Source organism: Serratia sp. Je.1.23.a, from assembly GCF_051129805.1.
In the GTDB taxonomy this organism is placed as follows: Bacteria; Pseudomonadota; Gammaproteobacteria; order Enterobacterales; family Enterobacteriaceae; genus Serratia; species Serratia liquefaciens.
The window spans coordinates 287,653-516,528 of the sequence record NZ_JBCPSR010000003.1; the positions used below are offsets into that span (position 1 = coordinate 287,653).

The following is a 228,876-nucleotide window of genomic DNA, read 5'->3' on the forward strand; positions in this document are numbered from 1 at the left end:
GTTTCTCCTGCGTATCCTGCTGGCCGGGGATGTCATTGAGCAGGTTTTGCTGCAGCTCTTTCACCAGTTCAGGGCGCTCAGCAACCACGCCCTGCTGTTCGTCCTGCTCCAGCTCATGCAGACGATCCTGATAAAACGCCTTGTTCAGCGTATCGCGGCTCGCCGCGGTGCTTTTACCGCTGTGGCGCATCGCCGGTACCACCAGCAACGCCGCAGCGCCCACCAGCAGGACAATAATAATCAGCCAAAAAGCCATTAGGGTTTCTTCCTGTCAGTCTCTTTCAGCAGCGCCGCCAGACGCTGTTGCTCCTGTTCGGAGAATTCATCGTTAGCGTTAACGGCACCGGTACGACGGTGGCGAGTGCGCAGTATCACTACCGCACCGCCGATCAACACAAACAGCAACGGGCCTACCCACAGGATCAGCGTCGCCGGGGTCACCGGCGGTTCGTAGGTGACGAAATTACCGTAGCGCGCCACCATATAGTCGATAATCTGCTGCTTGTTCTGCCCCTGCATCATCAACTCGTACACCTTGGTACGCATATCGGCCGCTATGATGGCGTTGGAATCGGCGATGCTGTTGTTCTGGCATTTCGGGCAGCGCAGCTGTTCGGTCAGCTCCCGGTATTGCTGTTCCTGCTCGACCGAATTGAACCGATAAGTGTCGATAGCCGCCGCGGCGCTCCAACTCAGTAACGCGGCAAATATCAGGGTCAGCAGCCTCATGCCTCACCCCCATATTTTTTGTACAGCGGCAGCACTTCCTGCTGCCAAACGCGCTCGTTCATGTCTCCGGCGTGGCGGTAGCGGATAATGCCCTGCCCATCGATCAGGAAGGTTTCCGGTGCGCCGTACACGCCCAAATCCAACCCCAGCATGCCGTCGCCGTCGTACAGGCTGAGCGCGTACGGGTTGCCCAGCGAGTTCAGCCAGGTCACCGCTTTGCCGCGATCGTCTTTATAGTTCAGCCCCACCACGCGGATACCGCGCGCGGCCAGCGTATTGAGGTATTGATGTTCGGCGCGACACGTTGGGCACCAGGTCGCCCAGACGTTCAGCAGCATGGGTTTGCCATTGCGCAGCACCGCCTGGTCGTAAGTCTTGCCAGGCTGGTCGAGGGATTCCAGCTTGAAAGCCGGCACCGGCTTGCCGATCAACGCCGATTCCAGCATGGTCGGGTCTTCGCCACCGGCGTTGCGCGTCAGCTGCACCATAAACGCCGCCACCAGCAGCAGGAACAGGATTAATGGGATAAACAGCAGTTTACGGTTCATGCCTGCTCCTCCAGCTTGCCTTCACGCTTGAGTTTTTTGCTCATCCGATAGCGCGGGTCGAGAATGCACAGGATACCGCCCAGCGCCATAAACACCCCGCCGAACCAGATCCAGCGTACGAAAGGTTTGTAGTACAACCGCACTGCCCAAGAGCCGTCGTCTAGCTCTTCGCCCAGCGCGGCGTACAGGTCGCGGCTGAAGCCGCCGTCAATCGCCGCTTCGGTCATCATGCTGCGCGCCACGCTGTAATAGCGTTTTTCCGCGTGCAACGTCGCTTCCGGTTTGCCGTTGCGCGTGACATCAATAATGCCGACGCCGCCGCTGTAGTTCGGCCCACGAATATCGTGCACGTCACGGAACACAAAGTGATAGTTATGGATATCCACGCTGTCGCCGGCTTTCATGCGGACATCACGTTCCACACTGTAGTTTTGGCTGAAGGCAATGCCGATTACCGTTACCGCCACGCCAAGGTGGCCCAGCACCATCCCCCAGTGGCTGCGGGAGAGATGGCTCAGCCCACGCCAGAAACCGTGGCGATGCGTTGCACGTTCGTGCAGCTCCATCAGCGTCAGGATTATGACCCAAACGGCCATGATCAGCCCCACCACCGTCATGCCGGCGATGCTGTCTTGCAACAGCCACGGCAGCAGGATCGACAGCACCAGCGTAATCACCAGCGCCACGCTCAGGCGACGCCACAGCTTGGTCGGCTCGTCGCGGCGCCAGCGCACCAACGGGCCAATCCCCATCAGTAACGCCATCGGTGCCATCAGCCAGGTGAACATGGTATTGAAGAACGGTTCGCCGATAGAAATGCTGCCCAGGCCCAACTGCTTATGCACCAGCGGCAGCAGCGTCCCCAACAGCACCACCAGCATGGCAGCGATCAGCAGTACGTTATTGCCCAGCAAGAAGGTTTCACGCGAGAAGGTTTCGTGCTGCACCCGGCTGCGCACTTGCCCGCCCTTGACCGCATACAGCAGCAGAGAACCGCCTATCACGATCACCAGATAAGCAAGGATAAACATGCCGCGTGCCGGGTCGGAAGCAAAGGAGTGCACTGAAACCAGCACCCCGGAGCGCACCAGGAAGGTGCCCAGCAGGCACAATGAGAAGGCGGTAATCGCCAGCAATACCGTCCAGGCTTTGAAAGTGCCGCGTTTTTCGGTCACCGCCAACGAGTGCATCAGCGCGGTACCGGCCAGCCACGGCATAAATGAAGCGTTCTCGACCGGATCCCAGAACCACCAGCCGCCCCAGCCCAGTTCATAATAGGCCCAGGCGGAGCCCAGCACGATGCCCATGGTGAGGAACACCCAGGCGGCCGTGGTCCAAGGGCGCGACCAGCGTGCCCAGGCCGTATCCAGGCGACCGGCCATCAGTGAAGCGATGGCGAAAGCAAAGGCCACCGAGAAACCGACATACCCCATATACAGCAGCGGCGGATGGAAAATCAGGCCGATATCCTGCAGCAGCGGGTTAAGGTCGCTACCGTCGATCGGGAAGTTCGGCAGCGTACGGGTGAAGGGGTTGGAGGTCATGATGATAAACAGCAGGAAACCTGCCGTGATCATGCCCATCACCGACAATACGCGCGCCACGGCATCTTGCGGCATCGAACGGCTGCACAGCGCCACCGCCAGCGACCAGCAGCTCAGCAACAGCACCCACAGCAGCAGCGATCCCTCGTGGGCGCCCCAGGTGGCGGCAATGCGATAATACACCGGCAGTTGAGTATTGGAGTTGGCGGCCACATAGGCCACGGTAAAATCATTAACGACAAAGGCGTGCACCAGACAGATGAACGCCAGGGCGATAGCGGCAAACATGCCGTAGGTCAGTGGGCGCGCCACCGCCATCATGCGACGGTCCTGACGCGCCGCGCCCCACTGTGGGTAAATGCTCAGCAGCAGCGAAATCGCCAGCGCAAGGCATAGCAGAAAACTTCCCGTTTCCGGCATCATGATTTAGCGCCCTCGTTCTGCGGGGTGGCGTAGGCCGAAGCCGGTCCCTTATGGTTTTCTTTCATCGCGTCGGCCACTTCCGGCGGCGTGTATTTTTCATCGTGTTTCGCCAGCACTTCACGCGCATTCACCACGTTGCCTTCGCCCAGCACGCCCTGTGCCACAACGCCCTGCCCCTCACGGAATAGATCCGGCAGAATGCCGGTGTAAGTGACGTCGATTGCACCGCGTGCATCATAAACTTTGAAACTGACCTGCAGCGTTTTCTGATCGCGCTTTACCGAACCCGGCATCACCATGCCACCGATGCGCAGGCGTTGGCCCACCTCCGGCTTCTCATGATTTTCGCCCTTGCCCTGCAGAATTTCGCTTGGGGTATAAAACAGATCGATGTTGGAGCGCAGCGCATACAGCATCAGGGTCGCGGTCAGCGCAACGCCGATCAGCACTACGATCGCCAAATACAGGCGACTTTTACGACGAGGATTCACAATGATTTCTCCCGCGGGTTAGCGGTTTTTTGTTTCGACTGCTGCGAATGACGAATACGTCTTTCGCGTGCCTGACGGCGTCCAATCTCATCCAGCAATTGCCGGCGCTGCCAGAAAGTGTGGGCCACCAGCCCCAGCAACGAGAGCAGGGTTACGGCTACCGCCAACCAAACGTAGAAGGCATAGCCGCCCATGGCGAAAAACGCCTGCCAGGAAGTAAAGGCTGCATTCATGGTTGACGCTCCTTGTTAACCAGCCCTGCCACCCAAGGGCGCTGGCGTTCCTGAGACAAAATCAGATTGCGCAAGCGCAGCAAGGTGAGAGTGATGAAAAACAGCAGGTAACCGAGTATTGCCCAACGCAGCGGGGTGCGCATGCTTGGCGCGATGCTCTGTTGCATATTGGTGGAACCCTGATGCAGCGTGTTCCACCATTCGACCGAGAAGTGAATGATCGGGATGTTCACCACCCCGACCAGCACCAGAATGCCGGCGGCGCGGCCCGCCAGGCGGCGGTCCTCAAAGGCGTTGTACAGCGCAATAATGCCAATATAAAGAAACAGCAACACCAGTTCAGACGTCAGGCGGGCATCCCACACCCACCAGGTGCCCCACATCGGCTTGCCCCAGGCGGAGCCGGTGACCAGCGCAATAAAGGTAAACACCGCGCCGACCGGTGCCATCGCCGCCACCACGGTATCGGACATTTTCATCTGCCACACCAGGCCGATAAACGCCGCTACCGCCATTGAGCCATAGATCCCCATCGACCACATCGCCGCCGGCACATGGATATACATGATGCGGAAGCTATCGCCCTGCTGGTAATCCTTGGGTGCGAAACCGAATCCCCAGACCCAGCCCAGCAACAGGCAAGCCGCTCCGGCCAGTCCCAGCCAGGGGATAAAGCGGCCACAGACGTGATACAGCCGTTCAGGCTGGGCAAACTGATGTAACCATTTCCACATTGTCGTCATTGCTCACGGTAAATTTATACGGTGGCCGCCCCGTTTACCGGGGCGACGAAAATTGCTTGTGCGGTGGAACACGCTCTTGGTGGCGTTAACCCGCGTTTCAATAAGTTAGCTAGTGCACGCTCACTCGCAGCGCCGCTGCGGTGGCGAAAGGCGCCAGCGTTATGCTTCCCGCCAGCATCGCGCCCAGTATCGCCAGGTAACCGTCTATCGGCATGCCCATAGAGGCGGCGTCGATGGCGGCGGTGGAAAATATCAGCACCGGGATATACAGCGGCAGCACCAGCAGGCTCAGCAGCACGCCCCCCTTGCGTAACCCGACGGTCAGCGCCACGCCGATAGCGCCAATCAGGCTCAGCGTCGGCGTACCCAGCAACAGCGTAAACGCCACCGCCAGCCAGGTGTGAGTGTCCAATGACAGCAGCAGCGCCACCAGCGGCGACAGGATCAACAGGGGTAAGCCTGTTACTACCCAGTGAGCACACACTTTGCCTAACACCGTCATCGGCAGCGGCGTTGGCAATAACAACAGTTGTTCCAGCGAGCCGTCGAGGAAATCATCGCGAAACAAACGCTCCAGCGACAGCAGGGCCGCCAGCAGCGCCGCGACCCAGATAATCCCCGGCGATATACGCGCCAGCAGTTGCGGTTCTGGCCCAATCCCTAACGGAAACAGCGTGATAACGATCAGGAAAAACCACAACGGATTAACGATTTCCGACCCTTTGCGAAAGGCAATCTTCAGCTCACGGCGCAATACAGTCAAAAACATTAAAGAGTCTCCACGCGGTTTTCCGTCAGGTTTATTTTCCCTACCGCCTGCGTTGCGCCGGCCAAATCCTGATGCGTGGTCAACAATACCATGCCGCCCTGCTGAGCATGTTGCTCAAAAAGGCTTATTAATTCAGCCACACCCTGCTTGTCTATCGCCGTCAGCGGCTCATCCAGGATCCACAGCGGACTACTGCTGAGCCACAACCGCGCCAACGCCACACGCCGCTGTTGACCGGCGGAAAGCTGCGCCACCGGTAAATCCTCATAACCCACCAGACCGACCTGCTCCAGCGCCTGCCAAATGGCCTGACGATCGGGCGCACCGCGCACCGCCTGGTAAAACTGCAGGTTCTCAAAGGGCGTCAACATGGTTTTAATCCCCGGCTGATGGCCGAGGAATAACAAATCCTGATAATAACGTTCGCGATGACGCAACGTATTTTGCCCGTGCCAGCAGACTTCTCCGCTTTCCGGTCTTGCCAGGCCCGCCAGAATGCGCAGCAGGCTGGTTTTTCCCGCGCCGTTCGGCCCTTCTACCTGAATAATGTCGCCCGGTTTTACCGTAAAGCTTAACGCGCTAAACAGGGTGCGTTCATCACGGACGCAACTCAGATTTTTAGCTTCCAGCATCGGGAGAACTCATATTTTTCTTTGGGATAGCGATCATAGCATAAGCCATCTGTGGCTCGTAGCCCGCAGCCGGTCACTCAACTACTCCAATAGGGGTAATATTGCGCCCCAGATCAAAAATGCGTAGAAAAACCCGGCAACGTTAAACTCTTGTTACTTTTTTCTGCAATTTGCCACATCGCTTTCACAGCGTCCCTGAGCCAACTACGCTTAATCATGATCATGACCCTGACAGTCTTTGATGGAGATAACGGATAATGAGCAATCAGCAGCAGCGCCCGGATGCAGAGCAGGAAAATAGCCTGCAAGTAGAAAGCAAAGAGCATGAACAGGGCAAGAGCGAAATTGAGGTAAAGGAAGAGAACCTGCCCTCGCGTGCAGCGGCGGTGCATGAGCTGATCCGCATGGAAGGCGAAAAAGAGCTGGAGCGCGACTGGCTGGCGCTACTGTGGTCAGCGGTGGCCGCCGGGCTGTCGATGGGGGCCTCACTGATGGCGAAAGGCATCTTCCACGCCCGCCTGCCGGACGATCCCAGCCGCTTCTTTATCGAAAATATCGGCTACACCTTTGGCTTTATCATCGTGATCATGGCCCGCCAACAGCTGTTTACCGAAAATACCGTCACCGCGGTACTGCCGATAATGCAAAAACCGACGCCGAGAAACCTCCTGCTCCTGTTTCGCCTGTGGGGCGTGGTGCTGCTGGGGAACCTGGTGGGGACCGGGCTGGCGTCACTGGCGTTTATCCACATGCCGATTTTCGACGAGAACACCCGCAGTGCCTTCGTTAGCCTTTCGGAAGAAGTGATGAAAAACTCGCCGTCTGAAATGTTCGCCAACGGCATTCTGGCAGGCTGGATCATCGCCACCATGGTGTGGATGTTCCCTTCCGCCGGGGCCGCCAAGATTTGGGTGATTGTACTGATGACCTACCTGGTGGCGATCTGCGATCTGACCCACATCGTGGTGGGATCGGTAGAGATCCTTTATCTGGTGTTTAGTGGCGTCATTCCCTGGCATGATTTTATCTACCCGTTTGCTATTCCAACGCTGGCCGGCAACATTATTGGTGGCACCTTTATCTTTGCGTTGATGAGCCATGCACAGATCCGCAACGACATGAGCGACAAAAACAAGGCAGAGCGGCTGGCGGCGGAAAAACAAACCGGCAAGGCGAGAAAACCGTGATCGCGATCAGCGCAGCGCGTGAAAATCACCGCATATTGGCGAGGGAATGAGCAAACGCACCGCTAAGCGCTTATTCTGCGGGTAAAAAAAGGTATACTGCCCCGGCAGCCTAGGTTGCCGGCCCGCAGCGTCCCCGTAGTTAAACGGATATAACAAGCCCCTCCTAAGGGCTAGTTACTGGTTCGATTCCAGTCGGGGACACCATAAATTTATATACTCGCCTCTGCCTCCCCCACCAACCCCGACGTACGCCCCCTCAAATCCTGAGCGATTTATCGAACTTCAAATTTGGTCAATAAACCCCGTTTTATCAGAATGATGCATCCTCTCGTCCACAATCTGGCACAACGTCGAATATTAAAGGTATAATCTCAGATACTATTTGATCGATTTTAGAAACGAACATGACAAAGCTGACATTACAAGAGCAGATGCTCAAAGCGGGATTAGTAAGCAGTAAAAAGCTGGAGAAAGTACAAAGAACCACGAAAAAATCACGCGTTCAGGCTCGCGAGGCAAGAGAAGCCGTTGAAATCAACAAAAAGGCGCAAATAGAGCGCGATAAACAGCTGAGTGAACAGCAAAAGCAGGCCGCTTTATCTAAAGAATATAAAGCCCAGGTAAAACAGTTGATTGAAATGAACAGGATCGTCATTTCAAATGGTGACATTAGTTATAACTTCACAGACAACAATTTAATTAAAAATGTACGCGTGGATAAACTGACTCAATCTCAGTTAATTAATGGGCGTCTCGCCATTGCACGGCTGGTTAGTGATAATAACCCTGAGGGTGAATATGCTATTATCCCTGCGGTCGTGGCTAATAAAATTGCACAGCGCGATGCAAGCTATATTGTACTGAGCGCTGAACTCAGCCAGGAAGCCAAAGACGAAGAAGATCCTTACGCCGATTTTGTCGTCCCTGATGATTTGATGTGGTAATCAGAACTTTAGGGCAACGGACTCTCCCTCTTGCCCTAACATCAAAAATCCGTATTCCTGCCGCACCACGAAAAGATCACTTACTGCAAATCAATGATTAGTGTCCACAGGCTAAAAAAATATTTTCATCACGCTTAAAACTGACAAATTAAACGGTCACACCTACAGCATTAAAAAACTTAAAATCGTATTTTAGTTCCCTCCGTTAAAATGTTAATATTGGCAAATGATCCGGATGGAGTAATAGCATGTTTCCCAACAAAAAATATTCACGACGAGCAAATCCGCTGACCAGCTATCAATTTTCTCGTCTGCATACTTTTGAATGCGTCGCCCGTCATTTATCTTTTTCACTGGCGGCAGAAGAACTGTCTATTACTCCCAGCGCTGTAAGCCACAGAATTAACCTGCTGGAGAAAGAGCTGGGGTTTCTTTTATTTCAACGATTCCACCGCAGAATTACGCTAACGCCGGATGGCGAGAGAATGCAATGGGCGTTAAATCATTCCTTCGATGCCCTGACACAGGAAATCCTGGATATCAAAAACCGCGAGCTGACGGGCAGCCTGACCATTTATTCTCACCCGTCTCTGGTCCAGTGTTTGCTGATACCCCGCATCGGCGATTTTATTGCTCTGCATCCGACCATTCATTTAAACATTCTCACCGGGCAGGAAAATATCAATCTGGCCAATCGGGGCGTGGATTTAGCCATGTATTTTGGCCGTCCACCTTCGGATAAACAGCTGGACGAAATCTTTATGCGAGAGTCCATGGTTCCAATCTGCACGGAGAAATACGCCAAAACGCATAACCTTTATAATGCGCCTGGGAACCTGGCAGACTGCACTCTATTGCATGACAGATACAACTCCGGTGAAGACGAGTGGCAAATCTGGTCACAGCATTTTGATTTGGGCCTGGATACCGACGCCAAAAGCATGGAGTTCGACCGTTCGGACCTGGCGGTGTTGGCGGCAACTCAGCATCTTGGCGTGGCGATGGGGCGACTCAATCTGGTGCAGGACTGGATCAAAAGCGGCGAACTGATTATCCCGTTTACCGACATGATCTTGCCCTGCGAACACAGCTATTTTATGTCGACGCTCTCTGGGCGTCAGTGGCCTAAGATTATCGCATTCAAAGAATGGATGATGAAAATAACCCCTCTGGTCTGAGGGGCCAAAGGCGAAAAGATCGAAATGATCACCATTTTTTCGGAGTATACGAAAACTCAAGCGCACAGCTGTACAATCGTCCGGCCTTTGAATAATAAATATGCTTGCGGCTGTTATCCCACACCACAGCATAGTTATTAGCAAAGTTTATTATTTCAACCGGAGTTTGGTTTGATAATTTCCCCCGTTTCGTATTTTTCACCACAAAGAAATCACCATTATCGCTTAAGGTGATCAAAGGATAACCCCAGGCATATTTTGACACTTGTACGGTAATAATGAATTGGCTTTCACAGTTTATCTGATAGGTATGAATATCAACGTCCATAGTTTATATTTTTGGTGCAATCCTTCTGGTAAAATAAAACAAATATGAGCAGCTCACGACAATAAGCCCCAAAACGATCAGCACTGAACCCAAGACGAACTCGATCTGCAGCGGTTCTCCCAAGATCACCACACCGGCCAGAATGCCAAAAATAGGCGTCATAAACGTCAGAATACCCAGCGAAGAAGCCTGGTAATGACGCAGCAGGGAGAACCAAATTAAATAACTGATAAATGAGACGATAACCGTTTGAAATACCAAACTGCTCCAGGCCACGGAACTCAGCGTGAAATGTACGTTCTGCATGGTCATCGCCAGCAGGGATAGCACAATGCAGGCGCCCGTCAGTTGGAACAGCAGCGTCTGTTTTGACGAGCAATTCGCCAAACCGGTTGTTCGAATAAGGATTGTAGAGCCGCCCCAAGATAAGCCCGCTAATAAGCCATAAATATCCCCACGCAGCTGATTCACGCCCCCAGAGCTCTCGCCCATAGCGGAAATCGCAAGCACCACACCGCCGAAAGCGATGGCAATACCGGCCCACTGTACAGCCGACAAACGTTCGTGCCTGATGAAAAAATGCAGTCCTATGGCAGAAAAAAGGGGAGCCGTGTACAGAAAGACCGCCATGTGCGAGGCGCTGGTATAGCGCAAGCCTTCAGAAACGAAAAAGAACTCCAGCGCGAACGAAAGCCCAACGCCAAAACCGGCTAACAGCGTGCGGGGATCGAATAAAAACTTTTCGCCTTTAAAACGCGCCAAGAGATAGACTGCCAAAGCGGCAATCCCTGATCTGATGGCAATTTGCAGCACGGCGGAAATATCCGGCTCGGCTGCCTTGATCGCCACCTGCTGCAGCCCCCATATGGCACATATCATCACCATGGCGGCGCCGGCTTTGCCGTCTATATTATTTCTGGCACTCATCTAGCCTCCCGCAAACCGCTGAGTTATAAAAGCACGCCTCCCTCACCACGAATAATCAGGTGATATACAATAAAATCGAGGGAAGCCGAAAAAATTATTCTTTAAAGACCAATATTTCCTGGTACATTTTAATCACTTCACTGTCGCTGTCAGTATCCCCGGTATATTCAGTTTGTTGTGCCACATGAATGACCTTCCAACCTCGTTTAGCGAGATCCGGAATAGTCATGCGGCCAATGTCGCGACAGTTAAACAAGGTATCATCACTCAGCCGCATCTCCCCGACACTGGCATAATCATAAGATTTTGACTGACAAACATGCGATTCAGCCGCCATTAACGGCATTGAAAAAAGCCCGATTAACAGTATGAAACATCCTTTCATAATAACCTCCACAACCCTTATCAATTTTATCTGACTTGTAAATAACCCGTATTAAATAACAAGGCGTAAAATCCATTTAAATATATTTCGTTACGATGAAATTACACGGTATATGCCATTCTCTGACAAGTGATAAATATAGAGCTTTGTGTTAGATGAATTCATCCGAAGATTGACCTCCCCCACGCCCTCCAGCTGAGCATTTTTCGCTCACCTTGCCTCTCCCCAGCATCGAGCCGGTTAAAAACAAACCAAATAATTAGCAAGAAAAGTAACTCATTGTGACGCACATTGTGTTACATATGCGTTCCGCTTTACTCACGCCAAAAAACAATGAAAACGCTCAGAAAAAAGCCTGGGCAACTCACTGATGCCAGAGGGTTTCGGAGAGGTTGGCAATCTATACACAGGGATAAAAAATGACATACAAATTGCGCACATTAACTCAGGCTATAGCTCTGGGACTGGTTGTTGGCAGTGCTTCTTTCGCTGCCCAGGCTGAGATCACATTGTTGAAGCAGGACCCACAGGCCGGCGATCCGTTGAGTCGTCTTAACTTTACCGTTGGCGGCAGCATCCGCCCGCAGTTCAACAATATGACCGGCGATGGCGATAAGGGCTCTTACAAACGTAACGGTTTCGACGGCGGCACCCGCTTCCGTTTTGCCGCCGATTACTACCTGTTCGACGATATTAGCTGGATCAGCTATTACGAGCTGGGTGTCAATATTCCTGCGCTGTTCAACTGGGATAACCACTACGCCGACGGCGCCAATGACACCAGTCGCCGTATGCTCTACACCGGCCTGAAAAGCAAAACCTGGGGACAACTGACCTTCGGCCAGCAAAACAGCATTTACTATGACGTGGTCGGTGCCAAAACCGATATCTGGGACTATGACATGTTGGCTCAGGCGCCAGGCAACGGCATCAACGGCGATTACGACGGTTCCTACCGTTCACGCAAGATGCTGAAGTACAAAAACAGCTTCGGCGATGCGGATGTTTATGCCTCTTACCTGTTCAGCGATGGCGAATACCTGCCGGGCAACGGTCTGCGCTATAAACGCCAGGGCGGCGGCTCACTGGGCGTGGACTACCATCTGACACCGGACCTGACCTGGGGTACCGCGTGGAACTATACCCGCGCCGAGATGCGCAATCCTTCCACCAGCGGCTCGAAAAATTACGATCAGAATATTGTCGGTACGGCGATCAGCTGGAAGCCGGACAACTGGACCCTGACCTTCGGCGGCGGTTGGTACAACAACTTCCTGACCACCAAAAAAGCCAACGTTAACGACTACTTCGCTGGCGATGCCTGGGGGATTGAATATCTGGCGGGGTATACTGTGCCGGTAGGCCAATATGCGGTGAAATCCGTGATGCCGTACTTTATGGGTGACCGCCTTGAGTACGTAACCGGCCGCAACTATCAGCGTATCGATAACGGTCTTGGCGTGACGGTACAGTTTGATTACGGTTTCCGTGTGGACGTGGAACACGTACTGACGTCCAGCACCGATAACCTCGGCGACATGACTCTGGTGCGTTTGCGCTACGATTTCTGATTGTCACCGACGTAAAAAAGGCCGCTTAAGCGGCCTTTTTCATTGCTTATCCGGCATCAGAATCCGCCGCGTGCCGACCGGCCCACCGCTTCACCCAACTGCCAAACCGCCATCGCATAATGGGTGCTGTGGTTGTAGCGAGTGATGGTGTAGAAGTTTGGCAGACCGTACCAATACTGATAACCGGTGCCAACATCCAGACGCAGCAGGCTGGCTTCCTGATTGTCGCCCAGCGATCCCTGCGGGCTCAACCCGGCCTCCGCCAGACTGGCGACGGAATAGCGGGTTTTAAACCCATTTTCCAACCCTGGCGCTTGGCCATTTGCCTGTACTGCCACGGGTTCACCCTTGGCCCAACCGTGTGCTTTAAAGTAGTTGGCAACGCTGCCGATGGCATCCACCGGATCCCACAGGTTGATGTGGCCGTCACCGTTGAAGTCAACCGCATAGCTCTTGAATGAAGACGGCATAAACTGACCGTAACCCATTGCCCCGGCGAATGAACCTCGCAGCTCCAGCGGGTCATCCCCTTCGGTGCGCGACATCAGCAAGAAGGTTTCCAACTCGCCGGCAAAGTAGTCGGCGCGGCGCGGATAGTCGAAGGCCAGCGTCGCCAGCGCATCGATAATGCGGGTTTTACCCATCACGCGGCCCCAACGGGTTTCAACGCCGATAATGCCGACAATGATCTCCGGCGGCACGCCGTAAACCTGATAGGCACGCTGCAACGCGTCCTGGTACTGATTCCAGAACTGCACGCCGTTTTGCACGTTGTCCGGGGTGATGAATTTATTACGATAACGCAACCAGGAGCCGTTTGGCCCGGTCGGTCCCTGGGTGCTTGGCGTCGGCGCTTGGCGATCCATCAGCCGCAGCACGGAATCCAGCCGACGGGCCTGCGCCAATACGTCATGCAGTTGCTGGCGATCGAAACCGTGCTCCCGCACCATTTTATCGATAAAGCGGGCGGTGTTCGGGTTATTGGCGAAATCGCCGCCCAACGGCTGACCGGAATGCGCCGGCGTCAACAGGAATCCTCCTTTTACGGCGTTGTCCTGAGGCACGGACGGGGTCGACTTCGGCCCGCTGCTACAGGCAGTGAGTAAGGTAAGCAGAGGGAGAAGAACAACTAAATGACGCATCGGATATCCATATAAACCAGGCCAGTGATAAGTGTGGGTTATGTTAATCCATTGTCGGGTGCGAACAAACTGGATTATGTCGCTCATCACAGAGCAACAAGTCGAAGTATTTTCGAAATGTGATGCAAAGCACAGAAACAAAGCACCACTTAGGGTAAGCCCGCGATACAGACAAAAACCTAAACCTTGATTAAATGAGATAAACTCTCATTTTGACGCGACGCAAAGCTTCCCTACGCTGCTTTTTTAGCGGCTCTTCCCGTCGGCAATGACTGATACAACGGAGTGTAATTTTGGATTCTCTCGGACAGATCGCTAAAAACACCTTTAAAAAATGTATTCCCCGCCGCGCCTACCTTTTCTCCATGCTTATTTTCGCCGCTGGCCTGATCTTGTTGTCCTATCTGTCGCCCTATCTGGATGAAAATCGGTTTCGTGTCTACGCACACAGCGACATCGGCGAGTTTTTTGCGGTGTTCGTCTACCTGCTGTGCATAATGCTGTGGTCGCTGGGCTGGATAGGGTTAACCCTGTGGTTTGTCGCCCGAACCGCCTTTCGGTTCAACGACATCGGCACGCTCGGTTGGCCGCTTGCCCTGATGCTGTATGGACTTAGCGTGGTGAATAACTACCATCCCGGCCCTGTCGAACGCTGGCTGATCCTGATAAGCCTGTTAGGGATGCTGTGCGCACTGCTGCTGCCCTCAGGGTTCCTGGCACGTAAGGCCGGTTAGGCGCGCCGCCGCTGGCTATCTGCGGGGCAAACGGTCACAATGCCACATCTCTCCCGGCCCAAACAGGAAATGCCATGTCTTGCCACTACCCCGCCCATTACGCCTTCGATAACGAAAGCGACGCCTGGCAGATTCACTTTCGCGATTTTCCTGAACAGCAGGCCGCCTGCTATAAACGTGAAGATATCGAGCTGGAGGCGCAGGAAAGCCTGCTGCTTGCCATCGCCATGGAAATGGAAGAAGGCCGTACGGTGCCTGCCCCTTCCCCTGCTCTGCCGGATGAATTGGCTATCCACCTGCCGGTGTTGGTGAAGCTAAAACTCGAACTGCATAACATTATGCTGGCCGGTGCCACCTCCAAAGCCGATCTGGCGCGCAAACTGGGCTTTAACGCCGGCCAGATGGATCGCCTGCTGGATGTGGCCTATGCCTCAAAGGTGGAAGCGCTGGAACAGGCGCTTTACCTGTTGGGCTATGAAGTCCAGACCTCGGTAGCAGAAGTGCGCCGGGGTTAAGAAAAATATTTTTGTCGGGGGCTAAATATTCTTCACTTTTCGCCGATGTGTTCGTTACCGAATCACCAAAAGCAAAAAGTGAAGGCTAAAAATGGAGTGGAGTCGCCGCAATATCTGGACCGTTATTCTGCTGTCGTGCCTTGTCTTCTGGGTCATCCTGCTGACCGGCGCCAACGCCGTCGCCTGATCCCTTTTCATAACATCACAGCAAGCATAATTATAAGGCCCGCGTCAGCGGGCTAATCCTCTTTTGCCTGATAAAAAAGGTAAATAAAAATCGTTTAAAAACAGTCAGCGCTGGTTAAGAAATCGCCAAAAAATGTGATCAAAAACACAGTATTGTAATCAGGCTGGCAATGGGAGTACATTAGCGCCGATCCTGTCGTGGTTCATGTTTTACCTCAAGGACTATGAAGCGCGACGACCGGGTAATCCGTGGCCGAGGACGTTGTTCTTCCTTTTGAAGGATCCGCCTATTTGCCCTGGACTACCCACAAAATACTCAGCACAACAATCGGGATCATTGGCTTGCGAGGGACTCCAAACGGGAGTTGTTCAGTGAAATATTTTGTTATGGGCGTTTCATTCATGTTGGTGACATGGATTGGCACCTTTATGCTGATGGTTGCATAACCAAGGCATGACCGGGAATTTAGATAAAGGGGCGCACCAGCGCCCCTTTGTTGTTTCTGCTCCCCGGCTATTTCCCCGGCATCATGCGGCGCAAGGTATCGTCCTTACGCAGATAGTGGTGGTACAGCGCCGCCAACGCATGCGCGCCAATAATAAAGTAACCGGTATTGGCCAGGGTCTCATGCGTACTTTTGATTATCCGGCGCAACCACGGATCTGGCGTAACAAACTGCGGGACCTGCCAGCCCAGCAAAACCCACTCCTTTCCCCCGTAAGCCAGCGTCAGTACGCCCAACACCGGCAACGTTAGAAACAGCAGATAGAGCAACGCATGAAAGATTTTTGCGCCCCATTCCTGCCACTCTTCCAGCGGCGGTGTGGTTGCCGGCGTAGCATAACGCCGACGTAATCCCAACCGGATGAACATCAGCAAAAAGACCGCCAGGCCAAAGTTAAAATGCAGATTTTTTACCAGCGACGCCAGATCATCCGGTACCGAGTTCTTCAGCAGCATCGCCGCGTAGGTGAGGATCACCATCAGCAGCGTCAGCCAGTGCAAAACAATTTGCGATTTTGCGTAACGATTACCCATACAGGCTTCCAAATAAATAAAGAAAATCTTATTGGATCATAGTGGGTAAATAATGAAGAAAACCTTAGCGGGAAGAAAAAAGCCGGCGCGAATGCACCGGCCTGAAGGCATTACTTGGTCGCGGCCGGGGTGCTGCTCTTGGCCAGCTTGATCAGCCCGTCAGCACGGAACATTGCTTTGATACCGCGAACCGCCTGGCGGATACGATCCTGATTTTCAATCAATGCAAAACGCACGTGGGTGTCGCCATAATCGCCAAAGCCGATGCCTGGCGATACGCAGACCTTGGCCTCCGCCAACAGGCGTTTGGCAAACTCAAGCGAACCGAGATGCGCATAAGGCTCGGGGATTTTGGCCCAAACGTACATGGAAGCTTTCGGATTTTCCACCATCCAGCCCGCCTCATGCAGCCCTTTGACCAGCACGTTACGGCGCTGGCGATACTGTTCTGCAATATCCAGCACGCATTGTTGGTCGCCTTCCAGCGCAGCAATCGCGGCGACCTGCAGCGGGGTGAACGTCCCATAGTCGTGATAGCTCTTGATGCGTGACAGTGCGTTGACCAGCTCCGGGTTGCCGACCATAAAGCCGATCCGCCAACCCGCCATGTTGTAGCTTTTCGACAGGGTGAAAAATTCTACCGCGATATCTTTGGCACCCGGCACCTGCATGATCGACGGCGCTTTCCAGCCGTCATAAACGATGTCGGCGTAAGCCAGATCGTGGATCACCAGCACGTCGTATTGCTTGGCCAGCGCCACCACGCGTTCGAAGAAGTCCAGCTCAACGCACTGGGCGGTGGGGTTCGACGGGAAGCCGAGGATCATCATTTTCGGACGCGGAATGGTTTCACGAATGGCGCGCTCCAGCTCACCAAAGAAATCCACGCCGTCCACCAGCGGCACAGAACGCACCTGCGCGCCGGCGATTACCGCACCGTAAATATGGATCGGGTAACTCGGGTTCGGCACCAGCACGGTATCGCCATGATCGAGCGTCGCCAGCATCAGGTGCGCCAGGCCTTCTTTCGAACCAATGGTGACAATGGCTTCAGTTTCGGGATCGATCTCCACCTGGTAGCGGTCGGCATACCAGCGTGAAATCGCACGGCGCAAACGCGGGATACCGCGCGAGGTGGAATAGCCGTGGGTGTCGTCACGCTGCGCAACGGTGCAGAGTTTTTCCACAATGTGCGGCGGCGTCGGCCCGTCGGGGTTGCCCATGCTGAAATCGATAATATCCTCGCCGCGACGGCGTGCAGCCATCTTGAGTTCGGCGGTGATGTTGAATACGTAAGGGGGAAGACGTTCAATACGCGTAAAACGGCGTTGCGGACTATTATCAGCCATAGGGACCTCAAAGTGACGTTAGCGCCCGGACCATCCGAGCGACGCTGGCCAATCTGTCGATTGACCGGATATTGAACATATCTCAGCCCCGGCAGGCTTGTCGATACCTCGCGCAATATTTTTATTTACCGGCCCTGAACTCGCTCGCCAACAGCCCGAACTGCCAGTCATCGCGCCATTGTCCCGCCAGCCGGTAGTTATCGCGCAACGTCCCCTCCAGCAAGAAACCGCATGACTCCAGCAGTCGGCGCGAGGCGATATTACCTTCGGTCACGGTGGCCGTCAGCTTATGAAAATCGCAGGCGTTAAAACCGAAATCCAGCACCGCCCGCAGCGACTCCTTGCCGTAGCCCTTGCCCTGCCCGGACGGCAAACTGCCATAGCCCACTTCCGCCTGTTGGTAAGGTAACCACTGCGGACGAAAACCGGTCATCCCTACCACTTCTCCACTGGCCTTTTCTCGCATTACCAGGCACAACCACTGCTCCCCATATTTGTCCCAGACAGGGAGTCTGGCTTCAAAGCGCGTGCGAATTTCTGCTTCACTGAGCGGATCGGCGATATAACGAATCACCTCGGGATCCTGATACAAGCGCAGAAACAGCGGCCAATCGTTGGCCGTTATCGACTGCAGGGTCAAACGTTCAGTGACCAGTTTCATCTAAAATCTCCGAAAAACGAAAATGAGGAAGTTACGAATGAAAGATATCCCTTTATTTTCCTCTATTAAATTCAGATAATCATTAACGTCAAAACAACAAAACCATAACGCCTTACCCGGTCCCCTACAACCGTCCGTCGTTGCCCAGCGGCAGCGCGAGGAGAACACCATGGCTTCCTTACTGATTGACGATATTCCCAGCGCCATTACCGCCGTTAAACGGCAATTGCGACAGGCTTTGCCAAATTACCGCGAAACCTTTCTGGCGCTGGAAGACAACATCCGCCAGCAGGTTGAACAAATTCGCCAGGAACTGGCCGCCGGTCAGAACCCGGTGCCGCAAATCGATGCCGAAGATATTCTGCAGCAACGCGTCAGCGAGCAGCAAAAAGCCTTGATCAAACAGCGTGGTGCCTGCGCCATCCGCGGCGTGTTTCCTCGCGATAAAGCCGAAGCCTGGAACCGGGAAGTTGGCAACTACCTTGAGCGCAACAACTTCGTTGAACGCCTGAAAGGCGCTGCCGAAGATAACTACTTCGGTAAACTGGCCGCCAGCAAACCGCAAATCTACGGTATTTACTGGTCAAAACCGCAGGTGGAAGCACGTCAGGACGCGCGCATGCACGCTGTGCAGGTGTTCCTCAACAGCCTGTGGGAAACCGAGAGTAACGGCAAACAGCACTTTGACCCGACGCGCGTTACCACCTATGCCGATCGCACCCGCCGCCGTCCGCCAAACTCCTCTTCGCTCGGCCTGTCGCCGCACGTCGACAGCGGCACCATCGAACGCTGGCTGGATGAGAATTTCCGTTACGTCTATCGTCACGTGTTCTCAGGCAACTGGCAGGCTTACGATCCCTTTGCCGCCGATGGTCGCACCGAAGTTCGTGAAATCGCGTCACCGGCGGTGTGTTCGATGTTCCGCACCTTCCAGGGCTGGACAGCATTAACGCCGCAGCGCACCCACGCCGGCACGCTGAACCTGGTGCCGATTGCCAACGCCATGGCCTACGTGTTGCTGCGTGCGCTGCAGGATGACGTCGCGGATGACGATCTGTGCGATGCCGCACCAGGCCGAGCGCTGTCGATCTCCGAAAAATGGCATCCCCTTTTATTAAGTGGGATTTCCCCTATTCCCGATTTGGAACCGGGCGACACGGTGTTCTGGCACTGCGACGTGATCCATGCGGTGGAAAACGAGCATAACGGCGAGTTCGACAGCAACGTGATGTACATCGCCGCCGCACCAGGCTGCGAGAAGAACGACGCTTACCTGCAACGCCAACTACCCAGTTTTATGAGCGGTAAAACACCGCCTGACTTCGCCCCCGATGATTTCGAGGTGGATTTCGACGGGCGCGCCACGGTCGACCTGCTGACCCCACTCGGCAAAGAACAGTTAGGCATCAAATAACCGCGTCCCCGTGGTGCGCCGCCGGCCGCCACGGGGCCAACCCGCTGTGATATACTCCGCCCTATCTTTCCGCCGCAGCGAGAGCCCGTCGTGCACCCTTTTTTTGAAATGCTGTTAGCGGTATTCGATCGCGCAGCGCTGATGCTGATCTGCCTGTTTTTCCTCACCCGCACCCGGTTGTTCCGCCAGTTGCTGCAAAAAGAGGACCATACGCCGCTTGAACTGGGCATGGTCACCGCCATTTTCTCGCTGTTTGCGCTGTTCAGCACCTATTCAGGCGTCAACGTGGAAGGCTCGCTGGTCAACGTGCGGGTGATCGCCATCATGGCCGGCGGCATCCTGTTCGGCCCCTGGGTAGGGATAGTCACGGGGATTATCGCCGGGGTACACCGTTACCTGATTGATATCGACGGTATCACCTCGGTTCCCTGTCTGATCACCAGCATCATTGCCGGTATCAGCGCCGGCTATATCAACCTGAAGGTGAAGAAAGAGCAGCGTTGGCGCGCCGGGATCGTCGGCGGCATGCTGTGCGAATGCCTGACCATGCTGTTGATTGTGCTGTGGGCCAAGCCGACCGAGCTGGGGCTGGATATTGTCTCCAAAATCGCCCTGCCGATGATCCTCGGCACGGTGTGCATCGGCCTGATCGTGCTGCTGGTGCAGAGCGTGGAAGACGAAAAAGAAGTGATTGCCGCGCGGCAAGCCAAGCTGGCGCTGGATATTGCCCGCAAAACGCTGCCCTATTTCCGTAATATCAACAGCGAAACGCTGGCCACCATTTGCGACATCATTCGCCATGACATTCAGGCCGATGCGGTAGCCATCACGGATACCCACCAGGTGCTGGCCTATGTCGGCGTGGGCGAGGAGGCATACCCCATTGGGCGTGAAGGGCTGAGTCGCGTCACCCGCGAAAGCATCCGGCACGGCAAGATCATCATCAAAAATAACCTGGAAAACCCGGCCACGCCGCAGATCCACTCGCAGTTGGTGATCCCACTGTGGGAAAAGGGAGAAGTGACCGGCGCGCTGAAAATTTACTACTGCCACGCCCACCAGATCACCAATACGCTGAAGGTGATGGCGGTCGGTCTGTCGCAGATCATCTCCACCCAAATGGAGGTCTCGCGTATTGAGCATCTGCGTCAAATGGCGGACAAGGCGGAAATGCGCGCCCTGCAGAGCAAGATTAATCCCCATTTCCTGTTCAACGCCCTGAACGCCATTTCGTCCTCGATCCGCATCAATCCGGACACCGCTCGTCAGCTGATTATCAACCTGTCGCGCTACCTGCGTTATAATTTGGAGCTGAACGACGAGTTGATCGACATCCGCAAGGAACTGCATCAAATTCAGGATTACATCGCCATCGAACAGGCGCGTTTCGGCGCCAAGCTGACGGTGATCTATGATATCGATGACGACATCTCGGTGCGTATTCCCAGCCTGCTGATCCAGCCGCTGGTCGAGAACGCCATTGTGCACGGCATTCAACCATGCAAGGGCAAAGGGGTAGTGGTGATTGCGGTGAAAGATCAGGGCGATCGAGTCAGGATTTCGGTCAAAGATACCGGTCACGGTATCGACCCGCAGGTCATCGAACGCGTCGCCCGCAATGAGATGCCTGGGCACAATATCGGCCTGCTGAACGTGCATCATCGCGTCTCCCTGCTGTACGGCGAAGGGTTACGAATTCGTCGTCTGGAACCCGGCACCGAGATTGCCTTTTACATCAGCAAAAACGGCGGCAAACTGCCGGTGGATAACAGCGCGCTGCCAGCCGGAGAGCCATCATGAAAGCCATCATTGTCGAAGACGAGTTTCTCGCTCAGGAGGAGCTCAGTTATCTGATCAAGAAACACAGCAATATCGTCATCGAAGCCACCTTCGATGACGGGCTGGACGTGCTGAAATACCTGCAAAACCATCAGGTAGACGCCATTTTCCTCGACATCAATATTCCGTCATTGGACGGCGTACTGCTGGCGCAAAACATCAGCAAATTTGCGCACCGGCCTTCAATAGTGTTTATCACCGCCTATAAAGAACATGCGGTGGAAGCGTTCGAAATCGAAGCGTTTGACTACATCCTCAAGCCCTATCACGAGGCACGCATCGTCACCATGCTGCAAAAGCTGGAGGCGCTGCATAACCGCCCGGCCAACCTGCCGGAACAGGCCAGCGCACCGAACCGCAGCAGCCACAGCATTAACCTGATCAAAGACGAGCGGATTATCGTTACCGACATCAACGACATTTACTATGCCGCCGCCGATGAGAAAGTGACGCGGGTTTACACCCGGCGCGAAGAGTTTGTGATGCCGATGAACATCACCGAATTTTACGGTCGCCTGCCCGAGGAGCATTTCTTCCGCTGCCACCGTTCCTACTGCGTCAACCTGTCAAAAATTCGCGAGATCGTCCCTTGGTTCAATAACACCTATATTCTGCGGCTGAGCGACCTCGATTTTGAAGTGCCGGTCAGCCGCAGCAAGGTCAAAGAGTTTCGCAAGCTGATGCGCCTGTAATCGCCAGCGGCTACCAGCGTGGCCCCGGCCCGTAGTAATAACCTGGCGGAGGCGGCATGCGGTAATGCGGGCGATCGCGCCATTCGCGCCGTGGCGGACCGTAATAGATCACCCGCGGTGGTGGGCCATAGTAATAGCCACGCGGACGTTCATAGCCACGATGTTCAGCCCACCAACGTGGATCGCGCCAGCGACCGCCGTCCCAATAGTGACCGCGATTATCGCGATCGCCGATATGCAACGAAAGCCCCGGCACATTCACACCGATGGACACGTCCGCATGGCTCACTAACGGCAGCGACAGCAGTGCGGCCAGTAACAACACTGTTTTTTTCATCTTAACGACTCCTGCAAAGCGGAACCCGTCCGTTCACCGCTAACATAGGCCTGTGCCCGCCGCCGCTCTATAGGAACAGTGCCCATTTACGCCTTTCGCACACATCCTTCACAATTTACCCACAATCTTGCACCGATGATTTACAATAAATCGCTGATATTCTTGATGTAGATCACGTGGCATCAGCTGCATTTCATCCCCTTTTACCCCCTAAAACGGCAACTCATGCGCTGCCAGATGCATTTCATTCCTTCCCTTGTGCAACTCATTCCCGATCCGCCGCCGAGTGGTACTACCAGCCATATAATATGCCCATACCGCGGGGCTACAGACGCTACCGCAAATTCTCGCCAACGGCTGACCGCCCGGCAATACACACACAGGAAGGAGACCGGCCATGAACACTAAACCGGTAAATCGCAGCTTAATCGTTCTGGGCACCATCATCTGCCAGATGGGTCTCGGCACTATCTATACCTGGAGCCTGTTCAACCAGCCGCTGGTCGACAAGTTCCACTGGGGCCTCGGTGACGTCGCCACCACCTTCTCCATCACCAGCTTCTTCCTGGCCTTCGCCACCCTGTTTGCCGGCAAACTGCAGGAACGCTTCGGCATCCGTAACCTGACGCTGTTCTCCGGTATCCTGGTAGGTCTTGGGCTGATTGCCAGCGCCTACGTCAGCTCGCTGGACATGATTTACCTGCTGGCCGGCGTGGTGGTCGGTTTCGCGGTAGGTATCGCCTATATCTCTACCCTGTCCAACCTGATCAAATGGTTCCCGGCCAACAAAGGCTTGATCTCGGGTATCTCTGTGGGGGCTTTTGGTAGCGGCAGCCTGTTGTTCAAATACGTCAACGCCGCGCTGATTGCCGACGTGGGCGTCTCCAGTGCCTTCTTCTACTGGGGTGCCATTGTTATGGCGCTGATTGTTCTGGGCTCCCTGCTGCTGAAAGAACCCGTATTGGCAAGCAAATCCGCACAGCAGAGCGCGGGTAACCTGGGCAACGACTTCAGCGTACGCCAGATGCTGGCGACCAAAGAAGCCTACCTGCTGTTCATGATTTTCTTCGCTGCCTGCATGAGTGGTCTCTACCTGATCGGTATCGTCAAAGACATGGGCGTGCAACTGGCCGGAATGGACCTGGCGACCGCCGCCAACACCGTGTCCGCCGTCGCTATCTTCAACACCGCAGGCCGCATCATTCTGGGCACGCTGTCTGACAAAGTGGGCCGTATGCGCGTCATCAGCTTCACCATGCTGGTTACCGTGCTGGCGATTGTGGCGCTGAGCTTCCTCACCCTGAATCACACACTGTTCTTTATCTGCGTCGGCGCAGTCGCCTTCTGCTTCGGGGGCAACATCACCGTGTTCCCAGCGATTGTCGGTGACTTCTTCGGCCTGAAAAACCACAGCAAAAACTACGGCATCATCTATCAAGGCTTCGGTTTGGGCGCGCTGGCGGGTTCATTTGTCGCCAAATACTTCGGCGGCTTCCACGCGACCTTTATGGTGATTGGCGTGCTGTCCATCGCTTCGCTGATTATCACCTTGTTCATCAAGGCACCGAAAGCGGTAGCGCAGGAAGAAGAAACATTCGAGCCGGCGCATCTGGCTAAAGCCTGATAGCTTAGACGACAAAAAGGGGCGCACCCCACTGGGTTGCGCCCCTTTTTTTATCGCTGCGTCAGGTTACAGATGCATCCCCAGCGTCTGGCGCAGGTGGGCACCGGCACCCAGCAAGCCCGGTTGGCCATGGGTGATCATGAATACCGGGATCTCACGTACATAATCTTTGAAACGCCCCTTATCCTCGAACGCCGCACGGAAACCGGAAGCTTTAAAGAATTCCATAAAGCGCGGCACAATACCCCCGGCGATGTAAACGCCGCCAAAGGTCCCCAGGTTCAACGCCAGATTGCCGCCGAAACGGCCCAAAATTACGCAAAACAGCGACAGGGCACGGCGGCAATCGATGCAGCTGTCGGCCAATGCGCGCTCGGTAATGTCCTTCGGCTCCAGCTTTTCCGGCAGCCGGTTATCCGACTTGACGATAGCGCGGTAAAGATTGACCAGGCCCGGACCGGACAGGACGCGTTCGGCGGAGACATGACCCACTTCGGCGCGCAACACCTCCAGAATGATGTCCTCTTCTTCGCTGTTCGGCGCAAAGTCCACGTGACCGCCCTCGCCCGGCAGGCTCACCCAGCGGCGGTTAACGTGCACCAGATGCGCCACCCCTAGGCCAGTCCCGGCACCGTATACCGCAATGGGTTTGTCTTTTTGCGCGTTACCGCCGCCGAACTGCAACACGTCGTCTTCTGACAGCATCGGGATCGCCATCGACACGGCGGTGAAGTCGTTGATCACTTCCAGATGGCTCAGCCCCAGGTTGGCCTTCATCTCTTTAATCGAAAACGCCCAGGTGTGATTGGTCATGGCAACCCAGTCTTCGGTGACCGGGCAGGCAATCGCGATACAGGCGTCCTGCACCTGAATATCATGCTCTTGCAAATATTGGCGGATCACCGCCTCCAGACTGTCAAACTCCAGGCCGGAATAGGTTTTCGCCTGGGTAATTTCACCCGTCGCCACAGTGCACAACGCCAGGCGGGCATTGGTGCCGCCTACATCACCTACGAGGGCATAGGTCATCAGTATCTTCTCCGCAAAATGAATAATAGAAAGCTGCCCACACTGTAAAATCCCGCCGCAAAAACAACAATCACCATCCTCCGCGCTGCCGTCCATTAGCGATCCAGATCACAAAAAACGTTTCAGCCTGACGGCTTCAAGGCGATTTGAAACAAATTGCGGCAAAAAACGTCGCGCAGTGGCTGTTAACCGTCATAACTCGTAGGCACTATTACTCCGCTGTGGACCTGGCCCAGCCGGAAATTTCTTTGCGTGCCAGCGTGTCGATTGTCTGGCAAGCTAGCGCTATAACCCAATCACCCGTTCGCCCTGCCAGCCAGAGGGCCATTGACAAGGGATCCCCGCATGTTGCACCCGCGCGCCAATGCCATGTTGGCCTTCGCTCTGCCTGCTCTCATTATCGGTTCTGCCTCAAGTTTGGTGCTCATTCTGGTGATGAAGTTCGCCGAGGCCCTGCAACGGCTGCTCTGGGTCAATGTTCCCGCAGCGTTGAATATCGACACTCACTCCCCCTGGTGGCTGGTGGGCATGTTAACGCTCACCGGCGTCGCCGTCGGGCTGATTATCCGTTTTCTCCCCGGCCATGCAGGGCCGGATCCGGCGACCGAGTCTTTGATCGGTATGCCGTTGCCGCTTTCTGCGGTGCCTGGGCTGGGGCTGGCGTTGATTATTGGCCTGGCGGGCGGCGTCAGTTTGGGGCCGGAAAATCCGATCACCGCCATCAATATTGCGCTGGTGGTGGCGGCAGGTTCGCGTTTGCTGCCGAAAGTGCCGCGTATGGACTGGATTATTCTCGCGGCGGCCGGCACCATCGGCGCGCTGTTTGGCACCCCGGTCGCCGCGGCGCTGATCTTTTCGCAAACCCTGGCGGGCAATAATGACGTTCCCTTGTGGGACAGGCTATTTGCCCCGCTGATGGCGGCAGCGGCGGGAGCGGTCACCACCCAGCTATTTTTCACCCCGAATTTCTCACTGCAAATTGATGCCTATGCCGCGACCCGGCTGGCAGATATTTTCAGCGGCTCGATAGTCGCCCTGATCGCCATCGCGCTGGGTATGGTAGCCGTGTGGAGTTTTCCGCACATTCATCGCCTATTTCATTCGATTAAGAATCCGGTGCTGATGCTGGGGTTAGGCGGCTTTGTGCTCGGCCTGCTGGCGCTGATCGGCGGTGAAATCACGCTGTTCAAAGGGCTGGACGAAATGAAGCAGTTAGCCATCGGTGAGAATTTCTCCGTCACGGAACTGATGCTGATTACGCTGACTAAACTGGCGGCGCTGGTGATTGCCGCTGCCAGTGGCTTTCGCGGCGGGCGCATCTTCCCAGCGGTGTTTGTCGGCGTAGCCTTGGGGCTGATGCTGCATCAGCACGTGCCGGCCGTGCCGGCAGCCATTACCGTTTCCTGCGCCATTATGGGGTTGGTACTGGTGGTCACGCGTGACGGCTGGCTCAGCCTGTTTATGGCCGTTGCGGTGGTGCCGGAGCTGCATCTGCTGCCGGTGCTGTGCATCGTGATGCTGCCCGCCTGGCTGGTGCTGGCGGGCAAACCGCTAATGCTGGTAGGCAAGGGCAAACAGCTTCCCCCGCGCGAAGATTAAGCCAGCGCGAATTCCGCTGCGGCGCGCGCATGGATGTCGGTGGTGTCGAATACCGGCACTGACGCATCTTGCGCGCTGACCAGCAGGCCAATTTCGGTACAGCCGAAAATAATGCCCTGAGCCCCCTGCTGCTCCAGATCACCGATAATGCGACGATACTCGTCACGCGACGCATCGCGGATTTTACCCAGGCACAGTTCTTCATAAATAATGCGGTGCACAATGTCACGATCGGCGGCTACGGGAGTGACCACCTCGATACCGTGCTTTTCCTGCAGTCGCCCACGGTAGAACTCCTGCTCCATGGTAAAGCGCGTACCGAGCAGCCCAACGCGACGAATATCCTGTTGGCGCACCTGCAGCGCAGTGGCGTCAGCGATGTGGATCAGCGGTAAACCGCTGGCCTGCTCGACCGCATCCGCCACCTTGTGCATGGTGTTGGTGCAAATGACAATGGCCTGCGCACCGGCGGCGCGTAATGAGGTCGCCGCATCAGCCAACAAGCGCCCGGCACCGGCCCAGTCGCCCTGATGCTGCAGGCGTTCCACCTCGTGAAAGTCGACGCTGTAGAGCACGATTTTAGCGGAATGCAGACCGCCCAGCCGTTGCTTAACCTGTTCATTGATCGTGCGGTAATAAGGAATGGTCGATTCCCAGCTCATACCGCCCAGCAGTCCCAGCACTTTCATCATTGCTCCTCGTTTTCATCGCCGTAATTCTTCGACATTACCTCAGAATCACGGCGGATACGACGGCTTATTTCGCGCCGGAATTCACCGGCTGGCGCGCCTCGAACCAGCGCTGACGCAGCGTGTCGTACACCCAGTTATAGAGCATGGTGTACGGCAGGAAGAACAGGAAGAAACCGATCTCCAGCATAAAGGCCTGAACGAAAGAAATGCTCAGCATCCAGGCGGCAATCGGCACGCCGATCAGCACAAAACCGGCCTCAAAGCCCAGCGCGTGAAACACCCGCACTTTAAGATTACGTGCCACACGGCTCACCGGCCACAGGCGGTCAAATACCGTGTTATAAACCATGTTCCAAACCATGGCGACGGTGGATAACATCACCGCCAACGCACCGATCTGCACCATCGAACGGTTGAGCAGCCAGGCGCCCAGCGGGGCGCAAATCATCACTGCGATAGCCTCAAAACCGACGGCGTGGACGATACGTTCAATGAAAGACTTGTTTTGCAGTTGCATACATCACCTGTTTTTTACCTTATAAATTTGTAGGGGCGCTGCAAGCCGCGCCCGTGTTACCAGGAGCGAATTTATTCGCCTCCTATGAAAACCAGGTGATTATCATCGAGTTTTTGAGTAGATTAAAGATAGGTTCCATCTATAAAGTAGATACATCATGCGTTACTCCCCCGAAGCTTTGCTGGCCTTCGTTGAAGCCGCCGCCCTGGGCTCTTTTTCCGCCGCGGCCCGTAAGCTGCGTAAAAGCCAGTCGACCATCAGTACCGCCATCGCCAACCTTGAGGCCGATCTGGGTTTGATCCTGTTCGATCGCCAGGCACGCCAGCCGGTACTGACAGCCGCTGGGCGGAAAGTGCTGGGCCATGTACAGGAAATTCTTGCGGCCAGCGAACGGTTGGATGCCCTGAGCATTCGGCTGGCGGACAATATAGAGCCGCGCTTAAGCGTAGTGTTTTCCGATACCTATCAGCCGAAACACCATGACCGGCTGATGCAGCAGTTCGAGCAGCGTTATCAGGATATCGAACTGGAGTGGATGATCGCTGAAGAAGGTGACGTGATTGACCTGCTGCAAATCGGTCGCGCGCACCTGGGCATGGTTGAGGTGCAAAAACAGTATCCGCCAGACATCGCCTTTGCCCGACTGCCGGAGCAAACCGAAATGGGGCTGTTCGTCGCACATTCGCACCCGATGGCGCAAACTGCCTCGCCCACGCCTGAACAACTGTCCAGCACGCGGCAACTTATCCTGAACACCTATACCGGTGCCGAAACCGCCCGCTCTGGCGGGCTGGTATGGTCAGCCCCCAGCTATCTGCTGTTGCTGGAAATGGCGGAACAAGGGTTTGGCTGGGCGGTACTGCCCCGCTGGCTGGTGCAGCAATACGGTCACAACAGGCTCACCGAACTGCGTCCGCGCGGCTGGCCCAAGCTGATATCGGTGGATGCGGTTTGGTCTAAGCTGACCCCGCCGGGACCGGCGGGGTACTGGATGCTGGAGCGGCTTTTGGAAAGCTAACAGGTTCAGGCCGCCGCGTTACGTGACTGAAGGGCACTTGAGATCGTTTGCAGCAGTTCGGGAATGTCCATCTTCGGCAGCACCACTTCGACAAAGGCCAGCTGTGGGCTGTCGGCCACTTCGCTCAGCGCCTGGCGCAGCTGTTCCGGTTCGCTAACGCGTAACGCTTTCACTTGGCGTTCAGCACCTAACGCCTGCGGCAGTTGGGTCCAGTTCCAATGAGCGATGTCGTTATAACGCTGGTTCGGGCCGTGGATTGCCCGTTCAATGGTGTATCCGTCATTATTCAGCAGGAAGATCACCGGCTTCAGCCCATCGCGCAACATCGATCCCAATTCCTGCACCGTCAGCTGTGCTGAACCGTCGCCGATCAGCAGCACCACTCGCCGCTCCGGCTCCGCCGTCTGTGCACCGAACGCCGCCGGCAGTGTGTAACCGATAGATCCCCACAGCGACTGGACGATGAAGCGGCAGCCTTGTGGCAAGCTTAGCGATGCCGCGCCAAAACAGGCGGACCCCTGCTCGGCGAGCAGGATATCGCCCGGCCGCAAAAAGCCCTGTACCTGTTGCCAAAAACCGTGCTGATCCAGACCGCTGCCGTTCGGATCCGGCAACGCTGAACGTTTAATCTCTGACCGTTGCCATTGGTTGGTCAGCGACAACGTTAACTGGTGTAACGCGATAACCGCGTCACGCATCGGGATTTGACTGAATACCTGCTGCCCCACACGCGCTTCAAAGGGCTGAAGATCAATACATTTCTCGGCAGGAAGGTGCTGACTGAATCCGGCGGTAATGGTATCGGTAAAACGTACACCAACATTAATGATCACGTCGGCGTTCTCAATCAACTGTTTTACCTGTGGCTCGCTAGCCGCACCGACGTAGGTCCCGGTGAAACAGGCATGAGTTTCGTCCAATACGCTCTTGCCAAGCAGCAAGGTTGAATGCGGCATATCCACCTCATTCATCCACTGCTCCAGCACCTTTTCAGCACCGAAGCGTTCGGCCAGGAAATCGGCCAGCAGAGAAACCCGCCGTGCCGGTAACAGCAACTCCCGTGCGGCGGCGATAAAGCCCTGCAGTGATGCCGGTGAAAGATTGGCCTGTCGCAGCATTAATGGGGCAGGCTTTGACACCAGCGGCGCTTCAGCTACGTCGCTCGGCAGCAGCAGATAGACCGGACGACGCTCGAACAGCGCGGTAGTCAGCAGGCGATCTATTTCCCCTTCGGCGTTATCGGCGGTGAGGCTGGCCTGAGCCACGGTCACCTCTTTCGCCATGCGGGCGAAGTGACCAAAATCCCCGTCGCCCAGGGAGTGATGCAACAATTCACCAGCCCGTTGCGCACGCAGAGCCGGTGCGCCCACCACGTGGATCACCGGCAGGTATTCGGCATAGCTGCCGGCAATACCGTTGACCGCGCTCAATTCACCTACGCCAAAAGTCGTCAACAAGGCAGCGGCTGGTTTACAGCGCGCGTAACCGTCAGCAGCATAGGCGGCATTAAGTTCATTGGCGCACCCTACCCAGGTGATTTGTGAGTGATCGATCACGTGATCAAGAAACTGCAGGTTATAGTCACCAGGCACGCCAAAGAAGTGCCGGATGCCGATCTGAGCTAAACGATCGAGTAGGTAATCAGCCACCGTATAGTTCTTATTCATGATCATCACCTGCCAAGGGTTAGGATTTTCAGTATTAAGTATCGAAGATGTTGTATAAATTTCGAACTTTATGTCTGAAAGGTAACTGGAAACCCTGCGTTACATCCCTGCCCCATTGGCTGGCATTGGGCCGCTCTGATAAGCCATGTTGATATACAGGCTGTTTAGCGTGATCGCAGCCTCTGACAAATGCGGTGAAAGCGCATACACTAAAATTCATTTCACCTCCGCTGAAAAGGGTTCGTATGCTCTACCAGGCTGATTCTTCACGTTATCAAAGTATGGAATACCGTCGCTGCGGCCGCAGCGGGCTAAAGCTCCCGGCCATTTCACTTGGCTTATGGCATAACTTTGGTGACGTCACGCTGTATGACAACGCTCGCAAGCTGATCCACTGCGCGTTTGATCTCGGCATTACCCATTTCGATCTGGCCAACAATTATGGCCCGCCGCCCGGCTCCGCCGAGGAAAACTTCGGTCGCATTCTCAAGGCGGATTTGAAGTCCTGGCGCGATGAACTGATCATCTCGTCAAAGGCCGGTTACACCATGTGGCCCGGGCCTTATGGTGATTGGGGCTCGAAAAAGTACCTGGTCGCCAGCCTGAATCAAAGCCTGCAGCGCATGGGGCTGGAATACGTAGACATCTTCTATCACCATCGTCCGGATCCGGATACGCCGCTGGAAGAAACCATGGCCGCCCTGGATTTGCTGGTACGACAGGGCAAGGCGCTTTACGTCGGGTTGTCCAACTACCCTGCCGATCGTGCGCGCCAGGCGTTCAGCATTCTGCAGCAGCTCGGCACGCCCTGCGTGATCCATCAGCCGAAATACTCCATGTTCGAACGTTGGGTGGAGCCAGAATTGTTGGATACGCTGGAAGAACACGGCGTGGGTTCTATCGCCTTCTCACCGCTGGCCGGCGGCCTGTTGACCGATCGTTATCTGCAGGGCATTCCCCAGGACTCACGCGCTGCCAGCGGCAGCCAGTTCCTGCAGCCCGATCAGCTCACCGAGGATAAACTGGGAAAAATTCGCCGACTTAATGCACTGGCGCAGCAGCGCGGACAGAAGCTGTCGCAAATGGCGCTGGCCTGGGTATTGCGTGGCGATCGCGTCACTTCGGCACTGATTGGCGCCAGCAAGACCAGCCAAATTGAAGACGCCGTAGGCATGTTGGCTAACCGCACCTTTAGCGATGATGAAATTAAGCAGATCGAGCAAATATTAATGTAATCGCTTACAATTATCGCCGGTTTATCGCCGGCGATAACGCCTGCCGCGCCAGACAAATCTTAAATCACTCTCCCTGCCCCGTTTTTAAGAATGCCGCTAAGATTCAACCCTATCCACAAAGGCTAATATGCCGATATTGCAGGTAAAACTATAAGGCTGTTTTATAAACTGATGAACGCGCTTCATTAATTGTAAAACCGGCCAAGCCGCTACGGCGGAAAGGAGCATTCATGTTTAAACCTCTGTTATTGGCCGCTCTGTTGGTGGTGTCAACGCTGCCTGCCATCCAGCCAGCGCAGGCGGAAGGGCTGAGTATCGATCTGATGCCGGGCGTCTCGTTACGTATCGGTGAGCAAGACAATCGCGGCCGTTACTGGGACGGTTATGACTGGCGCGACCGCGACTGGTGGCAGGGCCATCAGGGTCGGTACCTGGGTGAACGCAATCGTCGGGGCTACAACTGGGATGGTTATCGCTGGCGCGACAACAATTACTGGCGCAAGAATTATTACTATCATGAGGGGCGCTATCGTAAATACGATAAGCACTATTATAAGCACCATGAGAAGCATCACGGGAAAGGCCGACGTCATGACGATCGCGATCATCGCCACCATGACCACGATGATTGACGGCCAAAGGCCGTCAGCCCGCCTAATCTCCCTCATTTAACAGATCGAGATACCCGGGGCGACCCGGGTTTCCGCTGATATTGAGCTTTAGTGAACCGCATTAGACTCAATGTTGGCCCTTCGTTTGGTATCCGCTCAGAGAAGGCTGCTGACCAGCAGGTAGCCGTTCAGCCCAACCACCACCAGCACGATCACTTTCCCTATCGCCTGTATGCTGCGGCTGTTGACCATCTCCCCCATCAGCTCGCGGTTGCCGGTGAACGACAACAGCGGCACCAGCGCCAGCGCAATACCGAAACTCAGCAGCACCTGGCTCAGTACCAGAATACGCGTAGCGTCCATGCCCATCATAATGACGATAAACGACGGCAGCATGGTGACCACCCGGCGCACCCACAGCGGAATATAAAAGTGTACAAATCCCTGCATCACAACCTGCCCTGCCAGCGTCCCCACCACGGTGGAAGATAATCCGGCAGCGACCAGACTCAGTCCGAAGATGGTCGCTGCCGCCTGGCCCAATAGCGGCTGCAGCGTCAGATAAGCCTGATCGAGATCGGCAATGCCGCTGTGGCCGTTAAAATGGAAGGCCGCAGCGGCGGTAGCCATCATCGCCAGGTTAACAAAACCGGCTATGGTCATGGCAATGGCGACGTCAAACTTGGTGGCCGCGTAGCGATCGGCTTTTGAATGCTCACCGCCGGTCTGGGTTAATGACGAATGCAGATAAATCACGTGCGGCATGATGGTCGCGCCGAGCACCCCGGCAGCCAAAAATACCGCGTCGCCGTTCGGCAGGTCCGGTATCGCCATGCCTTTCAACAAAGGCTCCAACTGCGGTTGTGAAAATACCAATTCCACCATATAAGCTGCGGCAACAAACAGCAGCAAACCGCCGATCACCATTTCCAGCGGTTTCTGCCCGCGTTTTTGCAGCATCAGGATAAGGAACGTGGCGATACCGGTCAGGATCGCCCCTTCCAACAGCGTGACGCCCAGCAGCAGTTTGAAGCCAATCGCTGCACCAATAAACTCGGCCAAATCTGTGGCCATGGCAATGATTTCCGCCTGAACCCAATAGGCCCAAACCGCCGGACGCGGGAAACGATCGCGAATGTGCTCTGCCAGATTTTTACCGGTGGCAATACCGAGTTTTGCGGACAACAGCTGGATCAACATCGCCATGACGTTGGCCCACACCACCACCCACAACAGGGTGTAGCCAAAGGAAGCGCCTGCCTGGATGTTGGTGGCAAAATTACCGGGATCGATATAGCCGATAGCCGCTATGAATGCGGGGCCCATCAAGGAAAGTTTGATCTTCCTGGCAGGGCGACTGGTGGTTTCAACCACATCACTGTTCAGCATGTTCTGAACCCTTACTTCTATTAAGCCTGTGGTTATCTTATGTAAATGATAATAATTATCAAGTGCATTTAGGGCGGTAATGCTTATCTCTGCGATAGAAAATAACCACGGGTTTAACGAAAGGTTTGGCGGGTAAGTGAACATTTACCGCACTGAACGAAGTTCTTTCCTGGGAAAAATCCTTTGGATGATCCATTTAGCGCAAGAATATGAATTTCATATGGATTGATTAACCTCTTGATTTTTTATGCTTTACCGTACAAGTTTAAGATGTTTCCCCCTATGATTTTCCATATTTGCAATAGAGCTCTCGTTTTTAAACGTGGCGTTACATAAAATGACATCCGAAATTCAGCCTGCCTCAAGTTTGGAGCAAACATGTCCCATATTGCGCACTTTGCGTTGGCGTTAGTGGTCGTCGCGATCCTGGCACTTTTAGTGTGTCGCGATCGTAAAAGCATCCGCATTCGCTATGTTATTCAACTGTTGGTTATTGAAGTACTGCTGGCCTATTTTTTCCTGCATTCGGAAGCGGGTTTAGGCTTTGTAAAAGGATTTGCCGCGCTGTTTGACAAGTTGCTCGGGTTTGCTGGGCAAGGGACTGATTTTGTATTCGGCGGTATGGGCGACAAAGGTCTGGCCTTCTTCTTCCTGAAGGTACTGTGCCCAATCGTCTTTATCTCTGCGCTGATCGGTATTCTGCAATACATTAAAGTACTGCCGTTTATCATCCGCATTATTGGTACCGTGCTGTCAAAAGTAAACGGTATGGGCAAGCTGGAGTCCTTCAACGCCGTCAGCTCGCTGATCCTGGGCCAGTCTGAAAACTTCATCGCCTATAAAGATATTCTGGGCAAGATGTCAGAAAAGCGCATGTACACCATGGCGGCAACCGCGATGTCCACGGTTTCCATGTCCATCGTCGGCGCTTACATGACCATGCTGGACGCCAAGTTTGTGGTGGCGGCGCTGGTACTGAACATGTTCAGCACCTTTATCGTGCTGTCATTGGTCAACCCGTATGACACCAGTAAAGAAGAAGAGCTGCATCTGGGCAACCTGCACGAAGGCCAGAGCTTCTTCGAAATGCTGGGCGAATACATCCTGGCGGGTTTCAAAGTCGCGATTATCGTTGCTGCGATGCTGATCGGCTTTATTGCCCTGATCGCCGCGCTCAACGGCCTGTTCAGCGCCATCTTCGGCCTGAGCTTCCAGGAAATCCTGGGCTACTTCTTCTATCCATTCGCCTGGATTATGGGTATTCCTAAGCACGAAGCGTTGCAGGTTGGCAGCATCATGGCGACCAAGCTGGTTTCCAACGAATTCGTGGCGATGATGGAGCTGCAGAAGGTTTCTGCTGAACTCTCTCCGCGCAGCCTGGGTATCCTGTCAGTGTTCCTGGTTTCCTTCGCCAACTTCTCTTCCATCGGCATCGTAGCCGGTGCGATTAAAGGGCTGAACGAGCACCAGGGCAACGTGGTTTCCCGCTTTGGTCTGAAGCTGGTTTACGGTTCTACGCTGGTCAGCATCCTGTCTGCGTCGATCGCAGGCCTGGTTCTGGGCTAAGCTTAAAAGCCAGTCATGTAAAGGTCGCTTCGGCGGCCTTTTTTATTGCCTGCGATTCTTCTGTAACTGCTGACATAACAGGAGGCGTTACGGTGATTCAATATGGGAAAAGACAGAAAGCAAAAAGCCGACCCTAAGGTCGGCTTTTTAAATGGTGGTGGAGCTAGACGGGATCGAACCGTCGACCTCTTGCATGCCATGCAAGCGCTCTCCCAGCTGAGCTATAGCCCCACAAAAGTGGTACGCTTTAACCGGCGTTACGGTATTCCCCAACCCTTCTGAGATAAAGGTTGGTGGAGCTAGACGGGATCGAACCGTCGACCTCTTGCATGCCATGCAAGCGCTCTCCCAGCTGAGCTATAGCCCCAATCCACAATCACGAAATCCTGTGAACGGGGCGCATAATATGAAACCCCTGAAAAACTGTCAACGGCTAAATTGAATTAGTCGATCAAGCGCTGAAAAAGCCGCCAAATCAGCGCTTTTCACGCTAAAAAATCGCCATGACGGACAAAAATCAGCCATCGTCGCCTGACTTCACAAAAAACAAAAAACCTTATCCATTGTGTTGATTTTTAATTAACGGAATGTTAGCGAAATACCCTTGAGTCATCTCGCCCACAGGCATAGACTTCCCCGCGTCTTAAATCCCACAACAATAAACCGAGTCAGTTATGTCGTTGCATTCACCAAAAGAAATCGCTGCGTTAGCCATTCAGGCCGGCGTAAACAAAAGCCGGGCGTCGCTCGCCAACCTGCTCATTCTGGGCTTTCTCGCCGGTGCCTTTATCGCGACCGGCTTCCTGTTGGATATCCACGTGATCGGCACCCTGCCGGCCGAATGGGGCTCCTTCGGCGCATTGCTGGGCGCTGCCGTCTTCCCGATAGGGCTTATCCTGACGATTCTGGCTGGCGGCGAGCTGCTGACCGGTAATATGATGACCTTGCCGATAGCCTGGTTTGCTCGCCAAATTTCGCTGCTTGCTGTCGTGCGCAACTGGTTCTGGGTCACCCTGGCCAACTTCGCCGGTAGCCTGGCCGTCGCCTATTTCTTTGGCCACCTGCTTGGCTTGACCGAAGGCGCCTTCCTGCACAAAACCCTGTCCATTGCACAAGCCAAGGTAGATGCCGACTTCCTGCACGCTTTTATATCCGGCGTAGGCTGCAATTGGTTGGTGTGCCTGGCGGTGTGGCTGGCCTTTGCCAGCAAGGATGTGCCGGGCAAAGTGATTGGCATGTGGTTCCCGGTGATGGCGTTTGTCGCCATCGGCTTCCAGCACGTGGTGGCGAACATGTTTATTATCCCGGCGGCCATTTTTGCCGGTGGTTTAAGTTGGAGCCAATACCTGCCCAACTTCACGGCCGTGTTTCTCGGTAACGCGCTGGGCGGCGCCGGTTTCGTAGGCCTGATGTACTTCCTCGCCTACCGCCCCACCGTGCCGGCCGCTGAACAGGCCTGATCGACAGCGACAAAAAAAGCCCCGGGATTGCTCCACGGGGCTTTTCATTATGAGCTCAGAAACTATCAGGCCTGAGCTTCACGCCCGGCGATATAAGCCAATGCCAGATCGATACGCTGTAAAGAACGTGCCTGACCGATGGCATGCACGGTCACATCCATGCCTGGTGACTGACCGGCACCGGTGACCGCTACGCGCAGCGGCATACCTACCTTGCCCATACCGACGCCCAGCTCATCAGCCGTGCCCTGAATGGCGTCATGCACGTTTTCCGGCGTCCAGGCGGTAATGGCCGCCAATTTGGCGCGTACCGCTTCCAGCGGCTGACGTGCAACCGGGCGCAGGTGTTTTTTCGCAGCGTCAGCGTCGAACTCGCTGAAGTCTTCGTAGAAGTAACGGCAAGACTCGGCCATTTCCTTCAACGTTTTGCAGCGCTCACCCAGCAGCTTAACGATATCTTTCAGCTCTGGACCGTTGCGGGTTTCAATGCCCAGTTGCTCCACGTGCCACGCCAGATACACGGCAACTTCTTCGGCCGGCATATGGTTAATGTAATGATGGTTCAGCCACTGCAGCTTTTCGGTATTGAAGGCGCTGGCGGATTTGTTGATCGCTTCCAGCGAGAAGAACTCTTTCATCTCATCAATAGAGAAGATTTCCTGATCGCCATGTGACCAACCCAGACGCACCAAATAGTTCAGCAACGCCTGCGGCAGATAGCCGTCATCGCGATACTGCATCACGCCCACGGCACCGTGACGTTTAGACAGCTTTTTACCGTCGTCACCGAGGATCATCGAAACGTGGGCGTATTCCGGTACCGGTGCGCCCAGCGCTTTCAGGATGTTGATCTGGCGCGGGGTGTTGTTGATGTGGTCTTCACCGCGGATCACGTGGGTGATCTCCATATCCCAGTCGTCGATCACCACGCAGAAGTTATAGGTCGGCGCACCGTCGGTACGACGAATGATCAGATCGTCCAGTTCCTGGTTGCTGAATTCGATCGGACCACGGATCTTGTCATCGAAGATTACCGAGCCTTCCTGTGGGTTACGGAAACGCACCACGTGCGGCTCGTCGTCGGTGTGGCTGCATTGGCTGTCGCGGCAGTGGCCGTCGTAACGCGGTTTTTCACCGTTTTCCATCTGCTTTTCACGCAGCGCTTCCAGACGTTCCTTCGAGCAATAGCATTTATAAGCAGTTCCCTGCACCAGCATGTCGTCAATCACCGCGTTATAACGGTCAAAACGCTTGGTCTGGAAGTACGGGCCTTCGTCCCAATCCAGGTTTAACCAGTTCATGCCATCCATAATTGCGTCGATAGCATCCTGGGTCGAGCGTTCCAAATCGGTATCTTCGATACGCAGAACGAACTCACCGCCCGCATGGCGAGTGAATAGCCAGGAGTAAAGCGCAGTACGGGCGCCACCGACGTGAAGATAGCCGGTTGGGCTCGGTGCAAAACGGGTTTTGATTTTCATTGGGTTCACTGCCTTATTACGCAACGCATGTCAGCGGTTGCCGACGATTGCTCGGAATTTAAAAAAGTGGCCGACATTGTATCACCACGCGCTAATTCCTCAACGCTGACACGATATTGCTGCATCAGCTTTCATCATCTCTGCGGCGCTTTTCGCATAACAATGTGCAAAGAATCAGCATTGCTGGCGATAAATATCGCATCCTGTTTAAATTTGCGGCGAACGATTGAAATCATTTTAAAAACCGTTGACTCACTTTCAACTATCCCTATAATGCGACTCCAACAAGACGGGGCGATTAGCTCAGTTGGTAGAGCATCTCCTTTACACGGAGGGGGTCGGCGGTTCGAGCCCGTCATCGCCCACCATCTTGTTGAGCAGTAAAGCAGTAAGAAATGAGAAGAATGAGGGTGATTAGCTCAGTTGGTAGAGCATCTCCTTTACACGGAGGGGGTCGGCGGTTCGAGCCCGTCATCACCCACCACTCATTCTCTTGTTTAGCAGTACCTGGAAGTCCTGAAGTGGGTGATTAGCTCAGTTGGTAGAGCATCTCCTTTACACGGAGGGGGTCGGCGGTTCGAGCCCGTCATCACCCACCACTTCTGCGGGTCGTTAGCTCAGTTGGTAGAGCAGTTGACTTTTAATCAATTGGTCGCAGGTTCGAATCCTGCACGACCCACCAATACAGAAAAAAGCGCCTTTTGGCGCTTTTTTCGCATCTGCGCTACCTTATTCCCGCAAACTCCTTGATCACATACTCCGCCGTATCGTGCTGGATGAGAACCTGCGTTCAGGTTCGAGCCGAGCGAAGCGAGACGACAACGCACAGCGTTGCCCGCAGGGCGAGGCCCAAGGCCGAGTCAATCCTGCACGACCCACCAATACAGAAAAAGCGCCTTTAGGCGCTTTTTTCGCATCTGCGCCCTGATAATCTCTATAAGCCTCACCACGTCCGCCCTGCCCCTGAAAATAATAATGCCCCTGCGCCGCCAATAGAAAAGGCGCTGCAAGCAGCGCCCTTGGGCTATCCTGGCGTTGTCGAGCGGATTATCAGGCCGCCAGCGTCGCCCCGCCGTCAATCACGATATCCTGCATGGTGATATGGCTGGCGCGGTCGGAAGCCAGGAACAAAATAGCATCGGCGATTTCCTGCGGCTGGGCAATTTTACCCAGCGGAATACCCAGTTTGAACTGTTCCGGGAAACCGTTGATGGTGTTCTGTTCCCCCGTTTCGTCCTGCCACATGCCGCGCTGCATCGGGGTATTGGTCGAGCCGGGCGAAACCAGATTGCAACGTACGCCATAAGGCGCCATTTCCAACCCCACGGTTTGGCACAGGCTACGCAACGCCGCTTTGGAAGCGCAATAGGCCGCCATGCCAACACGCGGCACATGCGCCGCATTGGATGCCACGCTGACAATAGCGCCACGTCTCTGGCGACGGAATACCGGCAGGGCATGGCGGAACATATTGAATGCACCACCGGCATTAACCGCCAGGCAGGCCAACCAGTCTGCGGTGCTGGTTTCGTCCGCCAGCCCCATGCGCAGAATACCGGCGCCGTTGACCAACACGTCCAACTCACCCTGCTCCACCAGCAAACGCCCGCACAGGGCATCTACCGCATCGCTGTCGGCGATATCCAGCACTTCGGTGCGAAACGCGTATTCCGGTTCGCCAAAATGCTTATCGAAACCAATTACCTCGGCACCGGCCCGCACAAACGCCAATGCGGTCTCCAGGCCAATCCCGGCGCCCGCGCCGGTAACCCAGACTCGTTTGCCGGCAAAATCGCCCTGTTGACTCATCAGGCTTTCCCCTCTGACAACAGCGCCCACCAACCATCAATGGTCGGGTTCTTGGCCAGGGCGATAAAATCGATATCGCCGCGGATCTTACGCCAGCGTGCCGCCAACTCCATGATCCGCACTGAATCCAGACCGTAGTCGATCAGGTTCTCGTCGTCACCCATGTCTTCGCTGTCTTCGTCGAGGAAAGGCATGATTTGCTGACGCAACGCCGCTTTGCTGGTGATCCCTGGCAGCAGCTCGGCGGTGGTGACCACGCGGCCACAGCGGCCGGCCGTGTAACGCAGCGCCATCAGGTGCTCTTCGCGGGAGAAGTCGGCCAGACCATCAGCAACCATAAACGGCTGAATGTTACGCATAAAGGCATCGATCGCCGTGGTCATGCAGCCGATATGGGCGTAAACACCACAGATGATCAGCTGATCGCGGCCTGACTCCTGCAGAATTTCCTGCAGCGGTGAACGGTGGAAGGCGCTGTAACGCCATTTCACCAGCACAGTGTCGTCTTCTTCCGGCGCCAGCGCGGCGACCACCGCCTGTTGCTCCGGGTGCTTGTTCAATCCAGGCCCCCACATATCATTGAGCAACGCCCGATCTTCATCGCTCTGCTGATTAGGCTGCGCGGTGTAAAACACCGGGATGCCCTGAGATTTGCAGTAGCGGCGCAGGTTGGCGATGTTCTCCACTACCTGTTTGATCAACGGGCTGTCTTCACCCCAGAAATTCAGAAAATACTGCTGCATGTCGTGGATCAACAGTGCAGCGCGCTGCGGTTCCACCGTCCAGCTCACTTTGTTGGTCGGCAGTTCAGCCTGAGTCGGCAACGCGTAATCATTAAGTTTTGGAATGGCCATGACTTATTCTCCCTGGACCTGAGTCAGTTGTTGCGCCTCCAGGCGTTGGCGCAACAGTTTTTTATCCACTTTGCCAACCGGGGTGAGCGGCAGCGTCTCAACCTGTATAAAGCGGTCGGGTAATTTGAATTCGGCCACGCCCTCGGCGCGTAAATGGCGACGCAAAACGACCGGTTTCAATGGGCTGGTGGCGATAATGTAGGCGCAGCTTTTTTCGCCCATCAACTCGTCCGGCATCGAAACCAACGCCGCATTGATCACTTCCGGGTGACGCAGCAGCAGGTTTTCGATCTCCTCGGCGGCAATCTTCTCACCACCGCGGTTGATTTGGTCTTTCTGACGCCCTTCAACCTTCACGTAGCCGTCTTCAGTCAGGCTAATCAAGTCGCCGGAGCAGTAGAAACCGTCTTTATCGAAGGCGGCGGCATTATGTTCCGGGCTTTGGTAATAACCGCGGAAGGTATAGGGGCCACGGGTCATCAGACGCCCGGTCTCGCCGACAGGCAGCGGATTACCGTCGTCATCGGCCACCCAAAGTTCGTCATCCGGCGACATCGGGCAGCCCTGAGTAGTCAAAATATGTTGGTCGTCATCATCCAGCCGGGTGTAGTTCACCAGGCCTTCCGCCATGCCGAACACCTGCTGCAGCTGACAGCCGATTTCGGCCGGAATGCGCGCGGCCAGGGTTTCCCCCAGCTTGGCACCGCCCACCTGCAGCAGCTTCAGGCTGGCCAACTGCTGGCAACCGCCCCATTCCTCAATGGCCTGCAGCCACAGCGTTACCGCCGGCGGCACCAGCGCCGTCACGTTGATCTGATGCTGGTCGATCAAACGGAAGCATTGCCCGGCATCCGGATCGCTGGCGAACACCACCAGCCCACCACCGTAAAACACGCCCAACACGCCAGGCGAGCTCATCGGATAGTTGTGTGCTACCGGCAGTGCGCACAGATAACGGGTTTCGTCATCAAAATGACAAATCTCCACGCTGCGGCGAATGCTGTAGTAGTAGTCGTTGTGGGTACGTGGGATCAGCTTCGGCGTGCCGGTACTGCCACCGGAGAGTTGGAAGAACGCTACCTGATCGGCCGCGGTTGGCGCAGCCACGAAACCGCCGCAATCCTCTTCCAGCCAGCTCGCCAGCGACTGCTCACCCTGTTCCTCACTGCGCAAAGCGACCAGGCGCAATGAAGGATGTTCAGCGCGAAACGTCGTCAGGAATTCGTCGTTACCGAACAGGCCATGCTGACGATCGGCAATCAGCAACGCCGGTTTGATCTGCGCCGCATAGGCGTTCAGCTCATTGCGTTGGTGGCTAAACAGCGCATTCACCGGCACTACGCCAATTTTCAACAGCGCAAAGAAAGTCACGTAGAACTCGACCACGTTACCCAACTGCACCAGCGCGGTATCGCCGCTGTGTATGCCCCGACGCAGCAAGGCCGCAGCCAGCCGATCGGAGAGTTGATTAAGCTGGCGATAGCTCAGGCTGCGTTGCGGGTCGATCAGCGCGATGGCGTCATTTTTAGCCTGGCGGGTGATGATGTCGGTCAATGGCCGGTCGGTCCAATATCCCCGTTCGCGATAGCGACGGGCTAATGCCTCAGGCCAGGGAGTAAAAGCAATGCTCATGGAAATGTCTATCCTTGGTTCAGGCCAAACGCCCGCGAAATGGTACTGAGTTTGGTGCCGGTTTCATGCCATTCAGATTCCGGCGAAGAGTCTTGCACAATGCCGGCTCCGGCAAAGAGTCGCACCTGGTTGCCCTGCACCGTGCCACAGCGGATGGTCACTACCCACTCCCCGTTGCCTTCGGCATCACACCAGCCGACGATGCCGCCAAACAGGCCGCGATCAAAAGGCTCCAGTTGCTTGATCACCTGATGCGCCAGCGCCGTTGGCGTACCGCACAGCGCCGGTGTCGGATGCAGCAGGCAGGCCAACGACAACGCGTTTTCCGCCCGACTGGCGGCCTCGCCGTCGATTGGCGTAGACAAGTGCCACAGCGTGGTGGTGCTCAATAATTCAGGCGAGGTGGGGATATTCAAATAACTGCAGCGATCGGCCAGCACTTGCCGCATACCTTCGGTAACAAACTGGTGCTCGTAGAGATCTTTCTCGGAAACCAACAGCTGTTGGCTGACTTCACGATCCCGCTGCGGGTCGGCGTCACGACGGGCGGAGCCTGCCAGCGGGTTGGAATAAAATTGTGCGCCGGATTTACGCAGCAGCAGTTCAGGGCTGGCGCCCAGCAATGCTCCCTGTTCCAACGGCACATGGAAATGGAAGCCATGCGGGTTTTGCGCGATGATACGCGCCATCAATGCCTGACTGTCTACCGGTTCGCGTGTTTCAATCTCCAGCAGGCGTGACAGCACCACTTTATCCAGTTGGTCACCACGGGTTGCTTCCACCGCATCTGCCACCATCTGCATGAAAGGCTGTTGTGCCGGCACTTCATTTTGGCTGATAATTTCCGGCAGGGCTTCCTGTGGTGAGGTTACGTCAGCCAAAAAGGCATCGCGTTCAAACCACTGGGTGTGCTGGGGAATAAAAAGCGCAGAGGGTTGATGAGTATCGAACGGGATCGCGCCGCACAGGACCGGGTTTTTCACCCCCGCCAGTTTGGCTTCGGCAAAAGCATGCCGTACCGCCTGCTGGAACTCGCCGTTAAGCTGATCCCCGCCCTGGGCCGGCAGCGTGATTTTAGCGAAGCAGCCCTGGGTGCTCAGGCTACGGAAAGGAGAGGTAAAGAAAAAGCCGGAGGTCGGCGACACGCCTGCTACGGACGACTCGCTCTCCTTGCTGTGCGGCTTCTTCTGCCCGGTACCCTTTACTGTCACGCTCATCGGTTCTCCCTTTCGTATCATGAACAATAACCTGTATAATAATGATTATCATTTGTATTGAATCGCGTTAAATTACCCTCGTGAATATGCTATGTCAATAAATGTAAACAGTTCTTCTATTCATTATCGTGCTATAAAACCAGCAGTTTTAATTATATAAATGATAAGTATTACTATTTAAATTCTAAGGAATGCTTTATGAAGAAGAACCTGTTCTTCGGCTTCGCACTGTTTGGCATGTTAGCCATGGGTGCAGCCCATGCCACAGAGGCCGGTTGGCCGCGTAAAATCGAAACCTCTCGCGGCGTAGTGACCCTGCAGCAGCCCCCTACCCGCATCGTTTCCACCAGCGTAACCGTCACCGGCACCCTGCTGGCGATTGATGCGCCAGTGATCGCCAGCGGCGCCACCACGCCCGGCAGCCGTCTGGCGGACTCACAAGGTTTTTTCCACCAATGGAGCGCTATCGCAACGCAGCGCGGCGTAAAGCGCCTGTACATTGGTGAACCCAACGCAGAAGCCATTGCCGGTGAAGCGCCTGACCTGATCATCATCTCCGCTACCGGCGCCGACTCCGCCGTACGCCTGTACGATCAGCTGTCCGCCATTGCCCCGGTGCTGGTGGTCAATTACGACGACAAAAGCTGGCAGGCGCTGGCGATAGAGCTGGGCCAGGCCACCGGGCACGAAGCCAAGGCGCAAAAAATCGTTGATGATTTCGATAGCCGCGAAAAGTCGCTCAAACAGCGTATGACGCTGCCGGAACAACCGACCTCCGCTCTGGTCTTCAGCGCCGACGGCAAGTCAGCCAACCTGTGGACCGCCGAATCTTCCCAGGGGCAAATGCTCAAGCAGCTGGGTTTCACCCTGGCGGTTCCGTCTGACAAGCTGAACAACAGCCGCAGCATGGGTATGCGTAAGGACATCATTCAGCTCGCCGGGGAAAACCTGGCGGAAGGACTGAACGGCCAGACGCTGATGCTGTTTGCCAACAACGAAAGCGATGCGCAGCGGCTGATGGCCAATCCTTTCCTCGCTCACCTGCCGGCGGTGCAGCATAAGCGGGTTTATGCGCTGGGCAATGACACCTTCCGACTGGACTACTACAGCGCCAGCAACCTGCTGACGCTGTTGGAAAAACAGTTTATTTCTCAGTAGATCCCGCGGCGGGCTGGAGATCGCTTTCCTGCCCGCCAAGGCTCACCTGACGCAGACCTTTCATCGCGAACGCCAGCACCACACCCAGTACCGCCACGCCAAAACCGAAGCTGGTTGAAGTCATGGCCGGCAACATAAACGCCCCCATCGCCCCCAGCAGCAGGGCACCCAACGCGTCCCCCACCACGTTTTGCGCCGTCCACAGGCCATTAATGCGCCCCAGGAAAGCATCCGGCGTCAGGTTCTGAATCAGCCCGTACTGCAGTAATGAGTTCAGTGCGCTCAGGTAGCCAAACACCACCAGGAAGAACAGTGCCAGACCGTACCAGGGCATCAGGCCGAACAGACCGATAGCGACAAACGCGCCAATCGCCGTCATCAGCATCATCCAGCCCGGCCGCGCCACGTGCGCCACCCGGCCACTGGTAAAGGCGCCAATTGCCGCGCCCAGCGGCACGGCGGAATACATAAAGCCCAGCTGCGCCGCACTGACCTGCCACATGCCGGACATCGCCGGGTACAGCACTCGCACCGCGCTGGCCATGGTCAGCAACGCGCCGATCAGCGCCACCATGCCAATCACCCGGTTACGAAACAGGAAGCCAAATCCCCCGGCCAGTGCGCGCAGCGGATGCTCACGCGGCTGAGGGGGTGGCAACAACTGTGGCAGCTGCAATAAAGGGATCAACGTCAGCAAGGTGCCGAAGGCCGCCAAAGCGTAGTTCCAGGTCACGCCGGCGTTGGCAATCACCAACCCGCCGATCGCCGGGGAAAGAATGGAACCAAAACGCACCGTCAGCATGCTGATGGCACCGGCCTGAACGATATTTTCACGCCCAACCAGCGCAGGCGTCGCCGCCAGCAACGCCGTCACGCCTACCGCCCCGAAGAACCCGTCCCAAACCGCCAGCAGATAAATCAGCGTTAATGACGGCGCAGGTAAAGCGGCATTTAAACAAAGACCGATAAACCCAATACCACAGGTGGAACGAGCAAAGAGGATCAGACGGCGGCGCTCGTAGCGGTCAGCCAGTACGCCCCCCATCAGCAAACCGGCAAACATGCCGCTGCCGGCCAGCGTCACGGACAACCCGACCAGCAGCGTCGACCCGGTCAGGGCCTGGATCTGCACCGGGATGGCAATGGCCATCAGCCCGAGCGCCAGAATGGAAATAAAACGCGCGCAGAACACAGCGCGAAAGGCGCTATTGGTCTTAAGCAGGCCAAAATCAAGCAAAATAGAGGGCTTACTCATTAGCTTTCTCACCACAACTAAAGAAAAGGGGCAGCGTCTGTGCTGCAATAGCGAAGGGACTCATGGTACCATAGATGAAAACAATCAATAATGATAATAAATATCATTCATATTCAATCAAATAATGGATTGTTATGTTACGGATTACACGCAATTGCACACCGTCCATTCCGCTGTCCAGGGACCGTCTTGCGGGTGGCTCTCCCCGCTCATTTCGTCGCAAGCTGCTTGGCTTGCTGATTGCCGTTTGCGCCCTGTTGGTCGTCATGCTGCTCAGCCTGTCGCTCGGTGCCAAATCTATCCCCTTCGACACGGTTATCCAGGCGCTCAACGGCCAATGTAGCGGCGCCGACTGCACCATCATTACCAACGCCAGGCTGCCGCGCACGCTGATCGGCGTGCTGGCGGGTATCGCCCTGGGCCTGTCCGGCGTGCTGATGCAAACCCTCACCCGCAATCCGCTGGCCGACCCTGGCATTCTCGGCGTTAACGCCGGCGCGGGGTTTGCCGTGGTATTGGGCATCACTTTCTTTGGTGCCGCCCACGTCGGCGAATATCTGTGGTTCGCCTTTGCCGGCGCGATGTTTGCCGCCCTGCTGGTGGCTCTGATCGGCGCATTGGGAGGCAGCAGCCTGAACCCGGTTCGCCTGACGCTGGCCGGCGTTGCGCTGGCGGCGGTGCTGGAAGGCATGACCTCCGGCATTTCCCTGTTGAACCCGCTGGTCTTCGATCAGCTGCGTTTTTGGCAGGCCGGTTCGCTGGATATTCAAAATATGCAGGTGGTGCGCACCGTTGCCCTGCCGATCCTGCTGGGCACAGCAATCACGCTGTGGATGAGCAAATCGCTGAACAGCCTGAGTATGGGCAATGAGTTAGCCACCGCGCTGGGCACCGGTATCGTCCGCACCCAGTTGCTGGGGTTGCTGGCGATCACATTGCTGTGCGGTGGCGCCACCGCCGCCGTTGGTCCGATAGCCTTTGTCGGGCTGATGATGCCGCACATTGCCCGGCGACTGGCCGGCTCCGAGTTGCACTGGATGCTGCCGTGGACCTTGGTATTGACCCCTATCCTGCTGCTGAGCGCCGATCTGATCGGCCGCTTCCTGGTCGCCGGTGAACTGCGCGTTTCCATCGTCACCGCGCTTATTGGCGCACCGCTGCTGATTATGCTGGTTCGTCAACGCCATATGTTCAGGAGGCAGCGCTAATGTCGATGTCCGCAGCCCGTCTGATGGCCAACCACAAAATGCGCGCCTTGTCGCGCCCGGCGCTAACCGCGCTGCTGCTGTTGCTTGCCGCCCTGGCACTGGCGATTTATGCCCTGGGTTCCGGCGCTTTGTCGCTCAGCGCTCTGCAGGTGATCGACGCCTTACGCGGTGAAGGCCCGGCCAACCTGGCGGTGATCGTTACCCAGTGGCGTTTGCCTCGCGTGATAATGGCGCTGTTGTTGGGTGCCGCGCTCGGTATCAGCGGCGCCATCTTCCAATCGCTGCTGCGTAACCCGCTCGGCAGCCCGGACGTCATCGGTTTTAATACCGGTGCTTACAGCGGCGTACTGGTGGCAATAGTGCTGTTTAACGGCGGCATTCTCGGCATCACCTCCGGGGCACTGGCCGGTGGCTTGCTGACTGCCGCGCTGATTTATCTGCTGGCATGGCGCAACGGCGTCGAGTCATTCCGTTTGATTATCGTCGGTATTGCCGTTCGCGCCCTGCTGGTGGCCGGCAATACCTGGCTGATCATCAGCGCTTCGCTGGAGTCTGCCATGACCGCCGGACTGTGGAGCGCCGGTTCGCTCAACGGCGTGACCTGGGCGAAAAGTTTGCCGGTGCTGGCGGTGATTGCGCTGTGCTGCCTGTTGCTGTTGATGCTGGCCCGCCGCATGCGGCTGCTGGAGATGGGCGATGACACCGCCTGCGCACTCGGTGTATCGGTGGAGCGCTCACGCGTGCTGCTGCTATTGGTCGGCGTTACCCTGACTGCCGCCGCCACCGCCGTCGCCGGGCCGATCTCCTTTATTGCGTTGGTGGCCCCACAGATTGCGCGACGCCTGTGCGCCAACCGCAGCGTCCTGTTGCTGACAGCCCTGACGGGTGCCCTGTTGCTGCTGCTCGCCGATGTCGCGGCGCAACGCCTGTTTATGCCTTATCAGTTGCCGGTCGGGGTGTTGACCGTCAGCCTGGGCGGCATTTATCTGATTTGGCTATTAATCCGTGAGTCACGAAAAAAATGAATGCTGAACTCTTACAGCCCGCGCCGTTACGCGCCGAAAACCTGACGCTCGGCTATGACAAAAAAATCGTCGCGCGCGACCTTTCCGTTTCTATTCCGCACGGTGAACTGACAGTCATTATCGGGCCGAATGCCTGCGGTAAATCGACCTTGCTGCGCACTCTTAGCCGCCTGATGCAGCCGCAGGCCGGTGCCATCTGGCTCAACGGCAAACACATTAGCGACTATGCCACCAAAGAGGTGGCTCGCCAGTTGGGGCTGTTGCCACAAAGCTCGACCGCGCCGGGTGACATTACCGTGTTTGATCTGGTGGCACGCGGTCGCTATCCGCATCAGCGCCTGTTCAGCCGCTGGCGTGAAGAAGACCAGCAGGCGGTCGAACAGGCCATGCGCTCCACCGGCGTGTTTGAACTGGCTGAACAGCCGGTTGATACGCTTTCCGGCGGACAACGTCAGCGGGTCTGGATTGCCATGGTATTGGCGCAGCAAACGCCGTTGCTGCTGTTGGATGAGCCAACCACCTGGCTGGATATCAGCCATCAGATCGACTTGCTGGAACTGATGCGCCAGTTAAACCGTGAAAATGGCCATACGCTGGTGGTGGTGCTTCACGATCTCAACCATGCCTGCCGTTACGCCACGCATCTGATTGCCATGCGCGACGGTAAAGTGGTCGCCGAGGGTGCACCGAAGGATATTGTGACGCCGGAATTGATCGAAAAGGTCTACGGTCTGCGCTGCATGATCATTGACGATCCCGTCTCGCACACGCCGTTGGTGGTACCGCTAGGTAAGTAATCGAGATTGTAGGGGCCCAGCATGCTGGGCCCGCGTTAATCGGGACGAATGTATTCGTCCCCTACCATCACTGGGTATTATAAAGCGCGAAGTATGCGGTTCAACAACGGTCCTAATACCTTGAACGACGTTGGTGAAACGATATCCACGTGCGCACAGTCCAGTTCATGAACCTGTAGCGCGTCCACATATTGCGACCAGGTCTGCTGAACATCCATCCCTTCCTGCAACGTCTGGCGCGCGACAAACAGCGTCGCCTGTCCTTTGAAGTTCGCCGTATGGGTGGCTGAAAGCAGACGAACCGAATCGGCATAGTTGGCTTCGATATTATCGAACATGGCTACGCGGGTTTCGCCCAATGCCGGCTCCAGCGCATCTTCAGACACCGCCAGGAACTGCTGACGTTCGCGCTGAACTTCTTTCAACACGTTGTCATCCAACATCACGTCCCAGTTTTGCGTTTCCGGCGGATAGGTATCCAGCAGCCCAAGGAAAGCCACTTCTTCGCCCCTTGCCTGTAAGCGCGCGGCAATGCCTTGTGCCAGAGTGCCGCCCAGCGAGTAACCGATAAAGTGATACGGGCCGTGCGGTTGCACTTGCAACACCGTCTCCAGATGCGCATCGCATACCTGGTCCATATTTTCGCTCAGTGCCAACGGGCCATCCGGCCGTGGTGACTGAATGCCCACCAGCGACCAGTGCTGATCGATATAGCGCGGCAACACGCTGAACTGCCATGAGAAGCCGGACGCCGGATGCAGGCAGAACAGCGTTGGTCCTTCGGTGGTGCGCAGCGGCAGAACGCGGTCAAAACCGGTTTTGTCAGCTTCTTCCTGGGTGCGTTCTTCGGCCAACAGCTGCGCCAGCTGTTCCACGCGGGAAGCCACCATCACCTGGCCTACCGACACCGCCTTGCCCAGCTCACGCCGCAGCTCCGCCGCCAAACGCATCGCCAACAGCGAGTGCCCGCCGAGGGCAAAGAAGTCATCGTCGGCAAACACGGTTTCGCGTTGCAGCAGGCGGGCGAACACCGCAGCGATCGCCGTCTCCAGCCCCGCTTGCGGCTCACGCCCTGCCGCGCGGGCTGCGCCCTGCGGTTGCGGCAACGCTTTACGATCCAGCTTGCCATTGGCGCTCAGCGGCAGAGTATCCATCTCGACCAGCGCCACCGGCACCATATGCGGCGGCAGGCGATCGGCCAACGCTGCGCGGAGCGCGTCCAGATCAAGGCGCACGCCGGGCTGCGCCACCAGATAGCCCACCAGCTGGCGGGCATCGCCACCGCCAGGATCGGTTGGCGTATTTTCCAGCACCAGCGCGTGAGTCACCGCCTGTTTAATCCCCGGCAGCGACAGCAAAGCATGATCGATTTCACTCAACTCAATACGTTGCCCACGTATTTTTAACTGATCGTCACTGCGGCCAAGGTATTCCACCTCGCCTCCCGGCAGCCAACGGGCGACGTCACCCGTGCGATACATCCGCCCGCCATCGCCGTCAGGATCGGCTACAAAGCGGCTGGCGGTCAGTTCCGGTCGTCCCAGATAGCCGTGCGCCAGTTGCACACCGGTAAGGTACAAATCACCGGCGACGCCCGGCGGCACTGGCCGCAGGCGCGTATCGAGGATGCGTAAACCGGTGTTCCAAACCGGTAAACCAATCGGCACATTGGCGCCAGTGACGGCAGCCAAGGCTTCGCCCCAGGCCGGATGCCAACTGACGTCCACCGCCGCTTCGGTCGGCCCGTACAGGTTATGCAACGGCACCGCAGTGCGGCTTTGCCACAGGCGGCACAGTTCCGCCGGCAAGGCTTCACCACTGCAAAATACCTGGCGTAACGGCGCACAACACGCCACCGCCTGCGGGCCATCCAACGCGCTGACGAAGGCCGCCAGCATCGAAGGGACAAAGTGCATGGTGGTGACACGATGTTGATCAATCAGCTGGAGCAGCTTTTCCGGATCGCGGTGCGCTTCAGGTGGGGCCATCACTAACTGGGCCCCCACTATCAGCGGCCAGAAGAATTCCCATACCGAAACGTCAAAACTGCAAGGCGTTTTCTGCAGCACCACATCGCCTGCCGCCATAGGATACTGATGTTGCATCCACAGCAACCGGTTGACGATCGCCTGATGCCCCACCAACACGCCTTTCGGTCGCCCGGTCGAGCCGGAGGTAAAGATAATGTAGGCCGGGTGATGCGGCGTCGGTCCATTGAGCGTGACGTTGGCTGCGCTGTCTATCGACAACGGCGCGTCATACAGCAAGATCTCACCCTTGCCGGCAAAACGTGCCTGCTGGGTCGGTTCGGTGATAATCAGGCGCGGCGCAGCGTCCTCCAGCATCATGCCAAGACGCTCGTCAGGATAACCGGTATCCAGCGGCAAATAGGCCGCCCCGGCTTCGACGATGGCCATTAACGCCAGAGACAAAAAGACCGAGCGCGGTAAGGCGACGGCGACGATATCACCCGGTTGTACGCCCTGCTCCGTCAACTGACGCGCCAGCGCGGCAACCTGTTCACGAGTTTCGCGATAGGTAAATTGGTACTGCGCATCGGCCAGCGCCGGGGCGTCAGGGGTTTTCTGCGCCTGCTCCGCCAGCAGCCCGCTAAGGGTTTGCGCCTTCACCGGATGTGCCGTGTCATTAACCCGGGCCAACAGTTGGCGGTCTTGCTCGGTGAGCAAATCGGCATCGCCAATCGGCATCTGAGGCTGTGCGGCAAACTGACGCAACAACAGAGGCAGGCGTTGCAGATGCGCCGCCAGCTCATCACGCTGATAACGTTCGGCATTAGCCAACAGATCGACCTTCAGCGTGCCGGCCTCGTCGAGGTACAACGCAATCTCCAGATCACGGACCGGCCCGGAGGCCAGCTCATGGGTGATGCCTTCGATACCGCCGAAGTCCAACTGGAAATCAAACATCTTAAAGTTGAATACCGTGCCGTACAGCGGTTGGGCATCGCCAATTCGCCCCAGATCGCGCTGCACCTGCTCCGCCTCGTAGCGCTGATGGCGGCGAACGGTTTTTAACTCACGACCAATATTACCGGCGACCTCGCTCAGCGTAGCCTGAGGGTCGAGGTGCATTTCGATCGGCAAGACGTTAATCACCGGTCCGTTGGCACAGAGCGCGGCCGAACCGGTACGGCGCATAAAGATAAAACCGGCGCTGAAGCTGGCATGTCCGCTCAGGCGTGAAACCCACAACGCAACCAGCGCCAGTGCCATATCTGCCACGCTGAACTGCTGCTGACCGGCGTTCACCAACTGCGTGAAATCTTGTCGGTCGCACAGCTGTGACAAGCGGTGAATACGGGTGGTTGGCGTCTGCCCGGCCAACGGTTGCGGGCAAAGGGTGGCAGGCGTCGGCAATTGCTGCGCCTTGTTCAACCAGAAGGCAGCGTCGCGCTGAGAGGTGGACGATTGCGCATAACGCTGATATTCCTCGACCACTTCGCTGAATGCGCTGAAGGGCGTCGGATCCGGCCGTTCATTGTGCAACGTCCGGGTGTAAATATGGGCGATTCTGCGGGCAATGGCGGTAAAACTGAAGCCATCTACCAGAATATGATGATAACGCTGATACCAAAACCAGCGCTGTTCCGACAGGCGGATCAGCATATGACGATATAACGCATTGCCGCTACCGATGCGCAAATCACCGGACATATCCAACTGCATGAGGGCACGCGCCGCTGCAGCGGCATCGGGGGATTCGCTGAGATCGATGTATTCTACCGGCAGGATCGCCAGCTCGGGGTCATGCCACTGCATCGGCACCCCGTCACGCTCTTCAAAGCGGAACTGCAGGGTATCTACTTCCGACAGCCCCTGCTCAATCGCACGCAACAGGCACGCCTGATCCAACGGGCCATTCAGCTCAATATAGTGGGAAACCGCATAGGCGTTGGCATGCGGTGAAATCTGATCGGCAACCCAGATCCCGGGTTGCGCGGCGACCAACGGCAGTTCAGTGGCGAACGGCCGTTCGGTCGGTAATAAATTCCGGTCTGACAAGGTACTGACTCCTGTTATCGGTATTGGCGCCATCACGCCTTACGCAGCGAGGCGGGCCGCATATCCTGCCAATGCTGTTCCAGCCAAATCACGCACAGCGGACGCACCGCCGGGCCAAACACCGGCGTCCACCCCGCCGGCACTGCGCTAAAGTCTGGCCACAGGCTGTATTGCAATTCATCATTCTGCACAATCAGGCAGCTTTGTTGCTCGTCATCGAACGGGTTCAGAGTTTCCATCGCGGACTCCTTGGACAGTGAAGGTTAGCTTGATCGAGGGGGCAGAGGATTGGTCCGCCCACAGTGCCTGCAGACCGTCTATCAGGCCGCCACGCCAGCACAAATGATCGTGTCCCCCGGCCACCACCCGGTATTGCACCCGGTGACCGGCATCACACAGCAAGTCCGCCATCCGATCGTTGACCCGGCGCGCCACTTTTTCATGCACGCCGGCTTCCATAAACACCTTCAGCTTGCCTTTGCCAACGCCCTGCTCAACCTGATGCAGTAACCAACCGGCGTCGGCCGGAATTTCCGCAAGCTGATACATGTCGCGACGTGGCCACCAGAAAGAGCTGGACTGGCAAATCACCCCGCCGAAGCTCTGCGGCCAGTGCAGCCCGGCATACAGCGATGACAAGCCGCCAAAACTTTGGCCGCACACCAGAGTACGGGCAGGATCGCGCTGGTACGGCGCCCATTCGGCGACCTGCGGCAGCAATTCTTCTTGTACCGCCAGCCAGAAATCTGCATTGCAGGCCAGCTCCTGGGAGCGGTGTTTGAGATCGATAATGTCAATCAGCAGATAAACCGCTTCCGGCAGCTTGCCCTCGCGGGTCAACTGCATCAGCGGATCCCAGACCGGCATGTTGCTCGCCCAGAATTGACCGTCCAGCAATATCGCCAGCGGACGTTGTGTTGGATCGCCTTCGCCGGTGGTATAAACCCAGACGTTACGGGTATTGCCCAGACGCTCGCTGTGCCAGCTGTGGCGCTGCAGTTTCGCCGGGGGAGCTGGAGTACAACGCCCGCTGGCGACCGCATAGCGATCGAAATCCAGCCAGGCCGGTTGCGGCAGCGCTTCCGGCATATGCAGACCTGACAATACATGGCCGCCGACACCAGCCCAGGAACGATGGGGATTCAGCAGGTCCTGGGTCGCACCGGCAAACACCTGATGCCACCAATGGCGGACCGAATGCATATTAACGTGCGCATCCTCATCACTGGGGGCCAGTGGCCGGTCGTCCATACAGGGGATAAAGCAGTAGCTGCCGCGCCAGTCGGCGCTGAGCTCGGTCTGCCAATACCAAACGTCGGTCCCTTCCAGCCGTTGCAGGCTCTGCGGCGGCGACGACTGATGATGGTCGGTCAGACAATTGATGTGGATCCAGACGCGTCGATAGGCTGAAGTGAGTTCACATCCCTGGGGGTCACGCCATAAAAAGGTGACCTTCCCGCGTCCATCCCCTTGCAGCTCCACCAGCGGCGTGCCGCGTTTGGCGATATTCAGCCACCATCCATGGCGCCCGGCGTGCTTGCTTGATAATAATCTGCTGCTTTCTGACTCGGATTTTGTTTTCAAACGCCTATTCACTATTTAGCTGGCAGCTTCAGGAAAGCCGGTAATTTCGCGGCGCGAGGCGCTGCCCAAGAAAACGGTAAGTCGAATACTATTGATAATTATTTGCGTTTGCAATAGTGTGTGTAGGCTCGTAAACAGGGCAGGTATTCTTCAACAGGGACGGATGCCGAATTTAAGCGCTGAATCCAATGTCGTGGCCGCTGCGTCTTGGCCGATTGGGTTTCTCTTTCCGAAAACAAAAAACTACAACCGCCCTTCTCATAGCCGGAGAGCTACTGCTTCGGTGCCCGGAGAAAGGCAGCAAGGTAGGAACTCTCAGATGAACAGCAAATTATCACGTTATTCCTTAGCCACACTCATCGGGTTAGGGTTAGGCGCGTCCGCTTTTGCACACGCCGCACAGCAAACTGACACCAGCCCAGAAACAGACAAGGTCGCCAAAAGTAAAAAAGAAGCCGCCGAAGACACTATTGTCGTCACTGCCGCCAAGCAAAACCTGCAGGCACCTGGGGTTTCTACCATTACCGCCGACGAAATCAAAAAGCGCCCACCAGCCCGTGATATCAGCGAGCTGATCCGCACCATGCCCGGCGTTAACCTGACCGGTAACTCCACCAGCGGCCAGCGCGGCAACAACCGCCAGATCGATATCCGCGGCATGGGCCCGGAAAATACCCTGATCCTGATTGACGGAAAACCGGCCAGCAGCCGCAACTCGGTGCGTCAGGGCTGGCGCGGTGAGCGTGATACCCGCGGCGATACCGCCTGGGTCCCGCCGGAAATGATTGAACGTATCGAAGTGCTGCGCGGCCCAGCGGCGGCCCGTTACGGCAACGGCGCCGCCGGCGGCGTGGTCAACATCATCACCAAGAAGAACACCAAAGAGCTGCACGGCTCGCTGAACACCTATTTCAACGTGCCGGAGCACAAGCAGGAAGGCTCCACCAAGCGTACCGACTTCAGCCTGTCCGGCCCGCTGACCGATCAGTTGAGCTTCCGCCTGTTCGGGGGTTACAGCAAAACTCAGGCCGATGCCTGGGACATTAACGAATCGCATAAATCCGAGCGGGTGGGTGCCTACGCCAGCAGCATTCCTTCCGGCCGTGAAGGGGTAGTAGATAAAAATATCGACGCCTTGCTGCACTGGGACTTCGCGCACCTGCAGTCGCTGGAGTTTGAGTATTCCTATGGCCGTCAGGGCAACCTGTACGCCGGTGACACTCAGAACACCAACACCAATGCGCTGGTACAGAGCAACTACGGCAAAGAAACCAACCGTATCTATCGCGAGACCTTCGGCCTTAACCACCGCGGTGCCTGGGACAATGGCGTCAGCACCAACAACTACGTTCAGTTCGAGCGCACTCGCAATACCCGCCTGAACGAAGGGTTGGCCGGCGGTACCGAAGGTATCTTCGACGCTAAAAACGAAGGCTTCGGCACCACCAAGCTGGACGATTTCCTGGCGCACAGCGAAGTCAGCGTGCCATTTGAACTGGGCGTGACGCAAACCGCCACCCTGGGTACCGAATGGAACCAGCAACGCATGAAGGACGGTTCATCCACCAGCCAAACGATGATGGGGGGCACCATTCCCGGTCAAGGTAGCGGTACTCGTAGCCCTTACGCATCCGCCCATATCTTCTCGCTGTTTGCCGAAGACAACATGGAGCTGACCGACAGCACCATGCTGACGCCGGGCCTGCGTTACGATCTGCACTCCGAAGCCGGTAACAACTGGAGCCCGTCGCTGAACCTGTCACAGGAACTGGGCGACAACTTCACCCTGAAAATGGGCATCGCCCGCGCCTACAAAGCGCCTAACCTGTACCAGACCAACCAGAACTATTTGCTGTACAGCAAAGGTCAGGGGTGTTCGTCCAGCGATGTCAAAAATGGCTGCTACCTGCTGGGTAACGACGACCTGAAGGCAGAAACCAGCGTCAATAAAGAAGTCGGGTTGGAATTCCACAATGAAGGCTGGCTGGCCGGCGTGACTTATTTCCGCAACGATTACCACAATAAAATCGAAGCGGGCAATAGCCGTATCGGCACCAGCAGCACCGGCACAGCCGTGTACCAATGGGAAAACGTGCCGAAAGCGGTAGTCCAGGGCCTGGAAGGCACGTTGAACGTGCCGGTCAGCGAGACCGTCTCCTGGAGCAACAACGCCACCTATATGATCGAGAACAAGAACAAGAGCACCGGCGACTACCTGTCGGTGATCCCCAAGTTCACCATCAACTCGACGCTGAGCTGGCAAGCAACCCAGGACCTGTCGATGCAATCGACCCTGACCTGGTACGGCCGTCAGAAACCGAAGAAGTACAACTACCAGGGTAAACCGGTCAGCGGTACCGAAACCAAGGAAGTCAGCCCTTACGCCGTGGTCGGTGCCAGCGCGACCTATGATGTGACCAAAAACATCAGCCTGACGGCGGGTATCGACAATCTGTTCGACAAACGTCAGTTCCGCGAAGGTAACTCGCAGAACGTGGGTGACCCAACCACCGGTGCCATTAACATTGCCGGTGCAGGTGCCGCCACCTACAACGAACCGGGCCGTACTTACTATATGAGCGTGAATACCCATTTCTAAACGGCCAACTTAATCAAGACTGCTAACCCCCACTAAGGGGCTAAACCGGTAGGGGTCGAACATGTTCGACCCGATTAAATCCAGTGTTTATGCAACTGGGCGCTGCATGCAGCGCCCCTACCATAAAAAAGCAGAGCCGATTGCCAACGACCTAAGGGGCTGCCATGCAGCCCCTTTTTTATTATTTCTCCAGCGAAACCTGTTTGAAGATGTGTTTGCCGAAGGGATCGATCTCGTAGCCTTTCACCTCTTTGCGCACCGGTTCAAAAATGGTCGAATGGGCAATCATCAACGCCGGCATCTGATCATGCATCATCACCTGTGCCTGTTCATACATTGCCACCCGCTTGGTGTGATCGTTTTCCTCACGCGCTTGCGAAATCAACTTGTCGAACGGCGGATAGCACCACTTGGCCGAGTTCGAACCGCCGTTGGCCGACACGCAGGTAAACAACGGGCCAAAGAAGTTATCCGGATCGCCATTGGCCGTAGTCCAGCCCATCAATGCCGTTTGATGCTCGCCATTTTTTATCCGCTGCAGATATTCGCCCCACTCGAAGGTGACAATTTTGGCCTTCACGCCAATCTTCGCCCAGTCGGACTGGATCATCTCCGCCATGCGCTTGGCATTCGGGTTGTAGGGCCGCTGTACCGGCATCGCCCACAGATCTATCGCAAAGCCCTGCCCCAGCCCTGCCTCTTGCAGTAACTTTTTGGCTTTCTCCGGGGAATACGGGTAATCCTCAATCTTGTCATTGCTGCCCCACTGGGTCGGCGGCAACAGGTTCTTCGCCGGCTGGCCCGCGCCGTGGAACACCGCTTCGAGGATCGCCGGTTTGTTCACCGCCAGCGCCAGCGCCTGCCGCACCTTGACGTTATCCAGCGGTTTTTTCTGGGTATTGAACGCCAGGAAACCGATATTCAGACCGGACTTCTCCATGACCTGGATATTGGGATCCTGACGCATGCGTGTCAGATCCGCCGGGTTAGGAAACGGCATGACCTGGCACTCATTTTTTTGCAGCTTGGCATAACGCACCGCCGCATCCGGGGTAATTGAGAACACCAGGCGGTCAACCTTGGGTTTGCCTTCCCAATAGTGGTCGAACGCCTTATAGAGGATCTTCGCATCCTTCTGGTACTGCACCAACTGGAAGGGACCGGTGCCGATCGGGTCGTTGTCCACCCGCTGCGGGGTACCGGCCTTTAGCATCGCATCGGCATATTCGGCGGAGAGAATGGTGGCGAAATACATGCCGAGATCGGCCACGAATGGGGCTTCAGCGCGCGAAAGTTCAAAGCGCACGGTGTTATCGTCCACTTTGACAATGTTGTTGATCAACGTGCCGAACTCCATCGACTCAAAGTTGGTGTAAGCGCCGTTGGAAACCTTGTGATAAGGGTTATTGGCGTCTTTTTGCCGCATGAAGGAGAAGATGACGTCGTCGGCGTTGAAATCGCGGGTGGGGGTAAAGTATTTATTGCTCTGGAATTTCACCCCCTTGCGCAGGTGAAAAGTGTAATTTTTGCCGTCTTCGCTCACCTGCCAGCTTTCGGCCAGGCTGGGCTGCAGCTCAACGGTGCCGGTTTTGAAGTCCACCAATCGGTTATAGATCGTCGCCGAACTGGCGTCCACCGTCGGGCCCGAGGTAAACAGCTGCGGGTTAAACCCTTCCGGTGAGCTTTCAGAACAATAAACCAGCGTACTGGCGCGCGCACCGCCCATCACTGCCAAAGCCAATAATCCCAGCGTCATTGTGAGTGTTTTTGTTTTCATCCTGCCATCCCCGGTATAGAAAATAGACTCGATGGATACCAATAAATCATGAAGTTAGGGATGTAAAGAACAAATTTTAGGCATAAAAAAAGGGGAGCGCCGCGTACGGCATTCCCCGTGGTTTTTACGCTTGATGAAATTAAATCATCTGGCTGAAGTTCATCTGCGCCATCAACTTGTAGTTGTCGGCGTAATCGACCGGAATGGCCACCACGACCGGCCCCTGGATTTCCATCGCCTTGCGTAACATGGGCCGCAGGTCATCCACCGACTGCACCGCAAACCCGACCGCCCCGCACGCCTCGGCATAGGCTTTAAAATCGATAGGGCCGAATTCCACCCCGGATTTGCGGCGGTATTTGTTCACCTCCTGCATTTCCACCATGTTGTAGGCGTTATCCACCCAAATTACGTGCACGATGTTATTTTTCAGCCGCACGGCGGTTTCCAGTTCCATGCTCGACTGCATAAAACCGCCGTCGCCGGAAATCGACACCACTTTGTCGCCCGGCCGCACCAGCGCCGCGCCGATGGCCCACGGCAGCGCCACCCCCATGGTCTGCTGGCCGTTGGAAATCAGCAGTTGGCGCGCACGGAAGCTGTAAAGGTAACGCGCAATCCAAATGTGGAAACTGCCCATGTCCACACACAACGTCACGTCGTCGCTGACAATATCCTGCAGCTCTTTGACGATGCGCAGCGGGTGGATTGGCATACCACCGCGCCGTGCGGCACGTTCCGCCAGTTCGGTACGCTGGCGACCAAGATCGCTGAGTATCGATTCCACTTCGGCCGGCACGCTCACCACGCTGTTAAAGGCTTCGGTCATCATGTCGAGCGTGGCGCTGATATTGCCCACCAGCTCGACGTCCGGACGATAGCAGGTATCGATGTCCGCCGGCAGCACGTCGATATGCACCAGTTTCAATCGCCCCTGGCTGTTCCACATGCAGGGATCGTATTCGATCGGGCCATAGCCGACGCTGACCACCAAATCGGCTTTCTGCAGCAGCTGGTCGGCCGGTTGGTTGTTGAACAAACCGACGCGGCCGGCAAAGCGTGCAAAGTGATTAACGTCGATCACCCCTGCCGCCTGGTAGGTCCCCACTACCGGCATATGGGTGCGATGCAGCAGTTGGCGCACCGCCTCGCTATTTTCCGGGCGGCTGGCCTGCAGCCCCAGCAACAACACCGGGCACTTCGCCTGTTGGATCAGCTTAACCGCGGCGCGAATATCCTCGGCAGCGGCGGCCCCCATTCGCGGCAACCGACATCCCGCCAGCACCGGGGCGCTGACCGGCTCATTGACGATGTCCATCGGCAGGCTGACAAAAGACGCCCCCGGACGGCCGAATTCGGCGTGGCGGAAAGCGTTGGCAATCACTTCAGAAATCGCCGAACCGGCATGCACTTCGGCACAATACTTGGTCACCGGCCGAAACATACTGACGGTATCCATGCTCTGGTGGGTCTGTTTGAGGTTGTCGGCACGCTTCACCGCCCCGCCGAACGCCACGACCGCATCCCCTTCCGAGGTGGCGGTCGCCAGCCCGGTGATCAAATTGGAACTGCCCGGCCCGGAGGTCACCAACGCCACCCCGGCCTTACCGGTCAAACGCCCCACCGCCGCCGCCATAAACGCCGCGTTGGCCTCATGGCGCACCACCACCGTTTCTATCGACGGCGCGTCTTCCAGCGAATCGAATACCCGGTCAATCTTGGCGCCCGGAATACCGAATACGTGTTTAACCCCCTGCGCCTCCAGATTTTTCACCACCAAATCTGCGCCACATGCCCAGTTATTGTCTGTTTTTGCCTTGTTCATGGAATACCTCCTGAAAATACACCCAGGACTGTCGCGGAATTAACCCTCGGCAGAACGAATTGCGCTATCCAAATCCTCGGGACAGAGGTCGGCGCGCAGAAAATCCGCATCATGCGGCAATTGAAGATTGAGACGGGTGATCACGCCAAATTGCAGGCGACCGTGGTCAAGTTGGTAATCCAGCACGTGACCGCCACCGTTGCGATCGTCGGTGACAAAGTGCTCGTGATAACCGGCCACGCCAACGCCCTGCATATAATCAGGCGAACGGAAGCCAACCAGGGTGCCCTGACGTCGATGGAAGGCAAAGGTCGGCTGCTCTTCTATCGCCTCCAGCATCGGACGATAAGGCCGCTCCTGACGCGGCACGGTGCGGGTTTCCACATGGCTGAATTCGCCGTCGACGCGCAGCGCGCAGAACAGGTTCGGCGAAGCCACCTGCTCATCGATGCACTGGTGCAACTGCGCCTTGGTGATCGGACTGTCGAAGTGTTGGGTGACGCTAGGTTGGAAAAAGGTGACAACGGCAAACGGGGTTTTCTGCTGCAAACTGGCCGGTCGTGCGCTGCCGTCGGCGCGCAACTGGTGAATTTCCTGGTCGAAGGCGATCAGTTCGCCGTCGAGGTGATTGAACGTTCCCAGGCCAAAGTTGCCGTGCTTGAGCAATTCGGCAATGGTGACCTCCCCTTCGTAAACGCCGCTGATCAGTGCGCTCATCAGCGAGATTTGATAGATCTCGCCCTCCCCAACGCTCAGCGACTGCCTGGCAAACCCTTGCGCCAAATGCTGCGCGCAGGAACACCCATGGTCTTCGTTCATAACTACTCCTCCACCAGCGCGGAGTGAAATGCTCCGCGCGTTCAAAAATGCCCACCCGTAGGTGAACAAAGATGTCGCCGGCAACGCGTTCAGTTGGAACGATTCAGCCAACGGCGACAAAAAAACCGGCACGGCAGGCCGGCGATGCCCAATGTCAACAACGGTTTAGATTCACTAATCATTGTTGGTAAACAGGGCATCAATTTGAACGGTTAATCTGGTGTTGAAGTCATCATCAATACCGCAGGCACACGGTGGAACCTGGGGGAAATTCTGTATTTAAAGTTCTAAAGACCGCGAGTTTTATGCATTTTCTCTCTGTGCGGCGGGGTTCACGGCATGCCATCGCTTTCCGTAAGCCCGAAAAAAGAGTAGCCGCATTGCGACGGACGGAGAACCTGGTATTCATAAGAAACGCTTTTGCATATAATGCAAAGATGAATGACGCCCGCTATGTTGAACATCTGCCGATATTTCTCGAGGTGGCCCTGTTGGGCAGCTTCTCCGCCGCCGCTCGCAAGCTGGGAATGGTGCCTTCTTCGCTGGTACGCCACATTGATGCGCTGGAAAACGCGCTGGACGCCACGCTGTTTATCCGCTCTACGCGGGGTTTGATGCTGACGGATGCGGGCGAAAGGCTGCAGGCGCGAGCAAGCACGCTGCTGACGGATATCACCGACATCCGTGCCGAACTGGCTTCGTGGAACGATATGCCGCAAGGCACGCTGCGTATCAGCTGTCTGCCCACCTTCGGCAAAACCTATATCCTGCCGCTGTTACCGACGCTGGCCGAACGCTATCCGCAACTGTTTGTCGACCTGGATTTGACCGAACGCCAAACCGATCCGACCCAGGAACTGTTGGATGCCGCCATTCGTATCGGCGAGCAAAAAGACAGCGGGCTGTACGCCAGCCGCATCGCGACCCAGCGCTGGGTGATGTGCGCCAGCCCTGATTATATCGCCCGTTACGGACAGCCGGCCGACCTCAATGCATTGCCGCAGCATCGATTGATTGCCCGCTACCATAAGCAACAACCGGCCTGTTGGGCGCAAATCCTCAGCGTTCCTCTGATGAGCCGCTGCAGCATGGTGCTGCGCTGTGACGACTTTACCGCTCAACGCCAGGCGGCGCTGCTGGGGTTGGGGCTCACCTTTTTGCCCAACTGGGTGGTCGGGCCGGATATTCAGGCCGGCCGCTTGCTGCAGGTGTTGGAAGACCCGCGCCAGGAGCAACAGGGCATTTACCTGTTACGGCCGGTGGCGAAGGTATCCGCGCGGCTGAACCTGTTTATTACCCTGCTAAAACAAAGCATCGGTCAGCCACCGAGCTGGGAGTAACGCGGGGAAACCTGTCCCTGCAGCGCCGGGCTGTCGCTTTCATCTTTCAGTTCCACCCCGGTCAGCCGACGCTGGAAAGCCTGCTCCAGCAGCCAGGCCAGTTTGAATGCCGCCTGCGGATAATCCAGCCCTTCCGGACGCACGTTGGAGATGCAGTTGCGCTCCGACTCGCGCCGCCGGGTGTTCGGCCCCCAGGTAAGGTAAATACCGAGGCTGTCCGGCGACGATAAGCCCGGCCGCTCGCCGATCAACATCGCCACCGCTCTGGCCTGCAAACACTCGCCGATATCATCCCCCAGCGCGACCCGCGATTGGTGTGCCAATACCACAGGGGCAACCGAAAGCCCCATCCCATCGAGATAGGGTCGCAGCGCCTGCAACAACGGTAGCGCCTGACGGTGCACCGCCTTGGAGGATAAACCGTCCGCCACAACCAGCAGCAGATCGGCCGGTTTTTCCGGCTGGCCCAGCAGCAGGCTGCGGCTGTCAGGAGCCAAACGCCGCCCGAGATCCGGCCGACGGAGATAGGCGGTGCGATCGGCGGCCTGACTGTGCACCGTCAGGGTTTGCCAACCTTGCTCCTGCAATGTCCCGGCCAGCGTATCGCTATCAAACGGCTGATGTACCGCATCACGCGCCTGCGCGTGCGCCAGACCGAATTTAAGCAACTCCTCCGTAGGCAGGCTGGAGCCGGTACGCCCCAATGCAATGCGCGCATCGGTAAAGGCGCGCAGCGCGTCCCAACGGTTAACGTGCACCGGTTTGCTCATCGTCTCTCTCCCTGCAGGGCCAGTAGCAAAGGGTGATTGGCGGCGGTATCGCGCAGTTGACCCCGTTCATCGGTAATCTGCATTTTAGTCAGCCAGTCGGCAAACTCCGGTGCGTGCTTCAACCCCAGCAGCTCGCGGATATAGAGCGCGTCGTGGAATGAGGTGCTTTGATAATTGAGCATGATGTCGTCAGCACCCGGCACGCCAATCAGGAAAGTCAGCCCGGCGGTGGCCAACAGCGTCAGCAGCGTGTCCATGTCGTCCTGATCCGCCTCCGCGTGATTGGTGTAGCACACGTCGCACCCTAGCGGCAGACCAAGTAGCTTGCCGCAAAAATGATCCTCCAAGCCGGCGCGGATAATTTGTTTACCATCGTACAGATATTCCGGGCCGATAAAGCCGACCACGGTGTTGATCAACAACGGGGAGAAATGACGCGCCACCGCATAGGCCCGCGCTTCGCAGGTTTGCTGATCGACGCCATGATGTGCGTTGGACGACAAACAGCTGCCCTGCCCGGTTTCGAAATACATCACGTTATTGCCCAAGGTGCCGCGGTTAAGGCTCAGTGCCGCCTGCTGCGCTTCCGCCAGCAGCGCCAGATTGATGCCGAACCCCTGATTGGCCGCTTCGGTACCCGCGATCGACTGGAACACCAAATCCACAGGGACGCCACGCTCCATCAACCGCAGCGTATTGGTCACATGGGTCAGCACGCAGGATTGCGTCGGAATGGCGAAGCGCTGGATCACGTCGTCCAGCATGTAGTTGAGCTTTTCCAGCAGCGGCAGGCTGTCGCTGGCCGGGTTGATGCCGACGACCGCATCCCCGCAACCATACAGCAGGCCGTCGAGCATGCTGGCGGCAATGCCCTGCAGACTGTCGGTAGGATGATTCGGTTGCAACCGCACGCTGAGCCGCCCCGGCAGGCCGAGGGTATTGCGAAAACGCGTGATGACCCGGCACTTCTTCGCCACCAGGATCAGATCCTGATTGCGCATCAATTTACTCACTGCAGCCGCCATTTCCGGCGTAATGCCTGCTGCTACCCGTGCCAACATCGCGCTGTCCGCCTGCTCGCTCAAGAGCCAATCGCGGAAATCCCCCACCGTCAGGTGCGATATCGGCGCAAAGGCCAACGCATCGTGGCTATCGACAATCAGCCGTGTGACCTCGTCATGTTCATAAGGCACCAGCAGTTGCTGAAGAAAGGTTTTCAGCGGCACATCCGCCAACGCGATGCGCGCCGCCATGCGTTCTTCTGCACTGTCCGCCGCCACCTCCGCCAGATAATCGCCGGAACGAGCCGGCGATGCCTTGGCCAACAACTGGCGTAAATCGTTGAAGCGGTAGCTGCGCCGGCTAAGCGTGGCCTGATACATAACGCCCCCTGTTCTGCCCTGAATGGTCGGTGGAAGTTGCAAACCCTGTACCAAGTGTAGTCAGTGGGCGTGTGAAATTATTTTTTGCCGGAAATCAGCCTATTGTCCCCATATCTCGGGCTATCCACGCTGCAGTGGCGTGCACTAAAATCATGCACGGCATTCCGCCTGCGGTCGCTTCGGGTTACAGTAGCCGCAACTAAGGAGCGGTAATGAGTCTGCAGCAGAAAATTATCCAATGGTTACAGCAAGATAACGAAAGAATGATGGCATTGCGCACCGCGCGACGACTCGGGCTGAATGACTGGTGCCTGGGGGCCGGTTTTGTGCGCAATCTGGTGTGGGATCAGCGCCACGGTTACGCTACGCCAACGCGGCTCAACGACATCGACGTGATCCATTTCGACCCACAGCGCCCGGAGGCGGAACGTGACCACATGCTGGAAACGCGGCTGCAAGAGTGGCTGCCACAGCCCTGGTCGGTGAAAAACCAGGCGCGTATGCATTTGCGTAGCGGTCGGGCTCCTTATCGCAATAGCGAAGACGCCATCAGCTTTTGGACCGAGGTGGAAACGGCCGTGGGTGCACGCCTGAATGCAGATGACAGCATTACGCTGGTCGCGCCGTTCGGTCTCGAGGGGCTGTTTGCCGACACTATTACCTTCAATGCCAAAAACGGCGACCTCGATGCCTATGAACAGCGGGTTGTCGGCAAGGGCTGGTTACAACGCTGGCCGCGCCTGCGGCAAATTCGCGGGTAAAGTTTTCCCCCAGGCCGCCGATACCCTGAGTAGCCATATCAAGACTCAGGGAGAGCATTATGTCGACCAGCATCACCATGATTGTTCCGGTGAAAAATACCGTACCCGGCGTCAGCAACGTTTTTAGCGCCCCCGGTAATACAGGCCAGGTGCTGATGGCCAAGCCGGTACATCAGCAACCTGAAAGCGACAAGTCTAATGAAACCAAAGCGGCGGGCGGTAGCGACCGGGTTAGCGTTTCCGACAGCAGCGCTTCAGCACGCATCAAAGTGCTGAACAAACAGATTCAGGCTCTGCAGCAAAAACTGGTGGATCTGAAAGATTCAGACAGCGATCCCAAAGAGATCGAAAAACAGAAACAGCTGATCCAGGCGCAGATCAAGATGCTGCAGGCCGAGATCGCGCGGATTCAAAAAGAAGAGATGGAAAAACAGCAGGCCGAGCAGATGGCCAAGGCCAATGAGAGCATTGTCCCTGCCAAGGGCGATGGCATCAACCGCCCGACGGCGGCCAACGCCGTGGACGTGTATATCTGACTCAGTAGTCCGCTTGTTGTCGGCGTTGCTGCTGCAACAATGCCGCCTGTTGGCCAACCACTTGCCAGATGGCTTCCGCCGCGGGTGTCAGCGAACGGTTTTTACGCCGGACCAGCATCAGTGCGCGGTTGATTTCCGGCATCAGCCGACGCACCTTTAATTGCCCCCCTTCCGGCAGCGGTAACGCCAGCGCAGGAAAAATACTGATGCCGATACCTGCCGCCACCATCGGGAACAACGTTGCCGGGTGGCCTATCTCTTGTACCACCTGCGCTTCCACGCCTTGCTGACGCAACGCGCTGTCAATCAGCGGCCGGCTACCGGACGCATAGTCCTGCAATACCAGACGACTGCCGTTCAGCGCCGACCAGTGCACCTCGGCCCGCCCGGCGAAGGGGTGATCGTTACGGCACAGCAGCAGGAAGGGTTCGTGCAGGATGGGTTCGCAGTCCAGATCCACCGCCTGGACCGGATCCACCACGATGCCAAAATCCACTTCGGCGTTGCGAATGCTGTGCAGGACCTGTTGCTGAGCCTGATCGCGCAGCATAATGCGAATATCCGGATACTGCTTTTCCCCTGCCGCAATGCACTGCGGCATCAGGTGTGCGGAGATGGTTTGGCTGGACGCCACCCGTACCGTACCGCTGCGCTGCACGCCGAAGCTGCGCGCATCCAGCAATGACGACTGCAGCTCATCCAGCAAGCGTTCAACGCGGTTGGCCAACCGCTGTCCGGCGTCGGTCAGCACCACTTCGCGGGTGGTGCGATCGAGCAGGCGAACGCCGACCTCCGCCTCCAGCTCTTTCACGCTGTGGCTGACCGCCGACTGCGTCAGACCAATGGCCTCACCGGCCCGGCTGAAACTGCGGTGGCGGGCAATGGCGACAAACACCTTGAGCTGCTTAATCGAATAATTCATGTTTTTTATTCATAAATGAATTAAATAAATCAATTTAATTATTATATCCCGCCGCGCGACAATGGGCGCATTGATTTTTCATCCGAGTACGCCGCCATGAGATTCTTGCCCGATCGCTTTACCCTGACGTTGATCGCCACCGTGCTGCTGGCTTCGTTCCTGCCTGCGCGCGGCGAGTTCGTCGGCTGGCTGAATGCACTGACCATCGCCGCCATCGCCCTGCTGTTCTTTATGCACGGCGCCAAGCTGTCGCGCGAAGCCATTCTGGCTGGCAGCAACAACTGGCGGCTGCATCTGTGGGTGATGTTCAGCACCTTCATTATTTTCCCGGCGCTGGGCGTGCTGTTTAAATGGTGGTCGCCGGTCAACGTCAGCCCGGAGCTGTATTCCGGCTTTATTTATCTGTGCATTCTGCCCGCCACTGTGCAATCGGCCATCGCCTTTACTTCGCTGGCAGGCGGCAACGTAGCGGCGGCGGTATGCAGTGCTTCAGCGTCAAGCCTGCTGGGGATTTTCGTTTCGCCGCTGCTGGTGGGGCTGCTGATGAACGTTCACGGTGAAACCGGCAGCCTGCAGCAGGTGGGTTCCATCGTCCTGCAGCTGTTAGTGCCCTTTGTGGCCGGTCACCTGTCGCGCCCGCTGATTGGTAAATGGATTGAACGCAACCGTAAGCTGATTGGCAAGACCGATCAGACTTCGATCCTGTTGGTGGTTTACGCGGCCTTCAGCGAAGCCGTCACCCACGGTATCTGGCATCAGGTCGGGTTGGGTTCGCTGGTGTTTATCATCGTCGCCAGCCTGGTGCTGCTGACGATCGTGCTGGTGGTGAACACTTACATGGCGCGCTGGCTGGGCTTTAGTAAAGCCGATGAGATCACCATCGTGTTCTGCGGTTCGAAGAAAAGCCTGGCGAACGGTATCCCGATGGCCAATATCCTGTTCCCGGCCGCTACCGTGGGGATTATGGTGCTGCCGCTGATGGTGTTCCACCAGGTACAGCTGATGACCTGCGCCGTGCTGGCGCGGCGCTATCGAAAGAAACAGCAGGAAAAACAGGCGGTGCCAAACGCCGAAACGGCGCGGGGATAATCAAACGGGCGCGACGATTGCCGCGCCCGGCTACTCAACTTTTCTTCAGCGGCTTGACCAGGTGGTCGAGCCCTTCGATTTTAATCGCCAGCGTCATTTCCATCAGCATGCCGAGTTTGCCGTTCGGGAATTCCCCCTTGCGAGCAAACCACAGCAGGTACTCCTCGGGCAGGTCAATCAGCACCCGCCCCTGGTATTTGCCGAACGGCATCACGGTGTTGGCGATTTCCAGCAGGTTCTCTTTTTCCATCAGGCACCCAACAGGCGGATCATTTCCGCTTCGTCGATCACCGCAATGCCCAGTTCTTGCGCCTTCACCAGCTTGGAACCGGCGGCTTCCCCGGCAATCACCAAATCGGTTTTCTTCGAGACGCTGCCGCTGACCTTGGCGCCCAACGCCGTCAGGCGATCTTTGGCCTCATCGCGTGAAAGCTGGCTCAACGAGCCCGTCAGCACCACGGTTTTACCGGCAAACGGGCTGTCGATTTCGTCCGCGACTATCACCACCGGCGCCGGCCAGTTGATGCCTATTTCGTCGCTGATCAGTTCATTGATAACCTTCTGGTTAAGCTCCTCGTCCAGGAAATGCCGCGTGTGTTTCGCCACCACTTCACCGACGTCCGGCACTTCTTTCAAAGCCTCGATGTCAGCCGCAAACAGCTTCTCCAGCGTGCCAAAATGCGCGGCCAGATTGGCGGCAGTGGCTTCACCGACCTCACGGATGCCCAACGCGTACAGGAAGCGGGCGAAGGTGGTTTGCTTGGACTTCTCCAGCGCGTTGACCAGATTCTGCGCTGATTTCGGCCCCATGCGATCCAACCCGGTGAGAATGCCGGCGGACAGGCGGAACAGATCGGCCGGGTTCTTGACGTACTCTTTTTCCACCAGCTGTTCGATGATTTTGTCACCCATGCCGTCGACGTCCAACGCTCTGCGGGAAACGAAATGCTTCAGTGCTTCTTTACGCTGTGCGGCGCAAATCAGCCCGCCGGTGCAGCGTGCCACCGCTTCGCCTTCGACTCTTTCGACATCGGAACCGCATACCGGACAGTGTTGCGGGAATACAACTTCACGCGCGTCTGCAGGGCGGCGATCGGTCATCACCCCAACCACCTGCGGGATCACGTCACCCGCGCGGCGCACGATCACCGTGTCGCCAATGCGCAGGCCCAAACGTTCAATTTCGTCGGCGTTGTGCAGCGTGGCGTTGCTGACAATCACCCCGGCAACCAGCACCGGCTCCAGGCGCGCCACGGGGGTAATAGCCCCGGTACGACCAACCTGGAACTCCACCTCGCGCACCAGGGTAATCTGTTCCTGCGCCGGGAATTTGAACGCCGTTGCCCAACGTGGCGCACGCGCCACAAAGCCGAGCGTTTCTTGCAGATCGATATCGTCGATCTTCACCACCACGCCGTCGATATCAAAGCCGAGCTGCGCACGGTCCTGCTCTACCTGACGATAGAACGCCAATACCTCGTCACTGCCGGTACAACATTTGGCGCGATCGCTAACCGGCAAGCCCCACGCTTTGAACTGCATCAGCCGCTGCCAGTGGCTGCGCGGCAATTCGCCCCCTTCCAGCAGGCCAACGCCATAGCAGAAGAAGGTCAGTGGACGCTTGGCGGTGATGCGCGGATCAAGCTGACGGATCGACCCGGCGGCGGCGTTACGCGGATTGGCAAAGATTTTGCCGTCTTTGCGACGCGCCTCTTCGTTCATCTGCTCGAAACCGGCCTGCGGCATAAAGACTTCGCCACGCACTTCCAGCCGACGCGGGATGTTGTCACCGGTCAGACGCAGCGGAATGGCGCGGATGGTACGCACGTTGGAGGTAATGTTTTCACCGGTGGTGCCGTCGCCGCGCGTGGCAGCGCGCACCAGCTCGCCGTCTTCGTACAGCAAACTGACCGCCAGGCCGTCCAGTTTCAGTTCACAGCAGAAGGTCAGCGGCTCGCTGCTCTTCAGGCGATCCTGCACCCGCTTGTAGAACGCCAGGAAGCTCTCTTCGTCAAAAACGTTGTCCAGCGACAGCATCGGCACTTCATGGCGTACCTGATCGAACGCCGCCAAAGGAGCCGCGCCCACGCGCTGGGTGGGAGAGTCGGCGGTGATCAACTCAGGATGTGCGCTTTCCAGCTCGCGCAGTTCACGCATCAGGCGATCGTATTCCGCATCCGGCACTTCCGGCGCGTCGAGCACATGATATTGATATTCGTGATGGCGCAGTGAGGCTCGTAGTTGATTGATTTGTTGGATTATCGATTCCATGGCTCACCATCAAAGATAAAAAACCCCCGGCAGGCGGGGGCTTTGTTGTTACGGATGTTCAGTGCGCGTAGCAGCCGTTTAGTCGTTGTTATCCAACACTTCACGAATGCGCGCTTTGTAGGTTTCCAGCTTCTGCGGGGTCATCATGCGGCGCTCGTCGTCCAGCACCACACCACCTACGTCGTCGGCGATCCGCTGTGCCGACTGCAGCATCAGCTTGAAGTTCTGATTAGCGTCGCCATACGACGGCACCATCATGAACATCGATACGCCCGGCGTCGAGAAATCGGACATCATCTCAGGATCAAAGGACCCTGGTTTAACCATATTCGCCAGGCTAAACAGCACAGGACCGCTGCCTGCCGGACTGATATGGCGATGGAAGATGCCCATTTCGCCAAACTGAAAGCCCGCCTGCAGCACGCTCTGCAGCAGAACTTCGCCGCCGATTACGCCACCCTGATGTGCGGTAACGTGCAGCACCAGTACGGTTTCTTTCAGTTTTGCCGGTTTGACGGCAGCAGGTGCAGGCTGAGGCTCGTGCACCACCGCTGGCTTCTCTTCCGGCTGTGGCTGATGAGCAGGTTCGGCGTGGAACGCCGGCTCCGCTGCATGCGCCACTGGCGGCAGATCGTCAACGCGCGGTTCACGTCGCGGCGCAGGCTGCTGCGGCTCGTCGTCTTCATCCTGCGCGTAGTTGTCCAGCAGGATGTCATCATAATCCGGTCGCTGAGACAGCGGTGGCGGAGACTGATGAGCAGCCGGTTGAACGGCACGCGGTGCTGGCTCAGCCGCCGGAGCGGGCTTGGGCGCAACCACGGGTTCTTCGCGAGCGGCATCAAAATGACCAAAGGACGGCTCATCTTGCGGGTGAGCGGAGCGTACACGCACCTCTCCCACGCCTTCATCGAGATCGTCGATCGGGGATTGTTCACGTTCCTTTTTGGAACGTTTGGCTGGGCGATCGCGAAAAAGCGATGAGCGTTCCTTACGACTGGTCCAAAGACCGTGCAATAACAACGCTATTATGGCGATCGCGCCAACAACGATTAATATCAGACGCAAATCCTGCATCATTGCTATCTCTGTTGTTCCAATACATTGCCACCGCGGCAAACATTCACTCTTTAACTCTATTTGCCCAAGCACACAAGTGCAAGTCCGTGCTGAACTTTATGCCAATAAAGATGATTATTCTGCCTTTTTTTGCTGTTTTTTCAGCCAATGTCACCCTAGCCAGTAGAAAATCATCCCGATATGATAGCGATGCCTGTTCAGACAAAGAGATAACTTAAGATATGTCCTATTCGCAGTCACCTTCTCACTCCACCAGCGGCCTTCATTATTTTGCCGAAGGCTGGCGCCTGATTTCACGCCCGGGGATTAAACGCTATGTCGTCTTGCCGTTACTGGTCAACGTGCTGTTGATGGGATCCGCCTTCTGGTGGCTGTTCAGTCAGCTTGGTGACTGGATCCCCAGCATGATGAGCCATGTGCCGACCTGGTTGCAGTGGCTAAGCTACGTTTTGTGGCCGCTGGCGGTGATTTCCGTCCTGTTGGTGTTCAGCTATCTGTTCAGCACCATTACCAACCTGATTGCCGCCCCGTTCTGTGGCTTGCTGGCCGAACAGTTGGAAGGCAGCCTGACCGGCAAACCGCTGCCGGATACCGGCATTTTTGGCATTGTGAAAGATCTGCCGCGCATTATGGCGCGCGAATGGCGCAAGCTGGCCTACTACCTGCCGCGCGCGCTGGTGCTGTTGATACTCTATTTCATCCCGGGCATCGGCCAAACGGTGGCGCCGGTGCTGTGGTTCCTGTTCAGCGCCTGGATGTTGGCCATCCAGTATTGCGACTACCCGTTCGATAACCATAAGGTAAGCTTTGCCGATATGCGTCGCGCGCTGCGCCAGCATAAAACCGACAACCTGCAGTTTGGCGCCATGGTCAGCCTGTTCACCATGATCCCCATCCTTAACCTGGTGATCCTGCCGGTCGCGGTTTGCGGTGCCACCGCCATGTGGGTCGATCGTTATCGCCCACAATTCGTCCGTTCCTGAGCCGTTTTATTGGCCGCATTACGATTAATTCTTCGACAGGGCGCGCAATTTGCGCCCTTATCCTTGTGCTTAAAACTTATTTCCTAATAACATATAGATATACCAATTCTTTACTTCCCTGCCGGTACTGTTAGCGTATGCTTTCGACGTTCCCCACATTTTTCATAGAGTTAAAGGACGGGCTATGAGCAAGATATATGAAGACAACTCATTAACAATCGGCCATACGCCGCTGGTTCGTCTGAACCGTATCGGCAACGGACGCATTCTGGCCAAGGTTGAATCACGCAACCCCAGCTTTAGCGTTAAATGCCGCATCGGTGCCAATATGATTTGGGACGCAGAAAAACGTGGCATTTTGGTCGCCGGTAAAGAACTGGTGGAGCCGACCAGCGGCAACACCGGCATCGCGCTGGCGTTCGTCGCCGCGGCGCGTGGCTACAAGCTGACGCTGACCATGCCGGAAACCATGAGCATCGAACGCCGCAAGCTGCTTAAAGCGCTGGGCGCCAACCTGGTACTGACCGAAGGTGCAAAAGGCATGAAGGGCGCGATCGCCAAGGCGGAAGAAATCGTCGCCACCGATCCGAACCGCTACATCATCCTGCAGCAGTTCAGCAACCCGGCTAACCCGGCGATCCACGAACAAACTACCGGCCCGGAAATCTGGGACGACACCGATGGCGAAGTTGACGTATTCATCTCCGGCGTCGGTACCGGCGGCACGCTGACCGGTGTCAGCCGCTACATCAAAAACACCAAGGGCAAGGCGATCACCACCGTGGCGGTGGAGCCAACCGATTCACCGGTCATCACCCAGGCGCTGGCGGGTGAAGAAATCAAACCGGGCCCGCACAAAATTCAGGGCATCGGCGCAGGCTTTATCCCCGGCAACCTGGATCTCGATCTGGTGGACCGCGTGGAACAAATCACCAACGACGAGGCCATCAGCATGGCGCGCCGCCTGATGGACGAAGAAGGCATCCTGGCGGGCATTTCCTCCGGTGCCGCGGTAGCCGCAGCGGTGAAATTGGCCGAAGAACCGGCGTTCGCCGACAAAACCATCGTGGTGATTTTGCCGTCTTCCGGCGAACGTTATTTGAGCACCGCCCTGTTCGCCGATTTGTTCACCGAGCAAGAATTGCAACAGTAGTGCCAGCCGCGCATAAATCGCTAAAAAAGCACCTTTCGGGGTGCTTTTTTGTGGGCTGGATCAAAGTTTATAGCAGTCAAAGATTGATTTTACCCGTCAGCTTTAGTATTTAACGGTGCATTATTTCGATGCGCAAAATTAATCGCCCTTCATTTCTTGTTTAGGCTGAATCGATTTACTCATTTGTCGCTGATGCGTTAAACACGGCATAATGAAGCGCGGATTGAAACGACGGCGGAAGCCAAATTTTTTGATCTGAAGTGCCAAACTCGTCGTTTTCTGTTGCATCAATGCTCGCCCCTGTACCATAGTCAGGCGCTAACCAGACAAGCTAAAGTCATACCCTTGGGCTAAACTTTAGCTCCACGACACACCAATAAGTTGGGGAAACATCAATGTTCCAGCAAGAAGTTACTATTACCGCTCCGAATGGTCTGCACACTCGCCCTGCCGCTCAGTTCGTTAAAGAAGCCAAAGGCTTCACTTCTGACATCACCGTGACCTCTAACGGGAAAAGCGCCAGCGCCAAAAGCCTGTTCAAACTGCAAACTCTGGGGCTGACTCAAGGGACCGTAGTGACCATCTCCGCTGAAGGTGAAGACGAGCAGAAAGCCGTTGAGCACTTGGTAAAACTGATGGCAGAGCTTGAGTAATCGGCCCGTCTTCTTAGTTAACACCAGTCAAGAGTAAGGTAGGGTTATGATTTCAGGCATTTTAGTATCACCGGGTATCGCTTTTGGTAAGGCTCTCCTACTGAAAGAAGATGAAATTGTCATCAACCGGAAGAAAATCTCTGCAGATGATGTAGAGCAGGAAGTCTCACGTTTTCTTGCCGGCCGCGCCAAAGCGTCCGAGCAGTTGGAAGCGATCAAGACCAAAGCTGGCGAAACCTTCGGCGAAGAGAAAGAAGCTATCTTCGAAGGCCACATCATGCTGTTGGAAGACGAAGAGCTTGAGCAGGAAATCATAGCCCTAATCAAAGATGAGTTGGCTTCTGCAGACGCTGCGGCCTACACCATCATCGAAGGCCAGGCGAAAGCACTGGAAGAACTTGACGATGAATACCTGAAAGAGCGTGCGGCCGACGTACGCGACATCGGTAAACGCCTGCTGCAGAACATTCTGGGCCTGGCGATCGTCGATCTGAGCGCCATCCAGGACGAAGTTATCCTGGTCGCTACCGATTTGACCCCGTCTGAGACCGCACAGTTGAACCTGGACAAAGTGCTGGGCTTCATTACCGATCTCGGCGGCCGGACTTCCCACACCTCCATCATGGCTCGCTCCCTGGAATTGCCGGCAATCGTAGGCACCAGCGACGTGACCAAGCAGGTGAAGAACGACGACTATCTGATTCTGGATGCGGTTAACAACAAAATTTACGTTAACCCGACCGCTGACGTTATCGATCAGCTGAAAGCCGAACAGAACCAGTACGTCACCGAGAAAAACGATCTGGCCAAGCTGAAAGATCTGCCGGCGATTACGCTGGACGGTCATCAGGTTGAAGTCTGTGCCAACATCGGTACCGTGCGCGACGTCGCCGGTGCAGAGCGCAACGGCGCAGAAGGTGTTGGCCTGTATCGTACCGAATTCCTGTTCATGGACCGCGATTCACTGCCGACTGAAGACGAGCAGTTCCAGGCTTACAAAGCCGTTGCGGAAGCCATGGGCTCACAGGCCGTGATCGTCCGTACCATGGACATCGGCGGCGACAAAGACCTGCCGTACATGAACCTGCCGAAAGAAGAGAACCCGTTCCTCGGCTGGCGCGCGATTCGTATCGCCATGGACCGCAGAGAAATCCTGCACGCGCAACTGCGCGCCATCCTGCGCGCTTCCGCGTTCGGCAAACTGCGCATCATGTTCCCGATGATCATTTCCGTGGAAGAAGTCCGCGATCTGAAAGGTGAAATCGAGACGCTGAAGGCGCAGCTGCGTGAAGAATCCAAGGCCTTTGACGAGACAATTGAAGTGGGCGTAATGGTGGAAACACCGGCCGCGGCAGTGATTGCTCATCACCTGGCGAAAGAAGTCGACTTCTTTAGTATTGGGACAAACGATCTAACCCAGTATACTCTGGCGGTAGATCGCGGCAATGAGCTGATTTCTCATCTCTATAACCCGATGTCCCCATCAGTGCTTGGCCTGATCAAACAGGTTATTGATGCATCTCATGCAGAAGGCAAGTGGACCGGTATGTGCGGTGAACTGGCTGGCGATGAGCGTGCTACACTGTTGTTATTGGGCATGGGGCTGGATGAGTTCAGCATGAGTGCGATTTCAATCCCGCGCATCAAGAAAATTATTCGTAATACTAATTTCGAAGATGTGAAGGCGTTGGCAGCGCAAGCCTTGGCACAGCCAACGGCGCAAGATCTGATGAATTGCGTGAATAAATTCATCGAAGAAAAGACGCTCTGCTAAACTTCCACGACACTGGAACGCCGCCCAATTTAATGCTTAGGAGAAGATCATGGGTTTGTTCGATAAACTGAAATCTCTGGTTTCTGATGACAAGAAAGACACGGGCACTATCGAGATCGTAGCTCCACTTTCTGGCGAAATCGTTAATATCGAAGATGTGCCTGACGTAGTATTTGCTGAAAAAATCGTTGGCGACGGTATTGCCATCAAACCTACCGGCAACAAAATGGTTGCCCCGGTTGACGGTACTATCGGTAAAATTTTCGAAACCAACCATGCTTTCTCTATCGAATCCGACAGCGGCATCGAGCTGTTTGTCCACTTCGGTATCGACACCGTTGAACTGAAAGGCGAAGGCTTCAAACGCATCGCTGAAGAAGGCCAGCGCGTCAAGAAAGGTGACGTCGTTATCGAGTTCAACCTGGCCCTGCTGGAAGAGAAAGCCAAGTCTATCCTGACGCCGGTGGTTATCTCCAACATGGACGAGATCAAAGAGCTGATCAAACTGACCGGTAACGTAACCGTTGGTGAGACCCCAATCATCCGCATCAAGAAGTAATTGCGAATGAAATAAGAACGGCGCCCTTGGCGCCGTTTTTTTATGTCACCAGGCTGAACCAGTACGTACTGCACGTACGCTCCGAGGCATTTTCAAGCTGCCTGCGCCGATAACGCCTGTTGCACAACTGAGAATACCCAACGAATTTCGAATTGCAGCCAGGCGGTAAGCGGGTGAATCCCCGGGAGCTTACTCAAGTAAGTGACTGGTGTGCGCACGAGCAGCCAACCAACAACGCGGCGGTTCTAAAGGCGAAGGGTGTTATTACTGCCAACGCGGAATGCGCAGAGTAATCACCAACCCTTCCTGTTCGCCGTTGCGCGCCTCAACCTGTCCGCCATGTGCCAGCACCACCTTGCGGGTGATCGCCAGTCCCAGTCCGTAACCCTTGCCCGACATCGACGATTTTACCCTGACGAACGGATCAAAGATGCTGGAAAGCTTCGACTCTTCCACCCCAGGCCCCTGATCGCTGACCTCTATTTGGAACAGTTGGTCGATTCGCGTCAACACCACCGTCACCCGCTGACCATGGCTGGAGAAACGTAACGCGTTGCGCACGATATTATCCACCGCGCGCCGCATCAGCTCGGCATTGCCCTTAACGGTATATTCCACGTCCGAACTGGCCTGCAGCACAATCTCGACGCCAGGGATTTGCGCTTCGTAACGCGCGTCGCTCACTACCGCATCCACCAGCCCGTACAGATCGAAATACTCTTCGTCCGGCAGACTGTTGCTCTCGGCACGTGACAGCGCCAACAGTTCGCCAATCATTTTATCCAGACGCCCCGCTTCATGCTCAATGCGTTGCAGCGAGTTCTCGACGTTGCCTGCATTTTGCCGCGCCAGGCCAATGGCCAACTGCAACCGGGCTAACGGTGAACGAAGCTCATGCGAAACGTCGTGCAGCAACTGTTCGCGGGCGCTGACCAACAGCTCCAGCCGTTCGGCCATGCTGTCAAAATCGCGCGCTACCTCGGACAGTTCATCATGCCGCCGGCGCATCGCAGGGAACAAACGCACCGATAAGTCGCCCTGAGCTACGCGGTCAAAACCATCGCGCAGCTTACGCATCGGCCGGGTCAGGTTCCAGGCCAGCACCGTACTGAACAGCAGCCCCGCCAGCCCCCCCACCCAAAGCATCGGCATAGGGATATTGAACACGTGCGGACGCCGGTTCGGGCTATATTCTTCCCGCAGGGCCCGCATGTCGTAACTCAACAGATAGCCCGTGCCACCCGAATCTTTCACCCACGCAGTCACCTCTTTTAACCTGCGGCGTCCCTCAAATACCGGTTCCTCCGCTGCAGGTGGCTGCTCCATCGGCGTTACGGACAGCAAGCGCCGGTCATCATCCGACCAGTCTTTCAGCATGGCATTCAATGCCGGCAGTCCGCCCTCGCGCAATTGGGTGGCGGCCGAAGTCAGTTGCAGCGTAACCGCACGCCGGGCCATCGCGTTTTCCGGCGGCTCATAGCGATCGCCATACAAAGAAAAAGCGACCCACAGCGCCTGGGTCATGATGATAAAGGTCAGCCAGAAGCCGAGCAGGATTTTCCAGAATAGTCTTCCGCGCATGGCCATTACCGAATGCGGTAGCCGATGCTGCGCACCGTTTCAATGCTGAGTGCATTATCCGTCAACGCCCCCAACTTCTGGCGAATGTTGCTGATGTGAACGTCAACGCTGCGGTCATAGGCTTCGCGCGGGCGCCCTAACCCTTTTTCCGATAGCTCGTCTTTTGATACCACGCGTTCAGGCGCGCGCAGCAACAGCTCCAGCAAGTTGAATTCGGAAGCGGTCAGATCGAAAGGTTTACCGCGCCATTCGCTGCTGCGGGTCGATGGATTGAGGGTCAGCTCACCGAAGTTAATGGCAATTTCGTCGTCCACTTCTTCCGGGCGCTCGTCGAAACGACGCAGCACCGCACGCAGGCGCGCTATCAGTTCGCGGGGATAGCATGGCTTGGGCATGTAGTCGTCGGCCCCCATCTCCAACCCGATGACCCGGTCGATATTGTCGCCTTTGGCCGTCAGCATAATGATTGGCATGCGGCTCTTTTTGCGCACGTCGCGCAGCACGTCGATGCCGCTCATGTCCGGCAGCATGATGTCGAGGATCATTGCGGTGTAATCGCCAGACAGTGCGCCTTCCACGCCCGCTTTGCCGGTCAGTACCAGCGTGGCATTGAAACCTTCGCCAGTCAGATATTCACTCAGCATGGTGCCGAGCTCGAGGTCATCATCGACCAATAAAATTTTCATGCCTTACTCCTTCGCGGATTTTCGTCATTTTCACGCCTATTTGCCTGCTTCGCAGCCGGTTTTACTCAATCCTTACATATTCCTGAATGCCACTTAACCGCAGCCCGGCCGACGGCGCGTTAAATTAGTGCCAACAGATTTTCGCCACGCTTTATGCCAGGGAAGCTTCTCCTCATGCCATCGTTTCAACGCTTAAAACGCTATCTGCCGCCCACTGTTATTGTGGCCGCTATCGCCCTATTTCTCTACTTCCGATCCCACGACGCTACAGAAACGCCCCGGTATATCACTGCGGTAGCACAAACCCGTGACCTGGAACAAACGGTGCTGGCCGACGGTACGATAGAAGCGCAAAAACAGGTTAGCGTCGGCGCTCAGGTATCGGGCCAGATTAAGGCCCTGTACGTGTCGCTGGGCGACAAAGTGCATAAAGGCCAGCGAGTGGCTGAGATTGATGACTTAACCCAGCAGAACGCCCTGAGGGACGCGGAAGCGGCATTGAAGAACGTTCAGGCACAGCGCGCGTCCAAAATGGCGACGCTGCACAACAATCAGCTGGTTTATCAGCGCCAGCAGGCCATAGTGGCGCGTGGCGTCGGGGTCCGCGCAGATTTGGACAGCGCTCAGGCCACGTTGATTGCCACCCGCGCCGATATCAACGCGCTGGATGCGCAGATCATTCAGGCGCAAATCGCGGTCAACACCGCGCAGGTTAACCTCGGTTACACCAAAATCACCTCGCCGATCGACGGCACCATCGTCGCGTTACCGGTAGAAGAAGGCCAAACGGTGAACGCAGTCCAAAGCGCCCCCACCATCGTCAAAGTCGCTCAGTTGGCGACCATGACTGTCGAAGCGCAAATATCCGAAGCCGATGTGGTCAAGGTGAAAACCGGCATGCCGGTCTATTTCACCATCCTCGGCGAACCGGGCAAGCGTTATAGCACCCAGCTGCGGGCCATAGAGCCGGCACCAGACTCGATCAACGACGAAACTACTTCGACCAGCACCAGCACGTCCAGCAGCACTTCCAGCTCCAGCACCGCAATTTACTACAATGGCCTGTTTGATGTGGCAAACCCGGACGGCGCGCTGCGCATCTCAATGACTGCGCAGGTGTATATCGTGTTGGCCAAAGCGGAAAATGCGGTGGTGATCCCGGCTACCGCGCTGGAAGGCGATTGGGTACAGGTGGTGGATAAGCAGGGCAATATCGCCCGCCGTCCGGTCAAGGTCGGTATCAATAACAACGTCGACGCACAGATTATCAGCGGCGTGTTGGCCGGTGAGAAAGTGATCGTCAGCCAGGCCAATGCCACGAGCCAAAGCCCCGCCCGTCGTATGGGCCCACCACCGATGGGGATGTGATGATGGCCTCACAGCCCCTACTGCAACTGCACGGTATCAGCCGCCGTTTTCAGGCCGGTGACCAAAACGTCACCGTGCTCAAGGAGATCAATCTCAGCATTGCCCAAGGCGAGATGGTGGCCATCGTGGGCGCCTCCGGCTCGGGTAAATCAACCTTGATGAACATTCTCGGCTGCCTCGATCGCCCAAGCGACGGGGATTATCAGGTGGCCGGCCGCAGTACCGCGCAGCTGGATCGCGACAGCCTGGCCGAACTGCGCCGCGAACATTTCGGTTTTATCTTCCAACGCTATCATTTACTGGGGGATCTTAGCGCCCAAGGCAACGTGGAAGTCCCTGCGGTGTATGCCGGCCATGCCCGCAGCGCACGCCAACAACGCGCCGCCGATCTGCTGCAAAGGCTCGGCCTGGCGCAACGGTTGAATTATCGTCCCAGCCAGCTCTCCGGTGGCCAGCAGCAACGCGTCAGTATCGCTCGCGCATTGATGAACGGTGGCGAGGTGATTTTGGCAGACGAACCCACCGGCGCGCTGGACAGCCACAGCGGGCAAGAAGTGATGAGCATCCTGAAAGACTTGCACGCTCGCGGCCATACGGTGGTGATTGTCACTCACGATATGCAAGTTGCCGAACATGCTCAGCGCATTATTGAGCTTAGCGACGGCGAGATTGTCGCCGACCGACGGAAAACAACGGCCCACACCGTGGCACGCCTACCGATAGCGCTGGATAACGCCGTCAGCCGCTGGCAATCGCAACGCGATCGCCTGTACGAAGCATTCAAAATGGCGCTGCTGGCGATGGCCTCCCAACGCCTGCGCACCCTGCTGACCATGCTCGGCATTATCATCGGCATCGCCTCGGTAGTATCGGTGGTGGCGCTGGGCAAAGGCTCTCAGCAGCAGGTGCTGGCCAACATCAACGCCATGGGCACCAGCACGCTGGAGGTCTATCCGGGCAAAGATTTCGGCGATATGCGTTCTGCTGCAGTACAGACACTGCGGGCCACCGACGCAGATGCGCTGGCGCAGCAGGGCTACGTTCACAGCGTCACGCCGACCGTTTCAAGCAGCACCACCTTCCGCTATGGCAATCAGTCGGTCAGCGGCACGGTCAATGGCGTCGGTGAGCAGTATTTTCTGGTGCGCGGTTACAGCATCGACAGCGGCATGGCGTTTAACCGCCATAGCGTCGATCAGTTGATGCAGGAAGCGGTGATTGACGAAAACACCCGCAACAAACTGTTTCCTCACTTCGCCAACCCGCTTGGCGAAGTGATCCTGCTCGGCTCGCTGCCGTGTCGCATTATCGGCGTCGCCGCCAAAAAACAGAGCGGTTTCGGCAGCGATGAGAATCTGAACGTCTGGATCCCCTACACCACCGCCATGAAACGCATGCTGGGCCAGAGCTACCTGAAAAGCATCACCGTGCGGGTGAACAACGATATCGATCTCACCAGCGCCGAAGACGGCGTCACCCGTCTGCTGAGCCAGCGCCATGGCGGCAAGGACTTCTTTGTGATGAATACCGACAGCATTCGCCAAACCATTGAGAAAACCACCGCCACCCTGACGCTGCTGGTGTCGATGATCGCATTGATTTCTCTGGTGGTGGGTGGCATTGGGGTAATGAATATCATGCTGGTGTCGGTGACCGAACGCACCCGAGAAATCGGCGTGCGTATGGCGGTCGGTGCCCGCGCCAGCGACATCATGCAACAATTTTTAATTGAGGCGGTACTGGTGTGCCTGCTGGGCGGCACATTGGGGGTTCTGCTGTCGCTGGGGATTGGCGTGGTGTTCAGTCAATTCAGCGACAATTTCACGATGGTGTATTCCACCGAGTCCATTGTCGCCGCGTTTATCTGTTCGACGCTGATCGGGGTGATTTTTGGCTTCTTCCCGGCAAGGCGCGCTGCCGGAATGGATCCGATACATGCGTTGGAAAGGGAGTAACCCTCAACCGAAAACGCCGGTGGAGAGGTAGCGATCGCCGCGATCGCAGATGATCGCCACAATCACGCTGCCCGGGTTCGCCGCTGCGATCCGCAACGCACCGGCCACCGCACCGCCGGAGCTGACGCCACAGAAAATACCTTCGCGCTGCGCCAGCTGACGCATGGTTTGCTCGGCGTCGGTTTGCTCGATATCCAACACCTGATCCACCAGATCCGGGCGGAAAATACCCGGCAGATAAGCCGGTGCCCAGCGGCGAATACCGGGAATATTGCTGCCTTCCGCCGGTTGCAGGCCAATGATCTGCACCTGCGGATTTTGGCTCTTCAGGTAGCCGCCCACGCCGGTAATGGTGCCGGTGGTGCCCATGCTGGAGACGAAATGGGTGACCCGCTGCTGGCTCTGCTGCCAGATTTCCGGGCCGGTGGTGGTGAAGTGGGCGTAGGGATTGTCCAGATTGTTGAACTGATCCAGCACCTTGCCCTGCCCCTGATTCTGCATGTCCAACGCCAGGTCACGCGCCCCTTCCATGCCCACTTCCCGGCTGACCAGGATCAGCTCGGCCCCGTAGGCGCGCATCGCCGCCTGGCGTTCCAGACTCATGTTTTCCGGCATCAGCAGCGTCAAAGCGTAGCCTTTCAACGCCGCGATCATCGCCAGCGCAATGCCGGTATTGCCGCTGGTGGCCTCAATCAGCCGGTCACCGGGTTTAATCTCACCGCGCAATTCCGCCTGCTGGATCATCGCCAGCGCGGCGCGGTCCTTCACCGAGCCCGCCGGATTATTGCCTTCCAGCTTGACCCAAACCTCGCTGCCCAGTCCTGCGGCCAGACGTTGTAATTTTACCAGCGGGGTATTGCCGATGCATTGTTCGAGCGTTGTCACGTGCTTTGCCTGTGTGTTGAAGTGCGTAATGTAAAAAGGCAACCCCAGGGTTGCCTTTAAAATGATGTTGGGAGGTAAAAACTATCAGGCGCTTTTAGCTAACGCAACTGGTTGTAGCAGCCGATCGCTAGCGTACAGGCGCGCATTCAGGCTGCCGACGTAATAACGGCCACCGCGAACCGGCGGCTCGTTGCCGTCAGGCAACACCACGCTGATAGGTTCCTGGTGCCAACCGATCGGCTGAACGGTCATCTGCCAGAAGTGGCCACGCGGGCTAACCTCCAGCACCTGCACCGGCAACGGGCAGCGTTCGCTGCTCTCGGTGCCCACTTCCATCTCCCAAGGCCGCAGGAACAGATCCACGCTGCCCTGATGCATCGGCTGGAACGACAGTGGCCACTGGTGCGCACCGACGAACAGCTGCGAGCCGCGGATTTCGCCGCTCAGGCGGTTCACTTCGCCCATGAACTCCAGCACAAAGCGGCTGGCCGGTTCGCGGACAATTTCTTCCGGCGAACCTACCTGCTCAATATTGCCCTGGCTCATCACCACGATGCGGTCGGCCACTTCCATCGCCTCTTCCTGATCGTGGGTGACGAATACGCTGGTAAACTTCAGCTCTTCATGCAACTGACGCAACCAACGGCGCAGTTCTTTACGCACCTGGGCATCCAGCGCACCAAAAGGTTCGTCCAGCAGCAGAATCTGCGGCTCTACAGCCAGTGCACGAGCCAAAGCTACGCGTTGCTTCTGGCCGCCGGAAAGCTGTGAGGGATAGCGGTTGGCCAAATGACCCAGCTGCACCATCTCCAGCAGTTGGGTCACTTTTTGTTTGATCGCCGCGGCATTCGGGCGCTCACGACGCGGCAGCACGCTCAGGCCAAAGGCAATGTTGTCGAACACCGTCATATGGCGGAACAGCGCGTAATGCTGGAACACGAAACCCACCCGGCGATCGCGCGCATGCACATGGCTGACGTCGGTGCCGTGGAAGCCCAGCTTGCCGCCGCTCTGGTTTTCCAGCCCGGCGATAATGCGCAGCAGCGTGGTTTTGCCGGAGCCCGACGGCCCCAACAACGCCACCATCTCACCGGAGGCAATATCGAGCGAGATATCGTTCAATACCTTGGTACGACCGAAGAACTTGTTGATACCGTTAATCTCAATGCTCATGATTTTCCTCCCGCTCGAGACGTGCATTCTGACGTTCCAGACGCCATTGCAGACCACTCTTCAAAAATAGGGTCACTATCGCCATCAGGGTCAGTAACCCGGCGGCGGTAAAGGAGCCAACAGTGTTGTAATCCTGTTGCAATAACTCGACCTGCAGCGGCAGGCTAAAGGTCTCGCCGCGAATAGAACCGGACACCACCGACACCGCGCCGAATTCGCCAATGGCGCGCGCGTTGGTCAGCACCACGCCGTACAGCAGCGCCCAGCGAATGTTCGGCAACGTCACCCGGCGGAACATCTGCCAGCCGGAAGCGCCCAGTAAAATGGCGGCCTCGTCTTCCTGGCTACCCTGGCTCAGCATCATCGGCACCAGCTCACGCACCACGAACGGACAGGTCACGAAAATGGTCACCAACACCATGCCCGGCCAGGAGAACATGATCTGGATATTGTGCGCATCCAGCCAACCGCCCAGCAGGCCATTGCTGCCGTAAAACAGCAGGTAAATCAGCCCCGCTACTACCGGTGACACGGCAAACGGGATGTCGATCAGCGTCAGCAGCAGCTGGCGGCCCGGGAAAGTGAACCGCGTCACCAGCCAGGCCAGCAAGGTGCCGAACACCAGGTTGAACGGCACGGTAATCAGGGCAATCAGCACCGTCAACCAGATAGCGTGCAACATGTCGCGATCGACCAGGTTGCTCCACATCGCGCCAGCGCCCTTGGAAAAGGCTTCGGCGAAAATCGAAATGATCGGCACCACCAGCAGCAATACCGAAAACAGCACGCCGATACCGATCAGCGTCCACTTGCCCCAATTGACGCGCGGGCGTTCGACGCCGTTGAACTCAGAGATATCCGCCATCAGTGCCCCCCGATGCGTCGGCCAAAGCGGCTTTGCAGAACGTTAATGCTGAACAGCAGCAGCAGCGAAGCCGCCAGGATCACCGATGCAATCGCACTGGCCGCCGGATAATCGAACTCCTGCAGACGAACGAAAATCATCAGCGAGGTCACTTCCGTCTTCCAGGCGATGTTGCCGGCGATGAAAATCACCGCACCAAACTCGCCCAGGCTGCGGGTAAAGGAAATGGCCGTACCGGCCAGCAGCGCCGGTGCCAACTCCGGCATCACCACGCGGCGAAAACTCTGCCAGCGGGTTGCGCCCAGGGTCTCTGCGGCCTCTTCATATTCGGGCCCCAGCTCTTCCAGCACCGGTTGAACGGTACGCACCACGAAGGGCAAGCTGGTGAAGGCCATCGCCACCGCGATGCCAAGCCAGGTGAACGTCACCTTGATGTCAAAATGCGCCAACCATTGGCCATACCACCCGGTGGTGGAGAACAGCCCCGCCAGCGTCAAACCGGCCACCGCCGTCGGCAGCGCAAACGGCAGGTCGATCAGGCCGTCCAGCAGCGTGCGCCCCGGAAAACGATAGCGAGTCAGGATCCAGGCCATCAGCATGCCGAACACCGCGTTGAACAAGCTGGCGACGCCCGCCGCCAGCAACGTGACCTTATAGGCGGCAACCACCTGCGGATTGGAAACCACTTCCCAATATTGCACCAGGCTCATCTGCGCCAGCTGCATCACCAGTGCACTGAGCGGCAGCAGCAGGATCAGGCAAGTGTAAAACAGGCTGCTTCCCAGACTGAGACCAAACCCAGGCAGAACCCGTTTGCTGGACAACAACATTACTTATGCCCTGCCGCTAACAGTTGATCCAACTCGCCACCGGTAGAGAAATGCGTCTTCATCACCTGTGGCCAGCCACCAAACTGATCTTCTACACGGAACAGTTTGGTCTGCGGGAACTGGCCCTTCGCGGCCGCCATCGCCTGCTTGTCATACACGCGATAGTAGAAGCTGGTGATCACCTGCTGCGCAGCCGGGCTGTAGAGGTAATTCAAATAATCTTTGGCGGCCTGTTCAGTGCCGTTTCTTTCCACGTTTTTGTCGACCCAGGCGACCGGGAACTCCGCCAGAATATCGACCGGCGGCACGATCACCTGATACTTGTCTTCGCCATACTGCTTGCGGATATTGTTCACTTCCGACTCAAAACTGATCAGCACGTCACCCAGGCCGCGTTCCACAAAGGTAGTGGTCGCACCGCGACCGCCGGTGTCAAACACCAGCACGTTTTTCAGGAAACGGGTCATAAAGGCACGGGTTTTGGCCTGATCGTTGCCGTCAGCCTGGCTGGCGGCTCCCCAGGCAGCCAGATAGGTATAACGGCCGTTGCCGGAGGTTTTCGGGTTCGGGAACACCAGCTTCACATCGTCGCGCACCAAATCGTTCCAGCTATGGATGCCTTTTGGGTTGTCCTTGCGCACCAGGAAAGCCATGGTGGAATAGAAAGGGGAGCTGTTGTTCGGTAAACGAGCCTGCCAGTCAGCCGGGATCAGTTGGCCGCGATCGTGCAGGATCTGCACGTCGGTCACCTGGTTGTAGGTCACGACGTCGGCACGTAACCCCTGCAATATGGCCAGCGCCTGCTTGGAAGAGCCGGCGTGAGATTGTTTGATGGTCAGCTTGTCGCCCGGATGCTGCTGGTTCCACTGCTGTTCAAAACCCGGGTTCAGCGCGGTAAACAATTCACGGGAAACGTCATAGGAGCTGTTCAGCAGCTCAGCGGCCGAAACGGTACCGCTGGCTAACAGCGCCGCCGCCAACCATCCTTTCAGCATGAAATTTTTAACCCGTGTTTGTTTCATTGTGCACCTTATAGCTGAATCAATCCGCCGGGCTTTCGCCCTGATGTTGACCAGTGTATTTATAACTAGGTGCGGAGCTGTAACGCTTTTATATACCGTTTAGTGATTTTCAAGCATCAAACGCTATAAGGCAGGGGCAGAGCGGCGTGGCAGAGGAGGAAGTTAATCCGGAGCCGGCATGGCCGACCCCGGAGGAAAGGTTAAAGCGACAGCAGGCGCGTCAGCGAAGGCGCAAAGTAATAGCTGCCGGTCACCGCACGGCTGAAACGCAGCATCGCATCACGTTTGCCGTCCAAATCGCCAAACATGCTCAGCAGCTGTTTTTCGATGTTATGCAGGCGGGCGCAATAGGCGATGAAATACAGCCCGTGTTTACCGCTGGCAGTACCGTAAGGCAGGCTCTGACGCAAAATCTTCAGGCCTTTGCCGTCTTCTTTCAGATCGACACGGCTGACATGCGAGGTGTCAGGACGCTGCTCCGGCGGCAACTCTTCGCTGTCGTGCTTGGTGCGGCCGATAATCTGCTCCTGCTGCTCGGTGGTAAAGCGCTGCCACTGACGCAGGTTATGTTCATAACGCTGCACCAGCACGTAGCTGCCACCTGCGTCTTCTTCACCTTCGGCGATGACCGCCACTTCAGGACGTTTGTCGCCCTGCGGATTTTCAGTGCCGTCGATAAAGCCGCTCAGATCGCGCTCTTCCACCCAGCGGAATCCGTGGGTTTCTTCTTCAATCTTGATGGCGTTGCCAAACGCTGCCAGCGCCGCCTGCGCCAGCGTAAAGTTAACGTCATGACGCAAGGATTGGATGTGGATCAACAGATCGCGCTGGGTGGCCGGGGCCAACCCTTTGCCCAGCGGGGTGAATGGCTTCAGCTCTTTTGCGCCCTGACCGCTGGAAAGGTCGTGCCAGACGTCATAGCCAAAGGCGATCACCGCGCCCAAATGCGCATCGGGAAACTGCTGTTGCAGCTCGGTCAACGTCTGGCAAAACTGCTTGCAGCCCTGGCGCAAATCGGCGAATTCGCCCTGCACGGTGGCTTCCATAAAAATGGCGAAGCGGCAGTGTTCCAGTAAAATACCGCTCTGAACCTGGGTCATTATCGTTATCCTCAAAATCGAAATCGAGTAACAGGCTGCTGTTTGTCCATGGGTTTCCTGTTACGAATGCGCAGTATCATACCCGATGAAAACGGGATTGCCTTGCATCAGCGCAAAGAAAATAGGGATACCCGCAACCGGGCAATTTCGTCCAAAGGGAGCGGTGATTTAACGTTCAGCGGGGATGGAAACCAGATAAATCAGGGGCGCCGCGGATCGGGCGCCCAGGGGGGAAGCTTTATTGCGGTTTGGCGTGCCAGATAATCTTGCTGACCGTCCAGCTTTTCAGCGTGTCATCCGGTGGGATGATATCTTGCGGGCCGGCCCACTTGCCGTCGAAGATATAGGTGACGTACTTGCTCTGCTGTGCGACGCACTCGACCTTGCCGGCATCGTCGCCGTCGGCCGGTTTACAGGCACCGAACGCCTTGTTGTACAGGTCACTGAACGGCGTGCCCAGCTTGCTGCCCCACTCGGTCGCGACTTTGCTGTCCATCACGTCCACGCGCTGCACGTGGCCCTTGGGTTCCCCGGTGATCACCAGCTTCACGTCGTTGCCGTCCATCGCCTGGTAGTAGGAAACTATTTTGCCCTGGCTGGTGGCCATGCCACCGCGCAGGCGGTAATCGCCATTCAGCCCGTCGTTAATGGCGCTTTCCGACATCGGGGTACCGGCGTTGAGGTCACCAACGCCCTTGGCGCTGACTTCGAGGCTGCTGCCAAACCAGTTAAATGGCGACAGGCTGGACCAAGAGAAATTGGACATCGTCGAACAGCCGGTCAGTAACAGCGGAAGCCCTAACAACAGTAGGCGAACATTCATTTTTAGCTCCTTAACATCAATGACGGGGCACAGCCTGCTCTGCCCTGCCGCACTTGGCGTTTTGTTGCGTGTCAGCCTCTCACAACTGTCCACGCATCGCCATCGGTTGCGAGCTTGGAGTGCGGAAAATGAGAAAAGTGCCGCACTGTGCGGCAATTAACCCGCCTCATCCTGTACCACGAAACAGGCCTTAAGACGCGCACTCAGCAGCAAGTAAGCCAGCGCCAACGCATCGAGCAGCGCCAACACGATGTCCAACGCCGAAGGATTGTCGTCTTGCTGCCACAGGCTAAACAGGGAACCGCCCAGCGCTGCCAGCAGCGAAGCAATCAATACCCAGCGCCAGGCACGCCATAGCCGTGGCCACTGGTGACGACGCGGAGCAATCAAAAATGCCAACGCCGCCGGCAGCCCCAGCACGATGCCATACCAGAACCATTGGGTGTCCGGGTAAAACAGCGATAGCAGGCCTTCCCCCTGCTGGCGCGAAACCCCGGCCATCACAAACAGGATCCAGGTGCGGGCCTGTAAAATCAGTACGCCCCAAAACCACAGCGGCAACCGCAACGCACCGTGCTGATCGTAATCGTCGGGGGAAAAACGGGGTGGAAGTGGCTTCAACATCGATTCCTTGCCAATATCATGATGATTTTTCAAATGGGTGCCGTGTTTATTGTTTTCAATGCGCGCGCTTAAGAACCCCTTAAGATTTTCATGCTTTACTTAACCCCATCAAACCAGCAGTCCTGATTGGCAGGGCTTTGATTCTAGATTGAGATAAGGAAGCTTAAGATGAAAAAATATACCCTGGCAGCATTAATTGCTCTGTGTAGCGCACCGGTTCTGGCTCAGCAAGGCGGGTTCCTCGATCCTGCGGCACCGCAAACGCACACCCAAAACACGCAGCAAGGCGGATTTTCCGGCCCTAGCGCCGCGTTGACCACCGTCGACAAGGTCAAGTCAATGAGTGATGACACCTGGGTGATGCTGCAAGGCAACATTGAGCAACGCGTCGGCGACGAGACCTATACCTTCCGCGACGCCAGCGGCACGCTGACGGTCGAGATCGACAAAAAACGCTGGAACGGTCAGACCATCACCCCGAAAGATAAAGTGCAGTTGGAAGGGAAAGTGGATAAAGACTGGAGCAACGTGGAAGTCGACGTGAAAACCATCAAAAAACTGCCCTAACGCGCAGTTTGGGCGGTGAAGCCTCACCGCCCAAAATATCGCTCAATATTCCTGATCTTCGATCAATCGCTTGCCCAGGCTGGTAATGCTCTGGATCTCGTAACCGAGTTTCTCGTACATCTCGATCACCGTGTCGTTATCTTCCCGCACCATCAGTTGGATCTTCGGGCAACCGCGCGCGATCAATTTTTTCTCTAACCGGCTGATCAACGCATTGGCGATACCGCGTCCGCGATAATCCGGATGTACCCCGAGATAATACGCCGAGCCACGATGACCGTCGTATCCCCCCATCACCGATCCCACGACTTCCCCGCCCACTTCCGCGACCAGAAACAGATCCGGATCGTGATTCAGTTTGCGCTCAATATCCATCTCAGGATCGTTCCACGGCCGCAGCAGATCGCAACGCTCCCACAGGGTAATGACTTCTTCAAAGTCGTCTTGTCGAAATACGCGAATTTCCATCGATGTTCGCCGCTGTTAATTAAGATGTTTATCTGATTATCGCGGGATTATTCACTTACGCAATATCAAACTGCGATTTCCCCGGGCAATAATGCAGAAATCCCCGGTAACTCGCGTAATAAATGGACATAGTTATCCGGTCGATTAATGATTATCAATACGATATAACGTCGCAAAATAGAATTTGTCGATGGAGCGTAGCGTTATGAAAAAGCAGGTTAAACCCTTCCTCAATTTTAAACCGCTCCCCGTTTCCCCCACGCGACGTCAATTACTGCTTTCGGGTCTGGCGCTGGTGCTGCTCGGCAGTAAGAGCCAAACGGCCCAAGCCGAAACCGGCGGCATGCTGCGCAAGCAACACGCTAAAACTGCGCCCAAACCCAGCGGCAGCAAAAGGCTGGTGATGATCGACCCCGGTCACGGCGGCATCGATTCGGGCGCCGTCGGCAGAGAAGGTTCGCAGGAAAAACACGTGGTGCTGGAGATTGCCAACCACGTGCGTCGCATTCTGCACGAACAGGAACACGTTGAAGTGCGCCTGACGCGGGAAGAAGACGAGTTTATCCCCCTGTTTCAGCGGGTGGAGATTGCCCACCAGCATCAGGCCGATCTGTTTATCTCTATCCATGCCGACGGTTTTACCAGCCCGGAAGCCTCCGGCGCCTCGGTGTTTGCCCTGTCCAATCGCGGTGCCAGCAGCGCCATGGCGCGTTATCTGTCCAACCGCGAAAATGCCGCCGATGACGTGGCTGGCGGCAAATACAAAAATCAGGACAACTATCTGCAGCAGGTGCTGTTCGACCTGGTGCAAACCGATACCATCAACAACAGCCTGACGCTCGGCCGCCACGTACTCGGCCAGATCCGCCCGGTGCATCATCTGCACAGCAACAGCACCGAACAAGCGGCGTTCGCGGTGCTGAAATCCCCGTCGATTCCATCGGTACTGGTCGAAACCTCGTTCATCACCAATCCGGCAGAAGAGCGCCTGCTTGGCACCACCGCATTCCGCGAGAAAATCGCCCGCGCCATCGCCGACGGCGTGATCAGTTTCTTCAGCTATTACGATTCACACCAACGAAAACCCGGCTGATACTGCCAGCCACGGTGAATAAAGGTATACTCTGCGGCTTGTTCAGTCAGACGCTGTGAATTAATCCGTATGAGTTTATCGACCATCGCAGAAGTAAAATCCTTCCTGCTGGCACTGCAGGACCGCATCTGCACGCAGCTGGCTCAGGCCGACGGCGGCGCCGTTTTCAACGAGGACCGCTGGACGCGGGAAGAAGGCGGCGGTGGCCGCAGCCGGGTATTGACCGACGGCGCGGTGTTCGAACAAGCGGGTGTCAACTTCTCACACGTCTCCGGTGCCACCCTGCCCGCCTCCGCTACCGCGCACCGCCCCGAGTTGGCCGGCCGCAGCTTCCAGGCGATGGGCGTGTCGTTGGTGATCCACCCGCGCAGCCCTTATATCCCGACCAGCCACGCCAACGTGCGGTTTTTCATTGCGGAAAAGCCGGGCGAAGAACCGGTGTGGTGGTTTGGCGGCGGCTTTGATCTGACCCCCTTCTACGGCTTTAAAGAAGATGCCATTCATTGGCACCGCACCGCCGAACAGCTGTGCGCCCCCTTCGGCGAGCAGGTGTATCCCAAATACAAAAAGTGGTGCGATGACTATTTCTTTATCAAGCACCGCAACGAAGCGCGCGGCATCGGCGGCCTGTTCTTTGACGATCTCAACACGCCCGACTTCGCTACCTGCTTCGCGTTTACCCAAGCGGTGGGCGAAGGCTTCCTCGATGCCTATTTGCCGATCGTGGAAAAACGCAAGGCGCTGAGTTGGGGCGATAACCAACGTCAGTTCCAGCTGTATCGCCGTGGCCGCTACGTCGAGTTCAATTTAGTCTGGGATCGCGGCACGTTGTTTGGCTTGCAAACCGGCGGACGTACCGAATCCATCCTGATGTCGATGCCGCCGCTGGTACGCTGGGAATACAACTATCAACCGGCGGAAGACAGCCCGGAAGCGGCCCTTTACCGTGATTTCCTGCCGGTGCGCGATTGGTTGAAGGAGCCGGAATAATGCAGATTTGGGTCGATGCGGACGCCTGTCCCAACGTGATCAAAGAAGTACTGTTCCGCGCGGCGGATCGTACCGCCATGTCGGTAACGCTGGTTGCCAACCAACCGCTGAGAACGCCGCCTTCCAGGCATATCCACACTCTGCAGGTGGCGGCCGGTTTTGACGTGGCGGATAACGAAATCGTGCGCCGCTGCGAGAAAGGCGATCTGGTGATCACCGCCGATATCCCGCTGGCTGCCGAGGTGATCGAAAAAGGCGCGGTGGCGCTGAATCCGCGCGGGGAACGCTATACGCCGGACACCATTCGTGAGCGCCTGAACATGCGCGACTTTATGGACACCCTGCGCTCCAGCGGTATCCAGACCGGCGGCCCGAATACGCTGAACCAGCGCGACCGTCAGCAGTTCGCCAACGAGCTGGACAAGTGGTTGCAGCAGGCAAAACGGGCGCAGTGATTGCGCCCGTACTCCGCTTAGAATCGCACCTCCCCGCCGAAGATATAGGTTCGGCCGCGGGCGGTGTTGGTCGGTGTGAAGTCCTGTGACTGGGATGGCATCGAGTTCATCTTGTTCAACGCATCGGAATAGTCTCTGTCCATCAGGTTCTGCACGCTGAATTTCAACAGCAGGTTACGGTTGAACTGATAGGTGCTGTACAGATCGATAATCGTCGGGATGTGCGGCGCAGGCTCTTTCAGCAATTGCTCATTTTCGTCCCGATCCGAATTTGGCGACAGGCGAACCGCTTTACCCGTGTATTTGACCAATCCGCCCAGCGTCAGTTTCTCGTCCAGCAAACGAACCCCAGAATCTAAAGTGAAATAAAATTCCGGCAGTTCGCTGATGTCACCGGCACCGAATTCGTTGCTGGCCTGATTGGTCGGTTGGCTGGTGTGCTCTTTGCTCAGGGAGAGTTTGGTGTAGGCGAAACCGGCATCATACATTGCCTCTACTTCCACCCCACGCATTCTGACCGGCTCATAAGCATTGCTGTACATGGTCATCACGACATTCTCATTGGCGTTATCCCACTCTTCCTGCGTCGACTGAGCTCGGTTGCACTTGCGACGATTGCTGCACACCATGTAGTTTTGGCTGGAAATGTAATTTTTGATCTTTGATTCAAAATACACCGCCTTCAGCTGGAAGCTGTCCTGCTTGAACAACAGGTCATGAGCATTGGCGTTGAAGCCGGCCTGGTAGGTTTCAGCGGTTTCGCCCTTCAGGAACGGGTTCATCGACTGCCCGCCGCTGTTGGCGAAGAACACCTCCTGAATATTCGGCCCGCGCATCGACTTGCTGTAGCTGACAAACGGCTGCAACCATGGCGTCACCTGCGCCGATAACAGCACCGACGGATTAAAACCGTGCTCTTTCAAATTGATATTGCTGGCCCCCTGCGGGAAGCAGGCCACGCGCTCATCACAGGCAGGTTTATAACCGGAAATATCATAGGAACTGTAGTTCAGATCAAAGTTGCTCTGCCAGATGCCGTAGTTAAGCTGCAGCCCGCTGTAAAGGCTGGCGATATTTTGTTTACCCGCGATCCCCACCGGCGAACTTTCCGCCTGGTTATCGTCGGTTACCAGCCCGGATGCGTGCTTCTTGTATTCGTTACGGATCAGCTTGCCACCATAGCTGAAGGCAAAATCGACTTCCTGCAGGCTGAAACGGCTGGTGTTATTGACGTCCAGCGCGTCCGAGATATTTTTCGCCTTGCTGTCGCTAAACCCTGCCATATTGTCAGACATGAATTTCTGCTCACCGCGGCTGGTACTGGCTGTCAGATTAAAATCAATCAGCTCGGAGAAAGGCGCATAGTGATATTTAATATAGAAGTCATTACTGTCGATATGACGGCGGGTTATTTTATTCTGGTAGGTCCTGACCGACAGTTCGATACTATTAAAAGCGTCTGGCTTAATATCGACTTTGAATAACTGGGATTTAGGGTTCTGTCGATAAGTTTTATCAACGTTAAACTCTTCACTGTCAAAACCGGAGCCGTTTTTGTAATTAGACGTGATGGAACTGCCGCTGATGGCTGCCATCGCGCCCAGACTGCCGCCTTCGCCAAAGGCGCCGGTTTTCCCGCCCACGGCAATCATGCCGCTGCGGCCAATGCCGTTATTGCCCACGGAAAATTTGGTGCGCACGCCAAAGGGATTATCGGAAAACACCACGTCATCCACACCCAGGGTGCGGAAGTTGGCGCTGCCTGCCAACGCATTCACTCCGGCGGAGCCCGTCGCATTGCCGCGCGCTACATCAACGCCGACGATAAAATTGGGGTCGATCAGCGCACCGAACTGGCTGGTGGGTAACCCGCCATGGGCTGCATCGCTCGGCGAACTGCCGTAGTAGTTCTGGGTAATACCGTCCACCATGGTATTAACGCGGCCAAAGCCGCTCATGCCGCGGATATTGACGCTAACCGATCCCTGGCCCGGATCGATTTGGGTATAGGTGCCCGGCATGCTGCGCAAAATGCTGTCTACCGATTCGAGATTCTTATTTTCCCCGCGTGAGCTGAAGGCACCCGGTTTTTCCAACGCCTCCTTTTCGCTACGGTCGCTTTCTGTCGCAGCCGAAACGTTCAACGGGCTAAACACCACGTTGCCCTTGCCATTATCTGCCCCGTCTTGCGCAGCCGTCGCCGTCCCGCTCAGCGCTATTCCCGCACCGATCAGGCTTACCAGTAATTTAATTTTCATAGATCCCCAGAAATGACCAAAAAGATGTTATGGCCGACAATGCCCAGCACAAAGCCCGCCGAAATCGACGGTAAAATTAACGCTTTATCGTTTTAATAAGCCGCCAGGTTATTTCCTGGCGGCCAGAAGGGTTATTTCCGCGTTTTCTGATCCACCGCCAAAATAAAGCTGTATTCCAAGGCGCTATTTTCCAGCCGCGTCAGTCGGCCCGATTTTCCGCCGTGCCCGGCCGTCATATCGGTGGCCAGCAGCAGCAGCGAATCGCCCTGTTTAAAGCGACGCAGTTTGGCCACCCATTTTGCCGGTTCCCAATATTGCACCTGCGAATCATACAGGCCGCTGGTCACCAACAGGTTCGGGTACGCCTGCTTGCGTACGTTGTCGTAGGGGCTATAAGACTTCATCAGCGCATAGGCTTCTGGTTGATTTGGGTTGCCCCACTCTTCATATTCACCGACGGTGAGTGGAATGCTGTCGTCGAGCATGGTGGTCAAAACATCCACGAAAGGCACCTGCGCCACCACCGCGTTATACAGCTGCGGCGCCTGATTGATCACCGCGCCCATCAGCAAGCCGCCGGCGCTGCCCCCCATGGCATAGATACGCCCCGGCTGGCCGTAACCCTGTTTGATTAACGCCTGGGTTGCATCGATAAAGTCGCTGAAGGTGTTGGGTTTATGGCTCAGTTTGCCCTGCTGATACCAGTTCTGCCCCAATTCACCGCCGCCACGCACGTGGACCAGCGCATAAACAAAACCGCGATCCAGTAAACTGATGCGGTTGGCGCTGAAGGCCGGATCCATACTCATGCCATAGGCGCCATAGCCGTACACCAGCAGCGGGCTGTGCCCCGGTTTGAACATCGCACGGTTGTAGACCAGCGAGACGGGTACCTTCACACCGTCACGCGCGCTGATCCACACTCGTTCGCTGTGGTACTGGCTGGGATCAACCCCTTTCACTTCCTGCTGTTTCAACAGGGTACGAGTACCTTTATCAAGATCCCATTCGTAGGTGCTGGTCGGCGTGGTCATCGCCGAATAGCCGTAGCGCAGGTGCTGATTGTCCGGATCGGGGTTATAGCCCAGCCAGGCCATGTAGCTGGCATCATCGAACGGAATGCTGCGCTGGGTTTTGCCGTCCCAACTGATTTGCCGTAGCTGTACCAGGCCATCGCCTCGCTCTTTCACCACCAGCCAGTCGCGGAATAAGGTGAAACCTTCGACCTCGCGCTTTTCCTGCGGTGCAATCAGCGTCTGCCACGGTTTATCGAGCGCCGCGGTGTGATAGAGACCAAAATGCGGGCTTTGGTGATTGGAGCGTAAATAGAACTCGCCGCGATAATGGTCGAGGTAATATTCATGGCCGTTCCGACGGGCGGCAAACAGCACCGGCGCTTTCAGCGGTTGGTTGGCATCGATCAGCCGCGCCTCAGAAGTAGTGTTGCCGCTGACGGTAATAATGACGTAGTCGCGGGAGGAGGAATGAGCCAGGCTCAGATAAAACGCCGCGTCATCTTCCTGATACACCAGTTTATCGTCCGCGACCGGCGTACCGAACTGATGGCGATAAACCTGATACGGCAACAGGGTTTGCGGATGGTTGCGAATATAAAACAGCGTCTTGCCATCGTTGGCCCACACCATGTCGCCAGAGGTGTTTTCAATCACTTCCGCGGCCCATTTCTCGCTGTCGACATTCCGCAACGAAATACGGTACTGCCGGCGCCCCTGATAATCTTCGGCGATCGCCATCCGCTGATTGTCCTGGCTGATCTCCAGACCGCCAACACGGTAATAAGCCTGCCCTGTCGCGCGCTGGTTGGCATCCAGCAAGGTTTGCCATGGCGCATCGGCGGTAAGGGCCTGACGCTGGTACAGGGCAAAATCCTTGCCCGCCGCATAGCTTTCCTGATAGCGGTAGCCGTTCAGTTGATAAGGTACCGAGCGATCTTCCGGGCTCATGCGGCCGAGCATTTCCTGGTACAGCGTATCGCGCAGTTTTTTGTACGGCTGCATCATCTGTTCGGTATAACGGTTTTCCGCCGTCAAATAATCCAGCATCTTTTTATTCTGGCGGCTGTCGTCGCGCAACCAATAGTAATCATCTACCCGGGTTTCACCCTGGGCGGTCAACTTTTTCGGGATGATTTCCGCGCTGGGAGCCTGCGGTGCCGCCTGAACGGCCTGGCCCATTAAGCTTAATGAGATCACGACAGAGGTTGCCGCACGCCAACAACGGCCCGGCAAAAGTGGATATTTCATAGTCCCTCACGATGGTTTGACATCGGCAACGCCTGCTTTTGTTTCAGCAAACAAAAGGCCGCTGCCGTCGGCATAAACTATTGGACGGCGTGCAACGCCGCCAGATTAAAATCGATGGGCATCGTCACCCGAACCTTGTCCTGCTGAAGCATCTCCACCGGCGGCTGCGGCAAAGGCTGCGCCCGAGTCACCACCGCCAGTGCCTCCCGATCCAGCGAGGCAGTACCTGACGACGCCTGCAATCTCAAATCAGACACCCGGCCCTGCGCATCCACCGTAAAGACCACCTGCGGCATGCCTGTACGGCGGCGGCGCTGTGCATCCGACGGATAGCGTTTGATGCGGTTCAGCAGCCCCTTAACCTGACTTTCCCACGACAGCTTGGCCTGCAGTTGACTGGTGGAATCACTGTTCAGCGGTGCCGCCGCCTGCCGGGCAACATTCAACGCTTTCGGTGCCGCGGCGCTGGAGGCCGCAGCGTGTTTGGTCTCTTTTGCCTGATCCTCGGGCTTCGGCTGAGTTTTCTGCGGCGGCCGCTGTTCAGTTCGCTTCTTTTCGGCCACGGCAATCTTGGTTTTTTCAGCCCTTGCCAGCTTTGGTAAGTCGGGTTGTTCTTGCTGTTCAGCCGGTTGTGCAGCAGACGACTGCGCCTGCTGTACGCCTAGCGGTAAGGGTTTGGGACTTTCCGGCGCTTCAATCTGCGCGGCCCAGCTCATCATTACCGCCGGAGGCGGCAATTGCATCGGCGGCAGCGAGCGTGGCTGCCAGTAAAACAACAGTACCAGCGCCACATGTGCCGCGATAGCGCACACAAAACCGCGCGCCCAGCGCGGTTGCGGCATCGCAGGGGCCGAAAAAGAGAAAGACTGACTTAGCATAGGGACATTAGATTACTTAATTGCGAATGATTGCAGATCACATTTGCTAATGATAATCATTTGTAATTATTATTAACAGTCCTTTTCACTGCCTTAACACATTCATTTTACGGCCGGGGTTATCCACAGGTAATCGGCCACCTGTTTGTCGACCTGCACCCCGGGTTCCGCCAGCATCAGTACCGTTGGCAACGCAGCCGGTTGCAAATCCTGCACGTGCAGTGGCACTCCTACGGATTTGGCGGCATGGTAGCCACCGGCAATCAACAGCGCGGGAGTGGGCGCGGCCAGCAGGCGTTCGGCCATGCGGCGGTCACGCTGCTGTTGGATCGCCAGCATCGCATGCAATTGTTGAGGTTCAATCTTGCCGCCGTGCGAAGTGCGGATAGTTTCCTCCAGCGCTTTCTGCACCACCGGACGCACCGACAGTTGGCCCTGCGGGAAACTTGGCTGCTGATAAAAAGCCATGATTTCATCGCGATCCAGGTTAGCCGACCACAGCGGATAGGGTGCACGCATCGCCGCCATTACCACATCGCCGTACAGCGACCATTTCCATCCCGACTGCCAGCCGATCAACTCTGCTACGCGTCCGTCGCGAACGCTGGGGTCCCCCTGCAGCCACTGTTTCACCTGGTTAACCTTGTCTTGCTGATTCGGGTTAATCATTTCCATCAGCACGCTACCCTGGGGACGCTGCTGCGGCAGGTTTTGCACCAGCCACAGCTCAATCTGATGGTGATAGGGGTTATCGTGTTTTTCGCCGACAATGACCCGCGGTTGAGCGGCCAAACGGGCCAGTAGCTGGTCAGGTGACAGGCTTTCTCCACTGCGCAAATCCGTAATTTTGCCCAAACTATCAAGGGTAGTTTTTGGCGAGGAAACCGGGGTTTGGTTACAGGCGGCGAGCGCCAGCGCGGCCAATAAAATCAAAAGTCTCATGATGCTGCCCTGTCATAAAAAGTGGCGACATTATAGATAATAATTATCATTTGCATATAGACAACCCCCTTTCCTGCGACATCGATAACTATTTTTTTACTTTTGGATCCCTGACTACGCATTGATTTCATGAAGTATTGCGGGTATAACCAATAGCCATTTAGCAGCTTAGACGTCTATACGGGTAAAATACCATGCATTCACCTGTCCCCGCCGAAGGGCAATTCAAACGCACCATGAAGGCCCGGCACCTGGTGATGCTGTCGCTGGGTGGCGTGATCGGTACCGGGTTGTTTTTCAACACCGGCTATATCATTTCCACCACCGGCGCCCTGGGTACCCTGCTGGCCTATCTGATTGGCGCACTGGTGGTCTATCTGGTCATGCTGTGCCTGGGCGAGCTTTCCGTGGCGATGCCGGAAACCGGCGCCTTCCACGTTTACGCCTCCCGCTATCTTGGTCCGGCGACCGGTTATACCGTGGCCTGGCTCTATTGGCTCACCTGGACCGTCGCACTCGGTTCCAGCCTGACCGCCGCAGGTTTCTGCATGCAGTATTGGTTCCCACAGTCACCGGTTTGGCTGTGGTGTTTGATTTTCTGCGCGGCCATTTTCCTGCTCAACGTAGTCACCACTCGCTTCTTCGCGGAGAGCGAATTCTGGTTCTCGTTGATCAAGGTGATCACTATTTTGGCGTTTATCATCCTCGGCGGAGCAGCCATGTTTGGCCTGCTGCCGATGAAAGACGGCACCCCGGCTCCCTTTCTGCATAACCTGACCGCCTCCGGCTGGCTGCCCAACGGCACCCTGCCGATCCTGATGACGATGGTGGCGGTCAACTTCGCTTTCTCCGGCACGGAGCTTATCGGCATTGCCGCAGGCGAAACCGAAAATCCGGAAAAGGTGGTGCCCTGGGCGATACGCACCACGGTGATCCGCCTGATGCTGTTCTTTGTCGGCACGGTGTTTATTCTGGCTGCGCTGATCCCGATGGATCAGGCCGGGATTGTCAAAAGCCCGTTTGTGTTGGTGTTTGAACGCATCGGCGTGCCCTATGCCGCCGATATTTTTAATTTCGTCATCCTGACCGCCATCCTGTCTGCTGCCAACTCAGGCCTGTACGCTTCGGGCCGCATGCTGTGGTCGCTGGCCAACCAGCGCACCCTGCCGGCCTATTTTTCTCGCGTCAATAAACGCGGCATTCCGATTAATGCGCTGACCTTCAGCATGCTTGGCGGCGTACTGGCGCTGTTAACCAGCGTAATTGCGCCGGACACGGTGTTTGTTGCCCTGTCGGCCATTTCCGGCTTTGCCGTGGTGGCGGTTTGGTTGAGCATCTGCGCCTCCCACTACGCTTTCCGCCGCCACTATCTGCGCAGCGGCCAGCCGATCGCCGGCCTGAAATACCGCGCGCCGGGTTATCCGTTAACGCCGATCGTCGGTTTTTCCCTGTGCCTGCTGGCCTGTGTCGGACTGGCGTTCGATCCGGAGCAGCGCATCGCGCTTTACTGCGGGCTGCCGTTCGTCGCACTGTGCTACGCCGCCTATTATCTGACCCGCCGCAGCGGGCAAAAAACATCTTTGGGAGAAAATCATGTCGGTTAACAACCCCGTCGCCACGCTGTTGGCTACCCACAACACGCTGATTCTTGACGGCGCACTGGCGACCGAACTGGAGGCTCGCGGCTGTGACCTCAGTGATCCCCTGTGGTCGGCCAAGGTGCTGATCGAAAACCCCGAGCTGATTTATCAGGTTCATCTCGACTATTTCAACGCGGGGGCGCAGTGCGCCATCACCGCCAGCTATCAGGCCACGCCGCAGGGCTTTTTGCGCCGGGGGCTGGATCACGAGCAGTCACTGGCGCTGATCGCCAAAAGCGTGCACCTGGCGCAACAGGCGCGCAGCGACTTTCTGACTCAGCACCCGCAGGCAACCCCCTTGCCGATCGCCGGCTCGGTCGGCCCCTATGGCGCTTATCTGGCCGACGGCTCTGAATATCGCGGCGATTACGCATTACCGCAGGAGGAAATGATCGCCTTCCACCGCCCACGCATCCGTGCGTTGGCCGAGGCCGGCGTAGATCTGTTGGCCTGTGAAACCCTGCCCTCGTTCACCGAGCTGCAGGCGTTGCTCACGCTGTTGCAAGAATTCCCGACGCTCGGCGCCTGGTTCGCCTTCACTCTGCGCGACAGCCAACACCTCAGCGACGGCACGCCGCTGACGCAGGTGCTGGCAGCGCTGCACGGCAATCCGCAGGCGTTGGCGATTGGCATCAACTGCATTGCGCTGGAAAATGTGACCCCGGCGCTGCGCCAATTTGCCGTGCTGACCGATAAACCGCTGTTGGTCTATCCTAACTCCGGCGAACATTACGACGCGGTGAGCAAAACCTGGCACGCCTGCGGCGGCGAGCACGGCAGCCTGATTGATCAGGTAGGAGAATGGCAACGCATCGGCGCACGGCTGATTGGCGGCTGCTGCCGGACTACGCCAAAGGATATTCGCCAGATCGCGGCACTCTGCAAGGCATAAAAAAGCCCCCTGCGCCAAGGCGTCAGGGGGCGGTTTAATGCCGAGGGCTTATAACGGTTCGGTCTGCGCTTCCACAACCGCCAGCGCCACCATGTTGACGATGCGGCGCACCGAGGCGATTGGCGTCAGGATGTGTACCGGTTTCGCTACTCCCATCAGCACCGGCCCCACGGTAACCCCTTCCGAAGACGACACACGCAGCAGGTTGTAGCTGATACGCGCCGCTTCCATGTTCGGCATAATCAGCACGTTGGCCGAGCCTTTCAGCGGGCTGTCCGGCATCAGATCATTACGAATGCTCTCAACCAACGCGGCATCGCCGTGCATCTCACCGTCGATTTCCAGCTCGGGCGCCATCTGATTCACCAACTCGAGCGTTTTACGCATCTTGCAGGCTGCCGGGTTATCGGAAGAACCAAAGCTGGAATGGGACAGCAACGCGACCTTCGGCTCAATGCCGAAACGACGCACGGTTTCCGCCGCCATCAGGGTGATTTCCGCCAGTTGCTCCGGCGTCGGGTCGTCATTGACATAGGTATCGGCGATAAAGGTGTTGCCGCTTGGCAGCAGCAGCGCATTCATCGCCCCGGCGACATGGGCACCCTCACGGAAGCCAAATACTTTTTCAACCACGTCGTAATGCTCGTGATAGCTGCCGATGGTCCCGCAGATCATCGCATCCGCCTCGCCACGATGCAGCATGATGGCGGCAATCAGCGTCGGGTTGCCGATCACCGCACGGCGCGCCTGCTCCTGCGAAACGCCGCGGCGTTTCATGATCTGGTAGTACTCGCCCCAGTATTCATTGAAACGCGGATCGGACTCGTTGTTCACCACTTCAAAGTCTTTACCCGGCGTCAGCTGCAGGCCGAGTTTTTTCAGCCGCATTTCGATCACGCTCGGGCGCCCTACCAAAATCGGATAGGCCAAGCCTTGCGACACCAGTTCCTGAGTGGCGTGCAGTACCCTTTCTTCTTCGCCTTCCGCCATCACCACCCGCTTCATTTCCTTCTTCGCCTGGGCAAAGATCGGTTTCATGAACAGGTTGGTTTTGTAAACGAATTCAGACAGCTTTTCGACATAGGCATCAAAGTCTTCGATCGGCCGCGTCGCCACGCCAGACTCCATCGCAGCCTTGGCCACTGCCGGAGCGATTTTAACAATCAGGCGCGGATCGAAAGGTTTGGGAATGATGTATTCAGGGCCAAATGACAGATCCTGATCACCATAGGCCGACGCCACCACGTCGCTTTGCTCTGCCAGCGCCAGATCGGCAATCGCATGCACGCAGGCCAGCTTCATCTCTTCGTTAATGGTGGTCGCCCCCACGTCCAGCGCACCGCGGAAGATGAACGGGAAGCACAGCACGTTGTTTACCTGGTTCGGGTAGTCGGAGCGGCCGGTACAGATAATGGCGTCCGGGCGCACGGCTTTCGCCAGCGGCGGCAGGATTTCCGGTTCCGGGTTGGCCAGCGCCATGATCAACGGATCCCTGGCCATGGTTTTCACCATATCCTGAGTCAAGACACCCGGGCCGGAACAACCGAGGAAGATGTCGGCGTTAGGGATAGCGTCACCCAGCGTACGCTGGCCGTTATCTTCAATCGCATAAGCCGCCTTGGTCTGCTCCATATTGGCGTCACGGCCTTTGTAGATCACCCCTTTGGAGTCGCAGACGGTAATGTTCTGCTGGCGCAGCCCCAGGGCCACCAGCAGGTTCAGACAGGCGATCGACGCGGCGCCGGCTCCGGAAACCACCAGCCGCACGTCGGAAATATTCTTTTTCACTACCCGCAGGCCGTTCAACACTGCGGCGGTCGTGATGATCGCAGTACCGTGCTGATCGTCGTGGAACACCGGGATCTTCATGCGCTCGCGCAGTTTCTGCTCGATGTAGAAACACTCCGGCGCTTTGATGTCTTCCAGGTTAATGCCGCCGAAGGTCGGCTCCAGCGCGGCGATGATGTCGATCAGCTTGTCAGGGTTTAGCTCATCGACTTCGATATCAAACACGTCGATACCGGAAAATTTCTTGAACAGGACGCCCTTCCCTTCCATCACTGGTTTACCGGCCAGCGCACCGATATTGCCCAGGCCCAGCACGGCCGTGCCGTTGGAAATGACCGCCACCAGGTTGCCACGCGCGGTATATTTGTAGGCCGCCAGCGGATCGGCAGCAATTTCCAGACAAGGTGCCGCGACGCCCGGCGAATAGGCCAGCGCCAGATCGCGTTGCGTTGCCAGCGGCTTGGTGGGGGATACCTGGATCTTCCCTGGGACCGGATATTGGTGGAAATCAAGCGCACTCTGTTTGAGCTGTTCGTCCATTGTAGGTTCCTATGCTTTTTGCTTTTATGTTGAGGTAAGGCTATTAAGCTGTGTCCTGCCATTGTTCGTGCCAGCGTCGCAGACCCAAAAGCCCGTAACCAAGGCGGAGGATGCTGGACATAGCGTGCCTATGTTCAAACCCGACAACGCTAAGTACGGTTTTTTGGGGCGCGGTCCGAAGGGCTGGCGCTCACGTACAATGGCAGGACGCAGCCTTGTAGTATAGTGAGAGAAACGTCACAAACTTTGAAGCGGGCCAAAACCTTGATCGAAATAGTTTTATAAAAGTAAAAAAAGAAGTACCACAGGACGAAGAAGAAAAACACTGCCATCAGTGCGCTGGCAGTTGGGCGCGCCAGGCATTCAGCGTGGCCACCCGGCCTGCGCAGATTTGTAACGAGGTTTGTAGCGCCAGGGTATAACTCAGCGCATCGCCCCAGGTATTGCCCAGCAGTTGCGGCTGCTCGCACGGAATAAACACCGTTTCAGGGGGCAACAGTACCACCGGCACTGCCGGCTGTGGCGGTTGGGCGCAGGAGCTCAATAACAGCGCCAGGCATAGGCTGCCCAGCGCAGGCGTCATTTTTAATCGCTTCACGGTATTTCCTCTGATAAACATCGCTTTGCTGCCGCAGCTGCTGCTCCTGTTGCTGCTGAGCCGCCATCAGCGCACGATTCTGTGCATCCTGAGTTTGCAGCGTGGCAATCAACCCCGCCTGCTGCGCCAGGGTCTTTTGCTGCTCTAACGCCTGCTGCCGCGCCAGCTCCAGCCGGTGCGACAACAGCGAGCTGTAGCCGCCAAGGCAGATGGCTACCAACAACAACAGCAGCAATCCGCCCTGCGCCAGCCTGTTCAGCCAACCGCTCATGCCGGGTAATCCTTAAAGGAAAGCTGGAAGTGCGGCCCGTCCTTCAGCGTCTTCCATTCCCCGCCCCACTCAACGGCAACCGCACACTCTCGCGCGGCACGACGGACCGCCACCGCGATTTGCGCATAATAGTCCCACTCCCAGGACACTACGCCTGCCGGCATGGCCACCACGTCCACCGCGTGGCCGGTCAAATGGCGGCTTTTCAGCGTCTGGCTTTGCCCACCGCGCACCAGGTCACGCTGACGCGCCATGCTGCGGCGCCCTTCGGTGATGGAAAAAGGCACCAGCGAATAATGCAGCGCCAGCCGCATCACCCGCACCAGATCCGGATGCACGTCCATTAAATTGGTCTCGCTGCGTGCGGTAAAACGAATGTCTTCAATTTCATTTATCATCTTTAAACCCCGTTTTTTTGCCAATAAATCTTTTAATTAATGCGCTGATATAATCAGCCCCAAGAAAACCAATCAGCACGCTGGCAAGGTTCGCCCACTTTAATTCCAGCCCGGTCAGCGCCAAGGCGTCGCGCACCGTCCAGGCCAATAACGCGCACATGCCTGCATTTAATAAACGGCGCCGCATACCGACATTGCGATAAGCCCCGTGCAATAGCGCCATGAGCCCTGCCAAAATGGCATTCATCACCGGCTGAAGATATTCACATGCTCGCTGGATAATTAAGCCAACAGCGTCTGGCTCTAAGCTGGACATAGCTACACTCCTATTTTATTTTAATTAAACGCCAATCACGGCCGGTGGAATATCGGTACCATCAGAATCTAGTTAAGGATGCTATAACAAAGCAAATGAATAAATACAGCCTCTAAAGTCAAATTCATTCATGCTCACCCATGGCACAACACCGCCCTGCCAAATAACTGGGCAAGCCGATAAAAAATTCATCTTTATTGTGATTTATTTCGACTTCTCTTTATCCGATAAATAAACATTAATAGCGGCGGGAGATTCACTCTCAATGACAAAAACCTTAACTCTGGAGAAATACCATGTCAGAACGTAAAGCCGTTATTGGTTATTATTTCATTCCTACTAACCAAATTAATCACTATACCGAGTCCGATACTTCAATCGTACCTTTCCCGGTGTCCAATATTACACCGGCCAAGGCCAGGCAACTGACCCACATTAATTTCTCGTTCCTCGACATTAACAGCAATCTGGAGTGTGCCTGGGATCCGGAAACCAATGACGCCAAGGCGCGTGATGTGGTTAGCCGTTTGACTGCGCTGAAGGCGCATAACCCGAATCTGCGCATCATGTTCTCCATCGGCGGCTGGTATTACTCCAACGATCTTGGGGTGTCCCATGCCAACTATGTCAACGCGGTCAAAACCCCGGCGGCACGCACCAAATTTGCGCAATCCTGCGTCCGCATCATGAAAGATTATGGCTTTGACGGCGTAGACATTGACTGGGAATACCCGCAGAGCAGCGAGGTCGACGGTTTTGTCGCCGCGCTGCAGGAAATCCGCACCCTGCTCAATCAGCAAACCCAGGCCGACGGCCGTCAGGCGCTGCCTTACCAACTGACCATCGCCGGTGCAGGTGGCGCGTTTTTCCTGTCGCGCTACTACAGCAAACTGCCGCAGATCGTCGCCTCACTCGATTACATCAACCTGATGACCTACGATCTGGCCGGTCCATGGGAAAAAATCACCAACCACCAGGCAGGCTTGTTCGGCGACAGCGCCGGGCCAACCTTCTATAACGCGCTGCGTGAAGCCAATCTCGGCTGGAGCTGGGAAGAGCTGACTCGCGCCTTCCCCAGCCCGTTCAGCCTGACGGTAGACGCCGCCGTACAGCAACATCTGATGCTGGAAGGCGTGCCGAGCAGCAAGATCGTCATGGGCGTGCCGTTCTACGGCCGGGCGTTCAAAGGCGTCAGCGCCACTAACGGCGGCCAGTACAGCAGCCACAGCACGCCGGGGGAAGATCCCTTCCCTGGCACCAATTACTGGTTGGTCGGCTGTGAAGAGTGCGTCCGCGACAAGGATCCCCGCATCGCCTCTTACCGCCAGCTGGAGCAAATGCTGTTGGGCAACTACGGCTATCAGCGCCTGTGGAACGATAAAACCAAAACGCCGTATCTGTACCACGCGGCCAATGGCCTGTTCGTCACCTATGACGATGCCGAAAGCTTCAAGTACAAGGCGAAGTACATCAAACAGCAGCAGTTGGGCGGCGTGATGTTCTGGCACCTGGGCCAGGACAACCGCAATGGCGATCTGTTGGCCTCACTCGACCGTTACTTCAACGCACCGGACTATGACGACAGCCAGTTGGATATGGGCACCGGCTTGCGCTATACCGGCGTTGGCCCAGGTAATCTGCCAATCATGAGCGCTCCGGCCTACGTTGCCGGTACCACCTATAACCAAGGAGCATTGGTGTCGTATCAGGGCTATGTCTGGCAGGCCAAGTGGGGCTATATCACTGCCGTGCCGGGTTCCGATACCGCCTGGCTGAAAGTGGGTCGCGTGGCGTAACGGTCAGCGACGACATAAAAAAACCCCGGGGCTGATGGCGACGGGGTTTTTACTGCTTTAAACGTTTAATTTTCGCATCCCTTCGTGGTCACTCCCTCAGTTGTTACACCAAGGATAACCCCCATCACGTATTACTTCCCGCCCCAGCAGACTGAAGACGTCGCTCTTGCGCGTCAGCCGCTCATGCCACCAGCTAAAACCGGCCCCTTTGCTGGCCGGATGCCAGGCCAGCCAAATCATTTCATCGCCTTTTTGCATATCGACCGGTACCGTCACCAACTCGCCGCTGGCCAGCTCTTTTTCTATCAGCGCCGGCGGCAAGAAGCCGTGCCCAATACCCCGCTTCAACAGCGCCAATTTGCTCTCGACATCGCATACCATCAGTTGGCGCTGCAACGGCATGGCGCCGTGGTTACGCTTGGGCAGCTCGTGGCTGCTGTCGGCAATGCCCACCACGATATCGTTCAGCCGCTGGTTTTTATCCACCGGCTTTTTCTGCGCCGCAAAGGGATGAGAAGGAGAAACGCACAGCACAAAATTCAGCTTGCCGAGCATCAGCGTCTTGGCCTGCACGCTGTCCGGGATCTGGCCGATGGCAATAATCAAATCCGCCCGGTTGTTCTTCAACGCATCCCAGGTGCCATTCAGCGCTTCACGCTGCACGGATATGTTGGCGTTTGGGCTGTGCTGGATATAGTCGCGGATATCCTGGGTGAGCGTTTCCAGCGGAAAGAAATTATCAACCACGATGCGGATATTATTATCGAACTTTGGGATGTTTCTTACCCTACTCTCCAGATCCTGTACCGCATTTAAAATCCAGCCACCTTCCTGCAATAAGAATTCCCCTTCATCTGTCAGGGTGATCATCGGACCATTACGATGAAAAAGTTTCACGCAGAGTTTACTTTCTATATTGGAAACCCGGTAAGATATTGCCGAAGGGGTTTTATGCAACGCCTCCGCCGCCATTGAGAAAGAGCCGGTACTTTTGATGGTGCTGATTATTTTAATCGCATCCAGGGATAATCTAGTCATACAAATTCCTCTTTGACATAAAATAAGAAAAAAATGACACTAAATTCCCAAGTGGTTGGCGCGTAAAAGTCGTTCAAGTCACACAAGAGTAAGCAAAACCACAAGCAATATACTCTATATTGCAGCACGTCATCTGAAAGACTATTCATCAACACTTTAAATAAAATTCATCATGACGCCGTTTTTTTAGACAGCAGTGTTTAAATAAATTCAATCAAGAAATAAAAGACAATCATCATAATAATTTTAGTTAATAGCCTATAAAACATTCCACCCTGACAGCTGAGTCTAAGGGTAAAAATAAAACAAGCCGCCAAGAATGATGTTTTTAATTTTTTAATAACCTCTCTTTTTGTCGGTGAAAATAAACCCAACTTACAATACAACTTCAGTCAGGAGTGACTTATGAACAATACTTCCCGTACCCTTATGTCCCTTGGCCTGCTGAGCGCCGCGTTGTTCGGCGTATCACAACAGGCCGCCGCCCACGGTTACGTCGAAACGCCGGCCAGCCGCTCCTATCAGTGCAAACTGCAGCTCAATACCCAATGCGGCAGTGTGCAATATGAACCACAGAGCGTTGAAGGCTTGAAAGGCTTCCCACAGGCGGGTCCGGCTGACGGGCATATCGCCAGCGCCGACAAATCCACCTTCTTCGAACTGGATCAGCAAACGCCAACCCGTTGGAACAAGATCAATCTGCACACCGGCGCCAACTCCTTCACCTGGAGACTGACCGCTCGCCACAGCACCACCAGCTGGCGTTATTTCATTACCAAGCCGAACTGGGATGCGTCACAGCCACTGACCCGTGCGTCCTTTGACCTGACGCCGTTCTGTCAACAGAACGACGGCGGTGCGATTCCAGCCGCGCAGGTCACCCACCAGTGCAACATACCTGCAGACCGCAGCGGTTCGCACGTCATCCTCGCCGTGTGGGATGTAGCAGATACGACCAATGCCTTCTATCAGGCGATTGACGTTAACTTGACCAAATAATAAGGAAGGGAAATACCACAGGGTTCAGCCGGGTGCTGAACCCTTTTTTATTGCGAGTGCGCTATGCCACATCTTTTTCCCCTCGGTCAGCCCATACTGACACCACCTTCGCAGGTGAGGTAAGCGGCTGCAAAACCGCGCCCTACCTGGCTCGTTTCGGGATCCATTGTTCTTATCCATCGCAACAATCAGAAAAAGCGCATTTTAATCATCGGGCTTCTGATGCAGTGTGTTCAGCCTACGATGAAAAACGTTCTCATTTCCCTACATTGACGTTTGGTCAAGGAGCTTATTAATGAACCAATTAGATGCACTCAAACAGCTCACCACGGTGGTAGCCGACAGCGGCGATATCGAATCCATCCGCCAGTTCGAACCGCAGGATGCCACCACTAACCCTTCATTGATCCTGAAAGCCGCTGCGCTGCCTCAATATAAGCCACTGATCATCGAAGCTCTGAACTATGCCCGCCAGCAAGGTGGCAATAAAGAAACCCAACTGATCAACGCCAGCGACAAACTGGCGGTGAACATCGGCGTCGAAATTCTCAAAAGCGTGCCGGGCCGCATTTCCACCGAAGTGGACGCACGCCTGTCCTTCGATCGCGGCATGTGCGTGGCCAAGGCGCGTAAGCTGATCGGCATGTATCAGGAACAGGGTATTGATAAGTCGCGTATTCTGATCAAGCTGGCCTCCACCTGGGAAGGCATCAAAGCCGCCGAAGAACTGGAAAAAGAAGGCATCAACACCAACCTGACGCTGCTGTTCTCTTTTGCCCAGGCCCGCGCCTGTGCCGAAGCCGGCGTGTTCCTGATTTCCCCGTTCGTGGGGCGTATCTATGACTGGTATCAGGCCAAACAGCCTGCTGCAGACTATGACGCCGAGCAGGATCCGGGCGTCAAATCGGTGCGCAACATTTATGAATACTACAAACAGCACCGCTATCAGACCGTGATTATGGGTGCCAGCTTCCGTAAGGTAGAGCAGATCCTGGCTTTGGCCGGTTGCGATCGTCTGACTATTGCGCCGAACCTGCTGGAGCAGCTCAAACAAAGCGAGCAACCGGTAGAACGCAAACTGACGCCATCCACCGAGGCCTTCCACCAACCTGCCCCGCTGGCCGAAGCCGAATTCCGCTGGCTGCATAATCAGGACGCCATGGCCGTTGAAAAACTGGCCGAAGGTATTCGTCTGTTCGCCGTTGACCAGCAAAAGCTGGAAGACATGCTGTCCGCTGAACTGTAATTACTCTGGAGTAAAACATGTCCTCTCGTAAAGAGCTTGCCAACGCCATCCGCGCACTCAGCATGGACGCCGTACAAAAAGCAAATTCCGGCCACCCGGGTGCACCTATGGGCATGGCGGACATCGCCGAAGTCCTGTGGCGTGACTACCTGAACCACAACCCGACCAACCCGCACTGGGCTGACCGTGACCGCTTCGTCCTCTCCAACGGCCATGGCTCCATGCTGATTTACAGCCTGCTGCACCTCACCGGCTACGACCTGCCGATGAGCGAGCTGGAAAACTTCCGCCAGCTGCACTCCAAAACCCCGGGTCACCCGGAATACGGCTACACCCCTGGTGTGGAAACCACCACCGGCCCACTGGGCCAGGGCATCGCCAACGCCGTCGGCTTCGCCATTGCCGAACGCACCCTGGCTGCGCAGTTCAACCGCCCGGGCCATGACGTGGTCGACCACCACACCTACGCCTTTATGGGCGACGGCTGCATGATGGAAGGCATCTCTCACGAAGTCTGTTCCCTGGCCGGTACCCTCAAGCTCGGCAAACTGACCGCGTTCTACGATGACAACGGCATCTCCATCGACGGTCACGTGGAAGGCTGGTTCACCGACAACACCGCCGAGCGCTTTGAAGCCTACGGCTGGCACGTGGTGCGTCACGTGGACGGCCACAACCCGGATGCCATCAAGGCCGCGATTGAAGAAGCCCGCAAGGTCACTGACAAGCCGTCCCTGCTGATGTGCAAAACCGTGATTGGTTTCGGCTCCCCGAACAAGGCCGGTACCCACGACGTGCACGGTGCTGCGCTGGGCGCCGCCGAAGTGGCCGCCACCCGCGAAGCCCTGGGCTGGAAATACGCCGCCTTCGAAATCCCGCAGGACATCTATGCCCAGTGGGACGCCAAAGAAGCCGGCAAGGCGAAAGAAGCGGCCTGGAACGACAAGTTCGCCGCCTACGCCAAGGCCTTCCCGGAACTGGCTGCCGAGTTCAAACGCCGCATGAACGGCGAACTGCCGGCCAACTGGAAAGCCGACGCCAAAGCCTTCGTCGAGCAGCTGCAGGCCAACCCGGCCAACATCGCCAGCCGCAAGGCCTCGCAGAACGCGCTGGAAGCCTTCGGCAAGGTACTGCCTGAGTTCCTCGGCGGCTCTGCTGACCTGGCGCCTAGCAACCTGACCATGTGGTCCGGCTCGAAAGCGCTGAACGTTGACCCGGCGGGTAACTACATCCACTACGGCGTGCGCGAGTTCGGCATGACCGCCATCACCAACGGCATCGCGCTGCACGGCGGCTTCCTGCCGTACTCCGCGACCTTCCTGATGTTCGTGGAATACGCCCGTAACGCGGTGCGCATGGCGGCGCTGATGAAAATCCGCAACGTGTTCGTTTATACCCACGACTCCATCGGTCTGGGCGAAGACGGCCCGACACACCAGCCGGTTGAGCAGATTGCCAGCCTGCGCGTGACCCCGAACATGAGCACCTGGCGTCCGTGTGACCAGGTGGAATCGGCGATTGCCTGGCAGTACGGCATCGAGCGCAATGACGGCCCGACCACGCTGATTTTCTCGCGTCAGAACCTGACCCAGCAGCCGCGTACCGCGGAGCAGCTGGCCAACGTTTACCGCGGCGGCTACGTGCTGAAGGACTGTGCCGGTACGCCGGACGTCATCCTGATTGCCACCGGTTCGGAAGTGGGCATCACCGTGGAAGCGGCAGACAAGCTGAGCGCGGCGGGCACCAAGGTGCGCGTGGTCTCGATGCCGTCTACCGACGCCTTCGACAAGCAGGACGCGGCTTACCGTGAGTCCGTGCTGCCGGCGGCGGTCACTGCCCGCGTGGCGGTGGAAGCGGGTATCGCGGACTACTGGTACAAGTACGTGGGCCTGAACGGCGCTATCGTGGGCATGACCACCTTTGGTGAGTCGGCACCGGCAGAGCAACTGTTCAAAGAGTTCGGCTTCACCGTGGATAACGTGGTGGCCAAGGCGCAGGCACTGCTGAAATAAGGCATCTCGCGTCGCATTACCCCAGGCCCGGCACCTTGCCGGGCTTTTTCGTTCTGGTGGAGACTCTTTTTAAAACTCCTATTAACTTCCACTCGATTGAGTTAACCACAAGCAGGTAGTTTATAACTTTACTTTATTTAAAATGACGTCAAAACCCGCACCAGACATAATGAAAATAAAATAACCCCCGCGATAGTTTTATTAAGAAATCAGTTTTCGAGATGTTTATTGATTTTTAGTGCCATTATTTTTATTGCAAAATGGCATATTAATAAGCACCTCATATAACTAATGAAACAGCGTCCCTTGGAACATGCTGTGCACATTTAAACAACAAAAACAAAACAACCAATAAAATCAGTTGATTGCAAACAATCTCGACAAAACACAATAGCCAACAACTATTGATACTTATTTTTTGATCGATACTACCGATAGATTTAACCGATCAAAAGATAAAAATTAATAGATTGAACGATACGAATATAGCGTGTAATTTTCATTCCTATTTTAAAAATCCAAAAGGATAAAATAAAAAAACAAGATAAAAGTGTTTCCTTCCGCATTTAGAATCAACTGAGACAATGATATAGGGATATTTAAAACTGACATGAGGGAGACACCATGATTATTATCAGTGAAACACTTGGAAACATAAATCGGCACAAAGAGTGGCAAGACAAGATCCGCGGAACCTCACCAGACTATCTCATTCTGGATTCCGCGCAGTTGGAAAAAGAATGTCATCAACAATCCACCCATGATGGGCTGAGGCTGGCCGTGTTTATGCCGCCCAACAGCTCACTGGCGGATGGCGACATTTTAATCTGGGATGAAGAGACGAAAAACGCCGTTATCGTGAAGGTTATCTCGCATGACATTATGGTAATTAACCTGCAGCGCCTGCTCTGCATCAATGCAGACGCCATTATTCACTATACGTTCAAACTGGGTTTGATTTTGGGGCAGCATAAGCTGCACGCCATGATAAAGAACAACCTGGTTTACGTCCCGATCACCATCGCGACCAGCACGTTGGACGCCCTGTTCAAAGAGAACAGTTTCCACTCCCTGTCCTATTGGTATGTCAACGGCGCCGATATTTCGTCCTTGTTAACCCCCAATGAAATCGATCTGCTGTTCGACGGTATCTTTCCCTCTAGCCATGCATGACATCAGGAACCTATCCCGCCCGCTGTCAGCATTCTTCTTATAAATCAGAGGCCATTCACCCAGGCAACAGAGTACGAACACCCCAAAAAGCCGATGCGATAAAAGGAGTTTTCCATGGCAATTAATATGCAGATTTTTATTAATGACATGCTTAAATGGATAGAAAACAATTTGGGTGCAGAGCTGGATATAGAGACCATTGCCAAGAAATCCGGCTACAGCAGATTCCATATTCAGCGGCTTTTCAAATTGCATGCCGGACTGACCATTGCCCAATATATCAGAATGCGACGAGTCACCGAGGCGGCTATCGCCCTGAGGTTCACCGACAGAAAAATCATGGATATCGCACTAGACTATGGCTTTGACTCTCAGCAGGTTTTTACCCGAATATTCAAAAAACAGCTAAAGACCACGCCAGGCGAGCTGAGGAGAAGCAAGCAATTAAACAATAAGCGGCTCTGCCATTCCTTATACATGCCGACGATGCCACAAAAAATCCCGACGGGCCCACCTAACGCCCACAAGCATAGTTAGCGAACGTGGGGTCATCTCGCCGTTCACCGGCGAGATGACCAGCAGGTCTCAGCCCATGATCCGATGAATTTGCAGGTACTGCAGCAGCATGATGGTTTTGCCGTCTTTAATACGGCCGTCGGCAATCATCGCCACCGCTTCGGTAAAGGGCAGTTCTACTACCTCAATATCTTCGTCTTCGATACCGCCGCCGGCCGCATTGCGCTCGTCGTCATGGTACTCGGCAATAAAGAAATGGACGATTTCGGTTACGCCGCCTGGCGACATATAGGCTTCGAAAATCTTCTGCACGTCACCGACCTGAAAACCGGTTTCTTCTACCGCTTCGCGACGGGCGCATTGCTCTGGAGAATCGGCATCCAACAAGCCGGCACAGGCCTCTAACAGCATGCCGCTGTCGTTGCCGTTCACATAGGTCGGCATGCGGAACTGATTGGTCAGCACCACGGTCCCTTTGGCACGGTTGTACAACAAAATGGTGGCGCCATTGCCACGATCGTAGACTTCGCGCATCTGCTGAACGGAGCCGCCATCCTTACGCTTCAGATCAAAAGTATATTTGTGCAGCACATACCAGTTATCAGAAAGCAGCTCTTTCTTCACATTCTCAATTTTCGCCGACATGAACCCTTCTTCTTTTCCGTTAGCTGAAACGCAAAAATGATACCGCGATTAAGCGCCGAAGGGGCAATGGATTTGCAACAAAAAGCCCCGCGGCTCATGGAACGCTACGGGGCATTTGACCGCAAAAGATTTAGAACCCGTTAGGAACGTCGCGCATGTCCGGCAGCTTGTGCGCAATCCCCTTGTGGCAATCGATGCAGGTCTTGCCTTCCGTTACCGCCTTGTCGTGCATCTTCGCCGCCACGGTTTTCTGTGCGGTGAAGTCCATATACTCGAAATTGTGGCAGTTACGGCACTCCTGAGAATCGTTGGCCTTCATTCGCGCCCATTCGTTGCTCGCCATCGCCAGCCGATGCTGGTCAAACTTCTGCGGCGTGTCGATCAGGCCGAACGCCTTGGCGTACAGCTCCTTGCTGGCCTTTATCTTGCGCAGCATTTTCGGCGCCCATTCATGAGGCACATGGCAATCCGGGCAGGTCGCACGCACGCCGCTGCGGTTGTTGTAATGAACCGTGCCCATGTACTCCTCGTAGACGTTTTCACGCATTTCATGGCAGCCGATACAGAACTGCTCGGTATTCGCCGCCTCCATGCCGGTATTGAAGCCGCCCCAGAAGATGATCCCGGCGCCAAAGCCCAGCAGTAACAGCGTGCCCAACGCCAGGCGGCTTGGCCTGCGCCACCAGCGCCATAAACGTAACAGCAGGCCGGGCTTTTTCTCAGTCGTGGTGTGTTTGCGTTCGCTCATAGCTCCCCCGCTTAGCGCCCAAAGCCCGGCATGGGCTGGAAATCATTGCCGACAATCGGCGCCGCGTCGGTTTGCGGTACGTGGCACTGCAGGCAGAAGTAGCGACGTGGCGCGACATCGCTCAGCACCTTGCCGTCCCGGTCCATAAAGTGCGTCGGGCTGATGCGCGGTGCGCCGGTGGTGCGGTAATGCTCCACCCCGTGGCACTGCAGGCAACGGTTGGTGTTCTTGCTGATCTGGTAACCGTCAACGCTGTGCGGGATCATCGGCGGCTGATTGACATAGTTCAGCGCCATCCGTTCCTGCTGTTTCGGCATCGAAATCGGCCCGCCGACCGAGGCGGACACTTCCGGAGACTTGCTGAGATCAACATCACCCGCGGCAAACGCCAGGCCGGCGAACGCCAGCGACAATAAGGTCACCCACAGGGCAAGCGTCTTTTTCATAACAGGGCTTTTCATTTTTATTTGGCTCCCGGGTAATAAAATGGGGTCTTCATTCGCAATTCGTCAGCCTCACACCTTCTGCAACTTCACGGCGCATTTCTTGAAGTCGACTTCTTTAGAAAGCGGATCGGTGGCGTCCAGCGTCAGGTTGTTCACCAACTGCGCCGCATCGAAGAACGGCATGTACACCAGCCCTCTTGGCGGGCGGTTACGGCCACGAGTTTCGACAGAACTGATCACCTCACCGCGGCGCGACAGCACTTTGACCTTGTCACCACGACGCAGGCCACGGCTTTTGGCATCCAGCGGATGGATAAACAACACCGCCTGCGGAAAGGCGCGATGCAGCTCCGGTACCCGTCGGGTCATGGTGCCGGTGTGCCAATGCTCCAGCACCCGACCGGTGGAAAGCCAAAGATCGTATTCGCCGTCCGGGCTTTCCGCCGCCGGTTCAAACGGCAGCGCAAAGATCACCGCCTTGCCGTCGGGTTTACCGTAGAAACGCACCGCTTCGCCCGCCTTCACATACGGATCCGTTCCTTCGCGGTAGCGCCACAGCGTTTCTTTGCCGTCCACCACCGGCCAACGCAGACCGCGTGCCTGGTGGTAACTGTCGAACGGCGCCAAATCGTGACCGTGGCCACGCCCGAAACCGGCATACTCCTCAAACAACCCTTTCTGCAGATAGAAGCCGACTTCCCGCGCTTCATCGTTGAGCTGGTCCGCCGGGATTTCCGACAGCGGGTACTTATTGACCTGGCCGTTGGCGAACAGCACGTCGTACAACGTTTTGCCGCGATATTCCGGCTTTTGCGCCAGCAGATCGGCCGGCCACACTTCCTCAACCTTGAAGCGTTTGGAGAACTCCACCAGTTGCCACAGATCGGATTTTGCCTCGCCCGGCGCTTTCACCTGCTGACGCCAGAACTGAGTACGACGCTCCGCATTGCCATAGGCGCCCTCTTTCTCCACCCACATGGCCGTCGGCAGGATCAGATCGGCGGCTAATGCGCTGACGGTCGGATAGGGATCGGACACCACCACGAAGTTGCGCGGATCGCGCCAGCCCGGCATCCTTTCTTCATTGATGTTCGGCCCGGCCTGCATGTTGTTGTTACACATCACCCAGTAGGCGTTCAGCTTGCCGTCTTTCAGCGCACGGTCTTGCGCCACCGCATGCAAACCGACTTTCGCCGGAATGGTGCCGGCCGGCAGTTGCCATTTCTGTTCGGCGATTTGGCGGTGTTTCTCATTGGTGACCACCATGTCAGCCGGCAGACGGTGAGAGAAAGTCCCGACCTCACGTGCGGTGCCGCACGCAGAAGGCTGGCCGGTCAGGGAGAACGGCCCGCAGCCGGGCTTGGAGATCTTGCCGGTCAGCAAATGCAGGTTGTAGCACAGGTTATTGGCCCACACACCGCGCGTATGCTGGTTGAAGCCCATGGTCCAGTACGACACCACCTTGATGTTCGGGTCGGCATACAGCTTCGCCAGCGCTTCCAACTGGTCTTCCGGCACGCCGCTCATTTGGGCCGTTTTTTCCAGCGTGTATTCCGCCACGAAGGCTTTGTACTCTTCGAAACTCATCGGCTCGGAGGCATCTGAACCCGGGTTTTTCGCTTTTTTCTCCAGCGGATGCGTCGGACGCAAGCCGTAGCCGATATCCGTCGCACCGCGGCGGAAGTTGACGTGCCGATTCAGGAAGTCCTGATCTACCGCGTTGTTTTGAATGATGTAGTTGGCGATGTAGTTCATGATCGCCAAATCGGTCTGCGGCGTGAACACCATGCCGTTGTCCGCCAGTTCGAAGCTGCGGTGCTCGAAGGTGGACAACACCGAGACGTTGACGTGCTGGTTGCTCAGGCGACGGTCGGTAATGCGCGACCACAGGATCGGGTGCATCTCCGCCATGTTGGAGCCCCACAGCACAAAGGCGTCGGACTGCTCGATATCGTCATAGCAGCCCATAGGCTCGTCCATGCCGAAGGTGCGCATAAAGCCCACCACCGCCGACGCCATGCAGTGGCGTGCGTTAGGATCCAGGTTATTGGAACGCAGCCCGGCCTTGAGCAACTTGGCGGCAGCGTAGCCTTCCCACACCGTCCACTGGCCGGAGCCGAACATACCGACCGCCTCTGGACCTTTCTCTTTCAAAGCCTGCTTGAACTTGTCAGCCATGACGTCGAAAGCCTGCTGCCAGCTGACCGGGGTAAATTCGCCTTCTTTATGGTACTGGCCGTCTTTCATGCGCAGCAGCGGCTGAGTCAGACGGTCTTTGCCGTACATGATTTTTGGCAGGAAATAGCCTTTGATGCAGCTCAACCCACGGTTGACCGCCGCGTCCGGATCGCCCTGCGAGGCAACAATACGGCCATTCTGAGTGCCGACCAGCACCCCGCAGCCGGTGCCGCAGAAACGGCATGGCGCTTTGTCCCATTTGATAGCGTCAGCACTGCCCGCCACCGCCTGTGCCACCGTGGGAATAGTCAGCCCGGCGGCGGCCGCAGCGGCTACCGCGGCATTAGCTTTCATGAAGTCTCGACGACTGAGTTTCATGGCGTTACCTCACCTTGAGTGTCCTGCTGGTGATAAACCAGCGATACCGCCAGCACGCCATCCAGATTGCGCACCGACTCAATTTTTTCCAGCAGCCCTTGAGAGCATGCCGCTTGCATCACTACCACCAGCTTGCCGTTCTGCTGATCCTGCGCCGGAATTTCCGTGTCAGCGATCGCCAGCAAGGCCGTGACGAGTTGGGGAAAGCTTTCCGGTCTCGCCTGCACGACCAGACCGCTGACATGCCATTCGCTATTCATCATTATTATTTTCGCTCTGGGTTAAGGTGACGGCGCCGGTCGGGCAACCGGCGACACAGGCACCGCAGCCGTTGCAGGCTGCTACATCCAGTACCGGCTGCGCCATTTCGCCCAAGCGGGGCCGAAAGCGGATCGCCTGGGGCTCGCAGCTGTCCTGGCAGCTGCGGCACTCCACGCCCCGCTGTGCCAGGCAGGCAGTACCGAATACCGCGTGTTGTCGCCAGGGGGTTTCCGTCAGTGGACGAAACACGGGTTCCGCGCAGGCCTGCGCACAACGCCCGCAAAACGTGCATTCCGCGCGTTGGAAATCAATTTCGGGAAAACCGCCGCTGCCGCTGATGAGCACCCCGGTTTCACAGGCGCGAACGCAGGCCTGACAGCGGGTGCAATCGGTAATAAAAAGGGATCCTTGCCGCGACCACGGGGGACGGATCGCAGCGGTTGGCTGACGCCATTGTCCTCCGAGCAGTTTGCGTCGCGACAATATGGTCATGCTGGTTATCCTTGACATTGCAAACACGGCATCGCGTGTAAATAGAACCTGTTTTTGTATTGTTATTGTTGCTGCTGTGCCCAGTGGGTTTCATCATGCTGACAGGCATAAACCCCTGAGAAAGACGGGGGTAAGATAAGAGGAGCGCGGGGGGTATATAATCCCCCTAAAGGGGTAAATACGGGGGTAGCTTGCGCCAGATCAATCTATTAATGGGGGTCGCGGGGTTTTCGTCCCCGATCTGCCGTCAAACGCTATCTAGTTGATTATATAACGTAGGTGCTAACCGCTGCGACGAACGACCTGGCGCACAATGCCGCGCATTTTAGTTGCAAAAGTTATAATTTTGCTTTCGAATGAAACCCGGCAATGCCCATTGCCTGCAAGAGAAGGATGAAGGATTGCTTGTTAAACGTTCAGTGACCAGCAGCCTGGCCAAGGCGCTGTTTTGCATTGTGATTCTGTCCGTGCTCTCTACCGGGTTGGCGCTGACCACCGTCGCGGACAGCCTGCGCGATGCCGAAGCGGTCAACATCGCCGGTTCACTGCGCATGCAGAGCTACCGGCTGGCCTATGATCTCACCCGCTCCGCCCCGGAGCTGGAACAACACCTGCTGCAGTATCAGCAGTCTCTGCAGGCCCCGGCATTGCAAAAGCTCGATCGTTTTTATGTGCCTGCGGACGTGCGGGAAAAATACCTGTCGCTGCAGCACGCTTGGCAACCACTGGCACAGCAAATCCAGGCCGGTCAGTCGGCCGATTATCAGGCCAATATCGCCGGCTATGTGAACCAGATTGACCATTTCGTGTTAGCGCTGCAGCGTTATTCCGAGTTGAAACTGACCATCGTGGCCACCATTAGCGTCGTGGGCTATATCGCCATCATCGGTCTGGTGCTGTTTTGCATCCGTTTTATGCGCCGTCAGGTAGTGGCGCCGCTCAAGCATCTGGTAGACGCCAGCCAGCGTGTGCAACAGCGCGACTTTAACCATCTCCCGTTGGATACCGCACTGCCGAACGAGCTGGGCGTGCTGTCGCAGGCCTTTACCGCCATGTCGGGCGATCTGGCCAAACTTTACCAGTCGCTGGAACAGAAAGTGCAGGTGAAAACCCAGCGCCTGCAACAGGCGAACAAGACGCTGGAGGTGCTGTACAACTGCTCGCAGGCGCTGAGCGTGCGGCAGATAGATCAGCAGGCTTTTGAGAAAATCCTGCATATCGTGCGTCAAAGTGAAGATTTGCATTGCATCCGCTTAAAAGTGGCGGACAGCCTCAGCGAATGGCAGTTGCACAGCGGTCTCCCTTCGTCGACGCTGGACTGGCAATCGCTGACCATCATCCAGGGCGACAAACCTCTGGGGGAACTGAGCTGGCAATATCAGGAACACCCGCCGCATCCGCACCTGATGCAGAGCGTGGCCAACATGCTCAGCCGCGGGGTTTATTTTAACCGGGCGCAGAAACAGCACATGCAATTCCTGTTGATGGAAGAGCGCGCCACCATCGCCCGGGAACTGCACGACTCTCTGGCGCAGGCCCTCTCCTTTTTACGCATTCAGCTCACCTTGCTCAAGCGCACGTTGGCGGACAGCACCCCCGACGCACAAGAGATTATCGCCGATTTTGATCGGGCTCTGGCCGATGCTTATCGCCAGCTGCGCGAGCTATTGACCACCTTCCGCCTGAACATTCAGGAAGCCGACTTGAACACCGCATTGAACCAATTGTTGGCGCCATTAAAGGTTCTTACCGCAGCACGGATTCAGTTACACTGTCGGCTTTCTTCCCAGGCGCTTAACGCTCAGCAGCAGGTACATGCGCTGCAAATTGTGCGTGAAGCGGTGCTCAACGCCATCAAACATGCCGATGCACGGGAGATCGTGATTCGCTGTGAGGTCACGGCCGAGGGTGACAACAGGATCAGCATCGCTGACGATGGCTGCGGTATTGCCAGCCTGAATGAACCTGAAGGTCACTACGGGCTGACCATCATGAGCGAACGCGCCGCACGGCTGGGGGGAACGCTGCGCATCCAGCGGGGTGAGCCAGACGGCACGGAAGTCCGCCTGACATTTCCGCCATAAAACCACGGCCGTTCACCCTTCGTTACGGTTTAACGATGTCCGACGGTCATTTCAGGATGTTTGTGGCGCCAATTGCCACTATTTTATAAGAGTCAGTCCCACTGTGAAGCGTGCTGGACAGCGCGTTTGAGTGGCTTTACTCGCTACAGGGAGCATATTTCATGGTGATGAAGAATTACCGAGTGATGATCGTCGACGACCACCCGCTGATGCGCCGAGGCATCAAGCAGCTGTTGGGGCTGGATCCGCTGTTCAACGTGGTCGCCGAAGCCAGCAACGGCAACGAAGCCATTACTTTCGCGCTGCAGCAGGCTCCGGACGTGATCCTGCTCGATCTGAATATGAAAGGTTTGTCCGGCCTGGACACGCTGAAAGCGCTGCGGAATGAAGGCGTCGATGCGCGGATCATCGTGCTGACGGTATCAGACTCGCGCAACGACGTTTATGCGCTGATTGACGCGGGAGCCGACGGCTACCTGCTGAAAGACAGCGAACCTGAACAGCTGCTGGAGCATATTCGCTCAGCGGCGGAAGGACAAAACGTGATCAGCGACGCGGTGGCGGACTACCTGTTATCCCGTAGTGAACAACATAATCCTTTTGCCGAGCTGACCGAACGCGAGTTGGACGTCTTGCAGGAAGTGGCGCGTGGCCTGTCCAATAAACAGGTGGCGGCGCAACTGCATATTTCTGAAGAGACGGTGAAGGTGCATATCCGTAACATTCTGCGCAAACTGGACGTGCGTTCACGCGTGGCCGCGACGGTGATGTATCTGGAACACCGGAGTCAATAAGGCTTCCCCGGCGCGCCGGGGAGGGTTTATTCGATGGCGGCAAGCAGCGCCTGATGATGCTGGTGAACCCAGCTCTTGTTGATCGGCCCCCAGCTTTCCAACTGGTAAAAACCGTCGTTATTGCGCACGCCCTGTTGAACAAACTGCAATGCCACTCCCAAGCCCGGCAAGGCTTTCAACACGTCTTGCAGGGTGCGACGCGGCCAACCGGTCAATTCCATCAGCCGCGGGACGTTTGGCCGTTCGCTGTGGCTGATTAACCAGCACAGATAAAGACGACGGGCAAATACCGGGTTAATTTCCATGCCTTGCTCCTGCTTTAAGGTGAGTCCTGATGACGTCGCGGGAACCCCAGCGGTCAGGTCCTTGATTGCAATAAAATTGTCTTAATGACGTTTTTAACGGCAATGATGGCAATATTGCGCGTTTATCCTACCGTTATTTACATTATCTCCTTTTTTTCTCCACGCTTTACTCCCACTTCCCGAGTAAAGTGCATAAGCGCCGGAATCCTTCCCAGCCGCTGATAAACGCAATTCTGATGCGTCTTAAAGATAGAACAAGTCACAACGAGGTTCGCGCTGCATGGCCAATTTTTTTATTGATCGCCCGATTTTCGCCTGGGTTCTGGCAATTATTCTTTGCCTGACCGGCGCCTTGGCGATTTTTTCGTTACCGGTGGAACAGTACCCTAACCTCGCGCCGCCAAACGTTCGCATCAGCGCCAACTACCCTGGCGCCTCGGCGCAAACGCTGGAAAACACCGTCACCCAAATTATCGAACAGAACATGACCGGCCTGGACAACATGATGTATATGTCGTCACAGAGCACCAATACCGGCCGGGCGACGGTCACGCTGACCTTTGAGGCCGGCACCGATCCTAACGAGGCGATGCAGCAGGTGCAAAACCAGCTGCAGGCGGCTATCAAACGGCTGCCGCAGGCGGTGCAGACCCAGGGCGTGACGGTGTCGAAATCCGGCGATACCACGCTGATGATGGTGGCCTTCGTCTCCACCGACGGCAGCATGGACAAGCAGGACATTGCCGATTACATCGTTTCCAACCTGCAGGATCCGCTCAGCCGTATCAACGGCGTGGGCAGCATGGACGTCTACGGCTCGCAATACGCCATGCGCATCTGGCTCGATCCCAACAAGCTCAACAGCTACCAGCTCACCACCCAGGACGTGGTCAGCGCGATCCAATCGCAGAATGCGCAGGTGGCGGTCGGCCAGCTTGGCGGTACGCCGTCGGTCGACAAGCAGGCGCTCAACGCCACCATTAACGCGCAATCGCAGTTGCAAACGCCAGAACAATTCAAGCAAATCACCCTGCGGGTCAATCAGGACGGCTCACTGGTGACGCTGGGCGATGTTTCCACCATTGAACTGGGTGGCGAAAACTACGATTACCTCAGCCGCTATAACGGTATGCAGGCCGCTGGCATGAACATCAAGCTGGCCTCCGGGGCCAACGAGCTGCAAACCGATCAGTTGGTTAAAGACAAGATTGCCGAACTGTCGCAGTATTTCCCGCACGGGCTGGAGGCGAAAGTCGCCTATGAAACCACCCCGTTCGTTAAGGCCTCAATCAAAGACGTGGTGAAAACCCTGCTGGAAGCCATTGTATTGGTGTTCCTGGTGATGTACCTGTTCCTGCAGAATTTCCGCGCCACGCTGATCCCCACCATCGCCGTACCGGTGGTGCTGATGGGCACCTTTGCCATCCTTTCCGCCTGCGGATTCAGTATCAACACCCTGACCATGTTCGCCATGGTGCTGGCCATCGGGCTGCTGGTGGATGACGCCATCGTGGTGGTGGAAAACGTCGAACGCGTGATGAGCGAAGAAGGCTTGCCGCCACGGGAAGCTACGCGCAAATCCATGGGGCAAATCCAGAGTGCGTTGGTCGGTATCGCCATGGTGCTGTCGGCGGTATTTATCCCGATGGCGTTCTTCGGCGGCACTACCGGCGCCATTTACCGCCAGTTCTCCATCACCATCGTTTCCGCCATGGTGCTGTCGGTGCTGGTGGCGATGATCCTGACCCCTGCCCTGTGCGCCACCCTGCTCAAACCCATTGCCAAAGGCCACCATCACGGCAAGCGCGGCTTCTTCGGCTGGTTCAACCGCATGTTCAACCGCAACGCCGACCGCTACGAGCGTGGTGTGGCGCGGGTGCTCCATTCCAGCCTGCGTTATATGCTGATTTACGTGTTGCTGCTCGGCGGGATGGCGCTGCTGTTCATCAAGCTGCCGACCTCCTTCCTGCCTCAGGAGGACCGTGGCGTATTCACCGTTCAGGTGCAGCTGCCGCCAGGATCGACCCTGCAGCAAACCACCAAGGTCGTGGAAAAGGTGGAAAACTACTTCCTGACCAAAGAAAAAGAAGATGTGCTGTCGGTGTTCTCCACCATCGGTGCTGGGCCGGGCGGTAACGGACAGAACGTGGCGCGTATGTTTATTCGTTTGAAAGACTGGGAGTTGCGCACCTCAGGTGCCAACAGCTCTTTCGATATCATCGATCGCGCGACTCATGAGTTTAATAAGATTAACGAGGCTCGGGTGATAGCCAGCAGCCCGCCGGCCATCACCGGCCTGGGCAACTCATCCGGTTTCGATATGGAACTGGAAGATCACGCAGGCCAGGGGCACGACAAACTGATGGCGGCACGCGATCAGTTGCTGCAACTGGCTGCGGCCAATCCCCTGCTTTCACGGGTGCGTCACAATGGCCTGGATGACAGCCCGCAGTTGCAAATCGATATCGACCAACGCAAGGCGCAGGCGCTGGGCGTCTCCATCGATGACATCAACAACACGCTGTCGACCGCCTGGGGTTCCACCTACGTCAACGACTTTGTCGATCGCGGCCGGGTGAAGAAGGTGTATGTGCAGGCTGCCGCACCGTTCCGCATGCTGCCCGGCGACATCGACAAATGGTACGTGCGTAACAGCGCAGGCGGCATGGTGCCGTTCACCGCCTTCGCCACCTCGCATTGGGAATACGGCTCACCGCGCCTGGAACGCTATAACGGCAACTCGGCGCTGGAGATTGTCGGCGAAGCGGCTGAGGGCGTCAGTAGCGGTACCGCGATGGCGGAAATGGAGAAAATCGTCAGCCAGTTACCGACCGGCTTCGGTCTGGAATGGACCGCCATGTCCTACCAGGAACGCCTTTCCGGTTCGCAAGCGCCGGCGCTGTACGCCATTTCACTGCTGGTGGTGTTCCTGTGCCTGGCGGCGCTTTATGAAAGCTGGTCGATTCCGTTCTCGGTGATGCTGGTGGTGCCGCTCGGCCTGATTGGTGCCGTTGCCGCCACCTGGCTGCGTGGGTTGGAGAATGACGTTTACTTCCAGGTGGGGATGCTGACCATTATCGGGCTGTCGGCGAAAAACGCCATTCTGATCGTCGAATTCGCCAACGAGCTGAATCAAAAAGGGCAAGATTTGATGTCGGCCACGCTGGAAGCCTCGCGCATGCGCCTGCGGCCGATTTTGATGACCTCGCTGGCCTTTATCTTCGGCGTACTGCCGATGACCATCAGCAGCGGCGCCGGCTCCGGCAGCCAACATGCGGTGGGCACCGGGGTGATGGGCGGCATGATTTCCGCTACCCTGCTGGCGATCTTCTTCGTGCCATTATTCTTCGTGCTGGTACGCCGCCGTTTCCCAGGCAAGCAGCCTATACCCTAAATAATTAGAGTTGCATCGAGGCGGCAACGCAGCGAATCCCCAGGAGCTTACACTAGTAAGTGACTGGGGTGAGTGAGGAAAGCCAACAAAGATGCAGCTTTAAGTATGACGGGTATATAGCCACCACAACGGATGACACCAGGGAATAACGGACATAAAAAAGCAGCGTCGGGTAACCGATGCTGCTTTATTTCGAACCCGAGGCTCGATCCCAAGGTGTTTCAATGACCAACCAATAAACCAACCTTGCTATCAACTTTACCGCAGTGTCAGTTACCTAACATCTCATCGATGAAGTCTTTCCAGTTTCCCAACTCACGATCAACCATAATAATTCACAACCTCAATTAATAGACGAAGCGAATTCTACGCCTGTTTTTTGAGCAAGTGAAGCACCTCGGGAACGATGCCACCCGCGAAAACAGGGGATAGTGCACATTTTCGTACTTATCTTATCGAGCAAGAACTACGGCTATTCCCTTCCGATATCAATCCAGCAAATGAGATAGATAAAAGATCTAAACCGACCGCCATTGGCTGGCGGCCGGAGCTTTAACTCAGCGAGATTTAGAAATCAACGCGCAGGCCAAGGTTGTAGTGACGGCCTTCAAGCTGCGGATAAGCGCCCCAATTGGTGGTGCGTTTAGGGGCCGTATCCAAGATGTTATACACGCCGGCCATCACCTGAGTGTGCTTATCCAGGCGATAAATCACGCCGGCATCCAACAAGGCATAAGCGCTATAGCGGGTATGATTACCGGTATCCTCGTTGCGGCTGCGATAATTGACCTTGGACCAAACGTCCAATGCCGAAGCTGCGGCCCACTTGGCGGATAAGTTGGCCATGTGTTTCGGGAAGTCATTCAGCGCATAACCCTTGTTGATGCCGTTTTTCTGTTCACTCTTGTTAAACGTATAGTTTGCGCTGAGGTTCAAACTATCGGTCGCCTGCCAATCGGCATTGAGTTCCACACCGTAGACATTGGCCTTGCCGATATTGAAATATTTATCAATGGAATCGGCGTTATAGCCGTTAACCACGCAAGGGTGATTCTCACTCGCCTCGCAGATGTTAACTTCTGCGATTTTGTCCTTGAAGTCGGTATAAAACACCGTGGCGTCGAGGGATAAATCACGGTTGTTGTTCCAGTACAGGCCCAGCTCGGTGTTCACGCTGGTTTCCGGCTTCAGCTCGCTGTTGCCCACCGACAGATAGGGATAAGGCGGGTTGCTGCCACGCGGCGTAATGAATTGATCCGAGTTTTCCCGCAGCGAAGGTTTTTTATAGCCGGAAGAGATACCGCCCTTCAGCGCCCAGGCTTCGTCTAAAATCCAGTTGCCGTAGAGTTTCGGGCTGATGTGGGTGCCGAAGTAGTTGTCCCTGTCCATACGCGCCGAGGTTGTCAGCGAAAAGTCATCGATATTCCACTGCCCTTCGGCAAACAGTGCCCACCCATCACGCGAAATTTTGGTTACCGGATCGATCCCTGGCGCTTTTTTACTGTCGGCGTAGAAATCATCATTGAGCGTTTCGCGGCTGTAATTGGCACCGACGGTCAGGTTATGTTCCCCCAAACTCAGTTTAGCCTGGCTATTCAGCACATAATTTTCGGTCTGGATATGCTGCGGGGCCAGGCTGACGGAGCGATATACCGATTCGCCTTTCTCGTACTGGAAATAACTGGTGGTGGCGACACTGTCATCCGCGTACCAACCTGAATGAGTCAGGCTCAGAGCATCGCGATCGAAGTCCCAGCCCCACGGCGTACCGCCGCCTTTGGCAGAACGGCTGCGTTTTTTCTCCCCTTTGGCCAGGTTCAGATCGAACAGGTTGGTTTCATTGGCGGCAAAGCCGAGCGTCATGTCGAGCGACTTCTTGTTGTTTTTGCTGAAGGCGTTAGGTTTTTCATCTTCACGGCGATCGAGGTAGTCCGCCGACAGGCTGAGGCCCAGTACATCGGGCACCAAGGGCCCCATCAAAAACAGATTGGCTTGTTGGGTGTTACCGAAGTCCTGATGCTGTTGCAGGAAGCTGTTGCCGGCAATCGAGCCAATCCACTCCCTTACGCCAAACGGCTTTTTGGTGATCACGTTGACCACGCCGCCAATGGAGTCGGAACCGTATAACGATGACATAGGGCCACGGATCACTTCAATGCGGTCGATGGCCGCCAGCGGCGGTAAAAAACCGGCTTCGGTACCGATATTCTGACCATACGGGCGCGACTCGCCGGTATTTTGTTTGATGCTGTTGACCATGAACGAGGTGTAACTCGAGTCCATGCCGCGGATCATCACATCGCCGGTCACTTCGCTCCCGGCCCCGTTGCTGACGAACACCCCGGAGACATCCTGCACCGCTTCGGCGACATCCCGGCTGTTCTGCTTTTCGAAGGTCTTTTTATCGATGACGGAGATACTGGCGGGGGCATATTTTTTGTTCTGCTTGAACCCGGAGGCGGTCACCACGACCTGATCCTCTTGCAAGGCATCCTTGTCTTTTTCTGTCCCGCCTTCCTGTGCGTAAACCTGGGGTGCGCACATCAAAGCCAGCGCAATGGCCGTGGCGATGCGGGAGCCCTTTCCCATGGAGGGTTGATTGATCATTTCCTTTCCTAATAAAGCCTGTTTCCGGTGGGTGTTGTCGCCCACAAAGCCTTCCCAAAACGGCTGACGCAATAAAACGCAGTACGGCATCAATGCCACCACGAGCGTCGCCATAACGATCTGTCGTTATGATTTTTTATTTACACTTCTTAACAGTCGCCGGGCGAATATAGCGGATATTTTCAAACATTAAAACGAAATGAAAATCATTACATAGTTTAAACATACCGGAAACATCGCCATTCAATAACATGATTTTATAAGGGATATTTAATAAATCATTATATTTCAATGCGAAACAACCATATCTTCATATGATTAATTAAATGATATTGATATTAATAATCAATATCATTAGCATCGGCGAATCGTAAACTGATGTAAAGGAATGTATATGAAGATGCACCTGTCCACTTCAGGCAAAGGTTTCTCCCTCAGCGCCCTGGCGTCTGCCGTGCTGCTGTTGTCTTGTTCAACGCTGGCCGCTGACCTTCCCGAGAGTCAATTTCAAACCAAACCGGTCGGGCACGGCCTGTATGAACTGGCTTTTGATGGCACCAGCAACACCCTGTTTGCCGCCTCTACGCCTTCCTTCGCCAAAGAAAAAAACGGCGGTATCGTCTTTAGAGTCAACCCCGCCACACTGGCCACCGACGCCAATATCGTCACTAAGCGACGCGCCTTCGCCACCGCATTGGATGAGCAGCGCCATCTGTTGTACATCGGCAACACCGTCGACGGCTCAGTCACGGTGATCGATACCCAGATCGGTAAAGAACTCGCGACTATTCAACTCAATGAAAGCGTGAAAGACGATCAGTTTGTCCCGACGCGCGAACTGCTGCTCGATAAGAAAAATCAGCGCCTTTATGTTTCCGGCACGGCGCAAAAAGGCGTGCTGTGGGTCATCGATACCGCCAAGCGGGAAAAAATTGCCACGCTGGGCAACATGGGTGAATACCCGACCGGCATTGCGCTGGACAGTGAACGCGGCCATATCTACTGCGTTAACGGCCGTGGCGAACTGATTACGCTGGACGCCACCAGCCATAAGATCCTCAAACGCGTGGTGGTCGAACCGACCAAGAAACACTTCTTCCTCAATGTCGCTCTGGACAGCAAAACCGGCCGTGCGTTTATCACCGATCCGGATCTGCCAAACGTCCTGGTCGTGGACGTCAACAGCGGGAAAATCCTGCACCAGATTGACGTAATCAATTCTCTGGCGGTGCTATTTAACCCGCTGCGCAGCGAGATCTACATCACTCACCGTGAAGCCAAGCGCATCAGCATCGTCGACAGCAACAGCTATCAGGTGAAAAACAGCATCACTACCCATGCATTGCCTAACAGCCTGGCGCTTTCTTCCGACGGCCAGCAGCTGTTCGCCAGCATCAAGCAGTCCAAGGAAGAGATGGAGAAAAAACAGGATTACCTGATCAAGATTGATCTTGGCGGATTGTGAGGCATCTCCATGGCTAGTTTTATGATTCGCCTCTCCGGCGGCGCACTGTTGTGTGTCCCGGTGATGATGGCGCAGGCGGCAGGCACCGAGCAGACCGCCCACAGCCAAAAAGAAGAAACCCTGGAGGTGGTCGCGTCCCCCTTCAGCGATGACGGCAGCACCGAGAATACCGGCTCCTACACCACCAAACAGATGACCACGGCAACCGGGTTGCCGTTGAGCATTAAGGATACGCCACAGTCGGTTTCGGTGATCTCGCGCCAATTGATTGACGATCTCAATGCCAACTCGCTGAAGGAAATTCTGCGCTGGTCTACCGGCGTGAGTGAAAGCAATTACGATAGTGAACGTTCTTCGTTCAACTACCGTGGTTTCAGCGTGGACAGCTATCAATACGATGGTATCCCCACGTTCTTTGACTCGGGCTATTCCGGCGGGGAATCCGAAATTGACTCGATCACGCTCGATCACGTGGAGATCGTCAGGGGTGCGGCAGGATTGTTGAACGGCGTCGGAAACCCGGGCGCTGCGATCAATCTGGTCAGGAAAAAAGCCTCCAGCCTTTCTCCTTTTGCCCGTACCGAGCTTTCGGCCGGTTCCTGGGATCACTATCGCACCACGATCGATGCCGGTACCCCGCTCAATGAGGAAGGTACCGTCAGGGTGCGCGTCGCTGCCTCCGGTGAACGCAGCCACTCTTTCATGGATCGCCATCAAGAACGCAAAGGAACGGTCTACGGGACGTTGGAAGCTGACCTGACCAGCGCCACCCTGCTGCGTCTGGGGGCTGACTATCAGCAAAACCGGCCAAAAGCTTCCACCTGGGGCGGCGCGCTGCCGACCGGCTGGTTCAGCGACGGCAGCGAGATCAACTGGGATCGCCACTACAGCGGGGCTTCTGACTGGTCAAGCTGGGACACCACCCTCAGCACCCAGTTCGCCACGCTGGAACACCAGTTCGCTAACGACTGGAAAGGCGTAGCCAACTACACCCACAACCGTCAGGCCTTCGATGCCAAAATGGCGATGAGCCTCGGCGGCCTGATCGACCCGGACACCTGGGCGGTGAAGCCTTCAACCCCTTACGCCGGGCGCTATGAAGGCTATCGGGATCAGCACGCGGTAGACCTGAAGCTGAACGGGGACTTTTCACTGCTGGGCCGCACCCACAAGTTTGTGGTGGGCAGTTCCTCCGCCTGGCAACACAGCTACAGCACCTATCGCAGTGCCAGTACCACACAGCTGTTTAGCGGCAGCCTGAAGGACTGGAACGGCGGCCTGGGTGAACCTGCGTGGTCAGACAAAATGCCGCAGCAGGATTTCCGTACGCGGCAAATCGGGATTTACAGCAGCGCCGACTTCTCGGTGACGGATCAACTGGATCTGGTGCTCGGTGCCCGCTTCAACAGCTTTAAAAACACCACCACCACCACGGCGAACAAAGTGACTCCGTTCCTGGGGGCGGTGTATAAGCTGACCGATCAGGTCTCTGCCTATGCCAGCTACACCGACATCTTCAAGGACCAGAACTATCTCGACAGCAGCGGCCACTATCTGGCGCCGATCGAAGGGGTCAACAAAGAGGTGGGCATCAAGGCCGCGCTGCTGGATGAGCGTCTCAACGTTTCGCTGTCGGCGTTCCGCATTACTCAGGATAATCTGGGCGTACTGGATGAAAATCCGGAAAACATCAACGCGCTGCAACAGACCTATCATGAGAGTCAGGGCGCAACCAGCAAAGGGGTGGAGTTCGAGCTGAGCGGTGAACTGGCGCAGGGCTGGAATGCCCAGTTGGGCATCACCCATTTCTCCTTGAAGGACAAGGATAAGGTTGATCTCAACACCGAGCAGCCCCGCACCCGCATCACTCTGTTCACCACCTATCAGTTGACGGGTGCGCTGCGCGATCTGACGCTGGGCGGTGGCGCACGCTGGCAGAGTAATGTTTATGCCAACGTCCAGGGCGCCAGCAACGGTGAATTTGTCGAGCGCAAAGCCGAGCAAGGGTCCTACGTGCTGGTCGATGCGATGGCGCGTTACAAGCTGACGCCGCAAACCTCGGTGCAGTTGAACCTGAACAACGTATTCGACGAGAAATACTACTCGCAGGTGAATTTCTACAGCACCCGCAACTATGGCGAGCCACGTAACGTTATGGTGACGCTGAAGCACGAGTTCTGATCGCACTACAGTATTAAACGGCCCCGGATAACGGGGCCGATTTATTTCTAACCGCTATATCCCTTGTATGATGAATTCTTCCGTAGTAGCGTGCCAAAGGTATAAAAAACCCCCATTTCTCTGAGGCCATGTCATGTCCCCTACGCTGACCATCGAACAACTGAAAGAGCTGGGCCGCTATCAAGACGCCACCGAACTGGCGCAGCAGCAGTTGCTGCAACAACCGGAAGACGCGGTGCTGCACTACCAATTAGCCTGTTTGTACGACGTGCAAGGATTCGAGCAACAGGCAATTCCCTGCTACCAGGCTGCGCTGGCGCGCAATTTACCGGCTCCGCAGCGACAGGAAGCCTGGCTTGGCCTGGGCAGCACCTATCGGGCGCTTGGCCTGTATCAGCAATCGCTGGCCACCTTCGACCAGGGGTTGGCCGAATTTCCCGAGGCCAAAGAGATCACCCTGTTTCGCGCCATGACGCTGTACAACCTGGGTGAAACCAAACAGGCGGTGGCCGATTTGTTGGTGCTGTTAGCGGAAACCTCCTCACACAGCGACATCAGCAGTTATCAGCGCGCCATTCGCCAATACGCTGCCGATCTGGACCGTATCGGCTAGGAGGAAAACATGGAAATTGTCACCGATCCAAATCGCTATGGCGTCGACTGGTCGCAATTGGCCGCGCTGTTGGAGACTGCAGGGCTGGGCCAACGTGACCCGCAGGTGCTGCAGCGCGTTTACCAACACAGCCAATTTTGCTACTGGGGCTATCGCGACGGCCGATTGATGGCCACCGCCCATGCCATCAGCGACATGACCTCGGTAGCCTATTTGGCCGACGTGGCAATCCATCCGGACTTTCAGGGGCTAGGACTGGGGCGACAGCTGATGGATCGGGTGATGCAGGATTTGGCGCCGCTCGGCAAAGTGTTTATCTACTCGGTTCCCGACAAGCTGGCATTCTATAAAAAATACCGCTTCCGCGAGCTGACCACCGGCATGGTCTATGCTGACAGCGTGGCTTTGGAACGCCTGGAGCAGAATGGCTATGTCCGCTAAACAGTCAATTTAACGAGGAAAGTTGCAGAATATGTCTGACCTATGCTGGCTTGGTGAAACCGAGCTGAAAAGCGACAACGTCAGCCTGCTCCCACTGCGTAGAGAGCATGCGCAGCCCCTGGTACAGGCAGCCGCCGACGGACGCCTTTGGGAACTTTGGTTTACCTCGGTACCCACAGAAAATACCGTCTCAGATTACATCGACTTTGCCTTGAGTGAACAGGCCGCAGGACGAGCGTTGCCGTTCGTCGTCGTGCACAACGCCACGCAAAAAATCATCGGTACCACCCGTGTTTGTCATGCCGATGCGCAAAACCGTCGCGTTGAAATTGGCTACACCTGGTATGCCAAGAGTCATCAAAAAACCACCGTCAACACCGAGTGCAAACTACTGCTGCTCAGTTATCTGTTTGACTCTCTGGCGGTGATTGCCGTTGAGTTTCGCACTCACTGGCACAACCAGGCTTCCAGAGCAGCTATCGCACGACTGGGTGCCAAGCAAGACGGAGTCCTCCGGAATCACCAGAAAAATGCGGATGGCAGCTATCGGGATACGGTGGTTTTCTCCATCATCGACCACGAATGGCCGATGGTGAAAAAGAACCTGGGTTATAAGTTGCGACAGGTCAGAGACGAGTAACGGTCCGCTAAGCTACAGCGTCTTCATCATGAAAACGCGGCTGGTGCCCGCCGGCAGGCAGGGCACCTCACCAAAGCGCGTCCAGCCGTTCAATTCATAAAACTTCGGCGCCTGAAAGCTGATGGTGTACAGCACGGCGGAAACGCAGCCTCTGCGCCGCCCTTCCAGCTCGAAACGGCGCAGCAGTTCGCTGCCCAACCCCGATCCGCGCAGCGATTTTGGCAAATGAAACAGATCCACAAACAGCATGCCCAACGATGAACGTCCGCTGATGCCGCCCAACACTTCACCGCTGGCCGGATCTCGCACCACCACCGCCAACGGGTGACGATCGTTGGTGCCGGTTATCTCGTCGTTATATTGATTCAGCCCGGCTTCGATCAGGGCTTCTATTTCTTCCGTCGCATTTTCGGCAACTTCAATCAGGTATTTTTCCATGCTCATCTTCTTCTTATGTAGGGTGACTGAATAGCGCACTAAGATTAGCAAAATCCGCCGCAATAAATGCGCGCCGTTTTTTTTCAGCTTTTCCCCGGCTTTCAGGCCATTGGACGGTGGAACTCCCCGCCATTTTTCGGCATGCTGGTCGCTGGTTTTCATTTCACCGCCCCGGCGGTTTACCACCGGCCACACGCGCCGGTGTGGGTTGCAGAGAAGGTTCTTACTCCATGACGTTGACCATGTACGGCATCAAAAATTGTGACACCATCAAAAAAGCACGCCGCTGGCTGGAAGAACAGGGCGTGGCTTATCACTTTCACGACTACCGCGCCGACGGGCTGGACGAACAGCAACTGCGTGGTTTTGTCGAACTTTTGGGCTGGGAACCGCTGCTGAACACTCGCGGCACCACCTGGCGCAAACTGGACGAAGCGCAGCGCAACGCCTGCGATAATGCCGATGCGGCCATCGAACTGATGCTGGCCCAGCCGGCCATCATCAAGCGCCCGCTGCTGAGCGACGGCAAGGGGCATGCTCTGCTCGGTTTCAACGCCGACAGCTATCAGCAATTTATTTCCGAGGTGGCAGCATGACTTGCCCGGTAATCGAACTGGCCCAACAACTGATCAAACGTCCTTCCCTCAGCCCGCACGACGAAGGCTGTCAGGCGTTGATGATTGAACGTCTTGAAGCCATCGGCTTCACCGTTGAGCCTATGCCTTTCGGCGATACCCTGAATTTTTGGGCCTGGCGTGGCGAGGGGCAAACTCTGGCATTTGCCGGCCACACCGACGTGGTGCCGACCGGCGACGAAAAACGCTGGGACAACCCGCCGTTTGAACCGACCATCCGCGACGGCATGCTGTATGGCCGCGGCGCGGCGGACATGAAAGGTTCGTTGGCAGCCATGGTAGTGGCGGCCGAGCGCTTTGTGGCCGCCAATCCGTACCATCAGGGGCGCCTGGCATTCCTGATCACCTCCGATGAAGAGGCCAGCGCAACCCACGGCACGGTGAAAGTGGTCGAAGCCCTGATGGCACGCAACGAGCGTCTGGATTACTGTCTGGTCGGCGAGCCGTCCAGTACCGAACGCGTTGGTGACGTGGTGAAAAACGGCCGTCGTGGCTCTATCACCGCAAACCTGCACATCCACGGCATTCAGGGCCACGTCGCCTACCCGCACCTGGCGGATAACCCGGTACATCGCGCCATGCCGGCGCTTAATGAGCTGGTGGCGATAGAATGGGATCGCGGCAATGAATTCTTCCCGCCGACCAGCATGCAGATCGCCAACGTGCAGGCCGGTACCGGCAGCAACAACGTGATCCCCGGTGAGATGTTCGTCCAGTTCAACTTCCGTTTCAGCACCGAATCGACCGATGCGACGATCAAACAACGCGTGGAAGAGCTGCTCGAGCGTCATCAACTGAACTACAGCATCGAATGGCGTCTGTCTGGTCAGCCGTTCCTCACTGCGCGCGGCGCATTGGTGGATGCGGTGGTTAATGCCGTCGAACATTATTCTGAGCTGACGCCGCAGTTGCTGACCACCGGCGGGACTTCAGACGGTCGCTTCATCGCCCAGATGGGGGCGCAAGTGGTTGAGCTGGGCCCGGTAAACGCCACCATCCATAAGGTTAACGAATGCGTACACGCGGCCGATCTGCAACTGCTGAGCCGCATGTATCAACGCATCATGGAGCAATTGATCGCATGATCACGCCAGAAATGCTGACCGGGCGCTCGACCGACCATCTGGCGCCGCTAAGCGGTAACCACCGCATGCAGCCTGCCGCAGTGGCCGCGTTTCTCGCCATGCAGCAAGCGGCGCACGCCGCCGGGTTCAATCTGCAACCCGCCAGCACATTTCGCGATTTTGAACGGCAACAGGCGATCTGGAATGGAAAATTCTGCGGCGAGCGACCAGTATTAGATAAGGACAGCCGACCGATCGACATCACGCCGCTGTCTGACGCCGAACGCTGCGAAGCGATCCTGCGTTGGTCGGCCTTGCCGGGCGCCAGCCGCCATCACTGGGGCAGCGACCTGGATGTCTATGACCCCACACTGTTGCCCGAAGGGCAAAAGCTGCAGCTGGAGCCGTGGGAATACGAACAAGGCGGTTACTTTTACCCGCTCAATCAGTGGATGACGGAACACATGGGCGAATTTGGCTTTTATCGTCCGTTCACCGAAGACGGCGACGGCGTGGCGGTGGAGCCCTGGCACCTGAGCTACCGCCCGCTGGCGCAGGAAGCCGAACATCTGCTGACGCCTGCGCTGCTGTTGGCGGCCTGGAAAGATAAGGACATTGCCGGTGCTCAATGGCTTGAAGCCCATCTGCCAGCGATATTTTCGCGTTTTATACGCGCTGAAGGAAAGGAGTGAATATGGAATGGTTAGCTGACTACTGGTGGATTATCCTGCTGATTCTAGTAGGGATGATCATCAGCGGGATCAAAGAACTACGCCGCGTCGACGTGAAAGGCTATCTGGCCGATAAGCCGAAGCTGCCGCCGCACCGCGATAACAACGCCGAGTGGGATGACGAAGACGACTGGCCGAAGAAAAAATGACATCAGGGCGCATTATGCGCCCTGAAGCTTATTTAAAGGCGATCAAGTCGCCGCGCTTGCCGAACATAGCCTCTTCCCAGTAGCGCTGCGGCACGTAGTAATGCAGCCGTTCAAGCGCGCTGTCCATCATGTCCTGATTGATGGCATGCCCCACGCCCTCTTCCACATCCAGCGTAAAATCGACGCCGTTGGCCTGCAGCCTTTCCGCCGCCGCCTGGGCATGTTGCACTGAAATCACCGCATCCTGCTCACCGTGGATCAAATGCACCACGCTGTCACCGAACGCATGGTCGGGCAGACTGGCAAAGCGCCCGCTGAAAGCCACCACGCGGCCGGCCAATTTAGGTTCCGCCTTCAGGGCTTCCAGCGCCATGATAGACCCCTGAGAGAAGCCCACCAACGCCGTGCCGGCGTCATTCACGCCGCTGTGTTGCTGCCAGTAACGCACGGTTTCAATAAACAGTGGCATCACTTCGGCAATGCGCTCAACGCGGTTTTCTTCGGTGACGTCCTGCACTGAAAACCACTGGCGGCCGCTGCCGTTACCAAAAGCAGAGGGGCCACCCACGCTGACCACCAGCGCCTGCGGGAATTCTTTAGCGAAATAACGGCCAATTTCCCCCATTGCCACCGGGGTATCGCCGACACCGTGAAACAGCAGGATCAGCTGCGCAGCCGGTGTTGCCGGGCTCTGGACAACGAAATGCTCATGTTTCATCGGTGACTCCTCGTGTGATTAAGATCCTGTCCGGCGCCAGATGCCCCGGTTTCTGCCAGCTACTATACGCCGCTGAGAAATCAGGAAAATCGGGTTTTATTGAGCAACATCTTCAATTTATTGCAACGACTGGGCCCACGCTTTCCAGCGCAGACCGTGCTGCGCATCCAGCTGTTCGAGCGCCAGTCCTGCCTCGTGTCGCCAGCGGCGCAGCAAGGCTTTCTGCCCGCTAAACCCTAGCCGTGCCACGCAGACTGCCGGCGCCAGCGACTGCTGCAGATGCATCCGCAGAGCGGGCAATGATAGCGTACTGGCCAACAGTAAGCGTTGCAGTGCCCCCAGACTGGCCTCCAGCGGCCGATGCGCGAAGGCAAATCCTGCCAGCTCACGCCAGTCGTCCTCCCCTAGCTGCGTATCGCCGTCGTCTCCGGGGATCTCTATTTGCAGATCAATACACGGCTGCAACCAGCGCCAGTCACGTGCCAGGTGTTTATGGGCGGCATGGCGCAACGCCTCGCCCTGTTCGCTCAGCGGCAGGATCGCCATCACGGTGTAACAACCACTGCTGGCCTCCGTCTTGCTGCCGATGCGAGCCAGTTCAAAACCGCAAGATTGCCAGAAACGCCACAGCGGCTCGGTATAGCCAAAGCTGACCGAGAGATAATCCAGCCCCTGTGCTTGCTGGCGCTGCTGAGCAATGAGATCGCGGGCAATGCCCTGTTGACGCAGTGCGGGTAACACCGCAATGCGGGTGATGCGCCGCGAACGTAGCGTAGGTGCCCACCATTGCCCCCCGTGCGCCGCCAGCGATTGTGCCACCAGGTTGCCACGCGGACGCCGTCGACCAGCCCAGACTTCGTGTGCCAGTTCGGCGCTCAGTCCGCCTTCCTCCACCAGCCACAGGGCGCCGACAACCTCATCGTCTACCTGAGCCAAACCAAAGTGCATGCCCGGCGCATCCATCAACCGCCGTAAATCCAGTGGTGAAGTACGGTAATGGGCACTGCTCAACAAAGCGTAAAAACGCGCTAACCTTTGCGGATCGGCGCACAGCATGGCTTGCTCAGCCCCGCTGATGCTCACCGGCTTATCCGTTACCTGCCAGCAGGGTTGCTCGTTAAACAGCAGCGCGTTATCTATAATGCGCTCCAGCGCATCGCCCTGCGCCCAACGCATCGGTTGATCTAACCCCAATGGCTGGAACGCGGGCAGTCCGGCGCAGAATTTCAGTAAAAAACCCCGGCCGGTGCCTTCATAACCCTGCACCGTGGTGGTCAGCAAAACGCGCGGGAAATAGCTCACCAACTGCTGCAACAGTGGGCCAGGTATCGCCGCCGCTTCGTCCACCAGCAACCACCCAACGTCGCTGACGTCCTGTTCGCGGCAATGGGCCAACAGCGCATCCGGTGCCCAGAATTGCGCACGTCCCTGCGCCCATTCGGCGGCGACTTCGGTAGCGGCGCGGCTCGGTCCGACCAACCAGCAGGTGTGCGAGGTGTTCGCCACCAGCATCCCCGCTACCGTTGACTTGCCGCGCCCGCGTGCAGCGGTCAAAACCCAAATGCCCGATGCCGCGCTCAGTAATTGCGCCAGCAGCCGCTGCTGCTCGGCGGTGGGTTGGCCGTCTGGTGCCTGCCATTGCGGACGCAGCGGCAATGGCGCCAGCGTCAGCGCCTCACCCTGCCGCCAGACGGTGACTTCGCTGTCCGCCGTCAGATGCCGCTGCAGATGATGAATAAAATTTAGGGTGGTGATCGGTTGTGGGCAATCGCTCCAGCGCAGGCTGTCGTCATCCGGTTGCTGAGGCCACTGCTGCCACGGCGGCGTCAGCAACAGCAGCCAACTGCCGGCTCGCAGCGTGCCCGACAGCGCGGCCAGAGCTTCAACGTCCAGCCCTTTCGTCGCATCAAATACCGCGTGCTGGCGCTCTTGCCCCAGCAGCGTCCGCACCGCACCGCTCGCCAATGCCTGCAGGCCCGGCGGCGGGTTTTCCCCTACCCACGGCCAGTCACCCGGCAGGGTACTCGCCAGTTGTAGCGCCTGCTGGCGACACCATTGCGGCTCGCCACTGATCACCAGCAGGCGCCTGATGCCCTGCTGCTGCATAATTTGTTGCATTGCCAGTAACATAACCGTGGATCCAGACCTGAAAAAAATGCCGGAGTCAGGCTCCGGCATGGCATGTTAACGGGATGCGAAGGTATTGCAGGTGTTCGGATCGCCGCTGTCGAAGCCCTGTTTAAACCAGGTGTAGCGCTGCTGCGAAGTACCGTGGGTGAAGCTGTCTGGCACCACCCGTCCCTGCCCTTGCTGCTGCAAACGGTCATCGCCGATCGCCTGCGCGGCGTTCAATGCCGCCTGCAAGTCGCCCTCTTCCAACATCTGCTGTTTCTCGGCGTATTTGCCCCACACGCCGGCAAAGCAGTCCGCCTGCAGTTCCATTTTTACCGACAGGCGGTTCACTTCCGCCTGGCTGGCACCCTGCTGCATTTGGCGCACTTTCGGCTCGATACCCAGCAGGTTCTGCACATGGTGGCCGACTTCGTGCGCCACCACGTAGGCCTGGGCAAAGTCACCGCCGGCACCCAGCTTGGTTTTCATATCCTGATAGAACGACAGGTCGATATACACCGTTTTGTCACCCGGGCAATAGAACGGCCCCATCGCCGCCTGGCCTGTACCGCAACTGGTGCGCGTTACGCCACGATACATCACCAGTTTGGGTGGCTGATAGGTTTTGCCCATACGCTGGAAAACTTCTTTCCAGTTATCTTCGGTAGACGCCAGCACCACCGAGGTAAATTTAGCCAGTTCATCGTCTTTTGGACTGATGCTGGCGCTTTGTTGCTGAGTTTGCGGGCTCACGTCCCCACCGTTCAACAGCGGCGAGAGATCGATGCCGTAATAGCCGGCCACCAACACCACCACCAGAATGGCGATACCGCCTTTGCCGCGAGGAACACGAAAGCCGCCACCACCGCCACCCAGACCTGAAGACTGCCCGCGACGATCCTCAACATTGTCACTTTCCCGACGCCCTTGCCAACGCATAAATAAACTCCAGATAGGTTTTTGTCATTGTACGCAATACCCAAAATAATTGGAGTTGCATCAAGGCGGCAAATGAGTGAATCCCGATGAACTTACTCAAGTAAGTGATTCGGGTGAACGAGTGCAGCCAACACAGATGCAGCTTCAAGTATGCCGGGTATTATCATTATAAGTGCTGAGCAGCGGAGGAAATGTAGAATTTTTCCGGAAATGCAGTCAGAGAGAAATATTGCGGGAAGTTAACGGGCCGAATGGCTCCGTGAGACTGCTGACAAACAGAGAATGTTTGGCGGCAGGCGCTAAAGGTTTTGAAAATAAATCTGGAAAATCAATTTATTGATTTTCGGCTGATAACACAAAGGGGGAAAAACCACGCTTTATCCCCCTTTGTCAAAATCTGACGGGGCCGGATGACCCCGTAGAGCGCGACAACGCTTAGTCGAGCTTGACGCCGATGCGACGGGCCACTTCTTCATAGGCTTCGATCAAGCCACCCAGGCTCTGGCGGAAGCGGTCTTTATCCATCTTGTCCAGGGTGTTTTTATCCCACAGGCGGCTGCCGTCCGGCGAGAACTCATCGCCCAGCACCACTTCACCGTTGAACAGGCCGAACTCCAGCTTGAAGTCGACCAGGATCAGGCCCGCGTCGTCAAACAGCTTGCTCAGCACGTCGTTTGCCTTGTAGCTCAGCTCGCGCATACGCGCCAGGTGCTCTTTGTTCACCCAGCCGAAGGTTTCACAGTAGGATTCGTTGACCATCGGATCGTGCATGGCATCGTTTTTCAGGAACAGGTCGAACAGCGGCGGGTTCAGTACCAGGCCTTCTTCGATGCCCAGACGCTTCACCAGTGAACCGGCAGCGCGGTTGCGGATCACGCATTCGACCGGCACCATGTCCAACTTCTTCACCAGCACTTCGTTGTCTGACAGCAGGCGTTCCATTTGCGTCGGGATGCCGGCCTCTTCCAGTTTGCTCATAATGAAATGGTTAAACTTGTTGTTCACCATGCCTTTGCGATCGAACTGCTCAATGCGCTGACCATCCAGTGCTGACGTATCGTTGCGGAACTCCAACACCAGCAAATCAGGGTTTTCGGTGGTGTAGACGGTTTTTGCCTTTCCGCGATACAACTCAGCTAGCTTTTGCATCTTACATACTCCAATAAAGAATTGTTTTAAAAATGCTTTAACACACAGGCGTGATATACCCAAAATAATTGGAGTTACAGCAAGGCGGCAGGTGCGGCACTCCCCGCGAGCTTACTCAAGTAAGTGACAGGGCGAATACACGTAGCCAACACGGTTGTAGCTTCAAAAATGATGGGTATATTGTGCCAAAACTGCGACGCAAACGATACCGTATTGTTCAAAGAAAAAGGGGCCGTAGCCCCTTTTCAATCAGTTAACGCTGGTTTTACTGAATGCTGCCTGGAAGGCCGCCACCAAGCCGTCGTTTTGCGACTGGGTCAATGGCTTCCCTTTAGGATCGATAAATTGCAGGCTGGTGCGGTTGTTCAAGTCCCCGACCTGCAGTTTGTAATCGCCCTCTTTCAGTTCAGGATCCTTGGCGCCCAACGCATCCCAATCGCTACCGCTCAGGGATTTGTAGGTGACGGCGACGGTGCCCTGCGGACGGCTGCGGTCACCCACTTTCATCCCCAGTTTCTCCAACGCCGCAGGCAGGCGATCCCATACCACGGTGTAAGGGCCGCGCACTACCAGCATCGGCAGGCCGGTGTCATCGGCGCTGCTCTGCACGTCCAGCGCGCCGAAGCGGTTGGCCGTCTGGCTGCTTGCCAGGTTGTCCTGCTTGTCCAAGCCTTCAACGATGGTGTTCATCATCATGCCGTTGTAGCGCTGCACTTCTGACGGGTCGGTAATCTGTTCGGTTTTACCCTGCTGCTGCAGGCCCACGGTTTTCACCGTCAGCGCCTGCTGGTAACCCTGCTGCTGTACGCTGATCTGGTAGCGGCCTTCGTACTGGTTGTCTTCATCCAGACGGTTCCACTTCACCCAGTCGGTGGTCAGCGTCTGACCGGCGTCCTGACGTGAGGCGATTGCGATATTTTTCGTCTGCAGCATGCTGACAACGCGCGACCACAGGTTCTGGTTCTGCGGGTTGTTTTCCAACAGCAGCGTACCGCTGTCGCCGGCATATTGCGCGCGTGAACCGCTCAGCAACGCCAGTGGCTGCACCGGCGGACGAATATCCAGTTGCTTGCCGACGCCGCCTTTCAGCGTGGTGGCCGGAACATCATAATTACCGCTTTGCACCGGCAGGATCATACCGGCTGGTGCGTTCAGTGGCTTGAGCACCGACGCATCGAGGTAAGACTCATCGCCGCTCACCTGGCGTTTGTAACGCTGATCGGTGGTGCAGGCGGCCAGCATCATAACCAGCGAAATACCCACGACTTTTGCTACCGTCGACTTTTGCAATGAATAAACCATCAAATTTCCCTTAGAGTTACAGCAAACCGGCGCTTTTCAACGCGCGTTCCACTACCGGACGGGCAGCGTCGGTCAACGGCGTCATAGGCAGACGCATCGTATCGGTTGCCATCAATCCCAATGCCTTACAGGCCCATTTCACCGGAATTGGGTTTGCTTCTACAAACAAATCCTGATGCAACGGCATCAAGCGCTGATTTAAGCGGCGTGCTTCAGCAAAGTCGCCCTGTGCTGCCAGCGCGCAAAGCTGCGCCATTTCACGCGCCGCCACGTTGGCCGTCACGGAAATCACCCCTTTGCCGCCCAGTTGCATGAAGTCCAGACCGCTGGCGTCATCGCCGCTCAGCAAAATGAAATCTTCATCATCAACCAGCACTTGGATCTGACTTACACGACTTAAGTTCCCTGTTGCCTCTTTAACAGCAACAATATTCTTAATTTTTGCCAAACGCGCAATCACCGGCGGCAGCATGTCACACCCGGTGCGCGAAGGCACGTTATAGAGGATCTGCGGCAGTGCGGTGCTTTCGGCAATCGCCTTGAAGTGCTGGTACAGCCCTTCCTGAGTCGGTTTGTTGTAGTAAGGCGTGACCGTCAGGCAACCCACTACGCCGGTATTTTCAAAGCGCTGGGTCAGCGAAATGGCTTCGGCGGTGGCGTTGGCGCCGGTACCTGCGATCACTGGAATACGGCCTGCGGCCAGTTCCAGCGTCTGCAATACCACGTCAACGTGCTCGTCATGGGCAAGCGTTGCGGACTCGCCGGTAGTCCCTACGGAAACGATGGCCGCAGTTCCACTGGCTACATGATAATCAATCAATTTTTTTAGGCTCGCGCGATCGACAGCACCTGTGTCGTCCATCGGCGTAACCAGTGCAACAATACTTCCCGTAAACATTGGCCGTCCCCTCCACAAACAAGTCACTCATGGTACTTTTGCTGCCTATCCAAAAGCAAGCAAACAACGGCGTTGTAAGCGCTTGGCAGGCGGTTTTTTTTATGTTTACCATGGTAACCCCATTGAGCACGACAGGAAGCTCCATTTTGCCTAAGCCAGATGAACACTATCTCGTGATTACCGCGCTCGGCGCCGATCGCCCCGGAATCGTCAATGCCATCACCCGCCACGTCAGTAGCTGCGGGTGCAATATCGAAGATAGCCGTCTGGCCATGCTGGGTGAAGAGTTCACTTTCATCATGCTGCTTTCCGGCAGTTGGAACGCCATTACCCTGATCGAATCAACCCTGCCGCAAAAAGGCGCGGAGCTGGAGCTGCTGATTGTGATGAAGCGCACCAACTCACACGAAAGGCCACCGATGCCGGCCACGGTGTGGGTGCAGGTTGAGGTGAAAGACTCGCCGCACATCATCGAACGCTTTACCGATTTGTTCGACTCCAGCCAGATGAACATTGCCGAGCTGGTATCGCGCACCCAGCCTGCGGAAGGCGACCTGCCGCCGCAGCTGTATATCCAGATCACCGCGCACAGCCCCGGCAATCAGGATGCCTCAAATATTGAACAAGCCTTTCATCGCCTATGTACAGAATTGAAAGCACAAGGCAGTATTAGCGTTGTGAACTATCCACAGCATGATGAGAAAGATGGAGAGTAGTGATGAGCCCATTGAAAGCCGGTGACACAGCGCCGAAGTTTAGTTTGCCTGACCAGGACGGTGAGGAAATTAATTTGGCCGACTTCCAGGGACAGCGAGTGCTTGTTTATTTTTATCCCAAGGCGATGACGCCGGGCTGTACCGTACAGGCCTGCGGTTTGCGGGATAACATGGATGACTTGAAAAAAGCGGGTGTCGAAGTTTTGGGCATCAGCACGGATAAACCAGAGAAACTGTCGCGTTTTGCCGAGAAAGAGTTGTTAAACTTCACGTTGTTGTCTGATGAGGATCATCAGGTGGCGCAGCAGTTCGGCGTTTGGGGTGAGAAAACCTTCATGGGGAAAACCTATGACGGCATCCACCGCATCAGCTTCCTGATCGACGCCAAAGGCAAGGTTGAAAAAGTGTTTGATGATTTTAAGACCACCAATCATCACGACATCGTTCTGGATTACCTGAAACAATAATTCTCACGAAGCGCAGCGACCTGCTGCGCTTCGTTATCCACGCTTATTCCTGTTCCGTTTCTACCCGCAGTTCGTCCGGCCAGGCATGAATAACCGCCTTCACCAAGGTTGCCAGCGGGATAGCGAAGAACACGCCCCAAAAACCCCACAGCCCGCCAAAGATAATCACCGACAGAATGATCACCAGCGGATGCAGGTTGACCGCCTCAGAGAACAGAATCGGCACCAGCAGGTTGCCATCCAGCCCCTGCACCACCAGATAGGCGACGATCAGCGTCCAAAAATCGGCGCCAACACCCCATTGGAACATCGCCACCACCACCACCGGAATGGTCACCAGAACCGCACCGATATAGGGGATCAGCACCGAAAAACCGACCAGCACCGCCAGCAGCAGCGAATAGCGCATATCGAGAACCGCGAACACCAGATAGGTCGCCACCCCGACGATCACCATCTCCAGCACCTTGCCGCGAATATAGTTGGTGATCTGCTGGTTCATTTCGATCCACACCTGCCCGGCCAGCCCACGGTTGCGTGGCAGTACCCGGCGCACGGCATTGAGCATCTGTTCCTTGTCCTTCAACAGGAAGAACATCATCATCGGGACCAGGATCAGATAAATCGCCAGCGTCAGCAGGCCTACCAGCGACGCCAGCGAGAATTTCACCACCGACTCGCCCATGCCCGACAGGCGTCCGCGCAGGTTCTCTGCCATCATGTCGATGATGCCGGCATCCACCAGCGCCGGGTAACGCTTCGGCAGCGTCGCGGCGAAGTTATAGAACTGGTTGAGCATGCCCGGCAGATCGGTCATCAGGTTGATGCCCTGTTGCCAGGCGGTCGGCGCCACCACGAAGACCAGCAGCATCGCGATACCGGCAAACAGGATCATCACCATGCTTGCCGCCCAATTTCGCGAACAGCCGATGCGCTGCAACCGCGCGGTTGGCCATTCCAGCAGATACGCCAGCACGATGGCCACCAGCAGCGGGGTCAGAATACCATGCAGAAAATAGAGAATGAGGAACCCGGCGAGCAGGATCACCAACAGCGCGATGGCTTGCGGATCGGTGAAGCGGCGGCGGTACCACTGTAATAACATCTCCAGCATCAGAGAGGGCTCCTAGAGGTTTGACTGGCAGGCATTGCTGTTCCTGTAATAAGTATTATTGACCCTACGCTGGCCAAGCCAAAAAGAGGAAAGGCTGAAGGCCGGGCATTCAGCGTATGGTTGTACCATGCCGCCCCTTTGCCATCCAGCGATTGTCGGCACAGACCGGGGGAAAGAAAACGATCGATTTACCGCGGGGAAAGTCGCGGCGGTTTAACGGTGAGTCAAACCGCCGCTATGCCATCAGGCCTGAGAAGATCAGAAGTCGTAAGTCAGCGAGGCTTTAAGGGTGCGCGATTGCCCCTGGAAGATATAGGTGCCGTTGCTCTCCACGCTGGACCAATACTTCTCGTTGGTGACGTTATCCACGCCAACGCGCCAAACCATGGTGTTTTGATCCGCGTTCATGCGCATCCGGTAACGCACACCGAGATCCAGCGTGGTGTAACTGTCGAGTTTCTTGGTGTTCGCCGCATCGGCAAACTGCGAGCCGGTATGGCGAACCCTGGCGGTCGCAGTCAGGCCTTCCACCGGTTGGATGTCATACTCGGCGCCCATCACCATATAGAAATTCGAAACGCCGATAGCATCCTTGCCGTCGTTGGTGCCATTTTTGGTTTTGGTCAGCTCAGGCGACAGCCAGGTGGTGCTGCCGTTAAGGCGCAACCCGAGCATCGGCTCACCGAACACGTTCAGTTCCACGCCGCGGTTACGTTGCTCGCCATCCAGCGCATAATAATTCTCGCTGTTGAGCATGGCTGAAGGCTTCTTGATTTCAAACAGCGCCAGCGAACCGCCCACGCGCTCGAAATCGACCTTCACCCCCACTTCATTTTGTTTGGAACGGGCAATACCGGTGCTCTGGCCAAAGTTCGTGGCTTCCTTCGGCGCGTTGCTCCCCGGCTGCAGAGCTTCGGTGTGGTTGGCGTAGAGCGACACTTCTTCCCACGGCTTGTAGACCAGACCAAAGGTCGGCATCCAGCGGCTTTGGGTATAACGGGACGAGGTGTCCTCCAAGCCGGTGGCGTTGCTGTAGTTGCGCACCACCACTTTCTGATGGCGCGCCGCTGCGGTAAACAGCACCCGATCGCTAAAGAACCCCAAAGTATCGCTGAACAGCCAGCCCTGGGTGCGATTACGGGCGGTGGTTAACGGATCGGAATAGTTGCCGCCAAAGTAAGCGTTATCCGGCACCGCCACATCCTGATTGTCATAAATATTGGTCGTCGGGTTGTTGGCCGACATGCGCCAGGCGGTTTTGTCGCGTTTGATTTGCGCAGAATAACCCAGGTTCACCTTGTGCGAGACATCCCAGGTATTGAATTCGCCGCTGACCCCGGCCATGCCGCTGAACGCATCGATAATGCGGTTGGTGTCCAGACGCCCTACCGTGGCGTCGCCGTTGGCATTGATCAGCTTGGGTGCGCTGTAGAGCCCGGTTTCATGAGCATGCTGCGCGCCCAACCCGGTATAGATTTTCCAGCGTTGAGTGAGGTCGTATTCCGCCTTCACCATACCGAATTCGTTTTCGATATCGCTGTAGCCCCATTTCTGGCTGTAGTTTTTGGTCGGATCCGGCACGGCTGGAATAAAGTCGACGCCACTGATGTTGACCCCCATGGTTCCACCGTGGAAGGTCTTCTTCTGGTAGCCGAAATCCAGCGAAGTGCGGAAGCGATCGCCACGGTAATCCAGTCCCACCGAGGCCAGCGTGGTACGGCGTTTGTCGTCGTTGACGGCAGCTTCACCTTCGCGGTGCACCAGGTTCACCCGCGCGCCAAACTGGTTGTCATCACCGAAGCGACGGCCTACATCCAGCTTGCCGCCGACCTGAGAGTCAGAGGTGTAATCGATGCCCACCTGCGTGGTAGGCGTCTCTTCCGCACGTTTGGGTTCGAGGTTAATCATACCGCCCACCCCACTGGTGGCTACGCCGTTCAGCAAGGCGTTAGCGCCTTTGAACACCTCCACGCGCTCCAGCATTTGAGTATCCATAACCTGACGCGGCACCACGCCCGACAGGCCGCCCATGGTCATGTCCTCACCATCCAACTGGAAGCCGCGAATGCGGTAGGTTTCGGCGAAGTTGCCGTAGCCCTGCACCGCCTGAACGCCTGCGTCATTGCTGATGACATCGGCAATGGTTTTCGCCTGTTGATCCTGCACCAGCTTCGCGGTGTAGCCGACCACGTTAAAAGGTACGTCCATGGCTTTTTGTTCGCCCAGCATCCCCAGACGTCCGCCATGCGCGATTTGTCCGTCGAGATAAGCCGGAACCAGATCTTCGCCGCCGGCTTTAAAATCGCTCTCTTTGGTGGCCTGAACCACCAGGGTTTCTTCCTGATTTTTTTTGCTGCTTTCTGCCGGAGCGGCCAGCGCGCCCTGGCTTACCGCACCGATGGCCAGCGCCAATAACGTCAGGCGTTGCGGAAATGATGTTGAACTGGTGTTGTGCATAATTCACTCATGTATGAGGAGAAGTGGAACAAAATGGCCCGTTACCGGGCCGATAGAGCTTATTTATTTAAATCAATGCGAACGACGCTGTCCGGCCCCTGAGTAGAGTGATCCTTATTAAAGGGTTGCTTGACGGTGACAAACAGCACCTGGCCGTCTGGGGAAAGCTGCAGGCTGTTTGGATTTGGCGTTACCGCCCAGCTCTGTTTCACGGCATAGGTCGTGGCATTGAGGCTCAGCACCTTGCCGGACTCACGCTGCGAGAGGTAGATTTCATTGCGTTTGGCATTGAACAGCACCGCCAGAGAGTCGCCGACATCCAGCTGCTTGAGCAGTTTTCCACTATGAATATCCAGCACCAGCGTGGTTTTGGCTTTGGAATTGTCGGTCACAAACAGGCGCCCGGTTTCGCTGTCTTCCGCCAGGTTAAGCAGCAGCGCCGGCTTCTCGCCCAGTGGCTTCCAGCGTTTTTCGATTCGGTTGTTTTTCGGGTTGATGACCAGAATTTCACCGCTGCCGTTCGCGGCGTACAAACGCTGAGTTTGTTCCGAGTAATGCAGGCCGGTCATCCATTTGCCAGTGTTTTTGATCCGCGCTTTTAATTTCAGCGTGTTGGCGTCCACCACCCAAATCAACGCCGGGTCGGCCACCGCGCCTACGTATAGCGTATCTTTGTGCAGCAGAATTTGGCGCGCGCCATACGGCAGCCCTTTCTCGTTGCGTTCGCTAAACAGCAAGCGGCCTTTCACTTTGCCGTCGGCGGTATTGATCGCGCTGATGCCACCGTCCAGGGAGTTAGTGACATAAAGGGTTTTGCCATTCGGGGAGATCTGCATGGCGAAGTTTTTCAGATCGGTGTGGGTTGCGCCGAGCGTTTTCAGCGTTTTCGCATCCAGCTTATAAACCACCCCGCCCTGCACATCTTTAAAGCCTTCGGAACTGGCCACGTACAAGGCATCGCCCGCCGGCGACAGCGCCATCTCATACAGGCCATCCGCCAGATCGCGTCTAACCACGTTGTCGGCAGATTGAGCCGCCGCAGCGACAGGTTGGGCAATTGGAGAAGCCGCGTGTTGCTTAGGGGCGACGCAACCGCTCAGCGCCAGGGTCATCACCACGGCGAGCGCAGAAACTTTCATCTTCATCAGGAAATCCTTGGCCATATAAACTGATTGAGTGGAGGCTCTTGCGGATTATTTTTGGCTTTCTCAACAGGAGAAATGAGCCCCACCGTACGTCTCAATGTTTCCTTGTGAATGGGGTTCACTTTATCGCAGGCGGCTGGACCGCCTTAGCTGCGAATAACAAAGAGAATAATAATCATACTCATTACTTTTTTGGCGAGCAAATGTAATTGGTCATCTTGAACAGGGGAAAACGTCGTGCTGCGAATGCCCTCCGCCGCCCACAGAATTATCTCGCGACATTGGCAAACGCGGCGGGAAGTGGTCATGCTGTAAGGCCATCTCATCCTCATGTCTGATCAAGGAGAATTTATGTCAGTTTCAGCCCGTAACCAGTTATCCGGCACCGTGTCTGCCGTCGCTAAAGGCGCCGTAAATGACGAGGTGGAAATCACTTTGCCGGGCGGCGAGAAGTTAGTCGCTATTGTGACGGTACAAAGCCAGCAGTCGCTTGGCCTGGTCGCCGGTAAGGAAGCGGTGGCGCTGATTAAGGCCCCCTGGGTTATTTTGGCTTCGGAAGACTGCGGGCTGCGTTTCTCCGCCCGCAATCAATTCGCCGGGGAAGTCAGTGCAGTGGAGCAAGGGGCGGTGAACAGCACCGTGCACATTAAAACGGATGCCGGTTTCAAACTGACCTCGGTGATCACCAATGAAAGCCTGCAGGAGATGGCGTTGAAGAACGGGGCCCGTGTCATCGCTCTGATCAAAGCCTCCTCCGTGCTGCTTGCCGTCAGGGCGTAGTTTCCAAACCCTTTCAAGCCCGCATCGGCGGGCTTTTTAGTGAGGCAACTGCCTGAGACGTTACTTTATTCCCTGCTCGACAAGCAGCCCGACGGCGATCAACACCATTGCCGCGCCGGAAAAACGGCTGACAACCCGTGCAGCCTGCGGGCGCGTCTGCAGTACCGACTGCGAGCCATACCCCACGATCAAATAAACCACCCCGCAGCTGATCAGATGCAACAAGCCAAGCGCGAGAATTTGGTTCGGGATCGACCAACTGGCACCCGCATCGGTGAACTGAGGCAGTAAAGCCAAAAATAGCAGGAATACCTTGGGGTTCAGGCCGCTGACGCAAATGCCCTTGCCGGCCCAACGCAGCCAGGAGCCGGATGCCTGCGCATCGCTGGCGCTCGGCGTCGGGGGATGGCGCAGCATGTTGATGCCAATCCACAACAGATAGCCTGCCCCCAGCAGGGTGAGCGCCGTGAGGGCCATAGGACTGCCTGTCACCAAAGCGCCCACGCCTGCCGCCACGATCGCTATAGCGATAAGGTGCCCACACAGCAATCCTACTACCGCAGGCACCACCACCCGCCCGCGGATGCCGGCCGAGATGATGTACGCCCAGTCCAACCCCGGCGTGATAACGAACAGAATCGAAACGGCCCAGAAAGCCGCAAAAATGGCGAGCGTCATAAATATCGCCCCCGCCACCGACATCCGAAAGTCTGGCTTATCCATTTCATCACTTCGCGTTCCTCCGCTGGACAGCGTTAACAGGCCAAAAGCCATTTATGTCCAAAGTTGTTCAATTATTGAAAAGAATATCCCCAAGTTGTTAGAATGTGGTTTCAATTATTTGCTTATAAATCGCAAATTGAGGGAAATTTTTCCAAATGGACAAGATTGACCGCAAAATCCTTGCTGAACTTCAGTTTGATGGGCGTCTTTCTGTTACCGACCTGGCTGACCGAATTGGGCTGAGCGTTTCCCCCTGCCACCGCAGGGTGCGAGCGTTGGAACAATCTGGCGTGATCAGAGGCTATCGTGCTCACCTCGATCCCGGCAGTCTGGGCTTTAACTTTTCCGCGCTGGTTTTCGTCACCATGCGGGAAGGGGATCGCCAGGCTGTTGAAGCCTTCGAAAACGCCATGGTGGATATTCCCCAGGTTATCCAGGCGCAGCGATTGTTCGGCGATCCCGACTACCTGTTGCATGTCATCGCCCGCGATTTACCGGCTTTTCAGCGGCTTTACGACGAACAGCTTTCCGCCCTGCCCGGCGTTCAACGCCTGACCTCCACGCTGGTGATGAAAAGCGTGGTGCAGGACCGGCCCTTTCTGCCGTTGTAGATCACAATCAAATCCAGAAGGATACAGTTATGAACAGTGGTTTCGAGGACTCAAAGGCCTTGTACATCGGTATATGCACGGTGGTAGGCGATGCCTTTCTCGCGTTGGCCAATGAAGAGCATGAAACGCAAAAAGCGGACGTAATTAATGAGCTTAAAACGGCGATTACCCGCGAAGGTCGTGATGTCAATTTGGATGAAGCGCGCGAATTGGCGATTGAGTGGCTGGAGCGATAAGTAGCGCCGGTTACCTTGTTTTTACGGGTGTTACCAGGTCATTACCGCGCTCTGGGCTGCCGTTCTGGTGAAAAAAATGGGAGCGTCTCCGCTCCCATAGGGTATTCAGGGCACAATCACGTAGTCGGGATTGGCAACGGCGAACAACGCCTGCCGATCCGCTGCCGGTGGATAAATCCACTGCGTATTGATTTCCTGTTTGATCTTTTTGCCCTCTTCACGCGTAAAGCGCACCTGACGATCCCAACCTTCGGTGTAGAGCGCGCCCCAGGCTCCAAGATCAAGGCAGGTCACATACTTTGGCTGGCTGTAAGGGTGCAGCGGCAAACCTACCAGTTCCGCTGCGGCATTGTGGCCCGCTACACGGCCCAGACTCATCGCATGCTGGCAGGTCATCAGGTTGTGATTGCCCAGCTCGTCGGTCGCTGCCTTGACCGTGTCCCCGCTAACAAACACGCCGTCCGCCGCAGGCGCGTGCAGGAAGGCATCACCGACAATACGTCCGGCACTGTCGCGCTCACCCGGGATTTGCTCAACTAATGGATGCGCCCGTACCCCGGCGGCCAGAATCACCGTATCGGTGGCGATGCGCTCACCGCTCGACAAAGTCACACTGCCTGCGTCAATAGCCGTAACGCGAACCCCGGCTCGAGACTCAACGCCACATTCTTCCAGTGCCTGGCGGATCACCACGGCAGGTTCAGCCCCCATGCCGGCGCCAACTTCGGCCGCCGTATCGACAATCACCACGCGAATATCGGCCTGGTTGCCCAAAATGGCACGTAAGCGCATCGGCATTTCAGCAGCACTTTCCAGCCCGGTAAGCCCACCACCGACCACCACCACGGTATTGCGTGCCGGGGTCTCAGGTTGAGTCGCCAACGCTTTTAAATGGGCATCCAGCCGTTGCGCGCTTTGCAGCGTATCGACATTAAAACCATGCTCGGCAAAACCGGCGACCGCAGGCACGAACAGTTTGCTACCGGTTGCCAGTACCAGCCGGTCATACGCCAACTGAAGTTTTTTCCCTTCGACGCTCTCCACCACCAGCGTCTTGTTTTCTCCGTCTATCTGCTCAACCAGACCGGCCAAATGACGAACGCCAATCGCAGCGAGCTGTGCCGAAATGTCCGGGCTCATATTTTCCAGTACGGCTTCGTACAATCTAGGGCGGATGGTGACGTTCGGGGTCGGCGAAACCATCGTCACCTCAACGCTCTGTTCCTTACCGGCAAGCGCTACGGCTCGCATGGCGGAGACAGCGGCCCAAAACCCGGCAAAACCAGAACCGGCGATCACTATTTTCTGCGTCATGGAATGACTCCTTCAAATACCTGTTGTCGAGCGCCTGACGTATTTTTCAGGCGAGTTTTACCGCTGCCCCCCTGAAAAAGGGTGCAGAAGGGTGACCGCCTGTGGCACACAGGCGGGTAAAAAGCATCAGAAAAATGACGGGGGCGTTATTGCGGTTTGGCGCGAGCAGGCTTGCCGCTGCGAGTCGTACGCTCGCTCAGGCGTTCATCAAGCCAGATATTGACCTCGCCAAAGAACCCTTCCGGCGCCTTGCGCCCAAAACGAGAGGCGACAGTGCCCAGTGTTTGTAGCGCCAGCGCATCGCGCATGGCCTTTTCGGCCTGCAGCATCACCGCATGGATCGCACACTTGCCTGATATGGCCCAGTCAGGCGGGCTATCATCGAATACCGCGCAGCGACCGCGGACTTCCTGACAATCGAACAACGGCTTGTGCCCTTCAATGGCATCGATAATCTCCAGGAAAGTGATCTCCTCTGCCGGACGGGCCAACCGATACCCACCGCGCACGCCTTCGCTGGCGGCGACGATCCCCGCCTTCTCCAGCTTGGGGAAAATCTTGGCCAGGAAACTGGGTGAAATTCCCTGCAGTTCCGCGAGATCGCGACTGCTTAACGCGCGTTGATCCTCGCCGACCAACCAAAGCAAGCAGTGGATGCCGTATTCAACGCTGGTAGTGATGTAAGCCATATTGGGTTTGCGCTGCACTCTTGAATTCAATAACGCAGACTATATTAGTCCACGTTTATTCTGTCAATTAAAACACAGACAAACTTTGTCTTTGTTTTATGGGTGGCGAAAAAGCGGCATCGACGAGGCCCAAGGACGTTGATCATCAAGGGAAGATCCAGAAATGAAAAATCAAACAATTCTGTCTGATTATTGCCGAACAGAAGTTTCCTTGTCGTCTTCGGCTGACTATGATGTTATCTGCCGACAGGGCGCCGCAATGCGTGCATTTTTGTGAGCCAACACGCTTTCGCACTGATTGTTTTGGCGAGTCCGGCAAGGAAGAAGAACTCTTGTGTGATGCTGACGTCTTAGAGATGACTATTTAAGGGAAAGGCCTGACTATGACCACCCGGTTGACCAAAACAGCGATTGCAGTACTGTTGCTCGGCACACTCAACGCCACGGCGCTGGCGCCGGTGCAGGCGGAAACCCAGGATCAACTGCCGGATATGGGCACCTCTGCGGGTGGCACCCTGAGTATTGGCCAGGAAATGGCGATGGGTGATTTCTACGTGCGTCAGCTGCGCGCCAGCGCGCCCCTGATCAACGATCCCCTACTCACACAATATATTAACCAATTGGGTAACCGGTTGGTGGCAAGCGCCTATTCGGTACGCACGCCGTTTCATTTTTATCTGGTGCGCAACGACGAGATCAACGCCTTCGCCTTCTTTGGCGGTAACGTGGTGTTGCACTCAGCCCTGTTCCGCGAAACCGACAACGAAAGCCAACTCGCCTCGGTACTGGCACACGAAATCTCGCACGTGACTCAACGCCACCTGGCGCGTGCGATGGAAGACCAGCAACGCAACGCCCCGCTGACCTGGGTAGGCGCCCTTGGCTCCATCCTGCTGGCGATGGCCAACCCGACCATGGGGATGGCGGCGTTGAGCGGCACTCTGGCCGGCACCCAGCAAGGCATGATCAGCTTTACCCAATCGAACGAACAGGAAGCCGATCGTATTGGCATTCAGGTGCTGCAACGCGCCGGGTTCGATCCTGAAGCCATGCCCGACTTTTTGCAAAAGCTGTCCGATCAGTCACGCTACGCCTCCAAACCGCCGGAAATGCTGTTGACCCACCCCCTGCCCGACAGCCGCCTGTCCGATGCGCGCAACCGCGCCAACCAGATGCCCAAGCACCTGGTGCAATCGACGCAGGATTATCTGATGGCCAAGGTGCGTTCGCTTGGTATGTACAGCTCAGAGGGGTACGGCCTGCGTGAAGAGCTGCTCGATACTTACAGCAAAGGTAACATACGCGAGCAGACGGCAGCCAAATATGGCCGCGCCATTTTGTTCTACGAGGCCAAAAAGTATGACGATGCCCGTAACATCATTCAGCCACTGCTGACGCAAGATCCGAAAAACGTCTGGCTGATCGATCTGATGACCGATATCGACCTCGGTCAGAAACGTGCGCCGCAGGCGATTGCCCGTCTGCAGGCCGCCAATGCCGCTCAAAGCAACAACCCGGTGCTGCAACTCAACCTGGCCAACGCCTACGTGGAAGGTAACCAACCGGCGCAGGCGTCAAAAATTCTCAACCGTTACACCTTCGCCCATCCGGACGATCCCAACGCCTGGGATCTGCTGGCGCAGGCCAGCGCCGCACAGGGGCTACGCGATGAAGAGCTTTCCGCCCGTGCCGAAAGCCTGGCCCTGACCGGCCGTCTCGATCAGGCTATTGGCTTGCTCAGCAATGCCAGTTCACTGCAAAAACTCGGCAGCCTGAAACAGGCGCGTTATGATGCTCGCATCGACCAACTGCGCCAGTTGCAACAGCGTTTCCGCCAGTACCAGCGCAGCTGATTTTCATAAAGGATGAAGTTAAATGAAAAACGTCACTATTTACCACAACCCACGCTGCTCCAAGAGCCGTGAAACCCTGGCGCTGTTGGAACAGCATGGCGTGACGCCCGACGTGGTGCTGTATCTGGAAACGCCACCGTCGGTAGACCAACTGAAGAAACTGCTGAAAGAACTGGGTTTCAGTTCCGCACGCGAGTTAATGCGCAAAAAAGAAGATCTGTACAAGGCATTGAAGCTGGCGGATGAAAGCCTGAGCGAAGCCCAACTGTTGCAGGCAATGGTAGACAATCCAAAGCTGATTGAGCGTCCCATCGTGGTCAAAGGCACCCAGGCACGCATCGGTCGGCCACCGGAACAGGTGCTGGAGATTTTGTAAGTCTCCCGGCACTTTATTGAGCAACATTATGATAATAGCCCTTACCTGGGCTATTTTTAATTGATTGTTATATAAATACTTTTCATCATCCCCCTGAGTCCTGACTGATATTATCCCCCCGGTGTGTTGTATTAACTCACAGCCAGCGTTGACATATGTCAACAGCTAAAATATCCTCAATAAAGACGGCAGGCAGGTGATGAAAAACCATCCTAATAAACATATTCAGGCTGCGTTAGCCTATGCCATTTCGCAGGGTTGGTTATTTCGCGCCAGTAATGGACATGCGTTCGGCCGCCTCCAGTGCGCTCTTCCTCAGCACAGGGAGCATATGATGAGTATCTGGTCTACGCCGAAGAACCCAGAACAACATGCCAAACAGATACGCCGTAAAGTCGATGAATGTCTGGCTCTTTCCCAGAAAGGATAAAGGAGGTCATCATGGCGCTCTATAATTTCTCGTTAACACTCTCCGGCGTGACGTCGCAAACTCCGGGTTTGGAAGATGCTCTCTACGCCAGTGGTTGCGATGACGGGTTGATTTGTTTCTATGGCAAAGCGGTTTACGTGGAGTTCGATAGAGAAAGCGATAGCTTCGCCAACGCCATTCTTGGGGCCATCAAAAATATCGAATCCGCCGGTCTGGACGCGCAGGTAATGGCAGTCGATTCTCATCTGGTAGGATTAAGTGATATCGCAGCACTCACCGGCATGTCTCGGCAAGCTATCGCGATGCTAAAGGACGGTACTCGCGGCTCTGGAGACTTCCCTTCTCCCATTCAAAGGCTTAAGGGGTCATCCCCTTTGTGGCGTTGGCATAGCGTTGCGGCCTGGTTGGCAAGCAAGGGGAAAATTGGCCAGGCACTGGCCGAGAATGCGCAGTATCTGGAAAATATCAATTTAGCGTTGCAGCTCCGGGCCAACAATCAACGCAGCCAGATCGATAGCTACGTAACCCTGCTGGAGCACGGCGAGAATTGAGCCTGGCGAGCCAGAATTATAACCCGAGGATCTCTTTCACAAACGGGATGGTCAGCTTGCGTTGGGCGGTGATCGAGGCGTGATCGAGTTGATCCAGGGTCATAAATAAGGTGCGCATTTCGCGATCCAGCCGCTTCAGCAGGAAACGACCGACGTCTTCCGGCAGCTCAAAGCCACGCAGTTTGCCGCGCAATTGCAGGGCCAGCAGTTTTTCTTCATCTGACAGCGGCTGTAACTTGTAGATTTGCCCCCAGTCCAGGCGAGAAGCGAGGTCGGGTAAATGAAGGTTCAATTGACGTGGCGGACGATCGCCGGTAATGAACAGGCGCGTGCGGCCGGTTTCCAGAATGCGGTTGTAGAGATTAAAGATCGCCATTTCCCACTCTTCGTCACCGGCAATGCATTCGATATTGTCGATGCACACCAGCGCCAGCTGCTCCATCCCGTCCAAGACTTCCGGCACGAAATAGGCTCGCTTATCCAGCGGCACATAGCCCACGGCTTCACCGCGCTGCGAAAGCTCCGCACAGGCCGCATGCAACAGGTGACTACGCCCACCGCCCTCGCGTGACCAGAAATAGATATAGCTGCCATGTTCCTGACGAACGGCGGACTGGATCGCGCTCAATAGGGATGGGTTCTCCCCCGGATAAAAACTGGCGAAAGTCTCATCATCGGGAAGATAAAGTGGCAGTGAAAGCTGTGCCGGCGTATTCAGAAAAGCACCTCAACCAAAACTGGCAGGAAAACGCGGTAAGTCTACCACAGAAAACGGGCTCTGTTGAACCGGCAGGATTTTATGGCGTAATAGTGAACAACGCTCAGCAGCAAGATTAAATTGCCAACGACTTTCACCGGTGAAATTTGTATTTTATCCAAGAGTTATCCTAGTATAGAGGGGCGAAACGCAATCTCCTTAAACAAGGTTTCTACAAGGATATAGACAATGAAAGTATGGAATAAAGTGCTTTTGGCCTCAATCATTGGGCTATTGCTTGCCGGCTGTGATGACTCATCCAAAGTCGACGCCAATCTTGAAAAAGCCAAAGACAGCGCTGAGCAAATGAAAGATGCCGCACAGAAAAAAGCGGACGATCTGACCGATAAAGCCGCCGCAGTGGCCAAGGACATCAAGAAAGAGGCCACCACTCAGGCCGACCAATTGAAAGACAAGGCTTCGGCAATCAAAGACGATGCCGCCAAGCAGGCAGATGCCATCACCAATGATGCGAAAGCTAAGGCTGACGCCATCAAAGAGGATGCCAGCAAGCAAAGCCAGCAGTTGGTCGATCAGGCTAAAACCATTAAGAACGATGCCATTAATGGTGCCAATGATTTGACCGAGCAAGCTAAAGCGAAAACCGAAGCGATTAAAAACAGCGCAGAAAATAAAGCGGAAGAATTAAAAAGTGATGCCGACGCAGCAGGGAAAGAAAATACCCCGCCGGCCGCACAACAATAATACTTAGCAATAAAGAAAGGAGCAGTAAATGGGGATTATTTCCTGGATTATCTTCGGTCTGATCGCCGGTATTTTAGCCAAGTGGATTATGCCAGGCAAAGACGGCGGCGGTTTTATTCTGACCGTTGTCCTGGGTATCGTCGGTGCCGTGGTTGGGGGCTATATCAGTACCTTCTTTGGCTACGGCAGAGTTGACGGTTTCAACTTCGGCAGCTTCGTGGTGGCGGTGATTGGTGCCATCGTGGTGCTGTTTGTATACCGTAAAATCCGCAGTTAATTTATTGCGCATCAACAAAACGGGCAGCCCATTGGCTGCCCGTGAGACGGCTGACAAACATATAATGTTTGACGGCTGGCGCTAAAGGTTTTGAAAATAAATCAGGAAAATCAATTTATTGATTTTCGGCTGATAACACAAAGGGGAAAAACCACGCTTTTATCCCCTTTGTCAATAATCTGACGGGCAGCCCATTGGCTGCCCGTTTTCCTTACTACTTCTGTTCGGCCGACTCGTCCGGGGCTTCGATCACTTCCTCTTCCTTGCGGTACAGGCTGATGACCTTAAACAGCAGGCTGAGACCGATGCCGACGATGGTCGCCAGCGCCATGCCTTTCAATTCGGCAGCACCGATGTGCACCTTGGCCCCGCTGACGCCGATAATCAGGATCACCGAGGTCAGGATCAGGTTTTGCGCCTTGTTGTAATCCACTTTGGATTCAATCAGCACACGAATACCTGACGCGCCGATCACCCCATACAGCAGCAAAGAGACACCACCCATCACCGGCACCGGTACCGCCTGGATAGCCGCCGCCAGTTTACCGACGCAGGACAGCAGAATGGCCAGAACCGCCGCGCCGCCGATCACCCAGGTGCTGTATACCTTGGTGATAGCCATCACGCCGATATTCTCACCGTAGGTGGTGTTTGGTGTGGAACCGAAGAAGCCTGAAATCACTGTCGATATGCCATTAGCGAACATTGAACGGTGCAGGCCAGGGTCACGGAGCAGGTCTTTTTTGACGATATTCGCAGTCACCACCAAGTGGCCGACGTGCTCGGCGATCACCACCAGCGCCGCCGGCAGGATGGTGAAGATGGCGAACCATTCAAAACGCGGGGTGTAGAACGTCGGCAGCGCGAACCAGTGCGCCTCGCGGATCGGGGTCAGATCCACCACGCCCATAAAGAACGACAGCGCATACCCTACCAGCACACCGATCAGGATCGGGATAATCGCCAGAAAACCGCGGAACAGCACGGAACCCAGGATGGTCACGCCCAGCGTCACCAGCGAGATAGTGATGGTAGTGGTGTCTGCGCTGACGCCGTCAGCCGGCAACAAGCCCGCCATGTTCGCCGCCACACCGGCCAATTCCAGGCCGATGACCGCCACAATCGCCCCCATCGCCGCCGGAGGGAAAATGACGTCCAGCCAGCCGGTACCGGCTTTTTTAACCAGCAACGCGACCAGGCAAAACAGCACCCCGCACATGATAAAACCGCCCAACGCCACTTCATAACCCAACGGCAACAGCAGCAGCACCGGGGAAATAAACGCAAAGCTGGAGCCGAGATAGGCCGGGATCTTGCCCTTGCAGATAAACAGGTACAGCAAGGTTCCGACGCCGTTAAACAGCAACACCGTCGCCGGGTTAATCTTGAACAAAATAGGCACCAGCACGGTCGCGCCAAACATGGCGAACAGGTGTTGGAAGCTGAGCGGAATAGTCTGGAGTAGCGGCGGGCGTTCGCTTACGCCTATCACGCGACGGGTCATGGATGTTTTTCCTCTGGGTCGTTATCAGTTGTGTAAGCCTAAAGATATATGCTCAATGGATTTCAAGTTACAGCTAGGCGGCAAGGGCGTTAATCCCCAGGAGCTTATTTATAATAAGTGACTGGGGTTAGCACCCGCAGACAACAACGCTGTAGCTTGAAAGACGACGAGCATTAAAAAGCCGACTCATCAGTCGGCTTTATTTTTGTTTATTTGGTACCAAATATCTTGTCGCCCGCATCACCCAGGCCCGGTACGATGTAGCCCTTCTCGTTCAGGCATTGATCGATAGAGGCCGTATACAGCTCGACGTCCGGGTGCGCTTTCTCCAGCGCGGCGATCCCTTCCGGCGCGGCAACCAGCACCAGCACCTTGATGCTGTTGCAGCCGGCTTTCTTCAGCAGATCGATAGTGGCGATCATCGAGCCGCCGGTAGCCAGCATAGGGTCGACAACCAGTGCCAAACGCTCTTCGATGTTGGACACCAGCTTTTGGAAATACGGCACCGGCTCCAGAGTTTCTTCGTCACGGTAAACGCCAACCACGCTGATACGTGCGCTCGGTACGTTTTCCAGTACCCCTTCCATCATGCCCAGACCGGCACGCAGAATAGGCACAACGGTAATTTTTTTCCCTTTAATCTGGTCTATTTCAACCGGGCCGCACCAGCCATCGATGGTGACTTTCTCTGTTTCCAGATCGGCGGTCGCTTCATAGGTCAGCAAACTACCCACTTCTGAGGCCAGCTCACGGAAGCGTTTGGTGCTGATATCATTTTCACGCATCAGGCCAAGCTTGTGTTTCACCAGCGGGTGTTTCACCTCAACGATCTTCATCATTTTTCTCCTATTAAGGTGGTTTACGGCCAAAAAAATCGCCGGATTATACCTCCTTTTGCCGACTGCGCCACCCACAATAGCCCGATCGGGATCAACAAAAGTTTGAATAACAGTATAGATGACGAAAAAGCGGAGCTGGTTCACAAGCCACTCGCAAACGTTTGCCTGCGCTGTTAGAATTGCCGCGCCTTATTCCGGAATCAATGCCGGAAGCACAGTATTCAAACCGCAAACCGTCGTGGGGATCGCGCAGTGACCGACAAAACCTCTCTCAGCTATAAAGACGCAGGTGTCGATATCGATGCTGGCAATGCATTGGTAGACCGCATCAAAGGTGTAGTAAAACAGACCCGCCGCCCGGAAGTGATGGGTGGTCTGGGCGGTTTTGGCGCCCTGTGTGCGTTGCCGCAGAAATACCGCGAGCCGATACTGGTTTCCGGTACCGACGGCGTAGGCACCAAGCTGCGTCTGGCGATGGACCTGAAACGACACGACACCATCGGCATCGATTTGGTCGCAATGTGTGTGAACGACCTGGTGGTTCAGGGCGCTGAGCCGCTGTTCTTCCTGGATTACTTTGCCACCGGCAAACTGGACGTGGACACCGCGGCCAGCGTGATCACCGGCATCGCCGAAGGCTGTAAGCAGTCTGGTTGTGCTCTGGTGGGTGGTGAAACCGCTGAAATGCCGGGCATGTACCACGGCGAAGACTACGACGTGGCCGGCTTTTGCGTCGGCGTGGTCGAAAAGTCCGAGATTATCGACGGCAGCAAGGTGCAGTCCGGCGACGCCCTAATCGCCCTGGGCGCTTCCGGCCCGCACTCCAACGGCTACTCGCTGGTACGCAAAATTCTGGAAGTCAGCAACACCGACCCGACCACTACCTTACTTTCAGGCAAACCGCTGGCGGACCACCTGCTGGCGCCGACCAAGATTTACGTGAAATCGGTGCTGGAGCTGATCGAGAAAATCGACGTGCACGCTATCGCCCACCTGACCGGTGGCGGCTTCTGGGAAAACATCCCGCGCGTGCTGCCGGAAGGCATGCAGGCCGTGATCGAAGAATCCAGCTGGCAATGGCCGGCCGTCTTCAACTGGCTGCAGCAAAACGGCAACGTCAGCCGTCACGAAATGTACCGCACCTTTAACTGTGGCGTGGGCATGGTGATCGCGCTGCCGGAAGAAGCCGTGGAATCCGCCATCGCATTGTTGACCGCAGCCGGTGAAAAAGCGTGGAAGATCGGTAAACTGACCGCTTCTTCTGACGAACAACAAGTGGTCATCAACGGATGAAAAAGATCGTGGTGTTGGTCTCCGGCCAGGGGAGTAATCTCCAGGCGCTGATTGACGCCTGCCAGCAGGGCAGAATTGCCGGCGAGATTGTGGCGGTGTTCAGCAACAGGGCGCAGGCTTACGGTTTGCAACGTGCAGAAGCGGCAGGTATTGCCGCTCATGCACTGGACGCCAAGGCCTTTGCCGACCGGGCCGCGTTTGACGTCGCCCTGGCGGATGCCATCGACCAATACCAACCGGACCTGGTGGTGCTGGCCGGTTACATGCGCATTCTCAGCCCGCAGTTCGTGCAGCGCTATGCCGGACGCATGCTGAATATCCACCCTTCCCTGCTGCCCAAATACCCTGGGCTGCATACTCACCGTCAGGCCATCGACAACGGCGACAGCGAACACGGCACTTCGGTGCACTTCGTGACCGAACAGCTCGACGGCGGCCCGGTGATCCTGCAGGCCAAGGTGCCAATCTTCCCCGGTGACGAGGAAGACGAGGTGGTTGAACGGGTACAGGCTCAGGAACATACCCTTTACCCGCTGGTGGTGAACTGGTTTGTCGAAGGCCGCCTGGCGATGCACGATAACGCCGCCTGGCTGGATGGCGAGCGCCTGCCCGAACAAGGGCATGCGGCAGACTAAAAAGCCAATCTTAACCCCTTCTAAACGGTGCCGCTCACGGCGCCGTTTTTTTTTCGCCGCAACCCATCGCCGACGTTATACTTGCCCACAGTGGCAACCGCCCCTATCTATAACGACATTGAGGAACCCCCATGTCCAGCACTACCAACGTCAGGCTACGCCCACTGGAACGGGATGATTTGACGTTTGTCCATCAGATGGACAACAACGCCAGCGTGATGCGCTACTGGTTTGAAGAACCCTATGAAGCCTTCGTAGAACTTTCCGATCTCTACGACAAACATATCCACGACCAGAGCGAACGCCGCTTTATCATCGAACACCAGGGTGCCAAGGTCGGGCTGGTGGAACTGGTGGAGATCGACCATATCCACCGCCGCGCGGAATTTCAGATCATCATCGACCCGACGCATCAGGGCAAAGGCTACGCCACTATCGCCGCCAAACTGGCGATGGACTACGGTTTCTCGGTACTGAACCTGTACAAGCTGTACCTGATCGTCGATAAAGAAAACCCGAAGGCAATCCACATCTACAGCAAATTGGGCTTTGAAGTCGAAGGCGAGCTGATTGACGAATTCTTCGTTAACGGTGAATACCGTACCGTGCTGCGCATGTGCATCTTCCAGCCGCAGTACATGGCGAAATTCAAAACCGCCGCCAGCGATCAACCTTTGGTTAAGTGACAATAAAAAACCCGCGAGAGCGGGTTTTTCAGGCGCTGCAGTTAACTCCATGCCCGTTTTATAAAAACGACTTCGATATACCGCTTACGCAAATTCGTGCGTTAATTGTAATTGGCGCTGCCGAAGTATTGTGTGCGACAAAAGTTACCGCACCAGCAGATGTTGAATAACAATTCATGATTAACGTCGGGTAAATAGTATCCAGTGACCACGCAATCGCCGCGCCAGAGGTTAATAATTTTGCTTTTATTCTCCCCGGCAGGAGTACACAAATACGTTTATCACTCTTTGCCAAATACCTGGCCCCTTCGATTGCTGAAGGATGAAATGTTAAACGATTTTAACTGGATGGGATCCGCTGCTCTTGCCCCTTCATTCTTCACCAGTTTATCTTCGGAGCTACCATCGTTGACGACAAGGGGTGAGACTTGAATTAATGACCGACGACCCGCCGCGTACTGGAAAATCTTGCCTGCGCGCTTGTTGCCCTCTTCTCGATAAGACCGTATCTCACTATGCATATTGGTATTTTTGACGTAAGAATTAAGTAGAAAACGGCTCCGAGGAGCCGTTTCTGTGTATATCAGGTCCAATCTTCATAACCGCTGTCATGGATCCAGACAATGCCGCCAGGGCATTCCTCTGTCAGAAACCAGAATCCGTCGAAGGCATCGGCATCCATTTCTTCTTGATTTTTAGGAAACCTCTCGCGATACAGTGCAATCTGCTCAGCGACACTTCCCTCCAAGAATTTGCCTCGGCTGGCCAGCTTGATCTTCCCGTCCTCGAGTAAACGTTGAAGAAACGCAAAGAAATATTCTTTTTTCTCTTCAAAAGGGAAGGCATCATTCCAAATGTCCTCATCTGGGCAACTCCCCCCCCAAAGCGCATCAATGGCCATTCCTTCCAACGTATATGCTCTTTCTTCATATAATGAATCTGAGATTATTGGTTTCATTCTAATCACCTGAATTTTATTTCAACTTTCTTTACTTTCTGCCCTACAGCGTCTCCAACACTTGATTTGCCAACTATATCAATAGTCCAGCGCGCCTTTGTTTGCTCCTTGCTATCTGAATACTCCCTCAGATTGATAGTGACACCATCTTTCTTTGCAAAGTAAACCATGCCCTTCGGGGTTTTCTTCTCTTCCAATGGCACGGCTCCTGCCAGCGATTGGGCGTAGTCGATGATTTCTTGTCTTGACAGTTTTTCCGTCGCAAAAACTTTGGTCGTTCCGTATTTATTGCTCCAGCCCTCGCCCAAAACTTGAGCTATAGACTTACCAAAAACTGTTACGCTACCATCTGGCTGCGTTTTATCGAAAAGTTTAACCAGTTGGTCAGTATTAGCCTTCTGCATGTCCCGCAGATAATCTGCCGTTTTAGTCGACAAATTCGCCCCAACAGCCATTTCTTCTTTGATAAAATCGGCAACTGGCTGAGTGTTGAACGTTTTTGTTTTGTATAATTCATCGGAAGCGTTCACCAGCTATCGGCTCAACTTCCTCACACTGTCTTCGGTTTTACCCAGAATCAATGTGCTGCCGGTAGTTACGGCGCCCGTACGAATAATGGCCTCTGGTGCCACAATGTCCGCCGCAAAAATACCGGCTTGATTCAGACAAAGCGCGGGGTTGGTTTTACAGCCAGCAATCGCCAATCGTACAGCCAGAACCAATTCTGGCGCAGCTCCCACCAGCGTCTTCCCTCCCGCAGTAAGTACCAGACCGCCGCCACCAACGGTCGCCACTATTGCGGCAGCTTCTCGGCGAGCCACAACACGTTTTGCTGCAGCAACATCGCCTTTATCAGCGGCCAAAATATCTTTCTGATTATCCAGCGCATACTGCAAACGGTAAAGCTGGCGTTCCTTTTCATTGAGGTTAGCGGGTTCAAACAGCGTGCTCTGCATCACGACCCCGGCCAGCTCCGCCGCCAGCGGGAAAATCTTGCTCTGCACGCCTGTTACCCTCTTCTCGATAAGACCGTATCTCACTATGCATATTGGTATTTTTGACGTAAGAATTAAGTAGAAAACGGCCCCGAGGAGCCGCTTCTGTGTATATCAGGTCCAATCTTCATAACCGCTGTCATGGATCCAGACAATGCCGCCAGGGCATTCCTCTGTCAGAAACCAGAATCCGTCGAAGGCATCAGCGTCCATTTCTTCTTGATTTTTGGGAAATCTCTCGCGATACAGTGCAATCTGCTCAGCGACACTTCCCTCCAAGAGTTTGCCTCTGTTGGCTAACTTTATTTTCCCATCCTGCATAAGTCGATGTAGGAGTTCTAAAAAATAAGCTTTTTTCTCTTCATACGACATTGCAGCTTTTTCAAAGTTGTCAGCTCTCATGGCTGACCACACCGTACCAATAGATGTTCCTTCTAGTTCATCACTAAACAGCTTGTATTCTTCATCGCTATACAGCATATGGAAACCTCATCGTAACTTTATTTCAATTCTCTTTTTAACCTTTCCTTGCAGGGCCTCTAGACTTTCGTTGCCAATAATATCAATAGTCCAGCGCGCCTTTGTTTGCTCCTTGCTATCTGAATACTCCCTCAGATTGATAGTGACACCATCTTTCTTTGCATAATAAACCATGCCCTGCGGGGTGTTTTTCGCTTCCAAAGGCACGGCTCCTGCCAGCGATTGGGCGTAGTCGATGATTTCTTGTCTTGACAGTTTTTCCGTCGCAAAAACTTTGGTCGTTCCGGACTTGTTGCCTCCCCCCTCGCCCAGCACCTGCTCAAACTGCTGGCCAAACACGCTCAGCTTACTTTCGCTCTGTTTCGGGTCAAATACTTTAACCAGCTGATCGGTGCTGGTCTTCTGCAGCGCCTGCAGTTTTTCTGCCGTCTGCGCCGACAGTCTGGCGTCGGTCGCCGTTTGCGCTTTTACCAAATCCGCAACAGGTTGGGTGTTGAACACTCGGCTCTTCAGCGATTCATCAACGGTTTTCACCGTTTGCTGCGCCAGTGTTTTCGCCGCGTCTGCCGTCTTGCCGACAACCAGCGTGCTTCCGGAGGCGATGGCTCCGGTGCCGATTTCCGCACTGATACCCGCCAGCACCGCATGGCTGACGGCCTTGCCAGGTAACCCCAGAATATCGCCGTTATCGCCAATAAGATTTGCTCCCTCGGCGTTAATCTGGTTGCCGAGGTTGATCAGCAGCGCGTTGGTCAAGTTGTCTTTGAAGCTGCCGCCGTTGGTGGCGGTATTCAGACTTGAACTGATGACCGACTGCCCCGCTACACGCTGAACAATCTTGCGCCACCCTTCATCCTTTATCAGCGCTGGCAATCGCGCCTTGTCTGCCGGCACATTGGCGTCCAGCACTTGGTCAAAGCCCGCCAGTGCACCACCAATCGCCATTGCCGTCGCCGTCGCCTTGACCGTCTCGCTGCTGCCCAATGCTCTCAGGGTTTTTGACAGATTTCCCTGATTGTCAACCAGCTCCACAGCCACCTGCGATGCTAGCGACGTCATGCCGGCATAGACCGACCCATAGACTATCGACGAGGCAGATACCCCAGTCACGCCGGTCGCCGCAATGAGTAGCCGTAGGCAAAGTCAGGCTGCCGTTCAGGCTGCGGCTACGATGGCTACGGCTGAAATCGTCGTTACGCGCGGCGGACAGCGACCACTGTTCGGCAAGGTGTAGCGGGTTGTCCAGCGTCACGCCGGCATTCATCTGCCCGGTACCGGTGTTTTTCTGGCCGCTGTTGTCCGCCCCGGCGGAAACCGCGACGGGCCAACGCACAGAGCTGCGCTGCAGCACCACCCGTGAATACCCCGCATGCGCACCGGGCTGGATATCGATGCTCACCTGCTGCGAAGGCAAGCGGTTGAGCTGCTCCATGCCCTGTTCAATATCCCGCAGACTCAATACATCGCCGGCCATGCCGGGGAACGCCATGCCCAATGCCAGTTTGCTTTCGCCATCGAGAGTAATGGATTCGACCCGCCCTTCGCTGGCGCTGATGGTCAGCATACCGGTAGAAATATCTTGTTCTTGCAGATAGGCCTGCGAGGTGACATAGCCGCGTTGCAAATAGGCATTGGTGGTTTCACGCACCAGGCGATTGATGGCGCTCAACGTTAGGCAGCGCCCCTGGTAGGGTTTGGCCAGCCGGGTTTTTACCGACCAGGAAAGATGTTAGGCCCCCTGAAACTTAATCTGCCGCACAAGCTGGCAGGCTTCACCAGCGGCGGGAGGCGCCGGCAAGGGTAAGGCCAGCAGAGAAACGTTGTTTTGCAACGCCTCACGCTGCTGTTGTGCCTGCTCCAACAGCATTTTTTGCTGCTGAGTAATGCTGCCGCGATCGGCCGGGCTGGCTTGCTCGGCCGCCTGCGCAGAGCAAATCAGCCCGCCATAAACCAGCAACGCCACAACCTGGAATCCCTGCTTCCATACACACACTTGAAAACATCTATTTACGTTAATTTACACAAATTAGCGATTTATAAACATTTATCTCCTCAGTTCTATACGAATAAGTATTGTTTTTATTCAAACAAATGGCAGGGAGAGACTGCCCAGCAGGCAGTCGGAGTATTGCAGTCAAGCGGGAATAAAGAACTTTAAAGTCATAAAGGCGCAGCATGCTGCGCCCTACAATCAATCAACCATAGCGCCCGGTAATATAATCCTCGGTGCGGCGCTGGCGCGGTGAAGTAAAGATGTCGTCGGTGTCGTTGTACTCCACCAGCCGCCCCTGATGAATAAAGGCGGTGTAGTCGGAGACGCGTGCCGCCTGCTGCATGTTGTGCGTCACCAGCACCACGCTGTACTGCTGCTTCAGCGCGGAAATCAGCTCTTCAATGGTCAATGTGGAGATCGGATCCAACGCCGAGGTCGGCTCATCCAGCAGCAGCACTTCCGGCTCGATGGCTATCGCCCGTGCAATCACCAACCTTTGCTGCTGGCCGCTGGAAAGACGAAACGCGTTCTCGCGCAGCCGGTCTTTGACCTCGTGCCACAGCGCGGCGGCACGCAGCGAACGCTCCACCGCCTCATCAAGGATCCGTCGGTCACGCACGCCCTGCAGACGCAGGCCGTAAACCACGTTTTCATAAATCGATTTCGGGAAAGGGTTCGGCCGTTGGAAAACCATGCCGACCCGCCGTCTTAACGCCGCAACGTCGATTTGCGCGCCGCCAATGCTTTGACCGTTCAGTTGCAAATCGCCTTCAATCCTGCAGTTGTCCACCAAATCATTCATACGGTTGAAACAGCGCAGCAGCGTGGATTTGCCGCAGCCGGACGGGCCGATCAGCGCCGTCACCCGGTGCTTGGGAATACGCAGCGAGATATCGTGCAGCACCTGTTTTTCGCCATAAAACAGGTTGAGGTCGTTTACCGCCAGCGCGGTATGTTCATCATCAAGGTGCTGGACATCCAACCGGGGCAAACTGCCTGGCGTCATCAAACTCATTAGGCACTCCCCAGGAATAACATCGTTGTTACTGCGACCATGCTCTGTACCGCTCCCTCAGCGAATGGCGAATACCCATCGCCGCCAGATTCAAGCCCACGACAATCGCCACCAGCAGGAAGGCGGTGGCGAACACCAGCGGCCGGGCGGCCTCCACGCTCGGGCTCTGGAAGGCCATATCGTAGATCTGGAAGCTCAGGTGCATAAACTTCCGCTCCAGATGCAGATACGGGAAAATATCATCTACCGGCAGCACCGGCACGGATTTCACTACCCCCACCAGCATTAATGGTGCCGTCTCCCCGGCGGCGCGCGCCACCGCCAGGATCAGGCCGGTCATCATCGCCGGTGCAGCCATCGGCAACACAATACGCCACAGCGTTTCCGCCCGGCTGGCGCCCAGCGCCAACGAGCCCTGACGCAACGAAGCAGGAATGCGCGACAACCCCTCTTCGGTAGCGACAATCACCACCGGCAACGTCAACAGCGCCAGCGTCAAGGCCGCCCACAGCACGCCCGGCGTGCCAAAGGTCGGGTTAGGCAACGACTCCGGGTAGAACAGCTGATCGAGCGTGCCGCCAATCATATAGACGAAGAAGCCAAGGCCAAACACGCCATAGACAATCGACGGTACGCCGGCCAGATTAACCACGGCAATGCGGATCAGCCGCGTCAGCAGATTATTGCCTGCGTATTCATGCAGGTAAACGGCGGCAATCACGCCAAACGGCATCACCACGATCGACATCAGGATCACCATCAGCACCGTGCCGAAAATCGCCGGGAATACGCCGCCTTCGGTATTGGCCTCTCGCGGGCTGTCGCTGAGGAATTTCTTCACCTGTTCGCCCCAGTGCACCAGCTTTTGCGTGGTATTCATCGCGTTGGGGTACCAGGCATCGCGCACCTGGCTTAGCGCAATGGTATGGGTCTGGCCGTGCATGTCACGCAGTAACAGCGCATCGCGGTGGCGATCGCGGTTCAAACCTTCCAGACGATCGGAAAGCAGTCGATATTGACGTTGCAGTTCCAGCCGCTCGGCGTTGATTGACGCCTGTGCGCGGGCGTCTAGCTTATCTTCCCGCTGTAAGCTTTTCTCTCGCAGACGCAGCGTATCGAACCGCTGGTTAATGCGCGCCATATCGCGAAACTGAATATCATGGGCCTGACGCGAAAGCGCGGCAATCTGCGGCAAACGCTGCAGCAGCGCCTGGCTAAGATTGCGGCCGGTCAACGGCTGACCATCCTCCAGCATACCGGCCAGATAACCGTAAGCGGTGCCGTTGTTATTACGTTCCAGCACCAGCAGATCGCGCGGCGTGCTTTGGCGAACAATGTCACCGGTCAGCAGCGTACGGAAGTCTTGTCCTTCGCTCTCGCGGTTGCCCACCTTGATCAGATAGCGCTCAAAACTCTGCGCATTTCCCGGCGGCAGTGCGATACCGGACTCCAGCAGTTGCCGACGCGGAATGCTTTGCTGCTGATACAGCTCGCCGATCATCGTCACCGGCCCTGCGGCACTCTGGTTGAGCTCAAACTGATAGACCGGGCTCGGCCAGAAATAGCGCATCCCCTGTCCGGCCAGCAGCAGCATGATGCCGATCAGCGCCAACAGGCTGACGGCCACCGACCCGGCGGTCAGCCAGATCCACGGCGAACCGCTCTTCGCCCAGCGCTTCATGGCGCCTCCTGGTTCAGGGTATAGCGCTCACGCAGCCGCAGTCGGATCGCCTCCGCCAGCGTGTTGAAGACAAAGGTGAAAATAAACAGCACCAGCGCAGTCAGGAACAGCACCCGGTAATGGCTGCTGCCAGCGACCGCTTCCGGCATTTCTATGGCGATATTGGCCGCCAGGGCACGCAGGCCCTGGAACAGGCTGCCGTCGATAACCGGCGTATTTCCGGTCGCCATCAGCACAATCATGGTCTCCCCCACCGCACGGCCAAAGCCAATCATCAGCGCCGAGAAAATGCCGGCGCTGGCCGAAGGCAGCACCACGCGTATCACGGTTTGCCACTGGGTCGCCCCCAACGCCAGCGACCCTTGGCTCAGGGTTGCCGGTACGCTGAACAACGCGTCTTCCGCCAGCGAGAAAATAATCGGCACTAACGCAAAGCCCATCGCCACGCCAACCACCAGCGCATTGCGCTGGTCATAATCATCGCCCAGCCAGAAATGCAGCGGCTCGCCAAACAGTTTCACTTCCAGCCAGGGCCCCACGCTAAACGCCAGCCAGACGGTCAGTACAATCAGCGGCAACAGGATCAGCAGATCGACGCCCGGCGGCAGGCGCCGCGGGGCAAACCGGTTCATCAGCGCACCGCATGCCAGCACCACCGCCGCCAACAGCAAGGGAAGCGACAACACCGCCAGCAGATAATATTCAATCACCGGCGCCAGCCAGATGCCCGCCACCAGCCCGATCACCACCGTCGGTAAAGCCCCCATCACCTCAATCGCCGGTTTAATCACCCGCCGCAGTCCGGCCGACATGAAATAGGCGGTATAAACTGCCCCGGCCAGCGCCAGCGGAATGGCGAACAGCATGGCATAGGCCGCGGCCTTGAAGGTGCCAAAAATCACCGGCATCAGGCTGAATTTGGCCTGGTAGCTGTCCTCACCAGAGGTGGATTGCCAGACGTAAGCCGGTTCGGGGTAATTCTCGTACCACACCTTATGCCAAAGCGAGCGCCAGGTGACGTCGGGATAAGGGTTGTCGATCGCATAATGTTGCCAGCCCTGTGCCGTTTCCAGCAGCAGGCCATCACCGCGTGGAGCAAACGCCATCTGCTGTACCCCGGCGCTCAGCCTGCCGTTCAACAGTGGCTGCGGCTGGATGCTGGAAAACAGCGAGAAACCGCCGTCCGGTCTCAGGGTGGCGAACACCCGGCGATAAGGTTCGGCCACCAGCAAATCCTGCGGCTCGGACTGGTGGTCGAAATGCTGCACCGGCGTCAGTTGCCAGCGCCGATCTTTTTCAACATCAAACCATTCGCGTACGCTGCCGTCAGGCGCTTCGATCAGCAACGCGCTGCCGCCAGGCAACGCCGTCAGCTGATAAGGAGAATGTTCGCCAAGCGTACGCGTTTCTTTTAGCTGCAGCTGCGTGTCGTTAATTTGGTAGCGCGCCAGCCGATTCCCCGCCAGCAGATACAATTGGCGACCGTCGGGCGTCAACACCAACTGCTGCACCGCACTGTCCAACGTGATCTCACTTAGCTGCGGCGGGTGGTCGCTGCCGAAACGGCCAAACACCAAACGACGATCTTCGGTAACACCGGCCAGAAGGTACTGCCCACGGCGTGCTTCAGCCAACGTCAGCAGCGTTAATGCTCGCCCCTGTTTATCCAACGTCAGCGGTCGTTGCCCAAGCGGAAACAACCACTGCGGTGCCGACGCCCCGGCTGCTGCGAAGTCCGCGCTGGCGACAATAAACCGGCCGTCGGCCTGTGCCAAAGCAAACAGATCGCGTTCGCCAGCCGCCTGAGTCAGCAGCGTCGGTTTGGCCAGCAGCGTCTGTTGCGTCAGAGGATGGGCGTTCTGCTGCGTCAGAGGATAGAACTGCCCCTGCCCTTGCGCATCGATGCGGTAACCTATCCGCTGCTGCACATCCATACCCAGCGCCAGCGCAGGTGCAGAGGCACTGATCGTCAGCGGTTTCACCTGCCCCATTGCCGCCGGTTTAAACAGCGGCAGCACCGCAAACAGCAGGTAAACGAAGATCAGCATCAGCGTCATCAACACCAGCAGCCCGCTGACGGTAACCGCCGCCTGAACGCTACGGTCGATGCGCGCGCGCAGGCGATCCCGGGGATGTTGGTTTACCGTAGTTTGTGCCATGTCTCTCGCTGTCGCTGATGTAAGCAGGCTTGCGCCATAGAATAACCGGGCATCTTATGTCAGTTTTGTGACGTTTGCATGACAAAGTTGCCTGCCGCCAATATCGAATTTAACGCTATTCATTAGCATTATTAACCCTATATATTGCTGAAAAATGATGATTAAGCCGATCATCTGTAGAGATATTTAGCATTATTGTCTTCATTTTATATTGCTCCGACATGTTCAACGCCCCGAACGCCGCAGAGAATATTTTTACGCCTTAAAATGCCTCGCCCCAAGGTAATGGATATGTTGGACTTTCCTGTCAATCTCTCGCAATAATGATGAAGGACACTAGAGCGGCATCCGGGCGCTGCGTCCCGGATCCTTTTCTAAAATTGAACTGGAGTGGCAATGGGTCAGGAAAAGCTCTACATCGAAAAAGAACTAAGCTGGTTATCCTTTAATGAACGCGTGTTGCAGGAAGCCGCAGATAAGAGCAATCCCCTGATTGAGCGCATGCGTTTTCTGGGCATTTATTCCAATAACCTTGACGAGTTCTATAAGGTCCGCTTTGCCGATCTCAAACGACGCATTCTGATCAGCGAAGAACAGGGCTCTGGCGGCGCTTCACGCCATCTGCTGAAAAAGATCCAGGCCAAGGTATTAAAAACCGATCAAGAATTCGACAGCCTGTATAACGATTTGCTGCTGGAAATGGCACGCAACCAGATCTTCCTGATCAACGAACGCCAGGTGTCGGAAAACCAGCAAATCTGGCTGCGGCAATACTTTAAACAGCATCTGCGCCAGCACATCACGCCGATCCTGATCAACAATGAAACCAACCTGGTGCAGTTCCTGAAAGACGATTACACCTATCTGGCGGTGGAGATTATCCGCGGTACGCGTATCGATTACGCGCTGCTGGAGATCCCGTCCGACAAGGTACCGCGCTTCGTCAACCTGCCGCCGGAAGCCCCTCGTCGCCGCAAGCCGATGATCCTGCTGGATAACATTCTTCGCTACTGCCTGGACGACATCTTCAAGGGCTTCTTCGATTACGACGCGCTCAACGCCTATTCGATGAAAATGACCCGCGATGCGGAATACGATCTGGTTACCGAGATGGAATCCAGCCTGCTGGAACTGATGTCTTCCAGCCTGAAGCAGCGCCTGACTGCAGAGCCGGTGCGCTTTGTTTATCAACGCGACATGCCCAATGAAATGGTGGAACTGCTGCGCGGCAAGCTCGGTATTTCCAACTATGATTCTGTCATTGCCGGCGGCCGTTACCATAACTTCAAAGACTTCATCGGTTTTCCGAACGTCGGCAAGGCCAACCTGGTGAACAAACCGCTGCCGCGCCTGCGCCATACCTGGTTCGAAAAATTCCGCAACGGGTTTGACGCCATTCGCGAGCACGACGTGCTGCTTTACTACCCGTACCACACCTTTGAACACGTGCTGGAGCTGGTGCGCCAGGCGTCGTTCGACCCCAGTGTGCTGGCGATCAAAATCAATATTTACCGCGTGGCAAAAGACTCGCGCATCATCGAATCGATGATCCACGCCGCCCATAACGGCAAAAAAGTCACGGTGGTGGTGGAGTTGCAGGCGCGCTTTGATGAAGAGGCCAATATCCACTGGGCCAAGCGCCTGACGGAAGCCGGGGTGCACGTTATTTTCTCCGCGCCTGGCTTGAAAATTCACGCCAAACTGTTCCTGATCTCACGCCGTGAAGGCGACGAGATTGTGCGCTATGCTCATATCGGCACCGGTAACTTTAACGAGAAAACCGCGCGCATTTACACCGACTATTCATTGCTGACCGCCGATTCGCGCATCACCAACGAAGTACGCCGGGTGTTCAACTTTATCGAAAACCCGTACCGGCCGGTCACCTTCGACAACCTGATGGTGTCGCCGCAGAACTCGCGTCTGAAACTGTATGAGTTGATCGACAACGAAATTGCCAACGCCGAAGCCGGGCTTCCGGCCGGCATTATGCTGAAAATCAACAATCTGGTGGATAAAGGGCTGGTAGATCGGTTATATACCGCCTCCGGCGCCGGCGTAAAAATCCGCCTGTTGGTGCGCGGGATGTGTTCTTTGATTCCCAACCTGCCGGGGATCAGTGACAATATTCAGATAATCAGCATCGTCGACCGCTATCTGGAACACGATCGGGTTTACGTTTTCGAAAACAAAGGTGACAAACTGGTTTATCTGTCCTCTGCCGACTGGATGACCCGTAACATAGATTACCGCATCGAAGTCGCGGTCTCGCTGCTGGATCCAACGCTGAAACAACGGGTTCTGGATATTCTGGAAATCCTGTTCAGCGACACGGTCAAGGCACGTTACCTCGATAAAGAACTGAGCAACCAGTACGTGCCGCGCGGCAACCGCCGCAAAGTCCGTTCTCAGGTTGCCATTTACGAGTATTTAAAAGCTCTGGAACAACCAGGACAGTAGGCCAGCAACTATGCCGCTAAAAAGCACTGCAACGAACAAACCGCAGGAAATCGCTGCCATCGACCTCGGGTCGAACAGCTTCCACATGGTGATTGCCCGCGTCGTCAATGGCGCCTTACAGGTATTGGGGCGTTTAAAACAGCGGGTCCACCTCGCCGATGGATTGGACAGCAACAATGTGCTCAGTGAAGAGGCAATAGAACGCGGCCTGGCCTGCCTGGCGCTGTTCGCCGAACGGCTGCAAGGCTTCCCGGCGGATAACGTCACCATCGTCGGTACCCACACCTTGCGCCAGGCGGTGAACGCCGAGGTATTCCTCAAGCGCGCAGCCAAAGTGATCCCCTACCCGATCGAAATCATCGCCGGGCAGGAAGAGGCTCGCCTGATCTTTATGGGTGTGGAACATACCCAACCGGAAAAAGGCCGCAAGCTGGTGATCGACATCGGCGGCGGTTCTACCGAGCTGGTGATCGGCGAAGATTTTGAACCCCTGCTGGCGGAAAGCCGCCGCATGGGCTGCGTCAGCTTCGCCCAACAGTTCTTCCCGGGCGGAGAAATCAGCAAAAACAACTTCAAACGCGCACGCCTGGCGGCGGCACAGAAGCTGGAAACGCTGGCCTGGCAGTACCGCATTCAGGGCTGGCAATATGCTCTGGGCGCGTCGGGCACCATCAAGGCCGCGCACGAAGTGCTGGTGGCAATGGGCGAAAAAGATGGCCTGATCACCCTCGAGCGACTGGAAATGATGGCGGAACAGGTGCTGCAGTTTAAAAATTTCAGCGCAATGAGCCTGCCGGGGCTGTCGGAAGACCGCCAGTCGGTGTTTGTGCCGGGGTTGGCAATCCTGTGCGGCGTGTTCGATGCGTTGGCGATCCGCGACCTGCGCCTTTCCGACGGTGCGCTGCGCGAAGGCGTGCTGTATGAGATGGAGGGCCGTTTCCGTCATCAGGACATTCGCAGCCGTACCGCCAAGAGCCTGGCCGATCACTACAATATCGACCGCGAGCAGGCCAAACGGGTGCTGGATACCACTGAGCTATTGTATGCGCAGTGGATGGCGCAAAATACCAAGCTGGCGAACCCGCAGTTGGAAGCCTTGCTGAAATGGGCAGCGATGTTGCACGAAGTGGGGTTGAGCATCAACCACAGCGGCATGCATCGCCACTCGGCCTACATTCTGCAAAACACCAACCTGCCGGGCTTCAACCAGGAGCAGCAGTTGCTGCTGTCGGCGCTGGTACGCTTCCATCGCAAGGGTATCAAGCTGGAAGAATTGCCGCGCCTGAACCTGTTCAAGAAAAAGCATTACCTGCCGCTGATCCAACTGTTGCGTCTGAGTACCCTGCTCAACAACCAGCGCCAGTCGACCACCACGCCGGAAACGCTGCGCCTGAGCACCGACGATAACCACTGGACGCTGCGCTTCCCGGCCGGTTATCTGGCGCTGAACAACCTGGTACAACTGGATCTCGAACGTGAACAAGCCTATTGGAACGACGTCGTGGGCTGGAAACTGATTTGCGAAGAGGAAGGTTCGCAAGACGAGCAGCGCTCGGCCTGAGTCTGTCGCCCCCGTACTGCGGGGGCGACAATCAATTCTGTTCTGATAGCAACGTCACCAAGGGTTGCGGTTCGCCGACGAAATACCCCTGCATATAGTCTACGCCCACCCCTTTCAATGCGACCAACTGCTCCATGCTTTCTACGTATTCCGCCACAATGGTCAAGCGCTTCATTCGCGCGACTTTACAGATAGAGGCAATCACCTGGAAATCCACCGCGCTGGTCAGCATGTCACGTACAAAGCTGCCGTCGATTTTCAGCATATCAACCGGCAACATCTTGAGCCGATCGTAACCGGCATAACCGGTGCCGAAATCATCCAGAGCAATGCGGCAGCCCATTTCACGCAGCGCCTGCAGGTTGGCGCCGGCGTAATCCGTATTCTGCAGCAGATGCGACTCGGTCACCTCCAACGTCAGTTGATACGGTTCGATGCGATACTGCTGCAACAGGTTGTCTACATCCTGGCTCAGCATCGGTCGGCACAGCGAAGAGGGCGTCAAATTCACCGCAAAGCGTGCACTGGGCAGATCGATACGGTGCTGGTCCATAAACTTCAACGTATTGCGCAGCACCCACAAATCCAGCCGATAAGCCAGGCCAAACTCATGCGCCACCGGCAGAAAATCATTCGGCGATACTGTGTTCCCCTGATCGTCGCGCATACGCAGCAGAATCTCATAATAACGATCACCTCGCAGGCCCACTATCGGCTGCGCCATTAAGATAAAGCCGTCGTTATCCAGCGAACGTTGTACCCCATGCAAGAGCGCCACCTTGCGTTTGACTTCATCCTGCACCAAATTGCCGCTGCTCTGCACATTCTCCGGCTTACCGCTGGTCAGCGACACTTCCGCCAACGCGCTAAGCTCCCCCAGCAACTGGTAGAGGTGTTCAAAATCGGGCAGCACGCTGCAATACCCTAATCCCAGCGGGGGATGCAGCGGCAAACCGTTCCAGATCAGGCGGAATTTTTCCAACGCGCGGTAAATCGCTTCGACCTTTTCTTCGCTATTGTCCGCATCCACTCGCAGCAACAAGTCATAGCCCGGCAGATGATAAACCCCTTCACCAGGGGCCAATACCTGATGCAGCAGCGCCGCCAGTTGCTGTTTGAAACGAATACGAAGCTGCATGCCATAGTTACGGCTCAGCAAATCCAGTTCGCTGACGCGCAGGAAACACAGGGTTGAAGGCGGAGACTGAGCCAGATCGCGCTTGAGGGCACGCAGGTTCGGCAGGCCAATTACCGGATCTTGCAGCGAGGCACTTTGTGCCCTGGCATGGCTTAACCGTTGGTGAGTATTGAGCGCCGACATCAGGAAAATGCATAGGGTGAACACCACCATCATCGAAGAGATGACCGCCAGGTTATGCAACAGGTTGTCGGGTTGTGAAGCGCCGGGATAATGAAAAAACAGCACCAACAGAGTGGCAGACCAGATAAGGCAGTTGAATTGATAGCCAAAACGCATCGCACCGTAGAGCATTATCGGCAGCAGTAAGACCAGTCCGTACCCCCCGAGCAACAGGGGAATGGCTTCTTTGGCGTGATGGGACAGCACCGCCACCATCCCCACCAGCACCAACAGCCACAGCGACAGCTCTTTTTTATCGACGTTTGGCGCCATTTCACGACCAAAGCGTCGCCAGAGCGTCAGGGCAAAACGGGGTTTATTCAAGATGCGCAACATGATGTAGAGCAAGGGCATGGCGGAGAGACAGCCCAGCAGCAGCGCTTGAAAATTAACCAGCGCCATCAGGTAGCTGTTATCGCCGGGCATCATCCCGAGTTCGTCGGGCAACCGGGCAAAGGCGACCAGCAGCTTCAGGCCGAAGACAAACAGCAATGCCGGTAGCACCACCAGCCAGATTAGCCGCTCCTTCACCAGCGCCGCGCCACCCGGGGCCGCACACCAACGGCGTTGCGTTTGCCTGCGATACCCCAGCCAACACAGGCTCAGGCAAGACAGGTACAGCAGCGTCACCAGCAAGCCACTTTCCAGCCCCAGCCGGTGGGCGTAACGCAGCATGATGGCGAGGGCAATACCCGGCAGCGCCCGCCAGTCGTAGACCATCAACAGTGCAATACAGGCAGTGAGCGGTAGATAGAGCAGATAGACTTTGCCTTCAGGCAGCATTATCCGCGGCGATAGCCAACCTGCGAACGGGATCAATAACAGGCTCCAGAGGAGGGGACACCCCCACCAGCGCTCGCGTAAATGCTTCCAGAATATTGGCTTGATCATAAAAATAACGAGTCCGTCAGGGCGTAATTCCATTCACGCGTTCGGGTAACAAGGCAGGTTCCTTTTCGTACCTCTATCCATTCATGAGGCAAGCTGAAAGTATCATATGCGACAGGAGAATGGCGGAAATTTTAGGCGCCAGGCGGGGGTGAGGCTTGACTCCGATCAACCAAAGAGGAAAAGTTGGGTAAAAATGTGTAAGCCTATTTTTTGTCTCATCTTAAGCTGCTGATCCGACAGATAAAGCCAAACTTAAGCTAAACAGGGGCGAGATACCGGGTTTTGCTGCCCGGAAATAAATAGACAATATTTGTCATCAATGGCTAGAATTCCGTTTACACTCTATCGGCCTGCATCAGCGTTCAATATCTCTATAAATTTCAAGTGGCCGCAGCACGGCCAGCGTGAAAGATGGCGGGCATAACACAGGAAACCGGCATGCCGGGTGATATATGCGTAGAAAATCCACCGGACAGATGACCAAAATAGTGCTGTTTGTCAGCTTTATCATTTTAGTCGGCCGTCTGCTGTATGCCGCGGTCGTCGCGGTGCCCCACCATCAGGAAAAAAAACTCGCCCCTCAGCAAAGCACCACTGAGATGAGCGACGAAAACCGGGACACCACTCCCTGAACTCACAGATTCAAGTTATCCCGCAGGGCTTGCGAATAGTTAAGCAGCCTGCCGTCGGCCAGTATCTCGGCGCGCCAGACCCCTTACTTATTCCTCAGCAACTGCTCCCATTTCATAAAAATGACGCCTGCATTCACTATGCTCTATCTAGTCCAGAGTGGGTCTTAACGATCACTGAGTGCCAGTAAGGAAGACCATGTCAGCTGCAACACATAACGTTAAAAAAGTCGCTGAGTACCGCCAGCGCATTCTTTCTCTGCTGTTAAACAATAAAGATCTGGTCGATGGCATTCTCGGCCGGCCAGGGGATGAGAACGCCCTCAGCAAAAGCGAGCTGCTAAACCAGACGGCAGAAATCACCGGCCTGCTGGACGACATGCACGCCGCTGACCTGGCGGACCTGCTGGAAGCGCTGCCCCAAGACGAGCGACTGGCACTGTGGCGGCTGGTGGGGAACGCCAAACGCGGTCAAACGCTGGTGGAAGTTGCCGAGCCCGTGTGGGACAGCCTGATCGAAGAGATGAGCGACAAGGACCTGCTCAAAGCGATCAAGACGCTGGACGTCGATGAACAGGCCTATTTGGCACAATACCTGCCGCGTAACCTGATGGGCCGCCTGTTGACCTCCATGGAACCGGATCAACGCGCACAGGTGCGCGAGATGATCCACTACGGCAAGGACACCGTCGGCTGGATGATGGATTTTGAACTGGTCACGGTACGCCCCGACGTCACTATCGGTGCCGTACATCGCTTCTTGCGCCTGCGCAAAACCATCCCAGAAGCCACCGACAAGCTCTTCGTCACCGATCGTAAAAATACTCTGCTGGGCGAACTGCCGCTCACCGCCGTGCTGCTTAATGACCCGGAAACCCTGGTCCAGACGGTCATGGACAGCGACCCTACCAGCTTCCAGCCGGATGACAAGGCCGAAGCGGCAGCCAGCGCATTCGAACGTTATGACCTGATCAGCGCCCCGGTGGTCGACGCCAAGGGCAAGCTGATGGGCCGTTTGACCATCGAAGAGATCGTCGACGTGGTCAATGAAGAAAGCGACAGCAACCTGCGCCGCATGGGGGGCTTAAGCCCGGAAGAAGATGTGTTTGCCCCGGTCAGCAAGGCGGTGAAAACCCGCTGGGCGTGGCTGGCCATCAACCTGTGTACCGCGTTTATCGCCTCGCGCGTCATCGGTCTGTTCGAACACACCATTTCACAACTGGTGGCGCTGGCGGCGTTAATGCCGATCGTCGCGGGGATCGGCGGCAATACCGGTAATCAGACCATCACCATGATCGTACGCGCGCTGGCACTGCACCAAATTGAGGTCGGCAACATTTCCCGCCTGATGTTCAGAGAACTGGGGGTAGCCATTATCAACGGCGTGGTCTGGGGCGGCATCATGGGAGTCGTGACCTGGCTGCTGTACGGCGACTGGGCGATGGGCGGCGTCATGACGCTGGCGATGATCCTCAACCTGCTGGTAGCCGCGCTGATGGGGGTGGTGATCCCGATGACCATGCTCAAACTGGGGCGCGATCCGGCGGTAGGTTCCAGCGTATTGATCACCGCTCTGACCGATACCGGCGGCTTCTTTATCTTCCTCGGGCTGGCCACCTTGTTCCTGCTTTAAACCTCCAGAAGGCCGGCCCCGCGCCGGCTTTTGCGTTTGCTCACTAAAGCTGTCTGATTCAGTGGGTTTTATTGCCGCGCTGTACTACCCTTTGCCAATAAACTTTCCATCTCATTCGCGTCATGACCTCGTTCAGTGACAGATGCCAGAGTTAAGGGTTGTCTATGGATATCAGCGCACCGAATCATCTCATCACGCGTCAGGGCGCCTTGTTGACGCACAGCCTGCTGGCGGCGATGGCGGTATTTTTACTGGCATTGCTGTGCCTGACGCTGTCGAACGAATCCAGCCACTTTACCCCGCTGTGGTTCCCCACTGCCGCCATTATTGCCGTACTGTTCCGCCACTCGCCACGCCAATGGGGGTTACCGCTGCTGGTATGCGGGGTTGGCATCGTGGCCGCCAGCTTCACGCTGTTCGGCTTTAGCTGGTTCCCGGTAAAACTGACCCTGATCAACCTGCTGGAAGCCGTGGTCTGCACCCTGCTGTTGCGCCGCATGCTGCTGCAGGACGATCCGCTGAACAGCCTGGCCAGTTGGCTTAAATTTGTCGTCTGCGCGGTGATATTCACCCCTTTGTTCAGCGCCCTGCTGGCCGCCTGGTGGGTTCCCGCCCCGGGTCACCCTTTCTGGCACCCCTTCAGTACCTGGTTTATTTCAGAAGCTATTGGCGTCCTGTCGCTGACGCCCATCGGGCTGGTCTATCGCCGTCGCATGCTGGATACGCTGAATCTGTACACTCTGCTGCTGACGTTGATAGTCGCGCTGACCTTTAGCTATCTGGCGCTGAGCTACCTGCCCTTTCCGTTCACCTTCGTCATTCTGCCGCTGCTGTGGGCGGCAATCGCGCTGCCGCGGCTCGAGGCTTTCGTCATCTGCTTTTGCACCACGCTGATGATCACCGTGATGATTTCCATCGGGTTGCTGCATTTTCATGCGCCCACCGGTCCGTTCAGCGATATCGAGATTTACCTGCCGATCCTGTTGATTTTGATCCCGGCGCACTCGATGGCCATGGTGATGCACGCCTTCCGGGTGGAGAAACAGCATATCGTCGAGAGTGAAACTCGCTTTCGTAATGCGTTGGAATATTCGGCCATCGGCATGGCGCTGGTGTCGCCGCAGGGGAAATGGCTGCAGGTCAATCAGGCGTTGTGCAAACTGCTCGACTATACCCCGGAGGCTCTGCGGCGCCTGACTTTCCAGGAAATCACACACCCGGACGATCTGAACGCCGATCTGACGCAGCTGCACGATCTGCTCGATGGGCATATCAGCAGTTACACCCTGGAGAAACGCTATATTCGCAGCGACGGCGAGCACGTCTGGGCGCTACTGGCCGTATCGCTGGTGCGCGATGCCGAAGGGCTGCCGCTGTATTTTATTTCGCAGGTAGAAGACATCAGCGAATTGAAACGCACGGCCGCAGAGAACCATCGACTGATGGAGCGCATTACGCTGGCGAATAAAGTGGGCGGCATCGGCGTTTGGGAATGGATGATGCACGGCGAAGAGCTCACCTGGGACAAGCGTATGTTTGAACTTTACGACCTCAGCCCGGACCAGACGCCAACGTTTTCGCTATGGCGGACGCTGCTGGTACCGGAGGATCGTGAACGCACCGACCGTGAGATGGCCACATTGTTGAAGCGGCCGGGCCCCTTTGTTCTGGAGTTCCGACTGCTCACCCGCGAGGGAAAAGTGCGGCATATCCGCGGCCAGGGTAACGTTATTTTAGACGCTCAGGGTCTGCCGCTGCGCATGATCGGCACCAATATCGACATGACGGAAGTCCGTAATCTGACCGAAGCACTGCACGAAGAAAAAGAGCGCCTGCACATTACGCTCGATGCGATCGGCGAAGCGGTGATATCCACCGACGACGAAATGCACATTACCTTTATGAACCCGGTGGCCGAACAAATGTGCGGCTGGCCGCTCAGTCTGGCGATCGGCATGCCCGTCGCCGGCGTGGTTCGAATGACCAACGGCAAAGACGGTGAAGAGGTAGAAAACCCGATCCAGTGCTGCCTGCAGGAAAACCGGCAGCTGTCCCCAGACTATGCCCTGGTGCTGCATGGTCGCGACGGTCGCTGTTTTGACATCCAGCAGTCGGTATCACCATTGAAAACGATCGACGGCAACGTCATGGGCGCGGTGATGGTACTGCAGGATGTCACGGCCTCGCGCGAACTGATGCAGAAGTTGAGTTACAGCGCGTCCCACGATGCCCTGACCACGCTGCCCAATCGCACCAGTTTTGAAAAGCGCCTGAAGGCCGCTATTGCCAACGCCACTGAAAAACGACTGCAGCACGCGCTGGTGTTCCTCGATCTCGACCGTTTCAAGGCGGTCAATGACAATGCCGGCCACGCCGCGGGCGACGCGCTGTTGAAAGATCTTTCCCTGTTGATGCGGCACCATCTGCGTAACAGCGACTGTCTGGCCCGGCTTGGCGGCGATGAGTTCGGGCTGATCCTGTTCGACTGCACGCGGGAACAGGCCCAGTCGCTGATACAGCAATTGGTTAATCACATCAGCCAGCACCCGTTCTTTTGGGAAGGGAAGATTTACCACGTCGGCGCCAGTGCAGGCGTAACCCGTATTGATGCCGATGCCGGCAAGAGCAGCGAGCTGCTGGCGCAGGCGGATATTGCCTGTTATACCGCCAAGCATCGCGGACGTGGCCAGGTTTATCTCTATGAGGCGCGTCAAAAAATGATCCTGGAACGTCAGCATGAACTGCTGACGCGTCAGGAAGTGACGGACATCATCAACGATGGGCAATTGTTGCTGCATGTCAGGGCGGTCGCACCGCCAAAAACGCCGCTGGCGGTCTGTTTCTATCAGTTGAAACTGCAGGTGAGGGATCAGGACGGTCAGGCGCTGGCGAGCGACGATTTTATCTCCGCTGCCCGGCTATACGATCTGACGCAAGAGGTTGACCGCTGGATCATCGGGCAGATTTTGACGCAGCGCGCCCCTGATATTGCCCGCAAGGGGTTGTCCATCGCGCTGCCGCTGACAACCGACAGCCTGCTGGACGCCAGCTTCCAGGACGATCTGCTGGCAGCGCTGGACGCCTCCCCCTTGCAACCAGGAGCATTGCTGCTGGCGGTCGATGATGTGGTGGTGCTGGAGCACGCCGGTATTTGCAGGCCGTTCCTCCAGCAGTTGCAGCAACGGGGCTGCAAGCTGATCGTTAACGGTTTTGGGCACAGCCTCAACGCCTTTGACGAGTTGCATGGCCAAAAGATTGACTATATCCGCGTCGACGAACGCTTCATCACCAACGTGCACTGCAACCAGATGGACGAACTGATGGTGTCGATGCTCAATGGGGCGACGCATCGGGTGCACGCCCAAACGCTGGCCGGCCCGGCACACCAGCAGATAACGCTGAACACCCTGCAGGCGATTGGCATCGATCTGTCGGACGGCGACGCCATCGCACTGGAACAATCGCTGACGGAACTGCTCAGCGGCGGTTACTTTGGTATCCGCTAGTCGCCATTCCCAGCAACATCCCCCTGCCTTTCGAGCGGCGGCCTCGCCGCCGCATCTCATCCATTCTGCTTTTTTTGCTTAGCCCGCCTGAGGTTAGTGGTATAACTAACAGGTCAAAGTTAATCGCTTGCATAACACCTCGATACGGAAATCAGCATGCGAATTAATTTTTTCCTCTCTCAATACACCTAATTGTTCAGGGATGAATGGCTATGAAAAAAGAGTGGTTTGCCGCCAGAGAGCTGACCGGCATTGCAGGACTGCCCTCCTCGCCACAGGGCATCAATTTAATGGCCCGCCGCGAAGGCTGGATCAGCCGCCGGCGCAAAGGCGTGCAGGGCAAAGCGGTGGAATACCACATCAACAGCCTGCCGATCGGAGCGCGCAGCTTACTGATACTGCAAGAAGATCCTGCTGAATATCAGGTTGAACGCCAAGATCCGCTGGCAGTGTGGATTGAGTATTACCATCATCTGAGTGAAAGCGAGCGCGAGAAGGTACTGAGCTTCCTGATGCGCGAAGGAATAGACGGCCTGCTGACGCGCATTGCTGCCAAAGACTAGCCCGTCGCCGCTACCCGACAGCCTCCGTTGACGGCGCCCAGCCATCGTTATGCCACAGATGCAGCGTGGCGTAGGAACGCCAGGGTCGCCAGCTTTCAGCATAGCGCTCAATCTGGCGTGGCGTCATGCCGGGAAAACGCTGTTTGATCAGATAATCCCCCGCCAGGAACACGTCCGGCCACGACCAGGCTCGCATGGCGATATAGCTGGCGGTCCAACTGCCAATCCCCGGTAGCGCAGTCAGCGCCTTGATCCCCTGCTCAATATCCAGCACGTTCTCCAGTTGCAACCGCCCTGCGGTCACCGCCTGCGCAATACCGATTAACGCCGCCGCTCGTTTTAACTGCACCCCCAGCGGGCGTAGCGCCTCAGGCTGTAATCGCGCAATCTGTTCGGCAGTGGGAAAGACGTGGGTAATGCCACCGTAGGGCTGTTCCAGCGGGGTGCCCCAAAGTTCAGCCATCCGTCCGGCAAAGGTCGCCGCCATTTTGACGCTGACCAACTGCCCAAGCACCGCGCGGGTCGCCTGTTCGAATGCGTTGACGCAGCCCGGTAGCCGCAGGCCCGGCGCCTCGGCAGCCAACGGCCCCAATGCCTGAGCGATAAGGTCCGGCGCGGCGTCGAGATCAAACAGTTGGCGAGTGCGGCGCAGCACTTCCGTCGTCACCCGGCTCAGGGAAGGTGCAATTTCCACCCTTACCCGATTATGCGCCTCTTCCGGCTGCACGCTGACCCAGCCACGATATTCGATGCCGCCCTGAGTGATGGCTATCGCCCGCAGGTACTGTTGCCCCTCCACCCGCTCCACACCGCTCACCGCACGGGTTTGCAAAAAACCCAGCATGCGCGACCAGTCATAGGGCGGTCGATAGCCCAGATGAAACACCAGCCCGCTGGCGACGGTACGTTCGTTACGGCCACTGCTGCTGCGCAGTGCCGAGGGGACCAGCCGGTAGCGCGCCTTGAACAGTTCGTTAAAACGCCGCAGGCTGCCGAAACCGGCGGCAAAGGCCACCTCACTCAACGGCATATCAGTATCCGCCAGCAGGCGTTTGGCCTGCAACAACCGGTGCGACTGGGCATAATCAATCGGCGAGGCGCCAAACTGATCGGCAAAAATACGCCGCAGGTGGCGATCGGAAATGCCTAGCCGCGTTGCCAGTTGCTCGCAGCTGTGCTCCGACAGATACCCCTGCTCGATCAACTGCACCGCCACCTGAGCATAGCGATTGCCGAGATCGATCAATGCCAACCCCGGCGCCAATTCCGGCCGACACTTCAGGCAGGGGCGAAACCCCGCCAGTTCCGCCGCCGCCGCGCTCGGGTAAAAGGTGCAGTTTTCAATTTTTGGCGTACGGGCGCTGCACACCGGGCGACAATAAATACCGGTCGACGAAACGCCGACGAAGAAGCGACCGTCAAATTTGCGATCGCGCGCACTCAGTGCTTCATACAACGCCTGCTGTTGGTTTTTCATAGCCACGCTCGGGGTCAGTTTTTTGTGCATTATGCGACTCGATGGGTGCGCTGACGTGCGGGATTCGGACATTAAGTTAAGCATGCTAGCGCCGTCGCCGCTAAATTTTTCGTCAGTTAAGCGCTCTCAGATTGCCCAGGGGCCGAGTCTCGGGTAAAGTCGCCCCCCTTCATTGGCATGGGGATAGAGAAAAGACATGTTTATTGGATTTGACTACGGAACGGCCAACTGTTCCGTCGCAGTGATGCGAGAAAATGGCCCCGAGCTGCTGACGCTGGAAAACAACGAGCCCTATCTGCCGTCGATGCTGTGTGCTCCGACGCGCGAAGCCGTCAGCGAGTGTTTGCACCGCCACTGGCAGGTGCCGACCGCCAGCGAGGAAAACCAGCAACTTCTGCGCCGGGCAATCAACTATAACCGCGAAGAAGATATCCCGGTCGCCAGCGACAGCGTGCTGTTTGGCCTGCAGGCTCTGGCGCACTACGTTGAAGATCCGGAAGAAGTGTATTTTGTCCGCTCCCCGAAATCCTTCCTCGGCGCCAACGGCCTGAAACCACAACAGATCGCGCTGTTTGAGGATCTGGTGTGCGCCATGATGTTCCACATCAAACGTCAGGCGGAAAACGTACTGCAAGACAGCATCAGCCAGGCGGTGATCGGCCGTCCGATCAACTTCCAGGGCATCGGTGGCGAAGAAGCCAACCGCCAGGCGCAGGGTATTTTGCACCGCGCTGCCGAGCGTGCAGGCTTTAAAGACATTGAATTCCAGTTCGAACCGGTCGCTGCAGGCCTGGATTTCGAAGCGACCCTGGAAGAAGAAAAAACCGTGCTGGTGGTGGATATCGGCGGCGGGACAACGGACTGTTCGGTGCTGTTGATGGGGCCGCAATGGCGTGACCGTGCCGATCGCCAACAAAGCCTGCTGGGCCACAGCGGTTGCCGCGTTGGCGGTAACGATCTGGACATCATGCTGGCGTTCAAACAGTTGATGCCGCTGTTCGGTATGGGTGGCGAAACTGAAAAAGGCATCGCTTTGCCTGCGTTGCCTTACTGGAACGCGGTAGCCACCAACGACGTTCCGGCGCAGATCGACTTTTACAGCGCTGCCAATGGCCGCATGCTGCGCGATTTGATCCGCGATGCCGCCGAGCCTGAAAAAGTTAAACGCCTGCTGAAAGTGCATCAGCAACGCCTGAGCTACCGTCTGGTTCGCGCCGCGGAGGAGAGTAAAATCGCCCTGTCGGCACAGCAAAACATCAGCGCTCCGCTGGCCTTCGTCCAGACTGATTTGGCAGAAACCATCAGCCAGGATCAGCTTGCCGAGGCCATCTCACAGCCGCTGCTGCGCATTCAGGAACAGGTCAGCGCCGCGCTGGCCAGTAGCCAGACCGCACCGCAGGTGATTTATCTCACCGGCGGCAGCGCACGTTCCCCGCTGTTGCGCGCCGCGCTACAACAGCAGTTGCCGGGCATTCCTATCGTCGGCGGCAACGACTTCGGCTCGGTCACCGCCGGGCTGGCTCGCTGGGCGCAGACGCTGTTCCGTTAACGGCACTAGGGCGCGGTAGCTCAATGCCGCGCCCTGCCGCCAAGCCATTCGCTGCGAAATCAGGTACTGTATCGGCTGGAAGCATAATCATGGCAGGAACAACAATGCTGATCGTTCTTTCCGGGCTGCCAGGCAGTGGTAAAACTACGCTCGCACGGGCGCTGGCTCGGGCATTACCGGCAATGCATCTGCGCATCGATACCCTTGAACAAGCCATCCGTAACAGTGGCTCCCTGGCCGATGACGTCGGCCCCGCCGGGTATTTTGCCGCTTATGGCGTTGCCGAAGACAACCTGCGTCTGGGCCACTGGGTGATTGCCGACTCGGTCAACCCGTTGCCGGTCACTCGCGAAGCCTGGCATAACGTCGCACAACGGGCTGGTGTAGCCTGCATAGATTTTGAGGTGGTTTGCTCAGACAGTGCCGAACACCGTCGCAGGGTTGAAACCCGCGACGGGGACGTTGCCGGACTGCGCCTCCCTAACTGGCACAGCGTCACCCGCCACGATTACCTACCCTGGCATACCCCGGTGGCCCGTATTGATACCGCAGGCCAGCCAGTGGAAGCCAGCGTGGCTCAGTTGCTGTCCTTGATTAACGCCGTCGGCAACTGAGCAGGTCACCAGGCGCTGGCGTCGTTCAGGATGCGGATATCCTCGGCATCCAGCCGCAGTCGGGTAGCGCTGATCAGCTCATCCAACTGCTTTAGCGACGTGGCGCTGACGATCGGCGCGGTGATGTCCGGCCGCGCTATCAGCCAGGCCAGTGAAACCTGCGTTGGCGAGGTGTGGTGTTTTTCCGCAACCCGATCCAGCGCAGCCAAAATCTTGAAACCGCGTGGATTAAGGTATCGCTCAACGATGGTGTCACCACGTTGGCTCTTGCCGATATCTTTTTCACTGCGGTATTTGCCGGTCAGGAAACCGCTGGCCAGCGAGAAGAAGTTAATCACGCCCAATCCATGGCGCTGCACCACCGGCGCCAGGCTGCGTTCATACTCCTCACGCGCATAAAGATTGTACTCCGGTTGCAGGGTCTCATAGCGCGCCAACCCATTCTCTTCACTGACTTTCAATGCCTCCTCCAGACGATCGGCCTGATAGTTGGAAGCGCCTATCGCCCGCACCTTACCGGCCTTGATCAAGCCGTCGAACGCCGCCAGGGTTTCCGCCAACGGCGTGTCCCGGTCGTCGTCGTGCGATTGATAAAGGTCGATATAATCGGTCTGCAAACGCCGCAGTGAATCCTCTACCGCCTGCTGGATATAGCGTGGTGACAGCCCCTGCTTACCCTCGCCCATCGGCTTGCCGACTTTGGTAGCGATGATCACCTGGTCACGCTTGCCGCTCTTTTTTAGCCACTGGCCGATGGTGGTTTCCGATTCACCGCCCTGATTGCCCGGCACCCAGCTCGAGTACACGTCGGCGGTATCGATAAAGTTGAGCTGATTTTCCACCAGCGCATCCAACAGGCTGAATGAAGTTTCGCGATCCGCCGTCCAGCCAAACACGTTACCGCCGAAGGTCAATGCCGGCACTTTGATGCCCGAACGGCCCAGTTCTTTATGACTCATTGCATGCTCCATGGAGTTGATGATTCGCAGGATAATTATTAGCGCGAAAGCAGGAAATCCGCTAAAACGCATTCGCTATAAGCCGGATGGCAACGCTTATAAACATAGCATGATCAAATCTACAACTTATTCGGACAATGCTGACGGTTCCTCCATATTTCCTTCATTTTTATGCCGTCTTTCCTCGCTAAACTAGTATTCTGTAAGGAGTGTAACTTTTTTGGCAATGAGTGCCCGCACGCCTGCCTTTTGGAGAGATTTTCGCCACCATGAATGCAAAAAACCCACGTCGTTCACTGTTACTGCGCCTGTTGGTGGTGGTTATTGTGGCTATTGCCGCCGTGCTGATTTGGCGTCACTTCAGCGCTCCGCAGCCGGCCGACAATGCTGCCCCTGGGGCGCGTCACGCCGGTGGGGGCAAAGCGGCGGCAGGCGCAGGACGACGGGGAGCGCCAATGTCACCGGTACAGGCTGCGACCGCCACACAGCAAACGGTGCCGCGTTACCTTTCCGGGCTGGGCACGGCTACCGCCGCCAACACCGTGACCGTCACCAGCCGGGTCGATGGCCAACTGATGGCGATCCACTTCACCGAAGGGCAACAGGTCAAAGCCGGCGATTTGCTGGTTGAAATTGACCCGCGTCCGTTCCAGGTACAGCTGGCTCAAGCGCAGGGACAACTGGCCAAAGATCAGGCCACCCTCGCCAATGCCCGGCGCGATCTGGCACGTTATCAGCAACTGGCCAAAACCAATCTGGTGTCGCGGCAGGATCTGGACACTCAGCTGTCGCTGGTGCAACAGACCGAAGGCGCAATCAAAGCCGATCAGGGCTCCGTCGACAGCGCCAAGCTGCAAATCACCTACAGCCGTATCACCGCACCAATTGACGGTCGTGTCGGTCTGAAGCTGGTGGACGTCGGTAATTACATCACCAGCGGCAGCACCACCGGCATTGTGGTGATCACCCAAACTCACCCTATCGATGTGGTATTTACCCTGCCTGAGGCTACTATCAGCGATTTGATCAAAGCGCAAAAAGCTGGCCCGGTCAGCGTCGAAGCCTGGGATCGCACCAACCAAAATCTGCTGTCGACCGGTTCACTGCTGAGCCTGGATAACCAGATCGACACCACCACCGGCACCATCAAACTGAAAGCGCGCTTCACCAACGAGGACGACGCGCTGTTCCCCAACCAATTTGTTAATGCACGCCTGAAAGTGGCAACGCTGCTGGATGCGATCGTTATCCCTACGGCGGCCTTGCAGATGGGCAACGAAGGCAACTTCGTCTGGACCCTGAGCGAAGATAACAAGGTCAGTAAACATTTGGTGACCACCGGCGTGCAGGACAGCCAAAAAGTGGTGATTAACGCCGGGCTGAACGCTGGTGACCGGGTGGTGACCGACGGCATAGATCGCCTGACCGAAGGCATGCAGGTTGAGGTGGTCACGCCGCAGGCGGCTTCTGCGGCCGGCAAACCAATCCACTCACCTCGCACCCAGGGGAAATCCTGATGCAGGTGATGCCACCGAACGCCGGCGGCGGTCCATCCCGCCTGTTTATACTGCGGCCGGTTGCCACCACGCTGTTGATGCTGGCGATCCTGCTGGCGGGGATCATCGGTTATCGCGCTCTGCCGGTCTCCGCCCTGCCGGAGGTCGACTATCCGACCATTCAGGTGGTCACGCTGTATCCCGGAGCCAGCCCGGACGTGGTCACCTCGGCGATCACGGCTCCGCTGGAGCGTCAGTTTGGCCAGATGTCCGGCCTCAAGCAGATGGCATCGCAAAGTTCCGGTGGCGCCTCGGTCGTCACCTTGCAATTCCAGCTTGAGCTGCCGCTCGACGTCGCCGAACAGGAAGTGCAGGCGGCAATCAACTCCGCCACTAACCTGTTACCGAACGATCTGCCCTACCCGCCGATTTACAGCAAGGTTAACCCGGCCGATCCACCGATCCTGACGCTGGCCGTGACCTCCAGCGCCATGCCGATGACCCAGGTGGAAGACATGGTGGAAACCCGTGTCGCGCAGAAAATATCGCAGGTCACCGGCGTCGGACTGGTGACCATTTCCGGTGGCCAACGGCCGGCAGTCCGCGTGAAGCTCAATGCGGCGGCCGTTGCCGCCTACGGTCTGGACAGCGAAACCATCCGCACCGCCATCAGCAACGCCAACGTCAACTCTGCCAAAGGTAGCCTGGACGGCCCGACGCGTTCGGTCACCCTTTCGGCCAATGACCAGATGAAATCAGCCGACGACTATCGTCAGCTGATTGTCGCTTACCAGAACGGTGCGGCTATCCGCCTGCAGGATATCGCCACCATCGAACAAGGCGCGGAAAATACCCGGCTGGCGGCCTGGGCCAATAAGCAGCCGGCCATCGTGCTCAATATTCAGCGCCAGCCAGGCGTAAACGTCATCACCACCGCCGACAGCATCCGCGAGATGCTGCCTCAGTTGATTAAAAGCCTGCCCAAGTCGGTCGACGTCAAGGTGCTGACCGATCGAACCACCACCATTCGCGCCTCGGTCAGCGACGTGCAGTTCGAGCTGCTCTTGGCGGTAGCACTGGTGGTGATGGTGATTTACGTGTTCTTGCGCAATGTCCCGGCCACTATTATTCCCAGCGTCGCCGTACCGCTGTCGTTGATCGGTACCTTCGCCGCCATGTACTTTTTGGACTTTTCGATCAATAACCTGACGCTGATGGCGCTGACTATCGCCACCGGTTTTGTGGTCGATGACGCCATCGTGGTGATCGAGAACATTTCACGCTATATCGAAAAGGGCGAGAAACCGCTCGACGCCGCCTTAAAAGGCGCCGGCGAAATCGGCTTCACCATTATTTCACTGACCTTCTCGCTGGTAGCCGTGCTGATCCCCTTGCTGTTTATGGGTGATATCGTTGGCAGGTTGTTCCGTGAATTTGCCGTGACGCTGGCGGTGGCAATTTTGATTTCGGCGGTGGTTTCGCTGACGCTGACGCCGATGATGTGCGCACGCATGCTGAGCCACGAATCCCTGCGCAAGCAGAACCGTTTTTCCGCCGCTTCTGAACGCTTCTTTGACCGGGTCATCGCCCGCTACGGCAAATGGCTGAAAACCGTGCTGAATCATCCCTGGTTGACGCTAGGCGTGGCGTTCAGCACGCTGGTGCTCACCGTCTTGCTTTACCTGCTGATCCCGAAAGGATTCTTCCCGGTACAGGACAACGGCATTATTCAGGGCACGCTGGAGGCGCCGCAGTCGGTGTCGTTCAGTAATATGGCCGAGCGCCAACAGCAGGTGGCGGCAGAAATCCTCAAGGATCCGGCAGTGGAGAGCCTGACGTCGTTTGTTGGCGTCGATGGCAGCAACGCCACGCTCAACAGCGGCCGGTTGCAAATCAACCTCAAACCCTTGAGCGAACGCAGCGACCGTATTCCGGCCATCATCACTCGTCTGCAGCAGCAGAGCGCACAGTTCCCCGGCGTGAAGCTGTATTTGCAACCGGTGCAGGATCTGACCATCGACACCCAGGTCAGCCGCACCCAGTACCAGTTTACCCTGCAGGCCATGTCGCTGGACGAGCTCAGCCTGTGGGTACCGCAGCTGATGGCGGAATTGAAACAGGCACCGCAGTTGGCGGACGTCACCAGTAACTGGCAGGATCAAGGACTGGTGGCCTACGTGAACGTCGATCGCGATTCGGCTTCCCGCCTCGGTATTAGTATGAGTGACGTGGATAACGCCCTGTACAACGCTTTCGGCCAGCGGTTGATCTCCACCATTTACACCCAGGCCAATCAGTACCGGGTGGTGCTGGAACATGACGTCAGCACCACGCCAGGGTTGGCGGCGCTGAGTGAGATCCGCCTGACCAGCAGCAACGGCACCATCGTGCCGCTGAACACCATTGCCAAAATCGAAGAGCGTTTCGGACCGCTATCGGTCAATCATCTCGATCAGTTCCCGGCGGCCACCATCTCCTTTAACGTGGCCGGCAATTATTCGCTTGGGGAAGCGGTCGACGCCATCACCCTGGCGGAAAAAAACCTCGATATGCCGAAAGATATCACCACCCAGTTTCAGGGGGCGACGCTGGCGTTCCAGGCGGCGTTGGGGGGGACCCTGTGGCTGATTCTGGCGGCGGTGGTAGCGATGTATATCGTGCTGGGCGTGCTGTATGAGAGCTTTATTCATCCGGTTACCATTCTTTCTACCTTGCCCACCGCCGGGGTCGGTGCCTTGCTGGCACTGATGATGGCTGGCAGCGAACTGGATGTGATCGCCATCATCGGCATCATCTTGCTGATCGGCATCGTGAAGAAAAACGCCATCATGATGATCGACTTCGCGCTGGCCGCCGAACGTGAGCAAGGTATGACGCCGTACGATGCGATTTATCAGGCCTGCCTGCTGCGTTTCCGGCCGATACTGATGACCACGCTGGCGGCATTGCTGGGGGCACTGCCGCTGATGCTCAGCACCGGCGTCGGCGCGGAACTGCGACACCCGCTCGGGGTTTGCATGGTCGGCGGGCTGGTAATGAGCCAGATCCTGACGTTGTTCACCACCCCGGTGATCTACCTGCTGTTTGACAAGCTGGCGCGTAACACTCGCCGGCAGCCGGATGTGCAGGAGCTGCCGTGAAATTCTTCGCCCTATTCATCTACCGACCGGTGGCCACCACGCTGCTGACGTTGGCAATTGCCATCAGCGGTGTGATTGGTTTTAGCCTGTTGCCAGTATCGCCGCTGCCACAGGTCGACTATCCGGTGATTTCGATCAGCGCTTCGTTGCCGGGTGCCGATCCGGAAACCATGGCCTCGTCGGTGGCTACGCCGCTGGAACGCGCTCTGGGCCGGATAGCCGGGGTCAATGAAATGACCTCGATGAGTTCACTCGGCAGCACCCGGGTCATTTTGCAGTTCGATCTCGACCGTGATATCAACGGCGCGGCCCGTGACGTGCAGGCGGCGATCAACGCGGCGCAAAGCCTGTTGCCCACCGGCATGCCGAGCCGCCCGAGCTACCGTAAGGTCAATCCGTCAGATGCGCCAATCATGATCCTGACGCTGACCTCCGACACCTACAGCCAGGGCCAGCTTTACGACTTCGCCTCGACTCAGCTGGCGCAAAAAATCGCCCAGACCGAAGGGGTGGGCGACGTCTCGGTGGGCGGCAGTTCACTGCCTGCGGTGCGGGTCGAACTTAACCCAAGCGCGCTGTTCAATCAGGGGATATCGCTCGATGCGGTGCGCCAAACCATCAGTGATGCCAACGTACGCAGGCCGCAGGGTTCGTTAGACAATCAGCAGCAGCGCTGGCAGATCCAGGCTAATGATGAATTGAAAACCGCCGAGGCTTATCGCCCGCTGATTATCCACTACAACAACGGCGCGGCGGTGCGCCTGAGTGACGTGGCCGAGATCAAAGACACGGTACAGGACGTACGCAACGCCGGGATGACCAACGCCAAACCGGCGATTATTCTGGCCATCAGCCGGGCGCCGGACGCCAACATCATCGAAACCGTCGATCGCATTCGCGCCGAATTGCCCGCCTTGCAAGACAACATCCCGGCGTCCATTCAGCTGAATATCGCGCAGGATCGCTCGCCAACCATCCGTGCTTCGCTGGCGGAAGTGGAACAGTCGCTGGTGATCGCCATTGGGCTGGTGATATTGGTGGTGTTCATCTTCCTGCGGTCCGGGCGCGCGACGCTGATCCCGGCGGTGGCAGTACCGGTGTCGCTGATCGGCTCTTTTGCCGCGATGTACCTGTGCGGCTTCAGCCTGAATAACCTGTCGCTGATGGCGCTGACCATCGCCACCGGCTTTGTGGTCGATGATGCCATCGTGGTGCTGGAAAATATTTCGCGCCACGTCGAAGCCGGCATGAAACCGCTGAACGCCGCGTTGCAGGGGGTTCGGGAGGTCGGCTTTACCGTGCTGTCGATGAGCGTGTCGCTGGTGGCGGTATTTATCCCGCTGCTGTTGATGGAAGGCCTGCCCGGCAGGCTGTTCCGCGAGTTTGCCGTCACTCTGTCAGTCTCGATCGGGCTGTCGTTGATTATCTCTCTGACGCTGACGCCGATGATGTGCGCCTACCTGCTGCGTCACCAGCCGCCGCGAGCGCAGCGGCGCATTCGTGGTTTCGGTAAAATGCTGCTGGCGCTGCAAAAAGGCTATGGACGTTCGCTGAGCTGGGTGCTTGGCCATTCACGCTGGGTATTGGCCCTATTTCTCGCCACCATTGCGCTCAATGTCTGGCTGTATATCAGCATTCCGAAAACCTTCTTCCCGGAGCAGGACACCGGCCGACTGATGGGCTTTATCCAGGCAGACCAGAGCATCTCCTTTCAGGCTATGCGCGTTAAGCTGGAAGATTTCATGAAGATCGTGCGTGAAGATCCGGATGTGGAAAACGTCACCGGTTTCACCGGCGGTTCACGCACCAACAGCGGATCGATGTTTATCTCGTTGAAACCGCTGTCGGTGCGCAGCGACGATGCACAGAAAGTGATCGCCCGGTTGCGTGCCCGGTTAGCGAAAGAACCGGGAGCCAGTCTGTTCCTGATGGCGGTGCAGGATATCCGCGTCGGCGGCCGGCAGGCTAACGCCAGTTACCAGTACACGCTGTTGGCGGACGATCTCGCCGCGCTGCGCGAATGGGAACCGAAAATCCGTATTGCGCTGGCTGCACTGCCAGAGCTGGCAGACGTCAACTCCGATCAGCAGGACAAAGGTTCAGAAATGGATCTGGTTTACGATCGCGAGACCATGGCCCGTTTGGGTATTTCGGTTTCCGATGCCAACAACCTGCTGAATAACGCCTTTGGCCAACGTCAGATTTCGACTATCTATCAACCGCTCAATCAGTACAAAGTGGTGATGGAAGTCGCTCCCCCATACACCCAGGACGTCAGCTCACTGGACAAAATGTTTGTGATCAACAAAGACGGCAAGGCAATCCCGCTGTCCTACTTTGCCAGTTGGCGCCCCGCCAATGCACCGCTGTCGGTCAATCATCAGGGTCTGTCGGCCGCGTCGACTATTTCGTTTAACCTGCCGGATGGCGGCAGCCTGTCGGACGCCACCTCCGCCGTAGAGCGAACCATGACGGCGCTCGGCGTGCCTTCCACCGTACGCGGCGCTTTTGCCGGGACCGCCCAGGTGTTCCAGGAAACGCTGAAATCTCAGTTGCTGCTGATCGCCGCCGCCATCGCTACTGTGTATATCGTGCTGGGCATTCTTTATGAAAGTTACATTCATCCGCTGACCATTCTGTCCACCCTGCCTTCCGCCGGGGTGGGTGCCCTGCTGGCGCTGGAGCTGTTCGGTGCGCCGTTCAGCCTGATAGCGTTGATAGGCATTATGCTGTTGATCGGTATCGTGAAGAAAAACGCCATCATGATGGTCGATTTTGCCCTCGACGCGCAGCGCAATGGCGGCATCAGCGCACATGACGCCATTTTCCAGGCGTGCCTGCTGCGATTCAGGCCGATCATGATGACCACCCTGGCGGCGCTGTTTGGCGCATTGCCGCTGGTGTTGACTCACGGCGACGGCGCCGAGCTGCGTCAACCGCTTGGCATCACCATCGCCGGCGGCCTGATCGTCAGCCAGCTGTTGACGCTGTACACCACCCCGGTGGTGTACCTGTATTTTGACCGGTTGCAGATGAAATTCCGTCGCGGCAAGAAACTGGATCCATTGCCCCAATAATGGCCACCCGATGCTGATAAAACACACCGCCTCCGTACAATGGCAACTTTGGATCGTGGCGTTCGGCTTCTTTATGCAGACGCTGGACACCACTATCGTCAACACCGCCCTGCCGTCGATGGCCGTCAGCCTGGGGGAGAACCCGCTGCGCATGCAGTCGGTGATTGTCTCCTATGTGCTGACGGTGGCGGTGATGCTGCCTGCCAGCGGCTGGTTGGCGGATCGATTTGGGGTTCAGCGGGTGTTCTTCAGCGCCATCGTGTTGTTTACTCTGGGGTCCATTCTGTGCGCCCGTTCTGAGACGCTGAATGAGCTGATCGCCTCGCGCGTGATCCAGGGCATCGGCGGCGCCATGATGGTACCGGTGGGTCGCCTGACGGTGATGAAAATCGTCCCGCGCGAACAGTATATGGCCGCGATGACCTTCGTCACCCTGCCCGGCCAAATTGGCCCGTTAATGGGGCCGGCGTTGGGCGGTTTTCTGGTGCAGTACGCCAGTTGGCACTGGATTTTCCTGATCAATATCCCGGTGGGGATCGCCGGTGCCATCGCCACGTTGCTGCTGATGCCCAATTACCGCATGCAGACCCGTCGCTTCGACATCAGCGGCTTTATCATGCTGGCGATCGGCATGGTGACGCTGACGCTGGCGCTCGACGGCCACAAAGGGATGGGGCTCTCCTCTCCCACCATCGCCGCGCTGGTGATTGCCGGCATCGCGGCACTGGCGGGTTACTGGTGGCATGCGCATGGCAACAGCCGCGCATTGTTCTCACTGCGGTTATTCAAAACCCAAACCTATAAAGTGGGGCTGACGGCCAGCCTGCTGGGCCGTATCGGCAGCGGCATGTTGCCCTTTATGACACCGCTGTTTATGCAGGTCGGCATGGGCTTCTCCCCGTTCCACGCCGGGCTGATGATGATCCCGATGATTATCGGCAGCATGGGAATGAAACGCATTGTGGTGCGGGTGGTTAATCGCTTCGGTTACCGTAACGTGCTGGTTGCCGCCACGCTGATGCTGGCGTTGATCAGCCTGAGTTTCCCGCTGGTGGCGATGCTGGGCTGGATCTGGCTGCTGCCGGTAGTACTGTTTTTCCAGGGCATGGTCAACTCATTGCGCTTCTCGGCCATGAACACCTTGACGCTGAAAGATCTGCCGGATCGACTGGCCAGCAGCGGCAACAGTCTGCTGTCGATGGTGATGCAGCTGTCGATGAGCCTCGGCGTCAGCATCGCCGGTATTCTGATCGGCAGCTTTGCCCATCATCAGGTGGTTACCGACAGCCCGGCCATCCATAGCGCATTTATTTACAGCTACTGTTGCATGGCGTTGATCATCGCGCTGCCCGCGCTGGCCTTCGCCCGCGTTCCGGCCGATACCGCCCCCAACCGTACGCTGACCAAAGAGCCGGGGACCGGCTCCACGAGGTTGCAATAATGAAAATAGGCATCACCGGCAAGCTGTTCATGGCCATTTTCGCCACCTGCATGTTGGTGCTCATTACCATGCATTGGGGCGTTCGCATCAGCTTCGAGCGCGGTTTTATCGACTACATCAAAAACAGCAACGAGCAGCGCATCAACATGCTGAGCGAAGCATTGGAAGAACAGTACAGTCGTCACGGTAACTGGGTTTTTCTGCGTAATAACGATCAGGTGATTTACCAGATCATGCGTTCGTTCGAACAAAACAGCGACAGCAGCCACAATTTGCCGCCCAAAGGCTGGCGCACCCAGTTTTGGGTGGTGGACAGCCAGTACAACCGGCTGGTGGGGCATTCCGGCCCGGTACCGAAGGAGGGCCCGCGTCATCCGATTCGCTACAACAATGAAATCGTCGGCTGGGTAATTACGACGCCCATAGAGAGGCTGACACGTAATACCGACATCAGTTTCGATCAGCAGCAAAGACGCACCAGTTGGATGATTGTCGCCCTGTCCACCCTGCTGGCAGCGGCGGTCACCTGGCTGATGTCGCGCGGGTTGCTGGCGCCGGTCAAACGCCTGGTAGCCGGTACCCACCGGCTGGCGGCTGGCGATTTCAGCACCCGCGTAGCCGTCAGCAGCCAGGATGAACTGGGTCGGCTGGCGCATGACTTCAACCAGCTCGCTACCTCATTGGAAAAAAATGAGCAGATGCGGCGCGCCGTGATGGCCGACGTCTCGCACGAGTTGCGCACCCCGCTGGCGGTGCTGCGCGGTGAGTTGGAGGCGCTGCAGGACGGTGTACGTCAGCCTACGGCTGCTTCGCTGGGATCCTTGCAGGCCGAAGTCTCCACCCTGACCAAACTGGTGGACGATCTGCATCAACTGTCGTTATCCGATCTCGGTGCGCTCGCCTACCGTAAATCGCAGGTTGATTGCGTGCATTTACTGCAAATCGCGGTAGCCAGCTTCCGCGAGCGTTTTCACGCCAAAGGGTTGGACATCGTGACCCAACTGCCAGAACAGGCACCGCTGTTTGGCGATCCGGACAGGCTTAACCAACTATTCAACAACCTGCTGGAAAACAGCCTGCGTTACACCGACGCCGGCGGCAAGCTGGAGATTGGCGCCCAGACGCAGCCAGGCCGCCTGCTGATTTACTGGCAGGATAGCGCGCCGGGCGTCAATGACGATCAGTTGGCGCGCATTTTCGAACGTTTTTACCGTACCGAAGGTTCGCGTAACCGCGCCAGTGGCGGCTCCGGTCTGGGGTTGTCAATCTGTCAAAACATAGTGGAAGCACACAACGGGACGATCTACGCCCAGCACTCGCCTTTGGGCGGCGTGCGGATTACAGTAGAATTCGCCACCCCGGTAATGAATAAGGCGTCATGATGGAAACCCAGAATCAACCGTTGCAAATTATGATTGTTGAAGATGAGCCAAAGCTCGGCCAACTGCTGGTGGACTACCTGCAGGCGGCGGGATATGCCACGCGCTGGCTGACCAACGGCAGCGAGGTGGTCCCGGCGGTACATGAACATTCGCCGGCGCTGATCCTGTTGGATCTGATGCTGCCGGGCAGCGATGGGTTAACGGTATGCCGAGAATTGCGCCGTTTCACCGATATTCCGGTGGTGATGGTGACGGCAAAAATTGAAGAGATCGACCGCCTGCTGGGGCTGGAGATCGGTGCAGACGATTATATCTGCAAACCTTACAGCCCGCGTGAAGTGGTTGCGCGCGTAAAAACCATTTTGCGCCGCTGCTATCGCCCATTGGACAATATGCAGGAAGAAACGCAGCTTCACATTGACGAACCGCGCTTTCAGGCCAGCTATCAGGGGCAGATGCTGGATCTCACTCCGGCGGAGTTTCGCCTGTTGAAAACCCTGGCCAGCCAGCCGGGCAACGTGTTCTCGCGCGAGCAGCTGCTGAATAATCTGTATGACGACTACCGGGTGGTGACCGACCGTACCATCGACAGCCACATCAAAAACCTGCGGCGCAAACTGGAGCTGATCGACGGCGAGAAATCATTTATCCGCTCCGTGTACGGCGTCGGTTACCGCTGGGAGTCCGAACCTTGCCGCCTGGTGAACGGGCTTTAATCGGCCCTAGGTCCAGTCTTCTACCGTCAGGCCTGGCACCATGGCAAACGCCCGGTCGTTAGTCACTATTGTCGCTCCGCGGCTCTGCGCGTGGGCGGCAATAAGCTGATCCAGGGCCCCCATCACCCGCCCCTTTTGCGTCATTTCCGCCCGCAGCGTGCCATAGCAATGCGCGGCTTCACTGTCCCAGGCATATACCGTCACGGAATCAAGAAATGCCGCGACCGTCGCTTTCAGCGCAAGGTTCTGCCGCTTGGCTACGCCATAAAGCAGTTCCGCCTGCGTAATGCTGGAAATGCATACCGCAGAAGGCGGGATTTTTTCCATTAGGCTCAGCAAGCGGGGATGCCGACGGAACAGTTGGCTGACCGTATTGGTGTCAAACATATACATGCTTACTCTTCCCCGGCGAACGGATCGCGGGTGGCACTGCCCTGCTGACGTTCATCAGCCGCCAGAAAGTCATGCGGTACCTGCGTTTTTTCGATCATTTGCAGCAGCGGAGCCCAGCTGTCAGGTTTGGCCGGATATTTAGATAAAATCACGTTTCCCTCCCGATCGCGGCGGATATACACACGATCTGTATCAAATTCGAATTCCACGGGTAACCTCACCGCCTGATTTCTGCCGTTTTTAAACAGTTTCGCGACCCTTTCCATTTCCATCCCCCTTAACAGGCATAGGCCTAAGCATATGCCTGTTAAGGGGAGATGCCAATATGCGGCGCTTATTTTTTGACCGCAATAATGCAACGGCCTCACCCTAGCCTTCCCAGGTTGCGGTTGAAATACTGCGTGCTCAAGAATGCGGCGGGCTGCGCAAAATTTCGGCATGACAATCCCCCGTTAGCTTCCCGTGCTACAGCAGTATCCGCTGCACAAAACTCCCTGTCAGCGCAAAAAAATGGCGTTTTTTTTGCGCTACCCTTCTCAAGTCCGGTTTATTAGCCGCTCAATTTCAAGCCATTGGCTACACTTACATCACTAATCGGAACCCACAGGAGAAGAACCATGGCAATCGGTCACTATGAGCTGAAAAAAGCAAAGAATGGGCAATACCACTTCAACCTGAAAGCCAGCAATGGCGAAATCATTCTGGCCAGCGAGATGTACGCCAGCAAGGCCTCGGCGGAGAATGGCATTGCCTCGGTGCAAACCAATTCCCCCCACGAAGCACAATACGAACTCAAGCACAGCACCAGCAATCAGCCTTATTTCGTGCTGAAAGCCAAAAACCATCAGGTGATCGGCGTCAGTGAGATGTACAGCTCTGAAACTGCGGCAAAGAACGGTATTCAGTCGGTGATCAAAAACGGTCCGGCCACCGACGTGCGCGATCTGAGCGCTTAATGCATCTGTAAGGCGCGCGATGCCCGCCATCGCGCGTTTTTCTTATGACCAGGATCAATCTCCCTGTAATAAATCCGGTTACCTGCTGATTTCTCGCCGCGCTGCGGCTACAATTCCCCGCTTTTACTGCGCCATTTGGTGGTGTGGTACTGACCTGAAATCAGACCGAGACTCATTATGTTTACACCGGAACTCCTCTCCCCAGCCGGCACGCTGAAAAACATGCGTTACGCCTTTGCCTATGGCGCCGACGCGGTTTATGCAGGCCAGCCGCGTTACAGCCTGCGGGTACGTAACAATGAATTCAACCACGAGAATCTGGCGCAGGGAATTAACGAAGCCCATGCGTTGGGAAAACGCTTCTACGTGGTAGTGAATATCGCCCCGCACAATGCCAAGCTGAAAACCTTCCTGCGCGATCTTAAACCCGTGATCGACATGGGCCCGGACGCGCTGATCATGTCCGATCCCGGCCTGATCATGATGGTGCGTGAAGCCTTCCCACAGATGGATATCCACCTGTCGGTACAGGCAAATGCGGTAAACTGGGCGACGGTAAAATTCTGGCAGCAAATGGGCCTTACGCGGGTGATCCTGTCGCGTGAGCTATCGCTGGAAGAGATCGCAGAAATCCGCACCCAGGTGCCGGAGATGGAACTGGAAATCTTCGTCCACGGTGCGCTGTGCATGGCCTACTCCGGCCGCTGCCTGCTGTCCGGCTATATCAACAAACGCGATCCTAATCAGGGCACCTGCACCAACGCCTGCCGCTGGCAGTACAAAGCGGAAGAAGGTAAAGAAGACGAGACCGGCAACATCGTGCATATGCATGAACCGATCCCGGTGCAGACCGTCAAGCCGACGCTGGGCATCGGGGCCCCCACCGACAAGGTGTTCATGCTGTCCGAAGCGCAGAAACCGGGTGAATACATGAGCGCCTTTGAGGATGAACACGGCACTTACATCATGAACTCGAAGGATTTGCGCGCCATCCAGCACGTGGAACGCCTGACGCAACTTGGTGTGCATTCGCTGAAGATTGAAGGCCGCACCAAATCCTTCTACTACTGCGCGCGTACCGCGCAGGTCTATCGTCGCGCCATCGATGACGCCGTCGCCGGCAAGCCTTTCGATCCCACTCTGTTGACCACGCTCGAAGGCCTGGCACATCGGGGTTACACCGAAGGCTTCCTGCGCCGTCACGTACATGAAGCGCAGCAAAACTACGATTACGGTTCATCGCTGTCTGAGCGCCAACAGTTTGTCGGCGAATTCACCGGGGTACGGCGTGACGGCTGGGCTGAAGTTGACGTGAAAAACAAATTCCTACTCGGCGACAGCGTAGAAATGATGACCCCAGGAGGTAACGTCTTGTTTACCCTGGAGAGCATGCAAAATAAGAAAGGTGAAGCGATCGACGTGGCGCCGGGTAACGGCCATATCGTTTATTTGCCGATCCCGCAAGATATCGATCTCAATTACGCGTTGCTGATCCGAAATTTGCCGGATACCAATACTCCTGCGGCATAAAATGCAGGGAGTGATCCTTTAATGGCATTTTTTAGCAAATATTAGAATTGGATCACATCAATTACTCCGCAGCTTGGTTAACATCAGGCTGCTTAAAACTAAGAACGAAAAAGATTTGCATAGCAATACTAGGAACCACCTCCTTAGCCAGTCCAATCTCCCTTGGACTGGCTTTTTCTTTGCTGTCGTGAAATAACCCTATCTAATATATCCATTAGCTTTCAATTCACTGACTTGCCTATTTTTCATTACGCCCTGTTGTCATGGCGATATAAAAATAAAGCTACAACGATTAATTAATGCATTAACAAAAACCACTAACTTTCCCACGGATATATCTTAATTTAAGTCAATCCTGCAGAAATAATCTCTGCCAGGTCAGGATTAATCAGAATTAACTGAATATTCTGATGGCCTGCCGCCGATGGGTAGTTTATCGTTGCCCTATAGTTTACAGCCGGGAGATATCGGGAATGCATTCACCAGCACCAGCGCTTCTTATCATTAACGGCAAAGGCGCCGGCAACGACGAGGTTCGCCTTGCAGTACAAAAGTTGCGAGATGAAGGCCAGCCTCTTCACGTTCGCGTAACCTGGGAACAGGGTGACGCAGCGCGTTACGCACGGGAAGCCTGCCAACTGGGTGTTAAAACGCTGATTGCCGGCGGTGGTGACGGCACCATCAACGAAGTGGCTGCGGCACTAACGGCCTTGCCGGCGGCCGGGCGCCCGGTACTGGGTATTCTGCCGCTGGGCACCGCCAATGACTTTGCCATGGCCTGCAACATTCCTTTGATGCCGGAACAGGCATTGCGGTTGGCAGTAAAAGGCCGCGCGGTGCCGATAGACCTGGCGAAAGTGAACGATGAACGCTATTTCATCAATATGGCAACCGGCGGATTCGGCACACGCATCACCACCGAAACACCAGAGAAGCTGAAGGCGGCGCTGGGTGGCGTGTCCTACTTTATCCACGGTTTGTTGCGCATGGATACGCTCAAGGCCGACCGCTGCGAGATCCGCGGGCCGGATTTCCACTGGGCAGGCAATGCGTTGGTCATCGGCATCGGCAATGGCAAACAGGCCGGAGGTGGTCAGCAACTCTGCCCGGACGCGCTGATTAACGACGGCTTGCTGCAACTGCGCCTGTTGATCGCGGATGAACTACTGCCGGCGCTGGTAGCCAGCCTGTTTAACGACGAAGAAAACAAAAACGTCATCAGCGCCGCACTGCCGTGGTTGGAGATCAAGGCCCCGCACGAGATGACCTTTAACCTCGACGGTGAACCCCTGAAGGGCAAGCATTTTCGCATTGAAGTGTTGCCGCATGCCATTGAATGTCGCCTGCCGCCAAACTGCGGGCTGCTGGGTCAAGGCCCTACCCCCGAATAACCGTCTATGGCGCTCACCGGCAAGGCTGAGCGCCACTCGTCATAGCATCAGCCCCTTTATCCCAAATAATTTACCGCCTGTCGCTTGCACTTTATTCCGCATCGAAATGTGATCCTCTCCGGCAAATTCTTTAAATCATACTTGTATGGTAGTTAGTTCATGGCGTATTTTCCGTCCAATATGATGACCCGTGGGAACAGGATAAAGACGTTATGAAGATTGTTAACGCAGAGGTATTTGTGACCTGCCCAGGCAGGAATTTTGTCACGCTGAAGATCACTACCGACGAGGGCATTACCGGCATCGGTGACGCCACGCTTAATGGCCGTGAACTACCGGTGGCGTCCTATCTGAAAGATCATGTCTGTCCGCAGTTGATCGGCCGGGACGCCCATCAGATCGAAGACATATGGCAGTTCTTCTATAAAGGCGCCTACTGGCGCCGTGGGCCTGTCACCATGTCCGCCATCTCTGCCGTAGACATGGCGCTGTGGGACATCAAGGGCAAGGCCGCCAATATGCCGCTGTACCAATTGCTCGGTGGCGCATCGCGTACCGGCGTCATGGTGTACTGCCACACCACCGGCCATTCCATCGACGAAGTGCTCGACGACTACGCCAAACATAAAGAGTTGGGCTTTAAAGCCATTCGTGTCCAATGCGGTGTGCCTGGCATGAAAACCACCTACGGCATGGCCAAAGGCAAAGGCCTGGCTTATGAACCCGCCACCAAAGGCAACTGGCCGGAAGAACAGCTGTGGTCAACGGAAAAATACCTCGATTTCACCCCCAAGCTGTTTGAAGCAGTACGTAACCGTTTTGGTTTCGACGAACACCTGCTGCACGACATGCACCACCGGCTGACCCCTATCGAAGCCGCCCGCTTCGGTAAAAGCATTGAACAATACCGCCTGTTCTGGATGGAGGATCCGACCCCGGCAGAAAATCAGGAATGCTTCCGTTTGATCCGCCAGCATACCGTGACCCCTATCGCCGTCGGCGAAGTCTTCAACAGTATTTGGGACTGCAAGCAACTGATCGAAGAACAGCTGATCGACTATATCCGTACCACCCTGACCCACGCCGGCGGCATTACCGGCATGCGCCGTATCGCCGACTTTGCCTCGCTGTATCAGATACGTACCGGTTCACACGGGCCATCCGATTTATCCCCTATCTGCATGGCGGCGGCGCTGCACTTTGATCTGTGGGTCCCTAACTTCGGCGTACAAGAATACATGGGTTACTCCGAACAGATGCTCGAAGTATTCCCGCACAGCTGGAGCTTCAACGACGGCTACATGCATCCGGGCAATAAGCCGGGGCTGGGTATCGAGTTCGATGAAAAACTGGCATCCCGTTATCCCTATGAACCGGCTTATCTGCCGGTCGCACGCCTGGAGGATGGTACCTTATGGAACTGGTAACAGAAGAACGCACCATGCACAGCGTGGTCATTGAAAAACCAGGCCAACTGGTTATCCAGCAACGCCCCTTGCCGCAGCCGGCAGCCAACGAAGTGCGGGTGAAGATAAAGTTCGCCGGTATTTGCGGCTCAGATGTGCATATCTACCATGGCCATAACCCTTTCGCTCGCTACCCGCGCGTCATCGGGCATGAGTTTTTTGGCGTCATTGACCAAGTGGGGTGCGGTGTCGATCCACAACGCATCGGGGAACGCGTTGCTGTCGATCCGGTCGTCAACTGCGGGCATTGCTACCCTTGCTCTATAGGCCGCCCTAACGTCTGCACCGAGCTGCAGGTAATTGGCGTGCACCGCGACGGGGGATTCAGCGACTACGCCTGCGCCCCGGCGCGCAATGCCTACCGCATCCCGGACAGCATCAGCGATCGCCATGCCGCCATGGTCGAACCCTTCACCATTGGCGCCAATATCACCGCCCACCTGCAACCCACTGCCGATGACATCGCGCTGATCTACGGCGCCGGGCCGATGGGGCTGACGGTGATCCAAACGCTGAAAGGGGTCTACGGCGTGAAGCAGGTGATCGTGACCGACCGCATCAGTGAGCGCCTGGTGATGGCGCAGGAAAACGGTGCCGACTGGACCTTCAATAACGCTGAAGGCTCGCTGCAAGCCGAGTTGGAGCGGCGCGGACTCCAGCCGACGCTGATCGTCGACGCCGCCTGCCATCCGGCCATTTTGCAGGAGGCGATTAACCTGGCATCACCGGCGGCGCGTATCGGCATCATGGGCTTCTCCGGCGAGGCCTGCACCCTGACCCAGCAAAGCATCACCAGCAAGGAGCTGTCGATTTTCTCCTCACGCCTAAACAGCGGACGCTTCCCGCAGGTCATCGATTGGATGGCCAACGGCAAAATCGATCCACAACGATTAATTACCCACTGCGTGTCGGCCAGCGAGGTTGAGCAGGCGATGCTGATGTTCGAACAAGATCAGCGCACCTGCTGCAAGGTGTTACTGCAATTTGACTGATGAATTTACCAGGGCTGAGGGATGCAGGAAGCGCCCTCTTCAACCATGAAGCTTCGCAATTAAGCCAGGCTGCGCCTCGTCACTGTACGTGAACGCCGCTGGTGGTCATTTGAACGCGCAACAAGGCGCGAGCTGTGAGGTTTGGCAGGCCAAATAAGCAGCATGCAATACACGCGACACGCGCGCGTTCGAATGGCCCCAGCCCTCCGGGTCGCGCCCCAAAGACCCGTACTCTGTGTTGTCGGGCTTGAACGTAGGCCCACTATGCCCAGCATCCTCCGCCTTGATTACGGGCCTTTGGGTCTGCGACGGCGCCACGGACAATGACGGGACACAGCCTATACCAAGTGGAGTGATTTTATGTTTAAAAACCTGCGTTGGACCATAGTGTTTCTGCTGTTTATGGTCTACATGATCAACTACCTCGACCGCGTTGCGCTGTCGATTACCGTGCCGATGATCGAGAAGGATCTGATGTTGAATGCCGAACAGTTCGGCATCATCTTCGGCAGCTTCTTCTTCGGTTACGCCATCTTCAACTTTGTCGGCGGGCTGGCGGTAGACAAGTTCGGCCCGACGCTGGTGCTCGGTGTCGCCGTTGGCCTGTGGTCGATTTTCTGCGGCATGACGGCATTAGCCACCGGTTTCTATTCCATGCTGATCCTGCGCGTGCTGTTCGGCATGGCGGAAGGGCCAATCTGCGCCTCGGCCAATAAGATGATCAACGGCTGGTTCCCGAAGAAACAGGCCGCAACCGCCATGGGGCTGCTCAGCGCCGGTTCACCTTTGGGTGGTGCCGTCGCCGGGCCAATCGTCGGCTATCTGGCACTGGCGTTCGGCTGGCGACCGGCGTTTATGATTATCTGCTCGATCGGTATCGTCTGGATGCTGGTGTGGTTCTTCGTGGTGGCGGATAACCCGGCGAAAAGCAAACGCGTCAGCGATGAGGAACTTGCGCTGGTCAACCGGATGAAACAGGAAACCCACAGCGCGGAAGAAGAGCTGAGCAACGCGGCACACGGGCTGGGTTACTACCTGAAACAGCCGATCATCCTGGTCACTGCGTTCGCTTTCTTCTGCTACAACTACATCCTGTTCTTCTTCCTGAGCTGGTTCCCTTCCTATCTGGTTCAGGCGCATAACCTGAACATCAAGGAAATGAGCCTCACCACCATGATCCCGTGGATTGTCGGCTTTGTCGGGCTGGCGCTCGGCGGCTATATCTCCGACAAGATTTTCAATATCACCGGCAAGCTATTGCTATCGCGCAAGATCGTGCTGGTCACCAGCCTGCTGGCGGCGGCCATCTGCGTGGCCCTGGCGGGTACCGTCAGCAGCGTCGTACCGGCGGTGGTGCTGATGTCGGTGTCGATATTCTTCCTGTACATCACCGGCGCCATTTACTGGGCGATTATTCAGGACGTGGTGCATAAGTCCCGGGTCGGCGGTGCCAGCGGCTTTATCCATTTGGTCGGCAGCGTTTCCGGCATCATTGGCCCTATCGTGACCGGCTACATTGTGCAAAACACCGGTAAGTTCGACAGCGCCTTTATGTTGGCAGGCGGCGTGGCTGCGCTGGGTGCAGTGCTGGTGCTGTTGGTGATCAAGGCACCGCGCAACACCGTACAGCCGCAAATCTCGAAATCTTAATGCTTCAGGGGCGGCCAAGGTCGCCCCGATTTCCCCTTCTTCAGGAACAACAACATGACGCTTTCCAGCACCGCCGCGCTACCGGCGGCAATTGCAGCACCAGGCTACGATCGCCAACGGCTAAAACCCCGAATCGTACACCTCGGTTTTGGCGCATTTTTCCGGGCTCATCAGGCGATTTACGCCGAGCGTCTGGCAAAGGATCACGCCAGCGATTGGGGCTACGGCGTGATCAGCATGCACAACGGCCAGCAAAAAATCGCCGATATACAACGTCAGGACCTGTTATATACGGTGGCCGAAATGGACGACAGCGGCTGGCGAGGTCAGGTTGTCGGCATTATCAGGCAAGCGCTGCATCTGCAGGTCGACGGGCTGGAAGCCGTACTTGAAGCCATGGCGCAGCCGGAGGTCGCTATCGTTTCACTGACCATCAGCGAGAAAGGCTACTGTTATCATCCCGCCAGTGGCCAGTTGCTGGCTGAACATCCGGACATTCAGCATGATATCGCCCACCCGCAGCGGCCAAAGTCCGCCCCCGGTTTGCTGCTGGCGGCGCTACGGCTACGTCGTGAGCGTGGGCTGCCGGCATTCGCCGTGATGTCCTGCGACAATATGCCGGCCAATGGCCAGGTGACCCGCAACCTGCTCTGCCAACTGGCGCTGCGACAGGATGCGGAACTGGCGGCGTGGGTTCAACAGCATGTCGCCTTCCCCTCCACCATGGTCGACCGCATTGTTCCGGCGATGACGGCGGAAACGCTGCGGCAGATTGAAGGTTTACTGGGTGGTATCGTCGATCCGGTCGCTGTCGCCTGCGAGCCCTTCAGCCAATGGGTAATAGAAGATAACTTCCCTCAGGGGCGTCCGGCGTGGGAAAAGGTCGGCGTCGAACTGGTCCACGACGTGCTGCCTTACGAAGAAATGAAGCTGCGGATGCTCAACGGCAGCCACTCTTTTCTGGCTTATCTGGGCTATTTGGCCGGCTATGCGCATATCAGCGACTGCATGCAGGATGCGCATTTTGTGCGTGCGGCGCGCCATCTGATGCTGGCGGAACAGGCGCCGACGCTGCAAGTCAGCGGTGTGGATCTGACGCAGTACGCCGAATCGCTGTTGGCTCGCTATCGCAATGGTGCGCTGAAGCACCGCACCGGACAAATCGCCATGGACGGTACGCAAAAACTGCCACAGCGTTTGCTGGACGCCATCCGCTGGCACCTGGCACAGGGCAGCGATTTTAGCTGCCTGGCTTTAGGGGTGGCCGCCTGGATGCGTTACGTCGGCGGCCAGGACGAACAGGGTCAGATTATCGAAATCAACGATCCCCTGCGTGAACGTCTTGCCGAACGGGTCGGCAACAGCCACGAAGGCGCCGAACGGGTATTGGCGCTGCTGCAGCTTGAAACGGTGTTTGGGCGCGATTTGCCGGACAGCTTACGGTTCGTCAAGGCGGTGACCGATGCCTACCTTACGCTGCTGGCGCAGGGGGCTCGAGCCACCGTTGCCGCGCTGCCCGTCACGGAATAACGATACTGGCAGACCTCCCTCATGTCTCTCCTGCCGACGGAGAGCATCATTGAGTTATCATATTAAGTGGGTGGATTAATCCGCCCGCCATCAAAGAATAATCTGCTAGTATGGTGGCACCCGAATCTCAGCCAGATTACCGATCTTCACCATGTCTGAAACCTACAGCCTTACCAACAACCTCCCGGTCAATCAGCAAATCTATCGGTTCCTGCGTAAGGATATCGTCGATTGCACCATTCCCCCCGGCACCTTGTTGTCTGAGAAAGAGATCTCCACCCGCTTTTGCGTTTCACGTCAGCCGGTGCGCGAGGCCTTTATCAAGCTGGCGGAAGCGGGACTGGTGCAGATCCTGCCGCAGCGCGGTACTTTCGTGATGAAGATTTCCGCCAAGCGGGTAGCCGACGGGCGCTTTATTCGTCAGGCAGTGGAATGCGCGATTGTTCGTCGTGTCGCAGAACGGATCACGGCGGAGCAGCTGATGACGCTGGAGCATAATTTGCATCGCCAGACGTTGGCGGCGCAAAATCGGCAAACCCGTGAGTTTTTGGCACTGGACGACGAGTTCCACCAACTGTTGACGCAGTTCGCCGACTGCTCGCTGGCCTGGGAAACCATCGAAACCATCAAGGCCACCATGGATCGGGTGCGCTTTCTCAGCCTGAGCGAGGTTTCGCCGCCGGAAAGCCTGATCCAACAGCATTACCGCATTTTTGAAGCGCTGAAAGCACAGGATGCCGACGCCGCCGAGCGCGCCATTCATGAACACCTGCAAGAGATGATTTACTCCATCACGCCTATCTCCCTGCAAAATACCGAGTGGTTTGAAGTCGAATAATCAGCCACAAATCTTCCGTGGGGCGATCGTCCCCACGTATTTGGCCACGCAAATGGCAATTCCTCTCAATCGCATCTATTGTTTCTCCTTGCCATCAGGATTTCATTACTATCGTTCTATCAGCTTCAATCACCGCTTTTTGCTACGCTGGTGGTCAGATACCTTAGGTTGCCGGTGTATGAAGAAGCTAAATCGGGAGTTAATCATGACTGATATTGCACAGTTGTTAGGAAAGGAAGCGGAAGACCTGTTGCAACACCGCTGTACTACCATCCCTGCTGAAAATCTCTACCTGCCGGGCGCCGACTTTGTTGACCGGATAATGATCGATAACAACCGCCCCAACACCGTGTTGCGTTCAATGCAAAGTCTGCTTAACCATGGCCGCCTGGCCGGCACCGGCTACCTGTCTATTCTGCCGGTCGATCAGGGCATTGAGCATTCTGCCGGCGCCTCTTTCGCCGCTAACCCGCTGTATTTTGATCCGAAAAATATCGTCGAACTGGCCATTGAGGCCGGTTGTAACTGCGTCGCCTCCACTTATGGCGTGCTGGCGTCAGTCTCGCGCCGCTACGCGCACAAAATTCCGTTCCTGGTCAAACTGAACCATAACGAAACCCTGAGCTACCCGACCCAATACGACCAGACGCTGTACGCCAGCGTCGAGCAAGCGTTCAACATGGGCGCGGTTGCGGTCGGCGCCACCATTTACTTTGGTTCCGAGCAGTCACGCCGCCAGATTGAAGAAATTTCCAGCGCCTTCGAGCGCGCGCACGAGCTGGGTATGGTCACCGTGCTGTGGGCCTATCTGCGCAACCCGGCGTTCAACAAAGATGGCGTGGACTATCATTCCAGTGCCGATCTCACCGGCCAGGCCAACCACATTGCCGCCACCATCGGCGCCGATATCGTTAAGCAAAAAATGGCGGAAAACAACGGCGGCTACCGCGCGGTGAAATTCGGTTATACCGATGACCGCGTTTACAGCAAGCTGACTACCGACCACCCGATCGATTTGGTGCGTTACCAACTGGCCAACTGCTATATGGGCCGCGCCGGGTTGATTAACTCCGGCGGTGCCGCTGGTGAGAATGACCTGCAGGAGTCGGTTCGCACCGCGGTCATCAACAAACGCGCAGGCGGCATGGGCCTGATTCTGGGGCGCAAGGCGTTCAAGAAATCGATGAAAGAAGGCGTGGCGTTGATCAATGCCGTTCAGGACACCTACCTGGACAAGAAAGTCACCATCGCCTGATCCCAAGCCACACCCAGTTCGTTTCTCCAGCCCGGTTCGCCGGGCTTTTTTGTCGCATTTTTCTGTCGATCCCCGCACCCCTTTTCTGTTCCCCCCGCCGCTTAATGTTATTTTTCTTTCATTATTAACTTTCATAATAAAATATTTATCTTTCAAACTGTGATCCATTTAAAACAAATGAATCCATAAAGTGATTAGTGTAAGGCCCATGGCGACAGAGCCGCCGTTCGCTCCAGGCCATACCTTCCATCACAGGAGAATAATAATGATTGAGCTAATCACCCACGGAGCCGAATGGTTTATCGGCCTGTTTCAGAAAGGCGGTGAAGTGTTTGTCGGCATGGTGACGGGCATTTTACCTTTGTTAATCAGCCTGTTGGTCATTATGAACGCGCTGATCAAATTTGTAGGCCAGGAACGTATCGAACGCTTGGCGCAGCGCTGTGCGGGAAACCCGGTTTCTCGTTATCTGCTGCTGCCGCTGATCGGCACCTTTGTTTTTTGCAACCCGATGACCCTCAGCCTCGGGCGCTTTATGCCCGAGAAATACAAACCCAGCTATTACGCGGCAGCGTCCTACAGTTGCCACTCGATGAACGGTCTGTTCCCGCATATCAACCCCGGCGAACTCTTCGTTTATCTCGGCATTGCCAGCGGGTTGACCACCCTCGGCCTGCCACTGGGGCCGCTGGCGGTGAGCTATTTTCTGGTCGGGCTGTTCACCAACTTTTTCCGCGGCTGGATCACCGATCTCACCACCAGCCTGTTCGAACGCAAGATGGGGATCCGCCTGGATCGCCAGGTGCAACTTTAATTCGTGGAGTGCAGCATGAGTGCTTATATCCGTATTGAGAAAGGCGCCAGCGGCTGGGGTGGCCCATTAACGTTGCCGATCGAACCTGGCAAAAAAGTGGTGTACATCACTGCCGGTACCCGCCCATCGATCGTCGACCGAATTAGCGAACTGACCGGCTGGCCTGCCGTCGATGGCTTTAAAGAAGGCGAACCGCCGGCAGACGAAATTGGCGTCATGGTGATCGACTGCGGCGGTACCCTGCGCTGCGGCCTGTACCCGAAGCGCCGTATTCCGACGGTCAACATTCACGCTACCGGCCAATCCGGCCCGTTGGCGAAGTTTATCCTCGAGGATATTTACGTCTCCGGCGTGCGTGATAGCAACATCAGCCGGGTGGAAGCGGCTACCGATCAGATCCCGACAGCCACGTCGCAACCCAAGGGACGGGATTACGACACCAGCAAAAAAATCACCGAGCAGAGCGACGGCCTGTTGGCCAAAGTGGGTATGGGCATGGGATCGGTGGTGGCGGTGTTTTTCCAGGCCGGGCGCGACACCATCGACACGGTGCTGAAGACCATACTGCCGTTTATGGCGTTCGTCTCAGCGCTGATCGGCATCATCATGGCTTCCGGCCTGGGGGATTTTATCGCCCACGGCCTGACGCCATTGGCCAACAGCCCTATTGGGTTGGTGACGCTGGCGCTGATCTGCTCTTTCCCACTGCTATCGCCGTTCCTCGGCCCTGGCGCAGTGATCGCTCAGGTGATCGGCGTATTGGTCGGGGTGCAGATAGGCCTCGGCCATATTCCGCCGCAGCTGGCGCTGCCCGCGCTGTTCGCGATTAACGCGCAGGCCGCCTGTGACTTTATTCCCGTCGGCCTGTCGCTGGCGGAGGCCAAGCAGGACACGGTTCGGGTCGGCGTTCCTTCGGTATTGGTCGGACGTTTCCTGACCGGCGCACCGACGGTACTGATCGCCTGGGCCGCATCCGCCTTCATCTACCAATAACTTCGTTTGCCAGGGAGCCGTTATGAATTCCATTTTCCAGACCACCATCACCCAGATTGGCGACTGCGCCCGCGAGGCGCTGCAAGATGACATGTTGATCACCTTCCGTGAAGGCGCACCGGCAGACATCGAAGAATTCTGTTTCATCCACCAGCACGGCAACACCTCCGGTGAATTGCAGGCCGGGGGGTGGATGGAGCTGGCAGAGCAACGTTATCCGATCACCGCCGTCGGTGACGTCGCCACTCAAAACCTGCGTGAATTGGGTCACCTCACCGTACGTTTCGACGGAGAGCCACAGGCCGAATTTCCCGGCTCGATCCACGTATCCGGCACCACGCCGGCGGATATCCCGCTGGGCAGCACGCTGAAATTTATCGCATAAGGAGTAAACCATGTCTGAAGTAGCTGTAGTGATTGGCGGTGGCCAAACGTTGGGTGCATTTCTGTGCCAGGGTCTGGCGCAGGCGGGTTATCGCGTGGCGGTCGCCGATTTAAACGCGGGTAACGCCCGGCAGGTAGCACAACAGATTAACGACCAATACGGCGCGGGCAGCGCGCGTGGTTTCCAGGCCGACGCCACCGACGAACAAAGCGTGATTGCGCTGGTGGCAGCGGTTGACGATGAATTCGGCCCGGCCAACCTGCTGGTGTACAGCGCCGGTATCGCCAAGGCGGCACCGATCACCGATTTCCCGCTGGGGGATTTCGACCGCTCGCTGCAGGTCAATCTGGTGGGCTATTTTCTCTGTGCCCGCGAGTTTTCTCGCCTGATGATCCGCGACGGCATTGCCGGACGCATCATTCAGATCAACTCTAAATCCGGCAAGGTCGGCAGCAAGCACAACTCCGGCTACAGCGCCGCCAAGTTCGGCGGCGTGGGGCTGACACAGTCGTTGGCGCTTGATCTGGCCGAATACGGCATTACCGTGCATTCCTTAATGCTGGGTAACCTGTTGAAGTCGCCGATGTTCCAGTCGCTGCTGCCGCAATACGCACAAAAACTGGGGATCGCGCCGGACCAGGTTGAAAAGTATTACACCGACAAGGTGCCGCTGAAACGCGGATGTGACTATCAGGACGTGCTGAATACCCTGCTGTTTTACGCCAGCGATAAGGCTTCTTACTGCACCGGCCAGTCGATCAACATTACCGGCGGTCAGGTGATGTTCTGATGTTCTGATGTTCTGATCTTGTCAACGCTCCCTCTCCTTCTGGAGAGGGAAAACAAACAGGAGGCTATATGACTCAGGCATTGATCACCTTCGCAGTTCTGGCCTGGCTACTGCAAATCGCCCTCGGCTGGTGGCAGATCCAACGTTTCAACCGTGCCTTCGACGGCCTGTGCCGGCTGGGTGCCGTCGGTGTCGGGCGTTCCGGCGGACGCTTTCAACCCCGGGTGGTGCTGGCGCTGGCCTTTGATTCCGAGCGGCGGGTTTGCGGCAGCATGTTAATGCGTGGCCTGACCATCTTTGCTCAACCGAAACCTATCGCCCGGCTGCACGGCCTGCATCAGCGCGATCTTCGCCCGGATGTGATCTTCCCCGAGGATCCCGCATGCCAGACTGCACTATCGTTAGCGATTGCCCCTAAATCATGATATTTTCACATTAAAAGACATTACCTTTCATATTGAATTGTTAGCCGAAGGGAAATGCGCAACTCTTGTGAACAGGACGGGCTATGAAACCAAAGCAGCGGCAGGCCGCTATCCTTGAATATCTGCAGCGGCATGGCAAAACGGCAGTGGATGCCCTGGCAGCGCACTTTGCCACCACCGGCACCACCATCCGCAAGGATCTCACCCTGCTGGGAGAGGAAGGTGAAGTGATCCGCACTTATGGCGGCGTGGTGCTCAGCCGCGACGATGGCGATCAGCCTATCGACCGCAAAACCCATATCAATACCGAAAAGAAACGCCAGATCGCCTATGCCGCCATTGGGCTTATCAACGACGGCGATTCGCTGATTTTCGACGCCGGCAGTACCGTGCTGCAAATGGTGCCGCATCTGGCGCAGTTCAATAACATCACGGTCATGACCAATAGCCTGCACATCGTCAATGCGCTGGTGGAGCTGGATAACGACCAAACCATCCTGATGCCTGGCGGCACCTATCGCAAAAAGTCAGCGTCCTTTCACGGCAGCCTGGCGGAATCGGCTTTCCAGCAGTTCAGCTTCGACAAACTGTTTATCGGGGCGGACGGCGTGGACCTTAATGCCGGTGTCACCACCTTTAACGAAGTGCACAACGTCAGCAAGGCGATGTGCGAAGCCGCCAGCCGCATTATCCTGCTGGTGGACTCGTCAAAGTTCGGCCGCAAAAGCCCGAACGTGGTCTGCGACCTGAGCGTCGTGGATACCCTGATCACCGATAAAAACATCAATCCGGATTACCTCGCCGCATTGCAGGCGAAAGGGATCAATATCATTCTGGTAGGAGATTTTGATGAGTAACGCCGCTGCCCTGCTGGCCTTTGCCCGCGAAACGCTGGAAATTGAGCTGACTGAAGCACAACGCCTGCTGGCGCGACTGGACGATAATTTCGTCTGCGCCTGCGAACTGCTGCTGAACTGCCGGGGCAAGGCGGTGATTTCCGGCATCGGCAAATCCGGCCACATCGGTAAAAAAATTGCCGCCTCGCTGGCCAGTACCGGCACTCCGTCGTTCTTCGTGCACCCGGCAGAAGCACTGCATGGCGATCTCGGCATGATTGGCGCCGACGACGTGGTGGTGTTTATCTCTTATTCCGGCCGCGCCAAAGAGCTGGATTTAATCCTGCCGTTGCTGGCGGAAAATAACATCCCGGTGATTGCCATCACCGGCGGCAAAGAGTCACCTCTGGCGTTGGCTGCGGCCTGCATGCTGGACATCAGTGTCGAACGCGAGGCTTGCCCGATGGGTTTGGCGCCGACCTCCAGCGCGGTCAATACGCTGATGATGGGCGACGCATTGGCAATGGCTTTAATGCGCCAGCGCGGTTTCAACGCCGAAGACTTTGCCCGTTCACATCCGGGCGGCAGCCTGGGTGCGCGTTTGCTCAACCGGGTACATCACCTGATGCGCACCGGCGATCGTCTGCCGAAAGTCAGTGAAAGCGCCAACGTGATGGAAGCCATGCTCGAACTGAGCCGCACCGGGCTGGGGTTAGTCGCGGTGTGCGACGCACAGCAGAAAGTGGTGGGGGTATTTACCGATGGCGACCTGCGCCGCTGGCTGGTAAAAGGCAATAGCCTGCAGGATGCGTTGAGCCCGGCCATTACCCGCCCTGGCTATCGCTTGCCGGAGCAGTGGCGCGCAGGGGAAGCCCTGGAAGCTTTGCACGAACAGCATATCAGTGCCGCACCGGTGGTCAATCTGGACGGCGTGCTGGTCGGCGCGATCAACCTGCACGACTTGCATCAGGCCGGGATCGGCTAATTAAACTGAAGAAACCCGCAGCAATGCGGGTTCCTCCTTGCCTATTCATCTCGGGTATCAATTCGGTACAGCCTCGACGATCGACAAATAACAACCGGTATCGATAATCCGGTTCAGCTTCAGGTCGGCGCTGGCCAACAGCGCCTTCAGTTCTTCTTCGGTGCGCACCTGCCCACCGTCAAAACTACCCATCAGAACCAAATCAAGCTCCCGGCAGCTGTCCCAGGCGGTGTTATTCGGCACTATTACAGGTTCAATAAGCAATAGCTTCGATTGCGGGTGCATCGCATTACGACAGGTGCGTAATATGCGACTGGCCGGCTCATCGGCCCAGTCCATGACGATAAATTTCAACAGATAAAAGTCTGCCGTCGGACAGGCTTCAAAGAAACTGCCCGCGCAGGTTTCCCAACGCGAATCATCACCCAACTCACCAAGGCGGTTTCTTGGCAATACCTGCGGTTGGTCAAAAAGAATGCCTTTAACCGTCGGATTGGCGCGCAATACGCTCAGCAACAATCCGCCAAATCCCCCGGCGATATCTACCACCGTAGAATGCTCGGGGAATTTATAACTACGCATCAAAATTTTATTTTCCAACGCCGACATCGATGCCATGCCGATATGAAAATCATTTTCCGCGTCAGGAATATCCTCTTGCGACCAATAATCATAGAATGGCATGCCGAATATTTGTTTAAATACCGGTTCGCCGCGTAACGTTGCCGCCAATTTTCCCAACGGACGCCACATTGTTTCATCCGTCAGCATCATTACACCGCCACGCAGTGAATCCGGCAAGTCTGAACGTAAATATTGCGCTACCGGGTTAAGCGAGAAACGTCCGTCTTCGGAAACGGAAAAAATATTGCGCGATGCCAGAATACTCAAGACCCGATGCAGCATTCTGCTATTTACTTCCAGCTTCCTTGCCAGCTCCTGGGCCGTTTTGGGGCCGTCGATCAGATGATCGGCCACGCACAGCTCAGCCGCAGCCCGCAAGGCGGCCTGCACGGTGAATCCCATCGTTTGATCCAACAAATACAAAGAGGCTTTTTCATCTTCAGAAAGAGTGACGTGATTAGTTGCCATGATCATAATGCTCCGTTTGGATATTTAACCTCAAACACCATTGCAAAATTAACAATGATTATTTATTTCAGGTGAAATAAATTCGCCAAACAAGATCATAGACACTAAATAAAATAAAACCATAAATCCAACAAGGTTATCAGGCAAAAATAACCATAAATCATGCAACCAATTAAATGACAAAGGAATATATATAACAGGAAAAACAAAATGATAAAGCATAGATACAATTAGATAATTAATTCATGATGAAGCAATATATTCCTCACCAGGATTTATTTTATATAAATTTCATTTCAATAATAGATACATACCTTAAAAATTCGGCTGAAGGCATCTGCATTCAGCCGAAAACTGATTATTTCCAGTCGGGATTATTCTCAAACTGTTGTTTCAGCAACGCCTTCATATCGTCGTTCGGTTTACCCAGCCATTGGTATTTGGCGTATTTCTTCGGATGGTCAACCGCTTCCGGCTTATCCGCCACCTCAACGCGCACGGCCCAGGCCTGTGATTTGTCTTCCTTAAACGCCACTATCATAAAGTTGTTGGCGCAGTCATGCGGCTTGCACAGATTGCCCACCAGATAGTTCTGCCCTTTCCAGCTCAGGCTCTGCGCCGGCGTGGAGGTTCCCATCCCCTTGCGCGCCCAACCCGGCAAGCGAGCCTGCCCTTTGACCATATTTTGCCAACTGGTCTGGTAACCCGGCTGTTGGATCACGTCCGAGGTGGTGACGATCTGCTGAGCGAAACCACCCACGCTGAAGCTGAGTAACGCGCCGAAGATGGCGCCGCGAAGTGCGTTTTGTCCTGTCATGGCCTTCTCCCTAGAATAATTCGGTTGCACCCGGCCCAAGCCGGGTCTGGATCTAGTCAGACCACAAGGGTAGCAAAAAGTTGGCTTACCACCAGGCATGAAAATGATGTACCGGCCCAATACCGTGCCCCACTTCCAGGGTATCCGCCTGCAGCAAGGCCTGTTGCAAATAGTCCTTGGCGGCAGCGACCGTTCCGGCCCAGTCGTCGTGACGCGGTCGCAGCGCCGCCAGGGCGGCAGACAGCGTACAGCCGGTGCCGTGAGTATGTCGGGTCGCCACGCGCGGCGCGGTAAACCGCAGCTCCTGCTCGGCCGTAAACAGCCAATCCGGACTTTCGCTTTCGCTAAGGTGACCCCCTTTCATCAACACCGCCTGGCACCCCATCGCCAGGAGCGCCCGGCCCTGCTCGCGCATCTGGCGCTCATTTTCCGCCGGGGCGCACGCCAGCAGCGCCGCCGCCTCCGGCAGGTTCGGCGTGATGATCGACACCAGCGGCAACAGTTCACGACGGATCGAATCCACCGCTTCCGGCGCCAGCAGCGGATCGCCGCTTTTTGCCAGCATCACGGTATCCAGTACCACAAACGACGGCTGATAATGGCGCAAACGCTCCGCCACCGCCTGCACAATATCGGCGTTGGCCAACATGCCAATCTTGGTGCTGTCGATGCGCAGGTCGCTGAAGACGGAATCCAGCTGAGCGGCGACAAAGGCCGGATCTATGTTGTAGACCGACTGCACACCACGGGTGTTTTGCGCCACCAGCGCGGTAATCACCGAGGCACCATAGGCCCCCAACGCAGAGAAAGCTTTTAGATCTGCCTGAATGCCGGCGCCGCCACTCGGATCGGTCCCGGCAATTGTCAGTGCGTTAATGCGTTTCATTGCAGTTCCTCCGGGCGCAGTTGATACAGTGCGTCGAGGAACGCCGGGGTGAAACTGCCCGGCCCGGCGGCACGGCGCGTGGCCCGTTCACCGCAAAGCGACATCACCCGGCAGGCGGTCGCCACGTTATCGAGCCGATCGCCCGGTAAACTGCAAAATGCCGCCACCACTGCAGAAAGTGCACAACCGGTACCGACCACCCGCGTCATCAGCACATCGCCGCCGGTGACCGCCCAGTCACGCTGGCCATCGGTGATGTAATCAACAACGCCGGTTACTGCCACTACCGCACCGCTGCTGCGTGCCAATTCGCGCGCCGCCGGCAATGCCGCCAGCGAGTCGTCTGCACTGTCGACGCCACGTCCGTTAGCCTGCAGACCGCTCAGCGCCATGATTTCAGAAGCGTTGCCGCGGATCGCCGCCGGCTTCTCACCCAACAAACGATGGGCAAACGCGGTGCGATAGACCAACCCGCCGACCGCTACCGGATCCAGCGTCCAGGGGGTTTGTGCCACGTTGGCAGCTTCCACCGCGGCCAGCATGGATTCAGCGCGTGATGCATTGAGGGTGCCGATGTTGATCAGCACCGCATCCGCCAGTCGGCTGAACTGCGCCGCTTCGGTCGGTTCCACCACCATTGCCGGCGAAGCGCCGAGCGCCAACAGGACGTTAGCCGTCAGTTCCTGCACCACTTCGTTGGTCAGGCAATGGATCAGGGGCGATTGGCGTTTAAATTGAGTCAAACAGGCCGCGGCGCGGGCGCCGGGGAAAACATCAGGTCGAGCGAACATATTCCTCCCAACCGGCGTTCAAGAAGGCGGGTACCGGTTGGGGCACCGAGACTTCCCTACGCTGGCATAATCCAGATCAGGTAATACGGGTAAAATCTCAGCCACCGCACATCGCGCAGGGCACCCCGAGTCAAGACGGTCATTATTGGGGTTGCCGCCGGTGAGGTCAATCGCGCTATAGTGTCAAAAAATAAAAAGGAGGCGCCATGCAGATAAGAAAATACCAAGAGGCCGATCGCCCCTTCCTGCGTACCCTGTATCTGGCTTCGCGCAAAGCGGCATTTCCGTGGCGCGATACCGAAGATTACCGGCTGGAGGATTTCGATCGCTCAACGCTGGGCGAAGATATTTGGGTGGCGGAAGATCAGGGGAAGCGGCTGGGATTTGTGTCGATTTATCGCCAGGACAACTTTATTCACAACCTGTATGTCGATCCGCATCTGCCGCCGCTCGGCGTCGGCAGCGCACTGTTACAAGCGGCGGAACAGACCTTTACCGCCACCGGTTCGCTGAAATGCCTGGTGAAAAATGAGAAGGCGCTGGCGTTCTACCACAAGCATGGTTGGCGAATCATCACTACCGGCAATGACGGCGGGGAAGAATATTACCTGCTGCACTCCCCGGCAAAATAAAATAAGGGCACAGCGCAAACCGTGCCCGTTCATTAAAGCCCCCGGCTCAGGCGACAGAAGCTGCCGGGGTCAGTTTTGCACGTGCGCGGATATTTCTGACCAACAGCCCCGACACTATGATCCCGGCACAGGCAAACATACCCATCAGCCCGAAAACAATCTTGTAACCGGTCAGTCCTGGGAAGGCATCGAGAATATGACCGTACAGGCTAAAACAGAACATCGCCGGGGCATAACCGATAAAGCTGCCCAGCGCCATAGCCGCACCGGTATGTTCTTCGTCAATGCCGGCCTCACCGATGGGGGCAAAGAACACCGCTCTTTGGGTAAAGACCACTGCACCAAATCCCAGCGTACAGGCCATGCCCAAGTAAACCGGCATTTGTTCATGCGGTAACAGGATCAATAGCGCCAGCGCAATGGCGCTGATAATAAAGGTATAGAATAAATACTTGCTGGGAGACTTTAATACTTTATCGGCACTGAGACCACCAATCGGCCCCCCCACCATTTTTAAGCAGTATTGATTAATGATCCCGTAAGCACCCACCAGTGCAATCGGCAGCGCATAGACATGACTCAGGAAAGGAATAAAGAACGTCAATCCGCAATACACCGCGTAAACACAGAAAACGCTGAAGGCAATCAGCCATACCGTTTTGTTTTTCAATACGCTGCCCATGCCAGGCTTTTTATTAACGAGGGGTTGTTCTTTAGCGGGTAACTTTTCCTCTGGGCTTTCTTTCATCACCAACAGAATAATAACCCCTACGCAAATAGCGATGGCCGAATAAAACAATATGCCGACTTTAAAACCCAGGTAGCCGCTACCAAATGCGGTAAACAGCGCCAGCGCAGAAAAGGCCACCACCGTGTCGACAACCCCGCGCCCGGTTTCAAAAAAGCCGAACAACCGCCCCTGCTGAGTATTATCCCCCAGCATACTCACCGATTTGAGCAGCACCGGCCAATTCAGCATGTCACAGGTCACGCCGAACAGCGCCCAGACGAACAGTATGCCCCAGTACCCCGGCATGCTGGACAGGTAGATGCCAAGCAAGCCAGTAGCAATCAGCGAAAACGACATGGTAAAACGTCGCGGCAGACGATCGGAAAAATAGATTGATAAGAAGAAGCCAATGGTCGTCACAATCGAGTTAACCGACATGGCATTGCCTATTTCGCCGTTACTCAAGTGAAAATATTGTTGCATCGGAACATAAAAAGCATCTTTAAGGGAAGGCAATTTATAGATTGTCCCTCCACATAAAACCAACAAGCTAAATAACGCCCATCTTTTTTTAGTTAACATAGTCCCCTCACAGCCAATAATTAATAAGCGGTGTTGTTTACCCGATAATGAGGCGAGCGTTCATCGCTCATCAGCGAGAATATGTGATTTATAGATTTATTTTTATATTATGCCGGATTTAGCAGTTCCTGAGCTTGCTGCGTTAAACTGTCAATGATGGTGCGAACATAGTGAATTTGATTTAGAGCATCTTGAGTTTCTTTCTTTAATCGCGCTTCCAACCCTTGCTCCGGTAACGCTGTTTCACTCATTTCTCGCCATGGAATGGGAGGATTATTCCCTTCGTCGCTGAAACGAAACGGCGGTGCGTAATAATCCACCTCTTCTTCCAGCCCGTAGGCGGTGACCTGTGGTTGATCTTCACCCAGACAGATCAGCCCCAATAACAGTTCTCGGAATGGCAGATCTCCCTGTCCGGAAATACAGGCGCGATGCCCCATCCCATTGTTCTCTCGCACAATAATTGCGTCCTTGATGTGCACCTGAGTGATTTCCCCACTCATTGCCGCCAGTGCCGGCAGCGGCTCTTCATTGGCGTTAATCATGTTGGCGAAATCAAACAGCAGGGAAAGCTGAGGGAAATCTGCCGCCCGGACCAGGCTGACCAATTCATGGCTCTTGAGATCTTCATGCTGTTCCAGAGTAAAACTCAGACCGCTGTGTTGATAACGCTGTTTGATGTACTGAATATCCGCACCGATACGCGCCAACACCTCTTGCAAAGGGCCCTGATAGCGCGGATAAAAACGCACTGAGCTGGCCCCACATTTCAGCGCGATATTCACCGCCTGATCGATAGTTTGCGAGTCGGAGGCGCTGGTTTCGATATGAATATCCAATCCATAGCGCCGAGCCTGTTCGCCAAACCGGCGCAGCCGGGCATCATCAGCATGGCAAAGCGCCTGACTTTCCCCATCCAGCACATGCACCTTCACCCCTCGCAACCGCTGCTGATGGGCGATGCTCAGCAAATCCTCTGGCAGGATCTTCTCCATACGCATATTGAGATGAAAGGCGTAAGCATGCAGGTAAAGGGGCAAGTTATGCGCCCGTAGAAGGACTTTCTCCGCCGTTAAGCGATCCATGATATTCACCTATAAGTTAATAAAGAAATCTACCGACTCGAAGCGCCAGTGCTCGATATCCACCTGCACGATACGGCGTTCGGCATCGGCACGATGCTTTTCGACCAAAATCGCAGGCGTGCTGGCGTTTCCGCCCATCACCTTGCAGGCCTCTCCGGATAACCGAGTGGGTTTAAAGGCCAGATGACGGGTTCGCGTGGAAGTGCCATAAGCCTGTTCCCACACCTCGGCAAACGAGTTCTCACCCAGACGTTCGATAAAACCGGGTGCCACTCGCGGGCTGATAAAGGTTTCGTGATAAAACACGATGTGATTATCCAGCGCTCCCCAACCAGAAATCTTGTAGATCTCGCTCGCCGCGTCGACCTGCAATAACTCTTTGATAAACCCCGGAGCTGCCAATACGCACTCTTTGGTCATATAGTCCCAGGAGGGACAACGGCCCTGCTCGATAGCCGCCTGTTTGAAACTGGTAGAGGAATTGGGGTTGTAGTTAAAACGCGGCAGTGCCGCAAACCAACCCCGTCGATCCTTGCGGAAGATCCTCGATTCGCTTTCCAGGAACAACAGCGCCTGACGTAACGTCATGCGTTTGATGTTCAGCAACTCTCCCAGTTCTCGCTCCGAAGGAAGCTTGTCACCGGGGGCGATTGCCCCCTGGCTCAGCCAGTCATTCAACCGGGCCTTTGCCAATTCAACGGTTGAGCTGTTTTCCATATCCATACCTAATTGGTTTAAACCAGATTGCACAACAGTATCGCGGTGAATTATGACAAACAATGGGGGTATTGGATTTTATGTGTGACTTCGGTCCCAGAACAGAAGGGATCTTGGCAACCTTGGGCAAGATCCCCCTCCGGTCCTCTCTTACTGCGGATTAAACAAGGGGCCAGGCAGAATCAAAAACGCCGTCATTTTCCCAATGTCGTCGGCATCGCACGCAACGTCAGGCCCCAGAACACCAGGGCAATAAAGCTGACGCCCGCCCCCAGCCAGCACACCCCCTGCCAACCAGCCAGGGCGAATACGTGAGTGCTGGCAAAAGCGCCGAGCCCACTGCCAATGGCATAGAACAGCATGTAGACGCCCACTAACCGGCTATGCGCCTGCGGATGTGCGCTGAAAATCAGGCTCTGATTCAACACATGAATGGCTTGGCCTGCCAAATCGAGCAATACAATGCCGATAATCAACCACCCCAGGCCATAACCCAGCATGCCGAGCGGCAGCCAGGCCAGCACCAACAGCAGCAGACAGATGCCGCTCGCTACCTGCGCCAAGCCGCGGTCCGCCAGGTGCCCTGCTCTTACCGCCGCCAGCGCCCCCACTGCGCCCACCAGGCCAAAGGCACCAATCACCGAATGCGAAAAGTTGAACGGTGCCTGACTCAGCGGCAGCACCAATGCACTCCAGAAGATGCTGAATGCCGCAAACATCAACAGCGCCAGCATGCCGCGAATTTGCAACGTGCGATCGCGCAGCAACAGCGTCAGCATCGAACGCAGCAAGGCGGTGTAGCTAAGCGTTGAAGGCGGCGTGCTCGGTGCAGGCAGCAAACGTGCCAGAATCGGCAGCAAGACCAGCGTCACTCCGGCGGAAAAAAAATACACCGTGCGCCAACCTCCTGCGTCTGCCAACGCGCCGGACAGGGTTCTCGCCAATAGCAGACCCAGCACCACGCCACCCTGCGCCGCCCCCACGACCCGCCCACGCTCATGAGGTGCCGCCAGCGTGGCGGCAAAAGCGATGAGTCCTTGCGTCATGGCGGTGCCCAATAATCCCACCAGCAACATGCCGATCAGCATAAGCAGGCTGCTGTTTGCCCAACCGACCATGCACAATGCGGCAATCAACAACAGTTGCTGTACCGCTAACAGCCGATGGCGATTAATGCGATCCCCCAGCGGTACTACCAATAACAGCGCCAACGCGCAACCAAGCTGGGTGGCGGTGATCACCATACCCACCGACGCCACGCTGATAGCAAATTCCTGGGCTATGGC

212 protein-coding genes, 7 tRNA genes, 1 other RNA gene, 2 pseudogenes and 1 riboswitch (2 of these 223 cut by a window edge) are annotated in these 228,876 nt (G+C 56.2%); of the genes and pseudogenes, 109 read left to right on the forward strand and 113 right to left on the reverse strand.

What is annotated here, in order from left to right:
* The 9 genes from ccmI to ccmA all read right to left on the reverse strand — a co-directional run.
* Positions 1–256, reverse strand: partial view of a c-type cytochrome biogenesis protein CcmI gene (ccmI, locus tag AAZT04_RS13575; protein ID WP_129983435.1) — the beginning only. The gene continues 956 nt to the left of window position 1, outside the view; only the first 256 of its 1,212 coding nucleotides appear in the window; the start codon lies at positions 254–256; its stop codon lies beyond the left edge, outside the window.
* Positions 256–729 carry a cytochrome c-type biogenesis protein gene (locus AAZT04_RS13580; RefSeq protein ID WP_020827920.1) on the reverse strand — a complete coding sequence of 158 codons (474 nt, stop codon included), beginning with the start codon at positions 727–729 and terminating at the stop codon, positions 256–258. The genes ccmI and AAZT04_RS13580 overlap by 1 nt, the downstream gene beginning before the upstream one ends.
* Entirely contained in the window at positions 726–1,277 is a 552-nt protein-coding gene (locus tag AAZT04_RS13585) for a DsbE family thiol:disulfide interchange protein (RefSeq protein WP_020827921.1), read from the reverse strand. Before AAZT04_RS13585 ends, AAZT04_RS13580 begins: the two co-directional genes overlap by 4 nt.
* A complete protein-coding gene (locus tag AAZT04_RS13590) occupies positions 1,274–3,244 on the reverse strand; it encodes a heme lyase CcmF/NrfE family subunit (RefSeq protein ID WP_020827922.1) in 1,971 nt (656 codons plus the stop codon). Before AAZT04_RS13590 ends, AAZT04_RS13585 begins: the two co-directional genes overlap by 4 nt.
* Complete coding sequence (gene ccmE, locus AAZT04_RS13595) at positions 3,241–3,735, reverse strand: cytochrome c maturation protein CcmE (protein ID WP_012146100.1); 495 nt, start codon at positions 3,733–3,735, stop codon at positions 3,241–3,243. Before ccmE ends, AAZT04_RS13590 begins: the two co-directional genes overlap by 4 nt.
* Positions 3,732–3,968, reverse strand: a complete 237-nt coding sequence (gene ccmD / locus AAZT04_RS13600; protein ID WP_020827923.1) for a heme exporter protein CcmD — start codon at positions 3,966–3,968, stop codon at positions 3,732–3,734. The genes ccmE and ccmD overlap by 4 nt, the downstream gene beginning before the upstream one ends.
* Entirely contained in the window at positions 3,965–4,702 is a 738-nt protein-coding gene (locus AAZT04_RS13605) for a heme ABC transporter permease (protein ID WP_020827924.1), read from the reverse strand. The genes ccmD and AAZT04_RS13605 overlap by 4 nt, the downstream gene beginning before the upstream one ends.
* A 118-nt stretch (positions 4,703–4,820) precedes the next feature.
* Positions 4,821–5,480 carry a heme exporter protein CcmB gene (ccmB, locus tag AAZT04_RS13610; RefSeq protein ID WP_044552718.1) on the reverse strand — a complete coding sequence of 220 codons (660 nt, stop codon included), beginning with the start codon at positions 5,478–5,480 and terminating at the stop codon, positions 4,821–4,823.
* Positions 5,480–6,112: a cytochrome c biogenesis heme-transporting ATPase CcmA gene (ccmA, locus tag AAZT04_RS13615; RefSeq protein WP_129940935.1), complete on the reverse strand. Its 633-nt coding sequence runs from the start codon at positions 6,110–6,112 to the stop codon at positions 5,480–5,482. The genes ccmB and ccmA overlap by 1 nt, the downstream gene beginning before the upstream one ends.
* Positions 6,113–6,369: 257 nt before the next feature.
* On the opposite strand from ccmA, the gene AAZT04_RS13620 reads away from it, so the two are divergent.
* The 4 genes from AAZT04_RS13620 (at position 6,370) to dsdC (ending at position 9,421) form a co-directional block, all read left to right on the forward strand.
* A complete protein-coding gene (locus AAZT04_RS13620; protein WP_434680512.1) occupies positions 6,370–7,299 on the forward strand; it encodes a formate/nitrite transporter family protein in 930 nt (309 codons plus the stop codon).
* A gap of 129 nt (positions 7,300–7,428) precedes the next feature.
* Positions 7,429–7,503: transfer RNA gene (locus AAZT04_RS13625), tRNA-Arg, on the forward strand.
* 200 nt (positions 7,504–7,703) lie between these two features.
* Entirely contained in the window at positions 7,704–8,243 is a 540-nt protein-coding gene (locus tag AAZT04_RS13630) for a DUF2058 domain-containing protein (RefSeq protein ID WP_020827932.1), read from the forward strand.
* 248 nt (positions 8,244–8,491) lie between these two features.
* Complete coding sequence (dsdC, locus tag AAZT04_RS13635; protein WP_020827933.1) at positions 8,492–9,421, forward strand: DNA-binding transcriptional regulator DsdC; 930 nt, start codon at positions 8,492–8,494, stop codon at positions 9,419–9,421.
* Positions 9,422–9,449: 28 nt separating this feature from the next.
* Here dsdC and AAZT04_RS13640 read toward each other — a convergent pair whose 3' ends face one another.
* The 3 genes from AAZT04_RS13640 to AAZT04_RS13650 form a co-directional block, all read right to left on the reverse strand.
* Positions 9,450–9,749 carry a hypothetical protein gene (locus AAZT04_RS13640; protein ID WP_020827934.1) on the reverse strand — a complete coding sequence of 100 codons (300 nt, stop codon included), beginning with the start codon at positions 9,747–9,749 and terminating at the stop codon, positions 9,450–9,452.
* 3 nt (positions 9,750–9,752) lie between these two features.
* Positions 9,753–10,676, reverse strand: coding sequence for a DMT family transporter (locus tag AAZT04_RS13645; RefSeq protein ID WP_046373015.1), 924 nt, complete (start codon positions 10,674–10,676; stop codon positions 9,753–9,755).
* A 94-nt stretch (positions 10,677–10,770) separates the two neighbouring features.
* Complete coding sequence (locus tag AAZT04_RS13650; RefSeq protein WP_020827936.1) at positions 10,771–11,061, reverse strand: hypothetical protein; 291 nt, start codon at positions 11,059–11,061, stop codon at positions 10,771–10,773.
* A 419-nt stretch (positions 11,062–11,480) separates the two neighbouring features.
* On the opposite strand from AAZT04_RS13650, the gene AAZT04_RS13655 reads away from it, so the two are divergent.
* Positions 11,481–12,632, forward strand: coding sequence for a porin (locus AAZT04_RS13655; protein ID WP_020827937.1), 1,152 nt, complete (start codon positions 11,481–11,483; stop codon positions 12,630–12,632).
* Positions 12,633–12,688: 56 nt separating this feature from the next.
* Here the strand turns inward: AAZT04_RS13655 and mltB are convergent, their stop codons facing one another.
* A complete protein-coding gene (gene mltB, locus AAZT04_RS13660) occupies positions 12,689–13,774 on the reverse strand; it encodes a lytic murein transglycosylase B (RefSeq protein WP_234529616.1) in 1,086 nt (361 codons plus the stop codon).
* A 293-nt stretch (positions 13,775–14,067) separates the two neighbouring features.
* Between mltB and AAZT04_RS13665 the strand changes: the two genes are divergently transcribed.
* The 3 genes from AAZT04_RS13665 (at position 14,068) to ypdK (ending at position 15,656) form a co-directional block, all read left to right on the forward strand.
* The gene (locus AAZT04_RS13665; RefSeq protein ID WP_234529615.1) at positions 14,068–14,508 is read left to right on the forward strand and encodes a hypothetical protein; all 441 of its coding nucleotides are present in this window, start codon (positions 14,068–14,070) and stop codon (positions 14,506–14,508) included.
* Positions 14,509–14,582: 74 nt separating this feature from the next.
* Entirely contained in the window at positions 14,583–15,023 is a 441-nt protein-coding gene (locus AAZT04_RS13670; protein ID WP_020827940.1) for a transcriptional regulator, read from the forward strand.
* A gap of 558 nt (positions 15,024–15,581) precedes the next feature.
* Positions 15,582–15,656: a membrane protein YpdK gene (ypdK, locus tag AAZT04_RS13675; protein WP_104410986.1), complete on the forward strand. Its 75-nt coding sequence runs from the start codon at positions 15,582–15,584 to the stop codon at positions 15,654–15,656.
* A 67-nt stretch (positions 15,657–15,723) separates the two neighbouring features.
* On the opposite strand, the gene AAZT04_RS13680 is transcribed toward ypdK, so the two are convergent.
* The 3 genes from AAZT04_RS13680 to AAZT04_RS13690 form a co-directional block, all read right to left on the reverse strand.
* A complete protein-coding gene (locus tag AAZT04_RS13680) occupies positions 15,724–16,248 on the reverse strand; it encodes a cytochrome b (protein ID WP_020827942.1) in 525 nt (174 codons plus the stop codon).
* 110 nt (positions 16,249–16,358) lie between these two features.
* Positions 16,359–17,597, reverse strand: coding sequence for an alanine transaminase (gene alaC, locus AAZT04_RS13685; protein ID WP_115058380.1), 1,239 nt, complete (start codon positions 17,595–17,597; stop codon positions 16,359–16,361).
* A gap of 121 nt (positions 17,598–17,718) precedes the next feature.
* Positions 17,719–18,258 carry a GNAT family N-acetyltransferase gene (locus AAZT04_RS13690; protein WP_046373010.1) on the reverse strand — a complete coding sequence of 180 codons (540 nt, stop codon included), beginning with the start codon at positions 18,256–18,258 and terminating at the stop codon, positions 17,719–17,721.
* Positions 18,259–18,427: 169 nt separating this feature from the next.
* Here AAZT04_RS13690 and AAZT04_RS13695 point away from each other — a divergent pair, with 169 nt between their 5' ends.
* From AAZT04_RS13695 to AAZT04_RS13705, 3 genes are all read left to right on the forward strand, one after another.
* On the forward strand, positions 18,428–19,672 hold the full coding sequence (locus AAZT04_RS13695) for a DUF1479 domain-containing protein (protein WP_046373009.1): 1,245 nt from the start codon (positions 18,428–18,430) through the stop codon (positions 19,670–19,672).
* 108 nt (positions 19,673–19,780) lie between these two features.
* Entirely contained in the window at positions 19,781–21,472 is a 1,692-nt protein-coding gene (locus AAZT04_RS13700) for a sensor histidine kinase (RefSeq protein WP_041415550.1), read from the forward strand.
* The gene (locus AAZT04_RS13705) at positions 21,469–22,203 is read left to right on the forward strand and encodes a LytR/AlgR family response regulator transcription factor (protein WP_020827947.1); all 735 of its coding nucleotides are present in this window, start codon (positions 21,469–21,471) and stop codon (positions 22,201–22,203) included. The genes AAZT04_RS13700 and AAZT04_RS13705 overlap by 4 nt, the downstream gene beginning before the upstream one ends.
* A gap of 10 nt (positions 22,204–22,213) precedes the next feature.
* Here AAZT04_RS13705 and AAZT04_RS13710 read toward each other — a convergent pair whose 3' ends face one another.
* The gene (locus tag AAZT04_RS13710; RefSeq protein ID WP_115058377.1) at positions 22,214–22,540 is read right to left on the reverse strand and encodes a DUF2502 domain-containing protein; all 327 of its coding nucleotides are present in this window, start codon (positions 22,538–22,540) and stop codon (positions 22,214–22,216) included.
* 397 nt (positions 22,541–22,937) lie between these two features.
* Here AAZT04_RS13710 and AAZT04_RS13715 point away from each other — a divergent pair, with 397 nt between their 5' ends.
* A complete protein-coding gene (locus AAZT04_RS13715; RefSeq protein WP_020827949.1) occupies positions 22,938–24,164 on the forward strand; it encodes an L-lactate MFS transporter in 1,227 nt (408 codons plus the stop codon).
* Between the two features lie 66 nt (positions 24,165–24,230).
* On the opposite strand, the gene glk is transcribed toward AAZT04_RS13715, so the two are convergent.
* On the reverse strand, positions 24,231–25,196 hold the full coding sequence (gene glk, locus AAZT04_RS13720) for a glucokinase (RefSeq protein WP_122080658.1): 966 nt from the start codon (positions 25,194–25,196) through the stop codon (positions 24,231–24,233).
* Between the two features lie 342 nt (positions 25,197–25,538).
* Here glk and AAZT04_RS13725 point away from each other — a divergent pair, with 342 nt between their 5' ends.
* A complete protein-coding gene (locus tag AAZT04_RS13725) occupies positions 25,539–26,792 on the forward strand; it encodes an ion channel protein (RefSeq protein ID WP_020827951.1) in 1,254 nt (417 codons plus the stop codon).
* Here the strand turns inward: AAZT04_RS13725 and AAZT04_RS13730 are convergent.
* Positions 26,789–27,481, reverse strand: coding sequence for an aspartate/glutamate racemase family protein (locus tag AAZT04_RS13730; RefSeq protein WP_434680519.1), 693 nt, complete (start codon positions 27,479–27,481; stop codon positions 26,789–26,791). The genes AAZT04_RS13725 and AAZT04_RS13730 overlap by 4 nt on opposite strands.
* A gap of 67 nt (positions 27,482–27,548) precedes the next feature.
* Positions 27,549–28,001 carry a multidrug/biocide efflux PACE transporter gene (locus tag AAZT04_RS13735; RefSeq protein WP_020827953.1) on the reverse strand — a complete coding sequence of 151 codons (453 nt, stop codon included), beginning with the start codon at positions 27,999–28,001 and terminating at the stop codon, positions 27,549–27,551.
* Positions 28,002–28,158: 157 nt separating this feature from the next.
* On the opposite strand from AAZT04_RS13735, the gene AAZT04_RS13740 reads away from it, so the two are divergent.
* Complete coding sequence (locus AAZT04_RS13740; protein ID WP_020827954.1) at positions 28,159–29,019, forward strand: LysR family transcriptional regulator; 861 nt, start codon at positions 28,159–28,161, stop codon at positions 29,017–29,019.
* Positions 29,020–29,024: 5 nt separating this feature from the next.
* Here AAZT04_RS13740 and AAZT04_RS13745 read toward each other — a convergent pair whose 3' ends face one another.
* Positions 29,025–30,686: an alpha-keto acid decarboxylase family protein gene (locus AAZT04_RS13745; RefSeq protein WP_434680522.1), complete on the reverse strand. Its 1,662-nt coding sequence runs from the start codon at positions 30,684–30,686 to the stop codon at positions 29,025–29,027.
* A 245-nt stretch (positions 30,687–30,931) separates the two neighbouring features.
* Between AAZT04_RS13745 and mgrA the strand changes: the two genes are divergently transcribed.
* Both mgrA and AAZT04_RS13755 read left to right on the forward strand, forming a co-directional pair.
* Positions 30,932–31,921 carry an L-glyceraldehyde 3-phosphate reductase gene (mgrA, locus tag AAZT04_RS13750; protein WP_046373005.1) on the forward strand — a complete coding sequence of 330 codons (990 nt, stop codon included), beginning with the start codon at positions 30,932–30,934 and terminating at the stop codon, positions 31,919–31,921.
* A gap of 230 nt (positions 31,922–32,151) precedes the next feature.
* Positions 32,152–32,553 (forward strand): DUF2502 domain-containing protein, encoded by a 402-nt coding sequence (locus tag AAZT04_RS13755; RefSeq protein ID WP_020827957.1) that lies wholly within the window; start codon positions 32,152–32,154, stop codon positions 32,551–32,553.
* Between the two features lie 135 nt (positions 32,554–32,688).
* On the opposite strand, the gene AAZT04_RS13760 is transcribed toward AAZT04_RS13755, so the two are convergent.
* Positions 32,689–33,921, reverse strand: a complete 1,233-nt coding sequence (locus tag AAZT04_RS13760; RefSeq protein ID WP_020827958.1) for an Nramp family divalent metal transporter — start codon at positions 33,919–33,921, stop codon at positions 32,689–32,691.
* A gap of 378 nt (positions 33,922–34,299) precedes the next feature.
* Between AAZT04_RS13760 and AAZT04_RS13765 the strand changes: the two genes are divergently transcribed.
* A complete protein-coding gene (locus tag AAZT04_RS13765; RefSeq protein ID WP_020827959.1) occupies positions 34,300–35,487 on the forward strand; it encodes a NupC/NupG family nucleoside CNT transporter in 1,188 nt (395 codons plus the stop codon).
* Between the two features lie 155 nt (positions 35,488–35,642).
* On the opposite strand, the gene AAZT04_RS13770 is transcribed toward AAZT04_RS13765, so the two are convergent.
* Both AAZT04_RS13770 and AAZT04_RS13775 read right to left on the reverse strand, forming a co-directional pair.
* Positions 35,643–35,718: transfer RNA gene (locus AAZT04_RS13770), tRNA-Ala, on the reverse strand.
* Positions 35,719–35,778: 60 nt separating this feature from the next.
* A tRNA-Ala gene (locus tag AAZT04_RS13775) sits at positions 35,779–35,854 on the reverse strand.
* Between the two features lie 307 nt (positions 35,855–36,161).
* Here AAZT04_RS13775 and AAZT04_RS13780 point away from each other — a divergent pair.
* Positions 36,162–36,947, forward strand: a complete 786-nt coding sequence (locus AAZT04_RS13780; RefSeq protein WP_020827960.1) for a formate/nitrite transporter family protein — start codon at positions 36,162–36,164, stop codon at positions 36,945–36,947.
* A 65-nt stretch (positions 36,948–37,012) separates the two neighbouring features.
* Here the strand turns inward: AAZT04_RS13780 and gltX are convergent, their stop codons facing one another.
* Positions 37,013–38,428: a glutamate--tRNA ligase gene (gltX, locus tag AAZT04_RS13785; RefSeq protein ID WP_129983441.1), complete on the reverse strand. Its 1,416-nt coding sequence runs from the start codon at positions 38,426–38,428 to the stop codon at positions 37,013–37,015.
* Between the two features lie 292 nt (positions 38,429–38,720).
* Between gltX and AAZT04_RS13790 the strand changes: the two genes are divergently transcribed.
* The 5 genes from AAZT04_RS13790 to AAZT04_RS13810 all read left to right on the forward strand — a co-directional run bounded on the left by AAZT04_RS13790 (position 38,721) and on the right by AAZT04_RS13810 (position 39,309).
* Positions 38,721–38,796, forward strand: a tRNA-Val gene (locus AAZT04_RS13790).
* Between the two features lie 40 nt (positions 38,797–38,836).
* Positions 38,837–38,912 (forward strand) — tRNA-Val (locus AAZT04_RS13795).
* 39 nt (positions 38,913–38,951) lie between these two features.
* Positions 38,952–39,027 (forward strand) — tRNA-Val (locus AAZT04_RS13800).
* A gap of 7 nt (positions 39,028–39,034) precedes the next feature.
* Positions 39,035–39,110 (forward strand) — tRNA-Lys (locus AAZT04_RS13805).
* 73 nt (positions 39,111–39,183) lie between these two features.
* A non-coding RNA gene (locus AAZT04_RS13810) (RtT sRNA) lies at positions 39,184–39,309 on the forward strand.
* 169 nt (positions 39,310–39,478) lie between these two features.
* Here the strand turns inward: AAZT04_RS13810 and dhbA are convergent.
* The 4 genes from dhbA to AAZT04_RS13830 are packed head-to-tail and all read right to left on the reverse strand — an operon-like array spanning position 39,479 to position 43,940.
* Complete coding sequence (gene dhbA, locus AAZT04_RS13815; RefSeq protein WP_046373002.1) at positions 39,479–40,237, reverse strand: 2,3-dihydro-2,3-dihydroxybenzoate dehydrogenase; 759 nt, start codon at positions 40,235–40,237, stop codon at positions 39,479–39,481.
* A complete protein-coding gene (locus tag AAZT04_RS13820) occupies positions 40,237–41,091 on the reverse strand; it encodes an isochorismatase (protein ID WP_020827963.1) in 855 nt (284 codons plus the stop codon). Before AAZT04_RS13820 ends, dhbA begins: the two co-directional genes overlap by 1 nt.
* A gap of 3 nt (positions 41,092–41,094) precedes the next feature.
* Positions 41,095–42,723 carry a (2,3-dihydroxybenzoyl)adenylate synthase gene (locus AAZT04_RS13825; protein WP_129983442.1) on the reverse strand — a complete coding sequence of 543 codons (1,629 nt, stop codon included), beginning with the start codon at positions 42,721–42,723 and terminating at the stop codon, positions 41,095–41,097.
* Between the two features lie 8 nt (positions 42,724–42,731).
* A complete protein-coding gene (locus AAZT04_RS13830) occupies positions 42,732–43,940 on the reverse strand; it encodes an isochorismate synthase (protein ID WP_129983443.1) in 1,209 nt (402 codons plus the stop codon).
* Positions 43,941–44,138: 198 nt separating this feature from the next.
* Here AAZT04_RS13830 and fepB point away from each other — a divergent pair, with 198 nt between their 5' ends.
* Positions 44,139–45,098 (forward strand): Fe2+-enterobactin ABC transporter substrate-binding protein, encoded by a 960-nt coding sequence (gene fepB, locus AAZT04_RS13835; protein WP_434680527.1) that lies wholly within the window; start codon positions 44,139–44,141, stop codon positions 45,096–45,098.
* Here the strand turns inward: fepB and entS are convergent.
* Positions 45,085–46,353, reverse strand: coding sequence for an enterobactin transporter EntS (gene entS / locus AAZT04_RS13840; RefSeq protein WP_020827967.1), 1,269 nt, complete (start codon positions 46,351–46,353; stop codon positions 45,085–45,087). The genes fepB and entS overlap by 14 nt on opposite strands.
* Before the next feature lie 134 nt (positions 46,354–46,487).
* Between entS and fepD the strand changes: the two genes are divergently transcribed.
* Genes fepD through AAZT04_RS13855 form a run of 3 tightly spaced genes read left to right on the forward strand, consistent with a single transcriptional unit; the run spans position 46,488 to position 49,383 of the window.
* A complete protein-coding gene (gene fepD / locus AAZT04_RS13845; RefSeq protein ID WP_129983444.1) occupies positions 46,488–47,561 on the forward strand; it encodes a Fe(3+)-siderophore ABC transporter permease in 1,074 nt (357 codons plus the stop codon).
* A complete protein-coding gene (gene fepG / locus AAZT04_RS13850) occupies positions 47,561–48,586 on the forward strand; it encodes an iron-enterobactin ABC transporter permease (protein WP_129983445.1) in 1,026 nt (341 codons plus the stop codon). The genes fepD and fepG overlap by 1 nt, the downstream gene beginning before the upstream one ends.
* Positions 48,583–49,383, forward strand: coding sequence for an ATP-binding cassette domain-containing protein (locus AAZT04_RS13855; RefSeq protein WP_020827970.1), 801 nt, complete (start codon positions 48,583–48,585; stop codon positions 49,381–49,383). The genes fepG and AAZT04_RS13855 overlap by 4 nt, the downstream gene beginning before the upstream one ends.
* 77 nt (positions 49,384–49,460) lie before the next feature.
* Here AAZT04_RS13855 and AAZT04_RS13860 read toward each other — a convergent pair whose 3' ends face one another.
* Genes AAZT04_RS13860 through fes form a run of 3 tightly spaced genes read right to left on the reverse strand, consistent with a single transcriptional unit; the run spans position 49,461 to position 54,989 of the window.
* Positions 49,461–53,405 (reverse strand): enterobactin synthase subunit F, encoded by a 3,945-nt coding sequence (locus AAZT04_RS13860; protein WP_434680531.1) that lies wholly within the window; start codon positions 53,403–53,405, stop codon positions 49,461–49,463.
* Between the two features lie 32 nt (positions 53,406–53,437).
* The gene (locus tag AAZT04_RS13865) at positions 53,438–53,644 is read right to left on the reverse strand and encodes an MbtH family protein (RefSeq protein WP_434680533.1); all 207 of its coding nucleotides are present in this window, start codon (positions 53,642–53,644) and stop codon (positions 53,438–53,440) included.
* Complete coding sequence (gene fes, locus AAZT04_RS13870; protein WP_434680535.1) at positions 53,619–54,989, reverse strand: enterochelin esterase; 1,371 nt, start codon at positions 54,987–54,989, stop codon at positions 53,619–53,621. The genes AAZT04_RS13865 and fes overlap by 26 nt, the downstream gene beginning before the upstream one ends.
* A gap of 319 nt (positions 54,990–55,308) precedes the next feature.
* Here fes and AAZT04_RS13875 point away from each other — a divergent pair, with 319 nt between their 5' ends.
* On the forward strand, positions 55,309–57,588 hold the full coding sequence (locus AAZT04_RS13875; RefSeq protein WP_020827974.1) for a TonB-dependent siderophore receptor: 2,280 nt from the start codon (positions 55,309–55,311) through the stop codon (positions 57,586–57,588).
* 181 nt (positions 57,589–57,769) lie between these two features.
* Here the strand turns inward: AAZT04_RS13875 and AAZT04_RS13880 are convergent, their stop codons facing one another.
* From AAZT04_RS13880 to budA, 3 genes are all read right to left on the reverse strand, one after another.
* Positions 57,770–59,365: an ABC transporter substrate-binding protein gene (locus AAZT04_RS13880; protein ID WP_115058366.1), complete on the reverse strand. Its 1,596-nt coding sequence runs from the start codon at positions 59,363–59,365 to the stop codon at positions 57,770–57,772.
* A gap of 139 nt (positions 59,366–59,504) precedes the next feature.
* The gene (gene alsS, locus AAZT04_RS13885; protein WP_020827976.1) at positions 59,505–61,190 is read right to left on the reverse strand and encodes an acetolactate synthase AlsS; all 1,686 of its coding nucleotides are present in this window, start codon (positions 61,188–61,190) and stop codon (positions 59,505–59,507) included.
* 39 nt (positions 61,191–61,229) lie between these two features.
* On the reverse strand, positions 61,230–62,009 hold the full coding sequence (budA, locus tag AAZT04_RS13890; protein WP_020827977.1) for an acetolactate decarboxylase: 780 nt from the start codon (positions 62,007–62,009) through the stop codon (positions 61,230–61,232).
* Between the two features lie 437 nt (positions 62,010–62,446).
* Here budA and AAZT04_RS13895 point away from each other — a divergent pair, with 437 nt between their 5' ends.
* Positions 62,447–63,349 carry a LysR family transcriptional regulator gene (locus tag AAZT04_RS13895; RefSeq protein WP_020827978.1) on the forward strand — a complete coding sequence of 301 codons (903 nt, stop codon included), beginning with the start codon at positions 62,447–62,449 and terminating at the stop codon, positions 63,347–63,349.
* On the opposite strand, the gene eutC is transcribed toward AAZT04_RS13895, so the two are convergent.
* Both eutC and AAZT04_RS13905 read right to left on the reverse strand, forming a co-directional pair.
* Positions 63,328–64,119, reverse strand: a complete 792-nt coding sequence (gene eutC, locus AAZT04_RS13900; protein ID WP_129983449.1) for an ethanolamine ammonia-lyase subunit EutC — start codon at positions 64,117–64,119, stop codon at positions 63,328–63,330. The genes AAZT04_RS13895 and eutC overlap by 22 nt on opposite strands.
* Positions 64,116–65,501, reverse strand: a complete 1,386-nt coding sequence (locus AAZT04_RS13905) for an ethanolamine ammonia-lyase subunit EutB (RefSeq protein ID WP_046372991.1) — start codon at positions 65,499–65,501, stop codon at positions 64,116–64,118. Before AAZT04_RS13905 ends, eutC begins: the two co-directional genes overlap by 4 nt.
* Before the next feature lie 212 nt (positions 65,502–65,713).
* Between AAZT04_RS13905 and AAZT04_RS13910 the strand changes: the two genes are divergently transcribed.
* Both AAZT04_RS13910 and AAZT04_RS13915 read left to right on the forward strand, forming a co-directional pair.
* The gene (locus AAZT04_RS13910) at positions 65,714–66,262 is read left to right on the forward strand and encodes a nucleotidyltransferase family protein (RefSeq protein WP_129983450.1); all 549 of its coding nucleotides are present in this window, start codon (positions 65,714–65,716) and stop codon (positions 66,260–66,262) included.
* Positions 66,263–66,321: 59 nt separating this feature from the next.
* Positions 66,322–66,798, forward strand: a complete 477-nt coding sequence (locus AAZT04_RS13915) for a FlxA-like family protein (RefSeq protein WP_434680541.1) — start codon at positions 66,322–66,324, stop codon at positions 66,796–66,798.
* A gap of 1 nt (position 66,799) precedes the next feature.
* On the opposite strand, the gene AAZT04_RS13920 is transcribed toward AAZT04_RS13915, so the two are convergent.
* On the reverse strand, positions 66,800–67,720 hold the full coding sequence (locus AAZT04_RS13920; protein WP_115058362.1) for a LysR family transcriptional regulator: 921 nt from the start codon (positions 67,718–67,720) through the stop codon (positions 66,800–66,802).
* 96 nt (positions 67,721–67,816) lie between these two features.
* Between AAZT04_RS13920 and AAZT04_RS13925 the strand changes: the two genes are divergently transcribed.
* Entirely contained in the window at positions 67,817–68,809 is a 993-nt protein-coding gene (locus tag AAZT04_RS13925) for a bile acid:sodium symporter family protein (RefSeq protein ID WP_434680544.1), read from the forward strand.
* Positions 68,810–68,843: 34 nt separating this feature from the next.
* Here AAZT04_RS13925 and AAZT04_RS13930 read toward each other — a convergent pair whose 3' ends face one another.
* The 3 genes from AAZT04_RS13930 to zipA all read right to left on the reverse strand — a co-directional run bounded on the left by AAZT04_RS13930 (position 68,844) and on the right by zipA (position 72,157).
* On the reverse strand, positions 68,844–69,059 hold the full coding sequence (locus AAZT04_RS13930; RefSeq protein ID WP_020827985.1) for a DUF3820 family protein: 216 nt from the start codon (positions 69,057–69,059) through the stop codon (positions 68,844–68,846).
* On the reverse strand, positions 69,059–71,080 hold the full coding sequence (gene ligA, locus AAZT04_RS13935) for an NAD-dependent DNA ligase LigA (protein ID WP_020827986.1): 2,022 nt from the start codon (positions 71,078–71,080) through the stop codon (positions 69,059–69,061). Before ligA ends, AAZT04_RS13930 begins: the two co-directional genes overlap by 1 nt.
* 78 nt (positions 71,081–71,158) lie before the next feature.
* Positions 71,159–72,157 (reverse strand): cell division protein ZipA, encoded by a 999-nt coding sequence (gene zipA / locus AAZT04_RS13940; RefSeq protein ID WP_020827987.1) that lies wholly within the window; start codon positions 72,155–72,157, stop codon positions 71,159–71,161.
* Between the two features lie 221 nt (positions 72,158–72,378).
* On the opposite strand from zipA, the gene cysZ reads away from it, so the two are divergent.
* Positions 72,379–73,140, forward strand: coding sequence for a sulfate transporter CysZ (gene cysZ / locus AAZT04_RS13945; RefSeq protein ID WP_020827988.1), 762 nt, complete (start codon positions 72,379–72,381; stop codon positions 73,138–73,140).
* Between the two features lie 184 nt (positions 73,141–73,324).
* Positions 73,325–74,293 carry a cysteine synthase A gene (cysK, locus tag AAZT04_RS13950; protein ID WP_044552772.1) on the forward strand — a complete coding sequence of 323 codons (969 nt, stop codon included), beginning with the start codon at positions 73,325–73,327 and terminating at the stop codon, positions 74,291–74,293.
* A 138-nt stretch (positions 74,294–74,431) separates the two neighbouring features.
* Here the strand turns inward: cysK and AAZT04_RS13955 are convergent, their stop codons facing one another.
* The gene (locus tag AAZT04_RS13955) at positions 74,432–74,581 is read right to left on the reverse strand and encodes a hypothetical protein (RefSeq protein ID WP_020827990.1); all 150 of its coding nucleotides are present in this window, start codon (positions 74,579–74,581) and stop codon (positions 74,432–74,434) included.
* A gap of 107 nt (positions 74,582–74,688) precedes the next feature.
* Here AAZT04_RS13955 and ptsH point away from each other — a divergent pair, with 107 nt between their 5' ends.
* From ptsH to crr, 3 genes are read left to right on the forward strand one after another with little or no spacing between them, the layout of a single operon-like run.
* The gene (ptsH, locus tag AAZT04_RS13960; protein ID WP_004936458.1) at positions 74,689–74,946 is read left to right on the forward strand and encodes a phosphocarrier protein Hpr; all 258 of its coding nucleotides are present in this window, start codon (positions 74,689–74,691) and stop codon (positions 74,944–74,946) included.
* A 46-nt stretch (positions 74,947–74,992) separates the two neighbouring features.
* A complete protein-coding gene (ptsI, locus tag AAZT04_RS13965) occupies positions 74,993–76,720 on the forward strand; it encodes a phosphoenolpyruvate-protein phosphotransferase PtsI (protein ID WP_020827991.1) in 1,728 nt (575 codons plus the stop codon).
* Positions 76,721–76,769: 49 nt separating this feature from the next.
* Positions 76,770–77,279, forward strand: a complete 510-nt coding sequence (gene crr / locus AAZT04_RS13970; protein WP_012146162.1) for a PTS glucose transporter subunit IIA — start codon at positions 76,770–76,772, stop codon at positions 77,277–77,279.
* Between the two features lie 264 nt (positions 77,280–77,543).
* Here the strand turns inward: crr and AAZT04_RS13975 are convergent, their stop codons facing one another.
* Positions 77,544–78,860: an ATP-binding protein gene (locus AAZT04_RS13975; protein ID WP_048761016.1), complete on the reverse strand. Its 1,317-nt coding sequence runs from the start codon at positions 78,858–78,860 to the stop codon at positions 77,544–77,546.
* Positions 78,861–78,865: 5 nt separating this feature from the next.
* Positions 78,866–79,546, reverse strand: coding sequence for a response regulator transcription factor (locus tag AAZT04_RS13980; protein WP_434680555.1), 681 nt, complete (start codon positions 79,544–79,546; stop codon positions 78,866–78,868).
* A 174-nt stretch (positions 79,547–79,720) separates the two neighbouring features.
* On the opposite strand from AAZT04_RS13980, the gene AAZT04_RS13985 reads away from it, so the two are divergent.
* Both AAZT04_RS13985 and AAZT04_RS13990 read left to right on the forward strand, forming a co-directional pair.
* Positions 79,721–80,914: an efflux RND transporter periplasmic adaptor subunit gene (locus AAZT04_RS13985; RefSeq protein WP_116690021.1), complete on the forward strand. Its 1,194-nt coding sequence runs from the start codon at positions 79,721–79,723 to the stop codon at positions 80,912–80,914.
* Positions 80,915–80,916: 2 nt separating this feature from the next.
* Positions 80,917–82,869: a MacB family efflux pump subunit gene (locus AAZT04_RS13990; RefSeq protein WP_434680801.1), complete on the forward strand. Its 1,953-nt coding sequence runs from the start codon at positions 80,917–80,919 to the stop codon at positions 82,867–82,869.
* Between the two features lie 3 nt (positions 82,870–82,872).
* Here AAZT04_RS13990 and cysM read toward each other — a convergent pair whose 3' ends face one another.
* From cysM to AAZT04_RS14030, 8 genes are all read right to left on the reverse strand, one after another.
* Positions 82,873–83,754: a cysteine synthase CysM gene (cysM, locus tag AAZT04_RS13995; RefSeq protein ID WP_020827996.1), complete on the reverse strand. Its 882-nt coding sequence runs from the start codon at positions 83,752–83,754 to the stop codon at positions 82,873–82,875.
* 84 nt (positions 83,755–83,838) lie between these two features.
* Positions 83,839–84,927 (reverse strand): sulfate/thiosulfate ABC transporter ATP-binding protein CysA, encoded by a 1,089-nt coding sequence (gene cysA, locus AAZT04_RS14000; RefSeq protein WP_434680559.1) that lies wholly within the window; start codon positions 84,925–84,927, stop codon positions 83,839–83,841.
* A complete protein-coding gene (gene cysW / locus AAZT04_RS14005; protein ID WP_044552778.1) occupies positions 84,917–85,792 on the reverse strand; it encodes a sulfate/thiosulfate ABC transporter permease CysW in 876 nt (291 codons plus the stop codon). Before cysW ends, cysA begins: the two co-directional genes overlap by 11 nt.
* Positions 85,792–86,622 (reverse strand): sulfate/thiosulfate ABC transporter permease CysT, encoded by an 831-nt coding sequence (gene cysT, locus AAZT04_RS14010; RefSeq protein WP_434680561.1) that lies wholly within the window; start codon positions 86,620–86,622, stop codon positions 85,792–85,794. Before cysT ends, cysW begins: the two co-directional genes overlap by 1 nt.
* Positions 86,622–87,644, reverse strand: coding sequence for a sulfate ABC transporter substrate-binding protein (locus AAZT04_RS14015; RefSeq protein ID WP_020828000.1), 1,023 nt, complete (start codon positions 87,642–87,644; stop codon positions 86,622–86,624). The genes cysT and AAZT04_RS14015 overlap by 1 nt, the downstream gene beginning before the upstream one ends.
* A gap of 200 nt (positions 87,645–87,844) precedes the next feature.
* Positions 87,845–88,744, reverse strand: a complete 900-nt coding sequence (locus AAZT04_RS14020) for a Dyp-type peroxidase (protein ID WP_115058356.1) — start codon at positions 88,742–88,744, stop codon at positions 87,845–87,847.
* A 238-nt stretch (positions 88,745–88,982) separates the two neighbouring features.
* Positions 88,983–89,567, reverse strand: coding sequence for an RpoE-regulated lipoprotein (locus tag AAZT04_RS14025; RefSeq protein WP_434680564.1), 585 nt, complete (start codon positions 89,565–89,567; stop codon positions 88,983–88,985).
* Positions 89,568–89,723: 156 nt separating this feature from the next.
* The gene (locus AAZT04_RS14030) at positions 89,724–90,188 is read right to left on the reverse strand and encodes a DUF2919 domain-containing protein (protein WP_046374996.1); all 465 of its coding nucleotides are present in this window, start codon (positions 90,186–90,188) and stop codon (positions 89,724–89,726) included.
* A gap of 171 nt (positions 90,189–90,359) precedes the next feature.
* On the opposite strand from AAZT04_RS14030, the gene AAZT04_RS14035 reads away from it, so the two are divergent.
* Positions 90,360–90,758 (forward strand): YgiW/YdeI family stress tolerance OB fold protein, encoded by a 399-nt coding sequence (locus AAZT04_RS14035; protein WP_020828004.1) that lies wholly within the window; start codon positions 90,360–90,362, stop codon positions 90,756–90,758.
* A gap of 42 nt (positions 90,759–90,800) precedes the next feature.
* On the opposite strand, the gene AAZT04_RS14040 is transcribed toward AAZT04_RS14035, so the two are convergent.
* Positions 90,801–91,226 carry a GNAT family acetyltransferase gene (locus AAZT04_RS14040; protein WP_020828005.1) on the reverse strand — a complete coding sequence of 142 codons (426 nt, stop codon included), beginning with the start codon at positions 91,224–91,226 and terminating at the stop codon, positions 90,801–90,803.
* Positions 91,227–91,431: 205 nt separating this feature from the next.
* On the opposite strand from AAZT04_RS14040, the gene amiA reads away from it, so the two are divergent.
* The 3 genes from amiA to AAZT04_RS14055 all read left to right on the forward strand — a co-directional run bounded on the left by amiA (position 91,432) and on the right by AAZT04_RS14055 (position 93,764).
* Complete coding sequence (amiA, locus tag AAZT04_RS14045; RefSeq protein ID WP_020828006.1) at positions 91,432–92,319, forward strand: N-acetylmuramoyl-L-alanine amidase AmiA; 888 nt, start codon at positions 91,432–91,434, stop codon at positions 92,317–92,319.
* Positions 92,320–92,388: 69 nt separating this feature from the next.
* A complete protein-coding gene (gene hemF / locus AAZT04_RS14050; RefSeq protein ID WP_116690019.1) occupies positions 92,389–93,309 on the forward strand; it encodes an oxygen-dependent coproporphyrinogen oxidase in 921 nt (306 codons plus the stop codon).
* The gene (locus AAZT04_RS14055) at positions 93,309–93,764 is read left to right on the forward strand and encodes a YaiI/YqxD family protein (RefSeq protein WP_020828008.1); all 456 of its coding nucleotides are present in this window, start codon (positions 93,309–93,311) and stop codon (positions 93,762–93,764) included. Before hemF ends, AAZT04_RS14055 begins: the two co-directional genes overlap by 1 nt.
* A gap of 17 nt (positions 93,765–93,781) precedes the next feature.
* Here AAZT04_RS14055 and AAZT04_RS14060 read toward each other — a convergent pair whose 3' ends face one another.
* The 4 genes from AAZT04_RS14060 to AAZT04_RS14075 form a co-directional block, all read right to left on the reverse strand.
* Complete coding sequence (locus AAZT04_RS14060) at positions 93,782–96,022, reverse strand: TonB-dependent receptor domain-containing protein (RefSeq protein WP_129983456.1); 2,241 nt, start codon at positions 96,020–96,022, stop codon at positions 93,782–93,784.
* A gap of 131 nt (positions 96,023–96,153) precedes the next feature.
* Positions 96,154–98,286, reverse strand: a complete 2,133-nt coding sequence (locus AAZT04_RS14065; protein WP_334648027.1) for a S9 family peptidase — start codon at positions 98,284–98,286, stop codon at positions 96,154–96,156.
* A gap of 77 nt (positions 98,287–98,363) precedes the next feature.
* Positions 98,364–99,164 carry a TonB family protein gene (locus tag AAZT04_RS14070; RefSeq protein ID WP_434680569.1) on the reverse strand — a complete coding sequence of 267 codons (801 nt, stop codon included), beginning with the start codon at positions 99,162–99,164 and terminating at the stop codon, positions 98,364–98,366.
* Positions 99,165–99,266: 102 nt separating this feature from the next.
* A complete protein-coding gene (locus AAZT04_RS14075; protein ID WP_129940957.1) occupies positions 99,267–100,106 on the reverse strand; it encodes a ChaN family lipoprotein in 840 nt (279 codons plus the stop codon).
* Positions 100,107–100,300: 194 nt separating this feature from the next.
* Between AAZT04_RS14075 and mmuP the strand changes: the two genes are divergently transcribed.
* Together mmuP and mmuM are read left to right on the forward strand one after the other, a co-directional pair.
* Positions 100,301–101,710, forward strand: coding sequence for an S-methylmethionine permease (mmuP, locus tag AAZT04_RS14080; protein ID WP_258090772.1), 1,410 nt, complete (start codon positions 100,301–100,303; stop codon positions 101,708–101,710).
* Positions 101,700–102,638 (forward strand): homocysteine S-methyltransferase, encoded by a 939-nt coding sequence (mmuM, locus tag AAZT04_RS14085; RefSeq protein ID WP_258090773.1) that lies wholly within the window; start codon positions 101,700–101,702, stop codon positions 102,636–102,638. Before mmuP ends, mmuM begins: the two co-directional genes overlap by 11 nt.
* 48 nt (positions 102,639–102,686) lie before the next feature.
* Here mmuM and maeB read toward each other — a convergent pair whose 3' ends face one another.
* The 5 genes from maeB to AAZT04_RS14110 form a co-directional block, all read right to left on the reverse strand.
* Positions 102,687–104,966, reverse strand: a complete 2,280-nt coding sequence (maeB, locus tag AAZT04_RS14090; protein ID WP_020828015.1) for an NADP-dependent oxaloacetate-decarboxylating malate dehydrogenase — start codon at positions 104,964–104,966, stop codon at positions 102,687–102,689.
* A gap of 331 nt (positions 104,967–105,297) precedes the next feature.
* Positions 105,298–105,462 (reverse strand): Rz1-like lysis system protein LysC, encoded by a 165-nt coding sequence (gene lysC, locus AAZT04_RS14095; protein WP_162302858.1) that lies wholly within the window; start codon positions 105,460–105,462, stop codon positions 105,298–105,300.
* Entirely contained in the window at positions 105,452–105,835 is a 384-nt protein-coding gene (locus AAZT04_RS14100) for a hypothetical protein (protein ID WP_258090774.1), read from the reverse strand. The genes lysC and AAZT04_RS14100 overlap by 11 nt, the downstream gene beginning before the upstream one ends.
* Positions 105,832–106,233, reverse strand: a complete 402-nt coding sequence (locus tag AAZT04_RS14105) for a M15 family metallopeptidase (RefSeq protein ID WP_122079970.1) — start codon at positions 106,231–106,233, stop codon at positions 105,832–105,834. Before AAZT04_RS14105 ends, AAZT04_RS14100 begins: the two co-directional genes overlap by 4 nt.
* The gene (locus AAZT04_RS14110; protein WP_020828020.1) at positions 106,223–106,549 is read right to left on the reverse strand and encodes a phage holin, lambda family; all 327 of its coding nucleotides are present in this window, start codon (positions 106,547–106,549) and stop codon (positions 106,223–106,225) included. Before AAZT04_RS14110 ends, AAZT04_RS14105 begins: the two co-directional genes overlap by 11 nt.
* Before the next feature lie 296 nt (positions 106,550–106,845).
* Here AAZT04_RS14110 and AAZT04_RS14115 point away from each other — a divergent pair, with 296 nt between their 5' ends.
* Positions 106,846–108,345, forward strand: coding sequence for a glycosyl hydrolase family 18 protein (locus AAZT04_RS14115; RefSeq protein WP_258090775.1), 1,500 nt, complete (start codon positions 106,846–106,848; stop codon positions 108,343–108,345).
* Between the two features lie 96 nt (positions 108,346–108,441).
* On the opposite strand, the gene AAZT04_RS14120 is transcribed toward AAZT04_RS14115, so the two are convergent.
* The gene (locus tag AAZT04_RS14120; protein ID WP_020828022.1) at positions 108,442–109,383 is read right to left on the reverse strand and encodes a LysR family transcriptional regulator; all 942 of its coding nucleotides are present in this window, start codon (positions 109,381–109,383) and stop codon (positions 108,442–108,444) included.
* Between the two features lie 405 nt (positions 109,384–109,788).
* On the opposite strand from AAZT04_RS14120, the gene AAZT04_RS14125 reads away from it, so the two are divergent.
* From AAZT04_RS14125 to AAZT04_RS14145, 5 genes are all read left to right on the forward strand, one after another.
* A complete protein-coding gene (locus AAZT04_RS14125) occupies positions 109,789–110,382 on the forward strand; it encodes a lytic polysaccharide monooxygenase (RefSeq protein WP_020828023.1) in 594 nt (197 codons plus the stop codon).
* A gap of 295 nt (positions 110,383–110,677) precedes the next feature.
* Positions 110,678–111,628, forward strand: a complete 951-nt coding sequence (gene tal / locus AAZT04_RS14130) for a transaldolase (RefSeq protein WP_046372969.1) — start codon at positions 110,678–110,680, stop codon at positions 111,626–111,628.
* Positions 111,629–111,645: 17 nt separating this feature from the next.
* Positions 111,646–113,640: a transketolase gene (tkt, locus tag AAZT04_RS14135; RefSeq protein ID WP_020828025.1), complete on the forward strand. Its 1,995-nt coding sequence runs from the start codon at positions 111,646–111,648 to the stop codon at positions 113,638–113,640.
* Positions 113,641–114,264: 624 nt separating this feature from the next.
* Positions 114,265–114,813, forward strand: a complete 549-nt coding sequence (gene ureE, locus AAZT04_RS14140) for an urease accessory protein UreE (RefSeq protein WP_258090555.1) — start codon at positions 114,265–114,267, stop codon at positions 114,811–114,813.
* Between the two features lie 114 nt (positions 114,814–114,927).
* A complete protein-coding gene (locus AAZT04_RS14145; RefSeq protein WP_258090554.1) occupies positions 114,928–115,350 on the forward strand; it encodes a helix-turn-helix domain-containing protein in 423 nt (140 codons plus the stop codon).
* Between the two features lie 48 nt (positions 115,351–115,398).
* Here the strand turns inward: AAZT04_RS14145 and nudK are convergent, their stop codons facing one another.
* The 6 genes from nudK to napF all read right to left on the reverse strand — a co-directional run bounded on the left by nudK (position 115,399) and on the right by napF (position 120,477).
* On the reverse strand, positions 115,399–115,974 hold the full coding sequence (nudK, locus tag AAZT04_RS14150) for a GDP-mannose pyrophosphatase NudK (protein ID WP_020828028.1): 576 nt from the start codon (positions 115,972–115,974) through the stop codon (positions 115,399–115,401).
* A gap of 130 nt (positions 115,975–116,104) precedes the next feature.
* Positions 116,105–116,722, reverse strand: a complete 618-nt coding sequence (gene napC / locus AAZT04_RS14155; protein ID WP_020828029.1) for a cytochrome c-type protein NapC — start codon at positions 116,720–116,722, stop codon at positions 116,105–116,107.
* An 11-nt stretch (positions 116,723–116,733) separates the two neighbouring features.
* Positions 116,734–117,183 carry a nitrate reductase cytochrome c-type subunit gene (gene napB, locus AAZT04_RS14160; RefSeq protein ID WP_041414810.1) on the reverse strand — a complete coding sequence of 150 codons (450 nt, stop codon included), beginning with the start codon at positions 117,181–117,183 and terminating at the stop codon, positions 116,734–116,736.
* A gap of 54 nt (positions 117,184–117,237) precedes the next feature.
* Positions 117,238–119,724: a nitrate reductase catalytic subunit NapA gene (gene napA, locus AAZT04_RS14165; RefSeq protein ID WP_129983468.1), complete on the reverse strand. Its 2,487-nt coding sequence runs from the start codon at positions 119,722–119,724 to the stop codon at positions 117,238–117,240.
* Positions 119,721–119,987, reverse strand: coding sequence for a chaperone NapD (gene napD / locus AAZT04_RS14170; RefSeq protein ID WP_020828032.1), 267 nt, complete (start codon positions 119,985–119,987; stop codon positions 119,721–119,723). Before napD ends, napA begins: the two co-directional genes overlap by 4 nt.
* Positions 119,977–120,477, reverse strand: a complete 501-nt coding sequence (gene napF / locus AAZT04_RS14175) for a ferredoxin-type protein NapF (protein ID WP_048762772.1) — start codon at positions 120,475–120,477, stop codon at positions 119,977–119,979. Before napF ends, napD begins: the two co-directional genes overlap by 11 nt.
* A gap of 401 nt (positions 120,478–120,878) precedes the next feature.
* On the opposite strand from napF, the gene narQ reads away from it, so the two are divergent.
* Both narQ and AAZT04_RS14185 read left to right on the forward strand, forming a co-directional pair.
* Positions 120,879–122,561: a nitrate/nitrite two-component system sensor histidine kinase NarQ gene (gene narQ / locus AAZT04_RS14180; protein ID WP_046372966.1), complete on the forward strand. Its 1,683-nt coding sequence runs from the start codon at positions 120,879–120,881 to the stop codon at positions 122,559–122,561.
* A 161-nt stretch (positions 122,562–122,722) separates the two neighbouring features.
* Complete coding sequence (locus AAZT04_RS14185; RefSeq protein ID WP_434680581.1) at positions 122,723–123,355, forward strand: response regulator; 633 nt, start codon at positions 122,723–122,725, stop codon at positions 123,353–123,355.
* 26 nt (positions 123,356–123,381) lie between these two features.
* Here the strand turns inward: AAZT04_RS14185 and AAZT04_RS14190 are convergent, their stop codons facing one another.
* Positions 123,382–123,660, reverse strand: a complete 279-nt coding sequence (locus AAZT04_RS14190) for a winged helix-turn-helix domain-containing protein (protein ID WP_020828036.1) — start codon at positions 123,658–123,660, stop codon at positions 123,382–123,384.
* Positions 123,661–123,940: 280 nt separating this feature from the next.
* On the opposite strand from AAZT04_RS14190, the gene acrD reads away from it, so the two are divergent.
* A complete protein-coding gene (acrD, locus tag AAZT04_RS14195) occupies positions 123,941–127,054 on the forward strand; it encodes a multidrug efflux RND transporter permease AcrD (RefSeq protein WP_046372965.1) in 3,114 nt (1,037 codons plus the stop codon).
* 269 nt (positions 127,055–127,323) lie between these two features.
* Here the strand turns inward: acrD and ypfM are convergent, their stop codons facing one another.
* Positions 127,324–127,383, reverse strand: a complete 60-nt coding sequence (gene ypfM, locus AAZT04_RS14200) for a protein YpfM (RefSeq protein ID WP_100396732.1) — start codon at positions 127,381–127,383, stop codon at positions 127,324–127,326.
* 238 nt (positions 127,384–127,621) lie between these two features.
* A complete protein-coding gene (locus AAZT04_RS14205) occupies positions 127,622–129,661 on the reverse strand; it encodes a TonB-dependent receptor domain-containing protein (RefSeq protein WP_048762771.1) in 2,040 nt (679 codons plus the stop codon).
* 394 nt (positions 129,662–130,055) lie between these two features.
* Between AAZT04_RS14205 and AAZT04_RS14210 the strand changes: the two genes are divergently transcribed.
* The 5 genes from AAZT04_RS14210 (at position 130,056) to AAZT04_RS14230 (ending at position 135,001) form a co-directional block, all read left to right on the forward strand.
* The gene (locus tag AAZT04_RS14210) at positions 130,056–131,126 is read left to right on the forward strand and encodes a YncE family protein (protein ID WP_434680584.1); all 1,071 of its coding nucleotides are present in this window, start codon (positions 130,056–130,058) and stop codon (positions 131,124–131,126) included.
* A gap of 9 nt (positions 131,127–131,135) precedes the next feature.
* Positions 131,136–133,307: a TonB-dependent siderophore receptor gene (locus AAZT04_RS14215; protein WP_129983471.1), complete on the forward strand. Its 2,172-nt coding sequence runs from the start codon at positions 131,136–131,138 to the stop codon at positions 133,305–133,307.
* 133 nt (positions 133,308–133,440) lie between these two features.
* Positions 133,441–133,920: a tetratricopeptide repeat protein gene (locus AAZT04_RS14220; protein WP_020828041.1), complete on the forward strand. Its 480-nt coding sequence runs from the start codon at positions 133,441–133,443 to the stop codon at positions 133,918–133,920.
* A gap of 9 nt (positions 133,921–133,929) precedes the next feature.
* A complete protein-coding gene (locus tag AAZT04_RS14225; protein ID WP_046372961.1) occupies positions 133,930–134,361 on the forward strand; it encodes a GNAT family N-acetyltransferase in 432 nt (143 codons plus the stop codon).
* A 31-nt stretch (positions 134,362–134,392) separates the two neighbouring features.
* Positions 134,393–135,001: a GNAT family N-acetyltransferase gene (locus AAZT04_RS14230; protein ID WP_020828043.1), complete on the forward strand. Its 609-nt coding sequence runs from the start codon at positions 134,393–134,395 to the stop codon at positions 134,999–135,001.
* A gap of 12 nt (positions 135,002–135,013) precedes the next feature.
* Here the strand turns inward: AAZT04_RS14230 and AAZT04_RS14235 are convergent, their stop codons facing one another.
* Complete coding sequence (locus AAZT04_RS14235) at positions 135,014–135,439, reverse strand: GNAT family N-acetyltransferase (RefSeq protein ID WP_129983511.1); 426 nt, start codon at positions 135,437–135,439, stop codon at positions 135,014–135,016.
* A 230-nt stretch (positions 135,440–135,669) separates the two neighbouring features.
* On the opposite strand from AAZT04_RS14235, the gene AAZT04_RS14240 reads away from it, so the two are divergent.
* The 4 genes from AAZT04_RS14240 to AAZT04_RS14255 are packed head-to-tail and all read left to right on the forward strand — an operon-like array spanning position 135,670 to position 138,018.
* Positions 135,670–136,035, forward strand: a complete 366-nt coding sequence (locus tag AAZT04_RS14240) for an ArsC family reductase (protein WP_046374994.1) — start codon at positions 135,670–135,672, stop codon at positions 136,033–136,035.
* The gene (dapE, locus tag AAZT04_RS14245) at positions 136,032–137,159 is read left to right on the forward strand and encodes a succinyl-diaminopimelate desuccinylase (protein ID WP_129983472.1); all 1,128 of its coding nucleotides are present in this window, start codon (positions 136,032–136,034) and stop codon (positions 137,157–137,159) included. Before AAZT04_RS14240 ends, dapE begins: the two co-directional genes overlap by 4 nt.
* On the forward strand, positions 137,156–137,830 hold the full coding sequence (locus AAZT04_RS14250) for a M15 family metallopeptidase (protein WP_129941465.1): 675 nt from the start codon (positions 137,156–137,158) through the stop codon (positions 137,828–137,830). The genes dapE and AAZT04_RS14250 overlap by 4 nt, the downstream gene beginning before the upstream one ends.
* A 2-nt stretch (positions 137,831–137,832) precedes the next feature.
* Positions 137,833–138,018, forward strand: coding sequence for a YpfN family protein (locus tag AAZT04_RS14255; protein ID WP_020828048.1), 186 nt, complete (start codon positions 137,833–137,835; stop codon positions 138,016–138,018).
* 28 nt (positions 138,019–138,046) lie between these two features.
* Here the strand turns inward: AAZT04_RS14255 and ypfH are convergent, their stop codons facing one another.
* From ypfH to dapA, 6 genes are all read right to left on the reverse strand, one after another.
* Positions 138,047–138,736, reverse strand: a complete 690-nt coding sequence (ypfH, locus tag AAZT04_RS14260; protein ID WP_129983474.1) for an esterase — start codon at positions 138,734–138,736, stop codon at positions 138,047–138,049.
* A gap of 117 nt (positions 138,737–138,853) precedes the next feature.
* Positions 138,854–140,866, reverse strand: coding sequence for a tRNA(Met) cytidine acetyltransferase TmcA (locus AAZT04_RS14265; protein ID WP_129983475.1), 2,013 nt, complete (start codon positions 140,864–140,866; stop codon positions 138,854–138,856).
* A 54-nt stretch (positions 140,867–140,920) separates the two neighbouring features.
* Positions 140,921–141,787 (reverse strand): KPN_02809 family neutral zinc metallopeptidase, encoded by an 867-nt coding sequence (ypfJ, locus tag AAZT04_RS14270; RefSeq protein ID WP_012146218.1) that lies wholly within the window; start codon positions 141,785–141,787, stop codon positions 140,921–140,923.
* A gap of 435 nt (positions 141,788–142,222) precedes the next feature.
* On the reverse strand, positions 142,223–142,936 hold the full coding sequence (purC, locus tag AAZT04_RS14275; RefSeq protein ID WP_020828051.1) for a phosphoribosylaminoimidazolesuccinocarboxamide synthase: 714 nt from the start codon (positions 142,934–142,936) through the stop codon (positions 142,223–142,225).
* Between the two features lie 249 nt (positions 142,937–143,185).
* Positions 143,186–144,238, reverse strand: a complete 1,053-nt coding sequence (gene bamC, locus AAZT04_RS14280; RefSeq protein WP_020828052.1) for an outer membrane protein assembly factor BamC — start codon at positions 144,236–144,238, stop codon at positions 143,186–143,188.
* A 16-nt stretch (positions 144,239–144,254) separates the two neighbouring features.
* On the reverse strand, positions 144,255–145,136 hold the full coding sequence (gene dapA, locus AAZT04_RS14285) for a 4-hydroxy-tetrahydrodipicolinate synthase (protein WP_020828053.1): 882 nt from the start codon (positions 145,134–145,136) through the stop codon (positions 144,255–144,257).
* 110 nt (positions 145,137–145,246) lie between these two features.
* Between dapA and AAZT04_RS14290 the strand changes: the two genes are divergently transcribed.
* Both AAZT04_RS14290 and bcp read left to right on the forward strand, forming a co-directional pair.
* Positions 145,247–145,852 carry a glycine cleavage system transcriptional repressor gene (locus tag AAZT04_RS14290; RefSeq protein ID WP_197022814.1) on the forward strand — a complete coding sequence of 202 codons (606 nt, stop codon included), beginning with the start codon at positions 145,247–145,249 and terminating at the stop codon, positions 145,850–145,852.
* Positions 145,853–145,854: 2 nt separating this feature from the next.
* A complete protein-coding gene (gene bcp / locus AAZT04_RS14295; protein WP_020828055.1) occupies positions 145,855–146,319 on the forward strand; it encodes a thioredoxin-dependent thiol peroxidase in 465 nt (154 codons plus the stop codon).
* A gap of 43 nt (positions 146,320–146,362) precedes the next feature.
* Here bcp and AAZT04_RS14300 read toward each other — a convergent pair whose 3' ends face one another.
* From AAZT04_RS14300 to AAZT04_RS14310, 3 genes are all read right to left on the reverse strand, one after another.
* Positions 146,363–147,433, reverse strand: a complete 1,071-nt coding sequence (locus AAZT04_RS14300; RefSeq protein WP_020828056.1) for an AI-2E family transporter — start codon at positions 147,431–147,433, stop codon at positions 146,363–146,365.
* A gap of 258 nt (positions 147,434–147,691) precedes the next feature.
* Complete coding sequence (locus AAZT04_RS14305; protein WP_434680593.1) at positions 147,692–149,890, reverse strand: TonB-dependent receptor; 2,199 nt, start codon at positions 149,888–149,890, stop codon at positions 147,692–147,694.
* 59 nt (positions 149,891–149,949) lie between these two features.
* On the reverse strand, positions 149,950–151,035 hold the full coding sequence (locus AAZT04_RS14310; protein ID WP_262259503.1) for a YncE family protein: 1,086 nt from the start codon (positions 151,033–151,035) through the stop codon (positions 149,950–149,952).
* Positions 151,036–151,386: 351 nt separating this feature from the next.
* On the opposite strand from AAZT04_RS14310, the gene AAZT04_RS14315 reads away from it, so the two are divergent.
* On the forward strand, positions 151,387–151,815 hold the full coding sequence (locus AAZT04_RS14315; protein WP_260629892.1) for a TOBE domain-containing protein: 429 nt from the start codon (positions 151,387–151,389) through the stop codon (positions 151,813–151,815).
* Between the two features lie 60 nt (positions 151,816–151,875).
* On the opposite strand, the gene AAZT04_RS14320 is transcribed toward AAZT04_RS14315, so the two are convergent.
* The gene (locus AAZT04_RS14320) at positions 151,876–152,493 is read right to left on the reverse strand and encodes a LysE family translocator (RefSeq protein WP_261103981.1); all 618 of its coding nucleotides are present in this window, start codon (positions 152,491–152,493) and stop codon (positions 151,876–151,878) included.
* Positions 152,494–152,693: 200 nt separating this feature from the next.
* Between AAZT04_RS14320 and AAZT04_RS14325 the strand changes: the two genes are divergently transcribed.
* Positions 152,694–153,149 carry an Lrp/AsnC family transcriptional regulator gene (locus AAZT04_RS14325; protein WP_020828061.1) on the forward strand — a complete coding sequence of 152 codons (456 nt, stop codon included), beginning with the start codon at positions 152,694–152,696 and terminating at the stop codon, positions 153,147–153,149.
* 29 nt (positions 153,150–153,178) lie between these two features.
* A complete protein-coding gene (locus tag AAZT04_RS14330) occupies positions 153,179–153,385 on the forward strand; it encodes a DUF2767 family protein (protein WP_020828062.1) in 207 nt (68 codons plus the stop codon).
* Positions 153,386–153,490: 105 nt separating this feature from the next.
* Here the strand turns inward: AAZT04_RS14330 and AAZT04_RS14335 are convergent, their stop codons facing one another.
* Positions 153,491–154,699 (reverse strand): NAD(P)/FAD-dependent oxidoreductase, encoded by a 1,209-nt coding sequence (locus AAZT04_RS14335; protein WP_020828063.1) that lies wholly within the window; start codon positions 154,697–154,699, stop codon positions 153,491–153,493.
* Positions 154,700–154,845: 146 nt separating this feature from the next.
* On the reverse strand, positions 154,846–155,388 hold the full coding sequence (locus tag AAZT04_RS14340) for an RrF2 family transcriptional regulator (protein WP_174574560.1): 543 nt from the start codon (positions 155,386–155,388) through the stop codon (positions 154,846–154,848).
* Positions 155,389–155,771: 383 nt separating this feature from the next.
* On the opposite strand from AAZT04_RS14340, the gene AAZT04_RS14345 reads away from it, so the two are divergent.
* The 4 genes from AAZT04_RS14345 to AAZT04_RS14360 all read left to right on the forward strand — a co-directional run bounded on the left by AAZT04_RS14345 (position 155,772) and on the right by AAZT04_RS14360 (position 158,598).
* Complete coding sequence (locus AAZT04_RS14345; RefSeq protein ID WP_261279879.1) at positions 155,772–157,241, forward strand: beta-barrel assembly-enhancing protease; 1,470 nt, start codon at positions 155,772–155,774, stop codon at positions 157,239–157,241.
* A gap of 22 nt (positions 157,242–157,263) precedes the next feature.
* Positions 157,264–157,617, forward strand: a complete 354-nt coding sequence (gene arsC, locus AAZT04_RS14350; protein WP_020828066.1) for an arsenate reductase (glutaredoxin) — start codon at positions 157,264–157,266, stop codon at positions 157,615–157,617.
* A gap of 199 nt (positions 157,618–157,816) precedes the next feature.
* Positions 157,817–158,047: a hypothetical protein gene (locus AAZT04_RS14355; RefSeq protein WP_020828067.1), complete on the forward strand. Its 231-nt coding sequence runs from the start codon at positions 157,817–157,819 to the stop codon at positions 158,045–158,047.
* Between the two features lie 11 nt (positions 158,048–158,058).
* A complete protein-coding gene (locus tag AAZT04_RS14360) occupies positions 158,059–158,598 on the forward strand; it encodes a helix-turn-helix transcriptional regulator (protein ID WP_197821620.1) in 540 nt (179 codons plus the stop codon).
* 16 nt (positions 158,599–158,614) lie between these two features.
* Here the strand turns inward: AAZT04_RS14360 and hda are convergent, their stop codons facing one another.
* Positions 158,615–159,316 carry a DnaA inactivator Hda gene (gene hda, locus AAZT04_RS14365; RefSeq protein ID WP_041414814.1) on the reverse strand — a complete coding sequence of 234 codons (702 nt, stop codon included), beginning with the start codon at positions 159,314–159,316 and terminating at the stop codon, positions 158,615–158,617.
* Here hda and AAZT04_RS14370 point away from each other — a divergent pair.
* The 3 genes from AAZT04_RS14370 to AAZT04_RS14380 all read left to right on the forward strand — a co-directional run bounded on the left by AAZT04_RS14370 (position 159,286) and on the right by AAZT04_RS14380 (position 160,337).
* Positions 159,286–159,435 (forward strand): hypothetical protein, encoded by a 150-nt coding sequence (locus tag AAZT04_RS14370; RefSeq protein ID WP_153263174.1) that lies wholly within the window; start codon positions 159,286–159,288, stop codon positions 159,433–159,435. The genes hda and AAZT04_RS14370 overlap by 31 nt on opposite strands.
* 109 nt (positions 159,436–159,544) lie before the next feature.
* Positions 159,545–160,060, forward strand: coding sequence for a hypothetical protein (locus tag AAZT04_RS14375; protein WP_020828070.1), 516 nt, complete (start codon positions 159,545–159,547; stop codon positions 160,058–160,060).
* Between the two features lie 28 nt (positions 160,061–160,088).
* Positions 160,089–160,337 (forward strand): GlsB/YeaQ/YmgE family stress response membrane protein, encoded by a 249-nt coding sequence (locus tag AAZT04_RS14380; protein ID WP_002487967.1) that lies wholly within the window; start codon positions 160,089–160,091, stop codon positions 160,335–160,337.
* A 214-nt stretch (positions 160,338–160,551) separates the two neighbouring features.
* On the opposite strand, the gene uraA is transcribed toward AAZT04_RS14380, so the two are convergent.
* Both uraA and upp read right to left on the reverse strand, forming a co-directional pair.
* Entirely contained in the window at positions 160,552–161,841 is a 1,290-nt protein-coding gene (gene uraA, locus AAZT04_RS14385) for a uracil permease (protein ID WP_020828071.1), read from the reverse strand.
* Positions 161,842–162,050: 209 nt separating this feature from the next.
* On the reverse strand, positions 162,051–162,677 hold the full coding sequence (gene upp, locus AAZT04_RS14390; protein WP_020828072.1) for a uracil phosphoribosyltransferase: 627 nt from the start codon (positions 162,675–162,677) through the stop codon (positions 162,051–162,053).
* 255 nt (positions 162,678–162,932) lie between these two features.
* On the opposite strand from upp, the gene purM reads away from it, so the two are divergent.
* From purM to speG, 3 genes are all read left to right on the forward strand, one after another.
* On the forward strand, positions 162,933–163,973 hold the full coding sequence (purM, locus tag AAZT04_RS14395) for a phosphoribosylformylglycinamidine cyclo-ligase (protein ID WP_115058298.1): 1,041 nt from the start codon (positions 162,933–162,935) through the stop codon (positions 163,971–163,973).
* Complete coding sequence (gene purN, locus AAZT04_RS14400) at positions 163,970–164,608, forward strand: phosphoribosylglycinamide formyltransferase (protein WP_260629890.1); 639 nt, start codon at positions 163,970–163,972, stop codon at positions 164,606–164,608. The genes purM and purN overlap by 4 nt, the downstream gene beginning before the upstream one ends.
* 131 nt (positions 164,609–164,739) lie before the next feature.
* Positions 164,740–165,294 carry a spermidine N1-acetyltransferase gene (gene speG / locus AAZT04_RS14405; protein ID WP_020828075.1) on the forward strand — a complete coding sequence of 185 codons (555 nt, stop codon included), beginning with the start codon at positions 164,740–164,742 and terminating at the stop codon, positions 165,292–165,294.
* Positions 165,295–165,877: 583 nt separating this feature from the next.
* Here the strand turns inward: speG and AAZT04_RS14410 are convergent.
* From AAZT04_RS14410 to AAZT04_RS14460, 11 genes and pseudogenes are all read right to left on the reverse strand, one after another.
* Positions 165,878–166,252 (reverse strand): DUF596 domain-containing protein, encoded by a 375-nt coding sequence (locus AAZT04_RS14410; protein ID WP_234529415.1) that lies wholly within the window; start codon positions 166,250–166,252, stop codon positions 165,878–165,880.
* A 5-nt stretch (positions 166,253–166,257) separates the two neighbouring features.
* The gene (locus AAZT04_RS14415; RefSeq protein WP_242498824.1) at positions 166,258–166,782 is read right to left on the reverse strand and encodes a hypothetical protein; all 525 of its coding nucleotides are present in this window, start codon (positions 166,780–166,782) and stop codon (positions 166,258–166,260) included.
* 3 nt (positions 166,783–166,785) lie between these two features.
* Positions 166,786–167,256 carry a hypothetical protein gene (locus AAZT04_RS14420; protein WP_234529635.1) on the reverse strand — a complete coding sequence of 157 codons (471 nt, stop codon included), beginning with the start codon at positions 167,254–167,256 and terminating at the stop codon, positions 166,786–166,788.
* A 105-nt stretch (positions 167,257–167,361) separates the two neighbouring features.
* Positions 167,362–167,727 (reverse strand): DUF596 domain-containing protein, encoded by a 366-nt coding sequence (locus AAZT04_RS14425; RefSeq protein ID WP_046374992.1) that lies wholly within the window; start codon positions 167,725–167,727, stop codon positions 167,362–167,364.
* A 9-nt stretch (positions 167,728–167,736) separates the two neighbouring features.
* Positions 167,737–168,846, reverse strand: a pseudogene (locus AAZT04_RS14430) (DUF637 domain-containing protein); the annotation flags it as partial.
* Positions 168,746–169,291, reverse strand: coding sequence for a POTRA domain-containing protein (locus AAZT04_RS14435; RefSeq protein ID WP_321041291.1), 546 nt, complete (start codon positions 169,289–169,291; stop codon positions 168,746–168,748). The pseudogene AAZT04_RS14430 and the gene AAZT04_RS14435, both read right to left, overlap by 101 nt.
* Positions 169,277–169,432: pseudogene (locus AAZT04_RS14440) on the reverse strand (POTRA domain-containing protein); the annotation flags it as partial. The pseudogene AAZT04_RS14440 and the gene AAZT04_RS14435, both read right to left, overlap by 15 nt.
* A 24-nt stretch (positions 169,433–169,456) precedes the next feature.
* The gene (locus AAZT04_RS14445; protein WP_256814331.1) at positions 169,457–169,690 is read right to left on the reverse strand and encodes a hypothetical protein; all 234 of its coding nucleotides are present in this window, start codon (positions 169,688–169,690) and stop codon (positions 169,457–169,459) included.
* A 232-nt stretch (positions 169,691–169,922) separates the two neighbouring features.
* Entirely contained in the window at positions 169,923–170,735 is an 813-nt protein-coding gene (pstB, locus tag AAZT04_RS14450) for a phosphate ABC transporter ATP-binding protein PstB (protein ID WP_020828076.1), read from the reverse strand.
* Positions 170,736–170,763: 28 nt separating this feature from the next.
* Entirely contained in the window at positions 170,764–172,416 is a 1,653-nt protein-coding gene (pstA, locus tag AAZT04_RS14455; protein ID WP_261279877.1) for a phosphate ABC transporter permease PstA, read from the reverse strand.
* On the reverse strand, positions 172,413–174,575 hold the full coding sequence (locus tag AAZT04_RS14460; protein WP_261279876.1) for an ABC transporter permease subunit: 2,163 nt from the start codon (positions 174,573–174,575) through the stop codon (positions 172,413–172,415). The genes pstA and AAZT04_RS14460 overlap by 4 nt, the downstream gene beginning before the upstream one ends.
* 396 nt (positions 174,576–174,971) lie before the next feature.
* Between AAZT04_RS14460 and ppk1 the strand changes: the two genes are divergently transcribed.
* Both ppk1 and ppx read left to right on the forward strand, forming a co-directional pair.
* Complete coding sequence (gene ppk1 / locus AAZT04_RS14465) at positions 174,972–177,035, forward strand: polyphosphate kinase 1 (protein WP_020828079.1); 2,064 nt, start codon at positions 174,972–174,974, stop codon at positions 177,033–177,035.
* Positions 177,036–177,045: 10 nt separating this feature from the next.
* Positions 177,046–178,596 carry an exopolyphosphatase gene (gene ppx, locus AAZT04_RS14470; protein WP_020828080.1) on the forward strand — a complete coding sequence of 517 codons (1,551 nt, stop codon included), beginning with the start codon at positions 177,046–177,048 and terminating at the stop codon, positions 178,594–178,596.
* A gap of 31 nt (positions 178,597–178,627) precedes the next feature.
* Here the strand turns inward: ppx and AAZT04_RS14475 are convergent, their stop codons facing one another.
* Positions 178,628–180,775 (reverse strand): EAL domain-containing protein, encoded by a 2,148-nt coding sequence (locus tag AAZT04_RS14475; protein WP_434680605.1) that lies wholly within the window; start codon positions 180,773–180,775, stop codon positions 178,628–178,630.
* Between the two features lie 524 nt (positions 180,776–181,299).
* Here AAZT04_RS14475 and AAZT04_RS14480 point away from each other — a divergent pair.
* The 4 genes from AAZT04_RS14480 (at position 181,300) to AAZT04_RS14495 (ending at position 187,178) form a co-directional block, all read left to right on the forward strand.
* Positions 181,300–181,479, forward strand: a complete 180-nt coding sequence (locus AAZT04_RS14480) for a YfgG family protein (RefSeq protein WP_020828082.1) — start codon at positions 181,300–181,302, stop codon at positions 181,477–181,479.
* A 196-nt stretch (positions 181,480–181,675) separates the two neighbouring features.
* Positions 181,676–183,109, forward strand: a complete 1,434-nt coding sequence (gene mgtE / locus AAZT04_RS14485) for a magnesium transporter (protein ID WP_020828083.1) — start codon at positions 181,676–181,678, stop codon at positions 183,107–183,109.
* Between the two features lie 164 nt (positions 183,110–183,273).
* Positions 183,274–186,615 carry a diguanylate cyclase gene (locus AAZT04_RS14490; protein ID WP_434680608.1) on the forward strand — a complete coding sequence of 1,114 codons (3,342 nt, stop codon included), beginning with the start codon at positions 183,274–183,276 and terminating at the stop codon, positions 186,613–186,615.
* Positions 186,616–186,827: 212 nt separating this feature from the next.
* Positions 186,828–187,178 carry a DNA-binding protein gene (locus AAZT04_RS14495; RefSeq protein ID WP_261157381.1) on the forward strand — a complete coding sequence of 117 codons (351 nt, stop codon included), beginning with the start codon at positions 186,828–186,830 and terminating at the stop codon, positions 187,176–187,178.
* 10 nt (positions 187,179–187,188) lie between these two features.
* Here the strand turns inward: AAZT04_RS14495 and alkA are convergent, their stop codons facing one another.
* Positions 187,189–188,685 carry a DNA-3-methyladenine glycosylase 2 gene (gene alkA / locus AAZT04_RS14500; RefSeq protein WP_142814654.1) on the reverse strand — a complete coding sequence of 499 codons (1,497 nt, stop codon included), beginning with the start codon at positions 188,683–188,685 and terminating at the stop codon, positions 187,189–187,191.
* A 166-nt stretch (positions 188,686–188,851) separates the two neighbouring features.
* On the opposite strand from alkA, the gene yegD reads away from it, so the two are divergent.
* A complete protein-coding gene (gene yegD, locus AAZT04_RS14505; protein WP_020828087.1) occupies positions 188,852–190,204 on the forward strand; it encodes a molecular chaperone in 1,353 nt (450 codons plus the stop codon).
* Positions 190,205–190,293: 89 nt separating this feature from the next.
* Complete coding sequence (locus AAZT04_RS14510) at positions 190,294–190,818, forward strand: AAA family ATPase (protein ID WP_115058291.1); 525 nt, start codon at positions 190,294–190,296, stop codon at positions 190,816–190,818.
* Positions 190,819–190,823: 5 nt separating this feature from the next.
* Here the strand turns inward: AAZT04_RS14510 and AAZT04_RS14515 are convergent, their stop codons facing one another.
* On the reverse strand, positions 190,824–191,777 hold the full coding sequence (locus tag AAZT04_RS14515) for an aldo/keto reductase (protein ID WP_115058290.1): 954 nt from the start codon (positions 191,775–191,777) through the stop codon (positions 190,824–190,826).
* A 269-nt stretch (positions 191,778–192,046) separates the two neighbouring features.
* Between AAZT04_RS14515 and AAZT04_RS14520 the strand changes: the two genes are divergently transcribed.
* Genes AAZT04_RS14520 through baeR form a run of 6 tightly spaced genes read left to right on the forward strand, consistent with a single transcriptional unit; the run spans position 192,047 to position 203,029 of the window.
* Positions 192,047–193,294 carry an MdtA/MuxA family multidrug efflux RND transporter periplasmic adaptor subunit gene (locus AAZT04_RS14520; RefSeq protein ID WP_041415587.1) on the forward strand — a complete coding sequence of 416 codons (1,248 nt, stop codon included), beginning with the start codon at positions 192,047–192,049 and terminating at the stop codon, positions 193,292–193,294.
* A complete protein-coding gene (locus AAZT04_RS14525) occupies positions 193,294–196,413 on the forward strand; it encodes an MdtB/MuxB family multidrug efflux RND transporter permease subunit (RefSeq protein ID WP_046372940.1) in 3,120 nt (1,039 codons plus the stop codon). The genes AAZT04_RS14520 and AAZT04_RS14525 overlap by 1 nt, the downstream gene beginning before the upstream one ends.
* Positions 196,410–199,490, forward strand: coding sequence for a multidrug efflux RND transporter permease subunit MdtC (gene mdtC / locus AAZT04_RS14530; protein ID WP_434680612.1), 3,081 nt, complete (start codon positions 196,410–196,412; stop codon positions 199,488–199,490). Before AAZT04_RS14525 ends, mdtC begins: the two co-directional genes overlap by 4 nt.
* A gap of 10 nt (positions 199,491–199,500) precedes the next feature.
* Positions 199,501–200,931, forward strand: coding sequence for an MFS transporter (locus AAZT04_RS14535; RefSeq protein ID WP_434680614.1), 1,431 nt, complete (start codon positions 199,501–199,503; stop codon positions 200,929–200,931).
* On the forward strand, positions 200,931–202,313 hold the full coding sequence (baeS, locus tag AAZT04_RS14540) for a two-component system sensor histidine kinase BaeS (protein ID WP_046372938.1): 1,383 nt from the start codon (positions 200,931–200,933) through the stop codon (positions 202,311–202,313). The genes AAZT04_RS14535 and baeS overlap by 1 nt, the downstream gene beginning before the upstream one ends.
* On the forward strand, positions 202,313–203,029 hold the full coding sequence (baeR, locus tag AAZT04_RS14545) for a two-component system response regulator BaeR (RefSeq protein ID WP_020828095.1): 717 nt from the start codon (positions 202,313–202,315) through the stop codon (positions 203,027–203,029). Before baeS ends, baeR begins: the two co-directional genes overlap by 1 nt.
* A gap of 6 nt (positions 203,030–203,035) precedes the next feature.
* On the opposite strand, the gene AAZT04_RS14550 is transcribed toward baeR, so the two are convergent.
* Positions 203,036–203,422 (reverse strand): type II toxin-antitoxin system VapC family toxin, encoded by a 387-nt coding sequence (locus AAZT04_RS14550; protein ID WP_020828096.1) that lies wholly within the window; start codon positions 203,420–203,422, stop codon positions 203,036–203,038.
* A gap of 2 nt (positions 203,423–203,424) precedes the next feature.
* Positions 203,425–203,688, reverse strand: coding sequence for an antitoxin (locus AAZT04_RS14555; protein ID WP_020828097.1), 264 nt, complete (start codon positions 203,686–203,688; stop codon positions 203,425–203,427).
* A gap of 351 nt (positions 203,689–204,039) precedes the next feature.
* Here AAZT04_RS14555 and AAZT04_RS14560 point away from each other — a divergent pair, with 351 nt between their 5' ends.
* The 16 genes from AAZT04_RS14560 to gutQ all read left to right on the forward strand — a co-directional run bounded on the left by AAZT04_RS14560 (position 204,040) and on the right by gutQ (position 220,258).
* Complete coding sequence (locus AAZT04_RS14560; RefSeq protein ID WP_020828098.1) at positions 204,040–204,378, forward strand: YegP family protein; 339 nt, start codon at positions 204,040–204,042, stop codon at positions 204,376–204,378.
* Between the two features lie 177 nt (positions 204,379–204,555).
* Positions 204,556–205,908, forward strand: coding sequence for a tRNA 5-hydroxyuridine modification protein YegQ (gene yegQ / locus AAZT04_RS14565; RefSeq protein ID WP_434680619.1), 1,353 nt, complete (start codon positions 204,556–204,558; stop codon positions 205,906–205,908).
* 473 nt (positions 205,909–206,381) lie between these two features.
* On the forward strand, positions 206,382–207,299 hold the full coding sequence (gene yegS, locus AAZT04_RS14570; protein WP_020828101.1) for a lipid kinase YegS: 918 nt from the start codon (positions 206,382–206,384) through the stop codon (positions 207,297–207,299).
* A 212-nt stretch (positions 207,300–207,511) separates the two neighbouring features.
* Positions 207,512–208,726, forward strand: a complete 1,215-nt coding sequence (manD, locus tag AAZT04_RS14575) for a D-mannonate dehydratase ManD (RefSeq protein WP_434680622.1) — start codon at positions 207,512–207,514, stop codon at positions 208,724–208,726.
* A 14-nt stretch (positions 208,727–208,740) separates the two neighbouring features.
* Positions 208,741–209,757 carry a Zn-dependent oxidoreductase gene (locus tag AAZT04_RS14580; RefSeq protein WP_434680808.1) on the forward strand — a complete coding sequence of 339 codons (1,017 nt, stop codon included), beginning with the start codon at positions 208,741–208,743 and terminating at the stop codon, positions 209,755–209,757.
* 360 nt (positions 209,758–210,117) lie between these two features.
* Positions 210,118–211,407, forward strand: a complete 1,290-nt coding sequence (locus AAZT04_RS14585) for an MFS transporter (protein WP_020828104.1) — start codon at positions 210,118–210,120, stop codon at positions 211,405–211,407.
* A 54-nt stretch (positions 211,408–211,461) separates the two neighbouring features.
* Positions 211,462–212,937 (forward strand): mannitol dehydrogenase family protein, encoded by a 1,476-nt coding sequence (locus AAZT04_RS14590; protein WP_434680624.1) that lies wholly within the window; start codon positions 211,462–211,464, stop codon positions 212,935–212,937.
* Between the two features lie 151 nt (positions 212,938–213,088).
* Positions 213,089–213,775, forward strand: coding sequence for a GntR family transcriptional regulator (locus AAZT04_RS14595; RefSeq protein WP_434680626.1), 687 nt, complete (start codon positions 213,089–213,091; stop codon positions 213,773–213,775).
* 205 nt (positions 213,776–213,980) lie between these two features.
* Positions 213,981–215,030, forward strand: a complete 1,050-nt coding sequence (fbaB, locus tag AAZT04_RS14600) for a class I fructose-bisphosphate aldolase (protein WP_012146277.1) — start codon at positions 213,981–213,983, stop codon at positions 215,028–215,030.
* Positions 215,031–215,295: 265 nt separating this feature from the next.
* Positions 215,296–215,844 (forward strand): PTS glucitol/sorbitol transporter subunit IIC, encoded by a 549-nt coding sequence (gene srlA / locus AAZT04_RS14605; RefSeq protein ID WP_020828107.1) that lies wholly within the window; start codon positions 215,296–215,298, stop codon positions 215,842–215,844.
* Positions 215,845–215,859: 15 nt separating this feature from the next.
* On the forward strand, positions 215,860–216,837 hold the full coding sequence (srlE, locus tag AAZT04_RS14610; RefSeq protein ID WP_020828108.1) for a PTS glucitol/sorbitol transporter subunit IIB: 978 nt from the start codon (positions 215,860–215,862) through the stop codon (positions 216,835–216,837).
* 22 nt (positions 216,838–216,859) lie between these two features.
* A complete protein-coding gene (gene srlB / locus AAZT04_RS14615) occupies positions 216,860–217,222 on the forward strand; it encodes a PTS glucitol/sorbitol transporter subunit IIA (RefSeq protein WP_434680629.1) in 363 nt (120 codons plus the stop codon).
* Positions 217,223–217,232: 10 nt separating this feature from the next.
* A complete protein-coding gene (srlD, locus tag AAZT04_RS14620) occupies positions 217,233–218,012 on the forward strand; it encodes a sorbitol-6-phosphate dehydrogenase (protein ID WP_434680631.1) in 780 nt (259 codons plus the stop codon).
* Positions 218,013–218,080: 68 nt separating this feature from the next.
* The gene (gene gutM / locus AAZT04_RS14625; RefSeq protein WP_122080004.1) at positions 218,081–218,437 is read left to right on the forward strand and encodes a transcriptional regulator GutM; all 357 of its coding nucleotides are present in this window, start codon (positions 218,081–218,083) and stop codon (positions 218,435–218,437) included.
* A gap of 83 nt (positions 218,438–218,520) precedes the next feature.
* The gene (srlR, locus tag AAZT04_RS14630; RefSeq protein WP_434680633.1) at positions 218,521–219,294 is read left to right on the forward strand and encodes a glucitol operon DNA-binding transcriptional repressor SrlR; all 774 of its coding nucleotides are present in this window, start codon (positions 218,521–218,523) and stop codon (positions 219,292–219,294) included.
* A complete protein-coding gene (gutQ, locus tag AAZT04_RS14635) occupies positions 219,287–220,258 on the forward strand; it encodes an arabinose-5-phosphate isomerase GutQ (protein ID WP_020828113.1) in 972 nt (323 codons plus the stop codon). The genes srlR and gutQ overlap by 8 nt, the downstream gene beginning before the upstream one ends.
* Positions 220,259–220,315: 57 nt before the next feature.
* Here gutQ and AAZT04_RS14640 read toward each other — a convergent pair whose 3' ends face one another.
* From AAZT04_RS14640 to thiM, 4 genes are all read right to left on the reverse strand, one after another.
* Positions 220,316–221,350: a methyltransferase gene (locus AAZT04_RS14640; protein WP_061069179.1), complete on the reverse strand. Its 1,035-nt coding sequence runs from the start codon at positions 221,348–221,350 to the stop codon at positions 220,316–220,318.
* 358 nt (positions 221,351–221,708) lie between these two features.
* On the reverse strand, positions 221,709–222,167 hold the full coding sequence (locus AAZT04_RS14645) for an inhibitor of vertebrate lysozyme family protein (protein ID WP_046372928.1): 459 nt from the start codon (positions 222,165–222,167) through the stop codon (positions 221,709–221,711).
* 85 nt (positions 222,168–222,252) lie between these two features.
* Positions 222,253–223,053 carry a bifunctional hydroxymethylpyrimidine kinase/phosphomethylpyrimidine kinase gene (gene thiD / locus AAZT04_RS14650; RefSeq protein WP_046372927.1) on the reverse strand — a complete coding sequence of 267 codons (801 nt, stop codon included), beginning with the start codon at positions 223,051–223,053 and terminating at the stop codon, positions 222,253–222,255.
* Positions 223,050–223,844, reverse strand: a complete 795-nt coding sequence (gene thiM / locus AAZT04_RS14655) for a hydroxyethylthiazole kinase (protein ID WP_048762743.1) — start codon at positions 223,842–223,844, stop codon at positions 223,050–223,052. Before thiM ends, thiD begins: the two co-directional genes overlap by 4 nt.
* A gap of 36 nt (positions 223,845–223,880) precedes the next feature.
* A riboswitch (TPP riboswitch) is annotated at positions 223,881–223,982 on the reverse strand.
* A gap of 68 nt (positions 223,983–224,050) precedes the next feature.
* Between thiM and AAZT04_RS14660 the strand changes: the two genes are divergently transcribed.
* Complete coding sequence (locus AAZT04_RS14660; protein ID WP_046372925.1) at positions 224,051–224,476, forward strand: GNAT family N-acetyltransferase; 426 nt, start codon at positions 224,051–224,053, stop codon at positions 224,474–224,476.
* A 46-nt stretch (positions 224,477–224,522) separates the two neighbouring features.
* On the opposite strand, the gene AAZT04_RS14665 is transcribed toward AAZT04_RS14660, so the two are convergent.
* The 4 genes from AAZT04_RS14665 to AAZT04_RS14680 form a co-directional block, all read right to left on the reverse strand.
* Entirely contained in the window at positions 224,523–225,788 is a 1,266-nt protein-coding gene (locus tag AAZT04_RS14665) for an MFS transporter (protein WP_434680637.1), read from the reverse strand.
* Positions 225,789–225,895: 107 nt separating this feature from the next.
* A complete protein-coding gene (locus AAZT04_RS14670) occupies positions 225,896–226,873 on the reverse strand; it encodes a sugar phosphate isomerase/epimerase family protein (RefSeq protein ID WP_261159267.1) in 978 nt (325 codons plus the stop codon).
* Between the two features lie 9 nt (positions 226,874–226,882).
* The gene (locus tag AAZT04_RS14675; protein WP_046372922.1) at positions 226,883–227,590 is read right to left on the reverse strand and encodes a GntR family transcriptional regulator; all 708 of its coding nucleotides are present in this window, start codon (positions 227,588–227,590) and stop codon (positions 226,883–226,885) included.
* 194 nt (positions 227,591–227,784) lie between these two features.
* Positions 227,785–228,876: the 3' portion of an MFS transporter gene (locus AAZT04_RS14680; RefSeq protein WP_129941442.1), read on the reverse strand. 141 nt of this gene lie beyond the right edge of the window; only the last 1,092 of its 1,233 coding nucleotides appear in the window; its start codon lies beyond the right edge, outside the window; it ends in the stop codon at positions 227,785–227,787.

Excerpts from the sequence above, each read along its gene's own strand:
- AAZT04_RS13830 (WP_129983443.1), bottom strand. The coding sequence starts at position 43,940 with ATGAGCGTGACAGTAAAGGGTACCGGGCAGAAGAAGCCGCACAGCAAG.
- AAZT04_RS14305 (WP_434680593.1), bottom strand. The coding sequence starts at position 149,890 with ATGCACAACACCAGTTCAACATCATTTCCGCAACGCCTGACGTTATTG.
- srlA (WP_020828107.1), top strand. The coding sequence starts at position 215,296 with ATGATTGAGCTAATCACCCACGGAGCCGAATGGTTTATCGGCCTGTTT.
- AAZT04_RS14290 (WP_197022814.1), top strand. The coding sequence starts at position 145,247 with ATGGTAACCCCATTGAGCACGACAGGAAGCTCCATTTTGCCTAAGCCA.
- budA (WP_020827977.1), bottom strand. The coding sequence starts at position 62,009 with ATGAACGAAGACCATGGGTGTTCCTGCGCGCAGCATTTGGCGCAAGGG.
- AAZT04_RS14335 (WP_020828063.1), bottom strand. The coding sequence starts at position 154,699 with ATGACGCAGAAAATAGTGATCGCCGGTTCTGGTTTTGCCGGGTTTTGG.
- AAZT04_RS14665 (WP_434680637.1), bottom strand. The coding sequence starts at position 225,788 with ATGTTAACTAAAAAAAGATGGGCGTTATTTAGCTTGTTGGTTTTATGT.
- srlR (WP_434680633.1), top strand. The coding sequence starts at position 218,521 with ATGAAACCAAAGCAGCGGCAGGCCGCTATCCTTGAATATCTGCAGCGG.
- cysZ (WP_020827988.1), top strand. The coding sequence starts at position 72,379 with ATGTCCTATTCGCAGTCACCTTCTCACTCCACCAGCGGCCTTCATTAT.
- AAZT04_RS13590 (WP_020827922.1), bottom strand. The coding sequence starts at position 3,244 with ATGATGCCGGAAACGGGAAGTTTTCTGCTATGCCTTGCGCTGGCGATT.
- yegD (WP_020828087.1), top strand. The coding sequence starts at position 188,852 with ATGTTTATTGGATTTGACTACGGAACGGCCAACTGTTCCGTCGCAGTG.
- gutM (WP_122080004.1), top strand. The coding sequence starts at position 218,081 with ATGACTCAGGCATTGATCACCTTCGCAGTTCTGGCCTGGCTACTGCAA.
- AAZT04_RS13680 (WP_020827942.1), bottom strand. The coding sequence starts at position 16,248 with ATGGGTAATCGTTACGCAAAATCGCAAATTGTTTTGCACTGGCTGACG.
- ppk1 (WP_020828079.1), top strand. The coding sequence starts at position 174,972 with ATGGGTCAGGAAAAGCTCTACATCGAAAAAGAACTAAGCTGGTTATCC.
- thiD (WP_046372927.1), bottom strand. The coding sequence starts at position 223,053 with ATGAAACGCATTAACGCACTGACAATTGCCGGGACCGATCCGAGTGGC.
- nudK (WP_020828028.1), bottom strand. The coding sequence starts at position 115,974 with ATGTCGGCGAAAATTGAGAATGTGAAGAAAGAGCTGCTTTCTGATAAC.
- AAZT04_RS14220 (WP_020828041.1), top strand. The coding sequence starts at position 133,441 with ATGTCCCCTACGCTGACCATCGAACAACTGAAAGAGCTGGGCCGCTAT.
- mmuP (WP_258090772.1), top strand. The coding sequence starts at position 100,301 with ATGCATTCACCTGTCCCCGCCGAAGGGCAATTCAAACGCACCATGAAG.
- fepB (WP_434680527.1), top strand. The coding sequence starts at position 44,139 with ATGAAGAAGAACCTGTTCTTCGGCTTCGCACTGTTTGGCATGTTAGCC.
- dapE (WP_129983472.1), top strand. The coding sequence starts at position 136,032 with ATGACTTGCCCGGTAATCGAACTGGCCCAACAACTGATCAAACGTCCT.
- AAZT04_RS13640 (WP_020827934.1), bottom strand. The coding sequence starts at position 9,749 with ATGGACGTTGATATTCATACCTATCAGATAAACTGTGAAAGCCAATTC.
- AAZT04_RS13725 (WP_020827951.1), top strand. The coding sequence starts at position 25,539 with ATGTTGCACCCGCGCGCCAATGCCATGTTGGCCTTCGCTCTGCCTGCT.
- AAZT04_RS13740 (WP_020827954.1), top strand. The coding sequence starts at position 28,159 with ATGCGTTACTCCCCCGAAGCTTTGCTGGCCTTCGTTGAAGCCGCCGCC.
- AAZT04_RS14585 (WP_020828104.1), top strand. The coding sequence starts at position 210,118 with ATGTTTAAAAACCTGCGTTGGACCATAGTGTTTCTGCTGTTTATGGTC.
- AAZT04_RS14325 (WP_020828061.1), top strand. The coding sequence starts at position 152,694 with ATGGACAAGATTGACCGCAAAATCCTTGCTGAACTTCAGTTTGATGGG.
- AAZT04_RS14310 (WP_262259503.1), bottom strand. The coding sequence starts at position 151,035 with ATGAAGATGAAAGTTTCTGCGCTCGCCGTGGTGATGACCCTGGCGCTG.
- tkt (WP_020828025.1), top strand. The coding sequence starts at position 111,646 with ATGTCCTCTCGTAAAGAGCTTGCCAACGCCATCCGCGCACTCAGCATG.
- AAZT04_RS13765 (WP_020827959.1), top strand. The coding sequence starts at position 34,300 with ATGTCCCATATTGCGCACTTTGCGTTGGCGTTAGTGGTCGTCGCGATC.
- AAZT04_RS14145 (WP_258090554.1), top strand. The coding sequence starts at position 114,928 with ATGGCAATTAATATGCAGATTTTTATTAATGACATGCTTAAATGGATA.
- AAZT04_RS14115 (WP_258090775.1), top strand. The coding sequence starts at position 106,846 with ATGTCAGAACGTAAAGCCGTTATTGGTTATTATTTCATTCCTACTAAC.
- AAZT04_RS14595 (WP_434680626.1), top strand. The coding sequence starts at position 213,089 with ATGTCTGAAACCTACAGCCTTACCAACAACCTCCCGGTCAATCAGCAA.
- AAZT04_RS14495 (WP_261157381.1), top strand. The coding sequence starts at position 186,828 with ATGAAAAAAGAGTGGTTTGCCGCCAGAGAGCTGACCGGCATTGCAGGA.
- AAZT04_RS13630 (WP_020827932.1), top strand. The coding sequence starts at position 7,704 with ATGACAAAGCTGACATTACAAGAGCAGATGCTCAAAGCGGGATTAGTA.
- AAZT04_RS13895 (WP_020827978.1), top strand. The coding sequence starts at position 62,447 with ATGAATGACGCCCGCTATGTTGAACATCTGCCGATATTTCTCGAGGTG.
- fepD (WP_129983444.1), top strand. The coding sequence starts at position 46,488 with ATGTTACGGATTACACGCAATTGCACACCGTCCATTCCGCTGTCCAGG.
- AAZT04_RS14035 (WP_020828004.1), top strand. The coding sequence starts at position 90,360 with ATGAAAAAATATACCCTGGCAGCATTAATTGCTCTGTGTAGCGCACCG.
- AAZT04_RS13925 (WP_434680544.1), top strand. The coding sequence starts at position 67,817 with ATGAGATTCTTGCCCGATCGCTTTACCCTGACGTTGATCGCCACCGTG.
- AAZT04_RS14375 (WP_020828070.1), top strand. The coding sequence starts at position 159,545 with ATGAAAGTATGGAATAAAGTGCTTTTGGCCTCAATCATTGGGCTATTG.
- AAZT04_RS13670 (WP_020827940.1), top strand. The coding sequence starts at position 14,583 with ATGTCTTGCCACTACCCCGCCCATTACGCCTTCGATAACGAAAGCGAC.
- AAZT04_RS13710 (WP_115058377.1), bottom strand. The coding sequence starts at position 22,540 with ATGAAAAAAACAGTGTTGTTACTGGCCGCACTGCTGTCGCTGCCGTTA.
- AAZT04_RS14425 (WP_046374992.1), bottom strand. The coding sequence starts at position 167,727 with ATGCTGTATAGCGATGAAGAATACAAGCTGTTTAGTGATGAACTAGAA.
- AAZT04_RS13735 (WP_020827953.1), bottom strand. The coding sequence starts at position 28,001 with ATGCAACTGCAAAACAAGTCTTTCATTGAACGTATCGTCCACGCCGTC.
- AAZT04_RS13715 (WP_020827949.1), top strand. The coding sequence starts at position 22,938 with ATGAACACTAAACCGGTAAATCGCAGCTTAATCGTTCTGGGCACCATC.
- AAZT04_RS14480 (WP_020828082.1), top strand. The coding sequence starts at position 181,300 with ATGCGTAGAAAATCCACCGGACAGATGACCAAAATAGTGCTGTTTGTC.
- AAZT04_RS13875 (WP_020827974.1), top strand. The coding sequence starts at position 55,309 with ATGAACAGCAAATTATCACGTTATTCCTTAGCCACACTCATCGGGTTA.
- crr (WP_012146162.1), top strand. The coding sequence starts at position 76,770 with ATGGGTTTGTTCGATAAACTGAAATCTCTGGTTTCTGATGACAAGAAA.
- AAZT04_RS14535 (WP_434680614.1), top strand. The coding sequence starts at position 199,501 with ATGCTGATAAAACACACCGCCTCCGTACAATGGCAACTTTGGATCGTG.
- cysK (WP_044552772.1), top strand. The coding sequence starts at position 73,325 with ATGAGCAAGATATATGAAGACAACTCATTAACAATCGGCCATACGCCG.
- AAZT04_RS13650 (WP_020827936.1), bottom strand. The coding sequence starts at position 11,061 with ATGAAAGGATGTTTCATACTGTTAATCGGGCTTTTTTCAATGCCGTTA.
- AAZT04_RS14380 (WP_002487967.1), top strand. The coding sequence starts at position 160,089 with ATGGGGATTATTTCCTGGATTATCTTCGGTCTGATCGCCGGTATTTTA.
- dhbA (WP_046373002.1), bottom strand. The coding sequence starts at position 40,237 with ATGAGTCAACAGGGCGATTTTGCCGGCAAACGAGTCTGGGTTACCGGC.
- AAZT04_RS13605 (WP_020827924.1), bottom strand. The coding sequence starts at position 4,702 with ATGTGGAAATGGTTACATCAGTTTGCCCAGCCTGAACGGCTGTATCAC.
- AAZT04_RS13975 (WP_048761016.1), bottom strand. The coding sequence starts at position 78,860 with ATGCGCGGAAGACTATTCTGGAAAATCCTGCTCGGCTTCTGGCTGACC.
- AAZT04_RS14235 (WP_129983511.1), bottom strand. The coding sequence starts at position 135,439 with ATGGAAAAATACCTGATTGAAGTTGCCGAAAATGCGACGGAAGAAATA.
- speG (WP_020828075.1), top strand. The coding sequence starts at position 164,740 with ATGTCCAGCACTACCAACGTCAGGCTACGCCCACTGGAACGGGATGAT.
- purN (WP_260629890.1), top strand. The coding sequence starts at position 163,970 with ATGAAAAAGATCGTGGTGTTGGTCTCCGGCCAGGGGAGTAATCTCCAG.
- AAZT04_RS14510 (WP_115058291.1), top strand. The coding sequence starts at position 190,294 with ATGGCAGGAACAACAATGCTGATCGTTCTTTCCGGGCTGCCAGGCAGT.
- ptsI (WP_020827991.1), top strand. The coding sequence starts at position 74,993 with ATGATTTCAGGCATTTTAGTATCACCGGGTATCGCTTTTGGTAAGGCT.
- mgtE (WP_020828083.1), top strand. The coding sequence starts at position 181,676 with ATGTCAGCTGCAACACATAACGTTAAAAAAGTCGCTGAGTACCGCCAG.
- AAZT04_RS13620 (WP_434680512.1), top strand. The coding sequence starts at position 6,370 with ATGAGCAATCAGCAGCAGCGCCCGGATGCAGAGCAGGAAAATAGCCTG.
- srlB (WP_434680629.1), top strand. The coding sequence starts at position 216,860 with ATGAATTCCATTTTCCAGACCACCATCACCCAGATTGGCGACTGCGCC.
- cysT (WP_434680561.1), bottom strand. The coding sequence starts at position 86,622 with ATGTTGTTGTCCAGCAAACGGGTTCTGCCTGGGTTTGGTCTCAGTCTG.
- alkA (WP_142814654.1), bottom strand. The coding sequence starts at position 188,685 with ATGCACAAAAAACTGACCCCGAGCGTGGCTATGAAAAACCAACAGCAG.
- AAZT04_RS14265 (WP_129983475.1), bottom strand. The coding sequence starts at position 140,866 with ATGTTACTGGCAATGCAACAAATTATGCAGCAGCAGGGCATCAGGCGC.
- AAZT04_RS14315 (WP_260629892.1), top strand. The coding sequence starts at position 151,387 with ATGTCAGTTTCAGCCCGTAACCAGTTATCCGGCACCGTGTCTGCCGTC.
- cysW (WP_044552778.1), bottom strand. The coding sequence starts at position 85,792 with ATGGCGGATATCTCTGAGTTCAACGGCGTCGAACGCCCGCGCGTCAAT.
- AAZT04_RS13645 (WP_046373015.1), bottom strand. The coding sequence starts at position 10,676 with ATGAGTGCCAGAAATAATATAGACGGCAAAGCCGGCGCCGCCATGGTG.
- baeS (WP_046372938.1), top strand. The coding sequence starts at position 200,931 with ATGAAAATAGGCATCACCGGCAAGCTGTTCATGGCCATTTTCGCCACC.
- ccmB (WP_044552718.1), bottom strand. The coding sequence starts at position 5,480 with ATGTTTTTGACTGTATTGCGCCGTGAGCTGAAGATTGCCTTTCGCAAA.
- AAZT04_RS14105 (WP_122079970.1), bottom strand. The coding sequence starts at position 106,233 with ATGATAAATGAAATTGAAGACATTCGTTTTACCGCACGCAGCGAGACC.
- dsdC (WP_020827933.1), top strand. The coding sequence starts at position 8,492 with ATGTTTCCCAACAAAAAATATTCACGACGAGCAAATCCGCTGACCAGC.
- AAZT04_RS13700 (WP_041415550.1), top strand. The coding sequence starts at position 19,781 with ATGCTGTTAGCGGTATTCGATCGCGCAGCGCTGATGCTGATCTGCCTG.
- purC (WP_020828051.1), bottom strand. The coding sequence starts at position 142,936 with ATGCAAAAGCTAGCTGAGTTGTATCGCGGAAAGGCAAAAACCGTCTAC.
- AAZT04_RS14345 (WP_261279879.1), top strand. The coding sequence starts at position 155,772 with ATGACCACCCGGTTGACCAAAACAGCGATTGCAGTACTGTTGCTCGGC.
- AAZT04_RS14670 (WP_261159267.1), bottom strand. The coding sequence starts at position 226,873 with ATGGATCGCTTAACGGCGGAGAAAGTCCTTCTACGGGCGCATAACTTG.
- AAZT04_RS13910 (WP_129983450.1), top strand. The coding sequence starts at position 65,714 with ATGAGTCTGCAGCAGAAAATTATCCAATGGTTACAGCAAGATAACGAA.
- dapA (WP_020828053.1), bottom strand. The coding sequence starts at position 145,136 with ATGTTTACGGGAAGTATTGTTGCACTGGTTACGCCGATGGACGACACA.
- zipA (WP_020827987.1), bottom strand. The coding sequence starts at position 72,157 with ATGATGCAGGATTTGCGTCTGATATTAATCGTTGTTGGCGCGATCGCC.
- ppx (WP_020828080.1), top strand. The coding sequence starts at position 177,046 with ATGCCGCTAAAAAGCACTGCAACGAACAAACCGCAGGAAATCGCTGCC.
- AAZT04_RS13905 (WP_046372991.1), bottom strand. The coding sequence starts at position 65,501 with ATGTATCAGGCCACGCTTAGCCGGCGCAGCTACCGCTTCAACGATTTA.
- manD (WP_434680622.1), top strand. The coding sequence starts at position 207,512 with ATGAAGATTGTTAACGCAGAGGTATTTGTGACCTGCCCAGGCAGGAAT.
- AAZT04_RS13865 (WP_434680533.1), bottom strand. The coding sequence starts at position 53,644 with ATGGAAACTCTGAACCCGTTCGATGACGAGCAACAAAGCTGCCTGATT.
- fbaB (WP_012146277.1), top strand. The coding sequence starts at position 213,981 with ATGACTGATATTGCACAGTTGTTAGGAAAGGAAGCGGAAGACCTGTTG.
- mgrA (WP_046373005.1), top strand. The coding sequence starts at position 30,932 with ATGCTCTACCAGGCTGATTCTTCACGTTATCAAAGTATGGAATACCGT.
- AAZT04_RS14640 (WP_061069179.1), bottom strand. The coding sequence starts at position 221,350 with ATGGCAACTAATCACGTCACTCTTTCTGAAGATGAAAAAGCCTCTTTG.
- AAZT04_RS14330 (WP_020828062.1), top strand. The coding sequence starts at position 153,179 with ATGAACAGTGGTTTCGAGGACTCAAAGGCCTTGTACATCGGTATATGC.
- AAZT04_RS14255 (WP_020828048.1), top strand. The coding sequence starts at position 137,833 with ATGGAATGGTTAGCTGACTACTGGTGGATTATCCTGCTGATTCTAGTA.
- AAZT04_RS14240 (WP_046374994.1), top strand. The coding sequence starts at position 135,670 with ATGACGTTGACCATGTACGGCATCAAAAATTGTGACACCATCAAAAAA.
- AAZT04_RS14645 (WP_046372928.1), bottom strand. The coding sequence starts at position 222,167 with ATGACAGGACAAAACGCACTTCGCGGCGCCATCTTCGGCGCGTTACTC.
- AAZT04_RS13695 (WP_046373009.1), top strand. The coding sequence starts at position 18,428 with ATGGCTTCCTTACTGATTGACGATATTCCCAGCGCCATTACCGCCGTT.
- ypfJ (WP_012146218.1), bottom strand. The coding sequence starts at position 141,787 with ATGCGTTGGCAAGGGCGTCGGGAAAGTGACAATGTTGAGGATCGTCGC.
- hemF (WP_116690019.1), top strand. The coding sequence starts at position 92,389 with ATGAGTTTATCGACCATCGCAGAAGTAAAATCCTTCCTGCTGGCACTG.
- AAZT04_RS13820 (WP_020827963.1), bottom strand. The coding sequence starts at position 41,091 with ATGGCCATTCCAAAACTTAATGATTACGCGTTGCCGACTCAGGCTGAA.
- fepG (WP_129983445.1), top strand. The coding sequence starts at position 47,561 with ATGTCGATGTCCGCAGCCCGTCTGATGGCCAACCACAAAATGCGCGCC.
- AAZT04_RS14215 (WP_129983471.1), top strand. The coding sequence starts at position 131,136 with ATGGCTAGTTTTATGATTCGCCTCTCCGGCGGCGCACTGTTGTGTGTC.
- ccmD (WP_020827923.1), bottom strand. The coding sequence starts at position 3,968 with ATGAATGCAGCCTTTACTTCCTGGCAGGCGTTTTTCGCCATGGGCGGC.
- AAZT04_RS14550 (WP_020828096.1), bottom strand. The coding sequence starts at position 203,422 with ATGTATATGTTTGACACCAATACGGTCAGCCAACTGTTCCGTCGGCAT.
- ureE (WP_258090555.1), top strand. The coding sequence starts at position 114,265 with ATGATTATTATCAGTGAAACACTTGGAAACATAAATCGGCACAAAGAG.
- alsS (WP_020827976.1), bottom strand. The coding sequence starts at position 61,190 with ATGAACAAGGCAAAAACAGACAATAACTGGGCATGTGGCGCAGATTTG.
- AAZT04_RS13915 (WP_434680541.1), top strand. The coding sequence starts at position 66,322 with ATGTCGACCAGCATCACCATGATTGTTCCGGTGAAAAATACCGTACCC.
- AAZT04_RS14590 (WP_434680624.1), top strand. The coding sequence starts at position 211,462 with ATGACGCTTTCCAGCACCGCCGCGCTACCGGCGGCAATTGCAGCACCA.
- AAZT04_RS14230 (WP_020828043.1), top strand. The coding sequence starts at position 134,393 with ATGTCTGACCTATGCTGGCTTGGTGAAACCGAGCTGAAAAGCGACAAC.
- AAZT04_RS14300 (WP_020828056.1), bottom strand. The coding sequence starts at position 147,433 with ATGCTGGAGATGTTATTACAGTGGTACCGCCGCCGCTTCACCGATCCG.
- amiA (WP_020828006.1), top strand. The coding sequence starts at position 91,432 with ATGAAAAAGCAGGTTAAACCCTTCCTCAATTTTAAACCGCTCCCCGTT.
- upp (WP_020828072.1), bottom strand. The coding sequence starts at position 162,677 with ATGAAGATCGTTGAGGTGAAACACCCGCTGGTGAAACACAAGCTTGGC.
- AAZT04_RS14110 (WP_020828020.1), bottom strand. The coding sequence starts at position 106,549 with ATGTCCAGCTTAGAGCCAGACGCTGTTGGCTTAATTATCCAGCGAGCA.
- AAZT04_RS14490 (WP_434680608.1), top strand. The coding sequence starts at position 183,274 with ATGGATATCAGCGCACCGAATCATCTCATCACGCGTCAGGGCGCCTTG.
- AAZT04_RS13705 (WP_020827947.1), top strand. The coding sequence starts at position 21,469 with ATGAAAGCCATCATTGTCGAAGACGAGTTTCTCGCTCAGGAGGAGCTC.
- ypfH (WP_129983474.1), bottom strand. The coding sequence starts at position 138,736 with ATGAAACATGAGCATTTCGTTGTCCAGAGCCCGGCAACACCGGCTGCG.
- AAZT04_RS14055 (WP_020828008.1), top strand. The coding sequence starts at position 93,309 with ATGCAGATTTGGGTCGATGCGGACGCCTGTCCCAACGTGATCAAAGAA.
- AAZT04_RS13780 (WP_020827960.1), top strand. The coding sequence starts at position 36,162 with ATGTCGTTGCATTCACCAAAAGAAATCGCTGCGTTAGCCATTCAGGCC.
- AAZT04_RS14100 (WP_258090774.1), bottom strand. The coding sequence starts at position 105,835 with ATGAGCGGTTGGCTGAACAGGCTGGCGCAGGGCGGATTGCTGCTGTTG.
- AAZT04_RS13760 (WP_020827958.1), bottom strand. The coding sequence starts at position 33,921 with ATGCTGAACAGTGATGTGGTTGAAACCACCAGTCGCCCTGCCAGGAAG.
- AAZT04_RS14225 (WP_046372961.1), top strand. The coding sequence starts at position 133,930 with ATGGAAATTGTCACCGATCCAAATCGCTATGGCGTCGACTGGTCGCAA.
- AAZT04_RS14190 (WP_020828036.1), bottom strand. The coding sequence starts at position 123,660 with ATGGAAATTAACCCGGTATTTGCCCGTCGTCTTTATCTGTGCTGGTTA.
- napC (WP_020828029.1), bottom strand. The coding sequence starts at position 116,722 with ATGAGCGAACGCAAACACACCACGACTGAGAAAAAGCCCGGCCTGCTG.
- AAZT04_RS14360 (WP_197821620.1), top strand. The coding sequence starts at position 158,059 with ATGGCGCTCTATAATTTCTCGTTAACACTCTCCGGCGTGACGTCGCAA.
- AAZT04_RS13985 (WP_116690021.1), top strand. The coding sequence starts at position 79,721 with ATGCCATCGTTTCAACGCTTAAAACGCTATCTGCCGCCCACTGTTATT.
- AAZT04_RS14320 (WP_261103981.1), bottom strand. The coding sequence starts at position 152,493 with ATGACGCTCGCCATTTTTGCGGCTTTCTGGGCCGTTTCGATTCTGTTC.
- AAZT04_RS14070 (WP_434680569.1), bottom strand. The coding sequence starts at position 99,164 with ATGCTAAGTCAGTCTTTCTCTTTTTCGGCCCCTGCGATGCCGCAACCG.
- AAZT04_RS14025 (WP_434680564.1), bottom strand. The coding sequence starts at position 89,567 with ATGAATGTTCGCCTACTGTTGTTAGGGCTTCCGCTGTTACTGACCGGC.
- gutQ (WP_020828113.1), top strand. The coding sequence starts at position 219,287 with ATGAGTAACGCCGCTGCCCTGCTGGCCTTTGCCCGCGAAACGCTGGAA.
- srlD (WP_434680631.1), top strand. The coding sequence starts at position 217,233 with ATGTCTGAAGTAGCTGTAGTGATTGGCGGTGGCCAAACGTTGGGTGCA.
- arsC (WP_020828066.1), top strand. The coding sequence starts at position 157,264 with ATGAAAAACGTCACTATTTACCACAACCCACGCTGCTCCAAGAGCCGT.
- AAZT04_RS13585 (WP_020827921.1), bottom strand. The coding sequence starts at position 1,277 with ATGAACCGTAAACTGCTGTTTATCCCATTAATCCTGTTCCTGCTGCTG.
- AAZT04_RS13580 (WP_020827920.1), bottom strand. The coding sequence starts at position 729 with ATGAGGCTGCTGACCCTGATATTTGCCGCGTTACTGAGTTGGAGCGCC.
- AAZT04_RS14560 (WP_020828098.1), top strand. The coding sequence starts at position 204,040 with ATGGCAATCGGTCACTATGAGCTGAAAAAAGCAAAGAATGGGCAATAC.
- maeB (WP_020828015.1), bottom strand. The coding sequence starts at position 104,966 with ATGGACGAACAGCTCAAACAGAGTGCGCTTGATTTCCACCAATATCCG.
- AAZT04_RS14460 (WP_261279876.1), bottom strand. The coding sequence starts at position 174,575 with ATGGCACAAACTACGGTAAACCAACATCCCCGGGATCGCCTGCGCGCG.
- AAZT04_RS14410 (WP_234529415.1), bottom strand. The coding sequence starts at position 166,252 with ATGAAACCAATAATCTCAGATTCATTATATGAAGAAAGAGCATATACG.
- AAZT04_RS14520 (WP_041415587.1), top strand. The coding sequence starts at position 192,047 with ATGAATGCAAAAAACCCACGTCGTTCACTGTTACTGCGCCTGTTGGTG.
- AAZT04_RS14125 (WP_020828023.1), top strand. The coding sequence starts at position 109,789 with ATGAACAATACTTCCCGTACCCTTATGTCCCTTGGCCTGCTGAGCGCC.
- bamC (WP_020828052.1), bottom strand. The coding sequence starts at position 144,238 with ATGGTTTATTCATTGCAAAAGTCGACGGTAGCAAAAGTCGTGGGTATT.
- pstB (WP_020828076.1), bottom strand. The coding sequence starts at position 170,735 with ATGAGTTTGATGACGCCAGGCAGTTTGCCCCGGTTGGATGTCCAGCAC.
- AAZT04_RS13930 (WP_020827985.1), bottom strand. The coding sequence starts at position 69,059 with ATGGAAAAAGAGAACCTGCTGGAAATCGCCAACACCGTGATGCCGTTC.
- AAZT04_RS14435 (WP_321041291.1), bottom strand. The coding sequence starts at position 169,291 with ATGCTGACCATCAGCGCCAGCGAAGGGCGGGTCGAATCCATTACTCTC.
- AAZT04_RS13755 (WP_020827957.1), top strand. The coding sequence starts at position 32,152 with ATGTTTAAACCTCTGTTATTGGCCGCTCTGTTGGTGGTGTCAACGCTG.
- bcp (WP_020828055.1), top strand. The coding sequence starts at position 145,855 with ATGAGCCCATTGAAAGCCGGTGACACAGCGCCGAAGTTTAGTTTGCCT.
- AAZT04_RS14515 (WP_115058290.1), bottom strand. The coding sequence starts at position 191,777 with ATGAGTCATAAAGAACTGGGCCGTTCGGGCATCAAAGTGCCGGCATTG.
- AAZT04_RS14205 (WP_048762771.1), bottom strand. The coding sequence starts at position 129,661 with ATGATCAATCAACCCTCCATGGGAAAGGGCTCCCGCATCGCCACGGCC.
- AAZT04_RS13955 (WP_020827990.1), bottom strand. The coding sequence starts at position 74,581 with ATGCAACAGAAAACGACGAGTTTGGCACTTCAGATCAAAAAATTTGGC.
- AAZT04_RS14210 (WP_434680584.1), top strand. The coding sequence starts at position 130,056 with ATGAAGATGCACCTGTCCACTTCAGGCAAAGGTTTCTCCCTCAGCGCC.
- AAZT04_RS13990 (WP_434680801.1), top strand. The coding sequence starts at position 80,917 with ATGGCCTCACAGCCCCTACTGCAACTGCACGGTATCAGCCGCCGTTTT.
- entS (WP_020827967.1), bottom strand. The coding sequence starts at position 46,353 with ATGAGTAAGCCCTCTATTTTGCTTGATTTTGGCCTGCTTAAGACCAAT.
- yegS (WP_020828101.1), top strand. The coding sequence starts at position 206,382 with ATGCATTCACCAGCACCAGCGCTTCTTATCATTAACGGCAAAGGCGCC.
- AAZT04_RS14185 (WP_434680581.1), top strand. The coding sequence starts at position 122,723 with ATGGTGATGAAGAATTACCGAGTGATGATCGTCGACGACCACCCGCTG.
- baeR (WP_020828095.1), top strand. The coding sequence starts at position 202,313 with ATGGAAACCCAGAATCAACCGTTGCAAATTATGATTGTTGAAGATGAG.
- AAZT04_RS14660 (WP_046372925.1), top strand. The coding sequence starts at position 224,051 with ATGCAGATAAGAAAATACCAAGAGGCCGATCGCCCCTTCCTGCGTACC.
- uraA (WP_020828071.1), bottom strand. The coding sequence starts at position 161,841 with ATGACCCGTCGCGTGATAGGCGTAAGCGAACGCCCGCCGCTACTCCAG.
- AAZT04_RS14340 (WP_174574560.1), bottom strand. The coding sequence starts at position 155,388 with ATGGCTTACATCACTACCAGCGTTGAATACGGCATCCACTGCTTGCTT.
- mltB (WP_234529616.1), bottom strand. The coding sequence starts at position 13,774 with ATGCGTCATTTAGTTGTTCTTCTCCCTCTGCTTACCTTACTCACTGCC.
- eutC (WP_129983449.1), bottom strand. The coding sequence starts at position 64,119 with ATGAGCAAACCGGTGCACGTTAACCGTTGGGACGCGCTGCGCGCCTTT.
- AAZT04_RS13880 (WP_115058366.1), bottom strand. The coding sequence starts at position 59,365 with ATGAAAACAAAAACACTCACAATGACGCTGGGATTATTGGCTTTGGCA.
- AAZT04_RS13980 (WP_434680555.1), bottom strand. The coding sequence starts at position 79,546 with ATGAAAATTTTATTGGTCGATGATGACCTCGAGCTCGGCACCATGCTG.
- AAZT04_RS14040 (WP_020828005.1), bottom strand. The coding sequence starts at position 91,226 with ATGGAAATTCGCGTATTTCGACAAGACGACTTTGAAGAAGTCATTACC.
- pstA (WP_261279877.1), bottom strand. The coding sequence starts at position 172,416 with ATGAAGCGCTGGGCGAAGAGCGGTTCGCCGTGGATCTGGCTGACCGCC.
- AAZT04_RS14015 (WP_020828000.1), bottom strand. The coding sequence starts at position 87,644 with ATGAAACAAACACGGGTTAAAAATTTCATGCTGAAAGGATGGTTGGCG.
- AAZT04_RS13730 (WP_434680519.1), bottom strand. The coding sequence starts at position 27,481 with ATGAAAGTGCTGGGACTGCTGGGCGGTATGAGCTGGGAATCGACCATT.
- AAZT04_RS13655 (WP_020827937.1), top strand. The coding sequence starts at position 11,481 with ATGACATACAAATTGCGCACATTAACTCAGGCTATAGCTCTGGGACTG.
- ptsH (WP_004936458.1), top strand. The coding sequence starts at position 74,689 with ATGTTCCAGCAAGAAGTTACTATTACCGCTCCGAATGGTCTGCACACT.
- gltX (WP_129983441.1), bottom strand. The coding sequence starts at position 38,428 with ATGAAAATCAAAACCCGTTTTGCACCGAGCCCAACCGGCTATCTTCAC.
- napB (WP_041414810.1), bottom strand. The coding sequence starts at position 117,183 with ATGAAAAGCCCTGTTATGAAAAAGACGCTTGCCCTGTGGGTGACCTTA.
- acrD (WP_046372965.1), top strand. The coding sequence starts at position 123,941 with ATGGCCAATTTTTTTATTGATCGCCCGATTTTCGCCTGGGTTCTGGCA.
- AAZT04_RS14120 (WP_020828022.1), bottom strand. The coding sequence starts at position 109,383 with ATGACTAGATTATCCCTGGATGCGATTAAAATAATCAGCACCATCAAA.
- AAZT04_RS14555 (WP_020828097.1), bottom strand. The coding sequence starts at position 203,688 with ATGGAAAGGGTCGCGAAACTGTTTAAAAACGGCAGAAATCAGGCGGTG.
- srlE (WP_020828108.1), top strand. The coding sequence starts at position 215,860 with ATGAGTGCTTATATCCGTATTGAGAAAGGCGCCAGCGGCTGGGGTGGC.
- AAZT04_RS14075 (WP_129940957.1), bottom strand. The coding sequence starts at position 100,106 with ATGAGACTTTTGATTTTATTGGCCGCGCTGGCGCTCGCCGCCTGTAAC.
- tal (WP_046372969.1), top strand. The coding sequence starts at position 110,678 with ATGAACCAATTAGATGCACTCAAACAGCTCACCACGGTGGTAGCCGAC.
- mmuM (WP_258090773.1), top strand. The coding sequence starts at position 101,700 with ATGTCGGTTAACAACCCCGTCGCCACGCTGTTGGCTACCCACAACACG.
- ccmA (WP_129940935.1), bottom strand. The coding sequence starts at position 6,112 with ATGCTGGAAGCTAAAAATCTGAGTTGCGTCCGTGATGAACGCACCCTG.
- AAZT04_RS14525 (WP_046372940.1), top strand. The coding sequence starts at position 193,294 with ATGCAGGTGATGCCACCGAACGCCGGCGGCGGTCCATCCCGCCTGTTT.
- AAZT04_RS13855 (WP_020827970.1), top strand. The coding sequence starts at position 48,583 with ATGAATGCTGAACTCTTACAGCCCGCGCCGTTACGCGCCGAAAACCTG.
- AAZT04_RS14020 (WP_115058356.1), bottom strand. The coding sequence starts at position 88,744 with ATGACCCAGGTTCAGAGCGGTATTTTACTGGAACACTGCCGCTTCGCC.
- yegQ (WP_434680619.1), top strand. The coding sequence starts at position 204,556 with ATGTTTACACCGGAACTCCTCTCCCCAGCCGGCACGCTGAAAAACATG.
- alaC (WP_115058380.1), bottom strand. The coding sequence starts at position 17,597 with ATGGCTGATAATAGTCCGCAACGCCGTTTTACGCGTATTGAACGTCTT.
- AAZT04_RS14355 (WP_020828067.1), top strand. The coding sequence starts at position 157,817 with ATGAAAAACCATCCTAATAAACATATTCAGGCTGCGTTAGCCTATGCC.
- AAZT04_RS13920 (WP_115058362.1), bottom strand. The coding sequence starts at position 67,720 with ATGAATTATTCGATTAAGCAGCTCAAGGTGTTTGTCGCCATTGCCCGC.
- thiM (WP_048762743.1), bottom strand. The coding sequence starts at position 223,844 with ATGTTCGCTCGACCTGATGTTTTCCCCGGCGCCCGCGCCGCGGCCTGT.
- AAZT04_RS14580 (WP_434680808.1), top strand. The coding sequence starts at position 208,741 with ATGCACAGCGTGGTCATTGAAAAACCAGGCCAACTGGTTATCCAGCAA.
- cysA (WP_434680559.1), bottom strand. The coding sequence starts at position 84,927 with ATGAGCATTGAGATTAACGGTATCAACAAGTTCTTCGGTCGTACCAAG.
- napD (WP_020828032.1), bottom strand. The coding sequence starts at position 119,987 with ATGATGAATAGCGAATGGCATGTCAGCGGTCTGGTCGTGCAGGCGAGA.
- AAZT04_RS13745 (WP_434680522.1), bottom strand. The coding sequence starts at position 30,686 with ATGAATAAGAACTATACGGTGGCTGATTACCTACTCGATCGTTTAGCT.
- AAZT04_RS14675 (WP_046372922.1), bottom strand. The coding sequence starts at position 227,590 with ATGGAAAACAGCTCAACCGTTGAATTGGCAAAGGCCCGGTTGAATGAC.
- AAZT04_RS14065 (WP_334648027.1), bottom strand. The coding sequence starts at position 98,286 with ATGAAATATCCACTTTTGCCGGGCCGTTGTTGGCGTGCGGCAACCTCT.
- AAZT04_RS13690 (WP_046373010.1), bottom strand. The coding sequence starts at position 18,258 with ATGAAACTGGTCACTGAACGTTTGACCCTGCAGTCGATAACGGCCAAC.
- ligA (WP_020827986.1), bottom strand. The coding sequence starts at position 71,080 with ATGGAATCGATAATCCAACAAATCAATCAACTACGAGCCTCACTGCGC.
- AAZT04_RS14060 (WP_129983456.1), bottom strand. The coding sequence starts at position 96,022 with ATGAAAATTAAATTACTGGTAAGCCTGATCGGTGCGGGAATAGCGCTG.
- napA (WP_129983468.1), bottom strand. The coding sequence starts at position 119,724 with ATGAAACTCAGTCGTCGAGACTTCATGAAAGCTAATGCCGCGGTAGCC.
- napF (WP_048762772.1), bottom strand. The coding sequence starts at position 120,477 with ATGACCATATTGTCGCGACGCAAACTGCTCGGAGGACAATGGCGTCAG.
- AAZT04_RS14250 (WP_129941465.1), top strand. The coding sequence starts at position 137,156 with ATGATCACGCCAGAAATGCTGACCGGGCGCTCGACCGACCATCTGGCG.
- AAZT04_RS13825 (WP_129983442.1), bottom strand. The coding sequence starts at position 42,723 with ATGAGCATTGCTTTTACTCCCTGGCCTGAGGCATTAGCCCGTCGCTAT.